Origin of the sequence: Nocardioides renjunii (genome assembly GCF_034661175.1) — a bacterium.
In the GTDB taxonomy this organism is placed as follows: domain Bacteria; phylum Actinomycetota; class Actinomycetes; order Propionibacteriales; family Nocardioidaceae; genus Nocardioides; species Nocardioides renjunii.
In genome coordinates, this window is sequence record NZ_CP141058.1 from 284,627 (window position 1) to 507,058 (window position 222,432).

General features: G+C 72.6%; 213 protein-coding genes, 3 tRNA genes, 2 pseudogenes and 1 riboswitch (2 of these 219 only partly in view). Of the genes and pseudogenes, 125 read left to right on the forward strand and 93 right to left on the reverse strand.

What is annotated here, in order from left to right; translation table 11 throughout:
- Both SHK17_RS01255 and SHK17_RS01260 read left to right on the forward strand, forming a co-directional pair.
- Positions 1–809, forward strand: the 3' portion of a protein-coding gene (locus tag SHK17_RS01255; RefSeq protein WP_322920811.1) for an aspartate kinase. Its footprint begins 490 nt before the window's first position; 809 of the gene's 1,299 nt are visible here — the last part of the coding sequence; its start codon lies off the left edge, out of view; its stop codon occupies positions 807–809.
- 130 nt (positions 810–939) lie between these two features.
- On the forward strand, positions 940–1,980 hold the full coding sequence (locus SHK17_RS01260; RefSeq protein WP_322920812.1) for an aspartate-semialdehyde dehydrogenase: 1,041 nt from the start codon (positions 940–942) through the stop codon (positions 1,978–1,980).
- Between the two features lie 160 nt (positions 1,981–2,140).
- On the opposite strand, the gene SHK17_RS01265 is transcribed toward SHK17_RS01260, so the two are convergent.
- The 3 genes from SHK17_RS01265 to SHK17_RS01275 form a co-directional block, all read right to left on the reverse strand.
- Positions 2,141–2,214 (reverse strand) — tRNA-Pro (locus tag SHK17_RS01265).
- A gap of 118 nt (positions 2,215–2,332) precedes the next feature.
- On the reverse strand, positions 2,333–2,977 hold the full coding sequence (locus SHK17_RS01270) for a dihydrofolate reductase family protein (protein ID WP_322920813.1): 645 nt from the start codon (positions 2,975–2,977) through the stop codon (positions 2,333–2,335).
- A gap of 7 nt (positions 2,978–2,984) precedes the next feature.
- A complete protein-coding gene (locus SHK17_RS01275) occupies positions 2,985–3,923 on the reverse strand; it encodes a metallophosphoesterase (protein ID WP_322920814.1) in 939 nt (312 codons plus the stop codon).
- 25 nt (positions 3,924–3,948) lie between these two features.
- Between SHK17_RS01275 and SHK17_RS01280 the strand changes: the two genes are divergently transcribed.
- Complete coding sequence (locus SHK17_RS01280) at positions 3,949–4,407, forward strand: GatB/YqeY domain-containing protein (RefSeq protein ID WP_172268899.1); 459 nt, start codon at positions 3,949–3,951, stop codon at positions 4,405–4,407.
- Positions 4,408–4,436: 29 nt separating this feature from the next.
- Here SHK17_RS01280 and SHK17_RS01285 read toward each other — a convergent pair whose 3' ends face one another.
- Complete coding sequence (locus SHK17_RS01285) at positions 4,437–6,800, reverse strand: penicillin-binding protein (protein WP_322920815.1); 2,364 nt, start codon at positions 6,798–6,800, stop codon at positions 4,437–4,439.
- Between the two features lie 195 nt (positions 6,801–6,995).
- On the opposite strand from SHK17_RS01285, the gene SHK17_RS01290 reads away from it, so the two are divergent.
- The gene (locus tag SHK17_RS01290; protein ID WP_172268905.1) at positions 6,996–7,283 is read left to right on the forward strand and encodes a WhiB family transcriptional regulator; all 288 of its coding nucleotides are present in this window, start codon (positions 6,996–6,998) and stop codon (positions 7,281–7,283) included.
- Positions 7,284–7,324: 41 nt separating this feature from the next.
- Here SHK17_RS01290 and SHK17_RS01295 read toward each other — a convergent pair whose 3' ends face one another.
- Genes SHK17_RS01295 through SHK17_RS01315 form a run of 5 tightly spaced genes read right to left on the reverse strand, consistent with a single transcriptional unit; the run spans position 7,325 to position 12,649 of the window.
- A complete protein-coding gene (locus tag SHK17_RS01295) occupies positions 7,325–8,479 on the reverse strand; it encodes an ArsA family ATPase (protein ID WP_172268908.1) in 1,155 nt (384 codons plus the stop codon).
- On the reverse strand, positions 8,476–9,510 hold the full coding sequence (locus SHK17_RS01300; protein ID WP_322920816.1) for an ArsA-related P-loop ATPase: 1,035 nt from the start codon (positions 9,508–9,510) through the stop codon (positions 8,476–8,478). Before SHK17_RS01300 ends, SHK17_RS01295 begins: the two co-directional genes overlap by 4 nt.
- A gap of 24 nt (positions 9,511–9,534) precedes the next feature.
- Positions 9,535–10,395: a carbohydrate ABC transporter permease gene (locus SHK17_RS01305; protein WP_322425747.1), complete on the reverse strand. Its 861-nt coding sequence runs from the start codon at positions 10,393–10,395 to the stop codon at positions 9,535–9,537.
- Complete coding sequence (locus tag SHK17_RS01310; RefSeq protein WP_322425746.1) at positions 10,392–11,384, reverse strand: carbohydrate ABC transporter permease; 993 nt, start codon at positions 11,382–11,384, stop codon at positions 10,392–10,394. Before SHK17_RS01310 ends, SHK17_RS01305 begins: the two co-directional genes overlap by 4 nt.
- Positions 11,381–12,649: an ABC transporter substrate-binding protein gene (locus tag SHK17_RS01315; protein WP_322920817.1), complete on the reverse strand. Its 1,269-nt coding sequence runs from the start codon at positions 12,647–12,649 to the stop codon at positions 11,381–11,383. The genes SHK17_RS01310 and SHK17_RS01315 overlap by 4 nt, the downstream gene beginning before the upstream one ends.
- Before the next feature lie 83 nt (positions 12,650–12,732).
- Between SHK17_RS01315 and SHK17_RS01320 the strand changes: the two genes are divergently transcribed.
- Together SHK17_RS01320 and SHK17_RS01325 are read left to right on the forward strand one after the other, a co-directional pair.
- A complete protein-coding gene (locus SHK17_RS01320) occupies positions 12,733–13,566 on the forward strand; it encodes a CoA transferase subunit A (protein ID WP_322920818.1) in 834 nt (277 codons plus the stop codon).
- Between the two features lies 1 nt (position 13,567).
- Positions 13,568–14,236 carry a 3-oxoacid CoA-transferase subunit B gene (locus SHK17_RS01325; RefSeq protein WP_322425743.1) on the forward strand — a complete coding sequence of 223 codons (669 nt, stop codon included), beginning with the start codon at positions 13,568–13,570 and terminating at the stop codon, positions 14,234–14,236.
- A gap of 148 nt (positions 14,237–14,384) precedes the next feature.
- On the opposite strand, the gene SHK17_RS01330 is transcribed toward SHK17_RS01325, so the two are convergent.
- Positions 14,385–14,783 carry a VOC family protein gene (locus tag SHK17_RS01330; protein ID WP_322425742.1) on the reverse strand — a complete coding sequence of 133 codons (399 nt, stop codon included), beginning with the start codon at positions 14,781–14,783 and terminating at the stop codon, positions 14,385–14,387.
- A gap of 157 nt (positions 14,784–14,940) precedes the next feature.
- Between SHK17_RS01330 and SHK17_RS01335 the strand changes: the two genes are divergently transcribed.
- The 6 genes from SHK17_RS01335 to SHK17_RS01360 all read left to right on the forward strand — a co-directional run bounded on the left by SHK17_RS01335 (position 14,941) and on the right by SHK17_RS01360 (position 21,153).
- The gene (locus SHK17_RS01335; RefSeq protein ID WP_322920819.1) at positions 14,941–16,002 is read left to right on the forward strand and encodes an LLM class flavin-dependent oxidoreductase; all 1,062 of its coding nucleotides are present in this window, start codon (positions 14,941–14,943) and stop codon (positions 16,000–16,002) included.
- A gap of 103 nt (positions 16,003–16,105) precedes the next feature.
- Complete coding sequence (locus SHK17_RS01340) at positions 16,106–17,158, forward strand: ABC transporter substrate-binding protein (RefSeq protein ID WP_172268932.1); 1,053 nt, start codon at positions 16,106–16,108, stop codon at positions 17,156–17,158.
- Positions 17,155–17,997: an ABC transporter permease gene (locus SHK17_RS01345; protein ID WP_322425739.1), complete on the forward strand. Its 843-nt coding sequence runs from the start codon at positions 17,155–17,157 to the stop codon at positions 17,995–17,997. The genes SHK17_RS01340 and SHK17_RS01345 overlap by 4 nt, the downstream gene beginning before the upstream one ends.
- Positions 17,973–18,755 carry an ABC transporter ATP-binding protein gene (locus tag SHK17_RS01350; RefSeq protein WP_172268938.1) on the forward strand — a complete coding sequence of 261 codons (783 nt, stop codon included), beginning with the start codon at positions 17,973–17,975 and terminating at the stop codon, positions 18,753–18,755. The genes SHK17_RS01345 and SHK17_RS01350 overlap by 25 nt, the downstream gene beginning before the upstream one ends.
- A complete protein-coding gene (locus SHK17_RS01355; protein WP_322920820.1) occupies positions 18,752–20,110 on the forward strand; it encodes an LLM class flavin-dependent oxidoreductase in 1,359 nt (452 codons plus the stop codon). The genes SHK17_RS01350 and SHK17_RS01355 overlap by 4 nt, the downstream gene beginning before the upstream one ends.
- Positions 20,107–21,153 carry an aldo/keto reductase gene (locus SHK17_RS01360; RefSeq protein ID WP_322920821.1) on the forward strand — a complete coding sequence of 349 codons (1,047 nt, stop codon included), beginning with the start codon at positions 20,107–20,109 and terminating at the stop codon, positions 21,151–21,153. Before SHK17_RS01355 ends, SHK17_RS01360 begins: the two co-directional genes overlap by 4 nt.
- Before the next feature lie 144 nt (positions 21,154–21,297).
- Here SHK17_RS01360 and SHK17_RS01365 read toward each other — a convergent pair whose 3' ends face one another.
- On the reverse strand, positions 21,298–22,692 hold the full coding sequence (locus SHK17_RS01365) for an MFS transporter (protein ID WP_322920822.1): 1,395 nt from the start codon (positions 22,690–22,692) through the stop codon (positions 21,298–21,300).
- Between the two features lie 109 nt (positions 22,693–22,801).
- Here SHK17_RS01365 and SHK17_RS01370 point away from each other — a divergent pair, with 109 nt between their 5' ends.
- A complete protein-coding gene (locus SHK17_RS01370) occupies positions 22,802–23,836 on the forward strand; it encodes an LLM class flavin-dependent oxidoreductase (RefSeq protein ID WP_322920823.1) in 1,035 nt (344 codons plus the stop codon).
- A gap of 22 nt (positions 23,837–23,858) precedes the next feature.
- On the opposite strand, the gene SHK17_RS01375 is transcribed toward SHK17_RS01370, so the two are convergent.
- Genes SHK17_RS01375 through SHK17_RS01385 form a run of 3 tightly spaced genes read right to left on the reverse strand, consistent with a single transcriptional unit; the run spans position 23,859 to position 27,002 of the window.
- Positions 23,859–24,263 (reverse strand): low affinity iron permease family protein, encoded by a 405-nt coding sequence (locus SHK17_RS01375; RefSeq protein ID WP_172268950.1) that lies wholly within the window; start codon positions 24,261–24,263, stop codon positions 23,859–23,861.
- A 34-nt stretch (positions 24,264–24,297) separates the two neighbouring features.
- The gene (locus SHK17_RS01380) at positions 24,298–24,948 is read right to left on the reverse strand and encodes a response regulator transcription factor (RefSeq protein WP_322425734.1); all 651 of its coding nucleotides are present in this window, start codon (positions 24,946–24,948) and stop codon (positions 24,298–24,300) included.
- Positions 24,945–27,002 carry a sensor histidine kinase gene (locus SHK17_RS01385; RefSeq protein WP_322920824.1) on the reverse strand — a complete coding sequence of 686 codons (2,058 nt, stop codon included), beginning with the start codon at positions 27,000–27,002 and terminating at the stop codon, positions 24,945–24,947. The genes SHK17_RS01380 and SHK17_RS01385 overlap by 4 nt, the downstream gene beginning before the upstream one ends.
- A 179-nt stretch (positions 27,003–27,181) precedes the next feature.
- Between SHK17_RS01385 and SHK17_RS01390 the strand changes: the two genes are divergently transcribed.
- Positions 27,182–27,802: a hypothetical protein gene (locus SHK17_RS01390; RefSeq protein WP_322425732.1), complete on the forward strand. Its 621-nt coding sequence runs from the start codon at positions 27,182–27,184 to the stop codon at positions 27,800–27,802.
- Between the two features lie 78 nt (positions 27,803–27,880).
- On the opposite strand, the gene SHK17_RS01395 is transcribed toward SHK17_RS01390, so the two are convergent.
- The 4 genes from SHK17_RS01395 to SHK17_RS01410 all read right to left on the reverse strand — a co-directional run bounded on the left by SHK17_RS01395 (position 27,881) and on the right by SHK17_RS01410 (position 33,145).
- On the reverse strand, positions 27,881–30,295 hold the full coding sequence (locus SHK17_RS01395) for an ABC transporter permease (protein WP_322920825.1): 2,415 nt from the start codon (positions 30,293–30,295) through the stop codon (positions 27,881–27,883).
- Positions 30,295–31,041, reverse strand: a complete 747-nt coding sequence (locus SHK17_RS01400) for an ABC transporter ATP-binding protein (protein WP_322920826.1) — start codon at positions 31,039–31,041, stop codon at positions 30,295–30,297. Before SHK17_RS01400 ends, SHK17_RS01395 begins: the two co-directional genes overlap by 1 nt.
- Before the next feature lie 275 nt (positions 31,042–31,316).
- Positions 31,317–31,997 (reverse strand): response regulator transcription factor, encoded by a 681-nt coding sequence (locus tag SHK17_RS01405; protein WP_322920827.1) that lies wholly within the window; start codon positions 31,995–31,997, stop codon positions 31,317–31,319.
- Positions 31,994–33,145 (reverse strand): sensor histidine kinase, encoded by a 1,152-nt coding sequence (locus SHK17_RS01410; protein WP_322920828.1) that lies wholly within the window; start codon positions 33,143–33,145, stop codon positions 31,994–31,996. Before SHK17_RS01410 ends, SHK17_RS01405 begins: the two co-directional genes overlap by 4 nt.
- A gap of 91 nt (positions 33,146–33,236) precedes the next feature.
- Between SHK17_RS01410 and SHK17_RS01415 the strand changes: the two genes are divergently transcribed.
- Genes SHK17_RS01415 through SHK17_RS01435 form a run of 5 tightly spaced genes read left to right on the forward strand, consistent with a single transcriptional unit; the run spans position 33,237 to position 36,121 of the window.
- On the forward strand, positions 33,237–33,392 hold the full coding sequence (locus SHK17_RS01415; protein ID WP_322920829.1) for a hypothetical protein: 156 nt from the start codon (positions 33,237–33,239) through the stop codon (positions 33,390–33,392).
- 1 nt (position 33,393) lies between these two features.
- Positions 33,394–33,849: a RidA family protein gene (locus SHK17_RS01420; protein WP_322920830.1), complete on the forward strand. Its 456-nt coding sequence runs from the start codon at positions 33,394–33,396 to the stop codon at positions 33,847–33,849.
- A gap of 6 nt (positions 33,850–33,855) precedes the next feature.
- Positions 33,856–34,740 carry an NUDIX hydrolase gene (locus SHK17_RS01425; protein ID WP_322920831.1) on the forward strand — a complete coding sequence of 295 codons (885 nt, stop codon included), beginning with the start codon at positions 33,856–33,858 and terminating at the stop codon, positions 34,738–34,740.
- Positions 34,737–35,546, forward strand: coding sequence for an MBL fold metallo-hydrolase (locus SHK17_RS01430; RefSeq protein ID WP_322920832.1), 810 nt, complete (start codon positions 34,737–34,739; stop codon positions 35,544–35,546). The genes SHK17_RS01425 and SHK17_RS01430 overlap by 4 nt, the downstream gene beginning before the upstream one ends.
- A 38-nt stretch (positions 35,547–35,584) precedes the next feature.
- Positions 35,585–36,121, forward strand: coding sequence for a TIGR03086 family metal-binding protein (locus SHK17_RS01435; RefSeq protein ID WP_322920833.1), 537 nt, complete (start codon positions 35,585–35,587; stop codon positions 36,119–36,121).
- A gap of 155 nt (positions 36,122–36,276) precedes the next feature.
- On the opposite strand, the gene SHK17_RS01440 is transcribed toward SHK17_RS01435, so the two are convergent.
- The 3 genes from SHK17_RS01440 to SHK17_RS01450 all read right to left on the reverse strand — a co-directional run bounded on the left by SHK17_RS01440 (position 36,277) and on the right by SHK17_RS01450 (position 38,735).
- Positions 36,277–37,485 carry a TolB-like translocation protein gene (locus tag SHK17_RS01440; RefSeq protein WP_322920834.1) on the reverse strand — a complete coding sequence of 403 codons (1,209 nt, stop codon included), beginning with the start codon at positions 37,483–37,485 and terminating at the stop codon, positions 36,277–36,279.
- Positions 37,482–37,979: a SigE family RNA polymerase sigma factor gene (locus SHK17_RS01445; protein ID WP_322920835.1), complete on the reverse strand. Its 498-nt coding sequence runs from the start codon at positions 37,977–37,979 to the stop codon at positions 37,482–37,484. Before SHK17_RS01445 ends, SHK17_RS01440 begins: the two co-directional genes overlap by 4 nt.
- Before the next feature lie 78 nt (positions 37,980–38,057).
- Complete coding sequence (locus SHK17_RS01450) at positions 38,058–38,735, reverse strand: Crp/Fnr family transcriptional regulator (RefSeq protein WP_056601912.1); 678 nt, start codon at positions 38,733–38,735, stop codon at positions 38,058–38,060.
- A gap of 223 nt (positions 38,736–38,958) precedes the next feature.
- Between SHK17_RS01450 and nth the strand changes: the two genes are divergently transcribed.
- From nth to SHK17_RS01470, 4 genes are read left to right on the forward strand one after another with little or no spacing between them, the layout of a single operon-like run.
- Positions 38,959–39,615, forward strand: coding sequence for an endonuclease III (nth, locus tag SHK17_RS01455; protein WP_322425755.1), 657 nt, complete (start codon positions 38,959–38,961; stop codon positions 39,613–39,615).
- The gene (locus SHK17_RS01460; RefSeq protein WP_322920836.1) at positions 39,612–40,232 is read left to right on the forward strand and encodes a TlpA family protein disulfide reductase; all 621 of its coding nucleotides are present in this window, start codon (positions 39,612–39,614) and stop codon (positions 40,230–40,232) included. Before nth ends, SHK17_RS01460 begins: the two co-directional genes overlap by 4 nt.
- Entirely contained in the window at positions 40,229–40,984 is a 756-nt protein-coding gene (locus tag SHK17_RS01465; protein WP_322920837.1) for an NUDIX hydrolase, read from the forward strand. The genes SHK17_RS01460 and SHK17_RS01465 overlap by 4 nt, the downstream gene beginning before the upstream one ends.
- 3 nt (positions 40,985–40,987) lie before the next feature.
- Positions 40,988–42,163 (forward strand): MarP family serine protease, encoded by a 1,176-nt coding sequence (locus tag SHK17_RS01470; protein WP_322920838.1) that lies wholly within the window; start codon positions 40,988–40,990, stop codon positions 42,161–42,163.
- Positions 42,164–42,166: 3 nt separating this feature from the next.
- Here the strand turns inward: SHK17_RS01470 and SHK17_RS01475 are convergent, their stop codons facing one another.
- On the reverse strand, positions 42,167–42,583 hold the full coding sequence (locus SHK17_RS01475; protein ID WP_172269001.1) for a phage holin family protein: 417 nt from the start codon (positions 42,581–42,583) through the stop codon (positions 42,167–42,169).
- 174 nt (positions 42,584–42,757) lie between these two features.
- Here SHK17_RS01475 and nhaA point away from each other — a divergent pair, with 174 nt between their 5' ends.
- Positions 42,758–44,179: a Na+/H+ antiporter NhaA gene (gene nhaA, locus SHK17_RS01480; RefSeq protein WP_322920839.1), complete on the forward strand. Its 1,422-nt coding sequence runs from the start codon at positions 42,758–42,760 to the stop codon at positions 44,177–44,179.
- Between the two features lie 109 nt (positions 44,180–44,288).
- On the opposite strand, the gene acs is transcribed toward nhaA, so the two are convergent.
- The 3 genes from acs to SHK17_RS01495 form a co-directional block, all read right to left on the reverse strand.
- A complete protein-coding gene (gene acs, locus SHK17_RS01485) occupies positions 44,289–46,244 on the reverse strand; it encodes an acetate--CoA ligase (RefSeq protein ID WP_322425719.1) in 1,956 nt (651 codons plus the stop codon).
- Between the two features lie 98 nt (positions 46,245–46,342).
- Positions 46,343–47,950: a solute symporter family protein gene (locus tag SHK17_RS01490; RefSeq protein WP_172269008.1), complete on the reverse strand. Its 1,608-nt coding sequence runs from the start codon at positions 47,948–47,950 to the stop codon at positions 46,343–46,345.
- Complete coding sequence (locus tag SHK17_RS01495; protein WP_322920840.1) at positions 47,950–48,291, reverse strand: DUF485 domain-containing protein; 342 nt, start codon at positions 48,289–48,291, stop codon at positions 47,950–47,952. Before SHK17_RS01495 ends, SHK17_RS01490 begins: the two co-directional genes overlap by 1 nt.
- A gap of 236 nt (positions 48,292–48,527) precedes the next feature.
- On the opposite strand from SHK17_RS01495, the gene SHK17_RS01500 reads away from it, so the two are divergent.
- Together SHK17_RS01500 and SHK17_RS01505 are read left to right on the forward strand one after the other, a co-directional pair.
- A complete protein-coding gene (locus SHK17_RS01500; RefSeq protein ID WP_322920841.1) occupies positions 48,528–49,430 on the forward strand; it encodes an NAD-dependent epimerase/dehydratase family protein in 903 nt (300 codons plus the stop codon).
- Positions 49,431–49,483: 53 nt separating this feature from the next.
- Complete coding sequence (locus SHK17_RS01505; protein WP_322920842.1) at positions 49,484–49,876, forward strand: VOC family protein; 393 nt, start codon at positions 49,484–49,486, stop codon at positions 49,874–49,876.
- 146 nt (positions 49,877–50,022) lie between these two features.
- On the opposite strand, the pseudogene SHK17_RS21145 reads toward SHK17_RS01505, so the two are convergent.
- Positions 50,023–50,304 (reverse strand): annotated as a pseudogene (locus tag SHK17_RS21145) (GNAT family N-acetyltransferase); the annotation flags it as partial.
- Between the two features lie 36 nt (positions 50,305–50,340).
- Entirely contained in the window at positions 50,341–50,793 is a 453-nt protein-coding gene (gene soxR, locus SHK17_RS01515; protein ID WP_322920844.1) for a redox-sensitive transcriptional activator SoxR, read from the reverse strand.
- 94 nt (positions 50,794–50,887) lie between these two features.
- On the opposite strand from soxR, the gene SHK17_RS01520 reads away from it, so the two are divergent.
- The 3 genes from SHK17_RS01520 to SHK17_RS01530 all read left to right on the forward strand — a co-directional run bounded on the left by SHK17_RS01520 (position 50,888) and on the right by SHK17_RS01530 (position 53,017).
- The gene (locus SHK17_RS01520) at positions 50,888–51,565 is read left to right on the forward strand and encodes an SDR family oxidoreductase (protein WP_322920845.1); all 678 of its coding nucleotides are present in this window, start codon (positions 50,888–50,890) and stop codon (positions 51,563–51,565) included.
- Positions 51,565–52,611, forward strand: a complete 1,047-nt coding sequence (locus SHK17_RS01525) for an S-adenosylmethionine:tRNA ribosyltransferase-isomerase (protein WP_322922000.1) — start codon at positions 51,565–51,567, stop codon at positions 52,609–52,611. Before SHK17_RS01520 ends, SHK17_RS01525 begins: the two co-directional genes overlap by 1 nt.
- 202 nt (positions 52,612–52,813) lie before the next feature.
- Positions 52,814–53,017 carry a cold-shock protein gene (locus tag SHK17_RS01530; RefSeq protein WP_172269030.1) on the forward strand — a complete coding sequence of 68 codons (204 nt, stop codon included), beginning with the start codon at positions 52,814–52,816 and terminating at the stop codon, positions 53,015–53,017.
- Between the two features lie 336 nt (positions 53,018–53,353).
- On the opposite strand, the gene SHK17_RS01535 is transcribed toward SHK17_RS01530, so the two are convergent.
- The 3 genes from SHK17_RS01535 to SHK17_RS01545 form a co-directional block, all read right to left on the reverse strand.
- Positions 53,354–53,962, reverse strand: a complete 609-nt coding sequence (locus tag SHK17_RS01535; protein ID WP_322920846.1) for a class I SAM-dependent methyltransferase — start codon at positions 53,960–53,962, stop codon at positions 53,354–53,356.
- 25 nt (positions 53,963–53,987) lie between these two features.
- Positions 53,988–54,611 carry a maleylpyruvate isomerase N-terminal domain-containing protein gene (locus SHK17_RS01540; protein ID WP_322425710.1) on the reverse strand — a complete coding sequence of 208 codons (624 nt, stop codon included), beginning with the start codon at positions 54,609–54,611 and terminating at the stop codon, positions 53,988–53,990.
- A gap of 71 nt (positions 54,612–54,682) precedes the next feature.
- Positions 54,683–56,140 (reverse strand): phospholipase D family protein, encoded by a 1,458-nt coding sequence (locus tag SHK17_RS01545; protein ID WP_322920847.1) that lies wholly within the window; start codon positions 56,138–56,140, stop codon positions 54,683–54,685.
- A 55-nt stretch (positions 56,141–56,195) separates the two neighbouring features.
- Here SHK17_RS01545 and SHK17_RS01550 point away from each other — a divergent pair, with 55 nt between their 5' ends.
- Together SHK17_RS01550 and SHK17_RS01555 are read left to right on the forward strand one after the other, a co-directional pair.
- On the forward strand, positions 56,196–56,633 hold the full coding sequence (locus SHK17_RS01550) for a hypothetical protein (protein ID WP_172269038.1): 438 nt from the start codon (positions 56,196–56,198) through the stop codon (positions 56,631–56,633).
- A 48-nt stretch (positions 56,634–56,681) separates the two neighbouring features.
- Positions 56,682–57,092, forward strand: coding sequence for a winged helix-turn-helix domain-containing protein (locus SHK17_RS01555; protein WP_322920848.1), 411 nt, complete (start codon positions 56,682–56,684; stop codon positions 57,090–57,092).
- A 59-nt stretch (positions 57,093–57,151) separates the two neighbouring features.
- On the opposite strand, the gene SHK17_RS01560 is transcribed toward SHK17_RS01555, so the two are convergent.
- Positions 57,152–57,222 (reverse strand) — tRNA-Gly (locus SHK17_RS01560).
- Between the two features lie 131 nt (positions 57,223–57,353).
- On the opposite strand from SHK17_RS01560, the gene SHK17_RS01565 reads away from it, so the two are divergent.
- Positions 57,354–58,037, forward strand: a complete 684-nt coding sequence (locus tag SHK17_RS01565) for a VOC family protein (protein WP_322920849.1) — start codon at positions 57,354–57,356, stop codon at positions 58,035–58,037.
- Positions 58,038–58,170: 133 nt separating this feature from the next.
- Here SHK17_RS01565 and SHK17_RS01570 read toward each other — a convergent pair whose 3' ends face one another.
- The 7 genes from SHK17_RS01570 to SHK17_RS01600 all read right to left on the reverse strand — a co-directional run bounded on the left by SHK17_RS01570 (position 58,171) and on the right by SHK17_RS01600 (position 65,611).
- Positions 58,171–59,688 carry a sodium/solute symporter gene (locus SHK17_RS01570; RefSeq protein WP_322920850.1) on the reverse strand — a complete coding sequence of 506 codons (1,518 nt, stop codon included), beginning with the start codon at positions 59,686–59,688 and terminating at the stop codon, positions 58,171–58,173.
- An 18-nt stretch (positions 59,689–59,706) separates the two neighbouring features.
- A complete protein-coding gene (locus SHK17_RS01575; RefSeq protein ID WP_322425706.1) occupies positions 59,707–60,099 on the reverse strand; it encodes a hypothetical protein in 393 nt (130 codons plus the stop codon).
- The gene (locus SHK17_RS01580) at positions 60,096–60,818 is read right to left on the reverse strand and encodes a LytR/AlgR family response regulator transcription factor (protein WP_322425705.1); all 723 of its coding nucleotides are present in this window, start codon (positions 60,816–60,818) and stop codon (positions 60,096–60,098) included. Before SHK17_RS01580 ends, SHK17_RS01575 begins: the two co-directional genes overlap by 4 nt.
- Before the next feature lie 20 nt (positions 60,819–60,838).
- A complete protein-coding gene (locus SHK17_RS01585; protein WP_322425704.1) occupies positions 60,839–61,969 on the reverse strand; it encodes a sensor histidine kinase in 1,131 nt (376 codons plus the stop codon).
- Positions 61,970–62,003: 34 nt separating this feature from the next.
- On the reverse strand, positions 62,004–63,215 hold the full coding sequence (locus tag SHK17_RS01590; RefSeq protein ID WP_322920851.1) for a calcium-binding protein: 1,212 nt from the start codon (positions 63,213–63,215) through the stop codon (positions 62,004–62,006).
- Positions 63,216–63,288: 73 nt separating this feature from the next.
- Complete coding sequence (locus tag SHK17_RS01595) at positions 63,289–64,737, reverse strand: calcium-binding protein (protein WP_322920852.1); 1,449 nt, start codon at positions 64,735–64,737, stop codon at positions 63,289–63,291.
- A 22-nt stretch (positions 64,738–64,759) separates the two neighbouring features.
- Positions 64,760–65,611: a class I SAM-dependent methyltransferase gene (locus tag SHK17_RS01600; protein WP_322920853.1), complete on the reverse strand. Its 852-nt coding sequence runs from the start codon at positions 65,609–65,611 to the stop codon at positions 64,760–64,762.
- A 115-nt stretch (positions 65,612–65,726) separates the two neighbouring features.
- Between SHK17_RS01600 and SHK17_RS01605 the strand changes: the two genes are divergently transcribed.
- Positions 65,727–66,452 carry a hypothetical protein gene (locus SHK17_RS01605; RefSeq protein ID WP_172269060.1) on the forward strand — a complete coding sequence of 242 codons (726 nt, stop codon included), beginning with the start codon at positions 65,727–65,729 and terminating at the stop codon, positions 66,450–66,452.
- A gap of 21 nt (positions 66,453–66,473) precedes the next feature.
- A complete protein-coding gene (locus SHK17_RS01610) occupies positions 66,474–67,190 on the forward strand; it encodes a Fic family protein (RefSeq protein ID WP_322920854.1) in 717 nt (238 codons plus the stop codon).
- 317 nt (positions 67,191–67,507) lie between these two features.
- Here SHK17_RS01610 and SHK17_RS01615 read toward each other — a convergent pair whose 3' ends face one another.
- The gene (locus SHK17_RS01615) at positions 67,508–68,305 is read right to left on the reverse strand and encodes an HAD family hydrolase (RefSeq protein ID WP_172269066.1); all 798 of its coding nucleotides are present in this window, start codon (positions 68,303–68,305) and stop codon (positions 67,508–67,510) included.
- A 133-nt stretch (positions 68,306–68,438) separates the two neighbouring features.
- On the opposite strand from SHK17_RS01615, the gene ssd reads away from it, so the two are divergent.
- Genes ssd through SHK17_RS01635 form a run of 4 tightly spaced genes read left to right on the forward strand, consistent with a single transcriptional unit; the run spans position 68,439 to position 71,978 of the window.
- Entirely contained in the window at positions 68,439–69,449 is a 1,011-nt protein-coding gene (ssd, locus tag SHK17_RS01620; protein ID WP_322920856.1) for a septum site-determining protein Ssd, read from the forward strand.
- Entirely contained in the window at positions 69,446–70,621 is a 1,176-nt protein-coding gene (locus SHK17_RS01625; protein WP_322920857.1) for a TadA family conjugal transfer-associated ATPase, read from the forward strand. The genes ssd and SHK17_RS01625 overlap by 4 nt, the downstream gene beginning before the upstream one ends.
- The gene (locus SHK17_RS01630; RefSeq protein ID WP_322920858.1) at positions 70,618–71,295 is read left to right on the forward strand and encodes a type II secretion system F family protein; all 678 of its coding nucleotides are present in this window, start codon (positions 70,618–70,620) and stop codon (positions 71,293–71,295) included. The genes SHK17_RS01625 and SHK17_RS01630 overlap by 4 nt, the downstream gene beginning before the upstream one ends.
- The gene (locus SHK17_RS01635) at positions 71,292–71,978 is read left to right on the forward strand and encodes a type II secretion system F family protein (RefSeq protein WP_322920859.1); all 687 of its coding nucleotides are present in this window, start codon (positions 71,292–71,294) and stop codon (positions 71,976–71,978) included. Before SHK17_RS01630 ends, SHK17_RS01635 begins: the two co-directional genes overlap by 4 nt.
- A gap of 11 nt (positions 71,979–71,989) precedes the next feature.
- On the opposite strand, the gene SHK17_RS01640 is transcribed toward SHK17_RS01635, so the two are convergent.
- Positions 71,990–72,493: a GNAT family N-acetyltransferase gene (locus tag SHK17_RS01640; RefSeq protein WP_322920860.1), complete on the reverse strand. Its 504-nt coding sequence runs from the start codon at positions 72,491–72,493 to the stop codon at positions 71,990–71,992.
- Positions 72,494–72,663: 170 nt separating this feature from the next.
- Between SHK17_RS01640 and SHK17_RS01645 the strand changes: the two genes are divergently transcribed.
- From SHK17_RS01645 to SHK17_RS01655, 3 genes are read left to right on the forward strand one after another with little or no spacing between them, the layout of a single operon-like run.
- Positions 72,664–72,837 (forward strand): DUF4244 domain-containing protein, encoded by a 174-nt coding sequence (locus SHK17_RS01645; protein ID WP_172269084.1) that lies wholly within the window; start codon positions 72,664–72,666, stop codon positions 72,835–72,837.
- Positions 72,837–73,199: a TadE family type IV pilus minor pilin gene (locus SHK17_RS01650; protein ID WP_322425695.1), complete on the forward strand. Its 363-nt coding sequence runs from the start codon at positions 72,837–72,839 to the stop codon at positions 73,197–73,199. The genes SHK17_RS01645 and SHK17_RS01650 overlap by 1 nt, the downstream gene beginning before the upstream one ends.
- Positions 73,196–73,576 (forward strand): Rv3654c family TadE-like protein, encoded by a 381-nt coding sequence (locus SHK17_RS01655; RefSeq protein ID WP_322920861.1) that lies wholly within the window; start codon positions 73,196–73,198, stop codon positions 73,574–73,576. The genes SHK17_RS01650 and SHK17_RS01655 overlap by 4 nt, the downstream gene beginning before the upstream one ends.
- Before the next feature lie 9 nt (positions 73,577–73,585).
- Here the strand turns inward: SHK17_RS01655 and SHK17_RS01660 are convergent, their stop codons facing one another.
- Both SHK17_RS01660 and SHK17_RS01665 read right to left on the reverse strand, forming a co-directional pair.
- Positions 73,586–73,894 (reverse strand): hypothetical protein, encoded by a 309-nt coding sequence (locus SHK17_RS01660; RefSeq protein WP_322920862.1) that lies wholly within the window; start codon positions 73,892–73,894, stop codon positions 73,586–73,588.
- Positions 73,895–73,903: 9 nt separating this feature from the next.
- On the reverse strand, positions 73,904–76,252 hold the full coding sequence (locus SHK17_RS01665; RefSeq protein ID WP_322920863.1) for a DEAD/DEAH box helicase: 2,349 nt from the start codon (positions 76,250–76,252) through the stop codon (positions 73,904–73,906).
- 161 nt (positions 76,253–76,413) lie between these two features.
- Between SHK17_RS01665 and SHK17_RS01670 the strand changes: the two genes are divergently transcribed.
- Positions 76,414–76,749, forward strand: a complete 336-nt coding sequence (locus SHK17_RS01670; RefSeq protein WP_172269093.1) for an anti-sigma factor antagonist — start codon at positions 76,414–76,416, stop codon at positions 76,747–76,749.
- A gap of 215 nt (positions 76,750–76,964) precedes the next feature.
- A complete protein-coding gene (locus SHK17_RS01675; protein WP_322920864.1) occupies positions 76,965–79,262 on the forward strand; it encodes a sodium-translocating pyrophosphatase in 2,298 nt (765 codons plus the stop codon).
- Between the two features lie 97 nt (positions 79,263–79,359).
- Here SHK17_RS01675 and SHK17_RS01680 read toward each other — a convergent pair whose 3' ends face one another.
- The gene (locus SHK17_RS01680; RefSeq protein WP_322920865.1) at positions 79,360–80,253 is read right to left on the reverse strand and encodes a hypothetical protein; all 894 of its coding nucleotides are present in this window, start codon (positions 80,251–80,253) and stop codon (positions 79,360–79,362) included.
- A 98-nt stretch (positions 80,254–80,351) separates the two neighbouring features.
- On the opposite strand from SHK17_RS01680, the gene SHK17_RS01685 reads away from it, so the two are divergent.
- The 4 genes from SHK17_RS01685 to topA all read left to right on the forward strand — a co-directional run bounded on the left by SHK17_RS01685 (position 80,352) and on the right by topA (position 86,257).
- A complete protein-coding gene (locus SHK17_RS01685) occupies positions 80,352–81,848 on the forward strand; it encodes a class I SAM-dependent methyltransferase (RefSeq protein WP_322920866.1) in 1,497 nt (498 codons plus the stop codon).
- Positions 81,849–81,896: 48 nt separating this feature from the next.
- On the forward strand, positions 81,897–83,024 hold the full coding sequence (locus SHK17_RS01690) for a baeRF2 domain-containing protein (RefSeq protein WP_322920867.1): 1,128 nt from the start codon (positions 81,897–81,899) through the stop codon (positions 83,022–83,024).
- A gap of 51 nt (positions 83,025–83,075) precedes the next feature.
- On the forward strand, positions 83,076–83,426 hold the full coding sequence (locus SHK17_RS01695) for a DUF3140 domain-containing protein (RefSeq protein WP_172269108.1): 351 nt from the start codon (positions 83,076–83,078) through the stop codon (positions 83,424–83,426).
- A 113-nt stretch (positions 83,427–83,539) separates the two neighbouring features.
- Complete coding sequence (topA, locus tag SHK17_RS01700) at positions 83,540–86,257, forward strand: type I DNA topoisomerase (RefSeq protein WP_322920868.1); 2,718 nt, start codon at positions 83,540–83,542, stop codon at positions 86,255–86,257.
- A 15-nt stretch (positions 86,258–86,272) separates the two neighbouring features.
- Here the strand turns inward: topA and SHK17_RS01705 are convergent, their stop codons facing one another.
- Positions 86,273–86,665 (reverse strand): rhodanese-like domain-containing protein, encoded by a 393-nt coding sequence (locus tag SHK17_RS01705; protein ID WP_322920869.1) that lies wholly within the window; start codon positions 86,663–86,665, stop codon positions 86,273–86,275.
- A 285-nt stretch (positions 86,666–86,950) separates the two neighbouring features.
- Here SHK17_RS01705 and SHK17_RS01710 point away from each other — a divergent pair, with 285 nt between their 5' ends.
- From SHK17_RS01710 to SHK17_RS01725, 4 genes are read left to right on the forward strand one after another with little or no spacing between them, the layout of a single operon-like run.
- The gene (locus SHK17_RS01710; RefSeq protein WP_322920870.1) at positions 86,951–88,399 is read left to right on the forward strand and encodes a Vgb family protein; all 1,449 of its coding nucleotides are present in this window, start codon (positions 86,951–86,953) and stop codon (positions 88,397–88,399) included.
- A gap of 38 nt (positions 88,400–88,437) precedes the next feature.
- On the forward strand, positions 88,438–89,076 hold the full coding sequence (tmk, locus tag SHK17_RS01715) for a dTMP kinase (protein ID WP_322425688.1): 639 nt from the start codon (positions 88,438–88,440) through the stop codon (positions 89,074–89,076).
- Positions 89,073–90,260 carry a DNA polymerase III subunit delta' gene (locus SHK17_RS01720; protein WP_322425687.1) on the forward strand — a complete coding sequence of 396 codons (1,188 nt, stop codon included), beginning with the start codon at positions 89,073–89,075 and terminating at the stop codon, positions 90,258–90,260. Before tmk ends, SHK17_RS01720 begins: the two co-directional genes overlap by 4 nt.
- Positions 90,257–91,816 carry an alpha/beta hydrolase gene (locus tag SHK17_RS01725; protein WP_322920871.1) on the forward strand — a complete coding sequence of 520 codons (1,560 nt, stop codon included), beginning with the start codon at positions 90,257–90,259 and terminating at the stop codon, positions 91,814–91,816. Before SHK17_RS01720 ends, SHK17_RS01725 begins: the two co-directional genes overlap by 4 nt.
- 446 nt (positions 91,817–92,262) lie before the next feature.
- On the opposite strand, the gene SHK17_RS01730 is transcribed toward SHK17_RS01725, so the two are convergent.
- A complete protein-coding gene (locus tag SHK17_RS01730; RefSeq protein WP_322425685.1) occupies positions 92,263–92,706 on the reverse strand; it encodes an OsmC family peroxiredoxin in 444 nt (147 codons plus the stop codon).
- A 128-nt stretch (positions 92,707–92,834) separates the two neighbouring features.
- On the opposite strand from SHK17_RS01730, the gene SHK17_RS01735 reads away from it, so the two are divergent.
- The 4 genes from SHK17_RS01735 (at position 92,835) to SHK17_RS01750 (ending at position 98,397) form a co-directional block, all read left to right on the forward strand.
- Positions 92,835–92,907, forward strand: a tRNA-Thr gene (locus SHK17_RS01735).
- Between the two features lie 56 nt (positions 92,908–92,963).
- Entirely contained in the window at positions 92,964–93,680 is a 717-nt protein-coding gene (locus SHK17_RS01740; RefSeq protein ID WP_322920872.1) for an SDR family NAD(P)-dependent oxidoreductase, read from the forward strand.
- Positions 93,681–93,893: 213 nt separating this feature from the next.
- On the forward strand, positions 93,894–97,574 hold the full coding sequence (locus SHK17_RS01745; RefSeq protein WP_322920873.1) for a family 78 glycoside hydrolase catalytic domain: 3,681 nt from the start codon (positions 93,894–93,896) through the stop codon (positions 97,572–97,574).
- 130 nt (positions 97,575–97,704) lie between these two features.
- A complete protein-coding gene (locus tag SHK17_RS01750) occupies positions 97,705–98,397 on the forward strand; it encodes an NADPH-dependent F420 reductase (RefSeq protein ID WP_172269138.1) in 693 nt (230 codons plus the stop codon).
- Between the two features lie 25 nt (positions 98,398–98,422).
- On the opposite strand, the gene SHK17_RS01755 is transcribed toward SHK17_RS01750, so the two are convergent.
- Both SHK17_RS01755 and SHK17_RS01760 read right to left on the reverse strand, forming a co-directional pair.
- Complete coding sequence (locus SHK17_RS01755; RefSeq protein ID WP_253943040.1) at positions 98,423–99,487, reverse strand: phosphatase PAP2 family protein; 1,065 nt, start codon at positions 99,485–99,487, stop codon at positions 98,423–98,425.
- Between the two features lie 225 nt (positions 99,488–99,712).
- The gene (locus SHK17_RS01760) at positions 99,713–100,597 is read right to left on the reverse strand and encodes a helix-turn-helix transcriptional regulator (RefSeq protein ID WP_322920874.1); all 885 of its coding nucleotides are present in this window, start codon (positions 100,595–100,597) and stop codon (positions 99,713–99,715) included.
- 111 nt (positions 100,598–100,708) lie between these two features.
- On the opposite strand from SHK17_RS01760, the gene SHK17_RS01765 reads away from it, so the two are divergent.
- Positions 100,709–101,242, forward strand: coding sequence for a cyclophilin-like fold protein (locus SHK17_RS01765; protein ID WP_322920875.1), 534 nt, complete (start codon positions 100,709–100,711; stop codon positions 101,240–101,242).
- Positions 101,239–101,835, forward strand: a complete 597-nt coding sequence (locus tag SHK17_RS01770; RefSeq protein WP_322425678.1) for a DapH/DapD/GlmU-related protein — start codon at positions 101,239–101,241, stop codon at positions 101,833–101,835. Before SHK17_RS01765 ends, SHK17_RS01770 begins: the two co-directional genes overlap by 4 nt.
- Before the next feature lie 15 nt (positions 101,836–101,850).
- Here the strand turns inward: SHK17_RS01770 and SHK17_RS01775 are convergent, their stop codons facing one another.
- Positions 101,851–102,267 (reverse strand): helix-turn-helix transcriptional regulator, encoded by a 417-nt coding sequence (locus tag SHK17_RS01775; RefSeq protein ID WP_322920876.1) that lies wholly within the window; start codon positions 102,265–102,267, stop codon positions 101,851–101,853.
- Between the two features lie 76 nt (positions 102,268–102,343).
- Here SHK17_RS01775 and SHK17_RS01780 point away from each other — a divergent pair, with 76 nt between their 5' ends.
- The 4 genes from SHK17_RS01780 (at position 102,344) to SHK17_RS01795 (ending at position 108,000) form a co-directional block, all read left to right on the forward strand.
- The gene (locus SHK17_RS01780) at positions 102,344–105,094 is read left to right on the forward strand and encodes an alpha-L-rhamnosidase C-terminal domain-containing protein (RefSeq protein WP_322920877.1); all 2,751 of its coding nucleotides are present in this window, start codon (positions 102,344–102,346) and stop codon (positions 105,092–105,094) included.
- A 93-nt stretch (positions 105,095–105,187) separates the two neighbouring features.
- Positions 105,188–106,222: a LacI family DNA-binding transcriptional regulator gene (locus SHK17_RS01785; protein WP_322425206.1), complete on the forward strand. Its 1,035-nt coding sequence runs from the start codon at positions 105,188–105,190 to the stop codon at positions 106,220–106,222.
- A gap of 58 nt (positions 106,223–106,280) precedes the next feature.
- The gene (locus SHK17_RS01790) at positions 106,281–107,552 is read left to right on the forward strand and encodes an MFS transporter (RefSeq protein ID WP_322920878.1); all 1,272 of its coding nucleotides are present in this window, start codon (positions 106,281–106,283) and stop codon (positions 107,550–107,552) included.
- A gap of 91 nt (positions 107,553–107,643) precedes the next feature.
- Entirely contained in the window at positions 107,644–108,000 is a 357-nt protein-coding gene (locus SHK17_RS01795) for a VOC family protein (RefSeq protein ID WP_322920879.1), read from the forward strand.
- A gap of 90 nt (positions 108,001–108,090) precedes the next feature.
- Here SHK17_RS01795 and SHK17_RS01800 read toward each other — a convergent pair whose 3' ends face one another.
- From SHK17_RS01800 to SHK17_RS01815, 4 genes are all read right to left on the reverse strand, one after another.
- Positions 108,091–108,987 (reverse strand): carbohydrate ABC transporter permease, encoded by an 897-nt coding sequence (locus SHK17_RS01800; protein ID WP_172269159.1) that lies wholly within the window; start codon positions 108,985–108,987, stop codon positions 108,091–108,093.
- Positions 108,984–109,961, reverse strand: a complete 978-nt coding sequence (locus SHK17_RS01805) for a carbohydrate ABC transporter permease (RefSeq protein WP_172269162.1) — start codon at positions 109,959–109,961, stop codon at positions 108,984–108,986. Before SHK17_RS01805 ends, SHK17_RS01800 begins: the two co-directional genes overlap by 4 nt.
- A 4-nt stretch (positions 109,962–109,965) precedes the next feature.
- A complete protein-coding gene (locus tag SHK17_RS01810; protein ID WP_172269165.1) occupies positions 109,966–111,276 on the reverse strand; it encodes an ABC transporter substrate-binding protein in 1,311 nt (436 codons plus the stop codon).
- A 137-nt stretch (positions 111,277–111,413) separates the two neighbouring features.
- Positions 111,414–112,421 (reverse strand): LacI family DNA-binding transcriptional regulator, encoded by a 1,008-nt coding sequence (locus tag SHK17_RS01815; protein WP_322920880.1) that lies wholly within the window; start codon positions 112,419–112,421, stop codon positions 111,414–111,416.
- A 147-nt stretch (positions 112,422–112,568) separates the two neighbouring features.
- On the opposite strand from SHK17_RS01815, the gene SHK17_RS01820 reads away from it, so the two are divergent.
- Positions 112,569–114,491, forward strand: a complete 1,923-nt coding sequence (locus SHK17_RS01820; RefSeq protein ID WP_322920881.1) for a sugar-binding domain-containing protein — start codon at positions 112,569–112,571, stop codon at positions 114,489–114,491.
- A 10-nt stretch (positions 114,492–114,501) separates the two neighbouring features.
- Here the strand turns inward: SHK17_RS01820 and SHK17_RS01825 are convergent, their stop codons facing one another.
- The 5 genes from SHK17_RS01825 to zwf all read right to left on the reverse strand — a co-directional run bounded on the left by SHK17_RS01825 (position 114,502) and on the right by zwf (position 120,082).
- On the reverse strand, positions 114,502–115,479 hold the full coding sequence (locus SHK17_RS01825) for a pyridoxal-phosphate dependent enzyme (RefSeq protein ID WP_322920882.1): 978 nt from the start codon (positions 115,477–115,479) through the stop codon (positions 114,502–114,504).
- 42 nt (positions 115,480–115,521) lie between these two features.
- Positions 115,522–115,983, reverse strand: coding sequence for a PPOX class F420-dependent oxidoreductase (locus tag SHK17_RS01830; RefSeq protein WP_322920883.1), 462 nt, complete (start codon positions 115,981–115,983; stop codon positions 115,522–115,524).
- A 94-nt stretch (positions 115,984–116,077) separates the two neighbouring features.
- Positions 116,078–116,737: a bifunctional 4-hydroxy-2-oxoglutarate aldolase/2-dehydro-3-deoxy-phosphogluconate aldolase gene (gene eda, locus SHK17_RS01835; RefSeq protein WP_322920884.1), complete on the reverse strand. Its 660-nt coding sequence runs from the start codon at positions 116,735–116,737 to the stop codon at positions 116,078–116,080.
- On the reverse strand, positions 116,721–118,595 hold the full coding sequence (gene edd / locus SHK17_RS01840) for a phosphogluconate dehydratase (protein ID WP_322920885.1): 1,875 nt from the start codon (positions 118,593–118,595) through the stop codon (positions 116,721–116,723). Before edd ends, eda begins: the two co-directional genes overlap by 17 nt.
- A complete protein-coding gene (gene zwf / locus SHK17_RS01845) occupies positions 118,592–120,082 on the reverse strand; it encodes a glucose-6-phosphate dehydrogenase (RefSeq protein WP_322425196.1) in 1,491 nt (496 codons plus the stop codon). Before zwf ends, edd begins: the two co-directional genes overlap by 4 nt.
- Before the next feature lie 101 nt (positions 120,083–120,183).
- Here zwf and SHK17_RS01850 point away from each other — a divergent pair, with 101 nt between their 5' ends.
- From SHK17_RS01850 to SHK17_RS01905, 12 genes are all read left to right on the forward strand, one after another.
- Positions 120,184–121,368 carry an ROK family protein gene (locus tag SHK17_RS01850; RefSeq protein ID WP_322920886.1) on the forward strand — a complete coding sequence of 395 codons (1,185 nt, stop codon included), beginning with the start codon at positions 120,184–120,186 and terminating at the stop codon, positions 121,366–121,368.
- Positions 121,369–121,386: 18 nt separating this feature from the next.
- Positions 121,387–122,424, forward strand: a complete 1,038-nt coding sequence (locus tag SHK17_RS01855; protein ID WP_322920887.1) for a LacI family DNA-binding transcriptional regulator — start codon at positions 121,387–121,389, stop codon at positions 122,422–122,424.
- A gap of 673 nt (positions 122,425–123,097) precedes the next feature.
- Positions 123,098–124,063, forward strand: coding sequence for an ABC transporter substrate-binding protein (locus SHK17_RS01860; RefSeq protein ID WP_322425193.1), 966 nt, complete (start codon positions 123,098–123,100; stop codon positions 124,061–124,063).
- A gap of 178 nt (positions 124,064–124,241) precedes the next feature.
- Positions 124,242–125,822 carry a sugar ABC transporter ATP-binding protein gene (locus tag SHK17_RS01865; protein ID WP_322920888.1) on the forward strand — a complete coding sequence of 527 codons (1,581 nt, stop codon included), beginning with the start codon at positions 124,242–124,244 and terminating at the stop codon, positions 125,820–125,822.
- The gene (locus SHK17_RS01870) at positions 125,815–126,888 is read left to right on the forward strand and encodes an ABC transporter permease (RefSeq protein ID WP_322425191.1); all 1,074 of its coding nucleotides are present in this window, start codon (positions 125,815–125,817) and stop codon (positions 126,886–126,888) included. The genes SHK17_RS01865 and SHK17_RS01870 overlap by 8 nt, the downstream gene beginning before the upstream one ends.
- On the forward strand, positions 126,885–127,886 hold the full coding sequence (gene yjfF, locus SHK17_RS01875; RefSeq protein ID WP_322425190.1) for a galactofuranose ABC transporter, permease protein YjfF: 1,002 nt from the start codon (positions 126,885–126,887) through the stop codon (positions 127,884–127,886). The genes SHK17_RS01870 and yjfF overlap by 4 nt, the downstream gene beginning before the upstream one ends.
- The gene (locus SHK17_RS01880) at positions 127,883–128,941 is read left to right on the forward strand and encodes a LacI family DNA-binding transcriptional regulator (RefSeq protein ID WP_322920889.1); all 1,059 of its coding nucleotides are present in this window, start codon (positions 127,883–127,885) and stop codon (positions 128,939–128,941) included. Before yjfF ends, SHK17_RS01880 begins: the two co-directional genes overlap by 4 nt.
- A 1-nt stretch (position 128,942) precedes the next feature.
- Positions 128,943–130,676 (forward strand): ribulokinase, encoded by a 1,734-nt coding sequence (gene araB, locus SHK17_RS01885; RefSeq protein WP_322920890.1) that lies wholly within the window; start codon positions 128,943–128,945, stop codon positions 130,674–130,676.
- 1 nt (position 130,677) lies between these two features.
- Positions 130,678–131,355 carry an L-ribulose-5-phosphate 4-epimerase gene (locus SHK17_RS01890; RefSeq protein ID WP_322920891.1) on the forward strand — a complete coding sequence of 226 codons (678 nt, stop codon included), beginning with the start codon at positions 130,678–130,680 and terminating at the stop codon, positions 131,353–131,355.
- Between the two features lie 59 nt (positions 131,356–131,414).
- Complete coding sequence (gene araA / locus SHK17_RS01895; RefSeq protein WP_449867029.1) at positions 131,415–132,926, forward strand: L-arabinose isomerase; 1,512 nt, start codon at positions 131,415–131,417, stop codon at positions 132,924–132,926.
- A gap of 25 nt (positions 132,927–132,951) precedes the next feature.
- Entirely contained in the window at positions 132,952–133,956 is a 1,005-nt protein-coding gene (locus tag SHK17_RS01900; protein WP_322425186.1) for an aldo/keto reductase, read from the forward strand.
- 157 nt (positions 133,957–134,113) lie between these two features.
- The gene (locus tag SHK17_RS01905) at positions 134,114–134,251 is read left to right on the forward strand and encodes a hypothetical protein (protein ID WP_172269198.1); all 138 of its coding nucleotides are present in this window, start codon (positions 134,114–134,116) and stop codon (positions 134,249–134,251) included.
- An 8-nt stretch (positions 134,252–134,259) separates the two neighbouring features.
- On the opposite strand, the gene SHK17_RS01910 is transcribed toward SHK17_RS01905, so the two are convergent.
- Positions 134,260–134,451 carry a PspC domain-containing protein gene (locus tag SHK17_RS01910; RefSeq protein ID WP_322922001.1) on the reverse strand — a complete coding sequence of 64 codons (192 nt, stop codon included), beginning with the start codon at positions 134,449–134,451 and terminating at the stop codon, positions 134,260–134,262.
- A 208-nt stretch (positions 134,452–134,659) separates the two neighbouring features.
- Here SHK17_RS01910 and SHK17_RS01915 point away from each other — a divergent pair, with 208 nt between their 5' ends.
- Both SHK17_RS01915 and SHK17_RS01920 read left to right on the forward strand, forming a co-directional pair.
- Entirely contained in the window at positions 134,660–135,502 is an 843-nt protein-coding gene (locus SHK17_RS01915; RefSeq protein ID WP_322425184.1) for an alpha/beta fold hydrolase, read from the forward strand.
- Between the two features lie 58 nt (positions 135,503–135,560).
- The gene (locus tag SHK17_RS01920; RefSeq protein WP_322920892.1) at positions 135,561–136,142 is read left to right on the forward strand and encodes a TetR/AcrR family transcriptional regulator; all 582 of its coding nucleotides are present in this window, start codon (positions 135,561–135,563) and stop codon (positions 136,140–136,142) included.
- A 29-nt stretch (positions 136,143–136,171) separates the two neighbouring features.
- Here SHK17_RS01920 and SHK17_RS01925 read toward each other — a convergent pair whose 3' ends face one another.
- Positions 136,172–136,780: a cold shock and DUF1294 domain-containing protein gene (locus tag SHK17_RS01925; RefSeq protein WP_322920893.1), complete on the reverse strand. Its 609-nt coding sequence runs from the start codon at positions 136,778–136,780 to the stop codon at positions 136,172–136,174.
- A gap of 149 nt (positions 136,781–136,929) precedes the next feature.
- Positions 136,930–137,691 carry an SDR family NAD(P)-dependent oxidoreductase gene (locus SHK17_RS01930; RefSeq protein WP_172269214.1) on the reverse strand — a complete coding sequence of 254 codons (762 nt, stop codon included), beginning with the start codon at positions 137,689–137,691 and terminating at the stop codon, positions 136,930–136,932.
- A 100-nt stretch (positions 137,692–137,791) separates the two neighbouring features.
- On the opposite strand from SHK17_RS01930, the gene SHK17_RS01935 reads away from it, so the two are divergent.
- The 4 genes from SHK17_RS01935 to SHK17_RS01950 all read left to right on the forward strand — a co-directional run bounded on the left by SHK17_RS01935 (position 137,792) and on the right by SHK17_RS01950 (position 143,392).
- The gene (locus SHK17_RS01935) at positions 137,792–138,664 is read left to right on the forward strand and encodes a helix-turn-helix transcriptional regulator (RefSeq protein ID WP_322920894.1); all 873 of its coding nucleotides are present in this window, start codon (positions 137,792–137,794) and stop codon (positions 138,662–138,664) included.
- A gap of 840 nt (positions 138,665–139,504) precedes the next feature.
- Positions 139,505–141,037, forward strand: coding sequence for a hypothetical protein (locus SHK17_RS01940; protein ID WP_322920895.1), 1,533 nt, complete (start codon positions 139,505–139,507; stop codon positions 141,035–141,037).
- A gap of 344 nt (positions 141,038–141,381) precedes the next feature.
- A complete protein-coding gene (locus tag SHK17_RS01945) occupies positions 141,382–142,464 on the forward strand; it encodes a hypothetical protein (RefSeq protein WP_322425178.1) in 1,083 nt (360 codons plus the stop codon).
- A complete protein-coding gene (locus SHK17_RS01950) occupies positions 142,382–143,392 on the forward strand; it encodes an alpha/beta fold hydrolase (protein ID WP_322920896.1) in 1,011 nt (336 codons plus the stop codon). The genes SHK17_RS01945 and SHK17_RS01950 overlap by 83 nt, the downstream gene beginning before the upstream one ends.
- A gap of 307 nt (positions 143,393–143,699) precedes the next feature.
- Here SHK17_RS01950 and SHK17_RS01955 read toward each other — a convergent pair whose 3' ends face one another.
- Positions 143,700–147,299 carry a hypothetical protein gene (locus SHK17_RS01955; protein WP_322920897.1) on the reverse strand — a complete coding sequence of 1,200 codons (3,600 nt, stop codon included), beginning with the start codon at positions 147,297–147,299 and terminating at the stop codon, positions 143,700–143,702.
- A 199-nt stretch (positions 147,300–147,498) separates the two neighbouring features.
- Here SHK17_RS01955 and SHK17_RS01960 point away from each other — a divergent pair, with 199 nt between their 5' ends.
- Positions 147,499–148,227, forward strand: coding sequence for a helix-turn-helix transcriptional regulator (locus SHK17_RS01960; RefSeq protein WP_322425175.1), 729 nt, complete (start codon positions 147,499–147,501; stop codon positions 148,225–148,227).
- A 189-nt stretch (positions 148,228–148,416) separates the two neighbouring features.
- On the opposite strand, the gene SHK17_RS01965 is transcribed toward SHK17_RS01960, so the two are convergent.
- Positions 148,417–149,130, reverse strand: coding sequence for an ABC transporter ATP-binding protein (locus tag SHK17_RS01965; RefSeq protein WP_322425174.1), 714 nt, complete (start codon positions 149,128–149,130; stop codon positions 148,417–148,419).
- Between the two features lie 246 nt (positions 149,131–149,376).
- Here SHK17_RS01965 and SHK17_RS01970 point away from each other — a divergent pair, with 246 nt between their 5' ends.
- The 6 genes and pseudogenes from SHK17_RS01970 to SHK17_RS01990 all read left to right on the forward strand — a co-directional run bounded on the left by SHK17_RS01970 (position 149,377) and on the right by SHK17_RS01990 (position 155,929).
- Positions 149,377–151,044, forward strand: coding sequence for a glycosyltransferase family 2 protein (locus SHK17_RS01970; RefSeq protein ID WP_322425173.1), 1,668 nt, complete (start codon positions 149,377–149,379; stop codon positions 151,042–151,044).
- Positions 151,041–151,778, forward strand: coding sequence for an HlyD family secretion protein (locus tag SHK17_RS01975; protein ID WP_322920898.1), 738 nt, complete (start codon positions 151,041–151,043; stop codon positions 151,776–151,778). Before SHK17_RS01970 ends, SHK17_RS01975 begins: the two co-directional genes overlap by 4 nt.
- A gap of 32 nt (positions 151,779–151,810) precedes the next feature.
- On the forward strand, positions 151,811–153,802 hold the full coding sequence (locus SHK17_RS01980) for a glycosyl hydrolase (RefSeq protein ID WP_322920899.1): 1,992 nt from the start codon (positions 151,811–151,813) through the stop codon (positions 153,800–153,802).
- Between the two features lie 298 nt (positions 153,803–154,100).
- Positions 154,101–154,367: pseudogene (locus SHK17_RS21150) on the forward strand (ArsR/SmtB family transcription factor); the annotation flags it as partial.
- The gene (locus SHK17_RS01985) at positions 154,368–154,526 is read left to right on the forward strand and encodes a hypothetical protein (protein ID WP_322920900.1); all 159 of its coding nucleotides are present in this window, start codon (positions 154,368–154,370) and stop codon (positions 154,524–154,526) included.
- On the forward strand, positions 154,523–155,929 hold the full coding sequence (locus SHK17_RS01990; RefSeq protein ID WP_322920901.1) for an alpha/beta fold hydrolase: 1,407 nt from the start codon (positions 154,523–154,525) through the stop codon (positions 155,927–155,929). The genes SHK17_RS01985 and SHK17_RS01990 overlap by 4 nt, the downstream gene beginning before the upstream one ends.
- 178 nt (positions 155,930–156,107) lie before the next feature.
- On the opposite strand, the gene SHK17_RS01995 is transcribed toward SHK17_RS01990, so the two are convergent.
- Complete coding sequence (locus tag SHK17_RS01995) at positions 156,108–156,608, reverse strand: VOC family protein (RefSeq protein ID WP_322920902.1); 501 nt, start codon at positions 156,606–156,608, stop codon at positions 156,108–156,110.
- A gap of 135 nt (positions 156,609–156,743) precedes the next feature.
- Here SHK17_RS01995 and SHK17_RS02000 point away from each other — a divergent pair, with 135 nt between their 5' ends.
- The gene (locus SHK17_RS02000) at positions 156,744–159,617 is read left to right on the forward strand and encodes a helix-turn-helix transcriptional regulator (protein WP_322922002.1); all 2,874 of its coding nucleotides are present in this window, start codon (positions 156,744–156,746) and stop codon (positions 159,615–159,617) included.
- Between the two features lie 563 nt (positions 159,618–160,180).
- Here the strand turns inward: SHK17_RS02000 and SHK17_RS21155 are convergent.
- Together SHK17_RS21155 and SHK17_RS02005 are read right to left on the reverse strand one after the other, a co-directional pair.
- A complete protein-coding gene (locus SHK17_RS21155; protein WP_405030389.1) occupies positions 160,181–160,537 on the reverse strand; it encodes a glutaredoxin domain-containing protein in 357 nt (118 codons plus the stop codon).
- A 213-nt stretch (positions 160,538–160,750) separates the two neighbouring features.
- Positions 160,751–162,055, reverse strand: coding sequence for a D-arabinono-1,4-lactone oxidase (locus SHK17_RS02005; RefSeq protein WP_322920903.1), 1,305 nt, complete (start codon positions 162,053–162,055; stop codon positions 160,751–160,753).
- Positions 162,056–162,155: 100 nt separating this feature from the next.
- On the opposite strand from SHK17_RS02005, the gene SHK17_RS02010 reads away from it, so the two are divergent.
- The 8 genes from SHK17_RS02010 (at position 162,156) to SHK17_RS02045 (ending at position 168,577) form a co-directional block, all read left to right on the forward strand.
- Positions 162,156–163,055 (forward strand): hypothetical protein, encoded by a 900-nt coding sequence (locus tag SHK17_RS02010; protein WP_322920904.1) that lies wholly within the window; start codon positions 162,156–162,158, stop codon positions 163,053–163,055.
- 40 nt (positions 163,056–163,095) lie between these two features.
- Positions 163,096–163,806 carry a DinB family protein gene (locus SHK17_RS02015; RefSeq protein WP_322920905.1) on the forward strand — a complete coding sequence of 237 codons (711 nt, stop codon included), beginning with the start codon at positions 163,096–163,098 and terminating at the stop codon, positions 163,804–163,806.
- 197 nt (positions 163,807–164,003) lie between these two features.
- Positions 164,004–165,038, forward strand: a complete 1,035-nt coding sequence (locus SHK17_RS02020; RefSeq protein ID WP_322920906.1) for an aldose epimerase family protein — start codon at positions 164,004–164,006, stop codon at positions 165,036–165,038.
- A gap of 139 nt (positions 165,039–165,177) precedes the next feature.
- A complete protein-coding gene (locus SHK17_RS02025) occupies positions 165,178–165,858 on the forward strand; it encodes a response regulator transcription factor (RefSeq protein ID WP_322920907.1) in 681 nt (226 codons plus the stop codon).
- Positions 165,859–166,007: 149 nt separating this feature from the next.
- Positions 166,008–166,493, forward strand: coding sequence for a nucleoside deaminase (locus tag SHK17_RS02030; RefSeq protein ID WP_322920908.1), 486 nt, complete (start codon positions 166,008–166,010; stop codon positions 166,491–166,493).
- Between the two features lie 4 nt (positions 166,494–166,497).
- Positions 166,498–167,466 carry an RNA polymerase subunit sigma-70 gene (locus tag SHK17_RS02035; RefSeq protein ID WP_322920909.1) on the forward strand — a complete coding sequence of 323 codons (969 nt, stop codon included), beginning with the start codon at positions 166,498–166,500 and terminating at the stop codon, positions 167,464–167,466.
- A gap of 56 nt (positions 167,467–167,522) precedes the next feature.
- Positions 167,523–167,918 (forward strand): YybH family protein, encoded by a 396-nt coding sequence (locus tag SHK17_RS02040; protein ID WP_322920910.1) that lies wholly within the window; start codon positions 167,523–167,525, stop codon positions 167,916–167,918.
- A gap of 101 nt (positions 167,919–168,019) precedes the next feature.
- Positions 168,020–168,577: a M15 family metallopeptidase gene (locus SHK17_RS02045; RefSeq protein ID WP_322920911.1), complete on the forward strand. Its 558-nt coding sequence runs from the start codon at positions 168,020–168,022 to the stop codon at positions 168,575–168,577.
- Here the strand turns inward: SHK17_RS02045 and SHK17_RS02050 are convergent.
- The 3 genes from SHK17_RS02050 to SHK17_RS02060 are packed head-to-tail and all read right to left on the reverse strand — an operon-like array spanning position 168,504 to position 169,746.
- A complete protein-coding gene (locus tag SHK17_RS02050; protein WP_322920912.1) occupies positions 168,504–168,947 on the reverse strand; it encodes a DUF6069 family protein in 444 nt (147 codons plus the stop codon). The two genes, SHK17_RS02045 and SHK17_RS02050, sit on opposite strands and share 74 nt — an antisense overlap.
- Positions 168,944–169,414, reverse strand: coding sequence for an SRPBCC family protein (locus SHK17_RS02055; RefSeq protein WP_322920913.1), 471 nt, complete (start codon positions 169,412–169,414; stop codon positions 168,944–168,946). Before SHK17_RS02055 ends, SHK17_RS02050 begins: the two co-directional genes overlap by 4 nt.
- The gene (locus tag SHK17_RS02060) at positions 169,411–169,746 is read right to left on the reverse strand and encodes an ArsR/SmtB family transcription factor (protein ID WP_322425155.1); all 336 of its coding nucleotides are present in this window, start codon (positions 169,744–169,746) and stop codon (positions 169,411–169,413) included. Before SHK17_RS02060 ends, SHK17_RS02055 begins: the two co-directional genes overlap by 4 nt.
- Before the next feature lie 69 nt (positions 169,747–169,815).
- Between SHK17_RS02060 and SHK17_RS02065 the strand changes: the two genes are divergently transcribed.
- Both SHK17_RS02065 and SHK17_RS02070 read left to right on the forward strand, forming a co-directional pair.
- Entirely contained in the window at positions 169,816–170,406 is a 591-nt protein-coding gene (locus SHK17_RS02065; protein WP_172269284.1) for a rhomboid family intramembrane serine protease, read from the forward strand.
- 50 nt (positions 170,407–170,456) lie between these two features.
- Positions 170,457–170,900 (forward strand): hypothetical protein, encoded by a 444-nt coding sequence (locus tag SHK17_RS02070; RefSeq protein ID WP_322920914.1) that lies wholly within the window; start codon positions 170,457–170,459, stop codon positions 170,898–170,900.
- 45 nt (positions 170,901–170,945) lie between these two features.
- Here the strand turns inward: SHK17_RS02070 and SHK17_RS02075 are convergent, their stop codons facing one another.
- The gene (locus tag SHK17_RS02075; RefSeq protein ID WP_322920915.1) at positions 170,946–171,155 is read right to left on the reverse strand and encodes a hypothetical protein; all 210 of its coding nucleotides are present in this window, start codon (positions 171,153–171,155) and stop codon (positions 170,946–170,948) included.
- A 257-nt stretch (positions 171,156–171,412) separates the two neighbouring features.
- Here SHK17_RS02075 and SHK17_RS02080 point away from each other — a divergent pair, with 257 nt between their 5' ends.
- Positions 171,413–172,021, forward strand: coding sequence for a flavodoxin family protein (locus tag SHK17_RS02080; RefSeq protein WP_322920916.1), 609 nt, complete (start codon positions 171,413–171,415; stop codon positions 172,019–172,021).
- A 136-nt stretch (positions 172,022–172,157) separates the two neighbouring features.
- On the opposite strand, the gene SHK17_RS02085 is transcribed toward SHK17_RS02080, so the two are convergent.
- Positions 172,158–172,829 (reverse strand): HAD family hydrolase, encoded by a 672-nt coding sequence (locus SHK17_RS02085; protein ID WP_322920917.1) that lies wholly within the window; start codon positions 172,827–172,829, stop codon positions 172,158–172,160.
- A gap of 120 nt (positions 172,830–172,949) precedes the next feature.
- Here SHK17_RS02085 and SHK17_RS02090 point away from each other — a divergent pair, with 120 nt between their 5' ends.
- The 3 genes from SHK17_RS02090 to SHK17_RS02100 are packed head-to-tail and all read left to right on the forward strand — an operon-like array spanning position 172,950 to position 175,323.
- Positions 172,950–173,618: an ANTAR domain-containing protein gene (locus tag SHK17_RS02090; RefSeq protein WP_322425148.1), complete on the forward strand. Its 669-nt coding sequence runs from the start codon at positions 172,950–172,952 to the stop codon at positions 173,616–173,618.
- A gap of 59 nt (positions 173,619–173,677) precedes the next feature.
- Positions 173,678–174,361, forward strand: a complete 684-nt coding sequence (locus tag SHK17_RS02095; protein ID WP_322920919.1) for a response regulator transcription factor — start codon at positions 173,678–173,680, stop codon at positions 174,359–174,361.
- Positions 174,358–175,323 (forward strand): TIGR03557 family F420-dependent LLM class oxidoreductase, encoded by a 966-nt coding sequence (locus tag SHK17_RS02100; RefSeq protein WP_322920920.1) that lies wholly within the window; start codon positions 174,358–174,360, stop codon positions 175,321–175,323. Before SHK17_RS02095 ends, SHK17_RS02100 begins: the two co-directional genes overlap by 4 nt.
- 18 nt (positions 175,324–175,341) lie before the next feature.
- On the opposite strand, the gene SHK17_RS02105 is transcribed toward SHK17_RS02100, so the two are convergent.
- The 3 genes from SHK17_RS02105 to SHK17_RS02115 all read right to left on the reverse strand — a co-directional run bounded on the left by SHK17_RS02105 (position 175,342) and on the right by SHK17_RS02115 (position 177,323).
- Positions 175,342–175,794, reverse strand: a complete 453-nt coding sequence (locus tag SHK17_RS02105; protein WP_322920921.1) for a hypothetical protein — start codon at positions 175,792–175,794, stop codon at positions 175,342–175,344.
- A gap of 87 nt (positions 175,795–175,881) precedes the next feature.
- A complete protein-coding gene (locus SHK17_RS02110; RefSeq protein WP_322920922.1) occupies positions 175,882–176,631 on the reverse strand; it encodes a GAF and ANTAR domain-containing protein in 750 nt (249 codons plus the stop codon).
- A 110-nt stretch (positions 176,632–176,741) separates the two neighbouring features.
- Entirely contained in the window at positions 176,742–177,323 is a 582-nt protein-coding gene (locus tag SHK17_RS02115) for a phosphatase PAP2 family protein (RefSeq protein WP_322920923.1), read from the reverse strand.
- Between the two features lie 384 nt (positions 177,324–177,707).
- Between SHK17_RS02115 and SHK17_RS02120 the strand changes: the two genes are divergently transcribed.
- From SHK17_RS02120 to SHK17_RS02130, 3 genes are read left to right on the forward strand one after another with little or no spacing between them, the layout of a single operon-like run.
- A complete protein-coding gene (locus SHK17_RS02120) occupies positions 177,708–178,889 on the forward strand; it encodes a zinc-dependent alcohol dehydrogenase (protein ID WP_322920924.1) in 1,182 nt (393 codons plus the stop codon).
- Positions 178,886–179,839, forward strand: coding sequence for an iron-containing redox enzyme family protein (locus SHK17_RS02125; RefSeq protein WP_322920925.1), 954 nt, complete (start codon positions 178,886–178,888; stop codon positions 179,837–179,839). The genes SHK17_RS02120 and SHK17_RS02125 overlap by 4 nt, the downstream gene beginning before the upstream one ends.
- Entirely contained in the window at positions 179,839–180,042 is a 204-nt protein-coding gene (locus SHK17_RS02130) for a CDGSH iron-sulfur domain-containing protein (RefSeq protein WP_322920926.1), read from the forward strand. Before SHK17_RS02125 ends, SHK17_RS02130 begins: the two co-directional genes overlap by 1 nt.
- Positions 180,043–180,277: 235 nt before the next feature.
- Here the strand turns inward: SHK17_RS02130 and SHK17_RS02135 are convergent, their stop codons facing one another.
- From SHK17_RS02135 to SHK17_RS02165, 7 genes are read right to left on the reverse strand one after another with little or no spacing between them, the layout of a single operon-like run.
- On the reverse strand, positions 180,278–180,898 hold the full coding sequence (locus SHK17_RS02135) for a class I SAM-dependent methyltransferase (RefSeq protein ID WP_322920927.1): 621 nt from the start codon (positions 180,896–180,898) through the stop codon (positions 180,278–180,280).
- The gene (locus tag SHK17_RS02140; protein ID WP_322920928.1) at positions 180,895–182,535 is read right to left on the reverse strand and encodes a phytoene desaturase family protein; all 1,641 of its coding nucleotides are present in this window, start codon (positions 182,533–182,535) and stop codon (positions 180,895–180,897) included. Before SHK17_RS02140 ends, SHK17_RS02135 begins: the two co-directional genes overlap by 4 nt.
- Positions 182,532–182,969: an SRPBCC family protein gene (locus tag SHK17_RS02145; RefSeq protein WP_172269316.1), complete on the reverse strand. Its 438-nt coding sequence runs from the start codon at positions 182,967–182,969 to the stop codon at positions 182,532–182,534. The genes SHK17_RS02140 and SHK17_RS02145 overlap by 4 nt, the downstream gene beginning before the upstream one ends.
- Positions 182,966–183,826, reverse strand: coding sequence for a glycosyltransferase family 2 protein (locus SHK17_RS02150; RefSeq protein WP_322920929.1), 861 nt, complete (start codon positions 183,824–183,826; stop codon positions 182,966–182,968). Before SHK17_RS02150 ends, SHK17_RS02145 begins: the two co-directional genes overlap by 4 nt.
- Entirely contained in the window at positions 183,823–184,869 is a 1,047-nt protein-coding gene (locus tag SHK17_RS02155; RefSeq protein ID WP_322920930.1) for a glycosyltransferase, read from the reverse strand. The genes SHK17_RS02150 and SHK17_RS02155 overlap by 4 nt, the downstream gene beginning before the upstream one ends.
- Complete coding sequence (locus SHK17_RS02160) at positions 184,866–185,933, reverse strand: glycosyltransferase family 4 protein (protein ID WP_322920931.1); 1,068 nt, start codon at positions 185,931–185,933, stop codon at positions 184,866–184,868. Before SHK17_RS02160 ends, SHK17_RS02155 begins: the two co-directional genes overlap by 4 nt.
- On the reverse strand, positions 185,930–187,072 hold the full coding sequence (locus SHK17_RS02165; RefSeq protein ID WP_322920932.1) for a glycosyltransferase: 1,143 nt from the start codon (positions 187,070–187,072) through the stop codon (positions 185,930–185,932). Before SHK17_RS02165 ends, SHK17_RS02160 begins: the two co-directional genes overlap by 4 nt.
- Positions 187,073–187,224: 152 nt before the next feature.
- Between SHK17_RS02165 and SHK17_RS02170 the strand changes: the two genes are divergently transcribed.
- Positions 187,225–187,857, forward strand: a complete 633-nt coding sequence (locus SHK17_RS02170; RefSeq protein WP_322920933.1) for a GAF and ANTAR domain-containing protein — start codon at positions 187,225–187,227, stop codon at positions 187,855–187,857.
- 1 nt (position 187,858) lies between these two features.
- Here SHK17_RS02170 and SHK17_RS02175 read toward each other — a convergent pair whose 3' ends face one another.
- Positions 187,859–188,569, reverse strand: coding sequence for a GAF and ANTAR domain-containing protein (locus SHK17_RS02175; protein WP_322920934.1), 711 nt, complete (start codon positions 188,567–188,569; stop codon positions 187,859–187,861).
- Positions 188,566–188,922, reverse strand: a complete 357-nt coding sequence (locus SHK17_RS02180; RefSeq protein WP_172269327.1) for an ANTAR domain-containing protein — start codon at positions 188,920–188,922, stop codon at positions 188,566–188,568. Before SHK17_RS02180 ends, SHK17_RS02175 begins: the two co-directional genes overlap by 4 nt.
- Positions 188,923–189,100: 178 nt before the next feature.
- Here SHK17_RS02180 and SHK17_RS02185 point away from each other — a divergent pair, with 178 nt between their 5' ends.
- Both SHK17_RS02185 and SHK17_RS02190 read left to right on the forward strand, forming a co-directional pair.
- Positions 189,101–190,084 (forward strand): helix-turn-helix domain-containing protein, encoded by a 984-nt coding sequence (locus SHK17_RS02185; protein WP_172269328.1) that lies wholly within the window; start codon positions 189,101–189,103, stop codon positions 190,082–190,084.
- A 135-nt stretch (positions 190,085–190,219) separates the two neighbouring features.
- Entirely contained in the window at positions 190,220–191,092 is an 873-nt protein-coding gene (locus SHK17_RS02190) for a sigma-70 family RNA polymerase sigma factor (protein WP_322425134.1), read from the forward strand.
- Positions 191,093–191,119: 27 nt separating this feature from the next.
- On the opposite strand, the gene SHK17_RS02195 is transcribed toward SHK17_RS02190, so the two are convergent.
- The gene (locus SHK17_RS02195; protein WP_322920935.1) at positions 191,120–192,532 is read right to left on the reverse strand and encodes an NAD(P)/FAD-dependent oxidoreductase; all 1,413 of its coding nucleotides are present in this window, start codon (positions 192,530–192,532) and stop codon (positions 191,120–191,122) included.
- A gap of 74 nt (positions 192,533–192,606) precedes the next feature.
- On the opposite strand from SHK17_RS02195, the gene SHK17_RS02200 reads away from it, so the two are divergent.
- Together SHK17_RS02200 and SHK17_RS02205 are read left to right on the forward strand one after the other, a co-directional pair.
- The gene (locus SHK17_RS02200; protein WP_172269331.1) at positions 192,607–192,996 is read left to right on the forward strand and encodes a hypothetical protein; all 390 of its coding nucleotides are present in this window, start codon (positions 192,607–192,609) and stop codon (positions 192,994–192,996) included.
- A 57-nt stretch (positions 192,997–193,053) separates the two neighbouring features.
- Complete coding sequence (locus tag SHK17_RS02205) at positions 193,054–193,845, forward strand: SurA N-terminal domain-containing protein (protein WP_322920936.1); 792 nt, start codon at positions 193,054–193,056, stop codon at positions 193,843–193,845.
- A 10-nt stretch (positions 193,846–193,855) separates the two neighbouring features.
- Here the strand turns inward: SHK17_RS02205 and SHK17_RS02210 are convergent, their stop codons facing one another.
- The gene (locus SHK17_RS02210; protein WP_322920937.1) at positions 193,856–194,209 is read right to left on the reverse strand and encodes a response regulator; all 354 of its coding nucleotides are present in this window, start codon (positions 194,207–194,209) and stop codon (positions 193,856–193,858) included.
- Positions 194,210–194,333: 124 nt separating this feature from the next.
- Between SHK17_RS02210 and SHK17_RS02215 the strand changes: the two genes are divergently transcribed.
- Entirely contained in the window at positions 194,334–195,188 is an 855-nt protein-coding gene (locus tag SHK17_RS02215) for a response regulator transcription factor (RefSeq protein ID WP_322920938.1), read from the forward strand.
- Positions 195,185–197,317: an ATP-binding protein gene (locus tag SHK17_RS02220; RefSeq protein ID WP_322920939.1), complete on the forward strand. Its 2,133-nt coding sequence runs from the start codon at positions 195,185–195,187 to the stop codon at positions 197,315–197,317. The genes SHK17_RS02215 and SHK17_RS02220 overlap by 4 nt, the downstream gene beginning before the upstream one ends.
- A 143-nt stretch (positions 197,318–197,460) precedes the next feature.
- Here the strand turns inward: SHK17_RS02220 and icmF are convergent, their stop codons facing one another.
- The 3 genes from icmF to SHK17_RS02235 form a co-directional block, all read right to left on the reverse strand.
- Positions 197,461–200,685 carry a fused isobutyryl-CoA mutase/GTPase IcmF gene (icmF, locus tag SHK17_RS02225; RefSeq protein ID WP_322920940.1) on the reverse strand — a complete coding sequence of 1,075 codons (3,225 nt, stop codon included), beginning with the start codon at positions 200,683–200,685 and terminating at the stop codon, positions 197,461–197,463.
- Positions 200,686–200,850: 165 nt separating this feature from the next.
- Complete coding sequence (locus SHK17_RS02230; protein ID WP_322920941.1) at positions 200,851–201,339, reverse strand: MarR family winged helix-turn-helix transcriptional regulator; 489 nt, start codon at positions 201,337–201,339, stop codon at positions 200,851–200,853.
- Positions 201,340–201,365: 26 nt separating this feature from the next.
- On the reverse strand, positions 201,366–202,109 hold the full coding sequence (locus SHK17_RS02235; protein WP_322920942.1) for a helical backbone metal receptor: 744 nt from the start codon (positions 202,107–202,109) through the stop codon (positions 201,366–201,368).
- 64 nt (positions 202,110–202,173) lie between these two features.
- Here SHK17_RS02235 and SHK17_RS02240 point away from each other — a divergent pair, with 64 nt between their 5' ends.
- Positions 202,174–203,319 carry an aldehyde dehydrogenase family protein gene (locus SHK17_RS02240; protein ID WP_322920943.1) on the forward strand — a complete coding sequence of 382 codons (1,146 nt, stop codon included), beginning with the start codon at positions 202,174–202,176 and terminating at the stop codon, positions 203,317–203,319.
- Here SHK17_RS02240 and SHK17_RS02245 read toward each other — a convergent pair.
- On the reverse strand, positions 203,285–203,722 hold the full coding sequence (locus SHK17_RS02245; protein ID WP_322920944.1) for a GNAT family N-acetyltransferase: 438 nt from the start codon (positions 203,720–203,722) through the stop codon (positions 203,285–203,287). The genes SHK17_RS02240 and SHK17_RS02245 overlap by 35 nt on opposite strands.
- A complete protein-coding gene (locus SHK17_RS02250; RefSeq protein ID WP_322920945.1) occupies positions 203,719–204,618 on the reverse strand; it encodes an alpha/beta hydrolase in 900 nt (299 codons plus the stop codon). The genes SHK17_RS02245 and SHK17_RS02250 overlap by 4 nt, the downstream gene beginning before the upstream one ends.
- A 76-nt stretch (positions 204,619–204,694) precedes the next feature.
- A riboswitch (TPP riboswitch) is annotated at positions 204,695–204,804 on the forward strand.
- Here SHK17_RS02250 and SHK17_RS02255 point away from each other — a divergent pair.
- The 4 genes from SHK17_RS02255 (at position 204,795) to SHK17_RS02270 (ending at position 209,593) form a co-directional block, all read left to right on the forward strand.
- The gene (locus tag SHK17_RS02255) at positions 204,795–205,877 is read left to right on the forward strand and encodes a thiamine ABC transporter substrate-binding protein (RefSeq protein WP_322920946.1); all 1,083 of its coding nucleotides are present in this window, start codon (positions 204,795–204,797) and stop codon (positions 205,875–205,877) included. Its footprint overlaps the riboswitch before it by 10 nt.
- Positions 205,878–205,887: 10 nt before the next feature.
- Positions 205,888–207,522 carry an ABC transporter permease gene (locus SHK17_RS02260; protein WP_322920947.1) on the forward strand — a complete coding sequence of 545 codons (1,635 nt, stop codon included), beginning with the start codon at positions 205,888–205,890 and terminating at the stop codon, positions 207,520–207,522.
- On the forward strand, positions 207,522–208,541 hold the full coding sequence (locus SHK17_RS02265; RefSeq protein WP_322920948.1) for an ABC transporter ATP-binding protein: 1,020 nt from the start codon (positions 207,522–207,524) through the stop codon (positions 208,539–208,541). The genes SHK17_RS02260 and SHK17_RS02265 overlap by 1 nt, the downstream gene beginning before the upstream one ends.
- Positions 208,542–208,546: 5 nt before the next feature.
- Positions 208,547–209,593, forward strand: coding sequence for a phosphatase PAP2 family protein (locus tag SHK17_RS02270; RefSeq protein ID WP_322425120.1), 1,047 nt, complete (start codon positions 208,547–208,549; stop codon positions 209,591–209,593).
- Positions 209,594–209,709: 116 nt separating this feature from the next.
- Here the strand turns inward: SHK17_RS02270 and SHK17_RS02275 are convergent, their stop codons facing one another.
- Positions 209,710–210,681: a hypothetical protein gene (locus SHK17_RS02275; protein WP_322920949.1), complete on the reverse strand. Its 972-nt coding sequence runs from the start codon at positions 210,679–210,681 to the stop codon at positions 209,710–209,712.
- 345 nt (positions 210,682–211,026) lie between these two features.
- Between SHK17_RS02275 and SHK17_RS02280 the strand changes: the two genes are divergently transcribed.
- Complete coding sequence (locus SHK17_RS02280) at positions 211,027–212,568, forward strand: C40 family peptidase (RefSeq protein WP_322920950.1); 1,542 nt, start codon at positions 211,027–211,029, stop codon at positions 212,566–212,568.
- A gap of 122 nt (positions 212,569–212,690) precedes the next feature.
- Here the strand turns inward: SHK17_RS02280 and SHK17_RS02285 are convergent, their stop codons facing one another.
- The gene (locus SHK17_RS02285) at positions 212,691–213,566 is read right to left on the reverse strand and encodes a sulfotransferase domain-containing protein (protein ID WP_322920951.1); all 876 of its coding nucleotides are present in this window, start codon (positions 213,564–213,566) and stop codon (positions 212,691–212,693) included.
- A gap of 36 nt (positions 213,567–213,602) precedes the next feature.
- Here SHK17_RS02285 and SHK17_RS02290 point away from each other — a divergent pair, with 36 nt between their 5' ends.
- The 3 genes from SHK17_RS02290 to SHK17_RS02300 are packed head-to-tail and all read left to right on the forward strand — an operon-like array spanning position 213,603 to position 216,897.
- Positions 213,603–215,657: an acyl-CoA dehydrogenase family protein gene (locus SHK17_RS02290; RefSeq protein WP_322920952.1), complete on the forward strand. Its 2,055-nt coding sequence runs from the start codon at positions 213,603–213,605 to the stop codon at positions 215,655–215,657.
- Complete coding sequence (locus SHK17_RS02295; protein WP_322920953.1) at positions 215,654–216,325, forward strand: class I SAM-dependent methyltransferase; 672 nt, start codon at positions 215,654–215,656, stop codon at positions 216,323–216,325. Before SHK17_RS02290 ends, SHK17_RS02295 begins: the two co-directional genes overlap by 4 nt.
- Complete coding sequence (locus SHK17_RS02300; RefSeq protein ID WP_322920954.1) at positions 216,322–216,897, forward strand: alpha/beta fold hydrolase; 576 nt, start codon at positions 216,322–216,324, stop codon at positions 216,895–216,897. The genes SHK17_RS02295 and SHK17_RS02300 overlap by 4 nt, the downstream gene beginning before the upstream one ends.
- Before the next feature lie 22 nt (positions 216,898–216,919).
- Here the strand turns inward: SHK17_RS02300 and SHK17_RS02305 are convergent, their stop codons facing one another.
- Positions 216,920–217,645, reverse strand: coding sequence for a DUF72 domain-containing protein (locus SHK17_RS02305; protein ID WP_322920955.1), 726 nt, complete (start codon positions 217,643–217,645; stop codon positions 216,920–216,922).
- Positions 217,646–217,738: 93 nt separating this feature from the next.
- Here SHK17_RS02305 and SHK17_RS02310 point away from each other — a divergent pair, with 93 nt between their 5' ends.
- From SHK17_RS02310 to lon, 3 genes are all read left to right on the forward strand, one after another.
- On the forward strand, positions 217,739–218,320 hold the full coding sequence (locus SHK17_RS02310) for a carboxymuconolactone decarboxylase family protein (protein WP_322920956.1): 582 nt from the start codon (positions 217,739–217,741) through the stop codon (positions 218,318–218,320).
- Positions 218,317–219,195: an RNA polymerase sigma-70 factor gene (locus tag SHK17_RS02315; RefSeq protein WP_322920957.1), complete on the forward strand. Its 879-nt coding sequence runs from the start codon at positions 218,317–218,319 to the stop codon at positions 219,193–219,195. Before SHK17_RS02310 ends, SHK17_RS02315 begins: the two co-directional genes overlap by 4 nt.
- 90 nt (positions 219,196–219,285) lie before the next feature.
- Positions 219,286–221,670 carry an endopeptidase La gene (gene lon, locus SHK17_RS02320; RefSeq protein ID WP_322920958.1) on the forward strand — a complete coding sequence of 795 codons (2,385 nt, stop codon included), beginning with the start codon at positions 219,286–219,288 and terminating at the stop codon, positions 221,668–221,670.
- A 51-nt stretch (positions 221,671–221,721) separates the two neighbouring features.
- On the opposite strand, the gene SHK17_RS02325 is transcribed toward lon, so the two are convergent.
- Positions 221,722–222,258 carry an inorganic diphosphatase gene (locus SHK17_RS02325; RefSeq protein WP_322425218.1) on the reverse strand — a complete coding sequence of 179 codons (537 nt, stop codon included), beginning with the start codon at positions 222,256–222,258 and terminating at the stop codon, positions 221,722–221,724.
- A gap of 114 nt (positions 222,259–222,372) precedes the next feature.
- Here SHK17_RS02325 and dacB point away from each other — a divergent pair, with 114 nt between their 5' ends.
- Positions 222,373–222,432 carry the 5' end (the start) of a D-alanyl-D-alanine carboxypeptidase/D-alanyl-D-alanine endopeptidase gene (gene dacB, locus SHK17_RS02330; protein ID WP_322920959.1) on the forward strand. Its footprint extends 1,416 nt past the window's final position, so 60 of the gene's 1,476 nt are visible here — the first part of the coding sequence; its start codon is at positions 222,373–222,375; its stop codon lies off the right edge, out of view.

The following is a 222,432-nucleotide window of genomic DNA, read 5'->3' on the forward strand; positions in this document are numbered from 1 at the left end:
CGCTCGAGGCCGACGTGTGCGAGATCTACACCGACGTCGACGGCGTCTTCACCGCCGACCCGCGCATCGTGCCCAGCGCCCGCAAGCTCGACCACGTCTCCTACGAGGAGATGCTCGAGCTGGCCGCCTGCGGCGCCAAGATCCTGCACCTGCGATGCGTGGAGTACGGCCGCCGCTACGGCATCCCGATCCACGTCCGCTCGTCGTTCAGCCAGCTCGAGGGCACCCGGGTCGTCGACACGCCCGCGCGCCCCGACCAGTCCAGTGCACCCAGCGAGGAAGTCACCATGGAGCAGCCCATCATCGCCGGCGTCGCCCACGACCGCAGCGAGGCCAAGATCACCGTCGTCGGCGTGCCCGACAAGGTCGGCGAGGCGGCCCGCATCTTCGAGGCCCTCGCCGATGCGCAGATCAACCTCGACATGATCGTGCAGAACATCTCGGCCGCGGCGACCAGCCTCACCGACATCTCCTTCACCCTGCCGCGGACAGACGGCCAGATCGCGATGACCGCGCTGGCCCGCATCCAGGCCGAGGTCGGCTACGACAAGCTGCTCTACGACGACAAGATCGGCAAGGTCTCGCTCATCGGCGCCGGCATGCGCTCGCACCCCGGCATCACGTCGAAGTTCTTCGGCGCCCTCGCCTCGGCCGGCGTCAACATCGGCATGATCTCCACCTCCGAGATCCGGATCTCCGTCATCGTCGACGAGAACGCCGTCGACGACGCCGTCCGCGCCACCCACACGGCGTTCGACCTCGACGCCGACGAGGTCGAGGCCGTCGTCTACGGAGGGACCGGCCGATGAGCGCGCGCCGCATGGTCAACATCGGCATCGTCGGCGCCACCGGACAGCACACCCCACGCGGTTCTGTGCTCCTCCGCTTCGCTCCTCCGCCCACAACCGCGCGGGGACCCCGTGCCGAGATGGAGTCCTGATGGTTTCGCTGGGGATCGTCGGTGCCACCGGACAGGTGGGCGTCGCGATGCGGCAGATCCTGCTCGAGCGCGACTTCCCGGCCGACCAGGTCCGCTTCTTCGCCTCCTCGCGCTCCGCGGGCACCGTGCTGCCGTTCGGCGACCGCGACATCACCGTCGAGGACGCGGCGACCGCCGACCCCGCCGGTCTCGACATCGCGCTGTTCTCGGCCGGTGCGACGACCTCCCGGGCGCTGGTGCCGAGGTTCGTCGACGCCGGCGTGATCGTCGTCGACAACTCCTCCGCGTTCCGCAAGGACCCCGACATCCCGCTGGTCGTCTCGGAGGTCAACCCCGACGCGATGGCGCCGGTGATCGAGGCAAGGCGCGGCATCGTCGCCAACCCCAACTGCACGACGATGGCCGCGATGCCGGTGCTCAAGGCACTGCACGACGAGGCCGGGCTGAGCCGCCTGATCGTCTCCACCTACCAGGCCGTCTCGGGCTCGGGGGTCGCCGGTGTCGAGGAGCTCGCCCGCGGCGTCGAGGCGGCGGGCGACAAGGCCCGCGAGCTGGCCTACGACGGCTCCGCGATCACGTTCCCGGAGCCGGCGACCTACGTCGAGCCCATCGCCTACAACGTCCTTCCCCTCGCCGGGTCCATCGTCGACGACGGGTTGGGCGAGACCGACGAGGAGCAGAAGCTCCGCAACGAGTCCCGCAAGATCCTCGGCCTGCCCGACCTGCTCGTGTCCGGCATCTGCGTGCGCGTGCCGGTGTTCACCGGCCACTCGCTTGCGATCAACGCCGAGTTCGAGCGGGCGATCACGCCGCAGCGGGCCCGCGAGATCCTCGCCTCGACCCCCGGCGTGGAGCTCGACGACGTACCGACCCCGCTCAAGGCCGCCGGCAAGGACCCGTCCTACGTCGGACGCCTGCGGCAGGACCAGGGCGTGCCGGGCGACCGCGGGCTCGCGCTCTTCATCAGCAACGACAACCTGCGCAAGGGCGCCGCCCTCAACACGGTGCAGCTCGCCGAGCTCATCGCTGCCGCTCGCTGATCGGCGGACGCCGCTCCGGCGTACGCCCCTCTGCCGCAGGCAAGCGTCAGCCGGACCTGCACCCACGGGTGGGGCTTCGTATGACGCGGCGCGGGCCGAGGGCGGGGGGACGAACGACAGGAGCTCCCGGACCCGATCACGGGTCCGGGAGCTCCGGCTGTCGGGGTGACAGGATTTGAACCTGCGGCCTCGTCGTCCCGAACGACGCGCGCTACCAAGCTGCGCCACACCCCGCCGCCCGGGTCGATGGAACCGGCCCGGGCAACGCGGGCGAGCATACCGGAGCGGTCGAGGCGTCCCGAAATCGCCCCCGGCGGCGTGGACGCCGCGGGCTGGGACCGAGACGCTGACGTCAGGCGGACGTCGCCGCCCGGCGCGTCAGCGTCAGGTGGACCACGCCGCTCGGCGACGACACGGCCTCGACGTCGTAGGCGTCCTCCAGGGCCTCCAGGCCGTCCCACAGGCGCGTGCCGCGGCCCAGCACGATCGGCACCTGCACCAGGTGGAGGTGGTCGACCAGGCCGGCGGTGAGGAACTCCCTGATCGTGGTCGCGCCCCCGCCGAGGCGTACGTCGAGGTCGCCCGCCGCCTCGGTCGCGACGGCCAGCGCCTCGGCCGGGGAGGCGTCGAGGAAGTGGAAGGTGGTGCCGCCCTCCATCTCCAGCGCCGGGCGGGGCCGGTGCGTGAGGACGTACGTCGGTGTGTGGAACGGCGGGTTCGGACCCCACCAGCCGCGCCAGTCGGCGTCGTCCTGCCAGCCGGGGGGACCGAACTTGTTCGCGCCCATGATCTCGGCGCCGATGCCGATGCTGTGGCGCTCGGCGAACACGTCGTCGACCCCCGCCCCGCCCGTGGTCGGGTCCCAGAACCGCGTGGCCATCATCCACCCGTGCAGGCGCTGCCCGGCGTGGCCGAACGGCGTCTCGAGGCTCTGCGGCTCGCCCGCCCCGAAGCCGTCGAGCGAGATCGAGAAGTTGTGGACGCGCACGAGCGACATGGCTCTCCTAGGTGAGGGTCAGCAGGGTCGCCTCCGGCCGGCAGGCCACCCGGAAGCGGACGTAGGGGTTGGTGCCCAGCCCGGCCGAGACGTGGAGCCACGCCGAGCCGTCGTCGCCGGGGGACGAGTCGGCGGGGTGGCGGTGCAGGCCGCGGGCCCGGGCCGGCTCGAGGTCGCAGTTGGTGGTCAGCGCCCGGCCCCTCCCACCGAGGGCGGGCAGGCACACCTGGCCGCCGTGCGTGTGCCCGGCGATGATCGCGTCGTAGCCGTCCCGGGCGAGCTGGTCGAGGACGCGGAGGTACGGCGCGTGGGTGACCCCGAGCCGCACGTCGGCCGCCGGGTCGGCGGGCCCGGCGACCCGGTCGAGGTCGTCGTAGCCGAGGTGCGGGTCGTCCACGCCCGCGAACGCGATCGTGGTGCCGCCCACTGTGAGGGAACCGAACCCGTTGGTGAGGTCGAGCCAGCCGGCGGAGCCGAAGCGTTCCTTGAGCTCCGGCCACGGCAGCTGCGGCACCTGCGTGTTGCGCCTGCCGTCGTCGGGCAGGAGGTAGCGCAGCGGGTTGCGCATGCCGGGGGAGTAGTAGTCGTTGGACCCGAGGACGTAGACGCCGGGGACGTCGAGCAGGCCGCCCAGCGCGTCCGTGACGACCGGCACGGACCGCATGTGGGCGAGGTTGTCACCGGTGTTGACGACGAGGTCGGGACCCAGGTCGGCCAGGCCGCGCAGCCACTCCTGCTTGGCGCGCTGGTCGGGGGCCATGTGGATGTCGCTGAGGTGCAGCACCTTCAGCGGGGCGTGGCCGGGAGGCAGCAGCGGGACGCTCACCCGACGCAGGGTGTACTGCCGGGCCTCCCACGCGGCGTACGACGCGAGGCCGGCGCCCGCGGCCACCGCCAGCGTCGCTGCTCGGGCCACGCCGCGGCCCGGGCGGGGGAGGGAGACCATGCGGCAAGGCTGCCACAATGGCCGCATGAGTGCTCTGAAGGACCGTCTCCGCGCCGACCTCACCACCGCCATCAAGGCGCGTGACGAGCTGCGGTCCTCGACCCTGCGGATGGTGCTGACGTCCATCACCAACGCCGAGGTCGCCGGCAAGGAGGCGCGCGAGCTCACCGACGACGACGTCCTCGGCGTGCTGTCGACCGAGGCGAAGCGACGCCGGGAGGCTGCGACCGCCTTCGAGGAGGGCGGCCGCGCCGAGATGGCCGCCAAGGAGGCCGCCGAGGGCCGCGTGATCGCCGAGTACCTCCCGACCCCGCTCACCGAGGCCGAGATCGCCGACCTCGTCACCGCGGCCGTCGAGCAGACCGGCGCGGCCAGCGAGGGCATGCGCGCGATGGGCAAGGTGATGGGCGTGGTGACGCCTCAGGTCAAGGGTCGCGCCGACGGCGGCGCGGTCGCCGCGGAGGTACGCCGCCAGCTGGGCTGAGGCCGGCCCGCCGAGGTCGGGGCGGAGGGTCAGCCGCGGCCGCGACCGCGGCCCCTGCCGTTCCCGTTGCCGTTGCCGTTGCCGTCGCCGCCCTCGGTGGCGGGCGGCGGGACGTAGCCGGTGGAGCCGTAGATCGTCACGGTGTCACCGGTGCTGAGCGCCGTGCCGGCCTCGGGGGAGGTGGAGGCCACCAGTCCGGCCTCGACCTCCGAGTTGACCTGGCCGCCGTCGGCGACGGTGAAGCCGGCCGCCTCGAGCTGGGCCGTGGCCGCCTCGACCGCCTGGCCGGTCACGTCGGGGACGCTGGTCAGCACGCCGGCGATCTCGTCGCCGGGCGGGGCCTGGAAGTCCTCGTAGGGGAGGTTCGGCGACGCAGCGGCCATCGCGTCGCCCCAGATGGGTCCGGCGACGGTCGATCCGAAGGCCTCGCTGATGTAGGTGCCTCCGACGACCTGGCCGTTGAGGCTCACCCACTCGCCGAACTCGTTGGCGCCGGCGACCATCGCGGCCGTCGAGATGGTGGGCGTGTAGCCGGCGAACCACACCGACATGTTGTTCTGGTTCGTCCCGGTCTTGCCGGCCGACGGCTTGTCGATGGCGATGTTCTGGCCGAAGCCGCCGGGCTCCATCACGCCGCGCAGGATGTCGTTCACCGCGTCGGCGGTCGCACCCGGCATCACCTGCTCGCAGTCGGGGGCGAAGTCCTTGAGCACCTGGCCGGACGAGTCGAGCACCTGCGTGACCGGGCGCGGCTCGCAGTGCAGGCCGCGGGCGGCGAATGTGGCGTAGGCCTGGGCGATCTCGAGCGGGTTGCTGTCGGAGACACCGAGGATCCACGACGGCACCTTCTGGGCCAGCGGGACCTTCACGCCCATGTCGGCCGCGAGCCGCAGCGGCTCGCACATCCCGGTCTGGGTCTCGAGCTGGGCGAAGAAGGTGTTCACCGACTGCTGCGTGCCGGAGTAGAGGTCGAACGTGCCCGAGCCGGTGGAGTTGGAGACGTTCCAGCCCTCGCCGTCACCGGCGTAGGGGCCGTCGCAGTTCTCGAACGCCTCGTCGGGGATGTTCATCTCCTGCGGCGAGCTGATCGTGGTGCTCAGCGGGATGCCCTGGTTGATGGCCTCGGCGAGGACGAAGACCTTGAACGTCGACCCGGCCTGGAACCCGTTGGCGTCGCCGTACTTCTTCGGCACCACGTAGTTGAGGTAGGTCTCGCCGCCCTGCTTGTCCTTGCCCATCGGGCGCGACTGCGCGATCGCACGGACGTCGCCGGTGCCGGGCTCGACCATGGCGAGACCGCCGATGGCCTGGTCGGTCTGGAAGACGTGGCTCGAGACCGCGTCGTCGGCGCCCTTCTGCATGTCGAGGTTGATCGTGGTGTTGATCGTCAGCCCGCCGTTGTTGAGCGTGCGGCGACGCTCCTTGGGGGTGTCGCCGAGGACCGGGTCCTTCAGCAGCCAGTTGACGACGTAGTCGCAGAAGAACGGCGCCCGGGACTGCTGGCAGCCGTTGGGCGAGGTCTCGATCTTGAGCGTCTTGCCGATCGGCTTGCTGGAGAGCCGCTCGGCCTTCTTCTCGGTGAGGATGCCGAGCTGGGCCATCCGGTCGAGGACGACGTCGCGCCGGCTCTCGGCCCGCTCCGGGTTGTCGATCGGGTCGTAGCCGACCGGGTTCTTGACGAGCCCGGCGAGGGTCGCGGACTCGAGGAGGTTGAGGTCCTTGGCGTTCTTGGAGAAGAAGTGCCGCGCGGCCGACTGGACGCCGAAGGCGCCGTCGCCGAAGTAGGCGATGTTGAGGTAGCGCTCGAGGATCCAGTCCTTGGTGTGGTTCTTCTCGAAGGCGATCGCGTAGCGGAGCTCGCGAATCTTGCGCGCGTAGGTCTCCTCGGTCGCGGCCTTGCGCTCCTCGTCGGTCTCCGCCTGGTAGAGCAGCGTCTGCTTGACCATCTGCTGGGTGATCGACGACCCGCCCTGCACCGAGCCGCCGTTGGCCTGGTTGGTGATGAACGCGCGCAGCGTGCCCTTGAGGTCGAGCGCACCGTGGTCGTAGAAGCGGTAGTCCTCGATCGCGACGATCGCCTTGACCATCGGCCGCGAGATCGAGCTCAGCGGGACGTTGATCCGGTTCTGGTCGTAGAGCGAGGCGATCAGGTTGCCGTTGACGTCGTAGATCCGCGTCTTCTGCGACAGGTCCTTGGCCTCGATCGACTCCGGCAGGTTGACCATGCCCTTGCTGACGTCCTTCGCGGCCACGCCGACGAGGCCCGCGAACGGGATGGCGAGGCAGGCGGCGAGGACGCCCATGACGACCGCGACGGCACCCATCACGGCGAGGTGGGAGGCCACACGGCCGGCGTCGGGGCGTCCGTGGGGGCGCTGCGGGCGGGAAGACATGGTCACCAGAGTACGGGGCGAGGGCCTACCACCATCAATCATGCGTGCGCAGGCAGATAGTCACATCGGACTACTCGAATTGGACCACCTGGCCCTGCCGGGGCGACCGGCATTTCGTTTACTTTTCTACTCGAGTCGGGGATGGCCGCTATGGGGGCGGCCGACCAGCTCACACACACCGTGGGGATTTTGACTATGTGGGTCGAGGACTGGGCATCACGCGCCGCTTGCAAGGGCGACACGCCGGACGCGCTCTTCGTGCGCGGCGCCGAGCAGAACAAGGCCAAGCAGGTGTGCGCGGGCTGCCCCGTGCGGACCGAGTGCCTGGCCGAGGCTCTGGACAACCAGATCGAGTGGGGCGTCTGGGGCGGCATGACCGAGCGTGAGCGCCGTGCGCTGCTCCGCCGCCGTCCCGGCTCGTCGTGGCGCTCCATCCTGGAGACCGCGCGCACCAAGGTCGAGGCGCCCTCCGTCAACGCCTGAGCCGTCGACGCCTGCCGTCGCCGCTCGGTCCGTCGGCCCGGCTACGTCCGGGCGAGGCTGTCGCCGATCGCGCGCAGCCCGGCCAGGTCGTGGACGTCGCCGGCCATCGCCGGCACGACCGCCGTCGGCACCTGCGGGTAGGACGCGGCGAAGCGGTCGCGCAGGTGCTGCTCGCGCTCGATGATGCGGACGCGGTCGGCGTGCAGCTGGAGCAGCCCGGCCGTGAGCGAGGACGAGTCCTGGCTCCGCAGCCGGTCGGCGGCGGCGATCGCCTCCTCCGCCGAGAGCCCGGTGCTCAGCGACGGGACGGCGCGGTTGACCACCAGGCCGGCCAGCGGCATCTCGTCGTCGGTGAGCCGGTCCACGAAGTACGCCGCCTCGCGCAGCGCGTCGGGCTCGGGCGAGGCGACCACGAGGAACGCCGTCTCGTCGGCCTGCAGCAGCGCGAACGTCTTCTCCGCACGCTGGCGGAAGCCGCCGAACAGCGTGTCGAGCGCGGCGACGAACGTCTGCACGTCGCGCAGCAGGTGCCCGCCGAGGACCTTGGTCAGCGCGCCGGTGATCATCGAGAAGCCGGCGCTCATCAGCCGGGCGGGTCCCCGCGCCGGCGCCAGCAGCAGCCGGATGAGGCGTCCGTCGAGGAAGCTGGACAGCCGCTCGGGGGCATCGAGGAAGTCGAGCGCCGAGCGTGACGGCGGCGTGTCGACCACGATGAGGTCGTGCCGGCCGTCGGCGAGCGCCTGGCGGTGCAGCTGGCCCAGCTTCTCCATCGCCATGTACTCCTGGGTCCCGGCGAACGAGCTCGACAGGGCGACGTAGAACGGGTTCTCCAGGATCTGCCGGGCCTTCTCCGGGCTGGCCTGCGCCTCGACGACCTCGTCGAAGGTGCGCTTCATGTCGAGCATCATCGCGTCGAGCGACCCGCCCGCGGACGCGTCCACGGCGGGCACGGGCCGCGGGGTGTTGTCGAGCTGCTCGATCCCCATGGACTGCGCCAGCCGACGGGCCGGGTCGATCGTGAGGACGACGACCTTGCGCCCGCGCTCCGCGGCCCGCAGGGCAAGCGCTGCCGAGGTCGTGGTCTTGCCGACCCCACCGGACCCGCAGCACACGATGATCTCGGTGGAGCGGTCGTCGAGCAGGGCGTCGACGTCGAGGACGGGCGCCGTGTGCTGCGCCGTGCGAGTGGTGCTCATGCCATCCCCTGGTTGCGCAGCATCTGGGCCAGCTCGACGAGCGCGCCCCGGTCGATCCCCGAGGCGAGCCGGGGCAGCTCGTAGGTGGGCACGCCCTCGGCGAGCACGAGCTCGCGCTGCCCGTCCTCGAGGCGCCGGCGTACGGCGTGGTCGTGCGCCTCCTCGACCAGGGACCGCACCAGCTCCGCGTCGACGTCGACGTTGGCGCGCTTGAGGTCCGAGATCACCGCCGTCGGGTCGACCGCGTCGTCGCGCACCTGAGCCAGCGCACCCGCGCTGAGCGCCTGCGGGCGGACCAGGTTGACCACGACCCCGCCGACGGGCAGGCCCGCGGCCCGCAGCTCGGCGATGCCGTCGGACGTCTCCTGCACCGGCATCTCCTCCAGGATCGTCACCAGGTGCACGGCGGTGCGCGGGGAGCGCAGCAGCTCCATCACCTTGTCGGCCTGGGTCTTCACCGGGCCCACCTTGGCGAGGCCAGCGACCTCGGAGTTCACCCCGAGGAACTGTGAGATCCGGCCGGTCGGCGGGGCGTCGAGGACGACCGCGTCGTACGTGAGCACGCCGGTGTTGCGGCCCTTCTCCGGCCGACGCGGGCGCTGCACCGCCTCGTAGACCTTGCCGGTGAGGAGCACGTCGCGGACGCCGGGGGCGACGGTGGTCGCGAAGTCGATGACGCCGAACCGGTCGAGCGCCTTGCCCGCCCGGCCGAGCCGGTAGTACATCGCGAGGTACTCCAGCAGCGCCGACTCCGGGTCGATGTGCAGCGCGTGCACCTGGCCGGCACGTCCGGTCGCGTCGGGTGCGCCCTTGGAGATCCGGCGCTCCTCGTAGGGCAGCGGGTCGACGTCGAACATCCGGGCGATGCCCTGGCGTCCCTCGACCTCGCAGAGCAGGACGTTGCGGCCCGACGACGCCAGCGCCAGGGCGAGCGCCGCGGCCACGGTCGACTTGCCGGTCCCGCCCTTGCCGGTGACCACGTGGAGCGCCACGCGCGGCCAGTCGACGGTCCGGTCGGGGTGGGCGGTCACGGGTCGAGCGTAGCCATCGGGTGCCTACCCCTTGACGGCACCGGACAGGAAGCCCTGGGTCACCTGGCGCTGCATGGTCACGAAGAGGACCAGCACGGGCAGGATCGTGATGAGGGTGCCCGCGGCCAGGGGACCGATGTCGACCGAGCGCCCGCCGAGGAACAGGTAGAGCCCGGTGGTGAGGGGCCGGTACTCGCCGCTGGGGATGTAGAGCAGCGGCACGAGGAAGTTGTTCCAGTTCTGCAGGAACGTGAACACCGCGAGCGCGCCCACCGCCGAGGTGGTGAGCGGCAGCATGACCCGCAGGAAGATCTGCCACTCCGAGGCGCCGTCCATCCGGGCCGCCTGCTCGAGCTCGGTGGGCAGGTCGGAGTAGAACGCCCGCATGAAGAACGTGCCGAACGACAACCCGGTGCTGGCCAGGACGAGGTTGGTCCCCACCAGGCTGTCCAGCAGGCCCATCCCGCGCAGCTGGAAGTAGAGCGGGATCATGTAGGTGAAGAACGGGACCAGCAGCCCCACCACGACGAGGTAGAAGGCCAGGTCGCGTCCCGGGAACGGCAGCCGCGCGAAGGCGTACCCACCGAGGGTGGACAGCACGACGACCAGCGCGGTGCTCGGCACCGAGAGCAGGAAGCTGTTGAGGACGTAGCTGCTGAAGTCGCCGGTGGTCCACGCCGACTCGATGTTGGCCGTGGAGAACGACGTGAAGAGGCCGAACGGGTTGACCTTGACGTCGCCCGGCGTCTTGAGGGCCGTGGAGACGGTGAGCACGATCGGGAACAGCATGATCGCCGCGGTGATCCCGAGCACCAGGTGGCGGGCGCCCAGTCCGGCCCAGGCGCGCGAGGTGCGGGGACGGCCCTGGGGGACCCCGCGGCTCACGTGGCTCCCCCCTCGAGCGACGTCCGGCGCTGCAGCCGGTTGAGCCACACCGCGAACGGGATGGCCATGACGGTGATCAGCAGCGCGAGGGTCGTGCCGTAGCTGATGCGGTTGAGCTGGAACGCGCTGCTGTAGGCGTACGTGCCGAGCACCTCGGTGGCACCGGCCGGGCCGCCCCCGGTCATCACGAAGATGATGTCGAAGACGCTGAACCCGCCGAGCAGCGTGATGGTGAAGACCATCAGCAGCACCGGCATGATCTGCGGGAGGACGACGTGGCGCAGGCGCTGCGCGCCGTTGGCGCCGTCGAGCCGCGCCGCGTCGACGAGGTCCACGTCGACGTTGCGCAGCGCCGACAGGAAGATCACGAAGACGAAGCCCACCTGCGACCACACCGCCGTCGCGAGGACGGCGTACAGCGCGGTGTCGGGGTTGCCCAGCCAGCCGGTGGTGAAGGCGTCGAGGCCGACGGCCTCGAGGACGTTGTTGAGCCAGCCGCGCGACGGCGCGTAGATCCAGCCCCAGACCACGCCCACGGCCACCTGGGGCAGCACGAAGGGCACGAAGAAGACGGTGCGGTAGAACACGCTGCCCCGCCGCACCTGCGTCAGCAGCAGCGCGAGCCCGAGGCCGAGGAGCAGCGGCGCGAGGGTGCCGATGACGATCCAGATGACGTTGTTCCACAGTGCGTCGTAGACCTCGGGGTCGCCGAAGACCTCGGTGATGTTGGCGAGCCCGACGAACGGCGGCTGCGGGTTGATCCCGTTGAAGTCGACGAAGACGTAGTAGACGGCGCTGGCCATCGGCAGGAGCAGGAAGACGGCCACCATCGCCACCAGGGGCAGCACGAAGACGATGCCGAGCCGCCGCTGCGCGCGCCGGGTGGCCGGCGGGGCGACGTACGCGTAGGACGGGGCGCGCCGACCGCGACGGCGCGGTGCCGGTGCGGGAGGTGGCGCGACCGTCGCGGCGGGGGCCGGCCCGCTCACTGGTCCGCCGCGGCCGCCATGCCGCTGGCGGCGTCCTCCGGCGTGGTCTGGCCGGTCAGCACGCCCTGGAACCCGTCGTACATCGCCTCGTTGACGGCGTCGGAGACCAGCACGTCGATGTTCTGCCCGAACTCGCCGCTGCTGCCGAGCGTGGCGGTGTCCTCGAGGACCTGCGCGAAGAGCGGGGAGACGTCGAGGCCCTCGGTGTCGACGGGCACGGGCGGGATCGTGTGGAGGTTCTCCACCGTCCACTCGCCGTGCTCGGGGGAGGCGAGGAAGTCGACGAACTCGACCGCCGCCTCGGTCTTGGAGGTGCCGGCGGAGACGTAGGGGCCGGAGCCGAGGCCGCCGGTGAAGACACCGGGACCGTCGGGGGCCGGGAACGGGATGAAGCCGACCTCGAAGTCGACGTTGTCGTCGATCTCGCCGACCAGCCAGCTGCCGGTGGGGATCATCGCGGCCTCGCCGGAGTAGAACATCGAGATCGAGGTGTCGTAGTCGACCGACGTGGGGGACTCCGGGAGGAAGCCCTGCTCGTTGTAGTCACGCCACAGCTCGAAGGCCTGGGCCACCTCGGGGGAGTCCCACGACTCCTCGCCGGTGATGACGGCCTCCGCCGTCTCGGGGCCGGCGGTGCTGGACAGGGCCATGCTCAGCAGGTGGCCGCCCTCCCAGCCCTCCTTGTCGCCGACGGCCATGGGGATCGTGCCCGCCTCGGCGATCGCCTCGGAGGCGGCCTCGAGGTCCTCGAGGCTCTGCGGCTCGGACAGCCCGAGGTCGGCGAGGGCGTCCTTGTTGTAGAAGATCCCGATGGTCTCCATCTCGCCCGGCACGCCGTAGACCTTGCCGTCGAAGGTGACCCGGTCGCGGGCGAAGTCGTAGACCTCCCAGCCGCGGTCCTCGTACTCCTGGGTGAGGTCGTGCAGCAGGCCCGCCTCGGCGAGTGCTCCGCCGAAGCCCGGGCCCGATCCCCAGCTGAAGACGTCGGGGCCCTCGCCGGAGCGCAGCTGGGTCTGCAGGACCGTGCGCATGTTGTCGAGCGGCAGTGAGTTGACCTCCACCTCGATGCCCGACTCCTCGGTGAAGGTCGCGACGTGGTCCTTCAGGTCCTGGAGCGCCTCCGCGTCCTCCGGCTCCTCGATCAGCCAGGTGATCGACTGCGGGTCGCCGCCGTCGTCGGAGGACCCGCCGCCGGTGCCGGTGCACGCGGTCGTGACGAGCAGCACCGCCGCCGTGGGGAGTCCGAGGATGTGCGATCGGCGCATGTGGCGAACCCTTCGATAGCAAACAGAGGTTTCTGCCAGTACCCCGACGTGGCGGTCCTCACACGGCCGCTAGGGTGCCGGACATGGACAAAGTGGTCTCCTCGGCAGCCGAAGCGGTGGCCGACATCCCGGACGGCGCCCGCCTCGCGGTCGGCGGTTTCGGGCTGAGCGGCATCCCGTCGGTGCTCATCGACGCGATCCTCGAGGCGGGCACGACCGACCTCGAGGCGGTCTCCAACAACTGCGGCGTGGACGAGTGGGGCCTGGGTCGGCTCCTGTTCGCGAAGCGGATCCGGCGGATGATCTCCTCCTACGTGGGGGAGAACAAGGAGTTCGCCCGGCAGTACCTCTCCGGCGAGCTCGAGGTGGAGCTGACGCCCCAGGGCACGCTCGCCGAGCGGATGCGGGCCGGCGGCTCCGGGATCCCCGGCTTCTACACCGCGACCGGTGTCGGCACGCAGGTCGCCGAGGGCGGTCTGCCGTGGAAGTACGACACTGACGGCAACGTGGTCGTGGCCTCGCCGCCGAAGGGGACCAAGACCTTCTCGACCGCCGAGGGGGAGAAGGAGTACGTCCTCGAGGAGGCCATCGTGGCCGACTTCGGGCTCGTGCGGGCCTGGAAGGGCGATCGCCACGGCAACCTCGTCTACCGGCGGTCCTCGCGCAACTTCAACCCGCTCGCCGCGATGTGCGGCCGGGTGACGATCGCCGAGGTCGAGGAGCTCGTCGAGCCGGGCGAGCTCGACCCCGACGACGTCCACACCCCGGGTGTCTACGTGCAGCGCGTGGTCGCGCTGACCCCGGAGCAGGTGGCGGACAAGCGCATCGAGAAGGTCACCACGCGTCCGCGGCCCCAGCAGGGCGGCGACCCCGTGCAGGGTTCGGACGACGCGGCGAGCTTCGGACTGGGAGGCTGACATGGGCTGGACACGCGAGGAGATGGCCGCGCGGGCGGCCTCGGAGCTGCAGGACGGGTCCTACGTCAACCTCGGGATCGGGCTGCCGACGCTGGTGCCCAACTACGTCCCCGACGACGTCGAGCTGGTGCTGCAGTCGGAGAACGGCATCCTCGGCGTGGGGGCGTACCCCTTCGAGGGCGAGGAGGATCCCGACCTGATCAACGCGGGCAAGGAGACGGTGACGCTGCGCAAGGGCGCGTCGTTCTTCGACTCCGCGCAGTCGTTCGGGATGATCCGCGGCGGCAAGATCGACGCCGCGATCCTGGGCGCGATGCAGGTCTCCGCCGCCGGCGACATCGCCAACTGGATGATCCCCGGCAAGATGGTCAAGGGCATGGGCGGTGCGATGGACCTGGTCCACGGCGCCAAGCGGGTCATCGTGCTGATGGAGCACACCGCCAAGGACGGCTCGCTGAAGATCCTCGACGAGTGCGACCTGCCCTACACCGGCAAGCGGGTGGTGCAGCGGATCATCACCGACCTCGCCGTCATCGACGTGATCGACCCGGCGACCGGCGAGGTCGCGCCGTCGGGCACCTCCGGCGACCGGGTGCTCAGGCTCGTCGAGCTCGCGCCGGGGGTCACCGAGGACGAGGTGCGGGAGAAGACGCAGCCCGAGCTGGTGTGAGGGGTCGTCCTGCATGGCCGGGCGGTCCGCGTCCCGGCGGTCCCCGGATATCCGGTGACCGCCGGGGTTACAGGTAGAGATCTCGACCACCAAGCACGGAACTCGGGTGCGAAGCCCGCGCCCGGGGACCGATCCCGGCCCCCGCCGCCTACGCCTGGTAGCCGTCGCCCCCCGCGCCCGCCGACCAGTCGGGCAGCTGCTGGAGCGACCAGCCGTTGCCGTCGGGGTCGGTGAAGAAGACGAAGCGGCCCCACTGGAGCTCGTCGACCTCGCTCACCTCGATGCCGCGCTCCACCAGCTCGGCGCGTACGGCGTCCGCGTCGGCGACCACCATCTGGAGGTTGTCCAGCGACCCGGGCGCGAGCCGCGTCAGCCCCTTGCCGAAGGCGATCGAGCAGGCCGACCCGGGCGGCGTCATCTGCACGAACCGCACGTCGTCGCTGACCACCTGGTCGTGGTCGGCGCTGAAGCCGACCTTCTCGTAGAACTCCTTGGCCCGGTCGACGTCCGTCACGGGCACCATCACCAGCTCCAGTTTCATGTCCATGGATCGAGGCTAGGGCGCCATCAGGTCAGCCGTCGTCCGCATTCGGTCCCGTCTTCGGGCCCGGGTCGTCTCGGTCCCCGGCGCGCCGACGGCGGCGCAGCAAGCGGTGTGCTATCTCTAGTAATCCACTAGACAAAAGCAAGAAAGGTCGCGCTCCATGGAGTTCCTCTGGTACATCCCCAACCAGGTGGCGCCGGGCCACCGGCTGGACCCGGCGGTCGAGGGCCACAACAGCCTGCAGCGTCTCACCGCCCTCGCGCGGGCCGTCGAGGACCACGGGTGGGGAGGCGCGCTCATCGGGACCGGCTGGAAGCGTCCCGACACCTTCACCCTCGCCACGGCGCTCGCGGCCGGCACGACGACGTTCAACCCCCTGATCGCGATCCGCCCCGGCTACTGGGAGCCGGCCCACTTCGCGTCGTCGGCGGCCACCCTCGACCAGCTCAGCGGTGGCCGGGTCAAGGTCAACGTCGTCTCCGGGCCCGACCACCAGCCGCAGTACGGCGACGACGAGGGCGACCAGGCCCAGCGCTACGCCCGCACGCGGGAGTTCATGCGGCTCGTACGCCGGCTGTGGACCGAGGACGACGTCACGGTCGACGGTGCGTACTACCGCGCGACCGGCGCGACGCTCGAGCACAAGCCGGTCGCCCGGCCCGGTCGCCCGCACCCCCAGCTCTACTTCGGCGGCGCCTCGGAGGCCGCCCAGCGGACCGCGGCGGCCGAGGCGGACGTCCAGCTCTTCTGGGGCGAGCCGCTCGACGGCGTCGCCGCCCGCATCGACCACCTGCGCGCGCTGAGCGCCGAGCTCGACCGCGACCTGCCGCCGCTGGAGTACGGACTGCGGATCACCACGCTCGTGCGTGACACGACCGAGGAGGCCTGGGCGGACGCGGAGGCCAGGGTCGCCGCGATGGCCGAGGGCCAGCACGAGTGGACCGCCGACCCCGGGCGCCGGGTGGCCGTCGGCCAGCAGCGCCTGCTGGACCTCGCCCGGCAGGGCGACGTCCTCGACGACTGCCTCTACACCGCTCCGGGACGGGTCGGCGGCGGCGGTGCGGGGACGACCTGGCTGGTGGGCTCGCCGGACGACGTCGCCAAGGCGCTGCGGCGCTACGCCGACCTGGGCGTCACCCACTTCGTCCTCAGCGACACCCCGTACGAGCAGGAGATCGCCCGGGTCGGCGACTCGCTGCTGCCGCTGCTGCGCTCCGCCTGACACCCGCGCACCGGTGACAGGCAACTCGTCGCACCCAATAGTGCGGTTAGTCAAGTTAGTTACTGTACTTTTGAGTCCTCACCCCGAGAAGGAGAACCCCCTGATGCCACGCCGAGGGCCCAGCCGCCCCCTGATCCGTGCCGCCGTGCTGACCACCGTCGGCCTGATGACCCTGTCCGCCTGCGGTGGAGCAGAGGCCGGACCCAAGCTCGAGCTCAGCGCCGCGCTGCCCGACGCCCCCGCGGAGGACACCGTCCTCCGTGTCGGCGACCCCGCCACGCAGGTGGCCCTCGAGACGTCCGGCCTCATCGACGAGCTCGACGTCGACGTCGAGTGGGCCAACATCACCGGTGGCCCCAAGACGCTCGAGGCCTTCCGCGCCGACGCGATCGACATCGGCTCCGTCGCCGACATCCCGCCGCTCTTCGCCCACTGGACCGGCACCGACGTCCGCATCGTCGCCGCCCGCGAGACCGTTGACCCCGCCGAGCACCCGACGTACGAGCTGGGCGTCGCGCCCGGTGTCGACGTGACCTCGATCGAGGACCTCGCGGGCAAGAAGATCGCCTACAGCCCCGGCCAGGCGCAGGGTGCGCTCGTGCTCAACGTCCTGCGCGAGGCCGGGCTGACCCAGGACGACGTCGAGTTCGTCGAGATGCAGAGCGTCGACGACGCCTTCTCCGTCGCCCTCGCCGGCAAGCAGGTCGACGTCGCGCCGCTCGGCCAGACGCTGGTCAAGACCTACCTCGCGAAGTACGAGCGCGACGGCGCCAGCACCATCGCCCCCGGGGTCCGCGACGACGCCTGGACCCTCTACGCGCCGACGACCGTCCTCGAGGACGCCGACAAGGCCGCCGCCATCAAGGAGTACGTCGGCCTCTGGGCGCAGGCCCAGCAGTGGATCTCCGACCACCCGGACGAGTTCGCCGAGGCCTACTACGTCGACCACGAGGGCCTCTCGCCCGAGGACGCGCAGTACGTCGTCGACGCGCTCGGTGAGTTCACCGTGCCGACCGACTGGGACGAGTTCATCGCCCGCCACCAGGAGACCGTCGACACCCTCGTGGAGGCGCAGGACCAGGAGCCGCTGGACGTGGAGACGCTCTACGACCGCCGGTTCGAGAAGGCCATCAAGGCCGCGGTGGAGGGGTCATGACGACCCTGACCGCCCCGTCCCGCCCGGTCGTCGCGGCCGGCACGGAGGACGTACGACCGGTGCGGCGCCGACTCAGCCCGGGCGCTTCCATCCGCTTCGGCGGCCTCATCGGCATCGCCCTGCTGCTCCTGGCGTGGGTGGTCGGGTCGGCCACCGGGCTGCTCGACCCGCGCACCCTGACCGAGCCGTGGACCGTCGTGGGCACCGCCGTCACGCTCATCGAGAACGGCCGCCTCCAGGAGAGCCTGGTGACGTCGGGCATCCGGGCCGCGCTCGGCCTCGGCCTCGGCGTCCTCGTCGGCGCGGTGCTGGCCCTCATCTCCGGGCTCTCCCGCTTCGGTGAGGTCCTCATCGACGGCCCCATCCAGGTCAAGCGCTCGATCCCGACGCTGGCGCTGATCCCGCTGCTCATCCTGTGGCTGGGCATCGGGGAGCCGATGAAGGTGATCACGATCGCCCTCGCGGTCTTCGTGCCGATCTACATCCACACCCACAACGGCCTGCGCTCGATCGAGGGCAGGTACGCCGAGCTCGCCGAGACCCTGGACGTGAGCCGCGCGGAGTTCATCCGCCACGTGGTCCTGCCCGGTGCGATGCCCGGCTTCCTCCTCGGCCTGCGGTTCGCGGTGACCTCGTCGCTGCTGGCCCTGGTCGTGGTCGAGGTCATCAACGCCACCAGCGGGATCGGCCACATGATCACGCTCGCGTCCAACTACGGGCAGACCGACATCATCGTCGTCGGCCTCGTCGTCTACGCGCTCCTCGGCGTCACCGCCGACAGCGCGGTCCGGCTCATCGAAAGGAAGGCACTGTCATGGCGTCGCACGCTCGCGAGCTGACCCCGGCCGTCCGGGTCCGCAACCTGCACCGCAGCTTCAACGAGGCCGGGGGCGTGCTCAACGGCCTCGACCTCGACATCGCCCCCGGCGAGTTCGTGGCCCTCCTCGGGCGCAGCGGCTCCGGCAAGAGCACGCTGCTGCGCTCGCTGGCGGGGCTCGACCGGGGCGTCGCCGGCACCGGCCGGATCGAGGTGCCGGAGAAGGTCTCGGTCGTCTTCCAGGACTCCCGGCTGCTGCCGTGGAAGCGCCTGGTCGACAACGTCACCCTCGGCCTCCGGGTCCCTGACGCCGCCGAGCGCGGCTCCGTCGCGCTCGCCGAGGTGGGCCTCGCCGGCCGCGAGACGGCCTGGCCGCACGAGCTGTCCGGCGGCGAGCAGCAGCGTGCCTCGCTGGCCCGCTCGCTGGTCCGCGAGCCGCAGCTGCTGCTGGCCGACGAGCCGTTCGGCGCCCTCGACGCGCTCACCCGCATCCGGATGCACACCCTGCTCCGCAAGCTCTGCGAGGTGCACCAGCCGGCCGTGCTGCTGGTCACCCACGACGTCGACGAGGCGATCGTGCTGGCCGACCGGGTGATCGTGCTCGACGACGGCGTGGTGCGCCACGACGCCCGGATCGACCTCGACGGCCGCCGCTCGCAGGCCGACCCCGCCTTCGCCCGGCTCCGGGCCCAGCTGCTGTCCGAGCTCGGGGTCGAGGACGACCACGACGCGCCCGGCCGGCCGGTGCGCGCCGACCTCGGCGAGAGGGCGGCCTCGTGACCGGCTCCGGCAAGCAGCTCGCCCTCAACCTGTTCATCTACCCCGACGGCCACCACGAAGCGGCCTGGCGCCACCCGGACAGCCAGACCGAGCGGATCCTGGACATCGACTACTACCAGGAGCTCGCGCAGAAGGCGGAGGCCGCGAAGTTCGACGCCGTCTTCTTCGCCGACGGCCCCTCGCTGGCGGAGAACATCAAGTACGCCGCCCGCTTCCGCCTGGAGCCGATCACCGTGATGACGGCGATCGTGGCGGCGACCGAGCGGATCGGCGTGATCGGCACGGCGTCGACGACGTACACCGAGCCCTACAACCTCGCGCGCCAGTTCGCCGCGCTCGACCACCTGAGCAAGGGCCGCGCTGGCTGGAACATCGTGACGACGGGCGCGGCCAACGCGGCGCTCAACTTCGGTCTGGACGCCCACCCGCTGCACCGCGACCGCTACGCCCGCGCCGAGGAGTACGTCGAGGTCATCACCAAGCTGTGGGACAGCTGGGAGGACGACGCGGTCGTCGCCGACCGGGAGAGCGGGCTCTTCGCCGACACCGACAAGATCCACACCGTCGACCACGTCGGCCGGTTCTTCCGGGTCAAGGGTCCGCTCAACGCACCGCGCTCGCCCCAGGGCCGGCCGGTCTACGTGCAGGCCGGGTCGTCGGAGGACGGCCGGTCCTTCGCCGCCCGCTGGGCGGAGGCCATCTTCACCGCGCACCAGACGCTCGGGTCGGCGCAGGAGTTCTACACCGACATCAAGTCCCGCGCCCGGGCACAGGGCCGTGACCCGCACGGCCTCAAGGTGCTGCCCGGCATCAGCCCGTTCATCGGCTCGACCGCGCGGGAGGCCGAGGAGCTGCACGAGCAGTTCAACGACCTCACGCAGCCGGAGTACTCGCTTGCCCAGCTGCACCGGCTCACCGGCGTCGACCTGTCGTCGTACGACCTCGACGGGCCGTTCCCGCGCGAGGTCATCGACGCGGACGTCGAGCGCAGCGAGGGCAGCCGCTTCCAGCTCGTGCTCGACATCGTCGACCGCGAGCAGCCGACCCTGCGCCAGCTCTGCCACCGGCTCGCCGGCGCGCGCGGGCACCGCGTCGTCACCGGCACGCCCGACCAGGTGGCCGACACCATCCAGGAGTGGGCCGAGCAGGGTGCGGCCGACGGCTTCAACGTCATGCCGCCGTGGCTGCCGGGGGGCATCGACGTCTTCATCGAGGAGGTGGTGCCGATCCTGCGCCGCCGCGGCCTGTTCCGCACGGAGTACACAGGAAGCACGCTGCGCGACCACCTCGGCCTCGAGCGGCCCGCCAGCCAGTACGCACCCCAGCCCGCCCCGATCCACCAGGAGACCGCATGACGTTCGAGCACTACCGTCCGCTGGGCCGCACCGGCGTCCAGGTCAGCCCGCTGACCCTCGGCGCGATGATGTTCGGCGCGTGGGGGAATCCCGACCACGACGAGTCCATCGCGATCATCCATCGCGCGCTCGACGCGGGCATCAACGTCATCGACACCGCCGACGTCTATGCCCGCGGCGAGTCCGAGGAGATCGTCGGCAAGGCGCTGCAGGCCCGCAGGGGCAGCCGGGACGACGTGGTCCTGGCGACGAAGTTCCACGGCAGCATGCACGACGAGGACCCCAACCGGGCCGGCAACTCGCGCCGCTGGATCGTCCGCGAGGTCGAGGACTCGCTGCGCCGGCTGCAGACCGACCACATCGACCTCTACCAGGTGCACCGGCCGCGGCCGGAGGTCGACATCGACGAGACGCTGGGCGCGCTGACCGACCTCGTCCGGCAGGGCAAGGTGCGCTACATCGGCACCTCCACGTTCCTGCCGTCCCAGGTCGTCGAGGCCCAGTGGGTGGCCGAGAAGCGCCAGCGCGAACGTCCCGTCACCGAGCAGCCGCCGTACTCGATCCTCGCGCGCGAGGTCGAGCGCGACATCCTCCCGACGGCGCAGAAGTACGGTCTCGGCGTGCTGCCGTGGAGCCCGCTCGCGGGTGGCTGGCTCTCGGGCCGCTATCGCCGTGGCGAGGAGCCGCAGCTCACCTCGAGCCGGCTCAAGCGCCAGCCGGCGCGCCACGACCCCAGCAGCCCGGAGAACCGGGTCAAGCTCGAGGCGGTCCACCAGCTGCAGGAGCTCGCCGACGAGGCCGGCCTGTCCATGATCCACCTCGCCCTCGGGTTCGTGCTCGCGCACCCGGCGGTGTCGTCGGCGATCATCGGGCCGCGCACGCTCGACCAGCTCGAGTCGCAGCTCGGCGTCGAGAAGGTGGTCCTGCCGGCCGACGTGCTCGACCGGATCGACGAGATCGTCCCGCCGGGGACCACGCTCAACGAGGCGGACCGGGGTTACGCACCGCCGGCCCTCGTGGAGGCGGCGCTCCGGCGCCGTTGAGGGGGGAGGCAGGGGGGTCACCGGGGTGGTGTCGCCGGGGTGGCGCTTCCGTCCTGGAGCCACCGGATATCCGGTGACTCCCCTGCCTACAGGTGGAGATCTCGACCTCGAAGCACGAAGCCCGGGTGCAAAGCCCCGCGCGGGTCAGGCGACCGGCGAGCCGGCCGGCTGGGCCGCCCGGATCGCCGCGAGGACCCCGAGGACGCCGATCGCGACCGCGAGGGCGTAGACCACCGGGAACGGGTCCTGGCCCGCGCGCTCGGCGGTCGCGTACGCGATGCCGCTGACCGACAGCGCCAGCGCGGCCCCGAGCGAGTCGGCCACCGTGAGCGCCGAGGAGTTGAAGCCGCGGTCCTCGTCGGTGGTGTCGGCGAGCATCGCGACACCGGTGCGGGGGTAGGCGAAGCCCATGCCGACGCTCGCGAGGACGTACGCCGCGACGGGCGCGGCCGCCGGCACCGCCGTACCTCCGGCTCGCAGCCAGACCAGCAGCGCGATGGCACCCACGCCGACCAGCACGACGCTCGTCCCGAACCGAAGGGCGGCGCCGTGCGAGACGCGCTCGCCGAGGCGCGACGACACCTGGCTCGAGGCCGCCCAGACGACGCCGACACAGGTGAGCGCGATGCCGGCCTGGCCGGGCGTGAGGTCCCAGCGCTCCTGGAGCACGTAGACGATGTAGGCCTCGGCGCAGAAGAACGACGCGGCGAGCAGGCCGCGGGTGGCGATGACCGACGGCAGCCCGCGCCCGCCCCTCAGCGTGCCCGGCGGCAGCAGCGGGCGGAGCCCGACGACGACGAGCACGAAGGCGCCCGCCGCGGCGACGAGCACCAGCCCCGTCCCCGAGCCGACGAGCTCGAGCGCCAGCACGGCGACGGCCGCGAGCACCGCCCAGCCCAGCCGGGCGAGCGGAGCCCTGGCCGGGTCCTCGGGCACCGGCTGCCGCCGGGCCGTGCCGGTGACCAGGGCCGCCGCGACGGCGACCAGCACGACGATGCCGAGGAAGACCCACCGCCACCCGACCGCGTGCGCCACGAACGCCGCGACGCCCGGCCCGAACAGCGCCGGCAGCACCCAGGCGGCCGCGAAGGAGGCGAAGACCGCCGGCTGCAGGCGGGCCGGGTAGACCAGGCCGACCAGGACGTACGCGACCACGACCATCGCGCCGCTGCCGAGGCCCTGCACGATCCGGCCCAGCACGAAGACCTCCATCGCCGGCGCCGTGCCGCACACCAGGAGCCCGAGCGAGAAGGTGACCAGGGAGACGAGCAGCGGCCGGAGCGGTCCGCGTCGGTCGGCCCACATCCCCGCGGCGACCATGCCGACGACGCCGCTCGCGAAGGGGGCGGCGAAGGACAGCGCGTAGTAGTCGAAGCCGTCGAGGGCCCGGGCGACCGTCGGCATGATCGTGGTGACCGCCATCGACTCGAAGGCCGCGAAGGCGATGAGGGAGAACAGGCCGATGGTCGTGGCGGCGTAGGCCGGCGCGAGCAGCCGCTCGCTGGACCGGTCGGTGCCGGCGGTCGTCTCGGTGCTCACGGGACGACGCTAGGACCTCGCGTGCACGTGAGGGCAATCGGACCGGCTGTGACGTCCGCCGGCGCCGCTGCCGCGGAATAAGAGGGGCGCCCGCGACGCTGGGTCGGCAGTGACTGCACTCTCCGTCCTCGACCTCGTGCCCGTCCGCAGCGACCAGACCACCGGCGACGCCGTGGCCGCCTCCCGCAGCCTGGCGCAGGTGGCCGACGAGCTCGGCTACCGCCGCTACTGGGTCGCTGAGCACCACAACATGCCGGCCGTCGCCGCGACCAACCCGCCCGTCGTGATCGCCATGCTCGCCTCGGCGACGTCGCGGATCCGGGTCGGCTCCGGCGGCGTGATGCTGCCCAACCACGCGCCGCTCGTGGTCGCCGAGCAGTTCGCCCTGCTCGAGGCCGCCTTCCCCGGCCGCATCGACCTCGGCATCGGCCGCGCGCCCGGCACCGACCCGCTCACCAGGTACGTCCTGCGCGGCGGCAGCGCCGAGTCGGCCGACGAGGCCGTGAGCAAGTTCCCGGAGTACGTCGAGGACATCCGCACGCTGATGTCGACCGACGGCGTGGAGCTCCAGGTCGGGCCGCGTCGCCAGCCGCTGCGCGCGACGCCGGCGGCCACGTCGGTCGCCGAGATGTGGCTGCTCGGGTCCTCGGACTACTCCGCCCGCCTCGCGGCGGAGAAGGGCCTGCCGTACGTCTTCGCGCACCACTTCTCCGGCGAGGGGACCGGCGTCGCGCTCGACCTCTACCGGTCGTCGTACCGGCCCTCCCCGGAGCACCCGGAGCCCCGCACCTTCCTCACCGTCAACGCCGTCGTCGCCGAGACCGAGGAGGAGGCGCGCCGCCAGGCGCTGCCCAACGTGCAGCAGATGATCGCACTCCGCACCGGCGCCCCGCTCCACCCGCAGCGGCTCGTCGAGGAGGCGGAGGCGGTCGAGATGACCCCGGACCAGCGCTCCGTCGGGCACGCGATGTCGGGGCGCTGGATCGTCGGCTCGGCCGAGCAGGCGCGGGCCCGGATCGAGGAGCTGGCGCAGGAGTACGGCGTCGACGAGGTGATGGTGCACCCGGTGGCCGGCGCCCACGATGGCACGGACCCGACGACGTCACCCAACCGGGAGACCACCCTGCGGCTGCTGGCCGGCTGAGCCGGACCGCGCCCCCTGGACGTCACAGCGAGTGGCGCTCCTCCAGGCCGACGGCCTCGCGCAGGTTGGTCACCGCCTCGTCGAGCCCGGGGTCGTCGGCGGCGCGTGACTCCATCAGCGCGGCGAGCGCCTCGGCCAGCACGTTGAGCTTCTCCTGCATGGCCTCGGTGTTGCGCCGGCCGGCGTTCTCGAGCAGCACCAGCAGGAGGAGCGAGAGCACCGCACCGAAGGTGTGGATCGCCAGCTCCCACTTGGTGGTCGACGTCCACAGCGGGTAGCTGAAGGCCCAGATCACCACGACCGCCACGCACACCGCGAAGAACGGCGCCCGGCTGATCAGCTTGGTCGAGATCTCCACGAACCTCTCGAAGGGGTCGAGCCCGTCGCTCTTCTCGCGGCTCTCGGCCGCATCAGTCCGCTGCTCCATGCCCGGAACCTAGTGCCACCGCGGGTCGGCGTCGTCACCCCTGGCGGCCCAGTCCGGCGTCGCGGGCCCGGATGATGACGTCCGCGCGGTCGGTCGCCTGCAGCTTGGCGAGGATGCTGGTGATGTTGTTGCGGATGGTCTTGGGGGACAGGAAGAGCTGCTGGGCGATCTGGGCGTTGTTGCGCCCGGCGGCGATCAGGTCGAGCACTTCGGTCTCCCGCTCGGTGAGCTCGGGGAACGGACGCTCCGGGCGGGCCGTCGGCGCGAGCACCTCGGCGATCCGGGCGGCCAGCGAGGCGCCGAACACGACCCCGCCCCCGTGGACCGTCGACACGGCGCGCACGATCTCGTCCTGGTCGGCCCCCTTGCGGAGGTAGCCCCGCGCTCCCGCGCGCAGCGCGGAGAGCACGGTGCCGTCGTCCTCGCCCATCGTGAGCACCAGCACGCCCACGCCGGGGTGGGCCGCGACGGCCGCGCGGGTGGCGTCGATGCCGTTCATCACCGGCATCTGCACGTCCATGATCACCACGTCGGGACGGTGCTCCTCGACCAGCCTGACGGCCTCGGCGCCGTCGGCGGCACGGGCGACGACCTCCATCCCGGGCAGCGGGGCCAGCAGGGACGCGAGCCCGTCGCGGAAGACGGGGTGGTCGTCGACGACGAGCAGCCGGATGGGATCGGTCACGGGATGGTCCTCCCTGGCACAGGTACGCGCCCAGTCTCGTCCCTCGCCGCGCCGTAGGGCAGCACCGCGCGCACCGTGGTGCCGCCGGACGCGGGGCAGACCACCTCGCAGCGCCCGCCGAGCTCCTCGGCGCGCTCGCGCAGCGACAGCAGGCCGACCCCGGCGGTGACGTCCGGGCCGATGCCGCGGCCGTCGTCGGCGACCTCGACCTCCAGCGCCGACGTACCGGCCAGCAGGCGTACCCGGGCCCGGCTGGCCCCCGCGTGGCGGACCACGTTGGTGAGCGACTCCGCGACGATGCGGTAGGCCGCGACCTCGACGGCGGCCGGCAGCCCCGTCGTCCCCTCGGCCTCGACCTCCACGTCGACCTCCGGGCGGACCCGGTCGGCCTGCTGGCGCACGGCGGCCTCGAGGCCCAGGTCGTCCAGGGCGGGCGGTCGCAGGTCGTGCACGAGCCGGCGTACGTCGTCCAGCGCCTCGCCGATCTCGGTGCGGGCCAGGGCGACGAGCTCGCGAGCACGGTCGGGGTCGTCGTCGATGGCGTTGCCCGCGGCCTGGAGCCGGAGGGCGACGCCACCCAGCGCGGGGCCGAGGCCGTCGTGGAGGTCGCGGCGGATGCGCCGCCGGTCGTCCTCCCGGCCGAGCACGAGCCGTTCGCGGCTCTCCTGCAGCTCGGTGGCGAGCAGCCGCGCCCGGACCGCCACCGCGGCCTGGCGGACGAGGTCGACCAGCAGGCCCTGGTCCCGCTGGGACAGCTTGGAGCGGAAGCCCTGGGCCGGCAGGACGAGGCGGCCGACGCGCTCGCCCTGGTAGGCGATGTCGATCTCCTGCACCTCGACGGGTGCGGTGCCGTGGGACGCCGAGAGCACGCCGCCGTCGGGCGCCACCACCTCCACGCGCACGTGGCCGACCTTGAAGGTCTCGGCGAACGCGCCGGCGAGGGCCGGCAGCTGCTCGTCCACCGTGCCGGTGGTCTCCAGCCGGGCGGCGAGCGCGGACACCGCGCCGTACCGGTCGCCGCGACGCCCCAGCAGCGCGCGGCGCACGAGCCCGCCCAGCCACGTGCGCAGCGGGCTGTAGACGACCACGGCGAGGACCAGCACGACGAGGGTGACGTCGCGCTCGTCGAGCTGCTCCCCGAGCAGGGTGGTGCCCGCGGCCAGCACGGCGAGGTCGACCACCACGACGACGCCGGCGACGGCGGCCGTGGTGAGCGTCCACGCGACCAGGGCGTCGACGTCGCCGAGCCCGGGTCGGAGCAGGCCGACGGAGACCGAGACGGCGAGCGCCGCCACCGCCAGGCCGAGGAGGACGGTGGTGACGGTGCCCCCGACCGACAAGGTGGCGCCGGCCAGCACCACCAGCACGCACATGATGCCGGCCCACAGCAGCCACTTGAGCTGCGTACGCTCACGGGCGTCGGCGTGCCGGTGCCGCACCCACACCATCGCCACGGCACCGATGACCGAGCCGAAGGTCAGCAGCTGGGCGACCCGCAGGGCGGTCGCGGCCGTGGCGTCGGAGACCGGCAGGTCGACCAGCTCGGTCGACCCGACCGGCTCCCCGGCGGAGAACACCACGGGGTCCGGGGCGAGCAGCAGCATCACCGGCAGCGCGAGCGAGGCACAGGCGACGACCATGGCGACGGTCCGCCAGCGGCCGCCCAGCAGCCGTCCGGTGGGGTAGAGCAGGAGCAGCAAGACCAGGCCGGACAGCAGGAACGCGCCCATGCGGGCGACGAACCAGTAGCCCAGGTCGGTGCCGGGCAGGTCGCGGGCCAGGCTGAACGGCACCCAGCCGTAGAGCGTGCCGTCGAGGGTCCACCAGCAGGCGACCACGCCGAGGAGGCGGCCGACGGCGTCACCGGGCCGGTGCACGAGCACCACCACAGCCGCGACGGCCAGCAGCAGCCCGGGGACCGCGGTGGTGGTGGCCTGCTCGGTGGAGGCGGCGGCGCGCTCGGCGCCCGTGGTGGCGAGGTCGAGCCAGAGGGAGGCGGCGACCGCGGCGAGGCAGATCACGGCGATCGCGACGGGCTCGAAGACCTTCCTCACGCGAGCAGTATCACCGCGGAGGGGTCCCGTCGTCCCGGGACCGAGGTCCCTCGTCCACGGGACCCGGCGACGGGACCGACGTCGGGACGCTCCTCCCTGACCGGCGGGTCACCGGGTCCGCGAAGGTCGGGGGGTGCCGCAGACAGCGGCCCCGTCCCTGCCACCGAAGGATCCCGATCGTGACCGTCTCGCACTCACCCGCCCCCGCCCGCTCCGACGTCGCCGCCGCCGCGAACGGCACCGCGACCCCCACCCGTCCCTACGCTGTCCACGGCCTGGTGCTCACCACCGGCGCGCTGGCGTGGGCCGCGACGATGGCCGTCGTCGGCCTGGACCCGCAGACCCGCGGTGCCGAGCTGGCGTTCTCGCTGTCCTCCGGCCTCTTCCAGGTCGGCCTGTTGTTCCTCCTCCGCACGCTGTGGCGGACCCGTGCGCTCGGCGTCGGCCGGCTGGCCCGGGCCGTGCTGCGCGTGGAGGCCGCCGCCGTCCTGCTCGCGATCTGCTCCACCGCCGGCGACGGCCTGGGGCTCACCGACATGGACCAGGTCGGGTGGCTGCTCCTCGACGCGTTCTGGCCGCTGTCGATGCTCGGCATGTTCCTCATCGGCATCCGCATCGCCATCGCGGGTCGGTGGCGGGGCGTCACCCGCTTCTGGCCCATGGTCGCCGAGAGCTGGGCCGTGGTGACCATCCCGGCGCTCGGCATCTTCGGCGAGACCGTCGGTCACGCGGTCGCCTGCCTCCACCTGGTCGTCGGCTACGCCGTGCTCGGCGTGCTGGTGGCGCGCAAGACGGATTGAGGCACTGACGACAGGCCCCGGACCCCTCCCCCGAGGAGGTCCGGGGCCCGTGCCGTGCCCGGGCGACCCTGTCGGCCCTCAGTCCAGGGCCAGGCCCGCCGCCGGGGTGACCCGTGCGGCCTTGCGCGCCGGTACGACGCACGCGGCGAGGCCGGCGAGGGCCGCCACGACGGCGACACCGCCCACCTGCAGCACCGGCACCGTCAGCCGGGCGTCGTCGACGACGCTCGCGATCAGCACCTGCACGCCGACCCAGGCGAACACCAGCCCGAGCGCCGTGCCGAGCAGCGTCGCGACCGCCGACAGCAGCAGTCCCTCGGTCGCCATCGCCCGCCGCAGCTGCGTACGGGTCAGGCCCATCGCGCGGAGCAGGGCGTTCTCCCGGCCGCGCTCGAGCACCGAGAGGCCCAGCGTGTTGGCGATGCCGACGAGCGCGATCACGATGGCGATCGCGAGGAGGCCGACGACCGCGCCGGTCAGGACGTCGACCTGGAGGCCGACCCACGCCCGCTGGGAGTAGCCGCCGTCGAGCCCGGCGCCGCTGGCGCCGGCGAGCGCGGCCAGGTCACCGCGGAGGTCCTCGGCGTCCGCACCGTCGGTGGCGCGGACCCACAGAGCCGTCGGCTGCGGCGACGCGTCGAGCGCGGCGAGCGTGGCCGCGGAGACGAGACCGGCGCGGCCCCACCCGCTGGCCGGCTCGACCTCCAGCGTGCGCTCCCGGCCGTCGACGACCACGGTGGCGTCGAGGTCCCTCCACACGCGGTCGCCCACCTTGCCCGGCAGCTCGTCGATGACGTCGGAGGGCAGCACGAGCACCCCGTCGGCCGGCGCGAGATCGTCGAGCCCGCGCACCACGTCGAGCCCCTGCGGGACCGCGGCCACAGGCAGCTCGACGCCCGCGATGGTGGCGATCGTGCCGTCGAGCACGGCCGAGTCGGCGACCCCGGTGACCGCCGTCGTCCGCTCGGCGAGGTCTGCCTCGAGCGGGCCGTCGACCGCCGTGATCGTCGCGTCGAGCGGGTGCGAGGTGTCCATCTCCCGGTCGAGCTCCGTGCGCGAGGAGGCCAGCCCGGTGAGGACGGCCGTGGTGAGGGTGACGCCGATGAGCAGCGACGCGGCGGTGGTCGCCGTACGCCTCGGGTTGCGCACCGCGTTGCCCGTCGCGAGGGTGCGCACCGGACCGCTTCCGGCCAGCCGGCCGACGAGGCGGATGAGCGCCGGCACCAGGACGGGTCCGAGCAGGAGCACGCCGACGAAGGCGCCAGCGCCGCCGACGAGCATCACCGGCACGGCCTGCGTGGCCACCGAGACGGCCATCCCCGCCGTGCCTGCGACCAGGAGGAGCACGGCAAACGCGAGCCGCCAGCGGCCGGCGGCGGAGCGTACGTCGACGCCCGTGTCGGGCCGCAGCGCTGCCAGCGGCGCCACCTTGGTCGCGGCGCGCGTGGGCAGCCAGGCAGCGAGGAGCGTGACGAGGAGGCCGATGGCGAAGCCGCCTCCGGTCCACACCGGGTCGAGACGCGCGGCACCCATGTCGGCGAACCAGTGCCGCACGAGCGCGACGAGGCCGTAGCCCGACGCCGCGCCGACGGCGACGCCGGCGAGCGACGCCACGACGCCGAGCGCGAACGCCTCGAGCCGCACCGCCCGGCGGAGCTGGCGCCGGGTGACGCCGACGCACCGCAGCAGGGCGAAGTCGCGCTGGCGCTGGGCGAAGAGGATGGCGAACGTGTTGGCGATGACCATCACGCCGACGAACAGCGCGATGAAGACGAAGATCAGCGCCATCACGGCGAGCACGTCGACGCCGCGCGAGATCTCGGCCTGCCGGGCCGCGACCCAGTCGTCGGCCGACTCGACGGTCGAGCCGGGCGCGACCGTCGACGCGAACTCCTCGGAGCCGCCCCAGGCGACCGACTCCACCCACAGCGTCGCGCGGAACCCCTCGAGCACCTCCCACGGCACGTAGAGCGAGGCGCCCATCGCGGGCGGGCTGTCGACCAGGCCGACGACCTCGACGTCGGCGGCGGCCGCGCCGGTCCCGATCGTGACGACGTCGCCCAGGCCGACCCCGGTGCTCTTGGCCGCGTTGGCGTCGGCCACCGCCTCCCCGGCGGCGTCGGGGAACCGGCCGTCCTCGAGCTCCTGCCACTGCAGGGCCGGGTCGAGGGACACCTCGGCGATGTCGGCCGTCGCCGCGAGCTGGACGCCGTCGCGGGCGACGGTCTCCATGGCGTAGCCCAGCGAGAGCGCGGGGACGCCCTCCTCGGCGGCGGCGTCGATGAGCCGCGTGGCGTCGCGGGCCCGGTCGACGGTGACGACACGGTCGACCGCCGCGACGGGCGCGCCGACGTCCGCGGTCAGCCCGGCGCGGGTCGCGCCCGTCAGCATCCCGGTGACGACGACGAAGGCGACGCCGATGACCACGGCGAGCGCGGCGGCGACGTACCTGCGCGTGTGGTGGCGCAGCGAGGCGAGCAGGACGCTGCGCATCAGGCGCTCCGTCCCCGCAGTGCGGCGACCAGCTCGTCCTGGCCGGGCCGGGTGAGGTGGGCGGTGACGACGCCGTCGTGGATGACCACCACGTCGTCGGCGTAGGCCGCCGCGTCGAGCTCGTGGGTGACCATGACGACGGTCATGCCGAGCTCGCGCACCGAGCGCCGCAGGTGCCCGAGCACCTCGGCGCTCGCCTCGCTGTCGAGGTTGCCTGTGGGCTCGTCGGCGAAGACGATGTCGGGCTGCGTGACCAGCGCGCGGGCGATCGCGACGCGCTGCTGCTGGCCGCCGGACAGCTGGCTCGGCAGGTGGTCGAGGCGGTCGGCGAGGCCCAGCACGCCGACGACCTGGTCGTGGCGCTCGCGGTCCACGGGACGGCCGGCGAGCTCGAGCGGGAGCACGATGTTCTGCCCCGCGGTGAGCATGGGCAGCAGGTTGAAGGCCTGGAACACGAAGCCGATGTGCTCGCGCCGGAAGAGGGTGAGGGCGGTGTCGTCGAGGCCGGCGAGGTCGCGACCGGCGACGGTGACCGTGCCCGACGTGGCGGCGTCGAGCCCGGCGAGGCAGTGCATCAGTGTGGACTTGCCGGAGCCGCTCGGGCCCATGATCGCGGTGAACCGGCCGGCGGGCAGGTCGAGGTCGACGCCGCGGAGGGCGTGCACCGTGTTGTCGCCGCTGCCGTAGGTGCGGGTGAGGCCGCGGGCGCTCGCGGCGGTGGTGGCGTCGGCCAGCAGGGGGGTCATCGGGGTGCTCGTGGGTGTGGTCGTGGGTGTCGTCGTGGGTGTCGTCCTCATGGGGGCAACGCTCGTCGTCGCGGGCCTCGCGATCGTCGGCCCTCGGCACGGACCCGGGGTCCGTCCGCAGGTGGACGGGGCGTGGTGGCGTACGACCCTGGGAGGACGCGACGGCCGGACTTTGCACCCGAGTTCCGTGCTTATCGGTAGAGATCTCCACCTGTAAGTGGGGCGGTCACCGGATATCCGGGGACTCCAGACGGCCGGCCCGCCCGGCCAAGACCTCAGGCCCGGACCAACCCCGACTCGTAGCCGAGCACTACGAGCTGGACCCGGTCGCGCGAGCCGGTCTTGGCGAGGATCCGGCCGACGTGGGTCTTCACGGTGGTCTCGGCGACCACGAGCTCGGCCGCGATCTCGGTGTTGCTGAGGCCGCGGGCGATGAGGGTGAGCACCTCCACCTCGCGCTCGGTGAGCAGCGCCAGCCGGTCGTCGGTGGTCGCCGCCGCAGCGGGGTCGGGCAGGGCGGCGAAGTGGTCGAGCAGCCGGCGGGTGGTGCTCGGCGCGACGACGGCGTCGCCGGCCTGCACCGCCCGGATGGCGCCGAGGAGGTCGGGTGGCGCGGCGTCCTTGAGCAGGAAGGCCGAGGCGCCGGCGCGGATCGCGGCGAAGGCGTACTCGTCGAGGTCGAAGGTGGTCAGCACGATCACCCGGGGCGGCGCGTCGGTCGCGAGCAGCCGCCGGGTGGTCTCGACCCCGTCGAGCCGCGGCATCCGGACGTCCATCAGGACGACGTCGGCGGTGGTGACGGCCAGCCGCTCGAGCGCCTCGCCGCCGTCGCCGGCCTCGCCGACGACGACCATGTCGTCCTGGCTCTCCACGAGCATCCGGAACCCCGCGCGCACCATCTGCTGGTCGTCGACGAGGAAGACGCGGACGGGCGCTGCTGCTGGTCCCTCGGTCACAGCGGCAGCCTCGCAGACACCGCGAACCCGCCGCCCGCCGCCGGTCCGGCCTCCAGCGTCCCGCCGTGGACCGCGGCGCGCTCGCGCATGCCGACCAGGCCGAGCCCGTGCCCGTCGGTGTCCGCCGCGGCACCGCGCCCGTCGTCGCGCACCTCGACCTCGACCGCTCGGCCCACGGCGAGGCGTACCCGCACCGTCGCGCCGGGGCCGGCGTGCTTGCGGACGTTGGTGAGGGCCTCCTGCACGATGCGGTAGGCCGCCAGCGCGACGCCGTCGGGCACCTCCGGCACGGGCGCCGGCAGGTCGGCCTCGACCCGCGTCCCCGCCGCGCGTGCCTCGTCGACGAGGTGGCGTACGTCGCCGAGCCCGGGCTGCGGCGCGACGCCGGTGTCGCCGTCGCGGAGCAGCCCCAGCAGCCGTCGCATCTCGGTGAGCGCCTCCCGGCCGGCCGTGGAGATCGTCTCCAGGGTGCCCACCGCGACCCCGGGGTCCTTGGCGGCGGCGTAGCGGGCGCCGTCGGCCTGGATGACGATGACCGACAGCCCGTGGGCGACCACGTCGTGCATCTCGCGGGCGATGCGCGACCGCTCGTCGCGCGCCGCCAGCTCGACCTCGCGCTCGGCCATCCGCTCGGCCTGCTCGGCGCGCGCGACCAGCGAGGCGACGTACCTCTCCCGCTCCTGCGCGGCGAAGCCGAGCGCCCACGCGGCGGTGACGATGGCGCTGATCGTCACGGTGTAGGGCGCGAGGTTGGCGACGGTCAGCTCGCCGGCTCCGAAGCCGAGGATCCAGCGCACCGCCGCGACCACGGCGCCGGCATAGCCGACCAGGAGCGCGGTCACCGACTGCCACCGCGGCGACCAGCGGGCGACGGAGTAGACCGCGACGGGGAAGACGAGCTGGCCGACGATGGGCTCGGCCTCCACCGCGGCCTGGAGGACGCTGGCACCTGCCACCGCCAGGAACACCGGCCACGGGTGCCGGCGGCGCCACAGCAGCGGCACGGCCTCCACGACGGTGAGCAGCGCCGCGACCGGCTGGCCCGCCGCGGCGTGGCCGACGCCGCCGAGGACGAGCACGACACCGACGAGCAGGCGGTCGAACCACAGCCGCGCGCGCGGGCCCAGCCGCCACGGGTGCTCGTCCATGGTGCGGACGATAGACGGAGCCGACGGGCGCCGCGTCAGTCCGCGGGAGGACGTCTGCCCGTGCGGATGGGCCCCGAGTAGGGTGCGAGCCATGACGAAGTGGGAATACCAGGTGGCGCCGATTCCGCTCCACAACGAAGCGCTGATGCTCAACAACTTCGGCCAGGACGGCTGGGAGCTGGTGGCCATCCACACCAACGCCCAGGGTGGACTCATCGCCTTCCTCAAGCGCCCGGGCCAGGGCTGACGTGGGCGCCGAGGCACGCCTGGCCGAGCTGGGCATCACCGTTCCCGAGGTCGTCCCGCCGGTCGCGGCCTACCAGCCCACCGCCCGCACCGGGAACCTGGTCTTCACCGCGGGCCAGCTGCCCGCCCGCGACGGCGAGATGATCGCCGTCGGCAAGGTCGGCGGAGAGGTCACCGAGGAGCAGGGCTACGAGTGCGCGCGCCAGTGCGCCCTCAACGCTCTCGCCGCGGTCAAGGCGGAGATCGGCTCGCTCGACGACGTGAAGCGGGTCGTCAAGGTCGTCGTCTTCGTGGCCTCGACGCCCGACTTCACCGGTCAGCCCAAGGTCGCCAACGGTGCGTCGGAGCTGCTCGGCGAGGTCTTCGGCGAGGCCGGCAAGCACGCCCGCTCGGCCGTCGGCGTGCCGGTGCTGCCGATGGACGTGCCGGTCGAGGTCGAGATCATCGTCGAGGTCTGATCGCCCATGGCCAGCGTGGAGCGGTTGCCGCTTCCCGACGCCCTCGTCGCGCAGGCCCGGTCGTACGCCGAGGGCGGCGCCACGCCGGCCGAGCCGCGCGACGCGGCCACGGTCGTGCTGCTGCGGCCGGGGGCGGACGGCGCCGCGTCGTCCGGTCCCGAGGTCTACCTGCTGAGGCGTCAGACGTCGATGGCCTTCGCCGGCGGGATGTGCGTCTTCCCCGGCGGCGGCGTCGACCCGCGCGACTTCGACGACGAGCTGGTCGACCGCGGTCTGTGGGCCGGGCCGTCGCCCGCGGAGTGGGCCGCGCGCCTGTGGTGCGACGAGCCGAGGGCCCGTGCGCTGGTGTGCGCCGCCGTGCGCGAGACCTTCGAGGAGTCGGGCGTCCTCCTTGCGGGGGCGGGTGCCGACGAGGTGGTCGCCGACACCACCGGTGACGACTGGGAGGCCGACCGGGTCGCGCTCGAGACGCGCGAGCTGTCGCTGACGGCCTTCCTCGAGAAGCGGTCGCTGGTGCTCCGCACCGACCTGCTCGGGCCGTGGTCGGGCTGGCTGACGCCCGTCTTCGAGCCGCGGCGCTACCGCACCTGGTTCTTCGTGGCGCGGCTGCCCGAGGGCCAGGTCACCCGCGACGTCTCGACCGAGTCGTCCTCCGTCACCTGGGCGGCCGCGCTCGACGCCGTCGCGCAGGTGGAGCAGCAGCAGATCATGATGCTCCCGCCGACCTGGCTGACCTGCCTCGAGGTGGGCCAGCACGCCGACCCCGACGCGGTGCTCGCCGCCGCGCGGGACCGGACCGTGGAAATGTTCATGCCGGAGGTCGTGGCCGACGGCGAGGACTTCATCCTCTCCACACCGCCCGCCTACGCCGACCTGATGGCTCGTCGATGACCTGGTCGGGAGGCGTCTTCGGGTCGACCGGGACGTGCGTGCTCGCGCCCAACGCCGGCCCGATGACGCTCGACGGCACCAACACCTGGGTGCTGCGCGACCCGGACTCGTCACGCTCCGTCGTGGTGGACCCGGGCCCGTCCACCGCGTCGCACCTCGACGCGATCGACGCCGCCGCGGGCGACGTGGCCGTGGTGCTGCTGACCCACCACCACGCCGACCACAGCGAGGCGGCCCGCGAGTACGCCGAGCGGCACGCGTGCGGCGTACGCGCCCTCGACCCGGCGCACCGCCTCGGCTCGGAGGGCCTCGGCGAGGGCGACGTCGTCGTGGTCGGCGGCCTCGAGGTCCACGTCGTGGCCACGCCCGGCCACACGGCCGACTCGCTGTCGTTCGTCGTCCCGCAGGACCGGGCGGTGCTCACCGGCGACACCGTGCTCGGCCGCGGCACCACGGTCGTCGCGCACCCCGACGGCCAGCTCGGCGCCTACCTCTCCTCGCTCCAGCGGCTGCACGCCCTGTGCGGCGAGCGGGGGATCACGACCGTGTGGCCCGGCCACGGCCCGGTGATCGACGACGCCCTCGGCGCGCTCGAGACCTACCTCGCGCACCGCGAGCAGCGGCTCGCCCAGGTGCGCGAGGCGCTGCGCGGGCTGCACGCGGCCGCGCGCGAGGGAGGGTCCTTCCCGCACGACACGCTGCCGCGGGCGATCGTCGAGGTCGTCTATGCCGACGTCGACCCGGTGCTGTGGGGCGCGGCGGAGCTGTCGGTGCGCGCCCAGCTGGCCTACCTCACCTCCTCCTGAGCGTTGCCGGTCCCGGCACGCCGCCCTAGCGTGGGCGGATGGCCGACATCCCGCGTCCCGTGACCGTCCTGTCCCGCGCCCTCGACCAGGCGCGCGCCGCCCTCACGACCCTCGACCCCGAGGACCTCGACCTGCCGACGCACTGCGGTGACTGGACCGTGCGCGACCTGGTCGGGCACCTGGTGGCCGCTCTGGGCAACTTCCTCGCGATGGCCCGCGGTGAGGAGGTGGACTGGTCGGCGGTCCCCGACGTGGCCGACGACCAGTGGGCCCAGCACTTCCGCGCCGACGCCGACCGCCTCGTGGAGCACTGGGCGGACCGCTCCGAGGACGAGGCGGGGATGGCGGACTGGCAGAGTGCCGAGATCGGGGTGCACACCTGGGACCTGCTCCGCGCGACGGGGCACTCGATGCCGCTCGACCCGGAGGTGGCCGAGCGCGGGCTGGCGTTCCTCCAGCAGGGCCTGACCGAAGAGAACCGGGCCGGCGCCTTCGGCCCGCCGGTCAGCGTCCCGGACGACGCACTGCCCTACGACCGGCTCGTCGCCTTCGCGGGGCGCGACCCGCGGGCCTGAGCCTGGCCGTCGTACGGACTGAACGGCTGTCGACCTGCCGCGGCTCCGCGTGAGCGATCGGGTGGCCCGAGCGTTCGGTCCGTCCGACGTGCCCGTCGGTAGTCCCCATCAAACGGGTCGTGCTGCGGCCCATCCGGCGACCCGTTCGATGGGGACTACCCCGCCAGGAACCGGCGCCCGAGCCACCGCAGCGCCAGCAGTACGGCGATCGCCGCAGCGACCCCGAGCCCGATGAACAGCGAGAGCTCGATCCCCAGCGGCCGTGGCGGGTCGTCGTCGGAGGGAGTGCCGAAGTCGTGGGTGAGCTGCTGGGAGGGATCGCCCGTCAGGTCCGGCACCAGGTCCACGGCGATGCTGAGCGACTCGACGGGCGGCAGGCGCGGCAGGAACTCGCGATAGGTCCACTCGGACTCCGGGCGGTCCGGCGAGGTGAAGATGGCCAGGCGCGGGTGCTCGACCACGTCGCTCTGCGTCGGGTCGACCACCGCCACGACGAGGTCGTCCTCGGCCCAGCCCAGCGGTCGCACCGTCGCGCCGTCCGGGTAGAGGTCGGTCGGGAGGACACGATCGATGCTCTCGCTCTCGGGCCCGCCGCCGGGGCCGTCGCCCTCCTGCAGGAACGGCGCGGCCGTGACGACGACGTCGGCGCGCATGGCGAGGATGTCGAGGTCGGGTGAGGGGATCCCGGTCACCGCGGGACGCTCCGCGACCGGGGTGGCGGGGGACTCCGACGGTCCCGTCGCGTCGATGTCCGCCGCCACCTCCTGGCCGTCGTGTGCGCCCTGCCACCTGAGGCGGACCGAGTCCGGCAGCCAGACGAGGGAGGCGACCTCGGCGCCACGACCTCCGTTGTGGTGGAACGTGACGATGTCGCCGGACTCCAGGTCGGCAATGGCGATGCGGCTCGGCGTCGACCACGCCAGGCGTCGTCCGTCCGGCGAGAGAGCAACCGCAGGCTCGCGCGACAGGGCCAGCTCCGGGTCGTCGAACGCGACGTGGTGGTAGCGCCCGTCCTCGGCGGTGATCACGCGGATGTGGTTGGAGACGAAGGCCACCGAGGCCCGCCCGATCGCGAGGTCGTCCTCGAACGGCTCGTTGGTGCCGTCGGTGATCCGGCTGGGGATGGCCCCGCCCGGCACCTCGCCGGACGCCGTACGCGCCTCCCGGTCGTCACCGACCACGAGGGAGGCGACTCCTCCGACGGAGACGATCAGCGCGAGCACCGCGGCGACCAGGAGGGCTTGGCCGCGGCGGCGGGCCGCCCGTCCGCGCTGCCACAGGTCGTCGGAGACGGGCAGCGGCTCCGCTGCGTCGGCGAGGCGGTGGAGGGTGCTGCGGAGGTCGGGGCCCGGCTGGATGGTCATGCGTCTGCTCCGATCAGCTCGGCCAGCTCCGGCGCGAGGGTGCGCAGCCGGGACAGGGCCTGGCGGGTCGTCGACTTCACGGTGCCGGCGGTGATGCCGAGCGCGCGCGCGGTCTCGACCTCGGTGAGGTCCTCGTAGAAGCGCAGCACCAGCACGGTGCGCTGCTTGGCGGTCAGGCGCGCGAGCGCCTCGTCGAGGGTGAGCCGCAGGTCGGCGTCCGCGAGCCGCGCCGCGCCGTCGTGGGACAGCAGCGGCGTCTCGACCAGCTTTCGTCGGCGCCACCACGAGATGTTCTGGTGGTACATCGCCCGGCGTACGTAGGCCTCCGGCGAGGTGTGGATGCGCCGCCAGTGCTTCGCCGCCTGCAGCAGCGCGGCCTGCACCAGGTCCTGGGCCAGGTGGTGGTCACCCGTGAGCAGGTAGGCCGTGCGCGACAGCGCCGCGCCGCGCGCGGTCACGAAGGCATCGAAGCCTGCCTCGTCGTCCGTGATCATCTCGACCCCCTTCACGACGTACGACGCCCGCGGGCGGCGCTTCGGGGGTCAGTGCGGCGGAGAAAGTCGGGAGGAGGTTCAGCGGGCGCGGCGCGAGAGCCGCTCGAGGTCCATGATGACCACGGAGCGGGGCTCGAGGCGCAGCCAGCCGCGCGAGGCGAAGTCGGCGAGGGCCTTGTTGACCGTCTCGCGGGAGGCGCCGACCAGCTGGGCGAGCTCCTCCTGCGTGAGGTCGTGGTGCACGTGGACGCCGTCGTCGGCGGTGCGGCCGAACCGGTCGGCGAGGTCGAGCAGCGCCTTGGCGACGCGGCCGGGGACGTCGGAGAAGACCAGGTCGGCGACGACGTCGTTGGACTTGCGCAGGCGTCCGGCGAGCTGCGACAGCAGGCCACGCGCGACCTGGGGGCGGCCCTCGAGCCACTTGAGCAGGTCGTCGTGGGACAGCGAGGCGAAGGTGGCATCGGTGACGGCCGTGACGGTCGCCGAGCGCGGACCCGGGTCGAAGAGCGAGAGCTCGCCGAACATCTGGCCAGGACCCATGATGGCGAGCAGGTTCTCGCGGCCGTCGGAGGACGAGCGGCCGAGCTTCACCTTGCCCTCGGTGACGACGTAGAGCTTGTCGCCCGAGTCGCCCTCGTGGAAGAGGACGTCGCCACGACGGAGCGTGGTCTCGGCCATCGAACCGCCCAGTGCAGTCGCCGCCTCGTCGTCGAGCGAGCTGAACAGCGGTGCCTGCCGAAGCACGTCGTTGTCCACGTCATTCCTCCATGTAGGTGCGCCCCGTTGCGTGCCTCTTGCCGGACGGCCGGGATCGGCACGATCCTAGCCGTGGTCCGGGTCACAAGGGCCACTCCCACGGGTGTCGGCCCCGCATCGCGTCCGTTCGGGCGGTGTCGGAGGGCCACCGTAGGCTGAGCGCGTGCCTGCTCCGATCGTGCCCGTCAAGCCCAACACGTCGCTCGTGCGCCGGGCCCGCAAGATGGACCGCATCCTCGCCGAGACCTATCCCGACGCCGCGACCGAGCTCGACTTCACCAACCCCTTCGAGTGTCTCGTCGTGACGGTGGTCTCCGCGCAGACCACCGACCGGCGCGTCAACGCCGCCAGCCCGGCGCTGTTCGCGGCCTACCCGACGCCCGAGGCGATGGCCGCCGCCCCGCGCGAGCACATGGAGCAGCTGCTCGGCCCGCTGGGGTTCTTCCGGCAGAAGACCGAGTCGCTGCTCAAGCTCAGCCAGGCGCTGGTCGAGAGGTTCGACGGCCAGGTGCCGAGCAGGCTGGAGGACCTCGTCACCCTGCCCGGCGTGGGTCGCAAGACGGCCAACGTCGTCCGCGGCGAGGCGTTCGGGCTCCCGGGCATCACCGTCGACACCCACTTCGGCCGGCTGGCGCGCCGCTTCGGCTGGACCGAGGAGACCGACCCGGTCAAGGTCGAGCACGCCGTCGGCGCGCTGTTCCCCAAGCGCGACTGGACGCCGCTGTCGCAGCACCTCATCTGGCACGGCCGGCGCCGCTGCCACGCCAAGAAGCCCGCGTGCGGCGCTTGCCCCGTGGCGCGCCTCTGCCCCTCCTACGGCACCGGCCCCACCGACCCGGTCGAGGCGGAGAAGCTGGTCACCACCCAGGGACCTGCATGACCGAGCTCCTCGGCAGGACGCTCGCGACCCTGCTGCTCGCCGTCCCGCTGGCCGCGTGCTCGTCCGACGCCGGCGGGGTCGACGTACGCCCTCCCGACGTCGAGGTCGACACGCCGGCGCTGCGCGAGGTCAAGGCGCGCATCGGGATGGACGACTGCCGGCCCGGCACCGGTGAGCCCGTGGCGGGTGGGCTGCCCGAGGTGACCCTGCCGTGCCTCGGCGGCGGTCCCGACGTGGAGCTGTCGACGCTGCGCGGGCCGATGGTGATCAACCTCTGGCAGGCCAACTGCGGTCCGTGCCGCGAGGAGATGCCGGCGCTGGAGGAGTTCCACCAGCAGCACGCCGAGCAGGTGGCCGTGCTCGGCATCGACTTCAACGACGTCCACCCCGACGGCGCGCTCGCGCTGGCCGAGGAGACCGGGGCGACCTACCCCTCGATCGCCGACCCGGGCGGTGACCTGATGGCCGAGGAGACCTTCGCGATCGCCCGTCGTGGCCTGCCGGTCTTCCTCTTCGTCGACGCCGACGGCACGGTCGTCGGCCAGGACTCCGGCGGCGTGGCGTCGGTCGGCGAGGTCGAGGACCTCGTGGCCGAGCACCTCGGGATCGACCTGTGAGCGACCCGGCGGTCGGCAGCGCGCTGCCGACCTGGCTGTCCCCGGTCGTGGCGGCCGCCTCGACGATCACCGTCCACGAGCTCACCCGCTTCATGCCGCCCGACGACAGCGACCCCCGGCGCGGCGCCGTGCTGATGGTCTTCGCCGACCGTGAGGCCGACCCCACCACGCCGGACGACCTCGCCCACCGCGGCGAGCTGCTGCTCACCGAGCGCGCACACCACATGCGCTCCCACCCCGGCCAGGTGTCGTTCCCGGGCGGCTCGCTCGACGCGGGGGAGACGCCGGTGGAGGGGGCCCTGCGCGAGGCCCACGAGGAGATCGGGCTCGTGCCGTCGGAGGTCGAGGTCTTCGGCGAGCTGCCCGAGCTGTGGCTGCCGCCCAGCAACTTCGCGGTCACCCCGGTCCTCGGCTACTGGCGCGACCGCGGTGAGGTGCGCATCGCCAGCCCCGACGAGGTGCACGAGATCCACCACGTCGCGATCGCCGAGCTGCTCGACCCCGACAACCGGATCAACGTCCGCCACCCCAGCGGCTGGACCGGGCCGGGGTTCCTCATCGGGCCCGGGCGCGACGTCATCCTGTGGGGCTTCACGGCCGGGATCATCGCCCGGTTGTTCTCCTACCTCGGCTGGGGCGAGGACTGGGACCGGGCGCGGGTGCGTGACCTGCCGGACCACATGCTGCAAGGTGAACCCCGGCAGACCGACCTCGCCCCCGACCCGGCGCAGAACACCAAGCTCGAGGAGTAGCGCATGAACGTCCTCGACTGGTGCCTCGTCGCACTCGTGGGGATCTATGCCCTCTCCGGCTACTGGCAGGGCTTCATCACCGGCGCCTGCGCCACCGCCGGCCTGCTCCTCGGCGGCCTGGTCGGCATCTGGGCCGCGCCGCTCGCGCTCGGCGACGCCGCCCCGTCGCTGTGGGTCTCCCTCGGCGCGCTCTTCATCGTGATCGTCTCGGCGTCGCTGGGACAGGCTGTCCTGCAGTACGTCGGCGCCAAGATCCGCGACCGCATCACCTGGCAGCCGATCCGGGCAGTGGACGCGATCGGCGGCTCGGTGCTGAGCGCGGTCGCCGTGCTCCTCGTCGCCTGGGCGCTCGGCGTCGCGGTCTCCGGCACCCGCATCGGCGCGATCACGCCGCTGGTGCGCGACTCCACGATCCTGGCCGAGGTCAACCGCACGCTGCCGTCGGACTCCAGCAAGGTCCTGCAGACCTTCAACAACGTGGTCGGCACGACGTTCTTCCCGCGCTACCTCGAGCCGTTCGCCCCTGAGCGCATCGTCGCCGTCAAGCCCGGCGACCCGCGCATGCTCACCGACCCCGACGTCCTCGCCGCCGAGAGCAGCGTGGTCAAGGTGCGCGGCGCCAACGGCTGCGGCAGCGGCGTCGAGGGCACCGGCTTCTTCTACGCGCCCGGGCGCCTGATGACCAACGCCCACGTCGTCGCGGGCGTGACCCGCCCCGAGGTCGAGGTCGCCGGGTCCTCGGTGGTCGCGTCGGTCGTGCTCTACGACGCCGACCTCGACGTCGCCGTCCTCTCGCTGCCCGACGGCGGCGTGCCGCCGCTGGCCTTCGACACCGAGGTCCGGCCCCGAGACCCGGTGGCGGTCCTCGGCTACCCCGAGGACGGTCCCTACGACGTCCAGTCCGGCCGGGTGCGCTCCGAGCAGCGGTTGCGCTCGCCCGACATCTACGGCGAGGGCACGGTCATCCGGCAGGTCTTCTCCCTGCGCGGGCTGATCCGGCCCGGCAACTCCGGCGGGCCGATCATCACCTCGGCCGGTGACGTGGCCGGCGTCGTCTTCGCCGCGTCGGTCAGCGACCCGGACACCGGCTACGCACTGACCGCCGACCAGGTCGCCGAGGCTGCGGCGTCGGGCCTGTCGCGGCAGGCGCCGGTCGACACCGGGACCTGCGTGCGCTGAGCGTCAGCCGTGGCCCTTGAGCGCCTGCGGGATCTGCTTGCCCTGCTCGATCGCGCGCTCGGGCGCCTTGACCTTCTTGACCTGCCGGACGCCGATGAAGGCCAGGAGGGCGGCGACGAGGAGGTAGACCGCGAAGACGATGAGGAACGCCCACTGCAGGTCGAGGCCGTCGCCGTTCCAGTGGATGAAGTAGGCGAACGCGACCGACAGCATGATGACGGCCAGCAGGCCGAGGAACGCCGCTGCGGCGAACAGCCCGATGCCGACGCCGCCGTGCTTGACGCTCACCTTGAGCTCGGTCTTGGCGAGCTGGATCTCCTTGGAGACCAGGGACGAGATGTCGCGCTGGGCGTCCATGACGAGCTTGCCGAGGGTGGGGTCGGAGTCCTTGACCGGGTCGGTCGTCAGGCGGGTCGACATGGGATGCGGTCCTTCGGTGTACGCCGGGGGCTGTCTCTGCGACCCTACCAACGGGTCTGCCCGCGCCCGGTGTCCGTCTAGACTGGGCCGCAGGTGAGCCGGGAAGTCTGGTCGGCCCGTGGCGCGAGTCCGCGGTGACAGTGCCCCGACGACCCCCGAAGGATGCGCCGCCGCATGGCCTCACCCCACGACCCGCACGACTCACCCACCGACTCGCCGCGCGTCCCACCACGCGTGGACGACGACCTCTGGGAGTCCGGTCCCGTCTACATCGCGAGCGACAAGCCGCTCGCCCGGCTCGTCGCGCGACCGGTGCGCGAGTTCCTCCGCGTCGAGGCCGCCGGCTCGCTGCTGCTGCTCCTCGCGGCGGCCGTCGCGCTGGTGTGGGCCAACAGCCCGTGGGCGTCGTCGTACGACGCGCTGTGGCACACCCACCTCGTCCTCGACGTCGGCCCGCTGCACCTCGACGAGTCGTTGCAGCACTGGGTCAACGACGCGCTCATGGTGATCTTCTTCTTCGTGGTCGGCCTGGAGATCAAGTACGAGCTGGTCAACGGCGACCTGCGTGACCCCAAGACCGCGGCCCTGCCGATCGTCGCCGCCGTCGGCGGGATGCTCGTGCCGGCCGGGCTCTACCTCGCCCTCAACCCGCCGGGCAGCGACGGCGCCGCCGGCTGGGGCATCCCGATGGCCACCGACATCGCGTTCGCGGTCGGCGTCCTGGGCATCCTCGGGCGCCGGATCCCGTCGGCGGCCCGGCTGTTCCTGCTGACCCTGGCGATCGTCGACGACATCGGCGCGATCCTGGTCATCGCCGTCTTCTACACCAGCGACCTGTCGCTGACCTGGCTCGCGATCGCGCTCCTGCTGCTGGCGGTGATGGTCGTCGCGCGGCGGCTGCGGATCTGGACGATGGTGCTGTACGCCGTCCTCGGTGTCGGTGTCTGGTACGCCCTGCTCGAGTCCGGCGTCCACGCCACCCTGGCCGGCGTCGCGATCGGGCTGCTCGCGCCTGCCGTGCCGCTGCTCAACGAGGAGGTGGCGCGCCAGCACGCCCGCGAGGCGCTGCGCGACAACACCCTCGACCCGGAGGAGCTGGTCAAGCTGCGCTTCCTGCTCAAGGAGTCGGTGTCGGTGGTCGAGCGGCTGCAGAGCACGCTGCACCCGGTGTCGGCCTACGTCGTGCTGCCGGTCTTCGCCCTGGCCAACGCCGGCGTCGAGCTCGGGGCCATCGGCAAGGTCTTCACCGAGCCGGTGGGGATCGGGATCGTGCTGGGCCTGGTGCTCGGCAAGCCGGTCGGCATCCTGGTGGCGTCGTTCCTGGCCGTACGCCTCGGGCTCGGCCGGCTGCCCGACCACACCACCTGGCCGATGGTCGCCGGACTCGGCGCGGTCGGCGGCATCGGATTCACCGTCTCGATCTTCATCGCGGGGCTGTCGTTCCCCGGCGAGGAGCTGCTGACCGAGGAGGCGAAGATCGCGATCCTGCTGGCCTCGCTGCTCGCCGCCGTCCTCGGCGTGGTCGCGCTGCTGGCGGCGACCCGCGGGCGGGACCACGACGACGTACCGGAGGACGCCGCGGCGTCGTCGTCCTGAGCGTCGTCGTCCTGAGCGTCGTCGTCCTGAGCGTCGTCGTCCTGAGCGTCACACGAGCCCGCACCACCAGGTGCGGGCTCGTATGACGCAGCCAGCGAGGGGCGAGACCTCAGTCCTCCGAGGGCGCCGAGCCCTCCTTGTCCTTGATCAGGTCCATGACCGTGGAGTCGGCGAGGGTGGTCACGTCGCCGACCTCGCGGTGCTCGGCCACGTCCTTGAGCAGGCGGCGCATGATCTTGCCGGAGCGGGTCTTCGGCAGCTCCGGCACGACCATGATCTGGCGCGGCTTGGCGATGGCGCCGATCTCCTTCTGCACGTGCTTGCGCAGCTCCTCGACGATGTCGGGGCCGCCGTCGCCGGCGGACTCGCGGAGGATGACGAAGGCGCACACGGCCTGACCGGTCGTCTCGTCGGCGGCACCCACCACGGCCGCCTCGGCGACCTTGGGGTGGGAGACGAGAGCCGACTCGATCTCGGTGGTGGAGAGCCGGTGGCCCGACACGTTCATCACGTCGTCGACGCGGCCGAGCAGCCAGACGTCGCCGTCCTCGTCGAGCTTGGCGCCGTCGCCGGCGAAGTAGAGGCCCTCCCAGCGCGACCAGTAGGTGTCCTTGAACCGCTGGTCGTCACCCCACAGCGTGCGCAGCATCGCGGGCCACGGCTCCTTGAGCACGAGGTAGCCGCCGTTGCCGTTGCCGACGGAGCGGGCCTCGTCGTCGACGACGTCCGCGACGACGCCGGGCAGCGCCTTCATCGCCGAGCCGGGCTTGCCGGCGGTCACGCCGGGCAGCGGGCTGATCATGATCTGGCCGGTCTCGGTCTGCCACCAGGTGTCGACCACCGGGCAGCGGTCGCCGCCGATGACCTCGCGGTACCAGACGTAGGCCTCGGGGTTGATCGGCTCGCCCACCGAGCCGAGCAGGCGCAGCGACGACATGTCGTAGCCGTCGGGGATCTCGCGGCCCTGCTTCATGAAGGTCCGGATCGCGGTGGGGGCGGTGTAGAAGATCGTCACCTTGTAGTCCTGCACGATCTGCCACCAGCGGCCCTTCTCGGGCGTGCCCTCGTACATCACCTGCGTCGCGCCGTTGGCGAGCGGCCCGTACACCATGTAGGAGTGGCCGGTCACCCACCCGACGTCGGCGGTGCACCAGTAGACGTCGGTCTCCGGCTTGAGGTCGAAGACCTCCCAGTGCGTGAACGACGTCCCGGTGAGGTAGCCGCCGGTGGTGTGCAGGATGCCCTTGGGCTTGCCGGTGGTGCCGGAGGTGTACATGACGTAGAGCGGGTGCTCGGAGTCGTGCATCTCGGCCTCGTGGTCGGGCGAGGCGTTGTCGACGGCGTCGTGCCACCACACGTCGCGGCCCTCGTGCCAGTCGACGTCCTGGCCCGTCCGGCGCACGACCAGGACGTTGCGCACGAGGTCACCGGTCTTCTCGACGGCCTCGTCGACGGCCGGCTTGAGCGCGCTGGCCGCGCCACGGCGGTAGCCGCCGTCGGAGGTGATGACGACGTGCGCCTCGCAGTCGGTGATGCGGGAGGCGAGGGCGTCGGCGGAGAAGCCGCCGAACACGACGGTGTGGGGTGCGCCGAGGCGGGCGCAGGCCAGCATGGCGACGACGACCTCGGGGATCATCGGCATGTAGATGGCGACCCGGTCGCCCTTCTGCACGCCGAGCTCGGTGAGCGCGTTGGCCGCCCTGGACACCTCGTCCTTGAGCTGGGAGTAGGTGATGTCGCGGGTGTCGTCGTCCGGTTCGCCGACCCAGTGCAGCGCGACCTTGTCGCCGTTGCCGGCGTCGACGTGGCGGTCCACGCAGTTGACCGCCGCGTTGAGGGTGCCGCCGACGAACCACTTGGCGAACGGCGGGTTCGACCAGTCGAGGACCTGGTCCCACCGCTGGCCCCAGTCCAGCCGGTCGGCCGCGGCGGCCCAGAAGGCCTCGCGGTCCTCGTCGGCACGGGCGTACGCCTCCTCGGTGACGTTGGCGTTCGCGGCCAGGTCGGCCGGGGGCTCGAAGCGTCGTTCCTCGCGGGACAGGTTGGACAGGGTCTGCTCGGACAAGGCTCTCTCCTGGGGCTGTGCGTCTGTGGGGTCGTGCCCCCTCGCCGAACCTACTCCGGCTCGGCGAGGGGGTCACGGGTGTGCGACCGCGTACGGCGTCAGTGCTGGACGGCCTGCTCGGCGCCGGCGCCGGTGAGGGCGCGGACCTCGAGCTCGGTGAAGCGGTCCTCGGCCTCCGGCTCCTTCGACGTGATGGTGCCGATGTAGCCGAGCAGGAAGCCGATCGGGATCGAGATGATGCCCGGGTTGTTGAGCGGGAAGATCGACCAGTCGGAGTCCGGGAAGAGCGACGTCGGCAGGCCCGACATCACCGGCGAGAAGAACACCAGGCCGACGGCCGCGATGAGGCCGCCGTAGATGCTCCACGTCGCGCCGCGCGTGTTGAAGCGCCGCCAGAACATGTTGAAGATGATCGCCGGCAGGTTGGCGGACGCCGCGACCGCGAAGGCGAGCGCCACCAGGAACGCGATGTTGAGCCGCTGCGCGGGGATCGACAGGGCGATGGCGACCGCTCCGATGACGAAGGCGGCGATGCGGGCGACCCGCACCTCCTCCTTCTCGGTGACGGGCTCGTCCTTCTTGATGACGCCCTTGTAGAGGTCGTGCGCCACCGACGAGGAGCTGGCCAGGGTCAGGCCGGCGACCACCGCGAGGATGGTCGCGAAGGCCACCGCGGCGATGAGGGCGAGCAGGATCGCGCCGCCCGTGGATCCCTCGCCGCCACCGACGGCCTCGGCGAGGAGCGGGGAGGCGAGGTTCTGGTTGCCGCCCTCGAGCGGGTCGACCTGGCTGCGGTCGAGCAGCGCCGCGGCGCCGAAGCCGAGCACCAGCGTCATCAGGTAGAACGCGCCGATGAGCCCGATCGCCCAGAGCACCGACTTCCGCGCGTCCTGCGCGGTCGGCACCGTGTAGAAGCGGATGAGGATGTGCGGCAGGCCGGCGGTGCCGAGCACGAGGGCCAGGCCGAGCGACAGGAAGTCGATCTGCGACGTCAGCGTCGCGCCGTACTGCAGGCCGGGCTGCAGGAACGCCTCGCCCTTGCCGGAGTTGTCGGCCGCCGCGCCGAGCAGCTTCGACAGGTTGAAGTCGAACTCCGCGAGCACGAGCACCACGATGAGCGCCGAGCCGAGCATGAGCAGCACGGCCTTGACGATCTGGACGTAGGTGGTGCCCTTCATGCCGCCGACGACGACGTAGAAGATCATCAGCGCGCCGACGCCCACGATGGTGAGGTTCTTGACGGCCTCGCTGTCGACGCCGAGGAGCAGCGCGACGAGCGTCCCCGCGCCCACCATCTGGGCCAGCAGGTAGAAGATCGAGACCACGACGGTGGAGATCGACGCGGCCGTGCGGACCGGGCGCTGCCGCATCCGGAACGCGAGCTGGTCGGCCATCGTGTAGCGACCGGCGTTGCGCAGCATCTCCGCGACGAGCAGCAGCGCGACGAGCCACGCCACGAGGAAGCCGATGGAGTAGAGGAAGCCGTCGTAGCCGTAGAGCGCGATGGCACCGGAGATGCCGAGGAACGACGCGGCGGACATGTAGTCGCCGCCGATCGCCAGGCCGTTCTGGAAGCCTGAGAACGAGCGCCCGCCGGAGTAGTAGTCGGCCGCAGTCTTGGTCTGGCGGCTCGCCCAGAAGGTGATGCCGACCGTGAGCGCGACGACCGTGAGGAACAGGATCGTGGTGAGGACCTGGGTGTCCATCAGGCGTCGCCCCCCTTGCGGTACTCGGCGTCGAGCTGGCGGGCCAGCGGGTCGAGCTTGGACTGGGAGAAGCGGGCGTACATGTAGGCGAGGCCGAACGTGGTGACGAACTGCAGCAGCCCGAAGACGAGGGCCACGTTGATGTTGCCGACCACCTGGGTGGACATGAAGTCGCCGGCCCAGTTGGAGAGGATGACGTACAGCAGGTACCAGACCAGGAACGCGACCGTCGCCGGGAACACGAAGCCGCGGTAGCGGCGTCGCAGCTCGGCGAACTCGGGTGTCGCGTGCAAGCGGTCGTAGATGGGGTCGTGGCGCGCGGCCTGCTCTTGCTCTGTCACGATCGCGTCCTTCCGAGCACGGGTCGGCCACCGGGTGTGACCGCCGTCACCGTGACACCGGTCACGTCGGCCGGGGGAGGGGAGGACGGCCCCCGGTCGGCCGGTGGGCGCGGCTGGTCGCCCAGCGGTCGGTGTCGTACGACGAGCGGTCGGGGCCGCCCGCCGCCCGGGCGCCGCCCGGGCAGGGAGCCGGGCCGGTCCGGAGCCGCTTCGGGGCCGGTGTCATCGTGGGACGCATGACTTCTCCTCTCGTCGTCGTGACCGGAGCCAACGGCCTCGTGGGCAGCCACGTCGTCCGCGCGCTGAGCCAGAGGGGCGCGACGGTGCGTGCCGTCGTACGCCGGGCCGGCACCGCGCCGGACGGCCCCGGCGTGGAGGAGCACGTGGGCGACTTCGCCGACCCCGGCTTCGCCGAGACCGTGGTCGCCGGTGCCGACGCACTCGTCACGACCGTGCACCCGATGGGCGACGACCGCGAGAGCCAGCGCCGGGTCGGTGTCGACGGCACGATGGCCATCGCGAGCGCCGCGGTGGCTGCCGACGTCGCCCGGCACGTCTACATCTCGACGGCCGGCGTCTACGACCGCAGCCCCGGCGCCGGTGACGCCGACGAGGACGGCCGGCTCGTCGGGGAGGACGGTGGCGACTACGCCGTGGTGAAGCGTGACGTCGACGCCGCGCTCGCGGGGCTGAGCGGCACCACCCGCGTCCTGGTGCGACCGCCGGCGATCCTCGGCCGCGGTGGGTCGTCCGTGTGGAACACCCTGCGCCCCGAGCGGATGCGCGACGACGAGAGCCAACGCCACGCCGTGCCGGAGGCGACCTTCGCGTGGATCCACGTCGACGACCTGGCCGCGCTGGTCGCGGACGTCGCCACCGGCGCCGTCGCGGAGGGCGACGACCCGGACCGGGGACCGGTGGCGGGGGGCTGCACGCCGGTCAACGCCGCGAGCAGCCCGGCGACGCAGCGTGACTACGTCGGCGCGGTCACGGAGGCGCTGGGGCTGGAGCCGACGTGGGACGACGAGCCCGCGTGGACCGGCCAGATCGTCGCCGACCGGGCCCGCCGGTGGGGCTGGGCGCCGCTGGTGTCGCTCGACGACGCGCTGGCGGAGCTGAAGGACGGCCTGCGCGGCTGACCGCAGCCCGGTTCTGTTGACCTCAGGTGCACGTGAGCCGCGAGGATCGGTCCATGACCGAACTGCAGGAGCTCCGGATCACCCTCACCGTCGACGACTTCGACGCGGCGGTGCGGCTCTACCGCGACGCGCTGGGGCTGCCGGAGGTGGCCGACTGGAGCAGCGACGAGGGGCGGGTGCTGCTGCTCGACGCGGGCCGCGCCACGCTCGAGCTCTTCGACGAGCGCCAGGCGGCGATGGTGGACGACCTCGAGGCCGGCCGCCGGGTCTCCGGCACGGTCCGCCTCGCGCTCCGGGTGCCGGACGCTGACGCCACGGCGGCGGCGCTGGCCGGTGCGGGCGCCTCCCCGGTCGCCCCTGCCGTCGACACGCCCTGGGGCGACCGCAACGCGCGCGTGGCCGCTCCGGACGGCATGCAGCTGACCCTCTTCACGGTCCGCGAGTGAGGGTGCCCGGTCCGGTCAGGTGCGCCGCTCCATGAACGTCCCCGGCTCCGCCAGCGGGGTGAAGCCGGCCCGCGCGTGACCGCGTGGGCGTCGCGGGTGGCCAGGACGACGCGGCTGAGACCCATCGGCTCGACGGCCGCCAGCACGGCGTCCACCAGCCGCCGCGCCAGGCCCTGGCCGCGGTGGCCACGGTCGACGTACACGTCGCAGAGCCAGGCGAAGTTCGCGTGGTCGGTGAGGACGCGGGCGTACGCCACCTGCCGCCCGTCGGTCGTGAAGGCGGCGAAGTTGAGCGAGTGCTCGGCGGCGGTCGCGATCTTCTCCCGGCTGCGTCCGAGCGCCCAGTAGGCGTCGGTGCTGAGCCACTCGTGCACGAGGTCGAGGTCCATCTCGGCGAGGTCGGTGCGGATCTCGTAGCCGTCGGTCATGGGCCGATCCTCCCAGCGCGGCGACGACCGGGGCGACTACCCCGACCGCTTCGTGGGGTGCGGTCGCCGGAGCGAGTCGGGCAGCAGCTGGGCGCCGGGACCGCGCTCGCCCACCCAGTCGCCGGGGTTGGAGAAGGCGCAGCTGCGCAGGCTGAGGCAGCCGCACCCGATGCACCCGTCGAGCCCGCTCTTGAGCCGCTGGAGGGCGGCGATCTGCTCGTCGAGCCGGGCGCCCCAGTGCCGCGAGATGCGGTGCCAGTCGGCTTTCGTAGGCGTGCGGTTGCCGGGCAGCCGGGCGAGCTCGTCGCGGATCTCCTCGATGCTCAGCCCGACGTTGGAGGCGGCGCGGATGAAGCCGAGGCGGCGCAGCACGCTGCGCTCGAAGCGCCGCTGACCACCGGACGAGCGGTGCGCCTCGATCAGCCCCTCGGCCTCGTAGTAGCGGATCGCCGACGCGGCGAAGCCACTGCGCTGGGAGATCTCACCCATCGGAAGAAGATCGCGAGGATCCATGGTCACCCCTTGAACTCAAGTTAACTTCAACTTGAACGATAGCCCCATGAACATGAGGACGTGAGCACGGGTGGCACTGGTCACCGGAGGATCGGCCGGTCTCGGACTGGCCCTGAGCAGGGCACTGGCGGAGCAGGGCTGGCAGGTCCTGACGGACGGGAGGACCGGGGAGCGGTTCGCGGACGCGGCGCTCCCCGACGGGGTCACCGCGGTGGTCGGCGACATCACCGACGCCGAGCACCGGGCGCACCTCGTCGCCGAGGTGGCGGCGCGCGGCCGGCTCGACCTGCTGGTCCACAACGCGAGCACGCTCGGCCCCCTCCCCATGCGGCCGCTGGCCGAGGTGGACGTCGCGGACCTGCAGCAGGTGTGGCGCACCAACATCGGTGCCCCGCTGGTGCTCACCTCCGCGCTGCTGCCCTGGCTCGGGCTGGCCGACGGGGTGGTGCTGTCCATCAGCTCCGACGCGGCGGTGAACCACTACGAGTGGTGGGGGCTGTACGGCGCGAGCAAGGCCGCGCTCGACCACGTGACCCTGACCTACGCCGCCGAGACGGGGCTGACCGCCTATGCCGTCGACCCCGGCGACATGCGCACCGCCATGCACCAGGACGCCTTCCCGGGGGAGGACATCTCCGACCGGCCGCTGCCGGAGAGCGTCGTGCCGCAGCTGCTCGCCCTGCTCGGCACCCGCCCGCCGTCGGGTCGCTACCGCGCCTCGGACCTCGCCGTGCAGGAGGCGTCGTGATGCTGCTGTCGGAGACCCCGCAGACTCGCTTCACCGCATCCGCGTTCGCGCCCCGGCCCGCGGAGGAGCGCGGCCTCGCGCGCGACGAGGTGCGGCTGCTGGTCGGCACCCCCGACGGCCTGGAGCACGCGCACTTCCGTGACCTGGCCGCCCACCTGCACGCCGGCGACGTCCTCGTGGTGAACACCTCGGCGACCACCGCGGGCGAGGTCGACGCCTCCCTCGACGGCGCGCCGGTCGTGCTCCACGTGGCCCACCACCTCGAGGACGGCGACCGTGTGGTCGAGCTGCGCACGGCGCCCGACGCCGCCCGCGCCGTCCTGGACGCCGTGCCCGGCGCGGTCGTGACGGTCGGGGACGTACGCCTGGTGCTGCAGGGCCCGTGGCCGGGTGGGGCGTCCTCGCCGACTGGGTCCGGCAACCGCCTCTGGCGCGCCGCGGTGCGCGGCGACCTCGACCGCCAGCTCGACTGGAACGGGCGCCCGATCGCGTACGGCTACCTCGACCGCCGCTATCCCCTCGCCGACTACCAGACCGTCTTCGCCACCCACCCGGGCAGCGCCGAGATGGCGTCGGCCGGCCGGCCCTTCACCCCCGACCTGGTGACCCGGCTGGTCACGGCGGGCGTCCAGGTCGCGCCGGTCACGCTGCACACCGGTGTCTCCTCGCAGGAGGCCGGCGAGGCGCCGGGTCCGGAGTGGTTCGAGGTGCCGCCGACGAGTGCTCGCGTGATCAACGGCGCCCGCGACAACGGCGGCCGCGTGATCGCGGTGGGCACGACGGCGACCCGGGCCGTGGAGTCGTCGGTCCTCGGCCGGCACGTCGTCGCGAGCCGGGGCTGGACCTCGCGCGTGGTGACGCCCGCGCAGCCGCCGCGCGTCGTCGACGGCCTGGTCACCGGGTGGCACGACCCGATGGCCTCGCACCTGCTGCTGGTGGAGGCCGTCGCGGGCGCCGGGCTCACCCAGGCGGCGTACGACGCGGCCGTGGCGGAGGGCTACCTCTGGCACGAGTTCGGCGACTCGGCGCTGCTGCTGAGGAGATGATGGGGCGCCGAAACCCCACCCGCGCCGCCGATGCCGTAGGGTGGACCACGTTGAAGGGACAGTCCGCTGTCCTGGCCGCACACGACGTCGCGGCTCGTATCTCGTTTTTCCTGGTTTTCGGTTCGCTGGACATCAGTACGGATGGATGTCTTCAGCGGTGCGGGCGCAGAGTGCGCCCGACACGAGAACAAAGGAACAGATCATGGCTCAGGGAACTGTCAAGTGGTTCAACGCTGACAAGGGCTTCGGCTTCATCGCGCAGGACGGCGGCGGCGAGGACGTGTTCGTCCACTTCTCCGCGATCCAGTCCAGCGGCTACAAGTCGCTCGAGGAGAACCAGAAGGTCGAGTTCGACCTGGCCCAGGGCCCCAAGGGTCCCCAGGCCGAGAACGTCCGCGTCTCCTGATCTCGCTTCGAGGAGCCCCGACCGCCTGTGCGGTCGGGGCTCCTCGTGCGTTGCGGGCCGGGTGCGGGCCGGGTGCGGGCCGGGTGCGGGCCGGGTCGGGGTCGTGGCGTGAGTCCGTGAGGACCATGTGACGGCGTCGCCACCGCACCGTGAGGGCGCCCGACACGCGACGTGACGATGCTCGTCGCATGAGCACCGGCGGCTCCGGAGTCACCGGATATCCGGTGACCGCCGGGACATCGCGGAAGATCCGAGCCACCCGGTGACCCGGATCTTCCGCGCTCTTGGTCGGGAGGCTGCCCGCGGACGCCCCCCGGCTGGGTAGCGGGCAGCGGGTCAGGGTGCGCCCTCCGCATCCCCGGGTCGCCGGGCGATGACGTGGAACGTGTGCCAGTGCTTCACCACGCCTCCGAAGGACGGGCCGTCGCGCTCCTCCTCGACGAGGTCGACGACCTCGAGCCCGGCCATCAGCTGGTCGACGCCGGATCGCGGGTGGAAGCTCAGCCCCGGTGTGCCGTGCCAGTCGTCGCGCGGACCGAAGAGGTCCACCCCGAGCCAGCCGCCGGGCAGCAGGCTCCGGCGGACCCGCTCCCACACGAACGCGAAGTCGGTGCTCGGGACGAACGGCAGGCTCAGGCTGCTGTGCACCAGCGCCACCCGCCCCGGCGCAACGTCGCGGAGGTCGCCCACGACGGCGGTGACGTCCCCTCCGGCGACCAGGTCCTGGAGCCGGTCCGGCATCGAGGGGTCCGAGTCGACCGCCGTCACGTGCCAGCCCGCGGCCACCAGCGCACGGGTCTCCACACCGCTGCCGCAGCCGAGGTCGAGGGCCGCTCGCCCGTTGCCGGGGCCCGCGTGCTCCAGCAGGCGCTTCGCCAGTGGCCGGACGGGTCGGGTCAGCTGCGCCTCGTTGTACGCCTGCCACGTCGGCCGCTCGCCGCTCACCCGATCAGGGTGGCAGAGGTGGGCGCTACAGCACGGAGAACCCCGCCGGCAGCCCGTCGCGACCGGTGGCCGCGAGCAGCAGCGGGCCCGCGAGCCCGCGGTCGACGGCGAGCCGGGAGGCGAGCGCCAACGCGTGCGACGCCGCCGTGGAAGGTGGGTCGGCGGGGAGGTCCAGCGCCCGCGCGAGGTCGGCGGTGTGCACCACCAGCTCGAAGGTGCGGGTGGGCAGGTAGTCCGCGAGCCGCATCCCGCCCGCGATGGTGGTGACGAGCTCGGCGCCGGAGCACGCGGTGAGCAGGGGTACGACCCGCGCGGCGACGGCGGACACGGCCGCCGACGGATCCGGACCGAGCGCCGCGCCCGCCTCGCGTCCCCGGGCCGCGACGTCGGTCCCGCCGGCGACGGTCCGCGTCGCCGCGTAGTAGTCCGCCGTCGACGCGACCTGCGCGGTGTCAGCGGGCCGGGACAGGTAGGTCTCGACCGTGAGGAGGGCCCGGCTGGTGTGGCCGGCGAGGCTGCGCACGTCCCACTCGCCCAGTCCCGGTCGGTCCCAGCGGTCCCCGACCGACGCGGTGGTCGTGACGAACCACGCCGCGGCCTCCTCGAAGGCGTGGCGCGACTCGTCCCAGGTCGAGGGCGGCTGCGACATGTCCTGATCGTCGCGCCTCGGCGCTGGCGGGTCCAGCGGATCGACGCCGGCGCGGGACCGGCGGGCGCCGCCTAGAAGTCCGACGTCCCGCGCAGGCCGCGGGGTCGGCCGTCGGGGTCGTAGAGCCGGCGGTAGGTCGGGCGGGCCCACAGCGTCGTACGCCGCGAGAGCCGGGGCGGGCGGTGCAGGCCGATGCGGCTGCCCGGTGCGTCGACGCGCTCGCGCCACAGCGACAGCGGGTCGTCGAGGTCGGCCAGGCGCGGGTCGTCGTCGGCCAGGCCGAGGTGCTCGGCCCAGAGCGAGGTGCGCAGGCCGCGCGGCAGCTCGTCGTCCGGGTCGACCACCGCGCAGGTGAGCTCCGAGTCGTGGGTCCACGAGCGGAGGTTGAGGTTGTCGGAGCCGATCGTCATCCACTGGTCGTCGACGATGCACACTTTGGCGTGCACGTAGACCGGGGTGCCCTGCGGGGTGTGCAGGTCGAACATCTCGAACCGGTCCCCGCCCGCCTCGCGCAGCCGGTCCCAGGCGAGCCGCTGCCCGTACTTCATCGGGGGACCGCCCCACCGGGTGTCGTCCTCGGGGAACCGCGGCACGACGGCGATCACGTGCAGCCCGGGCTCGCGCCGCAGCGCGTCGGCCAGCGTCGTGGCCACCACGTCGGACCAGAAGTACTGGTCCTCGATGTAGACGAGCCGACGTGCCCGGCTGAAGGCGCGGGAGTACGCCCGTGCGATCGAGCGCTCGCCCTCGGGTGCGAACGGGTACGCCGGCCGCTTGCGGGGGTAGGTGCGGAGGATCTGCACCTGGTGGCGCCCGGCCTCCGGCGGCGGGTCCCAGCGCTCGGGCAGCGGCTCGGGATGGCGGGGCATGCGGGCGATCCGGTGCGCGACGGCGCGGTAGGGGTTGCGGTGGTCGAGCGGCGTGGGGTCGTCCCACCGCTCCGCGAACGTGTCGAGGACGTGGGCGACGGCCGGTCCCCGGATCTCCGCCATCGCGTCGTGCCACGGCGGCGCGTCGCCGTAGCGGTCGTCCAGCGGCGCAGCCTGCGGGTCGCCACCGTGGGCCGCGTCGTCGCGCCGGCTGTAGCAGAGGTCGATCCCCCCGACGAACGCGACGTCCTCCTCGGGACGGCCCTGGCGGCGCACGACGAACAGCTTCTGGTGGTGCGAGCCGCCGCGCCGTACCCGCTCGTCGAGCAGGGCCTCACCGCCGCACTCGTTGATGATCCGGCCCAGGTGCTCGTTCTCCTCGCCGTTGAGCCGGCCCGGGTGCGAGCGCCACATCAGGGACCGCACCTCCACGTCGCGAGCGGCCGCCGCCCGCAGCAGCTCGGCGACCGTGGGACCGTCCTCGGCCAGCCGCTCGTCGGCGTCGCCGCGCCAGTCCGTGAAGAAGATGCGGTCGCCGGCACCGGTCGCCGAGACGGCCTCGACCAGTCGCGCGAAGTAGTCGACGCCGTGGACCCGCGGCACCACGAGGTTGCCCGACGTCCACGGCCGTTCCGACTCGGGAAGGAACCACTCGCTCACCTGCTCAGGTTGGCAGCAGTCGCCCCGGACGTCGACGGCGTGCCACCCTCAGGGCGTGGCTGATCGTGCACGGGCGCTGACCCCGGAGACCCTCGGTGCCTGGCTCGTGAAGGCCACCGGCGCCGCTCCGTCGACCATCGCCCACGTCCGCGCGGGCTTCACCGGCGTGGAGACGTGGTGCGTGCGACCGACCTACCGGACGGCGCTGGTCGCGGCCGGGCAGCCGGTGCTGCTGTGGGTCAGCGGCACCGAGGCGGACCTGCCCGCCGGCATCTACGCGCACGGCAGGACCGCGGGCCCCGCGGCCGACGGCGTGATGCCGGTGGCGCTCGAGCCGCTCACCGACCCGCTGCCACGGTCGGAGCTGGTCGGGCACCCGGACCTGTCCACCATGGAGGTGCTGCGGATGCCGGCCGGCAGCAACCCGTCGTACGTCACGCCTGGGCAGCTCGAGGCCCTGGCCGCCATGCGCCCGGAGCTGCTCACCGTGTGAGGTCGTGCCGGGCAGTTTTCATGCCTGTTACACGGCGGCGACCCCGCCGTGGCCGCCCTCATGGAGGCGGCCTTCGAGATGTGGGGCGTGCCGACGATCGTCCCCGACCGCTCCCGGCTGGCGGGGATGGTCAAGCAGCTGGAAACCGAGGTGCCGACACGGCGGGACGGCGTCGACGTACGCCTCGCGGACGGGCGGACCCTCATCGTGCACGCAGACTCGCTGCTGCTCGACGGGGTGCCGGTCGAGCTGTCCCCGGTGCCGCTGTCGGTGCTCAACGCCCTGCTGGTCAACCCGGGATTCGTGGTCTCGCGACGCGCGCTGCTGGCCGCGCTGCCCAGCGGCCGGGCCGGCTCCGAGCACGCGGTCGAGATGGCGGTCGCGCGCCTGCGCGCGGCGATCGGCACCAAGGCGGTGGTGACGGTCGTGAAGCGGGGCTACCGCCTCGCGGTCGCCTGAGGGCTCACCTGGCACGTTCGACGGACTGGGCGGACCGGGTCTGGAGCCGTCAGGGCCGGAGCGGACGCGAGGATTCGAACCTCGACCATTTCCCTGGAAGGGAAGTGTGCTGCAACTACACCACGTCCGCACAGCCGGCCCCCCTGACGAGGCTGACGCGTGATCAGTATGGACCACGACGGCCGGACGCCCGTGCCCACCCCGCGGCCCCGCCCTGAGTGTGGGTGGCTGCACCTGCGGCGAGGCGCCTAGCCTGCAGGGATGGCCGTACGCGTGGAGTCGCTGACCGTCCGTGCCGCCGACCCCGAGCGGGCCGCGTCCTTCTGGGGCGACCTCCTCGGCTGGGCACGGTCCGGGGCGTCGCTGGAGTCGGACGGGACCGTTCCCTACGACCTGTTGTTCGTCGCCTCCGACGAGCCGGTGCTGCTCCCGAACCAGGTCCACCTCCACCTGACCAGCAACACCACCACGCAGGAGGAGACCGTGGCCCGGGCGCTCGCGCTGGGCGCGTCGCACCTCGACGTCGGGCAGCGGCCGGACGAGGACCACGTCGTCCTCGCGGACCCCGAGGGCAACGCGTTCTGCGTCACCGAGGAGGGCAACCGCTGGCTCGCGGGCACCGCGTTCCTCGGCGAGCTCGCTGCCGACGGCACCCGCGAGGTCGGCGTCTTCTGGGCCGTGGCCCTCGACTGGCCGCTGGTGTGGGACGAGGACGGCGAGACCGCGATCGCACCGCCGCAGGGCGGGCACAAGATCGCGTGGGGCGGACCGCCGCTCGACGAGCGGCGCGGTCCCAACCGGACGTACCTCTGCCTGGTCGCCGACGACCTCGACACCGAGGTGGACCGGCTGGTGGGACTCGGCGCCACGGTCGTCCGGCGGCTGGGCGGTCGAGTCGAGATGGCCGACCCGGACGGCAACGAGCTCTGGGTGCGCGGGGGCTGAGGGGGCAGTCCGGACACGTGTCCGAGGAACTGCCCTCGGACCGACCGTCGGAGGGCAGCAACGCGGACACGTGTCCGAGGAACTGCCCTCGGAGCCACCGCCGGAGGGCAACAACGCGGACACGTGTGCCCCGCTAGCCGCGCTCCAGCTCCACGGCCTCCGGCGTGTGGAGCCGCACCATGAACCGGCCGGCGTGGGCGGGGACCGAGGCGCGGGTCGCCCGGGAGACCACCACCATCGTGAGGAACGACGCGGGCACGGACCACGCGGCGGGCTGGCCGAGCATGGCGGCGGTCCAGCCCGAGGACGACGAGGTCGCGAGGGTCCACGCCACCGCGGCCCCCGACCCCAGCCCGCCGACGAGCAGGCCGGCCACCGCGCCGGCCGGCGTGAGGCCTCGCCACCAGATGCCGAGCATGAGCAGCGGGGCGAAGGTCGAGGCCGTCACCGCGAAGGCCAGGCCCACCGTCCGCGCCACCGCGACGTCCTGCGCGGGCAGTGACACGAGCAGGGGTACGACGACCGCGACCGCGGCCGCCACGCGGAAGGCCGCGACCCCGCCGAGGCGGTGGCGGCCCCACCGCCGTCCGGTCACGTCCTGCGACAGCACGCCGGCCACGGCGATCGTCAGCCCCGAGCTCGTGGACAGGAAGGCCGCGAACGCGCCGGCGGTCACCAGCCCGGTGAGCACGGCCCCGAGGAGGCCGCCGACCACGAGGCTCGGCAGCTCCAGCACGAGCACGTCCGACCGGCCCTCGACCAGGCCGGGTGCGTAGACGCGGCCGAGGGCGCCGTACAGCGGGGGGAGGACGTAGAAGATCCCCAGCAGCACCAGCACCGCCAGCGTCGTGCGGCGGGCGGCCCGGCCGTCGGGGTTGGTGTAGAAACGCACGACCACGTGCGGCAGGCCCATCGTGCCGAGGAAGGTCGCGACGATCAGCGAGTACGTCGTGTAGAGCCCGATCCCGCCGCCCGGCGAGGCCAGCGGCACCGACCACGAGCGCGGCGCCGCGGCCGCCGGGTCGGCGGCACCGTCGGCCAGCCAGACCGCGAGGAGCACGAAGACGGGCACGAGGAGGGCCGTCAGCTTGAGCCAGTACTGGAACGCCTGCACGAAGGTGATCGACCGCATCCCGCCGGGGCTGACCGACGCGAGCACGACGAGGGCGACGACGAGCGAGCCGGCCCACGGCGGTGCGCCGATCGTGGCGCGCAGCGTGACGCCGGCGCCCTGGAACTGTGGCAGCAGGTAGAGCCAGCCGATGCCCACCACGAGCACCGAGCACAGCTTGCGCACCCCTCGGGAGCCGAGCCGCGCCTCGGCGAAGTCCGGCAGCGTGTAGGCCCCGGACCGGCGCAGCGGAGCGGCGACGAGGACCAGGAGGACGAGGTAGCCGGCGGTCCAGCCGACGGGGTACCAGAGCATCTCCGCGCCGAAGACCAGCAGCAGTCCGGCGACGCCGAGGAAGGACGCGGCGGAGAGGTACTCCCCGCCGATCGCGCTCGCATTGAGCCGGGGCCGGACCGTCCGCGAGGCGACGAAGAAGTCGCTGGTGGTGCGGGAGATGCGCAGCCCCCACGTGCCGATCACCAGCGTCGCGAGCGACACCAGCACGACCGCCACGACGCCGGGCACGACGTCCGTGCTCATCGGGTCCTCATCGGGCGCTCACGCCTCGTCCTCCGGCAGGACGGTCCCCACGAGGTCGGCGAAGTCGCGCTCGTTGCTCTCGGCGCGGCGGATGTAGACCCAGCCGAGCACCACCAGCCACGGGTAGGTCAGCACCCCGAGCAGGAGCCAGGCCAGCGGCACCGGCCCGACGTGCACCTCGCCGAGGCCGGGGAGGAGGTGGAACGCCACCGGCAGCAGGCCGACCGTCAGCGCGAGCGCGGCCAGCACCCGCAGCGCCAGGACGAGCTGCTCGCGCAGCAGCGAGCGCATGAAGACCTCGCCGAGCGCGGTCTCGGCGTCGATCTCGCGCGTCCCGGCGGAGCGTACGACGTCCGCGCGACGCCGCGGCGGCCCCGTGACCCGCACCCGGGGCGGCGGCTGGTCGCTCACGAGTCGCGCCGGGTCAGGACCGAGCGGAGCTCGCGGGTGTGCCGCCGGCTCACCGGGAGCTCGGTGCCGCCGATGACGACGCTCACCCGGCCGCCCTCGCTGCGGACCTCCTCGACGTGGGGGAGCGCGACCAGCACGGAGCGGTGGATCCGGACGAAGCCCGCCGAGGCCCACTGCTCGGCGAGCGAGCCGAGGGGCGTGCGGACCAGGTGCGACCCGTCGGCGGTGTGCAGGCGGGCGTAGTCGCCCTGCGCCTCCACGTGGGTGATCTCCGAGCGGTTGATGAACCGGGTCACGCCGCCGCGCTCGACCGGGATCTGCACGTCGCCCGACGGTGCCGGGCCGCCGGCCTCCACGACGCGGCGTACGGCCTCGGCGAGGCGCTCCTCCCGCACCGGCTTGAGGACGTAGTCGACGGCGCGCAGCTCGAAGGCGGCGACCGCGTGCTCCTCGTGGGCGGTCACGAAGACCACCGGCGGGGGCTGCTTGAAGCGCGAGAGGACCTGCGCCAGGTCGAGCCCGGTCAGGCCGGGCATCTGGATGTCCAGGAAGACCGCGTCGACCTCCTCGGCCTGCAGCACCCGGAGCGCCTCGGTGGCGGAGTCGCTGCCGCGCACCTCGCCGATGCGCGGGTCGCGGCCGAGGAGGAAGGTGAGCTCGTCGAGGGCGGGCCGCTCGTCGTCGATGACGAGGACCTTCAGGGGCGGGACACCACTCATGCCTGCACTCATGCCTGCACTCACACCTGCACTCCGGGGGCGAACTTCGGCACCCGGACGATCACCTTGGTGCCGGCACCGGGGGCCGTCTCGACCACCAGACCGTAGTCGTCGCCGTAGGCGTTGCGCAGCCGCGCGTCCACGTTGCCGAGGCCGACCGAGTCCATCGACGTGTCCCCGGCGAGCGCCTGCCGGACCCGCTCGGGGTCCTCGCCGGTGCCGTCGTCCTCGACCTCGATGACGCACTCCTGGTCGAGGTCGCGCGCGGTGATGGAGAGCCGTCCGACGCCGTCGGACTTGTCGGCGCTCGCCTCGAGGCCGTGGCGCACGGCGTTCTCGACGAGCGGCTGGATGCACAGGAAGGGCACCGCCACCGGCAGCACCTCGGGTGCGACCTGCAGCGTCACCTGCAGGCGGTCGCCGAACCTGGCCTGCTCCAGCAGCAGGTAGCGCTCGACGGAGCGGAGCTCCTCGGCGAGCGTCGTGTACTCGCCGTGGCGGCGGAAGGAGTAGCGGGTGAAGTCGGCGAACTCGAGCAGCAGCTCGCGGGCGCGGTCGGGGTCGGTGCGCACGAAGCTGGCGATGGCGCCGAGCGAGTTGTAGATGAAGTGGGGGCTGATCTGGGCCCGCAGCGCGCGGACCTCCGCCTCCATCAGGCGCGTGCGCGACAGGTCCAGCTCGGCCAGCTCGAGCTGGCCGCTGACCCACGACGCCACCTCGTCGGCGGCCCGGACGAGGCCCCCGGTCGTGTGCGGGGCGCCCACGACGAGCGCCCCGACGAGCGTGTCCTCGACGACCAGCGGGCTGACGATCGCCTGGCGCACCTCGCAGCCACCGTCCTCGCAGACGAGCGTCCGCTGGTCGACGATCATCGTGCGCCCGGTCTCGGCGACCTGCTGGATCGTGCCCGGCAGCTGGGTGCGGTGGTGCCCGCCCAGCCCGTCCCACGCGAGCAGCCCGCTCGTGTCGCCCAGGCCGGCGGCCGGCGTGCCGAGGAGCGCGCGCAGGTGGCGTACGGACCGCTCGGCGCTCGCCGACGTCAGCCCCTCCCGCAGCGCAGGGCTGGCGAGGGAGGCGTTGTGCAGCGCGCGGAAGGCGGCGCGGTCGGACTCGCCGCCCAGCGACGTACGCCGCCACCGCCACCTCGCCACGGTCGCGACCCTAGCCGGAGCGGGCCGCGACCGGTCAGCGCTCGCAGCGGCGCTCGCGCTCGGCGGCGCACCGGTCGCGGCCCAGGCCGCCGTCGGCCCTGTCGCGGTCCCCGCCGCCGGTGAGCCGGTCCGTGCCGTTGCCGCCGCGGAGCACGTCGCGCCCGTCGTTGCCGGCGACGACGTCGTTGCCGCGCGTGCCCGTGATGGCGTCCGCGCCCGGTCCGCCGTCGATGCGCGCGGACTCCTGGCAGTCGAGGTCGGGCTCGAAGATCGGGTCGTACGTGCGCCGGAGGCTGTCGCCGCCCTCGCGGCCCTTGACCACGGCGCGGCACGCGGTGAACCCAAGCGTGTTGCGGTCCGGGTCGCCGCGGAGGAGGAGCTCAGGGGCGACGACCTCGGCGTCCTCGAAGTCGGGCACGATGACGCGGTAGGACGTCGGGGCGTCGACGACGATCCGGTAGCGCTTGAGGTCGACCTCGAGCGCGACGTCGACGGAGGTGACCCCGAGGAGGTCGCGGCCGGAGCCGCCCTGGACCCGGCTGCCCTCGAGCGGCGCCGCGCCTGTGCGGAAGGTGTCGTCGCCCCTGCCGAGCGCGACGTCCACCTGCGACGGCACGCGGCTCCGGTCCACGACGACCTCGTGGGCGTCGGAGCCGACGAAGGTGAGCGGGCGTGGCTCGGTCGAGGCGCCGGTCCAGAACTCCTCGAGCCCGCTCCACGTCGTCCGCACGACGCCGTCGGAGGTGAACCGGCCGGCGAGGTTGTCGACGACGGCGCTCCCGGGTCCGGTCGTCAGGAACAGGGCGTCCGAGCCCTCGCCGCCGTCGACGACGTCGGCGGTCGCGGAGGTGGCGTCGGGGTAGCTGACGGTGATCCGGTCCTCTGCACCACCGCCGAGGAAGGAGTCGGCGCCGGTGCCGAGGGTGGCGAAGACCGCCTGCCGGGGCGAGACCGTCCCGTCGACGGCGTCGTTGCCCGCCCCGGTGTCGACCAGCAGGTAGGGGTGGCGCTCGCCGGAGATGCAGACCAGGTCGTCGCCGCCAAGGGTGTCGACCCGCGTCGCGCCGTTGCTGACCACGACGTCCGGGCCGTCGGTGCCGGCGACGGGGCGGTCGGCCGTGCCCACGACCGTGGCCGGCCGGCCCTGGCAGGTCTCGGCCGCGGCGCTTGCCGGGCCCGAGACGGTGGTCGGTGCCAGCAGGGCCAGGCCCAGCAGGCCGGCCGCGGTCAGTGTCGTACGACGCATGGTGTCCCTCGGAGATCGATGTCGCTTGTCGGGTTGTGTGATGCGCGAGGCGGCCGCGGAGTTGCGGGAGCGGTCACCGCTCGCAGCTGCGCTCGCGCTCGGCGACGCAGCGGTCGCGGCCGTTCGACCCGTCGGCGGTGTCGCGTCCCGGTCCGCCGAGCAGCGTGTCGGCGGAGGCCCGGCCCCTCAGCACGTCGCGGCCCTGGTCCCCGCGCACGTCGTCACGGCCCTCGCCGCCGTCGAGGACGTCGTTCCCGCCGCCGCCGCGGATGCGGTCGCTGCCGCCCCGGCCCTCGACCTGGTCGCGCCCAGGGCCGCCGATGAGGCGGTCGTCGCCCGAGTTGCCGCGGACGGTGTCGCGGCCGTCGCCGCCGTCGACGGAGGCGTCGCCGACGCAGTCGAACTCGTAGCTCTCGAAGAGCGAGTCGTAGGCCCACCGCAGGCTGTCGTCGCCCGGACCGCCACGCAGGACGGCGTCGCATCCGGTCCACGTCAGGTCGTTGCCGTCGGCGTCGCCGGTCATGGCGACGGTGGGAGCCAGCAGCCAGGCGTGCTCCACCCCCAGGGCCGGCACCTCGACGCCGTCGACGGCCAGGAGGTCACCGGCAAGGTCGACCGCGAGCCGGCCGGTCCTGGTCGCCGCGACCACGTCGTCCTGCCCGGCGCCGGCGTCGAAGCGGCTCCCGGCCGCGATCGTGGCTGGGGCGACGCTGACGGAGTCGTCGCCGCCGCCTGTCGCCACCTGCAGGACGGGCGTGCCGTCCACGGGCTGCACGTCGAGGTCGTCCGGTCCCTCGGTTCCCCGGTAGCCCACCGTGCCGTCGCCGACGCTCAGGTCGATGGCCTCGAACGAGCCGAAGCTCGCGGTCCCCGCGGCGGTCGTGAAGGTGCCGAGGACCATGTCGACGGCGAGGTCGCCGTCGCCGGCGGCCAGGCGCAGCGCGTCGCCACCCGCGCCGCCGTCCACCACGGCGTCCGCAGCGAGGGCGGGAGCGCCGAGGTAGAGCTGGTCGGGCCCCTCGCCCAGGCGTACGACGTCACGGTTGGGCGTGCCGGGCGAGCCCGTGAAGACGCCGTCACCACCCGCGCCGGTGTCGATCGTGTCGATCTCGGTGTCGGTCTGCGGCGCGGCCCGGTCGCCTCCGTAGACGGTGTCGTTGACGCTGCCCCCGAAGTACGAGTCGGCGCCGGGCCCCAGCTCGCTCGAGACGTAGTAGGTCCCCGAGGTCGCCGTCGTGTCCACCACGTCGGCCCCGGCGCCCGCGGCCACGGACAGCGCGTTGGAGCTGGTGTCGGTCATGGCGACGCAGATCAGGTCGTCGCCGCCGCGTGCGTCCACGACACCGGCCGTGGCCGTGACGATCACGTCCCGACCCTCCGTGCCCGTGATCTTCGCGCCGGTGCCCACGATGGTCGCGGCCTCCCCGCGGCAGGTCTGCGCCGCGGCGGTGGCGGACGTGGTCGGTGCGAGCAGGGCCAGCCCGAGCAGGCCGGCAGCGGTGAGTGTCGTCGTACGACGCATGGGTCCCCCGAGGTGCGGTGGTTCAGCGGAAGTCGATGAGCAACATGTCGGTGTCGGTGCCGTCGCTCACGACCGGTCCTTCCTGTGACGGCTCGCCCCCGCCGGAAGTTGCCTGCTCGTCGCGGTCGACCACCGCGGCGCGGTAGCACCGGGTGACGTAGGGGACCTGCATGCCGTCCATGCCGCGGCCGTAGTCCTCGTAGAAGGCGAGCAGCTCGGCGAGGTGCCGCTCCCGCGCCGCGTCGTCCATGGTCGCGAAGCTCGAGCGGGACCGGGCGAGGTCGAGGACCGTCTCGCGGTTGACCTCCTGCCAGTGCTTGAAGGTCGTCGCCTCCATGGCGCCGAAGAGCTCGCTCTCGGCCAGGTGCTGCGCCGAGGAGGTGTTGGAGTCCTGGCGGCCGAGGATGTCGCCCATCCGGCGCACCCAGGGGATCCGCTCGTCACGGCTGTTCCACACCAGCGCCAGGTGGCCGCCGGGCTTGAGGACCCGGGCGATCTCGACGAGCGCCGCCTCGTGGTCGAACCAGTGGAACGCCTGCGCGACCACCACCACGTCGACCGAGCGGTCGTTGGCCGGGATCTCCTCCGCGGTCGCGACCTTCGCGCTGACCTCCGGCACCCGCTCGTGGAGCATCGCCAGCATCGCCTCGTCGGGCTCGGTCGCGAAGACCGCGTGGCCCTGGTCGACCAGCTGCCGGGTCAGCTTGCCGGTGCCGGCCCCGAGCTCGAGGACGACCTTGGCCTCCCCGCCCGCCAGCCACGCGGCCGCCTCGACGGGGTACGACGGCCGGCCCCGGTCGTACGCCTCCGCGACGGCACCGAACGACCGCGCGGGGTCGACGCCGGCGGGGGACTCGGGGCTCTCGTCGCTCATCCGCCTCAGGCTACAAGCGCACGGGGGCCCTCAGCGAGGTGCCTCGCAGCGCGTCAGCCGTCAGCCGCGCCGCGCGTGCGCCCGGGCGGGGGTCGCCGCGCCCTACGCTGCTCGCGTGAGCTCGTTCCAGCGCCTCGACGCGGCGCCCGTGCAGGACACCGTGGCGCGACTCGAGTCCCGCATCCGGGCGCGGTTCCCCGAGCGCGGGCTGCTCGCCGTGGCGGGTGAGCTGCGGGTGCTGACCGCCGACGTGGCGGCGGGAGCGTCGGCGATCCGCGAGCGGATCCGGTGGGTACGCCTGGCCTCGCGCGCCGTGGCGGCGCTCGTGCTGCTCGCCACGGTCGCGGTCTTCGTGCTCGCCTCGCGCGACGCCGTACGAGCCGGCCCCGACCGCTCCTTCGAGTGGGTGCCGCTGATCGAGTCCACCATCAACGACCTCGTCTTCGCGGGGCTCGCCCTGTGGTTCCTCTACGCCCTGCCGCAGCGGCTCGAGCGCGGCCACCTCCTCGACCTGCTGCACCGGCTGCGGTCCCTGGCCCACATCGTCGACATGCACCAGCTGACCAAGGACCCCGAGCGGCTGCGTGCGGACTTCGAGGAGACCGAGGCCTCCGTGGCGCTCGACCTCACGCGGGCGGAGATGGAGCACTACCTCGACTACTGCTCGGAGCTGCTGTCCCTGGTCGGCAAGGTGGCGGCGCTGTGCGCCGAGGAGTCCAGGGACTCACTGGTGCTGACCACGGTCAGCGACCTCGAGACGCTGACCACCGGCATGTCGCGCAAGATCTGGCAGAAGATCTCGCTGCTGCCGCGCGAGGGCGCCCGCCCGGTCGTGGACTGAGCGCGACTACCGTTCCTCCCCATGACCGACCCGCTCGCCTGGCTCACCGACCTCGAAGGGGTCCGCTCGGCCTACGCCGGCACGCGCGACGGGATCGACGTGATGCTGCGCGACCGCGGCCTGCGGCGTACGTCGCCGGAGATGACCGCCGAGTCCCTGCTGCGCGGCGCCCACGCGAGCGCCGTCCTCGAGGGCTCGACGGCCACGCTCGAGCAGGTGCGGGCGGGTGAGGGCGACGACATCGCCGCCGACGCCGTACGGCTCTCGGCCTCCATGCTGGCCCTCGCGCCGCTGCTCAAGACCGCGCCGCTGCAGGCGGTCGCGCGGCTGCACGCCGTCGTGGGTGCGTCCGCGCTCGGCCCCGAGGAGCTGGGGCGCCCGCGGGACGCCGCCTCGGCCGACCGGCTCCGCGGGGTGGCCGAGCTGCTGCTCTCCGGCACCGAGGCGCCGGCGCTGCTCGTCGCGGCGGTCGCGCACGCCGACGTGGCGACGGCGGCGCCGTTCGCCTCGCACAACGGCATCGTGGCCCGGGCCCTCGAGCGCCTCGTGCTGGTCTCGCGCGGCGTGGACGCCAAGTCGCTCGTCGTGCCGGAGGCCGGGCACCTGGCCCACCGGGCGGCGTACGAGTCCAACCTGCGTGCCTACGGCAGCGGCGGTCCGAGCGGGGTGCACGCCTGGGCGCTCTACGGGGCCGAGGCGTTCGCCGCCGGCGCGGAGGAGTCACCGCTGCGGGGCTGACCCGGTGCCACCGGCCGAGCATGCGAGCGGCACCCGCTCGCGTGGATCGGGTGCCGCCGCCGACACGTGACTCCTGGCTACCAAGCGTGCACTCTCTAAGTCGCCGCCCTCGGGCAGATCCCGATTGGCTAGCACCCCATCGGATGGGTGGATCGCCGCGTGGGTACCTGGGTCACGTGCTGCTGTGGAGTTCTACCGTCCGTTGTAGTCCTCCCCGCTGGGTCCCGCAAGGGTTGACTTTGGGGCGCCGCGGTGGGTGCGCGGGACTCGGCGGAGAACTCGAGCAGAACTGGGTGGAGAACTGGGTGGAGAACTCGTCAGGCGTCCGGGCCGCGGCGCCGCCGGTTGGCCCAGATGACGCTGCCCGCGGCGACGGCGCCGCCGACGGCCAGCGCGGCGAGCGTGGGGCGCGCCGGCGGGACCGGGAGGCGTCGGCGCAGCGCGACCGGGCGGACGAAGGCGAGGACGGGCCACTCGCGCGCGGCGGCGATCCGGCGCAGCTCCCTGTCGGGGTTGACCGCGAAGGGGTGCCCGACCACGTCGAGCATGTGCACGTCGGTGACCGAGTCGCTGTAGGCGTAGCAGGCGTCGAGGTCGTAGCCGACCGTGGCCGAGAGGTGCTCGATCGCCCGGGCCTTCTCCTCGGCGTAGGCGTAGTAGTCGATGGTGCCGGTGTACTTGCCGTCGACGATCTCCATGCGGGTGGCGATCACCCGGTCCGCGCCGAGCATCTGGCCGATCGGCTCGACGACCTCGGCGCCGGAGGCGGAGACGATGACGATGTCGCGACCGGCGGCGCGGTGCTCCTCCATCAGGGTCACCGCCTCGTCGTAGACCAGCGGCTCGACGATGTTGGTGAGCGTGTCGTGCACGATCTCGCGCACCGTGGCGACGTCCCACCCCGCGCACAGCTGCGACATGAACTCGCGCATCTTGTCCATCTGGTCGTGGTCGGCACCGCCGGTGAAGAAGACGAACTGCGCGTACGCCGAGCGCAGCATGGCGCGCCGTGAGATGAGCCCACCCGCCTGGAACTCGCGGCTGAAGGCCAGCGTGCTCGACTTGGCGATGATCGTCTTGTCGAGGTCGAAGAATGCCGCGGTGGGGCGGGTCATGCGTTCATCGTAGGCGCCCCGCGGTCCCGGTTCCGGGCCTTTGGACGTCCACAGGTCGTCCGGGCACGCCGTTCTCCACAGCCGGTCGCGTCGGCCGGCCCACGCGTCGGTGCCGACGCCGAGGCTTGTCCTCATGGCCGTCCTCCTCGTCACCGGTTCCCCCCACGTCGCCGACACCGTGGTCCCCCTCTGCGCAGCGGTGGGGGTGGAGGTGGAGGTGTGTCCCGAGCCCGCCCTGTCGCTGTCCCACTGGACCGGCGCCGACCTGGTGCTCGTGGGCGACGACGTCGCGGACCTCGTGGTGGCGCTCGCGCCGCCGCGGCGGCAGGGGGTGCACGTCGTCGGCCTGTCCCCGGGGTACGAGGTGTTCCGCGCTGCCGTCGCGCTGGGCGCGGCATCCGTGCTCGACCTCCCCGGCGCCTCCGACTGGCTGGTGGACACGCTCGCCGACGTCGGTGAGCGGTCCTCACCGGGACGCGTCGTGGGCGTGGTCGGCGGCGCCGGGGGTGCCGGCTCCACCACGCTGGCGTGCGCGCTGGCGCAGTGGCACGCCGGGCGGGCGTCGACGCTGCTGGTCGACTGCGACGCGCTCGGGCCCGGGCTCGACCGCCTGCTGGGCATGGAGGATCTGCCCGGGGTGCGGTGGGAGGCGCTGGCGGAGACGTCGGGCCGGCTGGGCGCTCGGGCGCTGCGCGAGGGCGTGCCGCGCCGTGAGCACCTCGGCGTCCTGACCTGGTCCGGACTGCGCCGCCGGCTCGACGTGCCGACCGCGCGCCGGATCCTGCCGACGGCCGTGGGCGGGCACGACCTGGTCGTGCTCGACCTCCCGCGTCAGGGAGGGCCGGTCCTGGCCGAGCTCGCGGACCGCTGCGACGACCTGCTGGTCGTCACGCCCGCCACCGTGTCGGGGCTGGCGGCGACCGCCCGGCTGGTCGCCGACCTGGGCCGCGGCGGCCGGGCGGGTCTCGTGCTCCGCCCCGGCGGGCTCAGCGACGCCGACGCGGAGCGCGTCACCGGGCTGCCCCTCGTCGCCACCGTCGGCGACCAGCGCGGCCTAGCGGCCTCCGTCGACCGTGGCCTCGGCCCGCTCGCCGGTCGCGGGCCCTTGGCGCGCGCCGCCCGCGACCTCCTGGCGGCGGCATGACCGTCCACGCCGGCATCCCGGTGCCGACCGCCGTCCTCGACGACGTACGCCGTCGCCTGGCCGGGCAGGCCGGTGACCTCACCCCGCACCGCGTCGCCGAGGCGCTGCGGGCGTCCGGCTCGCCCGTCGGCGATGCGACCGTCCTGGCCGTGCACGACCTGCTGCGCCGTGACGTCCTCGGCGCCGGCCCGCTGGAGGAGCTGCTGCGGCTGCCGGACGTTACCGACGTCCTGGTCAACGGGCCCGAGGAGGTGTGGCTCGACCGCGGGGCCGGCCTCGAGCGGACGAGCGTCACCTTCCCCGACGACGCCGCGGTTCGCCGGCTGGCGCAGCGCCTCGCGGCGTCGGCCGGTCGCCGCCTCGACGACGCCAGCCCGCACGCCGACGTCCGCCTCCCCGACGGCACCCGCTTCCACGCGGTCCTGGCGCCGGTGGCGCGATCGGGGACGGTCGTCTCGCTGCGCGTGCCGCGGGCGCGGGTCTGGACGCTCCCGGAGCTCGTCACGGCGGGGGCTCTCCCGCGCGACGGCGCCTTCCTGCTCGAGGAGGTGGTCGACTCACGTTGCGCGTTCCTGGTCACCGGTGGCACCGGGTCTGGCAAGACCTCCGTCCTGTCGGCGCTCCTGTCGCTGGTCGACCCGGGTGAGCGCATCGTGCTGGTCGAGGACGCGAGCGAGCTGAGCCCCGACCACCCCCACGTGGTGGCGCTCGAGGGACGGCCGCCCAACATCGAGGGTGCCGGTGAGATCACCCTGCAGACCCTCGTCCGGCAGGCGCTGCGGATGCGTCCGGACCGGCTCGTGGTCGGCGAGGTGCGGGGAGCGGAGGTCGTGGACCTGCTGGCAGCGCTCAACACCGGTCACGGCGGGGGCTGCGGCACGCTGCACGCCAACTCCGCGGCCGACGTCCCTGCCCGGATCGAGGCCCTGTCGTTGGCCGCCGGTCTGCCCCGCGAGGCGGCGCACAGCCAGCTGGCAGCGGCGCTCGACGTCGTCATCCACCTCGGCCGTGGTCGCGACGGCCGGCGCCGGGTCCTCGAGCTCGGCGTGCCGGAGCGCGACGGCTCGGGTCTCGTCGTCCTGAGCACCGCCGCGACGTTCGAGGGCGACCGGGTGGTCCCCGGTCCTGCCGCCCCGGTCCTTGCGGCGCGGCTGGGTTCGGTCGGCGGGTGAGTGCGCTGCTCGCCGCCGTCCTGGCGGGCGCCGCCGTCGTGCTGTGGTGCCCGCCGCTCTCACTGTCGGCGCGGGCGGGGCGGCAACCGGCCGTCCCGCCGCGGTGGCTCGCGGGGGTCCCGTGGGGCAGGCGCCGCGAGACGGCCCGCACCCAGGCGGCGGTCCTCGAGGTCTGCGACCTGCTGGCTGCGGAGCTCGCCGCGGGCCGCCCGCCCGGTGCCGCCCTCGCCAGCGCCGCGGAGCGGTGGCCACCCCTGACGTCGGTGGTCGAGGCGGCGCGGCTCGGCGCGGACGTCCCCGACGCGATGAGGCGCCTCGCCGCGGAGTGGCGCGGCGCGTCGGACCTCCGCTGGGTCGCCGGGGCGTGGCAGGTCGCGCAGGACTCCGGGCACGGACTCGCGTCGGCGCTCGAGCGCACCGCGGGCGGTCTGCGCGCCCGACGCCGCACCCGGCGGCTCGTCGACTCCGAGCTCGCGTCCGCGCGGGCGACGGCGCGGCTCGTCGCCTGCCTGCCGCTGGCGGTCCTGCTCATGGGCTCCGGAGCCGGCGGGTCCCCGTGGGCGTTCCTGCTGGCGACGCCGGTGGGAGGGGCGTGCCTGGTGACCGGGGTGGGTCTCATCGGGCTGGGGCTGTGGTGGATCGAGCGACTGGCCGACCGGGCGGCGTCGCCGTGACCTGGGTGAGCGTGGCCTGCGCCGTCCTGGCCGTGCTCACGTGGCTGCCGGCGCCGGTCCGGACGACCAGGTCGCGCGGCCGCTCCGGTCCGGGGTTGCGCCCCGTGGCCGCGGTCGGGGTCGGGGTGGGCGCGTGGCTCGTCGTCGGCGGCGCCACCGGGATCGCAGCAGGTGTGGTCGCCGGCGTCGTCGCGCGCAGGGTGCTGGCAGGGGTCGAGGCACCCTCGAGCCGGCGTGACCGCGAGGAGGTCGAGCGGACGCTCCCCCACCTCATCGAGCTCCTCGCCTCGACGCTGCACGCGGGCGCCGAGCCCGTCGCGGGCCTCGCTCGCGTCTGCGCAGCGCTGCCCGGTCCGGCGGCGGAGCGCCTGCGCCCCGTGGTCGAGCAGGCGCGATGGGGCGCCTCGGGCGCCGAGGCGTGGTCCGCGGTCGCCGACGACCCGGCGCTGGCCCCGTTGGCGCGGGCCATGGTGCGCTCGCAGACCTCGGGGGCCTCGGTCGTGCTCGCGGTCGAGCGCCTCTCCGTCGAGCTCGAGCGAGAGGCGTTGGCCCGGGCCGAGGACGCGGCGCGCAAGGTCGGCGTCTCGGCGGCGGTGCCCCTCGGCGTCTGCCTGCTGCCGGCGTTCATGCTGCTCGGCGTGGTGCCGACCGTGGCGACACTGTTCCAGTCGGTGGCGCCCTAGCCGACGGTGGCTCAGCCGATGCCCGCGACGGCTGCATGATCGGCTCCGCCGTGCTGCATCCGCCGCTCGCGGGGGACGTCGTCGGGCTGGCCCGCGGGCACGCCCAGGTCGACGAAGCCGGCACGCGCGTAGGCGCGGATCGCCGCGGCGTTGTCGTCGCGCACCATGAGGCAGGTCGTGCGGCCACGGTCGGCTGCCCAGGTGACGACGTGGTCGATGAGCCGGCCCGCCAGCCCGGTGCCGCGCTCGCCGGGGGCCACCCACATCGAGATCAGCTCGACGACGTCCTCCGACTCCGCGCCCGACACCACGCCGACCGGACCGGTGTCGCTGCGGGCGACCACGGTGAGCGCCACGTCGGCCAGCCGGGCGCGCCACCGCTGCTCGGTGGCGTCCGCCCAGTCGGCGTGACGAGCCCCGAAGGCGCCGGGGGCGTCCAGCAGCGCCGCCAGCCGTACGTCGCGGAGCACGGCCCAGTCGTCCGGCCCGATCCGCACCAGCTCGACGTCGTCCATGCGGGGAGGCTAGCCCGCCCCTGGCGTCGGGCGAACGCCGTTTTCCGTCCACAGGGACCCGGCGCCGGCCCTGCTCCACAGCCCGCTGTCGCGGCCCGTGCGGCTCGTCGGCGGGGCGTCGAGGGTGGTCCTGACCGGGCTCATCGGGAGCCCAGACGACAGGGGAAGCAATGACACAGGACCGTCACGACGAGCGGGGCATCACCACTGCGGAGTACGCCGTCGGCACCGCCGCGGGGGCCGGGTTCGCCGGCCTGCTCTACACGCTGCTCACCGGCAAGTTCGGCGACCAGCTGCTCGAGCGGTTGTTCAAGCACGTCATGGGCCTGCTCGGCATCGGCTGATGGCTGCGCGGGCGCGGGAGGACACCGGGGCGGCGACGGCCGAGCTCGCGCTCGGCATCCCGCTGCTCGTCGCGCTGACCGCCGGACTCGTCTGGATGCTGGCGCTCGGCGCAGCCCAGGTCCGGGTCGTCGACGCCTCGCGCGAGGCGGCCCGGGCCGTGGCCCGCGGCGACGACGTGGCCACCGCCCGCGACGTCGCCACCCGGATCGCGCCCGAGGGCGCCCGGGTGCGCGTCGAGGTGGGCGGCGGCCGGGTCGTGGTGACCACGACGGCACGTGTCGCCGGCCCCGGAGGGCTGCTCGGGTCGTTGCCCGGGGTCACCGTCTCGGCCGACGCCGTCGCCCTCATGGAGGAGCCGTGAGCCCCGAGCACGAGTCGCGGGTGGAGCACCGCCTCCGCCGGCGACGTCACGAGGCAGGCGGTGCGACGGTGCTGGTGGTGGCGATGGCGGGCGTGCTCATGTTCGTCATGGTCGGGCTGGCCCCCGCCGGCGGTCTGGTCGTCGCCCAGCGCCGGGCACAGGCGGCCGCCGACCTCGCGGCGCTGGCCGGAGCGTCCGTCTCGCCGGTCGGGTGCGGCGAGGCGGCCCGCGTCGCCGCGGCCAACGCCGCGGAGTTGGACGCCTGCGTCGTCGCCGGGACCGAGGTCACCGTCGAGGTGTCGGTGGACGGGCCCGCAGTGCCGTGGCGGTCCGTGCGGGTGAGCGCCGAGGCGCGGGCAGGCCCGGGTCCCGGGTGAGCGCGCCGGTCAGATCTGCTCGCGCTGGTGGTCCGGGCCGTCCTCACGGCGCTCGGTCTCCACCCGGTCCAGCTTCCGGTTCAGGTCGTGCAGCTCCTTGCGCTCCTTGCGGTGCGCCAGGCCCCGCTTGGTGCCCCACTTGAGGATCGAGAAGCCCCAGAGGATGGCGGCACCTGCGGCCACGCCGACGAGAAAGGACTCCAGGGTGGTGACGTCGAACCCGAGGAGCTCACCGCCGCTGCCCGGCTCGCTGACGAACACGGCCGACAGGATGGCGATGCCGCCGAGGATGATGAGTGCCAGACCGAGGAAGACCATGGACCGAATCTAGCCCCCGGTCCGCGCGGACGGCTCACCCCCGAGGAGAGCGTCGAGCAGGACGATCGCGCCCGCCTTGTCGAGGGGGTTGTTCTGGTTGCCGCACTTGGGCGACTGGATGCACGAGGGACACCCGCTGACGCACTCACAGCTCGCGATGGCCTCGCGGGTCGCGGCCAGCCAGGCGGGCGCGGTGCGGAAGCCGCGCTCGGAGAAGCCCGCCCCGCCCGGGTGCCCGTCGTAGACGAAGACCGTCAGCACACCCGTGTCGGCGTGCCGGGCCGTCGAGACGCCACCGATGTCCCAGCGGTCGCACGTCGCGAAGAGGGGGAGGAGGCCGATCGAGCAGTGCTCGGCGGCGTGCGCCGCACCCGGGACGTCCGAGGTCGCCAGCCCCGCCTCGGCGACCACGTCGTCGGGCACGGTCCACCAGATCGCGGTGGTGCGCAGCGTCCGCTCGGGCAGGTCGAGCGGCTCCTCTGCGAGCACCTCGCCGCCGGGCTGGCGCCGCTTGAGGAACGAGACGACCTGGTGGGAGACGTCGACCTCGCCCAGCGACAGCTCGCACCCGCCCCACGACTGCCGCTCGTGGGTCGCGACGATGCCGATGTCGGTCGTCTCCCGCGCCGTCGTGCTGTAGGCCGGCTCGTCTCGCCGCATGACCGCGACGTGGTGCTCGAGGTCGAGGTCCTCGACCAACCAGGTCTCGCCCTGGTGGACGTAGACCGCACCGGGGTGGGCCTGGTTGTGCGCCCCGCCGGCGTCGACGGTGCCGACGACGCGTCCCGTGTCCGCCTCGACCAGCTGGACCGGCGCGCCGCCGGCGGAGCGGATGTCGGCGAGGTCGGCCGCCCGGCTGCGGTCGGTCCAGAACCAGCCGCGCGGGCGTCGCCTCAGGAGCCCGAGCTCGGTCAGCCGGTCCACCACCTCGCGGGCCGTGGCCCCGAAGAGCGGCAGGTCGGCCTCGGTGAGCGGTGACTCCTGGGCCGCGGCGCAGAGGTGCGGGCCCATCACGTGCGGGTTGGACGGGTCGAACACCGACGCCTCGACCGGTGCGCCGATCAGCGTCTCCGGGTGCGTGACGAGGTAGGTGTCGAGCGGGTCGTCCTTCGCGACCAGCACGCCGAGCGCGTCCTGCGCGCCGCGGCCGGCGCGGCCGACCTGCTGCCAGAAGGCCGCGCGGGTCCCCGGGAAGCCGGCGATGAGGACGGCGTCGAGCCCACTGATGTCGATGCCCAGCTCGAGCGCGTTGGTCGCCGCCAGCCCGACGAGGTCCCCGCGACGCAGCGCCGCCTCGAGGGCGCGCCGCTCCTCGGGCAGGTAGCCGCCCCGGTAGGCCGCGATCCGGCTCGGGAGGGAGGGGTCGACCTCCTCGAGGAGCTCGGCCGCCGTCAGCGCGACCTGCTCCGCGCCGCGGCGCGAGCGGATGAAGGCGAGGGTGCGCACGTCCTCGGCGACCAGGTCGGCCAGCAGGTCGGCGACCTCGGAGGAGGCGGCACGGCGCACGGGCGCGCCGTTCTCGCCGGCGTGCGAGGTGAACGGCGGCTCCCACAGCAGGAGCGACACCCGGCCGCGCGGCGAGTCGTCCCGGGTCAGCGCCACGACGTCGAGACCGGTCAGCCGCGACGCCGTGACCTCGGGCTCGGCGACCGTCGCGGAGGCGAGCACGAACGTCGGGTGGGCGCCGTACATCGCGCACACCCGCCGCAGCCGCCGCAGCACGTGCGAGACGTGCGCGCCGAAGACCCCGCGGTAGTGGTGGCACTCGTCGACGACGACGTACTGCAGCGACCCCAGGAACCTCGACCACCGGTGGTGCGACGGCAGCAGCGACCGGTGCAGCATGTCGGGGTTGGTGAGGACGTACTCCCCGAAGTCGCGCGTCCAGTCGCGCTCCTCGCGCGAGCTGTCGCCGTCGTGCGCGGCCAGGCGTACGTCGAGGCGCAGCGACGCCAGCCCGGCGAGCTGGTCGTGGGCCAGCGCCTTCGTCGGCGCGAGGTAGAGCACCGACGCCCCGCGCTCGCCGCGGACGCCGCGGGAGGAGCGGATGGCCGAGAGCGCGGGGACCTGGTAGGCCAGCGACTTCCCCGACGCCGTCCCGGTCGCGACGATCACGTGGTCGCCGGCGTGGGCGGCGTCCGCCGCGACCACCTGGTGGCGCCACGGTCGCGCCACGCCCTGGGCTGCGAACGCACCGCGTACGTCGTCCGGCACCCACCCCGGCCAGTCCTCGTGGACGGCCTCGCGGGCAGGCAGCACCTCGAGGTGCTGGAGGCGGTCCTCGCGCCCCGGGACACCCGTCAGCCGACGGATCAGCGCCTCGACCGGGGGCAGCGCGCGGGACGGGGAGTCACTCACCTCGGCAGTCTCGCAAAGGGCGGGGACGGTGGAACTGTGAGGGACTCCTGCGCAACGGTTGGGACTCGTGGTTTGATACCACCCGAAACGTTGACAGGGGCACGCAGGGTGTCCCGCAAGCGCACTGTCCGAACAGCACTTTCGGGGACCGGGGAGCAGTCGTGGATCTCACCCTTGCGACACGCGAGGTGGACGGGCGCGCCATCGTCGCCGTCGGCGGGGAGATCGATGTCTACACCGCGCCCAAGCTGCGCGACTGCATCACCGACCTGGTCAGCAAGGGCTCCTACGACATCGTCGTCGACCTCGAGGCCGTCGAGTTCCTCGACTCCACCGGCCTCGGCGTGCTGGTCGGGGGCCTCAAGAAGGTCCGCGCCCACGACGGTTCCCTCGACCTGGTCTGCACCCAGGAGCGCCTGCTCAAGATCTTCCGGATCACCGGCCTGGCCAAGGTGTTCGTGATCCACGACTCCGTCGGTCTGGCCCCCGGCGCCTGAGCGCTCCACGCGACCCGTCCGCCGAGCCCGACTGCCCGGCGAGCTCGTCGACCGGCTCGACCGACCGTCCGAGGTCGTGCCCACCTGTGTCCACACATGCCCACCCCTTGCGGTGGGCCCCGGTGTGGCGTGGGTCACCCTGCCCCGTGATGCGGATCACGTCTGCGTAGACTCCGGCGCGTTCATGGATCAATTCCAGTCCTAGGAGGACGCGCATGACGGGGATCTTGCCCGCGGTCGTGAAGCCGGAGCTCGATGGTGGAAATCTGATCCTGGTCGTCGTCGTCGCCCTGATCGCGCTCGGCGCGCTCGGGATGGCCGCGATGTTCAGGTCCCAGGTGATGACCGCCGGCGAGGGCACCGACAACATGAGGACCATCGCCCAGGCCGTGCAGGAGGGCGCCAACGCCTACCTGACCCGCCAGTTCCGCACCCTGGCCGTCTTCGCAGCGATCGCGTTCTTCGCGCTCCTCGTGCTGCCGGCCGACGACACCGTCGTGCGCATCTTCCGCTCGGTGTTCTTCATCGTCGGCGCCGGCTTCTCCGCAGCCGTGGGCTACCTCGGCATGAACCTCGCCGTGCGCGCCAACCTGCGCGTCGCCGCGGCGGCCGAGACCGTGGGCCGCGAGCCCGCCATGACGATCGGCCTGCGCACCGGCGCCATGGTCGGCATGCTCACCGTCGGCCTCGGCCTGCTCGGCGCCAGCCTGGTCGTCCTCTTCTTCCAGGACGAGGCGCCCGTGGTGCTCGAGGGCTTCGGCTTCGGCGCCGCGCTGCTCGCCATGTTCATGCGGGTCGGCGGCGGCATCTTCACCAAGGCCGCCGACGTCGGCGCCGACCTGGTCGGCAAGGTCGAGCAGAACATCCCCGAGGACGACCCGCGCAACGCCGCCACCATCGCCGACAACGTCGGTGACAACGTGGGCGACTGCGCCGGCATGGCCGCCGACCTCTTCGAGTCGTACGCCGTCACGCTGGTCGCCGCGCTCATCCTCGGCTCGCAGGCCTTCGGTGACCAGGGCCTGGTCTTCCCGCTGCTGATCCCCGCCATCGGTGCCCTGACCGCCGTCGCGGGCGTCTACCTCACCAAGCCCAAGGCCGGTGAGAACGGCCTGACGACCATCAACCGCTCCTTCTACCTCTCCTCGGGCATCGCCGCCGTGGCGAGCGTCGTGCTGTCCTACGTCTACCTGCCGAGCACCTTCGCCGAGTTCACCAACATCGCCGACGGCCTCGCCGGCGCGGAGGGCGACCCGCGGTTCATCGCGGCCTCGGCCGTCGTCATCGGCATCGTGATGTCCGCGGGCATCCTCGCCCTCACCGGCTACTACACCGGCACCGAGTACCGCCCGGTCAAGGACGTCGGCAAGACGTCCCTCACCGGCGCGGCCACCGTCATCCTGTCCGGCCTCTCGGTCGGCTTCGAGTCGGCGGTCTACACCACGCTGGTCATCGGCGCGGCCGTCTTCGGCGCCTACCTGCTCGGTGGCGCGGCGCTCACGGTGTCGCTGTTCGCCGTGGCCCTCGCCGGCTGCGGCCTGCTGACCACGGTCGGCGTCATCGTCGCGATGGACACCTTCGGCCCGGTCTCCGACAACGCCCAGGGCATCGCCGAGATGTCGGGCGACGTCAGCCCCGAGGGCGCGCAGATCCTCACCGAGCTCGACGCGGTCGGCAACACCACCAAGGCGATCACCAAGGGCATCGCGATCGCGACGGCCGTGCTGGCCGCGACCGCGCTGTTCGGCTCCTACGCCACGTCCGTGTTCGAGTCGCTGGAGAAGGCCAACGTCGGTGCCGACGAGGTCTACCTCCTCGACTTCAGCGTCTTCAACCCCGCCGTCATCGTGGGCGTGCTGCTCGGCGCGGCCGTGGTGTTCCTCTTCTCCGGCCTGGCGATCAACGCCGTCGCCCGTGCCGCCGGCGCGGTCGTCTACGAGGTGCGCCGCCAGTTCCGCGAGATCCCCGGCATCATGGAGGGCACCGGCCGTCCGGAGTACGGCAAGGTCGTCGACATCGTCACCAAGGACTCGCTGCGCGAGCTCGTGACGCCCGGCATCCTGGCCGTGATGGCGCCGATCGCGGTGGGCTTCGGCCTCGGCGTGACCGCGCTCGCCGGGTTCCTCGCCGGTGCCATCGGCGCCGGCACCCTGATGGCCGTCTTCCTGGCCAACGCCGGTGGCGCCTGGGACAACGCCAAGAAGCTCGTCGAGGACGGCAACCACGGTGGGAAGGGCTCGCCCGCCCACGAGGCCACCGTCATCGGCGACACCGTCGGCGACCCGTTCAAGGACACCGCCGGCCCGGCCATCAACCCGCTCATCAAGGTGATGAACCTGGTCTCGCTGCTCATCGCGAGCGCGGTCGTCTCCCTGAGCGTGGGCGACGACCAGAACGACCCGGTCCGTCTCCTGATCGCGCTCGCCGCGGTCGCGATCATCGTCGTCGCCGTGGTCATCTCCAAGCGTCGCGAGGTCACCATCTCCGACGACACCCCGGCCGCGGTCGCCTGACCGCAGCCGCACGTCGTCGCGACGGCCCGTCACTCCTCCGGGGGTGGCGGGCCGTCGTCGTCCCGGCGGGTCGTCCCGGCAGGTCGTGCCGGCCCGGTCAGTGCTCGTCGAAGTGCGGACGGGTCAGCTCGTAGGTGAGGCCGCCGAGCGCCGTGTGGTCGTCGGCGCCACCGAGGTGCGGGCCCTGCATCCACCGGGCGAAGGACCAGACCTCGGACAGCCGCCACTCGAGGTCGAAGAGCCGCACCATCTCCGGGTCGTGGTCGACGGCGCGGCCCTCGTGGACCAGCGTGGCGAGGTCGCGCTCGCGCGGGGCCAGGAGGAGCGACTCCCAGTCCAGCAGCCACGTCCGGCCGCGGGCGAGCCACTGGTTGTGCACACCGGGCTCGCCGTGCGTGACGACGTACGTCGCCGGGTCGGCCAGCGCGACCAGGCGTGCGTGCTCGCGCGACCAGGCGCCCACCTGGGTCAGGTGGTCGACCACCAGCTCCCGGGCGGCCGGGCCGAGCGGCCCCTCCCACGGCTGCTGCAGCAGGGCCCGCAGCCGTCCCGGCAGGTCCGCGTCGACCTCGCTCGCCCAAGCGCGCGCCGTCCGGGGAGGCGGCGTCGCGTGCAGCTCGGCGAGCATCCCGGGCAGCTCGGCGACGGACGTCTCGGGACGCTCCCCGGGGAGCCACCGGGCGACGCTGGCCGTGCGGGCGCCCACCGGCAGTGTCACGTCGCCGTCGAGCGTCGGCAGCGACGGCCACACGAAGTCGAGGCCCAACGCGGCCGCGCTCGCGTAGGCCGCCTCCAGCGTCGCCCGCGTGTGGCGGGGGAGGTCGGGGTCGAGGGTGGCGAAGTAGGCGGGCTCACCCGCGGCGTCGACGCGCCAGTGGTGCGCGCCCCACCCGACGGGCAGGTGCTCCACGGCGTCGGCCTCCGGCGCCCAGTGGCGTCGTACGGCCTCGAGCACCTCGGCGTCCGTGAGGTCGTCCGGTGGCTCCAGCACCCGGTGATGGTGCCACGACGTGTGACGGAGCGGTCGCCGGAGCGACCACCTCGTCACACGCTGTGCCGGCGGCACCCGGGGCCTGCGAGGCTGGGTCCATGCACTCGGACCTCGACTTCACCGGCCCGCTGCGCGACGCGCTCGTCTCCGCCGACTTCACCTACGACCGCGTCGCCGAGGCGCTCGGCGAGGAGGCGCACCGGGCGCTCGGCCGCAACGAGACCCTGCCCGCGCTGCGGCGTACGACGTCGGGCGGGCCGCTCGACACGCTCGTGCGGCTGTTCCTGCTGCAGACCCCGGTGCCCCACGACGACGCCGAGCGGGCGCTGCCCGGGCTGGTCGACCGGCTCTGCAACGCGGGGCTGCTCGAGCAGAGCGTCAGCGAGGTGGCCGCCCGTACGGACTGCCGGCCCTACGCCACCTCCGAGACGGGAGAGGACCGCGACCTCTGGGTCGTCTCCGACCTGACACCGGGCCTCGACGGCGCCCCGGTCGCCGTGGGCCCTGACCACGTGCTCGGCATCTCGAGCGCCTCGACCAGCCTGGCGCAGCTCACCATGCGCGAGCCGGTCAGCTCCGCCCTCGACCTCGGCACCGGCTGCGGAGTGCAGGCGCTGCACCTCGCCGCGCACGCGGGCTCCGTGGTCGCGACCGACGTCAACGCCCGCGCCCTGTGGATGACCCGGCTCAACGCCGCGCTCAACGGCGTCGAGGTCGACGTGCGCGACGGGTCGTTCTTCGAGCCCGTGCGGGGCGAGCGGTTCGACCTGATCGCCACGAACCCGCCGTTCGTGATCTCCCCGGCCACGGGGCAGCGGCTGGTCTACCGCGACTCCGGCCTGCCGGGCGACCGGGTCGTGGAGGACATCGTCCGCACGGGCCCGGAGCACCTCACCGACGGCGGCTGGCTGCAGGTGCTCGCCAACTGGTCGATCGTCGACGGCCGTCCCTGGGACGAGCGGCTCGGCTCGTGGCTCCGCGACGACTGCGACGCGCTGGTCGTGCAGCGCGAGACGCTCGACCCGTCGGCCTACGTCGAGCTGTGGCTCAAGGACTCCGGCCACCACGGCGGCCCGGACTACGCCCGGCGCTACGACACCTGGCTGTCGTGGCTGGAGGAGGCCGGCATCCGCCGGATCGGCTTCGGCTGGATCAACGTCCGTCTCGGCGACGGAGCGGGGTCCGGGGGAGGCCGGCACGAGCTGATCGAGTGGCCCTACGACGTCGAGCAGCCGATCGGCCCGGCGGTCCACGCCTGGGGCGAGGCCGCGTCAGCGCTCCGCGGCCTCACCGACGACGAGCTGCTGGGCCGTACGCTCCGCGCCCGCGAGGACGTGCAGCAGGAGACCGTCGGCCGGCCGGGCGCCGAGGACCCGGAGGCCATCGTGCTGCGCCAGCAGCGGGGGTTCCGCCGCGCGCGCACAGCCGACACGGTCGAGGCCGCGTTCCTCGGCGCGTGCGACGGTGACCTCACCGTCGGCCGGCTGCTGGGCGCCCTCGGCACCCTGCTGGAGCGCGACGAGGCCGACCTGCGCGCGGCATACCTCCCCGCGGTCCGGGAGCTGGTCGCGGAGGGCTTCCTGGGGGTGGGCTGACGCTTGGTTCGGGGGGATGCGGCGGAGGGCATCGGGTACTAGCGCCGCATGACGACACCCAGGATGGCCCCCCTGTCAGCGCTGCGCCCGGCCGCGGACGTCTACGGCGACGTCGTCACGGCGTACGTCGACGTCAGCCGCACCAACGAGAACGCAGCCCAGGAGATCGAGGTGCGCGCCGACAACCTGCGCCGTGAGCTGCTCGGCGCCGGGGCCGACGAGGCGGCCGTGGAGGCCGTCGCCGCGCGCGTCGTCGAGCAGACGGGTCACGGCGGCGAGACCTTCCGCGTGGTCGCGGCGAGTGGCGGCGAGCTGGTGACCGACATGGTGCTCGCCAGCGCGGTGCCCGCCCAGCAGCACCAGGGCCCGATCGCCCACCTGCTGGAGCTGGCCCGCGCCCAGGCCGACGACGTGCGCTACGCGCTCGTCCGGGTGGACCGCTCGGGCGCGGACATCACGGTGGCCGGCACCGTCAGCCCCGTGCAGCGGGAGATGACGAGCGAGGGCGACCACGACGAGCTGACCAAGGTGAAGGTCGGTGGCTGGTCCCAGCGTCGATACCAGATGCGGGTCGAGGACTCGATCGAGCGCAACGCCGAGACGGTGGCCAAGGACCTCGACCGCCTCGCCGGCAACGAGCGGATCGACCTCGTGCTGATCACCGGCGACCCCACCAGCGTCGCCAGCGTCCGGGACCAGGTGGGCACGCGGGTCGCCGAGCGCCTCGAGGCCCTCGAGCACGGCAGCCGCGCCGAGGGCGCCTCCGACGACCTCCTCGACGAGGAGGTGGAGGCCGCGATCCAGCGCTACCGCAGCGGGCGCATCGACGGCGTGCTCGACCGCCTCGGCGGCGGAGCCAAGGCGGTCGGCGTCGCCGAGACCGTCGAGGCGCTGCGGCGCGGCGAGGTGGAGACGCTCGTGCTGCTCCAGGGTGCCCTCGAAGACCGCGAGGCCTACGTCGGCCCCGAGCCGCTCCTGCTCGGCCACACGCCGGACGAGCTGACCGCGTTCGGCGTCGAGGACCCGGCGCCCACCCGCCTGGACGAGGCGATGGTGCGCGCCGCCATCGGCCAGGACGCCGACCTCCTGCCTCTGTACGCTCCGGTCAGCCTGCTGCCCGACGGCGTCGGCGCCGTGCTGCGCTTCGACACCCGGCCGGACCAGTCCGCCTCGTGAGCCGCCGACGGCCCGCACCCGACCACCCCACGATCGACGAAGGAGCCACCCATGGCTGAGAGCCACGTGAGCGACGACCTCTGGCAGGAGTTCCACACCGTGGTCAACATGACCTCCCGCGAGCTGTCCGACTGGCTGCGCGTCGAGGCGACCGGTGAGGGCGGTGAGCTGATCGAGCCCGACAGCGTGCTGCCCGAGCACGAGGTCGGCAACCAGGTGCTCGCCATCCTCGGCAAGCGCCGCACCGACCTGACCCCCGACGACGTCGACACCATGGAGCAGGTCGTCGCGCAGGTCCGCACGATCCGCGGCGACGAGCCCGAGCCCGAGGCGTACGACGACGACCTGCGGCGGATGCTGATGTCGTTCGGACACGACCCGCTCAAGCCCGCGGGGGCCTGACCCGGCGCTCCCTCACCTGTGCCTGTGGACGCCGCGGGGTGGTGATCTCGGGATGTGGCGCTACCGTTGCGGCGCTGAGCAACACGAGGCAGCAACAGAGGGAGCAATCAGAAGTGGCAAAGCTCGTCATCGTCGAGTCCCCGGCCAAGGCCCGCACGATCGGCGGGTACCTCGGCTCGGACTACGTCGTCGAGTCCTCGATCGGTCACATCCGCGACCTGCCCAACAACGCCGCGGACACCCCGGCCAAGATCAAGGACAAGCCGTGGGGCCGCCTCGCGGTCGACGTCGACAACGGCTTCGAGCCCTACTACGTCGTGCCGCGCGACAAGAAGAGCCACATCGCCAAGCTGAAGAAGCTGGTCAAGGACGCCGACGCCCTCTACCTCGCCACCGACGAGGACCGCGAGGGCGAGGCGATCGCCTGGCACCTCCTCGACGAGCTCAAGCCGCCGAAGGGCCTGCCGGTGCACCGGATGGTCTTCCACGAGATCACCAAGCAGGCCATCCTCGCGGCGGTCGAGAATCCCCGCCAGATCAACGACGACCTCGTCGAGGCCCAGGAGGCGCGCCGCATCCTCGACCGCCTCTACGGCTACGAGGTCTCGCCGGTGCTGTGGAAGAAGGTCATGTCCGGCCTCTCCGCGGGCCGCGTGCAGTCGGTCGCCACCCGTCTGGTCGTCGACCGCGAGCGCGAGCGGATGAAGTTCCGCGTCGCCTCCTACTGGGACATCGACGCCACGTTCGACGCCGGCACCGGCCACGACCCGCGAATGTTCCCCGCCAAGCTGCACAGCGTCGACGACGTCCGCGTCGCCCGCGGTGCCGACTTCGACAACACCGGTGAGCTCAAGTCCGGATCAGCTGGCAAGGCGGAGCGGGTCCACCTGTCCCGCGCCGACGCCGAGTCGCTGGCCACCGGCCTCGCCGACACGACGTACGCCGTCCGCTCGGTCGAGTCCAAGCCCTACCGCCGCTCGCCGTACGCCCCCTTCCGCACCACCACGCTGCAGCAGGAGGCCAGCCGCAAGCTCGGGATGAGCGCGAGCGTGACCATGTCGGTCGCGCAGCGCCTCTACGAGAACGGCTTCATCACCTACATGCGCACCGACTCCACGACGCTGTCGGACGCCGCGGTCGGCGCCGCCCGCGACCAGGTGCGCGAGCTCTACGGCGCGGAGTACCTCCCCGACTCGCCGCGGACCTACGCCTCCAAGGTCAAGAACGCCCAGGAGGCCCACGAGGCGATCCGCCCGGCCGGCGACACCTTCCGCACGCCGGCGCAGACCGGGCTGTCGGGCGAGCAGTTCCGCCTCTACGAGCTGATCTGGATGCGCACCGTCGCCTCGCAGATGAAGGACGCGGTCGGCAGCTCGGTGACGATCCGCATCGGCGGTGCCGCCGCCGACGGTCGCGACGTGGTGTTCAGCGCCAGCGGTCGCACCATCACCTTCCACGGCTTCCTCAAGGCCTACGTCGAGGACATCGACGACGCCTCCAAGCGTCGCGACGACGCCGAGACCCGGCTGCCCAACCTCACCGAGGGTGCCGCCGTCTCCGCGGCGACACTGACGCCCGAGGGCCACGAGACCAAGCCGCCCGCCCGCTACACCGAGGCGACGCTGATCAAGGAGCTCGAGGACCGCGAGATCGGCCGACCGTCGACCTATGCCTCGATCATCGGCACCATCCTCAACCGCGGCTACGTCTACAAGAAGGGCACGGCGCTGGTGCCGGCGTGGCTGGCGTTCTCGGTCGTGCGGCTGCTGGAGGAGCACTTCCCGCGCCAGGTGTCCTACGAGTTCACCGCCGACATGGAGGACGTGCTCGACGAGATCGCCGGCGGCCGCGCCGACCGGGCCACCGAGCTCGGCGAGTTCTACTACGGCGGCGGCGACGTCGTCGGCCTCAAGACGCTGGTCACCGAGCTCGGCGACATCGACGCCAAGGAGATGGCGACCTTCCCCATCGGGGACGGGATCGACCTCCGCGTCGGCCGCTACGGTCCCTACGTCGAGGGCCCGGCGCCCGAGGACGGCGACGGCGCACCCGTCCGCGCCAACGTCCCCGACGACCTGCCGCCCGACGAGCTCACCGTGGCCAAGGCCAAGGAGCTGCTCGCCAACCCCGCCGGCGAGGAGCAGGTGATCGGCAACCACCCCGACACCGGTCTCCAGATCGTGGCCAAGAACGGTCGCTTCGGGCCCTACGTCACCGAGGTGCTGCCCGACGACGCGCCCAAGTCGGCCAAGCCGCGCACCGGCTCGCTCTTCACGTCCATGACCCTCGACACCGTCAGCCTCGAGGACGCGGTCAAGCTGCTCGACCTGCCCCGCGTGGTCGGCGTCGACGACGACGGCACCGAGATCACCGCGCAGAACGGTCGCTACGGGCCCTACCTCAAGAAGGGCACCGACTCGCGCTCGCTCACCAGCGAGGACCAGATCTTCGACATCACCCTCGACCAGGCCAAGGCGATCTACGCCCAGCCCAAGCAGCGCGGTCGCGGTGCGGCCACCCCGCCGCTCAAGGAGCTCGGCAACGACCCCGTCTCGGGCCAGCCGGTGATCGTGAAGGCCGGTCGCTTCGGCGAGTACGTCACCGACGGCGAGTACAACGCCACCCTCCGCAAGGACGACACCGTCGAGTCGATCACCCTCGAGCGGGCGGCCGAGCTGCTCGCCGAGCGTCGCGAGCGCGGTCCGGCCAAGAAGGCGGCCAAGAAGGGCGCGAAGAAGGCCCCCGCCAAGAAGACCGCTGCCAAGAAGACGACCGCGAAGAAGACGGCGGCCAAGAAGACGACCAAGAAGGCTGCGGCCAAGAAGTCCTGACCGCCGCTCGAAGCGTCACCGCGGGAGTGCCACCGGCAGCCCGGCGGCCTTCCACGCCCGGAAGCCGCCGACGAGGTCGGTGGCGCGGTGCACCCCGAGCCGCTGGAGGGTGGCGGCCGCCAGGCTCGAGGAGTAGCCCTCGTTGCAGACGACCACGACGTGAAGGTCGTACGACGCCAGCGGCAGGCGCGCCTCGCACGCCGGGTCGAGCCGCCACTCGAGCACCGTGCGCTCGACGACCAGGGCTCCGGGCAGCTCGCCCTCGGCCATCCGGTTGGCCTCGGGACGGACGTCGACCAGGACGGCGCCGGCCTGCTGCGCGGCGAGCGCCTCGGCGGGGGAGAGGCGGACGAGGTCCGCACGTGCCTCGGCCAGCAGGTCGTCGATGGTGTGGGACGCCGTCGCCATGGCTCCATCCGACCAGCGGCGGCCGGGTGGTCGCCACGCCTGAACGGGGGTGCCGGCCGAGCGGACGAACGGACCCAACGGTCGCGATCGCGGGCCCGCCGGGCGTACGGTCGCGGGGCGTCGGGGCGTACGGTCCGTTCGTCGTGCCAACCGGTGCGGCCGCAGGGCGCCGAGAGTTCATCCCATCGTCACTGTTCCCGCGGCCCGGCTTCTCGCTACCGTGACCGCCACGGTGTGACCGCGTGGTCATGGGGGGCACGCGCGCCGCGGACGAAAGCGACCTCGATGGCCATCCCAGCCCGGACCGCCCTGCTCACCGCCCTCGCCCTGGTCGTCAGCCCGCTGCTGCTCGTCACCGGTACGGCGCCCGCGCACGCCGCCGTGTCGGTGTTCCCGGTGCCGACGAGCAACGCCGAGCTGGGCCGGATCACCACCGCGCCCGACGGCAGCATGTGGTTCCTGATGAGCGACGCCAACAAGGTCGGTCGCATCACCACCTCAGGGCAGATCCAAGAGTTCGCGCTTCCGCCGACCGACTCGAGCGTCGACGGCCCGGCCAAGGGTCTGGACGTCTCGCCGGACGGCTCGGTGTGGGTCACCACCGACCACGGCAGCAACCTGACTCGTCTCTCCAGCACCGGGCAGCTCCTCGCCGACTGGACCTTCCCCAACTACGACGGCTGCGTGAGCACGTGTCCCTACGGCGGCGAGGTCAGGGTCGGCCCGGACGGCACGGCCTGGGTCACCATGAACTACGGCAGCTCGTTCATCGTGAAGATGACCCCGTCCGGCCAGCTGACGGCCTACAACAACTCGCCCGAGTGCGACGACGTCCTGGGGGAGGCCGCCGACGGGTCCATGTGGTGCCAGAACGGCAGCTCCTCCGGACAGGACACGATCACGAAGGTGAACGCCGACGCGAGCGGGGGGACGACCTACCCGCTGCCCAGCGACGCGACGTACCCCAACGGGCTCGCCGCCGGCCCGGTCGGCTCCATCTGGTTCACCCGCAGCAGCAGCGGGACCATGTTCACCAGCCCCTCGCGGGGCTCGATCGGCTACCTCGACCAGGCCAGCGGCGCGACGAAGATCTGGCAGACCGGGTCGCGCTCCGCCCCCACCGACCTCGTGCAGGGGCCCGACGGCCAGATGTGGTTCACCAACGTCGGCGCGGCGCCCGGCATCGGGCACATCGCGGCCAACGGCGTCGGCGCGATCAGCTCGGTGGGCAACTACGAGCCCACCTCGCTCACCTTCGGCCCCGACGGGGCGATCTGGTTCACCGACAGCAAGAACAACGCGATCGTCCGGGTGACCACCGACCAGCTCGGCGCCACCAACGTCGACCTCGGGGACGGCGTCACGATGCTCGCCCCCACCGCCCCGACCCCGCCGCCGCCGGCCCCCGCGGTCGTCGGCAGCGTGCCGAAGGTCAAGGGCGTCACGACCGTCAAGCGTGGCAGGCTGAAGGTCCCGGTCACCTGCCCCGCCGGCGCGGCAGCCGGCTGCACCGGCGCACTGCGGGTGGAGCTGGCCAAGGGCGGCAAGGCGCTCGCGAAGCCGCGGGCCTACCGCGCCGCCGCCGGCACGAGGGCGAAGGTCGCGGTGAAGCTCTCCGAGAAGGGCCTCAAGCGGCTGCGCCCCGGCCGCGTCGTCGAGGTGCGGGTCGAGCTGACCGCGCCGGGTTCAGCGAAGGTGGTCGCGAAGCGGACGATCAAGGTGCGCCGAGCCTGAGCGGGGGGCGTGTCCCACCCCGCCCGTAGGGTGTGCGCGTGAGCGAGGGCGTGTATGCGGAGCGGGGACTCTTCGTCTGCTTCGAGGGCGGCGAGGGGGCCGGCAAGTCGACCCAGTCGCGCCTGCTCCGCGACTGGCTCGTCGAGCAGGGCCGCACCGTCCTGCTCACCTTCGAGCCCGGTGACACCGCGGTCGGCAAGGAGCTGCGCCGGATCGTGCTCGACCCGGCGACCGGCGACCTGTCCGACCGCACCGAGGCGCTGCTCTACGCCGCCGACAAGGCCGAGCACGTCGACCACGTCGTGCTGCCCGCGCTCGAGCGGGGCGAGGTCGTGATCACCGACCGCTACGTCGACTCGACGCTGGCCTACCAGGGGGCCGGGCGCGCGCTCGACGTCTCCGAGGTCGAGGCGGTCGCGCGCTGGGCGACCGGCGACCTGCGGCCCCACCTCACCGTCGTCCTCGACCTCGCCCCCGAGACGGGGCTCGACCGCTTCACGGGCCGCGACCGCATCGAGGGCCAGTCGCTCGCCTTCCACCAGCGCGTGCGCCAGGGGTTCCTCGACCTCGCCGCCGCCGACCCCGACCACTACGTCGTCCTCGACGCGCGGGCGTTGATCGACGAGATCGCCGCCGCGATCCAGGCCCGTGTCGCGCCCCTGCTGGAGGACGCGTGACCAGCCCGGCCGGGAGCGGGACGCGCACCGTCTGGTCCGACCTCGTCGGCCAGCGCTCCACCATCGACGTCCTCCAGCATGCCGCAGCCGGGCAGGGCATGACCCACGCGTGGCTGATCACGGGCCCGCCGGGCTCCGGCCGCTCCAACGTCGCCCTCGCGTTCGCCGCCGCGCTGCAGTGCCGGCTCGGCGGGTGCGGTGAGTGCAGCGACTGCCGGTCCGTGCTGGCGGGCTCGCACCCCGACGTGAGCGTGACCCGGTCGGAGACGTCCACGCTCTACATCAAGGAGGTCCGCGAGCTGGTGCAGCGCTCGGCGCTCGCGCCCTCCCACGGCCGCTGGCAGGTCATGGTGATCGAGGACGCCGACCGGCTCGGCGACCCCGACCACGCCCGCGGCACCGGCAACGCCCTGCTCAAGGCCATCGAGGAGCCCACGCCCAAGACCGTGTGGCTGCTCTGCGCGCCGACGGTGCGCGACGTGCTGCCCACGATCCGCTCCCGCTGCCGCACCCTCACCCTGGCCACGCCCGGCACGTCCGACGTCGCCACCTTCCTGGCCCGCACCGACGGCGTCTCGGAGACGCTGGCGAGCTTCGCCGCCCGCGCGAGCCAGGGCCACATCGGCCGGGCCCGGGCCCTCGCCCTCAACGAGGAGACCCGGACGCGTCGGCGCGAGGTGGTCAGCATCCCCGCCCGGCTGACGTCCCTGGGCTCGTGCATGACCGCGGCGACCAACCTCGCCGAGCTCGCCAAGGAGGAGACCGAGGCGATCACCGCCGAGGCGAACGCCGCCGAGGTCACCGAGCTGCAGTCGGTCTTCGGCTCCGAGCGCAAGGACATCACCTCCCGGGCCTACCGCGCCGCCCTCGCCGACCTCGAGCGGATGCAGAAGCAGAAGGCCAAGCGCCGCGTGCTCGACGTGATCGACCGGGCGCTGATGGACCTCGTCTCGGTCTACCGCGACGCCATCGCGCTGGCCGTCGGAGCCCCCGGCATGCTGGTCAACGAGGAGCTCCGCGGCGACGTCGCCGTCGTCGCCCGCGCGGCCTCGCCCGACCAGGTCCTGCGCATGATCGACGCCATCTTCACCGCCCGCGAGCAGATGCTGGAGTTCAACGTGCCGCCGCAGCTGGCGCTGGAGTCGATGACGGTCGCCCTGCAGCTCCCCGGCGGGCGCCAGTGAAGCGCGTCGTCGCCCTCGTCGTCGTGCTGGCGGTGGTGCTGGTGACCGTCGTGGCGGTGGGGCTGTCGTTCCGCGGCGGCGACTCGTCGGCGCGCTCCGGTCCTCCTCCCACGCCGTCCCCGACCACCCCGCCGCCCGCCTCGGTGACGGAGCCGCCCGAGCCCGCGCTCGCCGACGTCTACTCCCAGCGCATCGACTGGCAGCCGTGCGAGACCAACGCCGACCAGGAGTGCGGCCTCCTCGAGGTCCCGGTCGACTACTCCGAGCCGGGTGGCGAGTCGATCGACCTGGCGCTCCTGCGCGTCCCGGCGAGCGGCGCGCGCCTCGGCTCCCTGGTGGTGAACCCGGGCGGCCCCGGCGCGCCCGGGACGTCGTACGCCGCCGCGGCCGGGCAGGTCTTCCGCGAGCCGCTCCTGCAGGCCTTCGACCTCGTCGGGTTCGACCCGCGCGGGGTCGGCCGGTCGGCGCCGGTCGACTGCCTCAGCGACGACGAGCTCGACGTCTACCTCGCCGGCGACCCGACGCCGGACACGCCTCAGGAGCAGGCCGACTACCGCACCTCGGTGCTGACCTTCGGCGACAAGTGCGCGCAGGGGTCCGGCCCCGTCGTCGGGCACGTCACCACGACCGAGGCGGCGCGCGACATGGACGTGCTCCGCTCTGCGCTGGGCGAGGAGACGTTGACCTACTTCGGCGCCTCCTACGGCACCAAGCTGGGGGCGACCTACGCCGAGCTCTTTCCCGAGCAGGTGGGCCGCTTCGTGCTCGACGGGGCGGTCGACGTCTCGCTCGACCCCCAGGAGCTGTCCCTCGAGCAGGCCACCGGCTTCGAGACCGCGCTGCGCGCCTACGTGCAGAACTGCCTCGACTCCACCGACAACTGCTTCCTCGGCGACAGCGTCGAGGAGGGCCTGGCCACCATCACCGGTCTGCTCGACTCGCTCGAGGACGAGCCGCTGCCGGCCGGCGAGCGCGAGCTGACCGTGGGGAGCGCGTTCTACGGCATCATCACGCCGCTCTACAACCGCGACTACTGGTTCCTGCTGAGCACCGCGCTGGCCTCCGCCCTCGACGGCAAGGGCTCCGCGCTGCTGCAGCTCGCCGACGCGTACGCCTCCCGCAGCGGCGACGGGACCTACCTCGACAACTCCGTCGAGGCCAACTACGTCATCAACTGCCTCGACGACCCCGCGGCCGTGCCGTTCGACGAGGTGCCGTCGCTCTTCCCGGCCTTCGAGGAGGCGTCCCCGACGTTCGGGAGGGTGTTCGCCTGGGGGACGGCCGGCTGCCGCGGGATCGGCCTCGAGTCCAGCGAGGAGCCGCTGACCATCCGCGGCGAGGGTGCGGCGCCGATCCTCGTGCTCGGGACCACGCGCGACCCGGCCACGCCGCTGAAGTGGGCGCGGGCGCTCTCCGCCCAGCTCGAGTCGGGCGTCCTCGTCGAGCGCGACGGCGACGGCCACACCGCCTACAACGCCGGCAACGCGTGCATCGACGCCGTCGTCGAGGACTACCTCACCGAGGGGGCCGTCCCCGACGACGGGACGACCTGCTGAGGGCCGCTGGCGTTCTGACGCGCCGAGCGGGCACTTCGTGCCGGTCTGACGCGCCGAGCGGGCACTTCGTGCCGGTCTGACGCGCCGAGCGGGCACTTCGTGCCGGTCTGACGCGCCGAGCGGGCACTTCGTGCCGGTCTGACGCGCCGAGCGGGCACTTCGTGCCGGTCTGACGCGCCGAGCGGGCACTTCCTGCCGGTCCGACGCGCCGAGCGGGCACTTCGTGCCGGTCTGACGCGCCGAGCGGGCACCTCCTGCCGGTCTGACGCGCCGAGGGGGCACCTCCTTGCGCGACGAAGTGCCCGGTCGAGGTTCGGGACGGGCAGGAAGTGCCCGGTCAGGCCTCGGGACGGGCAGGAAGTGCCCGGTCGGGGCAGCCCCACGTCATACGGACCCGCACCCACGGGTGCCGGTCCGTATGACGCCAGGATGCGAGGCCGAGGGCCTCAGCCCTCCAGGGCTGCGTCGAGCGTGATGTCGACCGCGGCCAGCGCCTTGCTGATCGGGCACCCGGCCTTGGCTTCCTCGGCGGCCTTCTTGAAGGCCGCGTCGTCGAGGCCGTCGACCTCGCCGCGGACCTTGAGCACGATGCCGGTCAGCTTGAAGCCGCCGGCCTCCTTGTCGGGGCCGAGCGTGACGTCGGCGGACACGTCGAGCGACTGGACGGTCCCGCCGGCCTCGGTCGCGATGTTGGACAGCGCCATGGCGTAGCAGGCGGAGTGCGCGGCGGCGACGAGCTCCTCGGGGCTCGTGGTCCCCTGCGCGTCGTCGGCGGCACGCTTGGGGAAGCTGACGTCGAAGGTGCCGGCGCCGGAGCTGGAGAGCTCGACCTGGCCGGATCCGTCCTGGAGTCCGCCGTTCCAAGCGGTGCGTGCGGAGCGAGTGGGCATCGTGCCTCCTGTGGTGAGGTGGTGCGGTCGCTCCGAACCTAGCCGGTCGGGCCCACCCCGGATTTCGGTCCCAGTGGGCGCCATCCGTATAGTTGCCCGCGGTCCGCCGAGCACTGCTCGAGGGCTGCGCCGCCTTAGCTCAGTCGGTAGAGCGAGTCACTCGTAATGACTAGGTCGTCAGTTCGATTCTGACAGGCGGCTCTGACTCCCCCGGGGACCCGAGACCCTGGGGGAGTCTTCTACGTCAGACTGGTGGCATGAGCCTCGTCCTCGTCACCGGTGCGTCCACCGGGCTCGGCCTCGCGACCGTCACCGCGCTGCTCGACGCCGACCACGACGTCGTCCTGCACGCCCGCAGCGCCGACCGCGTCGAGGACCCCAGCGTCCTCGACCGCGTCGCCGGCACGGCGTACGCCGACCTGGCGGACCTCGACGCGACGGTGGGGCTCGCGGGTGAGCTCGACGGGTTCGGCCGGTTCGACGCGGTGGTCCACAACGCCGGGACGATGGACCGGTCGCTGGCGACGGCGGTCAACGTCGTCGCGCCCTACGTCCTGACCGCGCTGATGCGGCCGCCCGGACGGTCGATCGTGCTGAGCAGCGGCATGCACCGCTCCGGCACGACGGACCTCCGGCGGGGCGGGAGCTACTCCGACACCAAGCTGTGGGTCACCGCCCTGACCATGGCGCTGGCCGGGCGGCGACCGGGGACGCTGTCGCACGCCGTCGACCCGGGCTGGGTGCCGACGCGCATGGGCGGGCGCAGCGCCCCGGACGACCTCGTGGAGGGCCGCCGCACGCAGGTCTGGCTCGCGAGCGCGCCGGAGGAGGAGATCGAGCCGCGGACCGGCGGCTACTGGCACCACCACGAGAGCCGCGAGCCGCACCCCGCCACGCGTGACGCCGCCTTCCAGGCGAGCGTCCTGGAGCGCCTCGAGGGACTGACCGGGGTGCGGATCGACGACCGGGACTAGGGACGTCCCCCACCGGCCCGCGCCGGCCACCGAGCCAGCAACGGTGGCCCACCTGAAACGCTTCATGCGGAGCGGGGCTGACTCGAACCACCACGGGTGACCGATTCCGGTCACCGAGGCCGCGACGGTTGACACGTTTCAACGCGGCGACGGAAGGTGTGTGAGCGGCGTCACGTGCCGCGTTGGAGTCCACCACCTCGGAGGTAGCAGTCCATGAACGACCCGACATCCAGGTCACGCCGCCTCGGCGTCGCCCTGGCCGCATCTACCGCGCTGGCGCTCAGTGCCTCGGTGTGGCCCGTCAGCACGGCGAGCGCCGCGGACGGCACCCGTCCCACCGCGCCGGAACGGCTGGTGGTCGACGACCTGGCGGCGCCGCTGGACGCCAGCACCCGGCCCCGCTTCGGCTGGCTCCCGCAGGACGTGGACGCCAACGAGGTGCAGACGGCCTACCGGATCCAGGTGAAGGATGCCGAGGACCGCATCGTCTGGAGCTCCGGCCGGGTGATGTCGGCGCAGCAGTCGTACGTGCCCTACGGCGGCCCCGAGCTCGAGCCGGGGGAGGCCTACACCTGGCGCGTGCGCACCTGGGACCGCGACGAGCGCCACTCGCCGTGGTCGGCGTGGACGCCCTTCGAGACCGCGATCGGTGACGACGACTGGGGGCAGGCCTCCTGGATCCGGCGTCCGCCCGGCAACCCGGACGCCCTCGCGATCAGCACCGTGGACGGCCGGGGCCGGGTGAGCGGCGGCAACGTCTCGCTGGCGAAGCCCGGGACCGAGTGGACCGACTACGTCGTCACGATGGACGTCACGCCCGTGAGCCGCGCCGCGGCAGTGGTGTTCCGCGCGCCCGACAGCGCGACGGGCTACATGTGGCAGCTCCACGCCAACGACAACGCCATCAAGACCCACCGCATGGTCGCGGGTGCCTTCCCGACCGACGCGCGACGGACGGTCCCCCACGTGATCGACCCCGGTGTGACCTACGAGCTCAGCATCCGCGTCGAGGGGCAGACCTTCCAGACGAGCATCGACGGCCAGGTCGTCGACACCTGGACCGACCCCTCCGCCACCGGGTCGCGCGCGGGGACGATCGGCTTCCGCCAGGCCAGTGGCGAGGTCGCGGACTTCGACGACATCGAGGTCACCTCGCTGGACGGCGCCACCGCGCTCTTCTCCGAGGAGTTCTCCGGTGACCTGTCGCAGTGGGTGCGCGGCTCGACGACGCAGGAGGCCGACGAGAGGACGTACGCCCGCACCGAGGTCGACGTCCCGGCCGGCCGGATCGTGAGGGCCCGCAGCTACCTCGCGGCGAGCCACACCGCCGAGCTCTACCTCGACGGCCAGCGCGCCGACCGGATGAGCAACTACGGCTACCCCGGCGAGGGCTACTACCAGGTCGCCGACGTCACCGACCTCGTCACGGCGGGCGAGCGCCTGTCGGTCGGCGCCCACCTCCACTGGCTCAGCGGCGGCCAGGGACGCGCGGCCGGCGTCCCGGGCCTGCTCGCTCGCGTCGTCGTGGACTACGCGGACGGGTCGAGCTTCGTCGTCACCACCGACGGCAGCTGGAAGGTCCGCCGCGGACCGTTCGTCCTCGTCGGCACGCGCAACGGCGAGGGGCTCTACGTCGAGCACCAGGACGGCCCGGCCGCGCGGGCGATCGGCGCCTGGACCGAGGTCGGGTACGACGACAGCAGCTGGTCCGACGCCGTCGTGGTCGGACAGCACCCCACGGCGCCGTTCACCCACCTCGAGCCCCAGCAGACCCGCCTCACCGAGACCGTCGTGCGTCCCGAGCGCATCCTGGTGGCGGCCGACGGGACCCCCGTCGCCGACTTCGGCAAGGTCGTCCCGGCCCGTCCGGCGGTGCACTTCGACCAGGGCGTCGAGGGTCGCGTCGTGCAGATCCGCGCGAGCTACGGCCTCGCGGAGGGCGGCCGGGTCTCCACCAGCGGCGTGGACACGCAGGGGACCAACATGTCCTTCCCCTACACGCAGGTCGCCGGCGAGCAGGACTACCGGGCGTTCGGGCACCTCGGCTTCCGCTACCTCGAGATCCCCGGTGCGGAGGAGGAGATCACCGTCGACGACGTCAGCGCCACGGTCGTCACCACCGCCTACCCCGAGGGCGGCACCGCGACGTTCGACTCCTCGGACCCGACCCTCGACGCCGTGTGGGACCTCATGGCCCGCTCGCTGGAGTACTCCGTGCAGGAGACCTTCGTCGACACCCCGACGCGTGAGCAGGGCCAGTTCCTGCACGACACCGTCAACATCTCGTACGGCCTGATGGCCAGCCACCACGAGCGCGCGGCGACCCGGCAAGCGATCCGCGAGTTCATGCTGAGCCAGCAGCGCTACTGGAACGCGGGCAACGACGCCGGCCGCTACAACGCCGTCTACCCCAACGGCGACGGCAAGCGCGACATCCCCGACTTCACCGAGGTCGTGCCGGACTGGATCTGGCGCTACTACATGGAGACGGGCGACACCGCGGTCCTCGAGGACACCTACGACGAGCTCGCCGCGACCGCGGGCTACGTCCGCCGTCACATCGCCACCGCGGGAGCCACCCAGGGACTGGTGACCCGGCTCTCCGGTGGCAGCGGCCAGTACCTCCACGGCATCGTCGACTGGCCGGCCCACGGCCGGTTCGGCTACGACATGGCGGCCGCCGCCCGCACCACGGTCAACGCGCTCGGCGTCGACGTGCTGCGCAAGGTGGCCCTGGTGGGCGAGGCGCTCGGCCGTCCGGCCGCGGAGGTGCAGTCCTACCGCTCCGACGCGGACGCACTGGCGGCCCGGATGAACGCGACCCTGCGCCGACCGGACGGCACCTACGTCGACGGGCTGCTCGAGGACGGCTCACAGAGCCCGCACGCCGGGCAGCACGCGACGTCGTACGCCGTCGCGCTCGGGATCGCCCCGGCAGACGACCTGCCGCGGCTCGGTGCGCACCTCGGTGCCATGGGAATGAAGCAGGGACCGATGACCGCGCACTGGCTGGTCGAGGCCCTGGCCGACTCCGGCCGGGACGAGGACCTGCTCAGGCTGCTCACCAACGAGGAGGACTACGGCTGGGCCGGCTGGCTGGCCGACGGTGGCACCTTCACCCCCGAGTCGTGGGAGCTGAGCGGGTCGGCTAACAGCGCCTCGCACGGCTGGGGCTCCCGCTCGATCGTCCACCTCCTCGACTCGGTCCTCGGCATCGAGGTCACCGCTCCCGGCGGCAAGGAGCTGCTCGTCACCATCCCGGGCACCGGCCTCACGCACGCCGAGGGGTCGCAGCTCACGCAGCACGGCCGGGTCTCCTCCGACTGGACGCGTTCGGCGGCCGGCACCACGCTGACGACGACCCTGCCCGTGAACACCACGGCCGTCGTGGAGCTCCCCGCCCCGACGGGCGAGCAGTACGTCGTCCGCGGGCCGGACGGAGCCGAGGCGCAGTTCCTCGGAGCAGCCGACGGCGTCGTCCGGTACGAGGTCGGGTCGGGCAGGTGGACCTTCGAGACCTCACCCGCGACACCGACCGGGACGCCGTCGCCGACCGAGACGCCCACCCCGACCACGACGCCCACCACAACGCCCACCCCGACGCCCACCCCCACCCCCACGCCCGTCGTGGAGCCGTCGGTGCGGGTCGAGCCGGGGACGGTGCGGGCCGGGAAGAAGCTCAAGGTCGTCGGCCGCGACGTCGCGGTGCGCCGGGTGGGCATCACGCTCGGGGGACGCAGGCTCGCCTCCGCGAAGGTCGAGGACGGGCGCTTCGCCGTCCGCACGGCGGTGCCGAAGCGGCTGAAGGGCAGGCTCGTCCTCCGGGTCCTCGACCGGGACGGGGAGGTGCTGGCCAGGACCACCGTGCGGGTGCTGAGGGCGAAGAGCCGGTAGTCGCACGTCTGACGGGTCGCCGAGGGGCCGCGCCGACAGGTGCGGCCCCTCGTGGCGTCCTCGCAGGGTCCTTGGTGGCGTCCTCCGGGCTCGCCGGAATGAACACCCGGCCGCGCCCGTTCACCCCACCATGACGACCATCGGACTCATCGGCAGTGGACACATCGGCAGCACGGTCGCCCGGCTGGCGGTCGATGCCGGGCACGAGGTGGTGCTGAGCAACAGTCGCGGCCCCGAGACGCTCGTCGACCTCGTCGCCGACCTCGGTGACAGCGCGCGCGCCGCGACGGCCGCGGAGGCCGCCGAGGCGGGCGACGTCGTCGTGGTCACCGTGCCGCTGAAGGCCTACCGGCAGGTGCCCGTCGAGCCGCTGCGCGGCAAGGTCGTCATCGACACCAACAACTACTACTCGCAGCGCGACGGCCACATCGCCGAGCTCGACGACGACTCGACCACGAGCTCCGAGCTCCTCCAGGCCCACCTGCCCGACTCGCACGTCGTGAAGGCCTTCAACAACATCGCAGCTGCGCACCTCGGCAGCCTCCAGCGCCCTTCGGGCGACCCGGAGCGCTCCGCCCTGGCGATCGCCGGCGACGACGCCGCGGCCAAGGAGGCGGTCGTCGCGTTCCTCGACTCCATCGGCTACGACGCCCACGACGCCGGGCCGCTCGCCGAGGGCTGGCGCTACCAGCCCGACACCCCGGCATACGGTCAGCCGTACGTCGCTCCGGGCGCGCAGGACTTCGCGACGGGCACCCGGCGGGCCACCGCCGACGACCTGCGCGCGGCTCTGGCCGCGGCGGTGCGACGCCGCGACACCTGACGCCTCGGGTCCGCGCCGGCCGGGCCTAGGAGCTGCTGACGCGCTCGGCGGGTCGCACCGGGTCCAGCCGGTGCCCCGTGGCCCAGGCCCCGATCCGGAACGCCGCGATCGCGATGGCCACGCCCGCGAGGTCGTCGGCGATGTAGTGCCAGCCGAAGTAGAGCGTGGCCACGACGGTCGCGGCGAAGTTGAGCCAGAAGACGGTGCGGATCGTGCGGTTCGCGATCGTGGCGCGGGCCATCAGGGCCCACAGCAGCGCGATCGCGGTGTGCAGGCTCGCGAACCCGGCCACGCCCTGGTAGTCGCCGTCGCCCCAGAGGAAGCCCTGCCGGGCGTGGACCAGCGAGTCCATGAGGTCCGATGTGCCGTTGGGCGTCAGGTCGGTCGTCAGCCAGGGGTACATGATCCCCGGCCCGAGCGTGGGCAGCAGGTAGTACGACGCCGCGCCGAGCGTCCAGGCGATGCCCTGCGCAGTGACGAACCACCAGCCGTAGCGGATGTTGGTGGACCACACCAGCCAGACGGTGACGAGGATGGCCACGAGCGGGATGTAGGTGAGGTAGACCGCCGACAGCAGGTGCGCCACCACGCCGGTGCCGAGGACATCCTGGAGCACGGTGGCCGGGTCATGCCCGAGGAGCAGCAGCCGGTCGAGCACCCTCAGCTCGCGGTCGTACTTCACGTCGCGCACCAGCGGCAGCACCGACTTGAGGTTCCGGTAGGACACGTAGATGACGTAGAACGCCGAGATCCCCACGACGACGAGCCGCAGCCGCGGACCCGTCCAGTGGGTGCGCAGCCGGTGGCGCACCGCGTCGACCGTGCGCACCGGGTCGAGGCGGCCCTGCCACAGCGCGCGGGGCAGGAGGTCGGCCACGATAGCCGCCGCGCACAGCACCGGGAGCCGCACCCACGACGGCCCGAGGAAGCTGCCCTCGGGGTCGGCGATCGGCCGGTCGAGCAGCAGGCTCGCGGCGAACGCGAGGGCGCCGATGACGAACGCGTTCGCGACGAGGAAGGTCGAGGCGCGCCGGGGCATGGAGTCCGTGGTCGCGACGGCCGCGGCCTCGTGCTGGGTCGTCACTGCCATGACGGTGCGCTCCTCTCGGACGAGCGGTGGGCATGGGACTGCTAGCGCGGTTCGAGGTGTGCCGGCCGGGTGCCGCGACCGGGCGCAGGCACTCGACGCACCCGCCGTCCAGCACGCGGTGCTCGCACGTGCGCCGGACATGCAGGGGGAAAGACAAGTGTGCCCGAGACGGCCAAGGGCAGGCGAATGCGCGCTCCTCCGGCCGCGCCTGATCCGGTCGGAACGTCAGCGCGACCCGGGCACCTGCTCGGACGCCACCCACGACGCCAGCAGCCGGAGGCGCTCGGCGGAGGGGGAGCCGGGCTCGGCGGTGTAGACGAGCAGCACCAGGCCGGGCTCGGCGGTGACCGCCAGCTCCTCGTAGGCGAGCGTGACCTCGCCAACGACGGGGTGGGCGAACCGCTTGGTGCCCGCACCGTGCGTGCGCACGTCGTGGTCGGCCCACAAGCGGCGGAACGTCTCGCTGCGGGTGGACAGCTCGCCGACGAGGTCCTGGAGCTCCCGGTCGTGCGGGTCGCGTCCCGCCTCGGTGCGCATGATCCCGACGCACATCGCGGCGAACACCTCCCAGTCCGGGTAGAAGTCGTGCGAGGCGGGATCGAGGAACTGGAAGCGCGCGAGGTTGGGTGTCCGTCCCCTGCCCTGCTCGCCCTCGCCGATGACAGGGGAGTAGAACGCGCGGCCCAGGGCGTTGGTCGCCAGCAGGTTCTGGCAGGGGTCGCGGACGAGGGCGACCCCGTCGGTGACGGCGTCGAGCGCCCACCGGAGGCTCATCCGGGACGCGGCGCGGGCCGGCGTACGCCGCCGCGCGCGGCTCGAGGCGGGGATGCCATCGGCGGCGCGGGCGAGGTCGAAGAGGTGGGCCCGCTCGGTCTCGTCGAGCTGCAGTGCGCGGACCAGCGCCTCGAGCACGCTCGCGGAGGCTCCGGCGATCTGGCCGCGCTCGAGCCGTGCGTAGTACTCCACGCTGAGGCCGGCGAGCGTGGCCACCTCGCTGCGCCGCAGGCCGGGCACCCGGCGCGAGCCCGTGGTCGCGAGCCCGACCTGGTCCGGGGTGATGCGGGCGCGGCGCGTGGTGAGGAACTCGCGCACCTCCTGCCGGTTGTCCACGCACCGAGCGTAGGCCGGCCGGGGCGGCGGCGGGCGCTCGAGAGGTGTCCTGTCAGTACGCCCCTCGGCAGGGACTCCCTCACTGACGTCCTGACGCGTTGACTCGCTGTCGTGACGACCCGCGACCCCGTACGCGCCCCCGGCGCGCGCCTGGTGGCGGTCGCCCTGGCGGCGACGCTCGGTGCGTGCGGCGGCGGAAGCACCGGGTCGAGCACCGCGCCGAGCGGGCCCACGGGCGCCGACGACCCCACGGCCAGCACCAGACCCACCCCCGACCTCACGGAGGACGACATGCAGGTCCGCATCACCATCGGCGACCGACGATTCACCGCGACCCTCGACGCCAGCGCCGCAGCCGCCGACCTCCTCGCGCAGCTGCCGGTGACCGTCGACATGACCGACCACGGCGGTGTCGAGAAGACCGGACCGTTGCCGGCTCCGCTGTCCCTCGACGGCCAGCCGGACGGCGCCGACCCCGACGTCGGTGACCTCGGCTACTACGCGCCGGGCCACGACCTCGTCCTCTACTACGGCGACCAGTCCGCCTTCCCCGGCATCGTGGTCCTGGGCCGCCTCGACGGAGACGCCGCCGCGAGGATCGCCGAGATCGACGGACCGGTCATCGCGACCGTCGAGGCGGGGTGAGCGCCGTGCAGCTGCAGGACTTCCTCGACCACGTCGCGACCGGTGCGGTCATCGCGGGCGGCTCGGAGCACCACGTGTTCATGCACCACGCCGCCCAGGACGCCTTCCGGATCACCGCCGAGCTGAACGCGGGCTACCGCACGCCCGAGGAGGTGCGCGCGCTCCTCGGCCGGCTCACGGGCCGGCCGGTCCACGAGTCGGTCACCGTCTTCCCCCCGTTCCACAGTGAGTTCGGCAAGAACCTGTCCCTGGGCGAGGACGTCTTCATCAACCTTGGGTGCCGCTTCCAGGACACCGGCGGCATCACGATCGGGGACGGCACCCTCATCGGTCACGGCAGCACCGTCACCACGCTGAACCACGCGGTCGACCCGCACCGGCGCGCCGACATGGTCCCCGCTCCGGTCGTCATCGGGCGCAAGGTGTGGCTCGGCGCCGGGGTGACCGTGGTGCCCGGGGTGACGATCGGCGACGGCGCCATCGTGGGAGCCGGTGCCGTGGTCACCAGGGACGTGCCGCCGGACGTCGTCGTCGCCGGCGTCCCGGCGCGTCTGGTCAGGGCGACCGGTCACGACGTGAGCGCTCCGGGCTAGACCTGGCCGGTGCGTTCAGATCACACCGCGGCGCACGGCCTCCACGATCACCTCGATCGTGGTGTGCACACCGAGCGAGTCCCGCAGCACCCCCAGGCGGCGGTCGACCGTGGAGGGGGAGCACCCGAGTCGCGCGGCGACCTCGGTGCGCGGCGTGCTGCGCGCCAGCAGCTCGACGATGGCGACGTCACGGCTGTTCCACCGCGGAGGAACGCCCGCGGCGTTCGGCTCGTCCGTCGGGGCCCCAGCGCCGTCCGCGCAGGCGTCCGGACGTGGTGAAACGATCAAGTGGACGTCGTCCCGGATCCGCATGTCCTGAGTGGACGGCACCGGGGCCGGCAGTGTCAACAGGGAATGGACTGGCGGGGTGAAGTGACCGGTTCTCTTCACTTGCAACGTTTCAACGATGGTGCCTACTGTGATGGCCATCACGCGGTCCGGCTGCGGGCCCACCACCGTCCCGCGAAGGGTCCGGTTGGGTGTATCGGTCAAACACTGGAGATGACACATGTCGAAGTACTCACTGCGACGACGCGGTCTGCGCGTCGCTTCCCTGGCCACGTCGGCGCTGCTGGTGGCGGGGGGACTGTCGCTCGCGACCGGGAGCAGCGTCGGTGCCGGTGCCTCCGCGGCGGCCGACGGCGCCGCGGACTCGTGGGCGAGGTACGTCCTCGGCCCCGACTCGCCCCAGGTCTACCCGACCGCCTTCGCCGACCCGCGCGGCGACGTGACGCGACCCGAGGCGCTGGTCGAGCGCAACGGGTCCATGACCCTGACGACCCGCCCGGGCGAGACCCCTGCGTCCGTGGTGCTGGACTTCGGCAAGGAGATGAGCGGCGTCCCGTTCATGGACGTCGTCAGGACCACGCCGGCGACGCCAGGCGGTGCCGCCCCGACCCTCCAGGTCGTGACCGGGGAGGCCCGGTCCTTCCTCCGGCGCGCCGCCGCCACGGCCGTCTCCGCGAACACCCCGGCGGGTGCCACGGTGATCCCCGTGGCCTCCACCGCAGGGCTCGAGGTGGACAGCGAGGTCGTCATCGGCACGGGCGAGGCCGCGCAGCGCCGCACGATCGTGGCGTTCCTGCCCAACGCCGTCCCGGGTCAGGGCGCCGGCACCATCACGCTCGACCAGCCGCTGACCGCTCCGGTCACCGGCCCGGTCCCCGCCTCGGGCGGCAACCCGTCGGTGCCCGGCACCCCCGTCACCAGTTCCGCGCTCGGCCCGGCCTCCGACGAGAACCCCGGCCAGTCCCTCGTGGGTGGCAACGACTACCTCACCCCCACCGGCCCGGGCCGCGTCGAGGCCGGCGCGCACCCCGGCTTCCGCTTCGTCATGCTCACCCTGCAGACGCCCGGCACGCTGGTGCTGCGCGACCTCGGAGTGGACTTCCAGGCCTACCGGGCGACGGCGAAGGACTACAGGGGCTGGTTCGAGTCGAGCGACGACGAGCTCAACCGGCTCTGGTACGCCGGCGCGTACACGCTGCAGACCAACCTCAAGCTGCCCGGCCTGCGCGGCCTGCCCGACGGCCGCATCTACGACGGCGCCAAGCGCGACGGCAGCATCTGGACGGGCGACCTCATCATCCAGGGCCCCACGGCGATCAGCACGCTCGGCGACGTGGGTGAGCAGTACGTCAAGTGGTCCCTCGACGAGCTCATCCGCGAGCAGCGTGCGGACGGCCACCTCCCCGGCTCGCCCGACTTCAACAAGGGCCGGCTCAACACCAACCCCGCCAGCGGTCCCAACGCCCCGTACGAGGTCGGGCAGGGTGCGCCGATCTACTACTCGGTCAACTACTCCGGCTACGGCGCGCGGTCGATCATCGACTACTACCGCTACTCCGGAGACGAGGCCTACGCACGCCAGACCCTCGAGGACGTCCGGGAGGCGGTGGCCTACAACCAGCGGTTCCTCGACACCGAGAAGAACCTCATCGCGCCGCGCAACCCGGCCAACCCCGAGGACCCGAACTACACCCGCGGCGACCGCGACTACTTCCAGTCCTACATGCCCGGCTACGTCACGAAGTTCAGCATCGACTACTACATCCTCCTCCGCGAGATGGCGTGGTACGAGCGGGAGATCGGCTCGGCAGCCAGGGCCGCCGACTACGACGCCACGGCCGACCGGATCAAGGCTGCCGTGACCAGCACGCTGTGGAACCAGCGGCTCGGAGTCTTCGGGCAGAGCGACCTCAAGCCGGACCTCGTCGCGGGTGACGTGAACGGCCTGGCGCTGCAGTACGGCTTCGTGCCCAAGGGCCAGCAGGGCCGCGTGCTCGAGGCGCTCAAGGTCAACTGGAACCCGCACGGCGCCATCATGGGCGAGGGCCTCGTCGACCCCACCGGGCACACGATCGAGCCCTTCGGCATCGGCATGGAGACCGGCGGCCGACTGGCGGTCGACGACACCGCGGGCGCGTTCGACCTGATGCGTCGCACGTGGGGCACCATGATCGACCCGGCCAACCCGCTCTACACCGGCACGTTCTGGGAGTTCAAGAACACCGAGGGCGGCGTCAACCGGACGACCGCCAGCCTGGCGCACGGCTGGGCCGCCTCCCCGACGGTGCAGCTGACCGAGTCGGTGCTGGGTGTCCGGCCGGTCGGCCCCGGCTACTCGACCTGGACGGTCAAGCCGCACCCCGGGGACCTGGCCTTCAGCCGGGGCGTGGTCCCGACCGAGACCGGCTCCATCGCCGCCTCGTGGAAGCAGGACAAGCAGGCCGGCACGTTCAGCATGCAGCTCGACACGCCCGCGGGCACGTCCGGGACGGTGGCCGTGCCGGTCGAGGCCGACTCCGTCGTCCGCGTGGACGGCCAGCCCGTCTGGGTCGCCGGCACGTCCGTGGCGCGCAACGCCACGCTCGCGGACGGCTACGTCACGTTCAACGCCGGGAGCGGTGCGCTCGCCGTCACCGTGGCGCCGCAGGGTGCCGGTCCCGTGACGCCCCCGGTCGGCAAGGCGGACTCCGAGGTGAAGGTCAAGGTCAAGCCCGGCAGGCCGAGCACGACCGAGCGGGCCAAGGTGAGGATCAGGGTCCGCTCCACCGGTGACCCCCGCGGCAAGGTCACGGTCCGCGTGGACGGCCGGCTGGTCAAGAAGGTCCGGCTCGACGGCTCCGGCAGGGCGTCCACGCGCCTGCCGCGGCTGAAGGCCGGCACGCACAGGGTCGCCGTCGCCTACCCGGGTGACGAGGCGATCGAGCCGAGCCGAGGCAGGGCGACCGTCAAGGTCGTGCGCCGCAAGCGGTGAGGTCCGTCGGGCGGCGGCGGGAGCTCGGCTCCCGCCGCCGCCCGCGGCCGTGCAGGCGGTCGGAGGAGTCGCCGACCGTACGATGTGCGCGCCATGTCCGATGCCCGCGGTCCCTCCACCATCCGCGACGTCGCCGCGCTCGCAGGCGTGTCGGTGACCACGGTGTCCAACTTCTTCAACCACCCCGAGCGGATGACCGCGACCACGCGTGACCGCGTCGGCGCCGCCGTCGCATCGCTCGGGTTCTCCCCGAGCGACGCCGCCCGCAGCCTGCGGCGCGGGCGCAGCACGGTCGTCGGCTACATCTCCTTCGAGCTCGCGAGCGCGCGCACGCCGGCGATCACCACCGCGATGGGCGACCGGCTGGCGCAGGCGGGGATGCACCTCCTCTCGGCCGTGGACGGCGGGGACCCCGCCCGGGAGCGCGCCTACCTCGAGCTCTTCGAGAGGCAGCGCGTCGCCGGGCTGGTGATCACCCCGGTGACCGACCTCGAGCCCGAGCTCGCGCGGCTGCGCCGGGCCGGTCTCCGCAGCGTGCTCAGCGCGCAGCGCGCCACGAGCCCCGAGCAGCCCTCGGTCTCCATCGACCACCGCCACGGCGGCCGCCTCGCCGCCAAGCACCTCCTCGCGACCGGGCGTCGGCGGCTGGCGTTCGTCACCGACACGCTGGAGCTGCACCAGGTCTCCGAGCGGTTCCAGGGCGCGATGGCCGCTGTGGCCGAGCACCCCGACGCGACGCTCGAGGTGGTCACCTGCCCGGAGCGTTCGGTGGCGGGGGGCGAGGACGCGGCGGCACAGCTGCTGCGCCGGCCGTCGACCAGCCGTCCCGAGGGCGTGTTCTGCGTCAACGACCTCGTCGCGCTCGGGCTGTGCGGGGGACTTCGGCACGCCGTGTCGGTGCCGCAGGACATGGGCGTGGTCGGTTACGACGACATCGAGTTCGCCCGTCTCGGCGCGGTCCCGCTGACCACCGTCAGCTCGCCGCAGGAGAGGCTCGGCGTCGCCGTCGCCGAGCTGCTGCTCGCCGAGATCGCCTCCGGCGGCGCGCGGGACGACGAGCCGCGTCCCCGTCAGGTGGAGCTGGAGCCCCGGCTGGTCGTGCGCGCCTCGACCACCGCCGCCCCGTGACGCCGCCGGCGACCGCGACCGCTCGGGCCGCCGGGACGACGACCTCGTCGATGTCGCCGTGAACCCGGCGCGCGCACGGCACCCGCGACACGTCGAGCGGCTCGTCCTCGTGGCGGGCTCCGCCTCGCTCCTCGACAGCGCGGCGATCATCTCCGTCGGCTCGGCGCTGCCGCTGTGGCGCTCGCAGCTCCGGCTCGACGACGTCGAGGTCGGGGTCGTCAGCGCGACGATGACGATCGCCATCGCGCTCGGCGCGCTCGCGGGAGGCTGGCTGGCGGACCGCCTCGGGAGGCGTCGCGTCTTCACGACCACCGTCGCGCTGTACGCCGTCGGGGCTGCGCTGGTGGCCCTGGCGGGCTCCCGGACCGGCCTGGTCGCCGGCGTCGCGGTCCTCGGTCTCGGGTCGGGGGCCGACCTGCCCGCCTCCATCGCCCTGGTCGCCGGCCGGGTCCCCGCACGGCTGCGCGGGCGGATGGTCGCCGCCACCCACGTCATGTGGACCGTGGGCATCGTCCTGGCCAGCGCCGCTGCGTTCGCGGTCTCGCCGTTCGGCCTCCCCGGCATGCGGGCGGTGTTCGGCGCCCTGGCGCTCGGGGCCCTCGCGACACTGGCGGCGCGGCGACGCGCCGTACCGCCGGACCTGGACCCGGACCTGGGCCCGGACCCGGGCGCGGCAGCCGGGCCGCGCACCGGCGCGGGGGAGGTCGCCGCAGCGCCGGTCGCCCGGGGCGACGTACGCGTGCTGGTCGCCGTCGCGCTGTTCTACCTGCTCTACACGCTGGTGGCGAACACCTTCGGCAGCTTCCGCACCTACCTCCTCGTGACGGTGGGTGACGCCAGCCAGGCGGGGGCCACCGCCATCTCGTTCGGCATGACACTGGTCGGTCTCGTCGGCACGGTCGCCTTCAGCGCCATCGCGGACTCCCGGTGGAGGCGCACGGTGTATCCGTTCGCCGCGGTGGCACTCGTGTGCTCGCAGGCGATGCTCTCCCTGACGGTCGGCCAGTCGCTGTCTGCGACCGTCGCCGCGCTCGTCCTCTACGCCCTGGCCTATCCCTACGTCGGCGAGGGCCTCTACAAGGTCTGGGCGCAGGAGTCGGTGTCCCCGGCGGCGCGGGCGACGTTCCAGGGCGCGACCATCGCCGGAGCCCGCGCCGCCGCCGCGCTCTTCGCCCTGGTCACGCCGTCGCTCCTCGCGGATGACCCCGCGGTCCTCTTCTGGCTGCTCACGGTGATCGCCGCCGCGGCGGTGCTGGTCGGCCGGCGGTCCCCTGAGCGGCCCTCCGCCGGCCCGGCCGCTCGGAGCACGCGAGGCGTCCCGACCCCATAGCCATTGGGGGGATTTGTCGGCCCGCGGCCTCGGGCATCGTCGAGGACGTCAACGATCGACATCCGCGAGCACACACCGCAAGGAGCACCACATGGTCAACGGAATCGCCACGGTCTGGGTCCCGGTCACCGACATGGACAGGGCCGTCGCCTACTACCGCGACGTCCTCGGGCTGTCGCTGAAGTCGCAGAGCGAGGACTGGTCCGAGCTCGAGACCGACGGCCTGGTGATCGGCCTCAACGCGCGGGAGTCCGCCACCAGCTCGGACGGCGGTGGTGCCGTGATCTCGTTCCAGCCCGACGGCAGCATCGAGGACGAGCGGGACGAGCTCACGTCGCGGGGCGGCGAGCTGACCGGCGAGATCTCGGAGCACCCGTGGGGCCGGATCCTCCCCTTCAGGGACAGCGAGGGCAACGACCTCCAGCTCTACAGCCCGCCCGCCGACTGACGGATCGGCCGGCGACGGCCGACCCCAGGCGTGACGCAGCGCGACGACGCCCCGGAGCGATCCTCCGGGGCGTCGTCGTGTCCGGGACCGTCAGCCCTTGAGCCCGGCCCGCGACACGCCCTCGACGACGAAGCGCTGCGCGGCGGCGTAGAGGACGAGCACCGGCACGGACGCGATCACCGCGCCGGCCATCAGCAGGTCGTAGCGCACGGCGTTGGCGTTCTGCAGCGTGGCGAGGCCCGCGGGCAGGGTCTGGCTCTCGGGGGAGAACAGGACGTAGACGGGCCAGAGGAAGTCGTTCCAGTTGGTGAGGAACGACAGCATGCCGAGGGTCACCAGCGCCGGTCGCGACAGCGGCAGCACCACGGTGAGGAACGTGCGGAAGCGCCCGGCCCCGTCCATGGCGGCCGCCTCCTCGAGCTCCGGCGGGATGCCGAGGAAGAACTGGCGCATGAAGAAGACGCCGAACGCGCCGGCCGCACCCGGCACGATGACCGCGGCCAAGGTGTCGAGCCACCCGATCCGGCTGGTGATGAGGTAGTTGGGGATCAGCAGGATCACCGGCGGGATGAAGAGCGTGCCGATGATGATCCCGAAGATCCACTTCTTGCCGGCGAAGTCCATCCGCGCCAGCGCGTAGCCGGCGAGCGCCGCCGTGGCGACGATGAGCAGCGACTGCAGGCCGGCGGCGACGAGCGAGTTGACGAGCCAGCGCACGACGGGAGTGCCGTCGTTGCCGAGGATGGCGTCGAACGCCTGGGTCGTCGGGTCGTCCGGGATCCACTGCGGGTCGGGCGAGGCGGCGTCGCCGGTGGTCTTGAACGCCGTCGAGAGCATGTAGACCAGCGGGCTGATGAACAGCAGCGTCAGGACGCCGAGGACGCCGTACTGCAGGATCCGGCGCAGCTTGGCCGGACTGCCCGCCGAGCCGCTGTGGTCGTCGCGGTGCTCGGTGGCGGGCTCGCGGGTGGGGGTGGCGGTGCTCATCGTCGGCTGCCCTCCGGCTCACGGTCGCGGAACAGGAAGAACACCAGCGTGCTGACCAGCATCAGGAAGAAGGAGAAGATCATCGACATCGCGGTCGAGTCCCCCGAGTTGAAGTTGGTCAGGCCGGTGTCGGCGATCTGGTAGATCGCGGTGCGGGTCTCCGTGCCGGGTCCGCCCTGGGTCATCAGGAACGACTGCCCGAACATGTTGACCGAGGCGATGATCGTCACGCTCGTGACGAACAGCAGCACCGGACGCAGGCCGGGGAGCGTGACGTGGATGAACCGCTGCCAGCCGTTGGCGCCGTCCATCCGCGCGGCCTCGTAGAGGTCGGGGGAGATCTCCCCGAGCGCGGCGAGGTAGATGATCGCGTTGAAGCCGAGCGTCCACCACACGGTGACGCCGACGAGCGAGATCCACGCCCACGGCTGCGACGTCAGCCACGCGGTGTCCGACGGCAGCCCGAGCACGCCGAGGTAGTGGTTGACGAGCCCGATGTTGGAGTCGAGGAGGTAGCGCCACAGCACCGCGACCACGGCCACGCCGAGGACGTACGGCGCGAAGTACATCGCCCGGAACAAGTTGCGGCCGCGGAACTTCTCGTTCATCACCATCGCCACGAGCAGCGGCAGCACCAGCAGCAGCGGCACGGAGAGCGCGGTGAAGATCCAGGTGGCCTTCATGGAGTCCCAGAACGCCTCGGCGTAGGGCGACGTGCCGTCGATGAGCCCGGTGTAGTTCTCCAGCCCGACCCACGGCTTCTCCGGCAGCGAGTAGTCGTACTCGTGCAGGCTGATCCAGAGGCCGTAGGCGAACGGCGCGATGACGAAGGCCAGGAAGAGCAGCAGGTAGGGGGCGAGGAACAGGTAGGCGTCGCGGGTCTCGTGCTCGCGCCGCCCGCCCGGTGGCGCACCGGAGGCCGGCGCGGACCGGACGTCCTCGCTCGCGTCGTCCACCGTCTGGGTCGTGGTCATCGTGTCACCGCCCGAACTTGTCGAGGTTGGCCTGGAGCAGCTGCGTCGCGCGGCCGGCGGCGTCGCTGAGGGCTTCGTCCGGCTTGAGCCGGCCGAGGATGGCCTCGCTCACCGCCGTCTCCAGCGTCTGCGTCTGCACGTCCGGGACGCCGGGGACGCTGGGCAGGAAGCGCATCGCCGGGATGGCAGAGGCGAGCGCCGACTGCGGGGAGTCCTTGAACTCCGTGGACTCGCGCGCCTCGTTGAGCGCGGGGATCATGCCGGCGCCGGACCAGGCCGCCGACTGCTCGGTGAGGTAGCGGATGAACGCCTTGCCGGCCTTCAGCCGGTCGTCCTCGGGCTCGCGGTCGCGGAAGAGGACGAGGTGGTGGGAGTTGGCCCACACGGCGGGCTGCTCGCCGATCGTCGGGATCGGCGCGATGCCCCAGTCGAGGTCGCCGCCGGCGGCCTGCAGGTCGTTGATCTGCCAGATGCCGTCCCAGGTGAAGGCGCCCTCGCCGTTCTTGAAGGCGGTGTACTGGGTGTCCACGGCGACGTTGTCGGGGCTGTAGCCCTCCTCGACCTGGCGGCGCATCCACGACAGCGCCTCGACGCCCGCGTCGCTGTCGAAGAGCGCCTCGCTGCCGTCCTCGGCGTAGGGCTCGCCGCCGAACTGCCACAGCAGCGAGAGGAACATCAGGTGGGCGGGCCAGCGGTTCGGCATCCAGAAGGGGGTCTCGACGCCCTCGCCGGTCATCTGGTCGAGCACCTGGCGCAGCTCGTCGCCCGTGCCCGGCTGCCCGGAGGCGCCGACGCGCTCGAGCATCGAGCGGTTGGTGTAGCTCGCGAGGCAGTGCACGTCGAGCGGCACGCCGTACCGGACGTCGTTGACCATCCCGCCGTTCCAGACCTGCTCGGGGTACTGGTCGGCGCTGATGCCGAGCTCCTCGAGGACGTCGTCGAGCGGGTTGAGCGTCTGGCGGGCCGACTGGGTGGCCAGCTGCTCGAGGTGCATGGCGCCGACGTCGGGACCGCGGCCGGCGTGCACCGCGGCCACGACCCGCTGGTAGTACTGCGCCCAGTTGATGGTGTTCTGCTCGACGGTGATGAGGTCCTGGCTGGAGTTGAACCGGGCGACCAGGTCGCGCATCGCGGGGCCGTCGCCGCCGGTGAACCCGTGCCAGTAGCTGATCGTCACCGGCGGCCCGTCATAGCTGGCGCCGAGCGCGGCGCCGGTGTCCACCACCGGCGTGGTCGCGCCTCCGCACCCGCTCACCACGGACGCCACGGTCGCGCCGCCGGCGACCGCCAGCAGCTGTCGTCGGGTCAGGGTCATCGCTCAGCTCCTCGGGATGCGCGCGTCGGGGGGCCGCGCGACAGGTCCGGTCTACTACGGATTTCCAACGATGTAAAGCAGGGGATGTGGCGTCCGCCACAGGCCGACGGTCGGCAGTCGGCGGGCGGCCGACGGGCTCAGCGGTCTCCGGCGGTGCTGTCCCGCTCGACCACCACGAAGGGGACGTCGGGGTCCGGCGACTCCTCGACGCCGGACAGCCGGGCGTGCAGCGTGTGCACGGCGCGGACCGCGAGCTGCACCTTGTCGGGCGACACCGTCGTCAGCGTCGGCACGCTGTAGGCGCACTCGTCGATGTCGTCGAAGCCGCCCACCGCCACGTCCTCGGGCACCCGGACCCCGTGCTGGCGTAGCGCGGCCAGCGCCCCGAGGGCGAGGAGGTCGTTGAAGCAGAACACCGCGTCGAACGGGGCGCCGGCCGCTACGAGCCGGTGGATCGCCGCGGCCCCGTCGGCCCGGCGGTAGTTGGCGGCCGGCGCCCACAGCTCCTCGTGCCAGGGGATGTCGAGCTCCTCGTGCGCGCGCTGGTAGCCGGCCAGCCGGAGCCGGGCCGCGCTGACGTGCCGCTCGGTCGGGGTGCCGACGACCGCGATCCGCCGCCGCCCGGCGGCGAGCAGGGTGTGCGTCAGCCGCGCGGCCGCCTTCACGTTGTCGATGCGGAGGTGGTCCACGGTGCTGTCGGTGACGTGCTCGCCGAGCATGACGACCGGCGTACGTCGTGCCGTCTGCTCGATGTCCTCGCGCAGCAGGCCGAGGGGGCTGAGGATGACCCCGTCGACGAGCCCCGGCCGGATCCCCGAGAGCACCTCGAGCTCGCGCTGCCGCTCGCCGTCGGTCTGCTCGACGAGCACCGTCAGGCCGAGCCGGTCGGCCGCCTCGATGACGTGGGCGGCCACCTCGGCGAAGTAGACCTCGTCGAGCCGGGGCACCCCGAGCGCGATGACGCCCGTACGCCCCGTGCGCAGGCTGCGCGCCTGGAGGTTCGGGCGGTAGTCGAGCTGCTCGACGGCCGCCTCGACCTTCGCGCGGGTCGTCGCGCTGACGTGGGGGTAGCCGTTGATGACGTTGGAGACGGTCTTGACCGAGACCCCGGCCAGCAGCGCGACGTCCTTGAGCCTCACCGCCATGAGCTGTCCTCCGTGACACGGCGCCGTGCGCCGGCTGGGTTGCTGCGCGTCTCCAACGATGTAAACATACGAGGAACCCGCGTCGTCCGCCACGACCCCGTGTCGCCCGGCGCCGTGCCGCCGCCGTCCACGACCCTAGGAGAGCACGTGCCCGAGTCTCCCGTCACCGCCCCGGACGCCAGTGGGACCGACCCGGGGACCGACCCGGGGACCGGTGCGCTGGACCCCGCCGACGAGCTCCTGCACCCCCGACCGCAGTTCGCCCGGGCGGAGTGGACCGAGCTCGACGGCCCCTGGCAGTTCGCGTACGACGACGAGGACGCCGGCCTCGACGCGACGTGGGCCGCCCGCGAGGACGTCTTCGACCGCGAGATCGTCGTCCCCTTCCCGCCGGAGTCGCGGCTCTCGGGGATCCACGACCCCGGCTACCACCCCGTCGTCTGGTATCGCCGCGTCGTGCCGTGCCCGCGGCCCGGCGACGGCGACCGGATCCTGCTGACCTTCGGCGCGGTCGACTACCGCTGCACGGTCTGGGTCAACGGCCACCGCGTCGGCGACCACGAGGGCGGGCACTCGTCGTTCACCCTCGACGTCACCGCCGCCCTCGAGGCCGACACCGACAACCAGGTCGTCGTCGTGCGGGCCGAGGACTGGCACGACGACGTCACCCAGCCGCGGGGCAAGCAGGACTGGGCCGAGAAGCCGCACACCATCTGGTACCACCGCACCACCGGGATCTGGCAGCCCGTGTGGTGGGAGCGGGTCAGCCCCGCCCACCTCACCGACCTGCACGTCACCCCCGACGTGGTGCGCGGCCGCATCGACGTGGAGGCGCGGGTCCCCAGGTCGGCCGGGCCCGGCCTCGCGCTGCGCTGCCGGGTGCGGTTCGAGGGGGAGACCCTCGCCGAGACCACGGTCACCGTCGTCGACCCCGACCTGCGGCTGTCGGTGGAGCTGCCGTTCGCCCGCAACTACCAGGAGGTGCACCGCATCACCTGGCGACCCGAGTGGCCCAACCTCCTCGACGTCGACCTCACGCTGCTGCGCGACGGCGAGCCGGTCGACGAGGTCACCAGCTACACCGGCTTCCGCCAGGTCGGCTACGCCGACGGGCACTTCCTGCTCAACAACCACCCCTACTTCCTCCGGCTGGTGCTCGGCCAGGGCTACTGGCCCGAGTCGCACCTCGCCGCGCCGTCGCCGGCGGCGCTGCGTCGCGAGGTCGAGCTCATCAAGGAGCTCGGGTTCAACGGCGTACGCGTCCACCAGAAGGTCGAGGACCCGCGCTTCCTCTACTGGTGCGACCGCCTCGGCCTGGTGGTGTGGGGCGAGATGCCCAGCCCCTACGCCTACTCGCCGACGATGGTCGAGCGCCTGACCCGCGAGTGGCTCGAGGTCGTCAGTCGCGACCGCAGCCACCCCTGCATCGTCACGTGGGTGCCGCTCAACGAGAGCTGGGGCTTCCAGATGGTCGAGCAGGACGCCGCCCAGCGACACTTCGCCTCCGCGCTCTACCACCTGACCCGGTCGGTCGACCCGACCCGGCCCGCGATCAGCAACGACGGCTGGGAGCACACCGACAGCGACATCTGGGGCGTGCACGACTACGGCCCGAGCGGCCGCGGGCTCCGCGAGCGCTACGGCACCCGCGAGGCGCTCGACCGCAACCTGCGCGAGGGCCGTCCCGGACGCCGTCGGGTGCTGCTCGAGGAGGGCACCGACCGCGGCCAGCCGGTCGTGATCACCGAGTTCGGCGGCCTGTCCTTCACCCCGGACGAGGGCCAGGACTGGTTCGGCTACTCCACCGTCGCCAGCGCCGACGACCTCGTCGCCAAGCTGGCCGAGCTCGTCGACGCGCTGGTCGACAGCCCCACCATCGCGGGCTTCTGCTACACCCAGCTCACCGACACCGAGCAGGAGGACAACGGCCTCCTGACCGCCGACCGTGAGCCGAAGGCACCGGTGGAGCGCATCCGCGCGGCCCTGTCGCGACCCGCGCGCTCCGACCCGGCCAGCGAGGTGGACCAGACCCGCGAGGAGGCCGCGGCACCGACCGGCGACGCCCCCTGACCTGCGTCGCTCAGGCCTCGCGCCAGGGCGAGGCGTGCGGGTGGCCGAACAGGCCGGGCAGGCCACCGCTGTGCAGCAGGACGGTCCGCGACCCGGCCGTGACGACACCGTCGCGGACGCCCGCGACGAGGCCGGCCGCCGCGCGGCCGGTGTAGACGGGGTCGAGGACGATGCCCTCGGTCCTGGCGACCAGCTGCATCGCGGCGCGGGTGTCGTCGGTGAGGACCTCGTAGCCCGCGCCGACGAGGTCGGAGCGGATCCGGAGCGTCCCGGCGGCGGCGTCGTCGGGAGCGATCGCGCCCCACAGTGAGCGGACGCGGTCCTCGGCGTCGTCGACCGCACCGGTGTCGACGCCGAGGACCCGCTCGGGCCCCAGGGCGCTCACCAGCCCCGCCATCGTCCCTCCCGAGCCGACGGCCACCACGACGTCACGCAGGTCGGGAGCCTGGTCGAGGAGCTCACGGCCCGCGTCCTCGTACGCGCGGGCGCCGACGGCGTTGGAGCCACCGAAGGGGATCACGCCCGGACGCCTCCCCGCGGACCGCTCGTGGTCGGCCGCGTCCTGGACCGCCGCCGCGAGGCCCTCGGCGCCGACGTCGCCGGCCCACACGATCCGGGCACCCAGCAGCCTGTCCAGCAGCAGGTTGCCGGTCTCCGTGGCGGGCTCGTCCCCCACCAGCACGAGGACGACCGGCACCCCGAGCCGGGCGCCGGCGGCAGCGGTCAGGCGCGCGTGGTTGCTCTGCGGGGCCCCGCTGGTCACGACCACGTCGGCGCCGTCGTGCAGCGCGGCAGCCATGGTGCGCTCGAGCTTGCGGACCTTGTTGCCGCCGCCGCCCAGCCCGATGAGGTCGTCGCGCTTCACCCAGAGGTCGTCGGGCCCTAGCCCCAGCGCCACGCCGAGCCGCGGCATCGGCTCGAGCGGCGTGGGGAGGGTGGCCAGCGCCGCGGTCTCGGGGCCGGTCGGGCGGTAGGGAGGAAGGGCCATGCGGTCAGCCTCGCAGGGTGGGAGCGCGCACCGGACGCGGCGTCAGGCGAGCCGCGCCGGGAACCCGCCGGTGGCGACGGGACCCCAGTCGGTGGGCGTCACGCGGATCAGCGACTTGCCCTGGTCGAGCATCGCCTGGCGGTACTCCTCCCAGTCGGGGTGCTCGCCGGAGATGGTGCGGAAGTACTCGACCAGCCCTTCGACGGCCTCGGGCACGTCGAGCACCTCCGCCTCGCCGTTGACCTGCACCCACGGCCCGTCCCAGTCGTCCGAGAGGACGAGGACGCTGACGGCGCGGTCGCGGCGCACGTTGCGGGTCTTCGCCCGCTCCGGGTAGGTCGACACGACCAGGCGTCCGGCGCCGTCGACGCCGCCCGTCACCGGCGAGGCCTGGCTGGTGCCGTCGGCGCGCCGGGTGATGAGCACGAAACGGTGCCGGGGTCGGACGAAGTCGAGGAGTCCCTCCAGGTCGACGCGGGTGGTGGTGGCCACGGTGCGGGGCATCGGCGTCCTTCCGGTCGCGGGCGGGTGCGGGTCGCTCACCTCGAGTCAACCGGCGACCGGCGCCGCAGCCAACCCCCGGAGGGGTCGGTGGTGCTCAGGCCGCCGCGGCTCCCGCTCGCAGGCCGGCCGCCTCGCGGGCGAGCCGCTCGACCTCGGCCCAGTCGCCGCGTCGTACGACGTCGGCGGGGGTGAGCCAGGATCCGCCGACACAGCCGACGTTGGGCAGCGCGAGGTACGACGCCGCGCTGGCGGCGGTGATGCCGCCGGTCGGGCAGAACCGCGCGTCGGGCACGGGGGAGGCGATCGACTTCAGCCACGGCGCGCCGCCGGCGGCCTCGGCGGGGAAGAACTTCATCTCGGTGTGGCCGGCCTCGAGCACGGCCATCACCTCCGACACCGTCGCGGTGCCGGGCAGGAAGGGCAGGCCCGTGCCGGCCATCGCCGCCAGCAGGGTCGGCGTCGCGCCGGGGGAGACGAGGAAGGTGGCGCCGGCGTCGCGGGCCGCCTCGGCGTGGGCCGGCGCGAGCACGGTGCCGGCCCCGACGAGGATGTCGGGCACCTCGGCGGCGATCGCCCGGATCGCGTCGAGGGCGACGGGGGTGCGCAGGGTCAGCTCGATCGCGGGCAGGCCGCCGGCGACGAGGGCGCGGGCCAGCGGGACCGCGTGGGCGACGTCCTCGACGACGACCACCGGCATGACCGGGACGACGTCGAGCAGGGACCCCAGGGTCGGGGACTCAGGCGTGCTGGGCAACGGGCACCTCCGGGGACGGCATGTCGAACGCGGGGAAGACGCTGGCGCCGGCGTCGGCGGGACCGACGGTGGCGCGGAAGGCGGCGAAGAGCTCGCGGCCGGTGCCGGCGAACTCGGCGCCCTCGGGCGCGCGACCGGTCGCCGGGCGGCTGCGCAGCGCGGCCTCGTCGGCGACGACCAGGCGGCCGGTGAGCGCGTCGACGGTGACGACGTCGCCGTCGACGATCCGCGACAGCGGACCACCGAGCGCGGCCTCCGGGGTGACGTGGATAGCGGCGGGGACCTTGCCGGAGGCGCCGGACATGCGGCCGTCGGTGACGATGGCGACCTTGTGCCCGCGGTCCTGCAGCACCCCGAGCGCGGGGGTGAGCTTGTGCAGCTCGGGCATCCCGTTGGCCGCCGGTCCCTGGTAGCGGATGACGGCGACGAGGTCGCGGCCGTCGAGCCGCCCCTCGGCGAAGGCGGTGAGGAAGTCGGCCTGGTCGTCGAAGACCAGCGCCGGCGCGGTCACCACCCGGTGCTCGGGAGCGACGGCGGACGTCTTGATGACGGCCGTGCCGAGCGGGCCGGTCAGCACCTTGAGGCCGCCGTCGAGGGCGAAGGGCTGGTCGGCCGGCCGCAGCACGTCGTGGTCGAGGCTGGCCTTGGGGCCCTCCTCCCACGTGAGGTCGTCGCCGCGCAGCACCGGCTCGCGGGTGTAGAGCGACAGCCCGCGGCCGACGATCGTCTGGACGTCCTCGTGCAGCAGGCCGGCCCCGAGGAGGGTGTGCACGAGGTAGGCGATGCCGCCGGCGGCGTGGAAGTGGTTCACGTCCGCCTGGCCGTTGGGGTAGATCCGGCACAGCAGCGGCACGACGGCCGAGAGGTCCGACAGGTCCTCCCACGTCAGCGCGATCCCCGCGGCGCGGGCGATGGCGACGAGGTGGAGGGTGTGGTTGGTCGAGCCGCCGCTGGCGAGCAGGGCGACGCAGGCGTTGACGATCGTGCGCTCGTCGACCAGCTCGCCGATCGGTGTCGGCTCGCCGCCCTGGCGGGTGATGGCCACCGCCCGGGCCGCAGCCGCTCGGGTGAGCGCGTCGCGCAGCGGCGTACCGGGGTTGACGAAGGAGGAGCCGGGCAGGTGCAGGCCCATCACCTCCATCAGGAGCTGGTTGGAGTTGGCGGTGCCGTAGAACGTGCAGGTGCCGGCCGAGTGGTAGGACGCGGCCTCGGCCTCGAGCAGCTGCTCGCGGGTGGCCTTGCCCTCGGCGTGGAGCTGGCGGATCCGCGCCTTCTCGGCGTTGGGCAGGCCCGAGGGCATCGGCCCGGCGGGGACGAAGACGGTGGGCAGGTGGCCGAACGACAGCGCGCCGATGAGCAGCCCGGGCACGATCTTGTCGCAGACGCCGAGCAGCAGCGTCCCGTCGAACATGTCGTGGCTGAGCGCGATCGCGGTGGACATCGCGATCACGTCGCGGCTGTAGAGGGACAGCTGCATCCCGGCGCGACCCTGGGTGATCCCGTCGCACATGGCCGGGACGCCGCCGGCGACCTGGGCGAGCCCGCCGGCGCGCACGGCCGCCTTCTTGAGCACGGGCGGGTAGTCCACGAACGGCTGGTGCGCCGACAGCATGTCGTTGTAGCTGGTGACGATCGCGAGGTTGGGCTTGGTGCGACCGCGCAGGGCGGTCTTGGCGGCCGGCTCGCTGGCGGCGAAGCCGTGCGCGAGGTTGGCGCAGCCGAGGTCGGTGCGCGCGGCCGGGCCGGTGCCGGCGGCGGCGCGCACCCGGGAGAGGTACGCCGCGCGCGAGGCGGTGCTGCGCTCGACGAGCCGGGCGGTCACCGCGGCGACGACGGGGTGCATGCGGTCGGTGGTCATTCGATCTCCTGCCAGGTGCGGCCGTCACGCTCGAGGAGCATGGCCGCGGCGGTCGGGCCGGACGTGCCGGCGGGGTAGCGCTTGGGGTGGTGGCCGTCGGCCCTCCAGCGGCACAGGATCGGCTCGACCCAGGCCCAGGCGGCCTCGACCTCGTCGCGCCGCATGAAGAGGGTCGGGTTGCCCTTGATGACGTCCATGAGCAGCCGCTCGTAGGCGTCGGGCGACCGCTCCGAGAAGGCGGTCGCATAGCTGAGGTCGAGCGAGACCGGGTGCAGCCGGATGCCGCCGGGGCCGGGCTCCTTGGCGGTCATGTGCAGCCGCATGCCCTCCTCCGGTTGGAGCTGGATGTGCAGCCGGTTGCCCAGCACCGCGCCCTCGGAGTGCGGGAACATCGCGTGCGGCGGCTCCTTGAAGACCACGACGATCTCCGACAGCCGCCGGCCCATCCGTTTGCCGGTGCGGAGGTAGAACGGCACCCCGGCCCAGCGCCAGTTCTGCACCTCGGCGCGCATCGCGACGAAGGTCTCGGTGCTCGAGCCGGTGTGCCCGAGGTCCTCGGCGTAGGACGCCACCACGCGGCCGTCGACGACGCCCTGGCCGTACGCCCCGCGGACGGTGTCGCGGTCGACGTCGGCGGGCCCCATCGGCTTGAGCGCCTGCAGCACCTTGAGCTTCTCGTCACGGACCGTCTCGCGACCGACGTACGTCGGCGGCTCCATGGCGACGAGGCAGAGCAGCTGCAGGAGGTGGTTCTGCACCATGTCGCGCAGCGCGCCCGAGGTGTCGTAGTAGGCGCCGCGGTCGCCGACGCCAAGGGTCTCGGCAACGGTGATCTGCACGTGGTCGACCCAGCGGGAGTTCCACAGCGGCTCGAGGAACGTGTTGGCGAACCGGGTGACGAGGAGGTTCTGGACGCTCTCCTTGCCGAGGTAGTGGTCGATCCGGAAGACCTGGTGCTCCTCGAAGACCCGGCCCACGGCGTCGTTGATCCGCTGCGCCGAGGCGAGGTCGGTCCCGACCGGCTTCTCCATGACGACGCGCGAGGTCGGCTCGACCACGCCGATCTCGTCGAGCCGCTCGCAGATGGGCCCGAACAGCGCGGGCGCGACGGCGAGGTAGAAGGCCCGGACCACGCCTCGGTCGCGCTCCTTGAGCATCCCGTGCAGGTGGTGCCACCCGTCGGGGTCGCTCGCGTCGACCGTCAGGTGGTGGAGCCGGTCGAGCATCCGGTCGACGGCGGCCGGCTCGAGGTCGGCCGGGTCGACGTGGCGACCGAGCGCCTCGCGGGCCAGGGCGCGGTAGGCCGCGTCGTCGTGGTCGCTGCGGGAGGCGCCGATGATGCGGAAGTCGCGGGGCAGCTGGTGCTCGCGCTCGCGGTGGTAGAGCGCCGGCAGCAGCTTGCGCAGCGCGAGGTCTCCGGTGCCGCCGAAGACGACGAAGTCGCAGTCCGGGAGCTCGGTGGCGAGCTCGGTCGTGGGCAAGGTCACGCGACGACGCTAACCCATCTTCGGCTCACTGTGACCCCTTCTTAGGACTTTCGTGTGCATAAGTCGGCGAGGGATGGGTCTCCACGCCTAGGATCTCGGCGATGAACGAGACCGCAGGGGACCTGCTCGAGCTGGTGCGCACCGGCCGGGCCAGCACCCGCTCCGAGCTGCGCCGGCTGACCGGCATGTCCCGCACCGCGGTCGTCTCCCGCGTCAACGCCCTCGCCGACGCGGGACTGCTGCTGCTCGGCGAGGAGCTGGCCAGCACCGGCGGTCGGCCGCCCGGCAGCCTCGTCTTCAACGTCGACGCCGGCGTCGTCCTCTCGGTCGCCATCGGCCGCTCGCGCACGCAGCTGGCGAGCTTCGACCTCGCCGGCACCGAGCTCGCGACCGCGTCCGTCGAGCACGAGGTCGGCGCCGGCCCCGACGCGGTCCTCGCGCCGGTCGCCGCCCGGCTCGGCGACCTGCTCCCCGACGACCGTTCGGTGCTCGGCGTGGGCATCAGCCTCCCCGGCGCCATCGATCCCGAGCGCGCGGTGAGCCTCGCCTCCCCGGTGATGGCGGGCTGGGACGGCGTCGACCTCGCGCCCTACGTCGCCGACGTCACCGACGCCCCGCTCCTCGTCGGCAACGACGCCGACGTGCTGGCCCTCTCCGAGCGGCTCGGGCACGGCACGACGTACGCCGACATGCTGGTGCTCAAGGCCTCCACCGGCCTCGGCCTGGGGATCGTCGCCGGCGGCGAGGTGGTCAGCGGCCACCTCGGCGGCGCCGGGGACCTCGGGCACGTCAAGGTCGGGGCGGGTGCCGGTCGGTCGTGCCGGTGCGGCGCCGAGGGGTGCCTCGAGACGGTGGCGGGCGGCTGGGCGCTGGTGGCGCGGCGCGCCGGCTCGGGCCGCGACGTCCACCACGTCCGCGAGCTGACCGCGCTCGCGATCGCCGGCGAGGCCGAGGCCCGCGCGATGCTGCGCGAGAGCGGCCGGCTGGTCGGCGAGGTGCTCGCCACGGCGATCACCCTGCTCAACCCGCAGGCGGTCGTCGTGGGCGGCGACATGTCCGCCGCCTTCGACGTCTACGCCGCCGGCCTGCGCGAGAGCGTCTACGCCGCGTCCACCGTCCTGGCCACCCGCGACCTGCAGGTGCTGCCGTCGACGTACGGCGACCGCGCCGGCCTCGTCGGGTGCGCCGTCATGGCGCTCGACCACGTCCTGGCTCCCAGGTCCGTCGACGCCCGGCTCGCCGAGCTCGCACGCGCGGGTCCGAGCGCGGCCCCGAGCGCGTGGTGAGCACCTAGGATCGCGGCCATGGGGGAGCAGCGCGCGCGGAGGAACGGCCCACGCCGGTCCCCCAGCATGGCGGAGGTGGCCGAGCGGGCGGGGGTGTCCCACCAGACGGTGTCGCGCGTGCTCAACGACGCCTCGCTCGTCAAGGAGGAGACCCGGTTGCGGGTCCAGTCGGCGATCGAGGAGCTCGGCTACCGCCGCAACTTCGCCGCCCGGGTCCTGGCCACGAACCGCTCGGGCCGGATCGGGATGGTCACCGCCCACCTCGCCCTGCACGGCCCGAGCATGATCGCGCTCGGCGTGCAGGAGGCCGGCCACCGCGAGGGCTACGACGTCTCGCTCGTGGGGCTGTCGGAGTTCTCCCTCGAGGCGCTGCAGAGCGCCGTCGACCGGCTCTACGACCAGGCCGTCGAGGCCATCGTGGTCGCCGTCGCCCACCGCGAGGCGGCCGAGATGACGCGCTCCCTGCAGCTCACGATCCCCCTGGTGACGGTGCAGGGCGTCACCGCGGGCGCCCCGCTCACTGCCGGCATCGACCAGGCGGCGGGCGCCGAGCTCGCGGTCGGCCACCTGCTCGACCTCGGCCACCGCAAGATCGCCCACCTCAGCGGCCCCCTCGACTGGGTCGAGGCCGACCAGCGGCGCGCCGGCTGGCGGCGCGCGCACGAGCGGCGCGGCCTGCTCCCCGGTCCCGAGCTCGACGGCGACTGGTCGGCCGACAGCGGCCACGCCGCGGGGCTGATGGTCGCCGACGACCCCGACGTCACCGCGGTCTTCGCCGGCAACGACTCTATGGCGCTCGGGCTGCTGCATGCCCTCCACGAGCGCGGGCGCCGGGTGCCCGACGACATCAGCGTCGTCGGCTTCGACGACGTCCCCGAGTCGGCGTTCTACTGGCCCGCCCTCACCACGGTCTCCCAGGACTTCTCCGAGCTCGGCCGCCGCGCCCTGGACCTCGCCCTCGCCGCCGTACGCGGCGATGAGCAGGCCACCGCCGAGCCGATCGAGCCGACGCTCACGGTGCGGGCCTCCTCTGCCCCGCCCTCGCGGACGTCCTGACGTCGGGTCCCCGCGCCGCCGCCCCGCGCCCGCTGGTGGGCGGTGAGTGACGCAGGTTCTCCGAGCCCAGAACCTGCGTCACGCACCGCTGCGGGCGTGTCGGCGTACGACGCGCGGGTGGGCGGTGAGTGAGGCAGGTTTTCCTCGCCCAGAACCTGCCTCACTCACCGCTGCGGGCGTGTCGGCGTACGACCCTCGGGCGGGCGGTGAGTAGGGCAGGTTTTCCGTGCCCAGAACCTGCCTCACACACCGCTGAGGGCGTGTCGGCGTACGACCCGCGGGTGGGCGGTGAGTGAGGCAGGTTTTTCCGCGCCGAGAACCTGCCTCACTCACCGCGCGGCGATCAGAGGAGCGGTGGCTGAGCCACATCCGCGGCGTACGACATGTGGCTGGCGCACCGCTGCGGGCGTGTCGGCGTACGACGCGCGGGTGGGCGGTGAGTGACGCAGGTTCTCCGAGCCCAGAACCTGCCTCACTCACCGCTCCGAGACCCCACCGCCAGAGTGAGCGTTCACATTTCAATGAAGATTCTGGGCGCCAGTCACTTGACGGCCGCCAATGTTAGCGCTCACACTCATCGGACGTGACACCAGTCACACGGGCTCACAAGCCCCTTTGATGTGGAGGAATGACAGTGGTGAAGAAGACCTTGGTCGCTGTGGCGGCGATCTCTTTGAGCACCTTCGCTCTCACCAGCTGCGGGAGCAGCTCCGACGCGGACAGCGGGTCGGACAGCGGCGGTGGCGACGGGACCATCACGATGGGCTTCGCGCAGGTCGGCGCCGAGAGCGGTTGGCGCACGGCGAACACGAAGTCCATCCAGGAGACGGCGGAGGCCGAGGGCATCGACCTGAAGTTCACCGACGCCCAGGGCAAGCAGGAGAACCAGATCCAGGCGATCCGGTCCTACATCCAGCAGAAGGTCGACGTCATCGCCTTCAGCCCCGTCGTGGAGACCGGTTTCGACGCCGTCCTCCAGGAGGCCAAGGCGGCCGGGATCCCCGTGATCCTCACCGACCGCGCGGTCGACGTCGACGACCCGTCGCTCTACGAGACCTTCCTCGGCTCCGACTTCGTCCTCGAGGGCGAGAAGGCCGGCCAGTGGCTGGTGGAGAACGCCGCGGACTCCGACGTCGACGGTGACGGCACGGTCAACGTCGTCCAGCTGGAAGGTACGACCGGCGCCGCGCCGGCGATCGACCGCGCCGAGGGCTTCGCGTCCGAGATCGCCGCCGACGACACGATCGAGGTGACCGCGTCGCAGACCGGTGACTTCACGCGTGACGGCGGCAAGCAGGTCATGGAGTCGTTCCTGCAGTCCGACGACAGCATCGACGTCGTCTTCGCGCACAACGACGACATGGGCCTCGGCGCGATCGAGGCGATCGAGGCCGCCGGTCTCGAGCCCGGCAAGGACATCAAGATCATCACGATCGACGCGGTCAAGGACGGCATGCAGGCCCTCGCCGACGGCAAGATCAACTACATCGTCGAGTGCAACCCGCTGCTCGGGCCCCAGCTGATGGACCTCGCCCAGAAGGTCCTCGACGGCGAGGAGGTCCCCGAGCGGGTCGTCACCGAGGAGGCCGCCTTCACCCAGGAGCAGGCCAAGGAGGCCCTGCCCGACCGGCAGTACTGAGCCGCAGCGCGGCCCGCGCCACCCGCGGGCCGCGCCGCACCTCCCGTCACCCGGTCCGACGCACGACGAGGTCGGGTCGGTGACGAGTCCGTGCCGGTGCACCGGGCCCCTCCGCACGTCAGGCCGGGCCCGGTGCGCCGCCCGCGGGAAGCACCCGCAGCAGCCAGAGAGGAACGAGATGACGCAGATGAAGTCGCAGCCGGAGGTCGCCGCCGCCCTGCCAGGTAACGACCGGCAGCCGGTGATCGAGATGCGCGACATCTCCATCACCTTCGGCGCCGTCCACGCCCTCGACAAGGTGTCCCTCCGGCTGTTCCCCGGGGAGGTCCACGCGCTGATGGGCGAGAACGGCGCGGGCAAGTCCACGCTGATCAAGGCCCTCACCGGCGTCTACACGATCGACGCGGGCGAGGTGCTGGTCGAGGGCGAGGAGCACGCGTTCCACTCGCCCGCCGCGGCGCAGGCCGCCGGCATCAGCACCGTCTACCAGGAGGTCAACCTGGTCCCGAACCTGACGGTCGCGGAGAACATGCTGCTCGGCCGCGAGCCGCGGCGCCTCGGCTCCATCAACGTCCGGGAGATGAACCGCCGCGCCCGGCGCACGCTGCTGCACCTCGGCATCGACGTGGACCCCCGCACGGTCCTCGACGAGCACCCGATCGCCGTCCAGCAGCTCGTCGCCATCGCGCGCGCCGTCGACGTGGAGGCCAAGGTCCTCATCCTCGACGAGCCCACCTCCAGCCTCGACGCCGACGAGGTCGAGAAGCTCTTCACCGTCATGCGCCGGCTCCGCGCGGAGGGCGTCGCGATCGTCTTCGTGTCGCACTTCCTCGACCAGATCTACGAGATCGCCGACCGCATGACGATCCTGCGCAACGGCCGCCTCGTCGAGGAGCGCATGGTCGCCGACACCCCGCAGCTCGAGCTCGTACGCCTGATGATCGGCCGCGAGCTCGAGACGCTCGAGCGGCTCGACCGCGAGTCGCCCAACACCGACGCCGAAACCGGTACGCCGCTGCTGAAGGCCGTCGGCCTCGCTCGCAAGAACACGTTGGAGGCCACCGACCTGGAGCTCTTCGAGGGCGAGGTCGTCGGCATCGCCGGCCTCCTCGGCTCCGGGCGCACCGAGCTCGCCCGCCTGCTCTTCGGCGCCGACACCGCCGACACCGGCGAGCTGACCTTCCGGTCCCAGCGTCGCCGGCTGCGCAGCCCGCGCCACGCCATCGACCGCAAGATCGCCTTCTCCAGCGAGGACCGCAAGGCCGAGGGCGTCGTCGGCGACCTCACCGTCGCCGACAACATGCTCCTCGCCCTGCAGGCCTCGCGCGGCTGGCTCCGCCCGATCCCGCTGTCGACGCGCACCCGGCTGGTCAAGGAGTACATCGAGGCGCTCGACATCCGCCCCGCCGACCCGACCGCCCTGATGCGCAACCTCTCGGGCGGCAACCAGCAGAAGGTGCTGCTCGCCCGCTGGCTCATCACCCAGCCCGAGATCCTCATCCTCGACGAGCCCACCCGCGGCATCGACATCGGCGCCAAGGCGCAGATCCAGGCCAAGGTCGCCGAGCTCTCCGCGCAGGGGCTGTCGGTGGTGTTCATCTCCGCCGAGCTGGAGGAGGTCCTCCGGCTCAGCGACCGGCTGGTCGTGATGCGCGACCGCCGCAAGATCGACGAGCGGACCAACCACGACGTCAGCGTCCGCGACGTCCTCGAGATCATCGCGGGCGAGGCCCGCACGCAGGAGGAGTCCCGTGCCTGAGTCCCCGACCCTCGCCCAGCGCGTGCTGCGGCACCAGCTGCTCTGGCCGGTCCTGGCCCTGGCGGTCCTGCTGCTCGTCAACGTCGCGGTCAACACCTCGTTCCTCGACATCCGGATGCAGGACGGCCACCTCTACGGCAACGTCGTCGACATCCTGCGCAACAGCGCGCCGGTGATGCTGGTCGCGCTCGGCATGACCCTGGTCATCGCCACCCGCGGCATCGACCTCTCGGTCGGCGCGATCGCCGCCATCGCCGCGGCCGTCGCCTGCACCCGCATCATCAACGCCGGCGACGAGGCCGCGCTGAGCACCGCCGTGATGGCGATGACCTACGCCGTCGTCGTCTGCATCGTGCTCGGCGCGTGGAACGGGTTCCTGGTCTCGGTGCTCGGCATCCAGCCGATCATCGCGACGCTGATCCTCATGGTCGCCGGCCGAGGCATCTCGATGGCGATCACCGACGGGCAGATCACCACCGTCAACAACCCGTGGTTCAGCGACCTCGCCTCCGGCTTCGTGCTGACGCTGCCGCTCGCGTTCCTCGTCGCGGTCGGCATGCTGCTGTTCACCGCGGCGCTGACCCGCCGTACGGCGCTGGGCATGCTGATCGAGTCGGTCGGCATCAACCCCGAGGCGAGCCGGCTCGCCGGCGTCCGGGCCCGCACGATCATCTGGACCGTCTACGCCTTCTCCGGCCTCTGCGCCGGGATGGCCGGCCTGGTGATCGCCGCCAACACCAACTCGGTCAACGCCAACAGCCTCGGCCTGTGGATCGAGCTCGACGCCATCCTCGCCGTCGTCATCGGCGGCACGTCGCTGATGGGTGGCCGCTTCTCACTGGCCGGCACGTTCATCGGCGCGATCTTCATCGCGACGCTGACCCGCACCATCCCCAACATCGGGATCCCGTCGGAGGTCAACTACCTCTTCAAGGCGGTCGTCGTCATCGCCGTGTGCCTCCTCCAGTCGCCCAAGGCGCGCGGCCTCCTGCGCGTACGCCGACCGGGCGGCCCGACCCCGGGTGCCCCGACCCCCGTCCTCGCGAAGGCAGGTTCCGCAGCATGAGCGCCGTCACCGTCCCCACCGAGTCGACGTGGGACCGCGTCCGGACCTACCGACCGCCCCACCGCTACCTGCCGATCATCGCCACGGCCGCACTGTTCATCGGGCTCTTCGGCGTCGGCGGCCTGCGCTACGAGGGGTTCTCCGACCCGCAGGTGCTGCTGAGCCTGCTCATCGACAACGCCTTCCTCATCGTGCTCGGCGTCGGGATGACGTTCGTCATCCTCACCGGCGGCATCGACCTGTCGGTCGGCTCCGTGGTCGCGCTGTCGACGATGATCGCCGCCAAGACCCTCGAGATGGGCTGGTCGCCCTACGCCTCCATCGGCGCGGTGCTCGCCACCGGCACCGTCCTCGGCCTGCTCATGGGCCTGCTCATCCACTACTTCGACATCCAGCCCTTCATCGCGACACTGGCGGGGCTGTTCCTGGCGCGCGGGCTGACCTACCTGATCAGCGTCGAGTCCATCTCCATCAAGGACCCGACCTTCATGGACCTCGCCTTCCGCACCCTCTACATCGGCGACTACTACCTCCGCTGGACCGCGGTCATCGCGCTGGCCACGGTCGTCGTCGCGGCGTACGTCCTGGCGCGCACCCGCTTCGGCCGCACGGTCTACGCCATCGGCGGCAACGAGGCGTCGGCGATGCTGATGGGGCTCCGGGTGGCGGCGACCAAGGTCGGCGTCTACGTCATCAGCGGCTTCTGCGCCTCGCTCGCCGGCCTGCTCTTCGCGCTCTACATCCTCTCCGGCAACAGCCTGCACGCGATCGGCATGGAGCTCGACGCCATCGCCGCCGTCGTCATCGGCGGCACGCTGCTCACCGGCGGCCGCGGCTACGTCGTCGGCTCGCTCCTCGGCGTGCTGGTGCTCGGCATCATCAAGACGCTCATCTCCTTCGACGGCACCCTCAGCTCCTACTGGATCCGGATCATCACCGGCCTGCTGCTCCTCGCCTTCGTCGTCGTGCAGCGCTTCGCCACCAGGCGCCAGGCATGACCGACGTCGTCCCGCGGCCCGACGCCGACCCCCAGCGCAGGCGTACGCCGGTCATGGCCGACGTCGCCCGGCTGGCCGGCGTCTCGCACCAGACGGTGTCCCGCGTCGTCAACGGGCAGGACAACCTGCGACCCGCCACCCGGGAGAGGGTCGAGGAGGCGATCCGCCAGCTCGGCTACCGGCCCAACACCGCGGCCCGCGCGCTGGTCACCCGCCGCTCGGCCACGATCGGCGTCATCGGCTCCAAGAGCGGCTACTGGGGACCCTCGACCGTGCACCGCACGATCCAGGCCGCCGGCCGCGAGGCGGGCTACTTCGTCAGCTCGGTCAACCTGCAGAGCCTCACCCGCAGCGAGCTCGTCGACGCCATCGACCACCTGCGCGACCAGGGCGTGGAGGGCATCGTCCTCATCTCCGCCACCGACGAGGCGGTCGAGGTGGCGCGCGCCCAGGAGCACCTCGGCACCCCGGTCGTGGTCGTCGAGGGCGACCCGGACCGCACCCACTGGACGGTCGGCGTCGACCAGGTCGCCGGCGCCGAGCTCGGCACCCAGCACCTCATCGACCTCGGGCACACCGACATCGTCCACCTCGCCGGCCCGCAGGAGTGGACCGAGGCGCGGGCCCGGCTGCACGGCTGGCGCACCGCGATGTACGCCGCCGGGCTGAGGCCCTCGGAGCACGTGACCGGCGACTGGTCGGCCGCCAGCGGCTTCGAGGCCGGGCAGCGGATCGCGGCCCGCGAGGACGTCACCGCGGTGTTCTGCGCCAACGACCAGATGGCCCTCGGCCTGCTGCGCGCCCTCAGCGAGTCCGGCCGCACCGTGCCGGACGGCAGGCGCGGCGTCAGCGTCGTCGGCTTCGACGACATCCCCGAGGCGCCCTACCTCGTCCCGCCGCTCACGACCGTGCGGCAGGACTTCCAGGCGGTCGGCCGCCGGGCCATCGAGATCCTCCGCGCCGCCCTGTCCGGCGACCCCGCGCCGGGTCGCCTGATCAACCCCGAGCTCGTGGTGCGCGCCAGCAGCGCCGCACCCGTCGAGAGGAAGCACTGACATGCCCGACGCACCCACCGGCCAGCCCGACGAGCACTACGTCGTCGGCGTCGACTACGGCACCCTGTCCGGCCGCGCGGTCGTCGTCCGCGTCTCCGACGGGGCCGAGCTCGGCACCGCGGTGCACGCCTACCCCCACGCCGTGCTCGAGCGGTCGCTGCCCTCGCACCTCGCCGGCAGCGAGCGGCGGCTCCCGCCGGAGTGGGCGCTGCAGGTGCCCGAGGACTACCGGGAGGTTCTCAAGGTCGCCGTCCCGGCCGCGCTCGCCGCGTCCGGCGTCGACCCGGCCCGGGTCATCGGGATCGCCACCGACTTCACCGCCTGCACGATGGTCCCGACGCTCGGCGACGGCACCCCGCTCAACGAGGTCGACGGCCTGCAGGACCGCCCGCACGCCTATGTGAAGCTGTGGAAGCACCACGCCGCCCAGGGCCAGGCCGACCGGATCAACCAGCTCGCCCGCGACCGCGGCGAGGCGTGGCTGCCGCGCTACGGCGGGCTCATCTCCTCGGAGTGGGAGTTCGCCAAGGGCCTCCAGCTGTTCGAGGAGGACCGCGAGCTCTACGACCGGATGGAGCACTGGGTCGAGGCCGCCGACTGGATCGTGTGGCAGCTCTGCGGCGACTACGTCCGCAACGCCTGCACCGCCGGCTACAAGGGCCAGCTGCAGACGTTCGACGGCCAGGACGCCGCCTACCCCTCGACCGCCTTCCTCGGCGAGCTCGCCGACGGCTTCGAGGCCTTCGTCGCCGACAAGGTCGAGCACCCGATCGGCCGGCTGGGGGAGCGGGCCGGCACGCTCACCGCCGAGGCTGCGGGGTGGACCGGGCTGCCCGAGGGCATCGCGGTGGCGGTCGGCAACGTCGACGCCCACGTCAGCGCCCCCGCCGCGCAGGCCGTCGGCGCCGGTCAGATGGTCGCGATCATGGGCACCTCGACGTGCCACGTGATGAGCGCCGAGGTGCTGCGCGAGGTGCCCGGCATGTGCGGGGTCGTCGACGGCGGCATCGTCGAGGGTCTGTGGGGCTACGAGGCCGGCCAGAGCGGCGTCGGCGACATCTTCGGCTGGTTCGTCGACCACGGCGTGCCGGCCTCCTACACCGAGGCGGCCGCTGCCGCTGGTGAGTCGGTGCACGAGCACCTCACCCGCCTCGCCGGGGAGCAGGAGATCGGCGAGCACGGCCTGGTCGCGCTCGACTGGCACTCCGGCAACCGCTCGGTGCTCGTCGACCACGAGCTGTCCGGGCTCGTCGTCGGCCAGACCCTCGCCACCCGCGCCGAGGACGTCTACCGTGCCCTGCTCGAGGCCACCGCCTTCGGCACCCGGGTCATCGTCGAGACGTTCCGCGACAGCGGCGTGCCGGTCGAGGAGTTCATCGTCGCCGGCGGGCTGCAGAAGAACGCGCTGCTCATGCAGATCTACGCCGACGTCACCCGCCTGCCGCTCTCGGTCATCGACTCCGACCAGGGCCCGGCCCTCGGCTCCGCCATCCACGCAGCCGTTGCGGCGGGCGCCTACGACGACGTGCCGGCCGCGGCCAAGCAGATGGGCAAGGTCCGCCGCCACGTCTTCGTGCCCGACGAGGCGCGCGCCGCGGCGTACGACGAGCTGTTCGAGCAGTACGTCGCGCTGCACGACCACTTCGGCCGCGCCACCACCACCATGCGCCGGCTCAAGGCGATCCGCCGCGACGCGGTGGCCCGCCGCGCGGCCGCGACCGAGGGGAGCCGCTGAGATGACCGCCGTCTCCGACGTCACCGACACCATCTCGGCGCTGCGCCGCGAGGTGTGCGCGCTGCACGAGCAGCTCACCCGCTACCAGCTCGTCGTGTGGACCGCGGGCAACGTGTCGGCGCGGGTGCCCGGGCACGACCTGCTCGTCATCAAGCCGAGCGGGGTGTCCTACGACGACCTCACGCCCGACAACATGGTCGTCTGCGACCTCGACGGCCGGGTCGTCGAGGGCGAGCACGCGCCGTCCTCGGACACCGAGGCCCAGGCCTACGTCTACCGCGAGATGCCGCACGTCGGCGGCGTGGTGCACACCCACTCGACCTACGCCACGGCGTGGGCGGCGCGGGGCGAGGCGGTGCCGTGCGTGCTGACGATGGGCGCCGACGAGTTCGGCGGCGAGATCCCCGTCGGGCCGTTCGCGATCATCGGCGACGACTCGATCGGCCGCGGCATCGTCGACACGCTCCGCGACAGCCGCTCGCCCGCGGTGCTCATGCGCAACCACGGCGTCTTCACCATCGGCCCCACCGCCCGTGCGGCGGTCAAGGCGGCCGTGATGTGCGAGGACGTGGCGCGCACCGTCCACGTCGCGCGCCAGCTCGGCAAGCCCGTGCCGGTCGCGCAGCACCACGTCGACGCCCTGTTCGACCGCTACCAGAACGTCTACGGCCAGCGCTGACCGCGCCGGACACCCACCGACCTGTGCCGCCACGAGCGGTGCGACCACCGAGGAGACCCATGAGCATGACGTCCAGCCCCGTCCCCGAGGTCTGGTTCCTCACCGGGAGCCAGTCCCTCTACGGGCCCGAGACCCTCGACCAGGTGGCCGAGCAGTCGCGGGGGATCGCCGAGCGTCTCGCCGAGGTCGCCGACCTGCCGGTCTCGGTGGTGTGGAAGCCCGTGCTCCTCGACGCCGGCTCGATCCACCGCCAGATGCTCGAGGCCAACTCCGACCCCTCGTGCGTCGGCGTCGTCGCGTGGATGCACACCTTCTCGCCGGCCAAGATGTGGATCGCCGGCCTCGACGCGCTGCGCAAGCCGCTGCTGCACCTGCACACCCAGGCGGGCATGGAGCTGCCGTGGTCGAGCATCGACATGGACTTCATGAACCTCAACCAGGCCGCCCACGGCGACCGGGAGTTCGGCTACATCCAGTCGCGGCTCGGGGTGGCCCGCAAGACCGTCGCCGGCCACGTCGAGTCGCCGGTCGTCGCCGAGCGCATCGCCCGCTGGACCCGCGCGGCCATCGGTCGGCACGAGCTGGCGCACCTCAAGCTGGCGCGCTTCGGCGACAACATGCGCGACGTCGCGGTCACCGAGGGCGACAAGGTCGAGGCGCAGCTGCGCTTCGGCGTCTCGGTCAACACCTACGGCGTCAACGACCTCGTCGCGGTCGTCGACGCGGTCTCCGACGCCGACGTCGACAAGCTCGTGATCGAGTACGCCGACACGTACGCCGTCGCGCCCGAGCTGCTGCCAGGTGCCGAGCGGCACGACTCGCTGCGCTACGGCGCGCGGATCGAGCTCGGCCTGCGCGAGTTCCTCACCGCCGGCGGCTTCGGCGCGTTCACCACCAACTTCGAGGACCTCGGCGGCCTGCGGCAGCTGCCGGGCCTGGCCGTGCAGCGGCTGATGGCCGACGGCTACGGCTTCGGCGGCGAGGGCGACTGGAAGACCTCGGTGCTCCTGCGCGCCACCAAGACGATGGCGGGCGGACTGCCCGGCGGCACGTCGTTCATGGAGGACTACACCTACCACCTGGTCCCGGGCGAGGAGAAGATCCTCGGCGCCCACATGCTCGAGGTCTGCCCGACCATCACCACGCAGCAGCCCACGCTCGAGGTGCACCCGCTCTCGATCGGCGGCCGCGAGGACCCGGTGCGGCTGCGCTTCACCGCCGACCCCGGCCCGGCGGTCGTGGCCGGCCTGTCCGACCTCGGCGACCGCTTCCGCCTGACGGTCAACGAGATCGACGTCGTCGAGCCCGACGAGGCGCTGCCGCAGCTGCCCGTCGCGTGCGCGGTGTGGGAGCCGCGCCCCTCGCTGTCGACGTCGGCCGAGGCCTGGCTGATGGCCGGCGCCCCCCACCACACGGTGCTGTCCAAGGCGGTCGACGCCGAGGTGCTCGAGGACTTCGCCGAGATGACCGGCACCGAGATGGTCACCATCGACGCCGACACCACGCCCCGCAGCTTCCAGCGCGAGCTGCGCTGGAACGCCGCCTACCACCGCCTCGCCCAGGGCCTCTGAGCCCGGGTCTGTGAGAATCGAGGACATGTCGCAGATGGAGCACCGCACTCTCGGAAGGACCGGCCGCGAGGTCTCGGTCGTCGGCCTGGGCACCTGGCAGCTGGGTGCCGACTGGGGCGAGGTCAGCGAGGACGACGCCCGCGCGGTCCTCGAGGCCTCGGCCGAGGCCGGCGTCACGTTCTACGACACCGCCGACGTCTACGGCGACGGCCGCAGCGAGCAGCTCGTCGGCCGCTTCGTCGCGGCCCACCCGGACGCCGGCTTCACCGTCGCCACCAAGATGGGCCGCCGCGCCGAGCAGGTCCCGGCCAGCTACGTCGAGGCCAGCTTCCGCGAGTGGCTCGACCGCTCGCGCACGAACCTCGGCGTCGACACCATCGACCTCGTGCAGCTGCACTGCCCGCCCAGCGAGGTCATCGACGCCGACGAGACCTACGACGTGCTCGACCGCCTCGTCGAGGACGGCGTGATCGCGGCCTACGGCGTCAGCGTCGAGACCGCCGCGCAGGCGCTGAGCGCCATCGCCCGGCCGCACGTCGCCAGCATCCAGATCATCCTCAACGCCTTCCGGATGAAGCCGCTCGACGAGGTGCTGCCGGCGGCCGCCGCCGCAGGTGTCGGCATCATCGCCCGCGTGCCGCTCGCCTCAGGCCTGCTGTCGGGCAAGTACGACCTCGACACCTCGTTCGCGGAGGACGACCACCGCAACTACAACCGCGACGGCAGCGCCTTCGACGTGGGGGAGACGTTCTCCGGCGTCGACTACGCGACCGGTGTCGAGGCGGCGCAGGAGTTCTCCGCGCTCGTCTCCGACGCCGGGCTGTCCGACGTCACGCCGGCGCAGGCCGCGATCGCCTGGGTCTGCCAGCAGCCCGGCGTCTCGACGGTCATCCCGGGCGCCCGCAACGTCGACCAGGCGGCGTCCAACGCGGCTGCCGGCCAGGTCGGCGAGCTGCCCGCGTCGTTCCTCGACGGGGTGGCCGAGCTCTACGACCGGAGGATCCGGGCGCAGGTCCACGGCCGCTGGTAGGCGTACGTTCACGCGGACCTGTGGTCCACGCACCTCCTCTGACCCCGAGCCGGGGCCAGCCGTCGCCGGTTTGCCCCGGCTCGTTCGACGAACGACCCGTCGCTGGCGCCAGTGGCTACGAACAACCACCAGGAGACAGCCGACGGAAGGCCAGGCCATGTGGGACACCGTGCAGACCAACGACGTGCACCTGTCGCACGACATGCCCTGCGCGCGCTGCGGACATGACGCCCACACGTTCCTCCCGTGCGGCACCGACTGCGCCTGCGCCCACGTCATGCCCGGGCGCGGCTGACGTCAGGGTCAGGTGTCCTTGGGCATGACGATCCACCCGATGAGGTAGGCGATCTCGCCCGCTCCCACGAGGCCGAAGATCACGAACCCGAGGCGGACCAGGCCCCGCGAGATCCCGAACCTGTCTGCGAGGCCGGCGCAGACCCCGGCGATCCATCTGCCCTGACGGGGGCGCACCAACCGTGAAGTAGCCATAGCCATCCCTAGCGTGCCGCGCCGGCACCCGCAAGAGCCGGGGCCTTGGCGGCCGACGAGGCGGCGGTTCGTCGTCGGCTCGTCGCCCACGCGTCAACCGCTGGACGCCCCGAGCCGCCACGATGGGCGTTGACAAGGGGAACGACCGTTCTCTACAGTCGAGGAACGGAGAACGTTCGTTCTCCACCAGGCAACCAGGAAGAGGGCGAGACGCATGGGCACCATCACCGTCGGCACCGAGAACTCCACCGACATCGAGCTGCACTACGAGGACCACGGCAGCGGCCAGCCGGTCGTGCTGATCCACGGCTACCCGCTCAACGGCGACAGCTGGGAGCTGCAGTCGCGCGAGCTGATCGATGCCGGCTACCGCGTCATCACCTACGACCGCCGCGGCTTCGGCGGCTCCTCCAAGGTCGGCGTGGGCTACGACTACGACACGTTCGCCGCCGACCTCAACACCCTCCTCGAGGAGCTCGACCTGCGCGACGTGGTCCTCGTCGGCTTCTCCATGGGCACCGGCGAGCTGGCCCGCTACGTGCGGCAGTACGGCACCGAGCGCGTCGCCAAGCTGGCCTTCCTCGCCTCGCTGGAGCCCTTCCTGGTCGAGCGTGACGACAACGAGGGCGCCGTCCCGCAGGACGTCTTCGACGGCATCGTCGAGGCCGCCCGCACCGACCGCTACGCGTGGTACACGCAGTTCTTCAAGGACTTCTACAACCTCGACGAGAACCTGGGCTCGCGGATCAGCGAGGAGGTCGTCCGCGGCAGCTGGGCCACCGCCGTCAGCAGCGCGCCGATCGCGGCGTACGCCGTCGTACCGGCCTGGCTCGAGGACTTCCGTCCGGACGTCGAGGCGGTGCGCGACGCAGGCCTGCCCACGCTGATCCTGCACGGGACCGCCGACAACATCCTGCCGGTCGACGTCACCGGTCGCCGGTTCCGGGAGCTCGTGCCCGCCGCGGAGTACGTCGAGATCGAGGGCGCCCCGCACGGCCTGCTGTGGACGCACGCGGCGGAGGTCAACGAGTCGCTGCTGAAGTTCGTCCAGGGCTGACGCCTCGACGACGCCCGGCTGGAGAACACGCGTTCTCCGGCCGGGTAGAGTCATGGTCATGGCGGGAGACAGCGTGCGCGAGCGGGTCGTCGACGCGGCGGACCGGCTGTTCTACGGCCGGGGCATCACCAGCGTCGGCATGGACGCCGTGCGGGACGGCTCCGGGGTCTCGCTCAAGGCCATCTACAAGGAGTTCCCCTCCAAGGAGGACCTGGTGCTCGCCGTGCTCGGACGCCGGCACCAGATGTGGACCACCGGCGTCGAGGGAGCCGTCGAGCGCATCGACGACCCGCGCGAGCGCCTCCTCGCGATGTACGACCACCTGGCCGACTGGTTCGGCGACAGCGACTTCCGCGGGTGCGGCTTCATCAACGCCTTTGGCGAGCTCGGCGGGGCCAGCCCCCGCATCGCCGACGCGGTCCGCGAGCACAAGCGGTCCTTCCAGGCGTACGTCGACCGCCTCGTCGCCGACGCAGGAGCACCGGCAGCCCTCGGTCCCCAGCTGGCCATCCTCGCCGAAGGCGCCCAGACCACCGCCGCGATCTCCGGGGTGCCGGACGCGGCCGGCGTCGCCCGGGCAGCGGCTCGGACCCTGATCGACGCCGCGATGTCGGACCACGGCGCGGTCGGCCGGGCCTGAGGGCTGACCCGATCGTCGCGGACGCCCTGTCAGAGCAGGGTGTCTGACCCACCGGCGACGAACCAGGCGAGCGCCGCGCAGTTGGCGACGACCGTCACCCAGAAGATCCTCCGGAACGGCTGCTTGACCGTCTTGTGGCGCAGGACCCGTCGGGCGACCAGCGCTCCCGGCCAGCCGCCCACCAGTCCCACCAGGTGGAGCGTGGACTCGGCCGTGCGCCACCTGCCCTGCCGGGCCGCGGACTTGTCGGCGGCGTACACCAGGAATGCGACTGCGCTGAGCAGGCCGTACGCCGCCAGCACCAGGAGCGGCAGCTCGTCCAGCGCGGCGAGACCGAGCAGCAGCAGGAAGAACAGCGTCGCGACGGTGACCGCCCCAGCAGTCCCGGTGACGGACAGGCGGGTTGGTGCGGCGCCTCGGTATCGCACCTCGGCGGCGCGCGCCCTGTCGCTCTCGTCGCGCACCTCGACGTAGGTCACCTCGCTGCCGTCGGCGGGTCGTCGACCACCGGGGAACGCACTCACGTGCACGAACACCCGGGATCCCCCGGCTGCCGGTGAGATGAAGCCGAAGCCCCGGTCGTCCTTCCAGTCGACCAGGGTGCCTTGCCGGCGTCCGCCGCGGTCGTCTGCAGGCATGGTCGGGTCCTCCGGTCGGGTGGGGGGCGTGGGGCGGTGGCGGTCAGGGGTGCCCGACGCCACGGACGAGCACGTGGTGCGCATTCTCGCGTGGGTCCGCCCGGCGTGTGGGTCGATCGCGGAAGTGCTCGCCGCCCCGCCGCCGCCTGCTAACGCGTGGCGGTGATCCCGCCGTCCACGGGGATGACGGCGCCGTGGATGTAGGCCGCCTCGTCGGACACGAGCCACGCGACGGCGTGGGCGATCTCGTCCGGGGTGCCCGGTCGGCCGGCGGGGGTCTGGGCGGTCATCTGGGCGATCACGTCGCCGCTGTCGGCGTTGATGGGTGTCCGGGTGGCACCGGGCGCGACGGTGTTGACCCGCACGCCGCGCGGGCCGAACTCTGCTGCCCAGCTCCGGGCCAGTTGCGCCTCGGCGGCCTTGGTGGCGGAGTAGAAGCCGACGAAGGGGTGTCCCACCGAGGCCATCCAGGACCCGATGACGACGATCGCGCCCGTACCGCGCTCTGCCATCGCAGGAGCGAGCGCCGCCGTGAGCACCTGGGGCGCGCGGACGTTGACGGCCAGGGTCGCCTCGAGGTCGGCGTCAGTCAGGGTGACGGTGTCGACCGCGGGACAGACCGCGGCGTTGTGGATGAGGATGTCGACGCGACCGTCGAGGGCCGCGACCCACTGGGCGGCGAGCTCGCGCAGCGCGGCGGGCGGGGCAGTGAGGTCACCGGCGACGAAGGCAGCGGAGGCGCCGCTGCCCTCGATTCCGGTCACCACCTCGGCGCCGCGTCGGGCGTCGCGGCCGGTGACCACGACGCGAGCCCCGCGAGCCGCGAGCTGATGGGCGATGGCGGCGCCGATGCCGCTGGTGGAGCCGGTGACGACAGCGGTCCGGCCGGAGAGGGAGGTGGGGTGGGTCATGCGAGCAGTCCACCCGCCCGGCCGGTGCCGCACCAGTGCGAGCGGTGCCGGGGCACGGCATGACCACGTCCGGAGCGCGGTGGGTCCGTAGGCTCGCGATGTGCCTACCGATCGATCCGCGCTGGGGGCGTTCCTGCGCTCGCGTCGCGACCGACTGAGCCCCTCGCAGGCCGGCATCACGGCGTTCCCCGGCCCGCGGCGGGTCCCGGGCCTGCGCAAGGAGGAGCTGGCGCACCTGGCCGGCCTCAGCACCGATCACTACAGCCGTCTCGAGCAGGGTCGCCAGCACACCGTGTCCGACGACGTCGTCCGTGCGCTCAGTCGGGCGCTGCAGCTCGACGCGGTCGAGCGTGCCCACCTGCGAGACCTGGCCGCGCCGATGAACCGACCGGGCAACGTGTGGGAGGTGGCGCAGCGCCCCGATCCCGGTCTGCTGCGCGTGATGACCGCCATGGACCGCGTCCCCGTGCTCCTCCTGGGACGTCGCTCCGAGATCCTCGCGTGCAACGCACTCGTGCGCGCTGTCCTCGGCCCCGAGATCGTGCCGGGAGCGGTGTTCATGCGCTGGCTCTTCCTCGACCACCGGTCCCGGCTGCGGATCGAGAACTGGACCGACTACGCGGCGGCCGCGGTCGGCGCGCTGCGGTACGAGAAGGGCCGTCACCCGTCGGACGGCCTCCTCGCGGCCCTGGTCGACGAGCTGCGCGCCGCGGACCCGGACGTCGCCCGGTGGTGGGACGACCACGGCGTCACCGACCGCACGTCCGTCGACAAGCGCATCGCGCACCCCGCGGTCGGCCCCCTCCGCTTCGGCATCGAGGCGCTCACCTCACCGCACGATCCTGAGCAGCGCCTGGTGGTCTACACCGTCGAGCCCGACTCGCCGACCGCGCGGACGTTGCCAGCGCTGGCCTCGTGGGAGCTCGGCGAACTGGATCCACTCCAGTCGCCGGCCATGCGCCATCCGCAGTGAGGTCGAGCTCGGCGCGGATTGCGAGGGATGGGGGAGGCGGATTGACGCACCCATTGTGGTAGATCCGATTGAACCTGCACGCTCGGCGGCGTCTGAGCGGCGTCCCTCACGTCGCGCTGCTCGCTAACGGCGTGAACCTGTGCTCCGCTCGCGTCGTGTTCGGCCATGCGCCCGAGCATGGCGGGCAACTCTGACAGCGAAGCCGGGTGCTCGATGTCCCCGACCGGAACCTGGGGTCCCGCCGCCCGACAGCCGGACACCCTCGGCGTCTGTCCCGTCGTGGCAATCGACGGCGCCGGGCGTGCCGCCTACATGTACTGGCACCAGCGACGCCTCTCCATCCGGCGGAGCGACCCCGACGGACGGTGGCACGAGCCGTGCGTCCTCACCGACCGCGCCAGCGATCCGTTCGACTCCGACGAGGACTCCGGCGACGTCGCGCCAACGGCCGCGGCGACGCCGTCGTCGTTCACCGCATCACCGACGGCACCCCCAACTGTGGGCCCGTCACAAGCCCGCCGGACAGCCGTGGATCGAACCAATCGAAGTGACCGCCGGAGCCACCGGCCGGCAACGCGCCTTCCGCGTTGCCATCGGACCGAGCCGCGACGTCGCCATCGCCTGCGTGAGGCCCAAGTTCAAGCAGATAGACCTCGTCTCCATGGCCCCGGCACACTGGACCACGCCCGGGCAGCCGCCGTAGCAGACACGACTGCGGGCGCAAGCCGGTCGACCCGACGTGAAGTTCCCGGTCCAGGCGGGACTGCAGCCCCGGGCACAGACAGCGCGGGAAGCGCACACTCGACCCATGAACACGAGGCCGCGTCACAACAGAGCGACGTGCTGGGACGCGCGATGAACGGTCGAACCCGTCTCGCCGCGCTCGCCCTGTCTCTGGCTGGACTCGTTGCCGCGCTGGGGGCCTGCAGGTCGAGCGAGCCGCCAGCTCGGACAGCTTCGACCGCGTCGGCCAGTTCCGGCGCCGACACAGGTGTGGCCGAGCCGTTGGAGCCAGTCGACCTGTACGCCTCGACGTCCACTCAGGGCGTCGCGCCGTCCAGCGCTCCCCAGCCATCCGCTCCGTGCCCCACAGGTCTGCCCGGTGCGTGGACGCTCGAGAAGCCGACGACGGTCGCGGGTCGGATCAGTTCCGCGGACTACCTGACACCGACGGACATCATCGTCACCCAGGACGGGACAGCGACGGTCGCCTACCAGGGTGCGGGCCACTTGGCGCGCACCGCGGACGACCCGCCCGCCGCCGACGACCCCATGGACCCATCAGGCGGCCGTGACGAGACGTGGCTGGAGCCGGGCGACGACCACCTGGCAGTCGACGGCAGCAGAACCCAGACGATGGTCATCCGGGAGCCAGTGCGGTTCAACTCGAACACGTTCAGGCAGTTCCACGACCTGGTCGTCGCCGACCGGCCCGCCGGGGGTAGCTGGTCGACCGCCCCGGTGACGGCGCAGGACAAGGAGATCACCGGACGGGTCGACGTGGCCGTCAACGCCTCAGGCGCGGCGGTCCTTGTGTGGTCCCAGAACACGCGCTACCGAGCCATCTACCGGACCGCCTCCGATGCGCCGTGGAGCGGCCCACAGCGCATACCCGCAGCTCGCGCGTACGACTTCGACGTCGACATCGACGACGCAGGCCGCATCGTCCTCGCCTACGACCGCCCCTACGAGAATCCTCCGGGCGTCTACGCGATCCGACGCTCACGCGACGGCCGGTGGACACCCAGCAAACAGCTCAGCGGCCCGGACACCGAGCTGTTTGGCATGGCGTTGAACGCAGACGGGGTGGCCGTGGTCAGCCACGGACCGACTGATGACGGCACGCCCCTCGGCCGCGTGCACACGTCGCGGATGACCGCCGACGGCACCTGGCAGGCACCCGTCCGCCAACCTCACTCCCTCGGACTGCACGGCGTCAGCGTCGACGAGCGCGGGCGCGCGCTCATCGGGGGCTGGGACCGCGGCAGCCTGCGGGGTCGGTGGAGTCGCGCGGACGGCACCTGGCGCCAGTCGTTCAACATCGCAGCCGACGTTGACGACACCCGTCGGTGGGGTCTTGACCCGCACGTGACGGCGAACGGGCGCGGCGACGCGCTCGCCGCATGGGGCACCAAGACGGGTGGCGACGACCTGCGCCTGTGGGCGCGGTTCGCAGCGGCCGGACGCGACTGGACCAAGCCGCAGCGCGTCACACCGACGACCCATCAGCCCACGCGGTTCGACGCCGCCATCGGCGACTGCGGGCACGCCGCCTTCGCATGGGCGACCTCCGGCAAGCCGCCCCAGTTGCACGTCCGGCGAGCCACACCGTCCGACAACACCGGCAGGCCGGGGCAGGTGACGGGACGATGATGCGGAGGCGGACACAGGTTCCTCACGCCGTTCTCGACGCGCACTGGCCCTTCTCGGACGTTCTACGCGTGGGCACTCTGAGGAGGGGTGGACACCCACCCCGGGCAGTCGGGAGGGGCATGCGAGGGGTCAGGTCCTACGTCGTCGTGGTGGCTCTGGCCACCTTGGTCGCGGGGTGCAACAGCGACGAGCGCCGACCGCGCAGTGAACCGGGCTCTCAGGACCCCGAGAGCGGGAGCCAATCCACCCAGGCGCCATCCGCTGAGACCCCATTTGTCGAGGCAGCGTCGCCGGCCACAAAAGGGCCCGTCTCTCATGCGAGACGAGCGAAGCTCAACGGGTTCTTGGACAAGGCGCAGCTCCTCGACCGCATCGGCCCACAGTTCGAGCTGGACGACGTGGAGTACACCTCGCCCACCGACGCCGTGGCCGGTTTCACCGACCAGCGCGGAGGCTACTCGGGCACGGTCATCGCCACCACGAACGACAACTGGGCGCACGCCTCACGGCTCCACGTCAGCAGCACCCTCGCTGACCTCGTGTCCTACACCCCACTCGGCGATGGAGCGGTGGCCGTCAAGGCTCGACGCCAGTTCCCCCGCAGGAACTACCCGGGGTTCGTCCTGTACCCGAACGGCAGGACCAAGCCCCTGCGGGTCTTGAACCCGCAGGAACGCGGCCGGGGGGACGTGTTCCTCGACCTCGACCGTTGGGACAGCATCCTGTTCGACCTGGGCAGGGTCGACACGCGGCGGCTGTGGGCAGCCGACGTCAGCGGCGCGGAGGTCTACCCGGTCGAAGGCACACGGTTCGGTGACGTGTGGCAGCACGTACCTGGCCGCAGGGGCGCCATCTTGAGCGTCCAAGGGTTCGAGCGGCGCGGACAGCAATGGCGTTTCGAGTCCAGCACCGACCGCGGCCATACCTGGTCCACCACCATGGCTGACCTCCCAGCGGGCAGGTCAGCCGGCGGCCCCGACTTCAACGGCAACATTTCGGGCATCGCCGTCGGGCCCGGGCACCTGCAGGCAACCGTATCGACGACCTCGTTGGAGGACGCACCGTCGTACGTGAACGCGCTATGGCAGACCGAAGATGAGAAGCGGTTCCGTCAGGTCCCGCTGCCGTGGGACCGACCGTTCTTCGGCGGCGTCGCGTATGCCGCGGATGGCGCACTGCTGTTCGCCCAGGTCACGGGACCCGACACTTACTGCCAGAAGTCGCTCTGCACGCGACCCGGCACGATCTGGCGCTTCCCCCGGGGGAGCACCACGCCCGAGCTCCTGGCTGGTGCGCCAGCCTTGTTCGGCGCCTTCTGGTCGGTGGGGATCTACACATCCGGCGGTGTCATCGTCGCGCGCACTGGGATGCGAACGATCGCCATCTCCCACGACGGCTACCAGTGGACCCCGGTCACCCCCGGTTAGGGTCCAACCTGCGCTCCCTAGAGGGTTACGCTGCTCGGATGGACCTCGGTCACGTGTCCTTGAGCGACGGCCGCCGCGTCGACACCTACGTCGGCGGCGACCCGGACGGGCCGCCGTCCTCCTCCAGCACGGAATGCCGCAATGCCGGATGGTGGCCGCCCACTTGGAGGACGGCGCTTGCGAGGCCGGGGTGCTCGCGTTCAGCCGGCCCAGGTTCGGCCGGTCCTCATGGTCGGAACCCAGTCTCGCGTCTTGTAGCCGCGACGCCCTCGAAGTCGCCGCCGCCCTTGGCGTGGACACGTTCGCCGTCCTCGGCATCTCGTTCGGCGGCCCGTTCGCGGCCGCGACGGCGGCTGCCGACCCCGAGCGGGTCACCGCTTTCGGCTTCCGTGTCGGGATAGGTCCTTGGCGCGTCCTCGACGCCGACGCCCCCGACCTCGCCGCAGAGCTCGACATCCTCGCCCTCGACGACCAAGGCCGCACAGACGAGGCCGCTGCGGCATACCGCGAGCTGATGGCGGGCGCATCCGACGACATGCTGGCCAAGGAGTCCAATGAGGAGCTGATGGTCGCGTTCGACGCGATGGTGTCGCCGGACGGGAAACGAGACGTCGACTGGGACGCGTTCCCGCCTCCATGGCGCAAGCGGTTCGCCCGCGACGTCCGTGAGGCGCTCACGACCTACGACGGCATGGCCCACGACAACGTCGCGGTCGGCCGGGACTGGGACAACCACCTGACGACCATCCGCCAGCCGACCTACCTCTGGTACGGCGCCGACGACGACCTGCTGCCCATCGAGCACGGCCGCTGGTGGAAGGAGCAACTCCCGCACGCGCAGCTGACCATCCGGCCCGGGACCGGCCACGGCGGCGCCTACTTCATCCACAGCGCCGAGATGCTCCGCACGCTGACAGATTCAGCCTGACACCCACGTCCGGCCCGGCACCACACGCTAGGCCCCCCTCGAACTCCACCTCGCGCCTACCTGCGGCAGCAGCCGGGTCGAGCCAGCCACCCGACGGTCTCCAGCACCACCACGCCAACCGACCCGCGTGGGGAAGTCGGCCCGCGCGTCAACAGCGGCGCAATGTCGCGCCCCGGACGGTACGCGGCGGATTGGGCTACGTTCGGCTGACACCGATTAATGCGTCAGTCCCTTTCACCGGTCACCACCTCTGTAGTTCGAAAAACGCACGACAGTTTCGCCATTGGTTGGCTCGACGACACCCGGCTCAAGGCTCGCTCGTCAGGGTGAGGTTGTGCAGTGTCGTGGGGGTGACCGTGAGCTTCCCCCTCGTTGCCGACGAGGTCCCGCTACCGGCGCTGCCGATCAGCTCGAACTTGAAATCGAACAGCGAAAGGACTGCGGCGGCGCCTCCTGCGACTTTCTTGCCTGCGGCCATGAGCATAGCTATGACAGCGTCGGTGGCAGACTCCTTGCCGCCTGAGGACAGAGTGATCGACCCGTTCGCGCCGAGCTTCATGTCATTGGAAAACTTGAACTCGTGCGTGAGGGCGTCGCCGGGGCGGGGCACCAAGGTGCCGGTCAGCAGCAAGTTCAAGTGTGGCCGCCCAGTCGGAACCGACACGTGGGACCCCAGGGTGACCGATGCAGTGTCAGGTGCGATGAGATGGTCGATCCAGGTCGCAAGGCTCGGGATGTCGAGCCACGGCACGCCCAGCCTCGCACGGGAAACGACACTCTTCCCGCTCGGATTGACGACCAAGTGCGGGACGACCATCAGGGACGTGTCCAGAGGCAGAGGCGCCGGCGCCTGACCTACACCCCTAGCGATGGGGACTGAGAGGAGAGTGCTGTCCTGCGGCATCGAGACCGGTTCGCTCGTCTGCAGCCAGGAGAAGTTCAGCTGGAGTGTGCCGTCAAGGGGCTGCGCAAGCGTGCTGCCTTCTTGGCGGAGTTCGCTGGTGACGTGAACGTTGACTCTTGCTGTCGGTGGCGGACCCTGTGATCCGCGGGTGACGCCGAACAGCACGGACTTGGTGTTCTCGAAAGGGTCGGCGGGCCGCACTTCGTCGGCCGTGCCCCCGGAGGTGCGGCGAGGCCTACCTGTCTGGATCGGCACGGGAACGGAGATCTGCTCGTCCATTTCCTGAGCGATGGGCAGGGCACCTCCCAGGACCGTTGGATTTTGGATGCTGGTGAGGCCGGATGGCCCGCCAGGGGCGGCGGGACGTCCAGCCCTCAGGATCCCTGCGGCCTCGGAAGCGTTCGCGCCTGCCTGTGCTGCTGCGTTCGCCGCCCCCGCCATGGCTCCCTCGAAGTAGGCCTGCGTCATGCGCTGGGTGCCGGACAAGCCCGACAGGTCACCGAATGCGTTCGCGATCCCTAATGTCGCCAGCGCCTTGCCCATGCTCGTCGGGTCGGGCACGTCGGGGGAGTCGACAAGGTGGAGTATGGCGTCCGCGAGTGGAGCGGTCGTCAACGACTCATCCGTGGCCCGGGACCCGGTCTGGATCGCGGCAATGTCGGGTGCAGTGATCGGTATGGGCGAGTCCTGCCAGTTCCAGAATCGGGTCAGGTCGATCTTTTCCGCGGAATTGGCGGTGCCGAGCACCGCTTCGGCGAAGACACCGCCGCTGGGCAGGGGTACGAGGTCCTCTCGTGCCTCCCCGACCGCCAGACCGCGGGACTGCAGCAGCTGCGTCCACTCGTCGTCGTCGGGGACAGCAGGCATCGCGAAGACGGCGTAGTTGTCGGTGAAGGCCACCGGTCGCGGGTCTACGGAGTAGGCCGCTGGCCGGCCATTGAGCTGGTGTTGTGAGAGAAGGTCGAAGAACTGGGCGGTGGACCTGCTCCGCCAGATGGCCTGGCTGTAGTGGAGTGCGTGTCGCTCCAGGTGGTCGACATAGCTGCGTTCGCCGAGCGCGGGCACGAGCGTCAAGATGTCGTTGGAGGTTCCTGGGGGCAACGAACACTTGAGCGACAGGATGCGCGCGTTCCTTGCCTCTGCGTCCGGCAAATTCGTGATGTCGCGTGGGCGGTAGGGGTGCGTCCCGAGGTGTGGATCATCCCACCAGCCGCTGATCGCGAACGTGACGTCGTCGTAAGCATTGTCCTCGAACCCCGGCTTGCGGTTCAGCGCAATTGTGCAACCGTCGCGACGCATCGATCTCACGTGTTCCAGGTCCCAGAATAGGTGTCGTGCCCCGAAGAACGGCGGCGGCAAGGAGACGGTGACCGGTGGCTGATCTGAAAAGGTCAGCGTGAGGGATTCGAACTCCTCGGCACGCTGCGCGTTCTCCGTGCCCAACGTGGATGCCCAGAACACAGCGTCTGAACTGATCAGGACTCGCGCTGCATCGACGATTTCAATGCGCGCGGGGCTGCCTCCCTGTTCTAGTTTCCATGGCTCGGCGCGCACGGTGGAAGACAGTGCGAGAGCGTCGGGGTCTAGTTGCGCTGCAAGCCTGATCCGGTCGTTCAGCGCAGCGGCGCCTATCTCGTCCCTGTACCGCAGCGCAGCCGTGGAGTTTCGGAAGTCGAAGGGGGCCAACGGAACGTACAGCAGGCGCGTTGCGTCCTTTAGGGCGACGACCACTCGGTAGACCTGGACGGTTTCGTAGTAGTGGACCGATAAAGCGTGCATATGGTTGTAGTTCGTCACGGCCCGGGTGCTGATGCGCTCAGCTTCTTCCTGGGAGACCTCCCGGACTGCCGTCGCCCGCCGGTTGCGGACGCTGGTGGCAGCGTGATGGGTCGCGTCCAGGATGTTCTGCGTCATCTCGGCGGACACATTGCGCTTTCCCTCGATTGAGGCGAAGGACGTCCCCGATGAACCCCCCACGCTGAATCCCTCGGAGGAGCCGGCGGCACCAGCGATGGGGTAGCCCATCGACTCACCGGAGGCCGCGAGGCCGCCTCCGGTACCGAGCTGCATGCCGGCACCGAAGCCGGAGGCGGAGGAAAACCCCGTTGCTGTCTCCTCGAGGACTGCATCAACGACCTCCGATAGCGCACGGGTTCTGGTGACGTCGTTCGACAGTTCTTCGCGCTGGTCCGTGTCGTCATCGGTTCTCGCCAAGGACTTCCGTGACCAGTCGACCATCGCGATTCTCGTCGTCTCGCCGGGGGCGAGCGCGGTTGAATGCAGAAGGCTCCCCAGCGTCACGGACTCGGCGAACCACTGCTGCTCGAACTCCAGGAGCGCGCCGATCGCAGGAAGGGTGAAACCGCGGTCCTGGTCCAAGGAGTCGGGCTGAAGCGGTCCGACCGGGGACAGTTCTACCTGATGGTCGTGGGTACTCCGCTGTGGCACAGGAGTCACGTAGTGGTCGAGGACAAGGACCTGGTAAGAAGCCCTCTCGGTGGCGTAGCGACCCATTCGAGGCACCAACTTGGCGGCAGGGTCCTGGTCCTCGTCTAGACCGTTTGTGGCGCTGGTCAGCATGCGCCGCGCAGCACGGAAGGGCGGCCATCGGACAGCGTCCGAAAGGCTTTCGATACCGGTCGCCGCACCTAGCTCGGTCGCCTGGCGGTGGGTGACAGTTCGCAGGCAGCTGAACGGACGGGACGGGAGGGGGTCGCTACCGTTCCAGTGCTTTTGATCGAGGAGGTCACGCGGAGGTGTGAGTCCACCTGCGGCCTGCAGGACGGAGGCGTGTGGTCCCCACTCACACAGGAGTTCTGCGGCGCCGAAGACCCTGCTCGTCGCTAGTTCGTGAACCGTGGCGACGTGGAGGGCCGCCAACGCGGCGACGGCGTCCGCGTTTACGCCGGCCAGGTGCCCGACGGGTAGTCGAAGAGCCTCTTGGACTGTCTCGACCGTGTCGGCTCCACCGCGGAGGCTCTGTCGCAACTCGAAGGGGTCCATCCCGTCCAGCTCCTGAAGTCAAATCGACAATCAACTGGGCCTGGCGGCCCGCATCTCGCGTTCCATGTGCGGGTCCGCTGGCCAGACTGCTCCGCAAACCCATGCATGCGTTGTTGTGGGAAGTCTGTGGCGCATGGGTCCACGCTCGCCATACGCTCAAACACCTAGGCGTGCGGTCGGTGATCTAGGGGAGAAGCCGATGACTCTGGGTGAGTACAGGGTGTCAAGCGGGGCCGCGGACGAACTGCTCGACCTTCTGCAGCAGATGGCACCGGGCCGGGACGTCCCCTACGCACACGGCCTGCCAGCCGTCGCCCGCGTTTTGAGGTCCGACGCGGTCGGGTGGCATGTGCTTGGAGCAGGCGGCTCCGTGTGTACGCACCTGTGGCCGATGTCGACTCTGAATGGGAGAGCAGAGGACCTGATGCGGGAGTACGGGGATACACATCCCTTGGCGAACCACTACGCCAAGACGGCATCGATGGACATCCTGACGCCAGCAGACGTGTGCTCAGGTACGGAATGGCGATCATCGATGGCTTACTCGCTGCTACGCGCCGAGTTCGGCATCTCTGAGCAGCTCGTCATCCCGACTTGTGGGGAGGGCGCCGACTTCCGCTGCTTCGTGCTTGGACGAGCGGGAGGCCGCTATTCGGATGAGGACCGGACCAACGCGTTCTGGGTGCAGCGAATGTTCCTGGCCGCGGAGCGACGTTGCCTCGGCGTGCGACCGCACAACGGCCACCCGCTGACCGAGTGTGAGTCCCGGGTGATAGCAATGCTGGGAAAGGGGCGTACGCGATACAGCACTGCTCGCGCGCTGGGCTGTTCTCCGCGCACTGTGGACAAGCACGTAGAGAACGTGTTCCGCAAGCTTGAGGTCAACAACCTGGTGGCGGCTCTCCTGGTCCTCGGCACGAACCGGTGAGTCACTTGCGGCGGAATGACCGTGAGGATCGCCAACGCAGCCTGATGGTGCTGGGGCTGTGGGTGCGCCGGGCAGCCTTCCGGCCGGTCCAACGTCTCGCCACCTCGAGTTACGGGCGGAAGACGGAAAGCGCGCGACAACCCGGACGTCATGCTCGAGGCGCTGCCCGCCGTGGCAGCTGAACCACACCTACGCGTCCTGTGTTCCACGCCTGACCCGCTGACCGCGGCCCGGAGCGTCGAGGTCCGCCGGTGCGGCCACTTCGCGGAGCACCCCTGCCTCGAGGAGCGCCACGCGGTCGCCGATGGCGACCGCCTCCTGCGGGTCCTCGGTCACGTACACCGTGGTGATCCCGAGGCTTTGCTGGGCCGACGTCACGAGCTCGGCCACCTCGCTCCGGAGACTGGGCTGCAGGTTGGCCAGCGGCTCATCGAGGAGCAGGGCGGCGGGGTTCTGCACGAGGGCGCGCGCCAGGGCCACACGGATCCGTTGTCCCGTGGTCAGGGTGCCGCCACGGCGCCGAAGGACACCGGTGAGGTCGACCCGGTCCGCCGCGTCGCTCGCCCGCTGCGCCACGTCCTTCTTGCCCACGCGCTGCAGCGCGAGCGGAAGCCCGATGTTCTCCAGCACGGTGAGGCTGGGTTGGAGGGCGTAGTTCTGGAACACGAGCACCATCGGCCCCACGGAAGGGTCGGCCAGCTCCCTTCCCCCAACGAGCACGCGTCCGCTCGTCACGGGAACCAGGCCCGTCAGGATCCTCAGCACCGTCGACTTGCCGGACGCCGGTGGGCCATACAGCGCGAGCAGCTCGCCGTCGGTGACTGTCAGGTCGAGCCCCGACACGGCAGGTTCGTGGGCTCCGGCGTAGCAGCACGTGACGTTCGCGAACCGGATGTCGGCCATGGTGTCCTCACTTCGGTGCCCGCGCGCTGGGACACCTGGCAATTTCGAGGGTTACGTCACACATCGTGGTCCTCCACGGCGATGGGCGCCGGGTGCTTCCCGAGACGATGGATAGTTCCCTAGAGGAGGGGTACCCAATTTTCGTCGGGATGCGCCACCTGCCCTCGACATCCGAGCCGTGGCTATCGGGGCCCGCGGGGAGCACCAACCGTCGATGACGGTCCGGTGTACCGCCGAAGGGACCAGATGGACACGGACGACATCGCGCGCGTGACCCGGCAGAGCCCGGCCGACCGCCGGTTATCGACCCGGTTGGCGTACTCACCCCTGCTCATCGTCATCACCGCGATGGCGACGGCCGGGGTGCTGATCTACGCACGGTTCCTCCTCGATCCGGCCTACCGTGGCGACCTGCTGCCGTGGCTGCTGGTCCTGGTGGCGGAAGGCGTCCTCGTCGCCCACGCGCTGCTGGCGATGTGGACGATGCTGTCGGCCACGAAGGACCCCCGCTCCTTCCAGTACTGGACCACCAAGGAGCGCCTGTACGACGGGCCCGAGCCCGACCGGGCGTTGTCGCTCGACGGTGCCGTGGTCGGCGTCGAGGTCTTCATCACCGTCTACGGCGAGCCCGTCGAGGTCGTACGACGCACGGTCCAGGCCGCCCTCGCCATCCGCGGACCCCACCGCACCTGGCTGCTGGACGACGGCAGCTCCGACGACATGCGAACGCTCGCCAACGAGCTCGGTTGCTACTACCTGCGACGCGTCGGCAGCGCGGGCGCCAAGGCGGGCAACATCAACCACGCCCTCACGCAGGCCAAGGGCGACTTCTTCTGCGTCTTCGACGCCGACTTCGTCCCGCGTCCCGAGTTCATCGAGGAGGTGCTGCCCTTCTTCACCGACGAGTCCGTCGCCTTCGTCCAGACTCCGCAGACCTACGGCAACCTCCACACGATGATCGCGCGGGGAGCCGGCTACATGCAGACCGTCTTCTACCGCTTCATCCAGCCGGGTCGCAACCACTTCAACGCGGCCTTCTGCGTCGGCACCAACGTCATGTTCCGTCGTGCGGCAGTGCACGAGATCGGCGGCATCTACACCGACTCCAAATCGGAGGACGTGTGGACCTCCCTCAAGCTGCACGAGCGGGGCTGGCGCAGCATCTTCCTCAGTCGCACCCTGGCCGTGGGCGATGCGCCGGACAGCATCGAGGCCTACTCCAAGCAGCAGCTGAGGTGGGCGACCGGCGGCTTCGAGATCCTCCTGCGCAGCAACCCGTTCTCGAGGCGACGGCACCTGACCATGGACCAGCGCATCATGTACGCCACCACCGCCACGCACTACCTGACCGGTATAGCGCCCGGGCTGCTGCTCCTCGTCCCGCCCATGGAGATCTACCTCGACCTCCACCCCGTTGACCTCAGCGTGGGTGTCTGGCAGTGGTTCGCCGTCTACGCCGGCTTCTACCTGATGCAGATCCTGTTGGCCTTCGCCACGCTTGGCAGCTTCCGCTGGGAGGTCCTGATGCTGGCGGCAGTCTCGTTCCCCATCTACCTCCGCGCCTTCTTCAACGCGCTCTTTCTGCGTGAGCAGAAGTGGCACGTCACTGGGACGACGAAGGCAGCGGCGTCCCCCTTCAACTTCATCATCCCGCAGGTGCTGGCGTTCACGTTCCTGCTCGTCACCTCGGTGGTGGCCGTCTGGCAGGTGCAGCGACAGGGCGTGGTGACCCTGGGTGCCGCGTGGAACATCACGAACACGCTGATCCTCGCCGCCTTCCTCGTCGTCGCGTGGGGCGAGGCCCGCTCGGCGCGTCGCTCCCGCAAGAGCCTGAGGCGAGCCGAGACCCACCCCCTAGACGCCGTCCCGTCGTCCCGGCACCATCCGTCCACGCCCGAGGAGGCAGCAGCATGACCTGGGGAAACCGATTGAGACTCCTGCTCGGCATGCTGGTCGTGCTGGCCATCTGTGCGGCGCTGACCCTCGTGGTGAATCAGCGCGAGCGTCAGGCTTTCAGCAGCAACGCCACCGTCCAAGCGGTCCAGTACCAGGTGGGGTCCGACTACGGCGGGATCATGGTCGACCAGCTCGTCGAGCCCGGCGCCGACGTCAACGAGGGCGACCGGCTGTTCACCGTGTCGAGCTTCTCACTGCAGAAGGACCTCGCCAACGGGCTCGAGCCCGTCTCCACGGCCGCCTATGAGGTGGAGCTGGACACTGGCTTGGTCACCTACCTCGCGTCGGCGGACGGGACGCTGGAGGACTTCGAGACCCGCCAGGGCGGCTACCTCCCCGGTGGCGAGACGATTGCCGTGATCACGCAGGAGTCCACCCAGTTCGTCGAGGCACAGTTCCGACTGCAACCCGTCGACTACGCCCGCATCCGGGTCGGCGGCCGCGCCGACGTCGAGCTGCCCAACCGCGACACCTTGCGCGGCAAGGTCAGCGCGATCAGCGTCGAGACCGCCGACGGCGTGGCCCTCGCGACCGTCCGCGTCGACGTGCCGGAGCTCCGGTCGCAGCAGTACGCCGCCTTCTCACAACCGGGCTCACCGGTCACGGTCACGCTGACGCTCCACGACGACGGGCTGCTCGCCGGGCCCACCGACACCCTGCTCCAGTTCCTGCAGCGGGTCGGGATCCGGTGAGGCGCCTCACCACCGCCGTGGTCGCGACAGCCGTGGCTCTGTCCGCGTGCAGCAGCGACCTCGGTGACGCCACCGCCCCCCCGTCCCGCTCCGGGTCCGGGTCCGCTTCGCCGCCCGGTGGCGACTCGGCACCGCTGCCAGCATCCGAGATCGAGCCGCTCGTCGCCGCACTCCCCGAGCTGTCCCTGGCCCCCCTGCCCGAGATGCGACTGGCCGATGGGCTCACGCCCCCGACGAACCGCTGGTTCTCCGGTCTGGTGTTCGGCGAGGAGCCTCAGCCCGTGTTCCCGCTGCCGCTGGCGTTCAGCATGGACGACACCTCCTTCGGCGCGGGTCTCCCGCAGGTCGTCACGAGCGAGACCGCCATCGTCGGGAGCCATCAGCAGGACGTGTCCGTCGAGGTGGGGGACGCCGCGACCACCGTGGTCGCGGCCTACGATGACGCCTCCGTCACGCTCGAGACCCGCGACGCCGACGATCGGCCGCTGGGTCGTACGACCATCGCCCAGGGCTCTCCCTACGTCACCCACGTGGCCGTCGCTGACGAGACCCTGACCACCTCAACGGATTTCGCGGGGTCCGGAGCCGTCGTGACCGCCGAGACCGCTTCCGGTCCCTGGGGAATGCGCCTCGACGGAGCAGAGCTCGACGGCGACACCTTCAGCCTCGGCCGCGGCGACAGCATCGTGCTGTTCCCGGTCCCAGAGGAAGGCGACCTCGACGCCATGGCGGAGCACGCGGTGCCTCTTACCGGCACCACGTCGTCGTACAGCGTCGGCGCGGACGAGGTCACCACCACGATCACCTACGAGGCGGACGGGACGAGCGCCGTCGCGGTGATGCCCCACCAGTCCGGTGCGGTCGACGGTGCCTGCCGGCTGGGCACCTTCCCCTCGGTCTACGGCAGCCTCACGTTGTGCGCCGGTTCGACGCTGACCTGGTCCGCGCCCAGGGTGCGCGCTGATGGGGCGCTCGACCTCTCGGGCCTCTCCAACGACGACCGTGAGGAGCTCGCCGCGCAGGTCGCCCGCGACGTCGACGACCTCCCGGACGCGCCGGCCGACACCTACTTCGGCGGGAAGTGGCTCTACCGCACCTCCCAGCTGATGACGATCGCCGAGCAGGTCGGCGCCGAGGCGCCTGCGCGAGAGGCGCGCGCGCAGCTGGTCGAGCTCCTGCGCACCTGGACGCAGCCTGACGGCTGCCTCGAGCGCTCCGAGCGCTGCTTCGGCTACGACCCGGCGTGGAAGGGTGTCATGGGGCAGACGGCAGCATTCGGGTCTGAACTTCTCAACGACCACCACTTCCACTACGGCTACTTCCTCTATGCAGCAGCCGTGGTGAGCGAGGCCGATCCGTCGCTCGTGGACGAGCTGGCACCGGTGATGACCCTCCTTGCCGCCGACATCGCAGGAGGCGCCGACACCGGCACCACACCGAAGTGGCGGCCCTTCGACGTCTACGCCTCGCACTCGTGGGCGTCCGGGACTAGCGACTTCGCCGACGGCAACAACCAGGAGTCGTCCTCGGAGGCCGTCACGGCCTGGGCCGGCCTGCTCCTCTGGGCACGGGCTGCGGGTGACGAGGACCTGGAACGCCAGGCCGAGTGGATGCTGGGCTCGGAGGCCCATGCCGCCACCACGTACTGGACAAACTTCGACACGAGCGAGCCTGTCTACGACGGGTTCGAGCACACTGCCATCGGCATCAACTGGGGCGGCAAGCGCGACTACGCGACGTGGTTCTCCCCCGAGCCATCGGCGATCCTCGGCATCCAGCTGATCCCGATGAGCCCGTCGTCCGGCTACCTGGCCGAGGATCCCGACCGGATCACGGCCAACGTCGAGGAGGCAGGCGACGGACCCCTCAGCGACTACGCGCTCATGTACGCGGGGCTCGCGGGCGCATCCGAAGCCGCCTCCGCCCTCGAGCAGGCACGGGCCCTGCCAGGCAACGCCATCGACCAGGGGAGCTCACGCAGCTACATGCTGGCCTTCCTCATGATCCAGGCAGCGAGCGGCTGAGCGCGCCGCCACCGACCGGCGCCCGCGGCGCGAGCAGCCCCTTGGGCTGTCGTCGCGACGTTTAACCACAGGACGCGCGTTCGCGGCGATAAGACGCACTTATCGCGCCAGATCCGGACGGGTTAGCAGGGCCCGTGACCTCGCGACGTCGCGTTTCTCCGCGCAACAAGCTTCGCAGGTCTCCGGTCGGCGGTCCGATGAGCCTTGCAACGACATCGTCGCCGGGGCGAGTCACCGCGCGGGCGTTAACGGTTCCGGTTGACGAGCGAGCAGCCGCCGATGGAGCATCCCGCGGTACATGTGCTTGTCCATATATGCATTGTGGTGTATCTTTGTCCGCGTGAACGACTCCATTCAGCACCGACTCTCCGCCATCGCGGAGCCCAACAGGTTCCGGATAGTCGCTCTGTTGCGAGACGGCCCCCGGTCCGTAGGAGCCATTGTCGACGCGCTCGATCTGGGCCAGCCGCAGGTGTCACGTCACCTCCGGCTGCTGGCTGACGCCGGCGTTGTCACCGCCACGAAGCAAGCCCAGCAACGCATCTATCGCCTCCAGCCCGAGGCGATGCGCGACGTGAGCGACTGGGCGCAGGGCTTCGCGCTGCTGTGGTCGGAGCGCATGGACCGCCTCGGCTCCTTCCTCGAGGCCCCCGACGACCGACCCGCCAACCAACTCACCGACGGACCCACCAACCAGCACCACGCCGACGAGCGAGAGGCATGACCATGTCCACACACAGCAGCAACGGCATCGCCATCGATGAGGCCGCCCACACCCTGCGCATCACCCGGTCCTACGCCGCCGGCGTCGAGCGCGCGTGGTGGGCGTGGACCGACGCCGACGCGATCGCCACGTGGTGGGGACCGCAGGGATGGTCGGCCACCGTCCATGAGATGAATGTTCACCCGGAAGGCCGCTGGCGCTTCGAGATCGCTCCCGATGACGGCTCCGCCGACCCGGTCCGCAGCATCGCCACCTACACCCAGGTCGAGCGCGACACCCGCCTCGCCTACGACGACTCGTTCGTCGACGAAACCTGGGCAGCCCAAGGTCTCGACGTGTTCCCCACCACCGTCACGTTCACGCCAATCCTGGCCGGCTGCACCGTCGAGGTCACGGCCAACTTCCCCGACGCCCGCGCGCTTCAGCGGGCCGTCGAGCTCCAGATGGGCCAGGGATACGCCGAAGCACTCGACCGACTTGCCCTCCTCCTAGGCGACGCGGCGGTCAACGACACCACCGCATCATCGACACCCACCACCGCACCCACAGGAGACAGCACTATGACTCGCACTCTCCCCGCCACGACGGCAGCCGCGACAGCCACTGCGACGCTCACGTCTGCCGACGGCACCACCATCGCCTACGACAAGTCCGGAATCGGCCCCGCCATCATCGTCATTAGCAACGTCGCCGAGGACCGCTCAGGCGTCGCCGGCATCGCTGAGGCGCTCGCGAAAGACTTCACTGTCATCACCTACGACCGCCGAGGCCGAGGCGCCAGCGGCAACCCCCAGCCCTACAACCCCCGCCGGGAGATCGACGATCTCGCAGCCCTCATCGAGGTGGCCGGAGGCTCGGCCGCACTGACGAGCGGGTCAGGCGGCTGCGCGCTCGCGCTCGACGCGGCGTCCGCGCTCGGCGACAAGGTCACCGGCCTGTACCTCTACGAGCCACCGTTCATCGTCTCGGACTCCCGTCCAGCCGCACCAACCGACTACCCCGAGCAGCAGGCCGCCCTCGTCGCAAACGGGAAGCGCAGCGAAGCCGTCGAGCACTTCATGACACAGATGGTCGGCGTACCGGCCGAGTACATCCCCATGATGAAGCAGGACCCGTCCTGGGACCAGATGATGCGCTACGCCCACACCTACGCCTACGACGGACAGATCCTCCGCGGCCTTCAGGATGGTAGGCCGCTGCCCACCGACCGCTGGACCATCGAGGCCCCCGTCGGGGTGGCCGTCGGCGGCCTAGGTGAGAGCTTCATCTGCGAGGGCGCCCAGGCACTAGCGAACCTGCTACCTAACGTCACCATCCTCACGCTCGCCGACCACGACCACTCGGCATTCTGGGTACACCCCGACGCCGTGGCCACCCAAGCACGCAAGTTCTTGCTCGGCTGACATCCGAAGCCAACACCTGAGTGCCTCGAGAATGGTCCTCACCGACCATCCGAATCTCGGCACATCCGAATGACCCCGACAGGCGGCGGAGTGACGCAATCGCTGCGGCAGAGTTGGTGCATGGGGATGAGGTCGCGATGTGCCGGACGGCCGCGTGGGTCACGTGCCTGCACGACCGTCACGGACCCGGCGTGCCGGCTGCCGATCGCTGGAGGGCCAGGTACTCCGCGAGGCGGGCGTCGATCTCCTTCTGCGGGATGTCTCGCTCGCGCAGCTCGTCGAACCAGCCGGTGAGGGTGGAGTTGGAGGTGCTGAGCTCGAGCGCGATGTGGTCGGGGTCCCGGAAGTTCAGGTGTGCCCCGAACTCCATGTCGCGAATGGGTGTGTACTCAACCCCCAGGTCGTCGAGCCGGCGCTCCCATGCCATCAGCTGGTCGCGCGAGCTCACTGAGAAGCCGAGGTGGTCCAAGCCGGTGTTCAGCTCGGTGAACCGGTCGCCGGGCGCACCTTCGTGGCGTACGAGCGCGAGCAGGAACGACGTCGGTCGGTGCAGGAGGATCCGTACCGTGGCGAAGTCGGCGAGTCGGATCAGGCCCAGCACGCTGGTGTAGAAGTGCTCGCTGCGGTCGAGGTCGCTCACTGACAGACTCGCGTGGTCGACACCGGTTAGCTCAGGCACCGGACCGCTCCGACTTGGTGGTGGTGCCCGTCGGGCGTCGTGGTGCCGAGCGCACGAAGATCGGGAAGTACCAAATGGAGTACGCCCAGTTCGGTTTGGTGAGCGCGCTCCTGAGTGACTCTAGGATCGTGGGTGATGTCCCCATCGTGGCCTCCTCCGTTGGGAACTTCTCCGGTCCAAGCTCGCACCGGAGGCTCCTACGTCGCGTCCGGCAAATCCCCCAGTTCAGCCGCCTTGCTCGGTCGGGAACGCGAGCTAGAGCGCATCGAAGCCCTGCTGAGCGATGCGGCTGCAGGACGTAGTCAGGCACTGCTCATGGTGGGCGAGCCCGGGGTGGGCAAGACGACTCTGCTGCAAGCCGGTCGGGCGCGGGCGAGCGCCTTCACCTGCCTGGAGGCACGCGGCATCGAGGCTGAGTCGACCCTGCCGTACGGCGGACTGCTTGGTCTGCTGAACCCCGTGCAGGATCGGGTTGCCGACCTCACGGATCACCAGGCGGCGGCGCTCGGGTCAGCCTTGGGGTGGACGAGCGGGGAGACGACCGCGGGCGCGTTCCTCCTAGGTGCAGCCACTCTGTCGCTCTTGGCTGCGGCAGCCCGGCACCGGCCCGTCCTGGTGCTCGTGGACGACTGGCAGTGGCTGGACCCGGAGTCGGCGTCCGCCATCGCGTTCGCAGCGCGGCGACTCGGGCCGGACCCGGTGGCGTTCCTACTGACGGCACGAGGCGGTGGCAGCACGGCCGAGCTCGGCCAGCAGCTTCCCGTGCTAGCGCTGCCCGGCCTCTCAGCGTCAGCGGCGGCGATGCTCCTGCCGGCGCGTGCTGCGCCACGGGTGGTCGAGCGCTTGGTGAAGGCGACGCAAGGCAACCCGCTGGCATTGGTCGAGGTGGCAGCGCGGCTCGACGCCGCCCAGTGGCTGGGAGCCGCCGAGCTCCCAGACCCGGTTCCATCCGGCGACCGGCTGCGGGAGCACTTCCGCGCGACCCTCAAGGAGCTTTCGGCACCTGCGCGCACGACCGTGCTGCACCTTGCACTGGCCGGAGACGGGCCCGCAGCCGCCGACGCGATGCACGCCGCACTTGGCGCCGCCGGCATCGACGTCCACGAGTCCGTCCAGGAGGCGTGTCGGCTCGAGGTCGTCGTCCAGGACCGCTCGGCGTACCGATTTCGGCATCCGCTGCTCCGCAGCGCCGTGCTCGAGCTCGCCTCCACCGACGAGCGGCGCGAAGCCCGCGCTGCGCTGGCTCGGGTGCTGCCAGCGAACGACCGAGCGCGGGTCTGGCACCTTGCAGAGGCCGCAGTGGGCACGGACCCGCGACGTGCCGACGAGCTGGCGGCGGTCGCGGCGAGCGACCGCGAGCGCCTGGGGTTCGCCGCAGCAGCGCGGGCGATGGAGCGCGCCTCCGATCTGACGCCCGAGCCGGAGCTGGCACGCGCACGCCTGGCCCTCGCCGCCCACGACGCCTTCAACGCTGGCGACGTCGGTCGCGTCCGCGCCCTGGTCGCTCGGGTCCTGGACGACGGAGTCCGGGACCGCTCACGCGGCGAAGCCTTGTTCACCCTCGGAATGCTGGAGCAGTACGCCGGATCCGTGCCCCGGGCGGTCGAGCACCTCGACGAGGCCTCGTACCTCTTGGCAGGACCACCGCTGATCCGGGCCCTGACAGAACTGGCGATCGCGCGGTTCCGTCTCAGCGACCTCTCGGGGATGGCCGGGTGCAGCCATCGCATCGAGGAAGTGGCCGACCCGGACGATGCTGAGCAGCAGCTGATGGCCGCGTTCTGCAGCGGCGCGGCGCTCCTCATGGCGGGTGAACTCCAGGCCGGTGCGGCCCGCCTCGACGTAGTGCGGCACTTGGCGGACCGACCCGCACTACGCCACGACGCGCGGGCGCTGATGCTGATGGCGCTGGCCGCCGGCTTCACCGGACAGGTGGCTCGGGCGGTCGCGGTGGGCGCGCCCCGGCTCGACGAGGTACGCCGCCGCGGAGCAATCGGCGTCCTCGTCCCCTGCTTGGCGATCCTCGCGGCGGGACGGGCCTGGGTTGGCGACCACGCGGGCGCGTTCGCGGACGCCGGCGAGGCGGCGGAGCTGGCTGAGCACCTCGGCTACGCCGCCGACGCGTCCGTGGCAGTGGAGATGCTGGCCTGGCAGTCAGCTGCTCGCGGGTCGCACGACAACGCGACAACGATGCTCGCCCGTGCGCGTGAGCTGACCGACCGAGCCGGCACCACCGTCCATGCAGCCCACCACGCCATTACGGCGGCGTTCTGCGCACTGTGCCGCGGTGACCTCAACGAGGTCGTGACCGTCCTGGAAGCGCGCATCGATGCGGACGGCGGCGTCGGGGCCAGCGGTGAACCGCTCGGCGTGGCGCCGCTGCTGGTGGAGGCGTATCTCGGGCTGGGCCGAATGGACGACGCGCGATCCCTCGCCGTGCGGTTCGTCGACGTCGTCGGGCCCGCGTCTCCCGCGCTGTCAGTCGCTCTGGCCAGACGGTGCCAGACGTTGACGGCCAGCGACGAGGCCACAGCCGACGCCATGGCCGCAGCCGCGCTGGCGGCACACGCGCAAGCCGGAGACCCATTCGAGACAGCCCGCACCCGGCTGCTCTACGGCGGCCGGCTCCGCCGGACGGGTCACCGGATCGCCGCGCGTGAGCACCTCGCATCAGCACGCGACGCGTTCGCCTCGATGGACCTCACGCACTGGCTCGCCGTCGCCGAACGAGAACTGGCCGCGACCGGCGCGACGGCTCGTCGACGCCCCGACGCCGACAACCCACCGCTGACGTCCCAGGAGACGCGGGTGGCCATCCTGACGGCCCAGGGGCTCTCCAACAAGGAGATCGCGGCCGCGCTGTTCCTGAGTCCCAGGACGGTCGAACGGCACCTCGGCAACGTGTTCCGCAAGCGCGGGCTCCGGTCGCGCACGGAGTTGGCCGTGGCCTACGCCCATGCCGCTCAACACTCTCCGTCGAATCACCCCCCATCGCGCGAGCCGCTGTGAGCTAGTGCGGGCGGATCTGCCGGCAACTAAGTGCGACCGCCCGGAAGGCGGCGGTACGACTCAAGAGGCACCGCCGCAGACAAAAGCCTCAGGGACACATGCGCTCCGTGGCGAGGTACGCCGGAATCCCAACCCGCCAAGACTGCACGACCTTGTTTTCCTCATCGATGGAGAACACGGTCATGCGGCGGGTGTCGCCGTCGTAGAGCGGCTCCGCCGACGGCGTCGGTTCTGTCCAAGCCACGGTCATCCCGCCCTCGGAGCCGACCTGCACAGGCTCGAGGTCCACTAGCTGCGCCGTCGGCGTTCCGACTCAGGCCGTCGGGCATCTCGACGCGGAACTGTCCGAGGGGTGTCGTGGCCACGGTCTGAAGGCTACGAGACGAACAGTCCGGATCTTGCTCGGGAGTCGGCTACACGCATCTCGGCATGTCCGGATATCCGAGCTGCGCAGTCACGTGGAAGTGAGACGCATGTGTTCGGTGGAGCCTCGACGTCGCAGACTCAGATGCAGGCCTCTTCGCGAGGTGACCTATGTGTTGGCTGACCGGGCGTGGCCGTGATCATTCGAGGGGAGCTCGCCGAAGCGCCTCCAGCACAAGGCGGGGGTCAGGGTTCGTGTGTGCGATTCCGTCGATGAGCACGGTCGGAACCGTCTCGTGTCCGCCGGCATTAGTGGTCCGGACGAATGCCGCCCCGTCAGGGTCCTCCCAAATGTTCACCCACGCAGCCCTGTCCCGATGGTGGCGCACGGCGAAGCGGAGGCGTGCCGTGAACGGGCACCCGTCGCGCCAGTAAATGACCACGCCGGGGTTCGGGGGCGGGTCCACGTCTGCATGCCTGGTCGGTTCGGGACGCCCGAGGACGTGGTCAATGGCCGGCATGCACGAATTGTCCGCCGCGACACGCAGCTGCGCCATGAGAAGTTTGTGCCTCAACGCACGAAGGAGAGCAGACCTCGGTGCCTCCGACGCTGAGTGGGGCTCGCGCCACAGGGTTCTGAAACAGCTCGGGTTCCGTTCACCAGCGTGCTGGTGCCGGGAGCGGCATATGGCGTCATTCGAGAGTTGAGCAGCACGCGGCGAAGTGGGCGACGCACATGCCCGAGCGGATCGGGCGACGGAACGCGGTCGTTAGCGGATTCCCAGCACCCGCTCGACCATCGGATTGCGGAACGTCCCCGCCGGATCCACCCGCTCCACCAACGCCCGGAAGTCCGCGAGGCGCGGGTGATTCGCAGGGTCGAGACGGTCGTACACCTTCCCCCAGTGCGGCCGGGCGGCGTACGGTTCGAGCGCGTCCTCGACGCGTCGGACCATGGCGAGCACGGCCTCGGGCTCGCGCTTCCAGGTGAAGTGCAGCGCGACGGTCTCGCGGCCCTGGGCCGGTGAGAGCCACAGGTCGTCGGCGCCGATGGCGCGTATCTCGGTCACGATGAGCAGGTCGGCCAGCTCGCCGCTGGTCGTGGCGGCGAGGTCGGTGACCGCACGCAGCGCGCCCTCCGCCGACTCGGCGGGGACGAACCACTCCGACTGGATCTCCGCGCCGAAGCTGGGCTGCCGGTCGCCGCGGAAGTGGGGCAGCCGCTCCGACCACGGTCCGGGGGTGCCGCGCACCGTGATGTGGTCGCCCGCCCCGAGGGTGAGCGACGCGGTGTCAGCCGGGACGGCCTCGATCCCGCCGATCCAGTCTCCGGGCCCGCGGTCGTCGGTCATGCGGGTCTTCGCGAGCACCTCGGTCGGGTCCTCGTCGTTCCACCGGCCGAAGACGCTGACGCTGTAGGCCGACCCGAGGACCTCGTCGATCCGCTCGACCACCTCGTTCCAGCGCAGGTGGGCGTAGAGGTCCTGCCGCACGTCGTACGTCGGCTCGACGTCGAGGTCGAGCGACACGACGGCGCCGACGGCGCCGAGCGCGACGACGGAGCCGTCGAAGTCCGGCTCACCACGCGAGATCGTGCGCAGTTCGCCGTCCGGGCCGATCAGCTCGAGGCAGCTGACGCCGGCACCGAGGATGCGGTTGGTCGCGCCCGACCCGTGCGTGCCGGTCGAGGTGGCGCCGGCCACCGAGATGTGGGGGAGCGAGCCCATGTTGGCGAGCGCCCAGCCGTGGGACTGCAGATGGGCCGCGACGTCGTTGTACGGCGTACCGCCGGCGACGCGGACCGTCCCGCGCTCGAGGTCGAGCACGGGCTCGGCGGCCAGACCCGTCAGGTCGAGCAGCGTGCCCTCGGTGTCGCACAGGGCGTTGAAGGAGTGGCGGGTCCCGAGCAGGCGCACCCTGCTCGAGTCGCGGATGACCTCCTGCGCCTCCTCGAGCGAGCCCGCACGGACGTAGCGCCCGGCCGTGTAGGTGTGGTTGCCTGCCCAGTTCGTCCCGGGACCGGTCGAGCCGTCTCCACCGGTCGGGGCGCTCGGGTCGTGCTGCGGTCCGGGCATGCGGCCTCCTCGTCGGTCCCTTAGAAACTACAGCGCGCCCCGGCGTGCGACGGGGTACAGGGCGGTCCCGCCCGCTCGTCGACCACTGTGGAGGAACCCTGTGAGCCCTGGCCCGGACGTCTCGTCGCTGCGACGCAGGCTCGAGCTCGGACGACTGGTGATCGGCTCGCTCGTCGAGCTCGGCATCAAGGCGTACGGCGCGGGCGCGGCGCTGAGCGTCGCCGTGAGCGACGCCGAGACCGTCGGCGGCAAGGGTCAGGACGCGCTCGCCGCGGTGCCCAACCTCGTGGACCGCTATCGAGCGGCGGAGTACGTCGTGGAGCACCGGCAGGAGATCCAGGCCGCCCTCGACTACGTCAACGAGAACACGCCCCCTCAGGCGGAGCTCGAGGACGCGGCCGCCCGGAGCTCGGAGACGCTGCGCGACATCGAGACGACGTCCGACGAGGTCGATGCGGCGCTCGGGTCCTTCGACGGCATCAGCCCGTTCAACGCCTTCGACAGGAGCCAGGACGCGCTCGGCCACGTCCGTGCGGCGTGGGGGTCGAAGCCCGACATCGAGTCCCTCCGCGACCTGGCCGACCGGGCGGAGCAGGTCAGTCCCTACGTGGACCAGGTGGAGGTGCTGGTGCCGGTCTACTACGGGGGCCTGTTCGCCGTCGTGGACAACTTCGCCAGCGACGAGATCGCGAGCACGCTGTTCGTCATGGCGGCCGCTCTGGGGGTCGCCTTCGTCCTCGGCCAGGCGGTCGGCTTCTGGGTCCGGCGAGGTCGGCCCGGGCTGATCGCCCGCACCCTGCAGCGGTGGGGCGCGCAGACCTTCCCCCGCTGGTACGTCCGCAACCTGCCGTACGCCCTGAGCCCGCCGCTGTACGCCGCCGCGCGCGAGCGCATGCAGCGCGACATCGTGGCGGACCCGGAGGAGGCGCTCGACCCGGAGACGCTGCGGGAGCTCGAGCAGTGGTTCGCCGACAGGCCCAAGGACGACGCCACGCCTTGATCGGCGCTGCCTGTCGGTGTGCCGGTGCATGCTGGCCGGCATGGCGAGATTCGAGGACGAGGACCTGACCAACGCCGAGTTCCGCGAGTGCGACCTCACGGGGGCGCGCCTCGTCGGGGTGGTGATGCAGGACGCCGTCATCGACGGGCTGGTCACCAACCTGGTGGTCAACGGCGTCGAGGTGACGGCGTACGTCGAGGCCGAGCTCGACCGACGCCATCCCGTGCGGACGCTGATGCGGTCGGCCGACCCCGCTGACCTGCGGGAGGCGCAGCGTCAGCTGCGGACCGGCTGGGCGGCGACGGTCGCGCGGCTGCGCGGCATGGACGAGGGGATGGAGCACCGACGCGTCGGCGGGGAGTGGTCGTCGGTGGAGACGCTGCGGCACCTGGTGTTCGTCCACGACTCGTGGTTCCGGCGTTGCTGCCTCGGGTCGACGCAACCGTTCACCGCCGACGGGTTGGCGACGGACTTCGTGCCGGACCAGGAGGAGCAGGGCTTGGACCCGGCGGCCGCGCCCGACCTCGACGAGGTGCTGGCCGTCCGCGAGGAGCAGGCCGCCGAGCTGGAGCGGTGGCTGGCGGTCGTGACGACCGCGGAGCTGTCGGCGCCCGCGCCGGTGCCGGAGGGCCCGGGGTGGCCGCCCTACGCGGCCGGGAGGACGGTGCTCCAGTGCCTGCACGTGGTGCTCAACGAGGAGTGGGCGCACCACGGGTTCTGCGTGCGCGACCTCGACCTGCTGGAGGGCTGAGCTCCAGCGGGTGCCGTCGACGACGCTGGTGCGCTCGGGTTCGGAGTCCCCGGATCTCGGTGAGTCCAGCAACGCGGAAGATCCGGGTCAGCAGGTGACTCGAACCTTCCACGATCATCCCGGGCTCGGTCAGCGCTCGTCGCGTCTCCGACCGACCGGCTCCACCGACGCCCCGGGCGAGGCGCGAGGATGGTCCCGTGACGAGAGACAGTGTCTTCGGACAGGTGCCCGACGGGCGCGACGTACGACTCCTGACGATCGGCTCCGAGCCCGGCCCGGTGGTGGAGGTGCTGACGCTCGGCGCCACCGTCCACCGGCTCACGGTGGCGTGCGGCGACGGCGAGCGGCGCAACGTCGTCCTCGGCCACGCCGACGTGGCGGAGCGGTTGGCGAGCAGCGACTACGTCGGCGGGACCATCGGGCGCTACGCCAACCGCATCGCCGCGGGACGCTTCGTCCTGGACGGCCGCGAGGTGCGGGTCGGCACCCACGACCGCGGCCACAGCCTCCACGGTGGCCCCGACGGGTTCGACGCCCGGCTGTGGGACGTGGTGTCGCACACCGCCGACGAGGTGGTGCTGACGATGACCAGCCCGGACGGCGACCAGGGCTTCCCCGGGACCGTGACGGCGACCGCGTCCTACCGCGTCGACGGCGACACCGTCGTGGTCACGATGGAGGCGACGACCGACACCACCACCGTGGTCAACCTGACCAACCACGCCTACTTCCACCTCGACGGCGAGGGCGCCGGCACGATCGACCACCACGAGCTGCTGGTCGAGGCCGACGAGTTCACGCCGGTCGACGCCACCGGGATCCCGACCGGCGGGCACGCCCCCGTCGCCGGCACGCCCTTCGACCTGCGCGAGCCGACGGTCCTGGGGCCGGTGCTCCGCACCGAGCATCCCCAGCTCCTCGACGCCCGGGGCATCGACCACAACTACGTCCTGCGCGGCGACGGACTCCGGCGGGCCGCGGTGCTCACCTCGCCGCGCACGCGCACGACCCTCGAGGTGTGGAGCGACCAGCCCGGCCTGCAGGTCTACACCGGCAACTTCCTCGAGGGCACGCGCCGCTCGACCAGCGGCGCGCTCTACCGCCAGGGCGACGGCATCGCGCTCGAGCCGCAGCTCTACCCCGACTCGCCGAACCGTCCCGAGTGGCCGACGGCGACGCTCGAGCCCGGGCAGCACTACCGCTCGATGCTGGAGTGGCGCTTCGGCGGCTGACCCGGCTGACCCGGCTGACACCCGCTGACCCCCGCTGACCCCGCGCTCCGACGCGACGTCGCACACACCGCGCCAGTGGTGGATCTGCTGTTGCGCTGTGGTGGCCGGCGCGTGCTCGACGCCTCCCTAGGATCCGGGCATGCCTCACGTTCTGGTGGTCGAGGACGACGAGGACGTCGCCGTCCCGCTGGCGAGCCTGCTCACGACCGCGGGCTTCGACGCGACGGTCGTCGGGCGCGGCCGCGACGCCATCGCCCACGTCGGTGACACCGACACCGACATGGTGATCCTCGACCTGATGCTCCCCGACATGGACGGCATCGAGGTCTGCGGCGTGCTGCGCGACGGCGGCTTCGACGGCGGCCTGATCATGGTGACCGCCCGCGGCGGGGAGGGCGACGTCGTCGCCGGGCTCGATGCCGGCGCGGACGACTACCTCGCCAAGCCCTGTTCGGTCGCCGAGCTGCAGTCGCGCGTGCGCTCCGTGCTGCGGCGGATCCACCGCTCGTACGACGAGCCGGCGGCGGACGCGCCACCCGCGCGGTCGCTCGAGGTCGCCGAGCACCAGATCACCTTCGCCGGCCGCGAGATCGTCAACGCCGGGCGGGAGTACGACGTCCTCGCGCTGCTGGTCGCCCACCACGGCCGGGTCGTGACGCGCGCCGCGCTGATGGACGAGGTCTGGGGCAGCGACTGGCCGGGCTCACCGATGGTGCTCCCCACCGCGATCGGCCGGATCCGGGAGCGGCTCGGCGCTGCCGGGGCGCCGGACCGCGTCGAGAACGTCCGGGGCATCGGCTACCGGTTGTCGGCCGACTGAGCGGTCCCGCCCTCAGCGTCTCGGAGATGAGTTCCACGCCGACGACCGCGCGCGCCAGCCGCGCAACGGACGCCGGCGGCAGCCGTAGCCCGTCGTCCTCCGTCCTCGCAGGGCTTGTCCGACCGGCGCGGGTAGGACAGGTTGGCACCATGTCGCTCGAGCTGCGCGGGTCCGCCGAGCACCTCGAGCTCTGCCTGGAGCTGGCCGAGCAGGCGCTGGACCGGGGGGACTTCCCCTTCGGGTCGGTCCTCGTGGACCCCGACGGCACGGTCCTGCGTACGGCGCTCAACGCCGAGGTCACGCGCGCGGACCCCACGGCCCACCCCGAGCTGGAGCTCGCGCAGTGGGCCGCCGCCCACGTCGCGGAGGACCGGCGCGGTTCGTGCCTCGTCTACACCTCCGGCGAGCACTGCCCGATGTGCGCCGCCGCCCACGCGTGGGTCGGCCTCGGGCCGATCGTCCACGCCGCGTCGTCCGACCAGCTGGCGCAGTGGCGTACGGACTGGGGCCTGCCCGCCTCGCCCGTCGCCGTCCTGCCGATCAGGACCGTCGCCCCCGGCATCGAGGTACACGGACCGGTGGCGCCGTACGACGAGCGCGTCCGCGAGCTGCACCGGCGCCGGCTCGGCGCCTGAGCCGGTGCCGGCACCCGACTTCGACGCTGCGGTCGCGAGCCATCGTGCCGAGCTCGAGGTGCACTGCTACCGGATGCTGGGCTCGGCGCACGACGCGGAAGACGCCGTGCAGGAGGCGCTGGTGCGCGCCTGGTCGGCCTTCGACCGGCTGGAGCCGGGCAGCAACGTGCGGGCCTGGCTCTACCGGATCGCCACGAACCGCTGCCTGACGATGATCGAGCGACGCCGGCGCCGCGAGCTGCCGGTGGACCTGTCGCCGGGCTCGGCCCTCGACGAGGTCGCCTGGCTCGAGCCCCACCCGGCGACCGCCGGCCTGGGCCCGGTCGGCCCGGAGGCGACCTACGAGGCGGCGGAGTCCGTGCAGCTCGCCTTCGTCGCGCTCGTGCAGCACCTGCCGGGACGGCAGCGGGCGGCGCTGCTCCTGCGCGACGTCCTCGGCTTCCCCGCGGCGGAGGCCGCCGCCGTCCTCGGCACGAGCGTGCCGGCGCTCACCAGCGCGCTGCAGCGGGCGCGGGTCGCGGTCGCCGACAGGCTGCCCCCGCCGGACGGGCCCGAGGACGAGGTGGCCGGGGTGGCGAACCGCTACGCCCGGGCATGGGAGGCGGGGGACGTCGAGGCGATCGTGGGGCTGCTCGATGCGGACGCCGACTACTCCATGCCACCCGAGCCCCAGTGGTTCCGGGGTCGTGACGCCATCCGCGGATTCCTGCTCGAGGGACCGCTCCGCGAGCGGTGGCGCTTCGTCGGCACCCGCGCCAACGAGCAGGTCGCCTTCGGCACCTACATGTGGGACGCGCCGCGCGGCACCTTCGCCGCGATGGCCCTCGACCTGCTCCGGGTCCGGGGCGGCCTGGTGACCGAGGTCGTCTCCTTCCTGACGCCCGAGGTGTTCGGGCGGTTCGGGCTCCCGGACGAGGTCTCCGGGGACACGCGCGGGGACCTCGCCGCGGATCTCGTCGGCGACGGCCGATGAGTTCGGGGCCCGGGCCGGGTTGTAGGAGGAGAGAACCCCGTCGAAGGAGCCGACCGATGACCGACCACGAGCAGATCCGCGCCCTCGTCCACCGCTGGGCCGAGGCCGTGCACCGCGGCGACCTGGACACCGTCCTGGCCGACCACGCCGACGACATCGTGATGTTCGACGTGCCGCCGCCCCACGACGGCGTCCGCGGCATCGATGCCTACCGCGAGACCTGGCCGCCGTTCTTCGAGTGGCAGGCCTCCGGAGCGGTGTTCGAGGTCGTCGACCTCGACGTGACCGCCGGCGACGGCGTCGCGTACGCCCACGCGCTGCTGCTGTGCGCCACGCCCGAGCAGCTCGCCGAGAAGCCGGACGTACGCCTGCGCCTGACGCTCGGCCTGCGCCGCGAGGCGGAGCGGTGGGTGGTCGCGCACGAGCACCACTCGTTCGCCGACGTCTCCTGAGCAGTCGCTCGACCCCGGGCGGAGGAGGTCTGGCCGCGAGGGCCGCCAGTCGGCACCTCAGAGGGAGGTGGCGGACCCTCGGCCGTTCCTAGCGTGCTGGTGTGACCACGATCCGCCGCACCCGGCTCACCCTGACCGTCCTCGTCCTCGCCCTGCTCACGCTCGGCTGCTACGCCTCGGAGGGCGGCGAGGACGCCCTCCGCACCGCCGAGGCGGTGGTGACGGGACGGACGGACGTCGACTCGCTCGCCCCCGACGACGCCGCGCTGGCCAGGCTGGACCCGGAGCTGCTGGCAGCGGTGCGCCGGGCGACCCGTGACGCCGAGCGGGACGGCGTACGCCTGACGATCACCAGTGGCTGGCGCAGCCGCGCGCACCAGGAGCGGTTGCTGGCCGAGGCCGTCGAGCAGTACGGCAGCCTTGAGGAGGCCAGCCGCTGGGTCGCCACGCCCGACGCGTCGGCGCACGTCACCGGCGACGCCGTCGACATCGGCCCCACCGACGGCGCGATCTGGGTCGGCCGGCACGGGGCGGCGTACGGCCTCTGCCAGGTCTTCGCCAACGAGCCGTGGCATTTCGAGCTGCTCACCACGCCGGGCGGCCCGTGCCCGCCGATGCTGCCGGACGGGAGTGCGCCTCGGATGCCGCGGCCGCGTTGAGCCGCCGGATCGCGACCAGGCTGATGGGCACGAGCGTCAGGTGGCACGCCGCGAGGGCGACGGTGCTGACGGCGTCGAGGTCGACCGGGAGCGTCATCAGCCCGATCGTGGCCACGGCGAGCGCCGCCGCGACGACGGACGCGACGGTCGCGATCCGCGGGACCCGACCCACGAGCAGCGCGACGACCGTCAGCCCGAGGCCGAGCGGGACCGCGGAGAAGCCGGCGACCGTGACGGCGTCGACCGTCATCGCCTCGCCCTCGCGCGTGAAGGTGAAGTCGCCGCCGGCGAGCCGCCCCAGGGCGTACGCCGCGGGGTTGACGACGACCGCGGTGAGGACGGCGGCCAGCACGACGCCGGCGCGCCTCATGTCGCGTTCCCGGTGCGGTCGAGGTAGGCCGCGATGCGGGCGAAGGCGCCGTTCCACACCTCAGCGCCAAAGAAGTCGCGCACCTCGGGCACGGGGAACCCGGCCTGGTGCACCGACATCAGGGTGCCGTCGCCGTCGGGCTCGAAGGTGACGGTGATACGGGTCGCCATCTCCTCGCCCTCCGGCGTGCGCCCGACGGAGTCGGTGACGAGGCGGTGGGGGCGGTCGATCTCGACGAAGGTCTGGGTCTCGCGGAACACGACGTCCTCGCTGGGACCCCACGCCGCGACCTGCTGGCCGCCGACGCGCAGGTCGACCGAGATGTCGACGTAGCCGGGCTCGTCGTCGAGGATCGTGAACCAAGCCTTCTGCTTCTCCGCGTCGGTGTAGGCGTCGAACACCTCCTCCGGCGTGGCGGGCAGGTGCCGCGACGTGCGGAGGTCGAGGTCGTCGGTCGTGTCGGTCATCGGTCCGTGCCTTTCTGCAGGGTGAACCAGGCGTCGAGGCCGTCGAGGCGGCGCTCCCAGAGGCGTTGGTAGAAGCCGATCCAGGCCATCGCGTCGTCCAGTCGCTCGGTGCCGAGGCGGCAGTGGCGCGAGCGCCCGACCTTCTCGGTCGACACCAGCCCGGCCTCCTCGAGGACGTGGAGGTGCTTCTTGACGCCGGTGAGGGAGATGCCGAGCGGCTCGGCGAGCTCGCTGACGGTGGCCGACCCCCGACCGAGCCGCTCGAGCATCGTGCGCCGGGTGGGGTCGGCCAGTGCCGCGAAGGTGCGGTCGAGGTCGGCTTGCTGAACCATGAGGTTCACCATTCCACACTGAACCAGGTGGGTCAACGTCTGTTTCGCCCCGGCTGTCACCATGGCGGCATGCCCAGCACCGTCCGCGAGCCCGTGTGGAAGGGTGCCGCGCTGCTCACCGGCGGCTTCGTCGTGGTGCTCTGGTTGCTCGAGATCCTCGACGCCGCATCGGGCAACGCGCTCGACGCGTACGGCGTCCAGCCGCGCAGCGAGGACGGCCTGGTCGGCATCGCGTTCGCGCCGCTGCTGCACTTCGGCTTCGGGCACTTGGTCAGCAACACCGTGCCGGTCGTCGTCCTCGGCTTCCTGACCCTGGCCACCGGGATCGCGCGCGGGCTGTTCGCCACCGCGATCATCTGGGTCGTCGGCGGACTGGGGGTGTGGGTCTTCGCGCAGCCGGGCAGCGTCCACGCCGGCGCCTCGGTCCTGGTCTTCGGGTGGATCGTCTACCTCGTGGTGCGCGGCTTCCTCAACCGCAACACGACCGAGATCCTCATCGGCGTCGTCGTCTTCCTGCTCTACAGCAGCGCCCTGCTCGGCGTGCTGCCCGGCCAGACCGGCGTCTCGTGGCAGGGGCACCTCTTCGGCGCGGTCGGCGGGGTCATCGCCGCGCGGCTGCTCACCACGCGCGTACGCAGTGAGTCGAGCATCACGTACTGAGCGGTAACAAACGCCGTACGCCGTCGCCGCGGGCCTCCTAGCCTGCCGCCATGCGTGCTCTCGCCCTCGCCCTGGCCCTGCTCGTCCCCGCCCTCACCGCCTGCTCCGGCGGCGACGAGGACCCGTCCGGCGCGGCGTCGGCCGTGGCGCACGAGGAGGACCAGGCCCTGGCCGAGTGGCGCTCCGCGGTCGAGGCCGAGCTCGGGTCGGACTCCTTCGACTTCGCCAGCATCCAGCAGGACGCGGCCGTCGACTGCCTCCGCACGGACTCCTCGGCGTGGACCGTCGAGCTGGCCCTCAGCGGCGACGTGGCCACCTCCGAGCTCACCCGCGTCGGCCTCGAGCACGCGTGCGGCGACGTCGTACCGGCCTTCGACGAGGCCCTCGCCGCCGTCGAGGCGGCCGCCGACCCGCTCGAGCTCGTCTGCGGCCCGGACGTCGAGCTGAGCGCCGAGGACTCGGTCAAGGCCGAGCTGGTCTGCGCCCACCGCTGACCGCGGCTCGGCGGGGCGCGACCCGCTCTCAGGGGGGCGCGGCGCTCACGAGGGCTCGACCGGTCCGGCGTCCTCGGTCGTCTCGGCGCCGTCGGCGCCCTCGGCGCCCTCGGCATGCGCCGCGTGCGCTGCGCCCTCCGCGCGGTCCTCGTCGTCGCGACGGCCGGGCGACGGCGCCGCGTTCACCGGGTCGGTGTCGAGGTGGGTCTGCGGGTCCGTCCAGGGCCCCGTCGTCGCGTCACCGGATGCGCTCATCGGCTGCTCCTCCTCCTCGACTGGTGCCTCGCTTGTACCCCGCTCGAGGAGGAGTAGTCAAAAGTCCGCTGGCGGGGGTGTATGCATGTGCCCCCCAGGGGTACAGCGAGTTTCGTCGCGGGCCTGCCGTCATGGCCCCGACACCCAGCCGCGGGACCCGCCGGCCCTCACCTCCCGTACGCCGTGCGAGGGGGGACCGGCGGGGCTCGTTGGCCTCGCGCGGTGCATGCGGCTCGGGGGGTGGGGTACGGGCGTCCATGCCCGACCTCAGCTGCCTCGTCCTGAACTGCACGCTCAAGCCCTCGCCGGCCGACTCCAGCGCGGAGCTGCTCGGCTCGCAGGTCCTCGAGGCGTTCGAGGAGCTCGGGGTGGCCGGCTCGATGGTGCGCGTCGTCGACCACGACGTCCGCTTCGGCGTGACCACCGACGAGGGCGACGGCGACCAGTGGCCGACGCTGCGCGAGAAGCTCCTCGCCGCCCAGATCCTCGTCATGGTCACGCCCATCTGGCTCGGTCAGCCCTCCTCGGTGTGCAAGATGGTCCTCGAGCGGCTCGACGCCGAGCTGGGCGAGACCGACGACGACGGCCGCCCCTCGATGTTCGGCAAGGTCGCCGGCATCGGGGTCGTGGGCAACGAGGACGGCGCGCACCACGTGACCGCCGACCTCGCCCAGGCCCTCGACGACGTCGGCTTCACGATCCCCGCCCAGGCGACGACGTACTGGGTCGGCGAGGCGATGCAGGCCGTCGACTACAAGGACATGTCGCCCACGCCCGAGAAGACCGCGCAGACCACCCAGGTCCTCGCCCGCAACGCCACCCACCTCGCGAGGCTGCTGGCGGAGTCGCCGTACCCGGCCGGCTGATCGCGCGTACATCATCGTGGAAGATCCGAGTCACCTGGTGGCTCGGATCTTCCGCGTTGTCCCGGCGGTCACCGGATATCCGGTGACTCCAGACCCGAGAGACCCATAGGGACCAGACCCGAGGACCCCCGACCCCTCACCGCCCGCGCAACGGCCCCTCGTCGAGGTGGTCGAGCAGGTCGCGGGGGCCGTCGTGGACCCGGGCGGCCCCGGCGGCGAGCAGCCGCTCGGCGGCCACGCCGCCGCTGCGCAGCCCGACGAACGCGGCACCGGCCGACTCGGCGGAGAGGGCGTCCCACACCGCGTCGCCGACGACGACGGCCGGACCCCCGCCGACGCGGGCGGCCGCCTCGTGGACGATGTCGGGGGCCGGCTTGCTCGGCACGCCATCGGACCCGGTCAGCACGGCGTCGAGGTGCCGGCGCACGTCCACCAGCTCGAGCAGGTCGTCGACGATGTCGGCCTCCGACGAGCTCGCCAGCACGACGCGGTGGCCGCGGGTGGTCAAGGCGGCGGCCAGCTCGGACGCCCCGTCGAGGGCACAGACGGTGCGCAGGGTGGCCTTGAAGTACTTGTCGTGGAGCGCCCGTACGTCGTCGCCCACCGCGTCCTCGGCTGCGTCACCGGCGACGTGGGCGACGAGCCGGTCCCCGCCCATGCCGATCGCCTCGTGGATCCGGACGCCCGACACGTGCAGGCCGACGTCGTTGAGCGCAGCCTTCCACGCGACGACGTGCTGGTAGACGGAGTCGACGAGGGTGCCGTCGAGGTCGAGGACGACGACCGGGGAGGTGAGCTCGGCAACCATGGCGGCCGGTACCCGCAGGGAGGGGTGGCATGCGTCGCCCCCCCGGGCGGGTGTGGCGTTCCCCGCCGGGCTGGAGCACCATCGATGGGCAGGACCACTGGGACGTCGAGGGGGACCGCCATGGAGCTCCTGCCACAGAGCAGGGAAGCACTGGACGAGTACGTCGCGCCGTCGATCGATGACGTCGAGAGCCTTCTGCGCGTGATCGAGGGCTGGGCCGTCCGGGCCGTGCCGGAGTGTGTCGCGCTGAGCGTCACGCTGCTGGACGAGGACCTGACCTTCACGCTCGTCGACCCCGCCGCGCGCCCGCTGGCGACGGTGCCGGGCGCAGGCGCCCCGGGTGCGCCACCCGCGCCGCCACCCGAGGAGGCCCATGCGCTCGACGAGGGCGGCTGGGCCGAGATGGCCCGGGAGCGGGCCTTCGCCGGGATCGCGAGCACGATCTCGCTGCCGGTCGTCGAGCACGGACGGGCCGTGCTCAACATCGACCTCTACGCCTCCACCGCGCAGGCCTTCCACGGTCGCATCGACGGGCTCGTCGACGCCTTGGGCGTGTGGCAGGCCGGGGCGGTCACCAACGCCGACCTCGGCTTCGACACCCTGCGACGCGCCGAGGCCGCTCCGGAGCGCCTCCGCGAGCAGCGCCACTTCGACGTGGCGGTGGGCCTGCTGGCCGCCCACCTCGGCGTGACCACCGAGGACGCCCTGGCGCTGCTGCGCGAGGCGGCCGAACGGGCGGGCATCTCCGAGACGCAGGCGGCCGACGTGGCACGGACGCTGCTCGCCTGAGGGGGCGCGGACCCAGGCGGGCAGCGCATGCTCCCCGCCCTTCGGGGTACCTATCGCCCATGGAGCGACACCCAGCACCCGCCACCCGGCACATCAAGGTCGCCGTCGTCGACGAGAGCGAGCTCGTGGTGCACGGCATCCGCGCGATGCTGGAGCCGCACTCGGCGCTCGTCACCGTCGTGCCGCACCGGTCCGAGGAGCCGTCGCCCCTCTGTGACCTCACCCTCTACGAGCCCTCCGCCCACGGCCGGTCGATGGGGACGCGCGCGATGCCGCAGCGCTTCCCCACCCGGATGGTCGCCTACGGCTGGGACTGCAGCCCGGAAGCCGTGTCGACCGAGATGTCGCGCGGCGCCGCCGGCTTCGTCAGCAAGTGGCTCCCCGCCCGCCGACTCATCTGGAACCTCCTCCAGATCGCCGACGGTCGTGTCGTCGTCGACGCGTGGACCGGCCAGCCCGAGGCGAGCCGCCCCGCAGCGCAGAAGTGGCCCCTCACCCAGCGTGAGACCGAGGTCCTCTCGATGATCGCCGCTGGACGCGCCAACAAGGAGATCGCCGAGGAGACCAACCTCAGCATTAACTCCGTGAAGTCCTACATCCGCGGCGCCTACTCCAAGATCGAGGTCACCTCGCGCTCGCAGGCCGTCCTCTGGGCGATCCAGCACGGGCTGCTGATGTCGGACGGCGCCGAAGCCGCGCGCTCCGCCGCTTCGGTCCGCCCGGTGGCCCACGCGCGGTCGTGACCCGCTTCGGCTACTTCCTCTCCTGCGAGGAGTACGCCCCGGCGCAGCTGGTCGAGCAGGCCAGGCTGGCCGAGGAGGCGGGCTTCGACGCGCTGTGGATCAGCGACCACTTCCACCCGTGGAACAACGCGCAGGGCCAGTCGCCCTTCGTCTGGTCGATGATCGGCGCGATCGCGCAGGTCTGCGACCTCCCCGTCACCACCGCCGTCACCTGCCCGACCGTCCGGGTGCACCCGGCGATCGTCGCGCAGGCCGCCGCCACGTCGGCGGTGCTGCTCGGCGAGGGCCGCTTCCGGCTCGGGGTGGGCACCGGCGAGGCGCTCAACGAGCACGTCCTCGGTGACGCGTGGCCCCGCACCGACGTACGGCTCGAGATGCTCGAGGAGGCCGTCGAGGTCATCCGGCGGCTCTGGACCGGTGAGGTCGTCTCGCACGAGGGCCGCCACTACGACGTCGACACCGCGCGCCTCTACACGCTGCCGGACGAGCCGCCGCCGATCTACATGAGCGCCTTCGGCCCCAAGGCCCTCGAGGTGGCCTGCCGGATCGCCGACGGCTTCGTCACCACCCAGCCCGATGCCGAGGGCGTGAGGACGTTCCGGGAGGCGAAGGGCCCCGACGCGCCCACCCAGGCCGGCCTCAAGGTCGCCTGGGCATCGACGCGCGACGACGCGATCGACGCGGCGTACGAGCTGTGGCCCAACGCGGGCCTGCCCGGCGAGCTCAGCCAGGTGCTGCCCAGCCCCCAGCACTTCGAGCAGGCCAGCGAGCTGGTGACCCGTGATGCGGTCGCCTCCAACGGCGCGTTCGGCCCCGACGTCGCCGAGCACGTCGAGGTGTTCACGCCCTTCGTGGAGGCCGGCTTCGACGAGGTGTACGTCGCCAACATGGGCCCGCACTACGCCGAGATGATCGCGGCCTACGACTCCGACGTGCTCCCCGAGCTCCGCCGCCGGGGCTGAGCACCAACCGCTGAGGGCTCAGCGCTGGTAGTCGTCGACGTCCGACGGCTTGGCCTCGTGGCCGTCGCGCCCGTGCGTGCGGCGCAGCTCCTTCATCTCGGCCTCGAAGACGTGGCGCCGCCCCTCGACGAGCTCGTCGAGCGCGCGCTGGTGCAGGCCCTTGGCGCGGGCGTAGTAGCCGTCGTCGAACGACTCGACCATCTGGAACGACCACATCCCGGGCAGCGGGTCACCGCCGAGCACGTCGCGGTCCAGGGAGTCGGCGAGGTCGGTGTGACCTGCCTCCTCGAGCAGCGCGTGAGCCTCCTCGAGCGTGCTCTCCCCGCTGCCCATCAGCCGGTGGAAGGCGTAGAGGTGGCCGCGGGCGTCCTCGACGTGGTCGAGGGCGGCCGACAGCTTGCCGAGGGCCTCGATGGTCTCGTCGGTCACGCCGGAGGGTCGCTGGTGCGCTGCGTCGCGTTCGTCACTCACGTGGTGAAGCCTCACACCCGGCGCGGAGTCATGACCACCCCACTTCGGGCGGGATGGGGCCGGCAATCGGCGCGTGTCAGCACCTTGTCAGCGCGGTTCGGCGTCCGGTGCTTCGTCGCGTTCCGGACCCTGCCCCCTCCGCGCGCCGGGGTCGCGCACGGGGACCCGCTTGGTCCGGACGATCTCGGAGGCGACGTCGCGGACCTTGGTGTTCTCGTGCGACGAGATGCGTCGGAGCACCTCGAACGCCGCCTCGGCGGAGAGGTCGAACCGCTCCATCAGCATGCCCGTCGCCTGCCCGATCTCCGCGCGGGTGCCCAGCGCCCGCAGCAGGTGCTCGTCCTCGATCGAGCGGGCGAGCACGACGGCCGCCACGGCCGCGATCGCCTGCCCGTGCGCGACGTCGTCCGCATCGAAGGCACGCGGGGTGCGGGAGTAGAGGTTGAGCGCGCCCCAGGTGTGGTCCGCGCTGGTGAACAACCGGAAGCTCAGGCTCGCGCGCACCCCCAGCTCGCGCACCATCGCGCTGCCCCACCGGGGCCAGCGGGGGTCGGTCGCCAGGTCGCCCACGATGACGGTCGACTCCGAGCGGATGGCCTCGCGGCACGGGCCCTCGCGGAGGGCGTACTGCGCCTCGTCGAGCATCCGCAACCGCTCGGAGCTGGCCGCGGGGGTGCGGATGGCGTGGCGCTCGACGAGCGACACCCCGACGTGGTCGCACTCCTCGAAGAGGTCGGGAGCGAGGTCCACGAGTCGCTGGAGGGTGTGGATGGGGTCGGACTGCGCGTTGAGCAAGCGCACCGCGTCGGACAGCTGCTGGTCGAAGAGCGCGTCCATGTCCACATCCCTGCCTGGGTCGCTGACCCGCGTCGCCATGTCCCAAGGGGCGCCCGCATGACCAGCCCTTCACCGTCGCACCGCTCGTCCCGCACCGCAAGGGGTGACGGTCAGCGGCCCACCAGCGAGCGCAGGCCCGCCGCGACGGCCACCCCGAGGGCCGCACCGCCGACGGCGTCGACCGGGTGGTGGGCGCCCTGGCCGATCCGGACCACGGCAGCGGCGGCCGCCGCGCCGAGCACCGCGGGCCGTGCGCGGGACGGGAGGTCGGGCGCCACGAGTGCGGCGGCCGCGAACGCGATGGCCGCGTGCCCGGACGGGAACGAGCCGCCCTCGACGGGCGCGTCGTCGCGGAGCACCGTCGGCTGGACGTAGAGCGGCCGCGGCGCCGGGCGTACCTTCTTGATGCCCACCTCGAGGGCCTTCTCCAGCGGCAGGGCGAGCGCCGCCGCCAGCGCCAGTCGCCGACGTCCGGCGAGCGCGGCCACGACGGCGGTGCCCGGGAGGACCCACGGCGTACCGAGCTGCTGGAGCATGCGGAAGGGCCGCGCCTCTCCGTGGTCGTTGACCAGGGCGAACAGCCAACGGTCCGGGGCCGGGTGCCGGCGCGCGACCGTCGAGGCGAGGGCGGTGACCGCCAGGCCCGCCGTGCAAACGACGGCGTCGCGCTCGCGGATCCGGGGTCGGGTCATGGACGAGTCCTACCACGGCCGCCGGACGGCGGGCGGCCGCCGTCCGGTGCGGGGGCGCCCCTCGGGACAACGTGGAAGATCGAGGTCACGTGGTGGCTCGGATCTTCCGCGATCTCCCGGCGGTCACCGGATATCCGGGGACTCCAGACAGCAGCATCGAGCACAGGTCCCCGGCAGGGTTCCCCGACCCCCCGGACGGCATGCGTCCCCACCGGACGTACGTCGCGCGCGTGCGCATGCTCGGCGGCGCACCGGGGCACTGGCTCTCGTGAGCACCTTGGACAGAGCCGGCCCGGAGCCGGCGCGCGCGACACGCGCGACCACGGTGCCCGACCCAGCAGCCGCGACGACCGCGGCGGAGCAGACCGAGGAGGTCTCCAGTTCATGAAGGCAGTCACCTGGCAGGGAAAGCAGGACATGCAGGTCATCGAGGTGCCGGACCCCGTCATCGAGGAGCCGACCGACGTGATCGTGCAGATCACCTCGACGGGCCTGTGCGGCTCGGACCTCCACCTCTACGACCCGCTGTCCCCCTTCATGACGGCCGGCGACGTGGTCGGGCACGAGCCCATGGGCATCGTCCAGGCGGTCGGCTCGGCCGTCACGACCCTCACCGTCGGTGACCGGGTCGTCGTGCCGTTCAACATCAGCTGCGGCACCTGCTGGATGTGCAGTCGCGGGCTCTACAGCCAGTGCGAGACCACGCAGAACCGCGACACCGGCACCGGCGCCAGCCTGTTCGGCTACAGCAAGCTCTACGGCCAGGTGCCCGGCGGCCAGGCAGAGCTGCTGCGCGTCCCCTTCGGCGACACGCTCCCGATCAAGGTGCCCGAGGGCCCGCCGGACGACCGCTTCCTCTACCTCTCCGACGTGCTGCCCACCGCGTGGCAGGCGGTCGAGTACGCCGACGTCGAGGACGGCGGCACGCTGCTGGTCGTCGGCGCCGGCCCGATCGGCGACATGGCCTCCCGGATCGCCATGCACCGCGGCCTGCGCGTCATCGTGGTCGACTCCGTCCGTGAGCGCCTGGCCCGGGTCCACGGCCGCGGCGCCGAGACCATCGACCACACCGAGGTCGACGGTGTCGGCGACGCCGTGCGCGAGCTGACCGACGGTCGCGGCGCCGACGCGGTCATCGACGCCGTCGGCATGGAGGCGCATGGGTCGCCGATCGCCGAGACCGCCCAGAAGGCCCTCGGCCTGCTGCCGAAGAAGGTGCAGGAGAAGGTGATGCTCACCGCCGGCTCGGACCGGCTGGCCGCGCTCCTGAGCGCGATCGACTCCGTGCGCCGCGGCGGCACGATCAGCATCTCCGGCGTCTACGGCGCCCCCACCGACCCGCTGCCGATGTTCGAGCTCTTCGACAAGCAGGTCCAGCTGCGCATGGGCCAGGCCAACGTGCGCCGGTGGAGCGACGACATCCTCGCGCTGCTGAAGGAGGACCAGGACCACCTCGGCGTGGACTCCTTCGCGACCCACCACCTGCCGCTGTCGCAGGCGCCCGAGGCCTACCGGAAGTTTCGCGACAAGGAGGACGGCATGGTCAAGGTCGTGTTCAAGCCGTGAGGCTGCCCAAGCCCCGCGGGCCGCTCAGCGAGTGGGTCGTCGCCCGGCTGACCGACGGCACCACCTCGGTGGCAGCGGCCCCGGCCGCCGGCTCCTGGGACGACGAGTGCATCGCGCTCTGGACCCTGCACGAGCTGTCGTACCGCGGCTTCGAGGACGCCGACGACCGCGCCGAGTGGGCGCCGGACCTGCTCGTCGTCCGCCACGAGCTCGAGACCGCGCTCGAGGAGCGGCTGCGGGCGCGCTGGCAGGAGTCGGGTGCCGTCGAGGTCGACGACCCCGCGCAGGTGCCCGCGGCGCTCGAGTCACTGGTCGCCGCGGACGACGGACCGTCCCTCGCCGACCACGTACGCCGGCGCGCCGACCGCGAGCAGGTGCTCGAGCTGCTGCGGCAGCGCTCGATCTACCACCTCAAGGAGTCCGACCCCTCCGCGTTCGTCGTGCCGCGGCTCCCGGTGCGCGCCAAGGCCGCGCTGATGGAGCTGCAGTACGACGAGTACGGCGACGGCGACCCCAACCGGCTGCACGCCCACATGTTCGCGCGGGGCCTGGACGCGATCGGGCTGCGCTCGGAGTACGGCGCCTACGTCGACGACGCCCTCCCCGAGACCCTCGAGATGAACAACGCGGGCTCGCTCCTCGGCCTGCACCGCCGCCTGCGTGGCGCGGCGATGGGGCACCTCGCCGCGTTCGAGATGACCAGCTCGCTGCCCTCGCGCAAGATGGTGCAGGGGTTGGACCGCCTCGACCTGGGCGGGCCGATGGCGGCGTACTACGACGAGCACGTCGAGGCCGACGCCATCCACGAGCACCTCGCCACCCGCGACATCTGCGGCACGCTCGCGGAGGACGAGCCCGACCAGGCGACGGAGATCCTCTTCGGGGCTTACACCTGCCTGGACGTCGAGGCGCGGTTCGCCACCGCCCTGCTCGCGTCGTGGGACGTCTGATGTCCGCCGACCGCGACTTCGACCACCCCGACGTGGTGCTGTGCCCCGACGGCCCGCTGCTGCTCCGCAACGCCACGTCGGTGCAGGCCGCCGACGGCACGATCCACCCGGTCGAGCGCCCCGTCGTCGCGCTGTGCCGGTGCGAGAAGTCCAGCCGGCTGCCGTGGTGCGACGGGACCCACAAGGTGATCCCGCGGGGGTAGGTCCTCCGCCTCCGCCGCTCGAGCGGTGAGTGACGCAGGTTCTCGGCGTGCAGAACGTGCCTCACTCACCGCTCCGGCGGCAGATCTCACCCCTCCGCCGCTCGAGCGGTGAGTGACGCAGGTTCTCGGCGTGCAGAACCTGCCTCACTCACCGCTCCGGCTGCCTCACTCACCGCTCCGCGGCAGATGGCACCGCTCCGCGGCCGATCGCACCGCTCGGGCGGCGCGTCGTACGTCAGCCCGCGCGGTCGATCCGCGCCAGCACTCCGCGCACCTCCTGGCGCACCTCCACCATCTCCAGCCGACCTTCGGCGAAGCAGGGCTCGTCGCGGAGGATGTCGGTCTGTCCGGTGGTCCCCACCTGGAGGACCGCGGACCCGCCGGGGGCGAGGTGGGCGTCGATGACGGCCAGGCACGCCCGGGCGACGTCGAGGCCGTCGTCGCCGCCGTCGATCGCGGTGAGCGGGTCCTCGGGGTAGCGGCCCGTCTCCTGGCGCGGCACCCACGGCGGGTCGGCGATGACGACGGGGAAGAGCTCGCCCGTGGCGAGGGCGTCCTCGAGCCGGCCCTCGCGGACCTCGACCCGGTCGGCCAGCCCGGCGTCGACGGCGTTGGCGCGGGCGAAGTCGCAGGCCACCGCGCTCGCGTCGACGCAGACGAGGCTGCGACCCGAGAGCGCCACGGACAGCAGGCCGATGTGGCCGGCACCCGAGCACAGCTCGAGCACGGGGCCGGCCGGGGCCTCCAGGGACAGGTCGGCCGCCCAGTCGGACTGGGCCGACGTCCACTCGCGCGGGCGCAGGACGCGCTCGTCGAACGCGATGGTCAGGGTGCCGAAGGTCATCTGCTCCGTCACGTGGACGCTCCTCGGTTCAGCCGGGACAGGAGGGCGGCGGGTCGCAGGCGCCCGGTGCGCTCCTGCCAGATCGCGGCGCGGGCGGCATTGGCCCCGGCCGCGCCGTGGACGCCACCGCCGGGGTGGGCCGAGGCGGAGGCGAGGAACAGCCCGGGGACGCCCGTCGACGCCCGGCCCCGCATCGCGGGCACCGGCCGGAACATCAGCTCCTGGTGCAGCTGGGACGTGCCGCCGTTGACCGCCCCGCCGATGAGGTTGGCGTTGCGCGCCTCGAGCTCGTGGGGTCCCAGCACCCGACGCGCCTGGACGAGGTCGCCGAAGCCCGGCGCCACGGCCTCGATGCGCGCCTGCATGCGGTCGGCGAAGCGCTCGGTCTCGTCGTGGTCCCACCGGCCCGTGATGCCGTCGGGACCGGCGTCGTGGCGGGTCATCCCGGGCTGCGGCACGTGGGTGTAGGCCCAGAACGACTCGGTCCCGGCGGGGGACCGGGTGGGGTCGCTGGCGGTCATCTGCCCGGTGAGCAGGAAGGGCCGGTCGGGCACGACGCCCGACGACACCTTCGCGAGCGTCTCGGTCATCTCCTCCACGGAGTCCGCGACGTGCACCGTGCCGGGGACCTTGTCGGGCCGGTTGCGCCACGGGATCGGGCCCGACAGCGCCCAGTCCACCTTGACGGTGCCGGGGTCGAGCTCGAAGTCGCGCATCCCGCGCACCAGCCGCGGGGGCAGGTCCTCGTCGGGGACGAGCCCGCCGAAGAGGTGCGCCGCGGAGACGTCGGCGAGCACCGCGCGGGCGGCGTACGCCTCCCCGTCGCGGGTGCGTACGCCGGCCACGCGGCCGTCGCGCACGTCGACGGCCGTGACCTCGGTGCCGGTCTCCAGCCGGCCGCCGAGGCTGGTGAAGCGGCTGACGAGCGCGTCGGTGAGCGACTGCGCCCCGCCGCGCGGCACGGGGAAGCCGACGGTCTGCCCGAGCATGGTCATCAGCACGCCGAAGACCCCGGAGCCGGGTGAGGCGAGCGGGAAGTCGGCGTGGCCGGCGTTGCCGGCGAGCAGGAGCGCAGCGGCCGGGCCCTCGAAGAGCTCGCGGCCGAGCGAGGCCACCGGGGTGGCCAGCATCCGCACGGTGTCGAGCCCGCCGGTCCGCGCCACCGCGGGCAGCAGGCGGGCACCGGCGCGCACCGGCGGGAAGGGCGAGATCAGGGCGTCGACCATCGCGGGACCGATGCGGTCCCACGTGCTGCACAGCTCGAGCCACGTGTCACCGTCACCGGGCTGCAGCGCCTCGAGGCCGGCGGCCGTGTCGTGTCGGTCGCGGTGGAGGATCGCCCACCTGTCGTCGCCGAAGGGATGGCCGAGCACGGCGGGCGCGTGCTCCCACGCCAGGCCGTGGTCCTCGAGGTGGAGCGACCGGATGGTGCGCGAGGCGAGCGCCAGGGGGTAGAACGCGCTGAAGGTGTCGTGCACGAAGTCGGGGTGCAGCTCGCGGTCGCTGCGGACCGCGCCGCCGGGCGTCGGCTGGGCCTCCAGGACCAGCACCTCCCAGCCGGCGTCGGCGAGCAGGTTGGCCGCGACGAGGCCGTTGGGGCCGGCGCCGACGACGACGGCGTCGTAGGTCCCCGGCGCGCGGCCGGTCACTTGGTCCGTCCCTCCACCACGAAGGCCAGCCGCCGCAAGGTCTCGATGTTGCGGTGGTGCAGCTGGAGGTCGCGGAGCGGCTTGGGGACGAGGAGGCCCGGCCCGGCGCTGGCGTCCTCGACGATGGTCACCGTGGTCGATGCCCCGTCGGGCTGGAGCGAGATGTCCACGTTGGCCTGCCCGGCCGGCCAGCCGCGCGCCAGCAGCAGCAGGTGGCTTTGCTCCTCCACCTCGAGGACCGAGGTGGTGTCGTCGATGAGGAGCGGCCACGTGCCGACGCTGTGGTGCAGTCGCGAGCCCACCGCCGGCCACGTCTCGTCGACGTCTCGCATCCGGGACGCCCCGACGACGAAGAGCGGGTAGAGCCAGCCGTCGGCCAGGACCTCCCACACCCGGTCGGGCGTCGCCGCGATCGAACGGCTCGTCGTGCTCATGCTGTCTCCTTCGCTCGGGCGTCGGACGGGGCTGCCGTGCGGACCCAGTCGTCGTGGTGTCGACGGACCAGGCCACGCTCCTCGAACGCAGCCAACCATCCCTCCATCGGCCAGTGCCCCCACCGGGCCCGAAAGATCCGTCCGTTGCGCAGGATGTCGTCGACGTGCTCGACGGGAGGGCTGCTGACGGGGTGGTGCTGGTGGTAAGCGCGGGCACCGCCGACCCAGCCGAGTCCGACGCCCGCGGCAAGCACCGTGCGCGCGAAGTCGGTGTCCTCGCCGCCGTAGCCGACGTAGTCCTCGCAGAAGCCGCCGGTGCGCTGCCAGGTCCCCGCGGCGAGGGCGAAGGACAGCGACCAGAACAGGTCGGGGTCCACGGACTCGAGGAGCTCGCCGGGGGCGGGGTGCGGCCGCGCCGGGTGCGGGTCGTCCCAGGCCGCGAGGGCCGACGGGTCGTCGGGATAGCCGGTCGCGGGAGCGGGAGGGAGGTAGGTCACCGGGCCCGACCAGACCGAACCGGGGTGGGCCCGCACCACGTCGGCGTACGCCGCCACGAGCCCGGCGCCGGCGAGGCAGTCGACGTCGAGCAGCACGACGACATCCGCCCCGGCGTCGAGCGCGGTGCGGACGCCGAGGTTGCGGGCGGCGGCCAGTGGGAGCGCCCCGGCGGGCCCCCGACCCGTCCGGACGACCCGCGAGGCGAGGTCGCCGTCGCGGCGGTCCACGATCGCGGGGTCGTCCATCGCCACGACGACGTAGTGGTCGGGCAGGTGGGTCCCGCGCGCCAGCGCGCGGTGCTGGGCGGCGAGGTGGTCGTGACGTCCGTGGGCGATGGTCACCACGGCGACCCCGCTCATCCGGCGTCCCCCGCGACGACACGGGCGCGAGTCGCCATCACGACGTCGGCGAAGCGGTCGGCCGCGTCCCCGTCGCACCAGTCCGCCCAGCGGCGCGCGTCGAGGGCGGCGGCTCGCTCGAGGACCTCCGGCCACTCGTCCCCCGGCCAGGCGGGGCACACGACGGCGGGCCAGCCGGTGGCCAGCACGTCGCCGGTGGTGCGCTGCTCGCGGTGGGGCCGGTCCTGCGGCACGACGACCGCCGGCGTCCGTGCGGCCGCGGTCTCGGCGAGCGCGTTCTGGCCGGCGTGGGTGACGACCACCCTGGCCTCGGCCAGGACCGACGAGGGGTCGTCGACCCACGTGCTGCGGTCGGCGCCCAGGATCCGCCAGTCCCAGTCGGGTGTGGCCCGGCGGGCCGCGTCCACGTCGGCGCCGGAGATGTCGTGCCCGCCCGACCCCAGCAGGAGCGCGACGGTCCGGGCGGGGGGTGCGCCGGGTGCGCCGGTGGCGGTCGGTGCCGGGCGCACCGGGTGGCGCGACAGCGCCCCGACGGGCACCAGCCGGCTGCGCAGGTCCTCCGGGAGGCCGGGCGTCATGCCGGTCGCCTCGGCGGGCCAGAACCCGACCAGCGCCTCGGCGACCCCCATCCCGAGGAGGTGGGCCGGGTCGTCGCGTCGCCCGGGAAGGACCACGGACACGGCGGGGACGCCGTGCAGCCGCGCCAGCAGGAGCACCTCGACCGACACGTCGACGACGAGCAGGTCCGGCCGTGCGGCGTGGAGCCAGGCGGACAGGGCGGCGGCCCGCTCGCGCGTGCCGTCGTGGTGCAGCGGCGCCCAGTGCAGGTGGCCGCGGGCGGTGACCTCGCGGGTGGCGCCGTCGTCGTCGGCGGGCAGCCGCACCCACTCCCCGCTCCAGCCGGCAGGACGGGGGAGCGAGGACAGCCCGGTGACGGCCACGCCCTCGGCGCCCAGCCGTGCCGCGAGCACCTCGGCGCGGTGCCGGTGACCGCTGCCGACGTGGTGGACGTAGTAGCCGACGGTCCCGCGCGGGCGCGTCACGCCGCGTCGTCCCGCCGGCAGACCTCGTCATAGATCGCGAGGTAGCCGTCGAGCATGGCATCGGCGCTGCAGGTCGCCTCGGCGTACGCCCGCACCGCCCGCCGGTCCAGCCGCGAGGCGCGGTGGATCGCGTCGGCCAGGGCAGCGGTGTCGCCCGGCGTGACGAGCACGCCGACGTCCGGGTCGACGACCTCGGTCAGCCCGCCCCGGGCGTAGCCCGCGACGGGGGTGCCGCAGGCGAGCGCCTCGGCGGCGACGAGGCCGTACGGCTCGTCCCACAGGGGCGTCACCACGGCGGCCGACGCCGATCCGATGAGCCGCGCGAGGTGGCGCTGGTGCAGGTGGTCGGCATAGGTCACGCCGTCGCCGAGCTGGGGTTCGATCACCTCGCGGAAGTAGCGGGGGTCCTGGCGGGGGCCGACGAGCACGAGGGGGAGCCCGGCGAGGCGGCACGCCTCGATGGCGTCGTGCGCGCCCTTCTCCGGCACCAGGCGTCCGGACCACACGACGGGTCCGCCGCCCTGGCCGACGGGCCAGGCCGCGAGGTCCAGGCCGTTGTGGATGACGGTGCTGGGGACGACGTGGCGCCACGACCGCGAGGTCCACTCGCTCACCGCGACGAAGGAGGACGCGGTGGCCTCCAGGGCCAGCGCCGACTCGAGGAACGGCAGCGGAGGCGTGTGCAGCGTCGTCACCATCGGCACGTCGACGGCCGGTGACATGGCGATCGGCAGGTGGTGGAGGCTGTTGTTGTGGATGAGGTCGTAGTCGTCCGGCCCGGAGCGGGCCAGGTCGAGCATCAGGCCCAGGTAGGCGTGGTGCTCGGCCAGCCAGGCCGGACCGGGCGCGAAGCGGTCGGCGAGCGCCTCGGCGCTCGGCTCGAAGGTGTCGAGCTCACGGAGACGGACCGGCAGCGAACCGTCCGAGCCCGGACCGGCGAAGAGCGTGACCTCATGTCCCCGCGCCGCGAGCCCCCGCGCCATCGTGTGCGTCATGGCCTCGAGTCCGCCCGCGAAGGGTTCGCGGATCGGGAAGCGGCTGGAGGCGACGAGGCAGATCCTCACCTCTCGGGGTCGAGCACGGACTCGTAGATGCGTGCGTGCGCGGCGGCGACCTGTGCCCGTTGTCGCCGACGCATCTCGACACTGGCCGGGCGCGGGGCCGCGGCGTACGCCGTCCGGACCGCGTCGGCGAGGCTCTCGACGTCGAGGTGCCGCTCGTCGTGCCCGTAGGTCAGCACCGGTGCCTGGTCGGCGAAGTAGCCGCACGACGGGGCGACGACGGCCGTGCCGAGGTCGCGGCAGGCCTCGAGCCACCCGCTGTGGGTGCCGAAGCGGTAGGGGAGGACGGAGACGTCGAGCGAGGCGAGGTAGTCCCAGAGGCCGTCGTCGTCGAGGAAGTCGTGGATCCGCAGGTCGACATCACCCCGTGCGGAGTGCTCGAGGAGCATCCCGGCCAGCTCGGCGTCGTAGCGGGGACCACCGGGCGTCAGCACGTCGCGGTGGCCGTTGACCTGCAGGACCGCTCCGGGAAGGTCGCGCAGCGCGTCGACGAGGACGGGCACGAGGGGGTGCGGGTGCATCCCGGCGCGCAGGCTCTTGACGTGCACCCCGACGCGGAACTCGCGCTCGCGCAGCCCGCGGCGGCGTACGTCGCGCATGGCGGCGGCCCGTCGCATCACGTCCAGGGGGACGACGTGCGGGTGCGGCACCACGAACGCCTCGCGGCCCCACCGGGACCGGATCTCGTCGGCGGCACCGCGGGTGAGGGTGATGACGGCGTCGGCCGCCGGCACGAGGACGTCGAGCTGCTGGTCGTGGGCGGTGCGGTCGGCGTGGTGGGGGTTGCGCAGGTCGTGCACCGTGAAGACGAACGGCTTGCCGCGGCGTCGCAGGGCGGCCACCAGCTCCTCCAGGTCTTCCACGCTCCGCGCGTCGAAGCCGAAGTGGAGGTGGAAGACGTCGAAGTCGTGGCTCTCCACCCACGAGGCGTCGAGCATCACCGGCGGCCACCACCGCTGGGTGTCCGCAGCGCCCTCGGGCACGGGGTCGGGGAGCCGGCGCGGGCCGGAGCCGTCCTCCGGGGCCAGGTGGCGGACGTAGACGTGCGACGCGGGGACCGAGGCGACGACGACCTCGCGGTCGCTCGACCGCCTCGGGACAGGCGGCGCAGCCGCGATCGCGTCGGACATGGTCACGCGCACGGGTACCCACTCGAGCGTCTCGCATGCGCGTGCGACCCGGCAGATCACCATCCCGAGGGAGGTGTCGCGTTGAACAGCGCTCAGGGGGGAGGATAAATTCACGCTTGACTCCAGAACACGGGTCGCAGAAGCGATGTCCTCAAGGATCTTCTTTGTCGTTCCACGACTCCGTGGCCGTGTTCGCGGCCCTCGCTGCCGACCTGCAGCAGGAGCCTGACGAGGCCCTCACCTCGCGCGCTGTCGTCCTCCGGATGCGCGAGCTCGTCCCCGATGCCGACGCGCTCCAGTACGCCCTCGACGAGGGGCCGTGCCTCCAGGTCGCCGATGCGGGCGGTTGGCTGCGCAGCGGCGACGTCGGCGCGGACGCCCGCTGGCCGGCCTGGGGTCCCCGGGCCGCGAGCCTGGGTGTGCGCTCGCTGCTGGCCGTCGAGATCACGGACCGGGACGGGCCGCTGGGCGCCCTCAACCTCTACAGCGGCGCGGGCGGGGCGTTCGCCGGGCGCGACGTGGTGGACCTCGCCCTCGCCTACGCGGCCCACGCCACGACGGCGCTGTCGTCCGCCCACAGGGCGGGTGCGCTGCAGGCGGCCGTCAGCTCACGCCACGTCATCGGGATGGCCCAGGGCATCGCCATGGAGCGCTACGGCATCGACCAGCAGCAGAGCTTCGAGCTGCTGCGCCGGCTCTCCTCCACGACCAACGTCAAGCTCCGCGACGTGGCGGCGCAGATCGTGGAGACGCGCGTCGTCCCGCACGACCGGGCGTCGGAGAGCGTCGACGACTGAATCAGGCCGGCAGGCCGCCCGTGCCGAGGACGCGCTCGGCGACGGCGCCGATCTTCGTCCGGCGGCTGCGCGCCGCGAGCCGCAGCGCGTTGAAGGCGGTGACGGAGTCGAGCGACTCCTTGGCCATCAGGAAGCCGACCGCCCGCTCGATCACCACGCGGTAGTCGAGGGCGTGCTGGAGCTGTCGGGACAGCTCACCGGCGGTGTGGGCCCGGAGGGCGGCGGACAGGGTGCTGGACACGACATCCGCGTAGCGGGCCAGGGCCGCGACCTCGCTCGCGTCCCACTCGTGGGGCTGCTCGCGGTAGACGTCGAGGGTGCCGACCGGGACCCCGCCCAGGCGCACCGGCGTGCCAAGCACCGCGCGTACGGGCTGGTCGGCCATCGCCGCGGCGAGCACGGGCCACCGCTCGCCCTCCGCCGTCACGTCACGCGTGGTGACGACGGTGGCCGTCACGAACGCCTCCGTGCACGGACCCTGCCCCGACTCCGTCTCGACCTTCTCCAGGATCCGGCCCGGACCGTCGCTCGCGGCGACGTAGGACAGCACGTTCTGCTCGTCGGCGATGAGCAGGCCGGCACCGCCCACGCCGAAGAGGTCGACGCACGCCGCGACGACCTGCTCCAGCACCGGGATGACGCTGCCGTCGTCGCCGGGGGACCGGCTAAGCCGGCGGAGGCTCTCGGCGAGGGCCGCGTCGTCGATGCTCATGGAGCGGGATCCTCCCCCGTCCGCGCCGACGCTGGCCAACCGGAGGCGGGCAGGTGGTCGGTGAGGCGGCCCAGCGCCGCGACGTCGTCGGCGTCCGCGGTCCCGTCGTGGGTGGCCACGAGGACCGCGGCCACGGTGCGGACCTTGGTGTTGCTGTCCTGCGAGACCCGGAGCAGCGTGCGCCACGCCTGCTCCGTGCTGCAGTGGTAGCTCGCGGAGACCAGGCCGATGGCCATGCCGATGTCGCGCTGGGAGCGCACGGCCTCGTGGAGCTGGGAGACCTCGTCACGCAGCGCCTCGGCCGGAGCGGCCGGGGCCGGTTCGCCCGCAGGAGGGCAGGGTGGGGCAGACATCCGTCACCTCTTCATGACGCAGGTCCGCGGACACGGGGCGGATCTCCAACACGTGCGTCGCCGACCCTACAACTGGTGTCGAGCATCGGCTCACGGTGGGCTGGTGACCGGATGTGGGCTAGAGTCGAGGTGACTCGAGCCCATGGGTCCTTCGCTCTCCGTTCGGGGAGGCACACGCATGTCAGAGCTCATGGCCCGGCGCGGTTCACCCCCCGCCGTCGACCTCGACTTCGAGGGCGGCGGTGACGAGGCGCGCCACTGGCTGGACACCGCCTACGGCACCACCCTCCGGCTGACCGGCCGGATGGGCGCCGTCAGCCATCACCGCCGCGACCACGGCGGCGTGGCGTTCGACCAGCTCCGGATCGACTCGCCCGTCGACTTCGACTCCGACGCGATGCCGTTCCTGGTGGTGGTCGACGTGCTGCACGGTGCCATCGAGTACTCCCGCGGCGACGTCACCGACCGCCGGCACGACGGCGGCACGGTCCTCGCCGCCGGCTGGGACATGCCCTTCGCCGGCCGCGGTGAGGGCTACGAGGTGCGCAACACGACCATCACCGCCGAGGTGCTGACCGCGGCCGTGGAGGACGTCGTCCCCGACTACCCCTGGGAGCACATCTCCTTCACCAGCTTCGTCCCTCGCACGCCTGAGGCCGGCGCGCGCTGGCGCGCCACGGTGGACCAGATGAGCGCCAGCTTCCCCGGCCTTGACGCTCCCCTCGCCCACGGGGAGGCATCGCGCCTGCTCGGGCACACGCTCCTGCAGACGTTCCCCAACAACGTCCTGGACGGGACGCCCGGGCGCGAGCTGCAGCGCGACGCGCGGGACGCGACGCCCTCGGCGGTGCTCCGAGCCCAGCGCTTCATCGAGTCCTGCCCCGACCAGGACCTGAGCCTGGCGGTCATCGCGCGGGCGTGCCGGGTCACCCCCCGCGCCCTGCAGTACGCCTTCCGCCGGCACCTCGGGTGCACGCCGATGGCCTACGTGCGCCGGGTGCGGCTCGACCTGGTGCGGCAGTCGTTGCGAGACGGCTCGGCGCTGACGGTCAGCGACGGCGCAGCGCGCTTCGGCTTCTACAACCCCGGTCGGTTCGCCACCGAGTACCGCCATGTCTTCGAGGAGAACCCGAGCGAGACGCTCCACCGCGCGGGCGGCTGACCCCTACCCGACATCGGACGGTAGCGCAACGTTTCGCTTTTCGGCTGGTGCACTGGTCTGGACCGTGGCACGGTCGAGGAAGAAACTTGCTGGAGACCACGGCAAGCGTCATCTTCTGCCGAAAGGACACGAGCCGTGGTCACCACCTCGATCGTTCCTGTCAGCTCCACCCCCGCGACGACCACCCTGTCGTCCGTCCCCTCGCCCGTCCGCCGGTCCTTCCGTGCCCCTGACGGTCCGGAGCGAGCGCGGCGCACCGACGACATCGTCTCCGGCCTCCGGTCCGCGGGGCCCGACTCGGGTCCGGACTCCGAGCACCACGAGCTGACCCGTCAGCTCATCGAGACCAACATCGCCGTCGCCCGCTCGATGGCCGCCCGCTACCGCAACCGCGGCATCGACCTCGACGACCTCGAGCAGGTGGCACTCCTCGGCCTCACCAAGGCCGCGCAGCGATTCGATCCCTCCGCCGGGCACGACTTCCTGTCGTTCGCGGTCCCCACGGTGCGCGGCGAGCTCCGCCGGCACTTCCGCGACTCGGGCTGGATGATCCGGCCGCCGCGCCGCGTGCAGGACATGCAGGCGCGGGTCGCGTCGGCCCATGAGGAGCTCGAGGCCCAGCTCGGCCGCTCGCCCCGTCCGACGGAGGTCGCGGCGCACCTCGGCGAGCAGCTCGACGACGTGGTCGAGGCCCTCGCCGCGGACGGGTGCTTCACGCCGACCTCGCTCGACGCCACCGTCGGTGACGGCACGTCGAGCCTGGGCGACCTGATCGGCCACGAGGACCGCGCGATGCGGTCGGCCGAGGCCCGCATCGTGCTGGAGCCGGTCATCCGGCGGCTCTCCGCACGCGACCGGCGCATCGTCCGGATGCGCTTCTACGACGAGCGCACCCAGCAGGAGATCGCCGACGCCGTCGGTCTCACGCAGGCGCAGGTCTCGCGGGTGCTCACCCGCATCCTGGCCGACCTCCGGGCCGACCTGGGCGAGTCCCGCCCCGCCGCCTGACCCCGCACCACACCGGGGTCGACCCCGTCAGGAGTCGAACCCCAGCCCGACCCGGTCGAGCACCTGCAGGAAGGCGTTGCGCCGACCCTGCCGGTGGTCGGCCCGGTCGAGCGACCACCTCGTGAGGTTGATGCCGATCGAGGACAGCGGCTCCGGCGGGAAGGGCAGCGGGCGCTCGCGCACCATGCGCAGCTCGGTGCGCTCCGTCGGCTCTCCCGCGAGCAGGTCGAGCAGCACGTCCGCCGCGAAGCGGGTGGCACCCACGCCGAGGCCGGTGAACCCGGCCGCGTGGGCCACCCGCCCACGGTGCGACAGGCCGTAGAACGCGGTGAACTGCGTGCACGTGTCGATGGCACCCGCCCAGCGGTGGCTGAACCGGACCTCCTCCAGCTGCGGGAAGGTCGCCAGGAAGTGCGACGCCAGCCGCGCGTGGCTCGCGCGCCGGTCCTCGTGGCGGGCGGCCACCTTCCCGCCGGCGGGATAGACGGCGTCGTACCCGCCCCACAGGATCCGGTCGTCGCTCGTCAACCGGGCGTAGTGGAACTGGTTGGCCAGGTCGGCCAGTCCCTGCCGTCCCTGCCAGCCGATCGAGGCCCGCTGGTCGGCGGTGAGCGGCTCCGTCATCAGCACGTAGTCGTAGACCGGGACCGTCATCCACCGGTTGCGCCGCAGCAGCGACGGGAAGGCGTTCGTCGCGAGGACCACGTGGTCGGAGGTGACCACGGCCCGATCGGTGTGCACCTCCACGGCACCGGACGGCGTACGCCGCAGCGCGGTGGCCGCGGAGTGCTCGTGCACCTCGACGCCGAGCTCCGTCGCCACGCGGGCCAGCTCGAGCGCCAGCCGTGCGGGGTGCACGAGGGCGGTCTCGTCCGGCTCGAGCCCGCCGGCCAGGAAGAGCGGGCTGTCGATCTCCGCGCGCGTCCGCGCCGCGTCGAGGAAGTGGGGCCGGTCGCGCAGCCAGTCGACCTGGTGCTCCTCGACCGCGACGGCGAGGGTGCCCGTGCGCTCCCACTGGCAGTCGAGGCCGAGCTCGCGCACGTCGGCCTCGAAGCCGTCGAGGTTCTCGCGGCCGAGCCGGGCCAGGACCTCCTGCTCCTCCGGCCAGCGGTGGCGCGCGTTGTCCTCGCCGTGGGTCAGCGACGCCTCGCAGAAGCCGCCGTTGCGGCCCGACGCCGCCCAGCCGACGGTGCGGGCCTCGAGGAGGACCAGGCGGCGACCGGGGTCGCGCCGCTTGGCGTGCACCGCCGCCCACAGGCCGAGGTAGCCGCCGCCCACGACCGTGAGGTCCGTCCGGACGGGCGCAAGGAGCTCCGGGTGGCGGGCCTGGGGACCCGCCTCGTCGAGCCAGTGGACGGCCTGCACGCTCGGGGCGAGCGCGCGCTCGACCAGCGCGGCGGAGGGGGCGTGCCGCTCGTAGGCGGTCGGGTGGGCTGCCACCCGTCGATCCTGCCAGCAGCCGGCCCGGCGGACGGTCGTACGCCCCGCGGCCGGGGGTCGGGCATGCTGGAGCCATGCGTTTCACCGAGCACGAGCTGACGGTCGCCGTGACCGCCGCGGCCAAGGTCGTGGCCGGGGGCAAGGTCGGCAGGAGGGCCAAGGGCGAGGCGGCGTGGGAGGCGATGAGCAAGCTCGAGCGCTACCATCTCCTCGAGGCCGTCGGCAGCCAGGTGCTGCCCGTCCTGCTCGCCCTGCCCGATGTCGAGGTCCCGGCCGGCACCCGGCCGACGTTCACCGACGACCAGATCGGCACCGCGGTCCAGCAGACCCTCGGCGAGACCGGCGTCGGCCGGCTCCGCCAGAAGGTGGCGGTGGCCGCGCGCCTCACGCTCGTGCGTACGGCGCTCGCGCAGCTGCCCGTGCGCCAGGACCCCGACGCGCTCGTCGTGCCGGACTCCCTCTGACGCGACCCCCGGGATCCTGAGGAGGACGCTCAGGTTCGGTGCGTACCGTCGATGGCGATGACTTCCACGACTTCGAAGACGATCTCCATGATGCGCACCTCGCGGACCCGCACCGCCCTCGTCGGCCTCGCGGCCGCCGCCCTGTTGTCCCTGTCCGCGTGCGGCAGCGAGAACGACTCGCGCGACGAGCCCGACGCCGCTCCTTCCGCGAGCGAGTCGCCCAGCGCGTCCGCGGACGACACGGCCGCCGCCGGCCCCGACCTCGAGGGCATCCCCGACGTGGTGGCCGAGGTCAACGGCGAGGAGGTCACCAAGGAGGAGTTCGCACCGCTCTACGAGGCGGCCTTCCAGCGGGCGACCATGGAGGCGCAGATGAGCGGCGCGGCGCCCGACGAGGACGCGCTGAGGAAGCAGACCGTCGACGACCTGGTCGACACCGAGCTGCTCGCCCAGGAGGCGGACGAGCGCGGCCTGTCCGTCACCGACGCGGACGTGGACGCCGAGCTCGAGCAGCTCGCGCAGCAGAACCAGATGGCCTCCGGCGAGGAGCTGCTGAAGGCGATCGAGGAGCAGGGCATGAGCCAGGAGCAGGCCCGCACCCAGGTCGGCACCCAGGTGATGATCGAGCAGCTCGTCGCCGACGAGGGTGGTCCTGCGGAGCCGACCGGCAAGGAGCTCCGGGAGATCTACGCGCAGGCCAAGCAGGCGCAGACCGGGCAGGAGATCCCGCCCTTCGCCGAGGTGCGCGAGCAGATCGCCGAGCAGGCGAAGGCCGAGGAGACCGGCCGGATCGCGCAGGAGCTCGTCGACGGCCTTCGCGAGGACGCCGACATCACGGTCAACCTCTGACCCCGACGACTCAGCCGGGCGCCGGGTGGCCCATCAGCGCGGCCACCGCGTCGGTCAGCTCGAGGCGGTTGAACGGCTTGGACAGGAAGTGCGGGTGCCGGTAGGCGACGTCCTGGTCGCCCGACATCAGCAGCACCGGCGCGCCGGGGCGGGTGATCCGCAGGCGCTCGGCCACCTCGAGCCCGGTCATCCGGGGCATGTGGTGGTCGAGGACGATGAGGTCGAACTCGCTCTCGCAGGCGCTGGTCCAGGCCTCGAACCCGTCGGCTGCGACCGCCACGTCGTGCCCGGCGCGTTGCAGCACGAAGCAGATGAAGTCGCGGATGTCCGGGTCGTCGTCGGCAACGAGACTTGTCATGGACATGCAACGAGTGTGCCCGCGGGAAGTCACTCCGGGGCTCGCGCCCGGTCACGACATCTAAAGAGGTTGTAAAGACCGCATGCCCTCGCTCCTCCTCAGCGGGGCCCGGTGGCCCTACTGTTCTCCCATGCTGAGGGTCCTCGTCGTGGAGGACCACGCCTCCACGCGGGAGGCGCTGGTCGACGTGCTGCGGGTCGTGGGCTACGACGCCGTCGAGGCCGCCTCGGGGCGCGAGGCCCTCGAGCTGGTGACGACGTCCGGCCCCGACCTGATGGTGCTCGACCTCGGACTGCCGGACCTCGACGGGATCGAGGTGATCAGGGAGGTGCGCGAGCTGTCCGACCTGCCGGTCCTCGTCGTGTCGGGCACCCACCGCCGCCGCCGCAAGGCCGACGCGCTCGACGCGGGCGCCGACGACTTCATCGAGAAGCCGTTCGACGTCGGCGAGCTCCGCGCGCGTCTGCACGCCGTGACCCGGCGCCGCTCGCGCGGCCTCGCCGACGACCCGCGCCGGACGTACGGCGACATCGAGGTGGACGTCGAGGCGCGCACCCTGTCGCGCAGCGGCCGCGAGATCCGGCTGACCGAGACCGAGTGGCGCCTCCTCGACGCGCTCACCGCCCGGGCGGGCGCCGTGGTGACCCACCAGAGGCTGGCGGCGACCGTGTGGGGACCGCGGGCCCGCAAGGAGGTCTACCCGACGCTCCGGGTCCACATCGCCTCGTTGCGCCGCAAGCTGCGCGACGGGGGCCAGGACCCGCAGGTCATCCGTGGCGAGTCCGGGATGGGCTACCGCTGGGTGGCCGCGGGCGACCAGCGGGCGGCACGCGACCGTACGACCGTGCTGCACCGCGCCGTCGCGCTCCGCGACGAGGTGGCGCTGCTGGCGCCCGCGGCGGCCTCCGGCTCGCCCGAGGCCGAGGCGCTCGCGCGCGCCTCCGACCTGGTCGACGCCCTCGAGCGCCTGGAGGCCCGCACGTGAGCCGGGCGCAGCGCCCCCTGCCGGTGCCAACGGTGCTCGCGTTCGCCGGCGCCTACGCCGTCCTCGCGCTGCTGGGGCGGACCACGGTGGTGGACGGAGCGACCGTCAGCCTCGTGTGGCCCGCGGCGGGCGTGGCGGCGCTGTGGATGCTGGCCGAGTCGCCGCGCCACCAGTGGCGCGTGCTCGTGCCCCTCGCGCTCGTGCACGGAGGGGTCGTGTGGGGCACCGGCGCGTCCCTGACGGTCACGCTCTTCGGCTCCGTGTCCGTCGCGGTGCAGACGTGGCTCCTCTGCCACCTGCTGCGGCGCTGGTGCCCGAGCCTGCTGGGCGCCGGCGGGACCGCGAGCCTGCGCATGCCGCGCACCCTGGTGCTCGCGGGCGTGGCGGCCGTCCTCGCGTGCACCGTCGGGGCGGCGATCGGCACGACGGGCCTGTGGGTCGACGGCGAGCCGACGGACGCGTCGACGGCCGTGGCGTGGTTCGCGCGCCACCTGACGGGCATCCTCGCCGTGGGTGGGGTCGGCCACCTCGCCTGGGAGTGGCGCACGCAGCAGGTCCCCGCGCGGGCGCACGGCGGCTCGACCACGGAGCTCGTGCTGCTGTGGGTCGGCTCCGTCGTCATCACCGTCGTGCTGTTCCTGCAGCCCTACCCGCTCGCGTTCCTCGTCATCGCGCTGACCGTGTGGTCGGCCGCGCGCTTCCGCACGTTCCCCGCCGCCCTCCACGCCCTGACGCTGGGGTCGATCGGGCTGTGGCTCAGCCTGCTCGACCACGGCTCCTTCGCCCGCCTGTCGGACCCGCTCGCCGAGGCGCTGGTCTCGCAGGTGTTCCTGGTCGCGGTGCTGCTCGCCGGCCTGTTCGTCGGTGCGCTGAGCGACCGCATCGACGAGCTCTTCGCGACGGTGACCCGCGCCCAGCGCGAGGCGGCCGAGCAGGCCGAGCTCCTGGCGGAGATGACTGAGAGCATGGGCGAGGGCCTGGTCGTGCTCGACCGCGACGGGCGCGTCGAGCGCAGCAACGGCGCCAGCCGGCGGCTCGCCCACCGGGTCCGGCCCGGGGCGCCCGACGCCGACGCGCTGGCCGCGCTGGTCGCGCTCGTGCTGCACCCGGCCGCCGACAACACCGACGCGGCGCGCGCCGAGCTGGGGGTCGGCGACGTCGTCGTCCCGCTCGCCAACGGCGAGGAGGCCGTGCTCGCCGTCTCCCGCACCGTCCTCACCCGCCGGCTCGCGGACGACGGCGGCGCCGGGGTGCTCCTCGTGCTGCGGGACGTCACCGAGCACCGCTCCGGCCTCAAGCCGCTGGCCGGCTTCGCCGCGACCGCGGCCCACGACCTCCGCGGGCCGCTCACTGCCATCCGGTCCTGGCTCTCGCTGGCCATCGAGGACCTCGAGCCGGGGGCCGAGGTGCTCGCGCCGCTGCGCCGCGCCGAGCGCGCGACGGGCCACATGGGCCAGCTCATCGACGACCTGCTCGAGCACGCCATGGCGGAGTCCGGCGAGCTCGTCGCCCAGGACGTCGAGCTCGCGGGGCAGCACGGCGTGCTGGCCCCCCTGGTCGGGCTCCTCGGTCCCGACGACGTGCTCGAGGTGGCCGACGACCTCCCGCCCGTCCACGCCGACCCGGTGGCCGTCCGGCAGCTGTTCGGCAACCTCGTCGGCAACGCCGTGAAGTACGCCAAGCCCGGTGAGCCGGCGTACGTCCGGGTCCGCGCCCAGCAGCAGGGCTCGCGCGTGGTCGTCGAGGTCGAGGACGACGGGGTGGGCGTGGTGGACCACGACCGCTCGCTGATCTTCCAGCGGTTCCACCGCAGTGGCGCGGTGCGGGCGAACTTCCGCGGGACCGGGATGGGCCTGTCGATCTGCCAGACGATCGTCCACCGCCACGGCGGGACCATCGAGTGCCTGCCCACGGCCCCCGGGACGGGGTCGGTGTTCCGCTTCGACCTGCCCGCGGCGTCGGGGTCGGCTTCCTCGGGCGCTTCGTCGTCGGGGGTGGCCTCGTCGTCGGGGTCCTCGTCGTCGGGGGTGGCTCCCCGGGCGGCGGATCCGGAGCGCGAGGAGCGTCGCGGCTCGCAGGCCGAGGCCCGGCGGGTGCCGGAGTCGTCGCGGGTGTCGTCGCCGGAGTAGGAGTCTGCGGTCCGGTCTGTCGACCTTTGCACCCGAGTTCCGTGCTTCGAGGTGGAGATCTCTACCTCGAAGCACGGCGGTCACCGGATATCCGGTGACTCCAGCCGCAGCCGGAGATCCGCAGCCAGGGCCCCCGCCAGCACTCACACGTTGCGGCGGTACTGCCCACCCACCTCGAAGAACGCCTCGGTCACCTGCTGCAGCGAGCACACCCGTGCGGCGTCCATGAGGACCGCGAAGACGTTCTCGCCGGAGATCGCGGCGTCCTTGAGCCGCGCGAGCGCCTGCTGCGCCTCGGCGCCGTGCGCTGCCTGGAAGGCGCGCACCCGGGACAGCTGGGACTCCTTCTCGGTCTCGGTGGCGCGGGCCAGCTCGATCTCCTGCGGCTGCGTGTCGGCGGCCGACTCCTTGAGGAACGTGTTGACCCCGATGATCGGCAGCGAGCCGTCGTGCTTGCGGTGCTCGTAGAGCATCGACTCGTCCTGGATCCGCCCGCGCTGGTAGCCCGTCTCCATCGCGCCGAGCACGCCGCCGCGCTCGTTGATGCGGTCGAACTCCTCGAGCACCGCCGCCTCGACGAGGTCGGTGAGGTCGTCGATGACGAACGAGCCCTGGAGCGGGTTCTCGTTCATCGCCAGGCCCCACTCGCGGTTGATGATCAGCTGGATTGCCAGCGCGCGGCGTACGGACTCCTCCGTCGGCGTCGTGACCGCCTCGTCGTAGGCGTTGGTGTGCAGGCTGTTGGCGTTGTCGTAGATCGCGATGAGGGCCTGCAGCGTCGTGCGGATGTCGTTGAAGTCCATCTCCTGCGCGTGCAGCGACCGGCCGCTCGTCTGGACGTGGTACTTCAGCTTCTGCGACCGCTCGGAGGCGCCGTACTTCTCCTTCATCGTCACCGCCCAGATGCGGCGCGCGACGCGGCCGAGGACGGTGTACTCGGGGTCCATGCCGTTGGAAAAGAAGAACGACAGGTTGGGGGCGAAGTCGTCGATGTCCATCCCGCGCGCGAGGTAGGCCTCGACGTAGGTGAAGCCGTTGGCGAGGGTGAACGCGAGCTGGCTGATGGGGTTCGCCCCGGCCTCGGCGATGTGGTAGCCGGAGATCGACACGGAGTAGAAGTTGCGCACCTGCTGCTCGATGAACCACTCCTGGATGTCGGCCATCATCCGCAGGCAGAACTCCGTCGAGAACAGCGCCGTGTTCTGGCCCTGGTCCTCCTTGAGGATGTCGGCCTGCACCGTCCCCCGGACGTTGGCGAGGGCGTACGCCGCGAGCTGGGCGTGCTCCTCGTCGCTCGGCTCGCGGCCCTCCCGCTCGCGGAAGACGTCGACCTGCTGGTCGATCGCGGTGTTGAGGAAGAACGCCAGCACGGTCGGCGCGGGGCCGTTGATCGTCAGGGACACCGACGTCGTCGGCGCGACGAGGTCGAAGCCGTCGAAGAGCTCCTTCATGTCGTCGAGGGTGGCCACCGAGACGCCGGACGTGCCGACCTTGCCGTAGACGTCGGGGCGCGGGTCGGGGTCGCGGCCGTAGAGCGTCACGGAGTCGAAGGCGGTCGAGAGCCGGGTGGCGGGATTGCCCTCGGAGAGGATCTTGAACCGGCGGTTGGTGCGGGCCGGGTCGCCCTCGCCGGCGAACATCCGCGCCGGGTCCTCGTTGTCGCGCTTGAACGGGAAGACGCCCGCGGTGAAGGGGAAGTAGCCCGGAAGGTTCTCGTTGCGCCAGAACCGCACCAGCTCGCCGTGGTCGGCGAAGCGCGGCAGCGCGACCCGGGGGATCTTGTTGCCGCTGAGTGACTCCTTCGTGAGCCGGGTCGTGATCTCCCGGTCGCGGACCTTCACGACCTGCTCGTCGCCGGAGTAGGACTCCACGACCGCCGGCCAGCGCTCGATCTGGTCGACGACCTCGTGGGGGACGGCCTTGCGCGCCGCCTCGAGCAGCGCGGGGACGCCGCCCGCGTCGCCGTCGCCGAGCTGGTCGGCGACGTACTGGACGCGCTGGAGGGTGCGCGCCGCCTCGGCCAGCTCGGACGTACGCGCGTGGTAGCCACGGACGGTCTCGGTGATCTCCGAGAGGTAGCGCACCCGGTCGGCCGGCACGACCTGCCGGATGCCGGAGGAGTGGCGTACGTCGACGCGCGGGAGCGTGCCCTCGCTGATCGCCAGGCCGGCCTCGGCGAGCTCGGCGCGCAGGTGCTGGTAGAGCGCGGTGACGCCGTCGTCGTTGAACGTCGCCGCGCTCGTGCCGAAGACCGGCATGTCGTGCGGCTGCTTGCCGAAGGCCTCGCGGTTGCGGACCAGCTGGCGCCCGACGTCGCGCAGCGCGTCCTTGGCGCCGCGGCGCTCGAACTTGTTGATGGCCACGGTGTCGGCGAAGTCGAGCATGTCGATCTTCTCGAGCTGGGAGGCGGCGCCGAACTCGGGCGTCATGACGTAGAGGGAGTGGTCGACGAGCGGCACGATGCCGGCGTCGCCCTGGCCGATGCCGGGGGTCTCCACGATCACCAGGTCGTTGCCGGCGGCCTGGAGCACGGCGATGACGTCGGCGAGGTGGTCGGGCACCTCGTGGGCGCCGCGGGTGGCGAGCGAGCGGAAGAAGACGCGGTCGCCGTCGAGGGAGTTGGCGCGGATCCGGTCGCCGAGCAGCGCGCCACCGCCCTTGCGACGGGTCGGGTCGACCGCGACGACGGCGATCCGCAGCTTGTCCTGCTGGTCGGTGCGGAAGCGGCGGACCACCTCGTCGGTGAGCGAGGACTTGCCCGACCCGCCGGTGCCGGTGATGCCGAGCACGGGCACGACGCGGCGCGTGGCCGCGGCGCGGATCTCGGCGAGGGTCGCCTCGTCCAGGCGTCCGCCCTCGGCGCCGGTGATGGCCCGCGCGACGGCGAACCGGTCGCCGGTGAGCACCTGCTCGACCGTGACCTGCGCGTCCTGCCAGAGGTCGACGTCGCAGTCGGCGACGACCGAGTTGATCATCCCGACGAGGCCCATCCTCTGGCCGTCCTCGGGGGAGAAGATGGTGACGCCGGACTCGCGCAGCCGGGTGATCTCGGAGGGCACGATCACGCCCCCGCCGCCGCCGACGACCCGGACGTGGCCGGCCCCCGCGGCGCGCAGCGACTCGACGAGGTACTCGAAGTACTCCACGTGTCCGCCCTGGTAGGACGACACCGCGACCCCCTGGACGTCCTCCTCCAGGGCCGCGTCCACGACCTCCTGCACCGAGCGGTTGTGGCCGAGGTGGATGACCTCGCAGCCCTGGCTCATGAGGATGCGCCGCATGATGTTGATCGAGGCGTCGTGGCCGTCGAAGAGCGCGGACGCGGTGACGAGGCGGATCGGGTTGCGCGGGGTGTGCAGGTCGGCCATGGTCCGATGCTAGGACATCCAACTATTACTCGGAAGTCACAAGGGCGGGGGTGCTGTGCACCCGAGTTGCGTGCTTCGAGGTGGAGATCTCTACCTGTAGGGCCGGTGGTCCCCGGATATCCGGGGACCACCGAGCCGGCCGGAGCCGCCGGAACCCCGACCCCCTCAGAGGTCGCCGAGCCCCGTCCGGAGCGAGGTCAGCCGGTCGGTCAGCTCCCGCACGTCGCCCCCGGGCAGCCCGGGCCGCTCGAAGACCTCGTCGTTGAGGGCGGCGGTCGCGTCCTCGACGGCCCGCCGGCCGGCCTCGGTGAGCACGGCGCGTACGACGCGCTTGTCCTCGGCGCTGCGCACGCGCTCGACGTAGCCCTGCGCCACCAGCCGGTCCACGGCGCTGGTGACGCTGGTCGGGTGGACCTGCAGCAGCGACCCCAGGCGCGACATCGGCATGGCCGTGCCGCGGGCGAAGGACAGCAGCCGGAGCACCTCGTAGCGGGCGAAGGTCAGCCCGCGCGGGCGGAGCACCGCGTCGATCCGCTCCATCAGCAGCTGCTGGGCCCGCACGACCGAGGTCACCATCGCCATCCCGTCGGCGGCGTCGCGCCAGCCGTGGGCGACCCACTGGCGGTGGGCCTCGCCGATCGGGTCGCGGGTCATGGCTGGAGGTTAGCGATGGGCCGGCGTCACCGGTGCAGCGCGGTGAGCACCGCGTGCGCCTCGACCATCGCCGGGCCGTACCAGGTCAGCAGCCGCCCCGAGACGAGCCGGGTCGGGGTGGCCAACGCCTCCGGGCCGTCGTCGGCGGTGAAGACGTACGGCTCGTCCGGCAGCAGCACGACGTCCGCGCCGGCGCCGTCGATGTCCGCCGGCGTGACCGGCGGATAGCGCCCGTCGCGGCCGGCCAGCACGTTGACCAGCCCGGCCCGGGTGAGCAGGTCGTCGGTGTAGGTCGGCGACCCCACGACCATCCACGGGTCCCGCCAGATCGGCACCGCGACCCGCAGCCGCGCCGGCGCCGGGGAGGACCAGAGGTCGCGCGCCTCGACGAGCCAGCCGGGATCCGCGAGGTCGAGGGCCTCGGCGAACAGGCGCGACATCGAGGCCAGCGCGTCCTCGACGGTCTCGATCCGGGTCACCCACACCGCGACGCCGGCCTCGCGGAGGCGGCGTACGTCGAGCTCGCGGTTCTCCTCCATGTTGGCCACGACGAGGTCGGGGGAGAGGGCGCGGACGGCGGCGAGGTCGGGGTTCTTGGTGCCGCGCACCCGCGCCACGCCGAGGTCCGCCGGGTGGGTGCACCACTCGGTGGCGCCGACCAGCCGGTCGGGCGCCGAGGCGGCCAGCGCCTCGGTCAGCGACGGGACGAGCGAGACGACGCGGCTCGCGGGCGCGCCGAGCGGGACATCGGCTCCCAGGTCGTCGCGCACGGGTCGAACCTAGGACACCGGAGGGGTGCTCGGCGCGCCGAGCCCGGCGTGATGGAGTTGTCCCATGAGCAAGCACGCCCGGTCGTCGGGGCTGCCGGTCGACGGCGCGGAGCGGGCCACCGCCGACGGGTGGAGCTTCCCCGCCCGCGACCCTGCGACCGGTGAGCGGCTCTGGGACGTCCCCGACGCCGGCGTGACTGACGCGCACGCCGCGGCCGAGGCGGCGTGGCGGGCCCGGCACGCGACGACGTGGAGCACCGACACCGCCCTGCGCGTGGACGCCGTCACCGAGCTGCGCGAGGCGCTGGCCGCACGGGCCGACGACCTCGCCCTGCTGCTCGCCGCCGAGACCGGCGTCCCGGTCGCCCTGCGGGAGGCGCACGTCGACGCGCCGATCGCCGCGATGGGCCACGAGGTGGTGCCGGACCCCGAGCAGGACGCCGGCGTGACGCTCGTGCTCACCCCGGCCACGTCGCCGCTGGCAGTGGCGATCGAGGAGGTCGGCCGCGTGCTGCTCGCCGGCGGCACCGTCGTGCTCAAGCCCGCGCCCGAGGCGGCCTCCGCGGCCCTCGAGCTCGGCCGCATCGCGCTGGACATCGTGCCGCGCGGCGTCCTCAACGTGCTCACCACCCGCGACGTCGACGTGGCGATCGCCCTCACCCGCGACCGCCGGGTCGACGAGGTGTCCTTCACCGGGTCGGCGGTCGTCGGCGAGCGGGTCGGGGCGACGGCCGGTGGCGCCGGCAAGCGCGTACGACTCGACGTCGGCGGGGCGCGGACGGTCCGGGTCGCGGACGACGACGACCTCGACGCCGTGGTGCGGGCCGCCGCCGTCGAGCTGGTGGCCAACGCCGGGCAGGGCTGCCGGCTCCCGGCGAGCGTCGTCGTGCCCACCCACCGCTACACCGACGCGCTCCGCGCGGCGCTCGGGGCCATGGAGGAGGTCGCGGTCGGTGACCCGACCGACCCGGCCACCCGCTGCGGGCCGCTCCGCTCGCCGGTGGCCCGCGACCGGGTGCTGCGCTACGTCGCGCTGGCCAGGTCCGAGGGCGCCGACGTGGCGCTCGGCGGCCACGTCCTCGACCGCGACGGCGGCTGGTGGGTCGCGCCGACCGTCATCGGCGGGGTGGAGCCGGGCTCGCGGCTGGTGCGCGAGGAGGTGCTCGGCCCGGTGCTCATGGTCGTGCCCGACTCATCGGCGCGTGCATGATGCCGTCCTCGTCGAACTCGGGCCCGGTCACCTCGAAGCCGTAGGCCGCGTAGAAGGCGGTCAGCCCGGTCTGGGCGTCCAGCCGCACCGCGCGGTCGCCGCACAGGCGCATCGCCTCGTCCATCAGCAGTGCCGCCAGCCCGCGCCCGCGCGCCGCCGGTGCCACCACCACGCGACCGATCCGCATCGCGTCGCCGTCGTCGAGCACGCGCAGCGTGCCGACCACCTCGTCGTCCTCCAGCAGGACGACGTGGCGAGTCGTCGGCTCGAGGTCGCGCCCGTCGAGGTCGGGGTAGGGGCAGTCCTGCTCGACCACGAACACCTGCTGCCGCAGCCGCCACACGTCGTACGCCGTCCGCGCGGGGAGTTCGTCGACGGTCGTGGTGAGCACCCGGGTGCTCATCGCAGGAACTCCACGACCTGGTCGAACGCGCGCCGCGACTCGGGGATGAGCGGCAGCAGCCCGTAGACGTGGATGAGGTCCGGCTCCTCGATCGAGGTCAGGTCCCAGCCGGCGTCGGCGGCCCGCTTGGCGAGCAGCCGGCAGCCGGGGTGCAGGAGGTCGCGGGTGCCGTAGAGCATCAGGGCCCTCGGCAGCCCCGACAGGTCCCCGAGAGCCGGCGAGACCTCCGGGCGGCCGAGGTCGTCGGGCGAGCCCGCCCACCAGCCGGCGTACGCCTCGAGCTTGGTGTAGAAGAGCCACGGGTCGACGAGGTCCGCCGCGCGCGTCGCCGGCGTGGAGGTGGTGAGGTCGACCCAGGGTGCGTGCAGGACCAGGTGGCTCGCGGCCGGCAGGCCCCGGTCGCGCACCGACATCGCGACGGCGAGGGCGAGCCCGCCGCCCGCGGAGTCGCCGGCCAGCACGGCACCGCCCTCCTGGCCGCTCCAGCGCGCGGCGTCCGCGACCAGGGCGTCGTGCGAGTCGGCCCACGTGTGCTCGGGAGCGAGCGGGTAGTCGGGCAGCACGACGCGGGCGCCGATCGCGTCGGCGAGCCGCGTGGCGTAGCGGACGTGGAAGGCGTCGATCGGTGCCATGAAGGCGCCGCCGTGGAGGTAGTGCAGCGTGCGGCGCACGGGCCGGTCGCGCGGCGTGAGGACGTAGGAGGGGAACCCGAGGTCCTCCACGGACACCTCCCACCGCTTCGCGAAGCCCGGGGTGGCCCGGACCGGCAGCGACCGGTCCTGGGTGCGGTGCCGCGCCTCGACGCGGGCCCGCTCGGCGGGCTCGGTGTCGAGGTCGCCGGCGCGGCGCAGGCGCGGGATGGCGCGGGCCAGCAGGTCGTGTCGGGTGCTCGGCATGGAGGCAGCGTAGGTGGCGGGCCGCGGTGCGGGCGGAGGGGCGGGCGGGGGTGTGGGTGGCCGCGGCTAGGGTGGTGCCACAAGACAGGGGAGCACGCGCGGGCGTGCTGAGAGTGCGGGACAGCCGCAGACCCTACGAACCTGATCCGGTTAGCACCGGCGATAGGGAGTCCACCATGTTGCACGTACGAGTCCGCGCTGCCCTCGTGACGGCCCTGACCGCGTCCGCCCTCACGGCCTGCAGCCTCGCCGGCGGTGGGGGGGACGACGCCCCGAGCGCCACCGAGTCGGCGTCCTCCGGCGCCACGCAGGCGGGCGGCACGGTCGTCCTCGCCACGCACGAGTCGTTCGCCCTCCCGAAGAAGCTGGTGCGGGACTTCGAGGAGGGAACGGGCTACTCGCTGGAGGTGCGGGCAGCCGGTGACGCGGGCACGCTCGCCACCAAGCTGAGCCTCACGGCCGACAACCCGATCGCCGACGCGGCGTTCGGCATCGACAACACCTTCGCGTCTCGTCCGCTCGGCGAGGGTGCGTTCGACGAGGTCACCACGACGACCACCCCGCCCGAGGAGTACGCCCTCGCCGAGGGCGGCGACCGCCTGGTGCCGGTCGACTCGGCGAGCGTGTGCGTCAACGTCGACACCGCCTGGTTCGAGCGGGAGGGCATCGAGCCGCCGCGCACGCTGGCCGACCTCACCGACCCGGCCTACGCCGACCTGTTCGTGACGCCGGGCGCCTCCACGAGCAGCCCCGGCATGGCCTTCTTCCTCGCCACGGTCGCCGAGCACGGCGACGGCTGGCGCGACTACTGGACCGACCTGCTCGCCAACGGCGCCAAGGTGGTCGACGGCTGGGAGGACGCCTACTACGGCGACTTCACCGCCGCGTCCGAGACCGGCACCCGCCCCGTCGTGGTGTCCTACGACTCCTCGCCGGCCTTCACCGTCGAGGGTGGCCGGACCACCACCGAGGCGCTGCTCGACACCTGCTTCCGGCAGGTGGAATACGCCGGCGTGCTGGCCGGTGCGGACAACCCCGACGGCGCCGCGGCGCTGGTCGACTGGATGCTCTCCGACGAGGTGCAGAGCGCGCTGCCGGAGTCGATGTACGTCTTCCCGGTCATGCCGGGGGCGACGGTCCCCGACGACTGGGCCCGGTTCGCGCCCCAGCCCACCGAGCCCTACGAGGTCTCCCCGGAGGAGATCGCGGCCAACCGCGAGCAGTGGCTGACCGAGTGGACCGACGTCGTCTCCCGATGAACCGCACCCCATGAGACGCATCGCCGGTCTCCTGCTGCTCGCCGCCGGGCCGGTGCTCGTGCTCGGCGTGCTCTTCGTCCTCCCGGTCACCGGCATGGTCGCCGAGGGCTTCTTCGTCGACGGACGCTTCGCCCCGGGCGCCGTGCTCGAGGTCCTGGCGCGACCGCGCGTGCACCGCGTCGCGTGGTTCACCGTGTGGACGTCGGGCGCCGCGACCCTCTTCTCCGTCGTGCTCGGGCTCCCGGCGGCGTACGCCCTGCACCGCCTCGCGCTGCCGGGACGGGCCGCGGTCCGGGCCGCCCTCCTCGTCCCGTTCGTGCTGCCCACGGTCGTGGTGGGCGTCGCGTTCCGCCAGCTGCTGGGGGAGGGGGGGCCGCTGGGGTTCCTCGACCTCGACGGGACGCCGGTCGCGATCGTGTGCGGGCTGGTGTTCTTCAACGTCGCGGTGGTCGTGCGCACGGTCGGCGTCGCGTGGGAGTCGCTCGACCCCCGGCCGGGGCAGGCGGCGGCCGCCCTCGGCGCCTCGCCGTGGCAGGTCCTGCGCACCGTGACGCTGCCGGCGCTGCGGCCGGCCATCGTCGGCGCCGCGAGCATCGTCTTCCTCTTCTGCGCCACGGCGTTCGGCATCGTGCTGACCCTCGGCGGCGTCCGCTACGCCACGGTCGAGACCGAGATCTACCTGCTGACCACGACGATCTTCGACCTCCAGGCCGCCGCGGCGCTGTCGGTGCTGCAGATCGTCGTCGTGGTCGGGCTCCTGGCCCTCGCCGCGCGGCTGCGCGCCACGCCCGACCCGACGGCCCACCGCACGGCCACCCCCGCGCGCGCCGTACGCCGCGGTGACGCCCCGGTCGTGGTCGCGACGCTGCTGGTGCTCGGCGCGATGCTGCTGCCGATCCTCACCCTGGTGGCCGGGTCGCTCACCGTCGGCGACGGCTGGGGGCTCGACAACTACCGCGCCCTGACGACCGCGGGCGACAACCAGGCGCTGCTGGTGCCGGTGACCTCGGCGCTGGTGACCAGCCTCCGCACCGCGGTCGACGCGACGTGGATGGCGCTGCTGGTCGGCGTCGTCGTCTCGCTCGTCGTCACCCGCCGCTCGCACTCGGTCGCCGAGCGCCGCGTCCGCTCCACCCTCGACGGCTTCTTCATGCTCCCGCTCGGGGTCAGCGCCGTGACGCTGGGGTTCGGCTTCCTCATCACCCTCGACCAGCCGCCGCTCGACCTGCGCGACTCCGCGCTGCTCGTGCCGATGGCGCAGGCGCTGGTCGCGCTGCCGCTGGTCGTCCGGACCCTGACGCCGGTGCTCGGCGGCATCGACGACCGCCAGCGGCAGGCGGCCGCGTCGCTGGGGGCGTCCGCGTGGCGCACCCTGCTGACCGTGGACCTGCCGGTGGTGTGGAAGCCGATGCTCGCGGCCAGCGGCTTCGCCTTCGCCGCGTCGCTGGGCGAGTTCGGCGCGACGTCGTTCCTGGCCCGCGACGACGACCCGACCCTGCCGGTCGTGATCTTCCGGCTGATCGGGCACCCCGGCGAGATGAACTACGGCATGGCGCTGGCGGCGTCCGTCGTGCTGGCCGCCGCCACCGCCGCGGTGATGGTCGCCGTCGAGCGGCTGCGCGTGCCCGGAGTGGGGGCGTTCTGATGGCGCTCTCGCTGCGCGACGTGTCGGTCCGCTACGGCGACACCGTCGCCGTCGACGGGGTCTCGCTCGACCTGGCCGCCGGCCAGGTGCTGGCGGTCCTCGGCCCGTCGGGGTGCGGCAAGTCCACGCTCCTGCGCGCGGTCGCGGGGCTCGAGCCGCTCTCGTCGGGCTCGATGTCGTGGGCGGGGGAGGACCTCGGCGGAACGCCGACCCACAAGCGCGGCTTCGCCCTGATGTTCCAGGACGGCCAGCTCTTCGCGCACCTCACCGTCGCCCGCAACGTCGCCTACGCCCTCCGGCTGCGACGTACGCCCTCAGCGCGCGTCGCGGCCCGGGTGCGCGAGCTGCTGGCGCTGGTCGGGCTGGCGGGCTACGACGACCGGCTGCCCGGCACCCTCTCCGGCGGGGAGCGCCAGCGGGTCGCCCTCGCCCGCGCGCTGGCGGTGGAGCCGCGCCTGATCCTGCTCGACGAGCCGCTGTCCGCGCTCGACAAGACGCTGCGCGAGCGGCTGGCGGGCGACCTGCGCGAGATCCTCCGCACCGCCGGCACCACCGCGCTCCTCGTCACCCACGACCACGAGGAGGCCTTCGCGCTGGCCGACCGGCTCGCGGTGATGCGCGACGGCCGGGTCGTGCAGGGCGGGGCGATCGACGAGGTCTGGCGTGCGCCGGTCGACGAGGAGACGGCCCTCTTCCTCGGCTACGCCCGCGTCCTGCGCGGCGAGGCGGCCGCCCGCGTGCTGGCAGCGGGCGGGCTCCCGGCGGCGCCCGCGGTCGCCGTACGCCGCTCCTCCCTCGTGCTCGACCCGTCCGGTCCCGTGGAGGCGGCCGTCGAGTCGGCGCGGGTGACGCCGGAGCAGGTGCGCCTCGTCGTGGTCGCCGACGGCGTGGGCACCGTGGACGCCGTGGCGCCCCTGGGCAGCCGCGCCGCGCCGGGGGACCGGGTCCGGCTGGGCGTGGACGTGACACGGCTCGCCGTCCTGCCGACCGGGACGGGGGTTGACCCGTCCCTAGACTGACGCCCGTGTACAGACCGGCCTATGCCCTGCTCGTGGGAGTCGCCGCCACCATGGGTGTGCTGGCGGTGACCGCTGCGCTGGTGCTCGACCGGCCCCTCGTCGACCCGGAGGGCTTCCTCGGCCCGTCGTGGCTGCGGCTGCCGCTGCTGGTCTTCGGCGCCTTCCTGCTCGACCTGCTCCCGCGGACGCTCTACGCCTCGAAGATGAAGCCCGCGCTGATGCCCGACATCGTGCGCGAGCGGATCCGCACCCACTGGGACCGCGAGCGGATCGTGCTGGTCGTCCTCGGCCTGGTCTGCTTCTACATCACCTACGTCTGCTACCGGAACCTCAAGTCCTTCCTGCCCTTCATCATGGGCGAGGACAAGTACGACCGTGAGCTGCACCTGGTCGACCGGGCGCTGATGTTCGGCCACGAGCCCGCGACGATCCTCCACACGATCTTCGGCACCGGCATCTCGGCGCACTTCCTCTCCACGATCTACCTGTGGTTCCTGCCGCTCGTCCCGCTGGCGCTCGCCGCCTGGCTGGTGTGGTCGCGCAACATCACCTTCGGCTACTGGTTCGCCACCTCGCAGTGCCTGGCGTGGTCGCTCGGCACGGCGTCCTACTACGCACTGCCGACCCTCGGCCCCGGCTTCCAGTACTCCTACCTCTACGTCGACCTCCCGGCCACGGGGTCCAGCGCGCTGATGGAGTCGTTGTTCTACGGACGCAAGGGCGTGATCCGCGACGGCGCGGAGGGTGCCGTGCAGTCGGTCGCCGGCTTCGCGTCCCTGCACGTCGCCATCACCCTGCTGGTGGCGCTGATGGTGCAGTACACGCTGCGCAACCGGGTCCTCCACATCATCTTCTGGGCCAACTTCGCGATCACCGTCGTCGCCACCCTCTACTTCGGTTGGCACTACATCGCCGACGACCTCGCCGGGGTCGTCATCGCCCTCTTCGCCTTCTGGCTCGGGGGGCTCGCCAGCGGGCAGAAGTTCGACAGACGGGGCTTGGCCTCCCATCCCACCTCGACGACGAGCCAGGTGCCGGTCGACGTGGAGTAGGTGGTCGGGGGTCTGTTGGTGCTCTGGGGTCTGGAGTCCCCGGATATCCGGTGACCACCGTGCCTACAGGTAGAGGTCTCCACCTCGAAGTACGCAACTCGGGTGCGAACTCCGGGTCAGCCCCTCTTGAGGCCCCGGCCCGCCAGCACCCTGCGGATGCGCGTCGCCAGGAGCTCCGGCCGGTCGAGGTCGGCCCACGTGACCCGCAGGCACACCCACCCGGTCAGCAGGCAGACCAGCTCCTGGCGCTTCTTCTCGCGCATGAGGAACTCGTCGAGCGACTCACCCGGGAGCCGGTGCCGCTCGTACTTGGCGCGGCCGTCGAACTCGAGGAACACCTCGAGCTCCGGCCAGGCGAAGTCGAGGCGCGCCACGACGTTGCCCCACTCGTCGCGCACCACGACCTGCGGCTCGGGCCGCGGCAGGCCGTAGAGGTAGGCGACATAGCTGAACCGGTCCTCGCCCACCGACTCCAGCCGCCCGTCGGCCAGGCGCAGGACCACGTGGGCGGTGAGGCTCCCCGGCCACGACCGGTGCTCCTCGACCTGCGCTGCGAACTCCTCGAGGCTCATCGCTCCGGCGTGCAGCAGCCGGTTCACGACGACCAGTGCGGCCTCCACGCCGGCGACCGTGGTGACCTCGAACGCCGACCGCGCAGCGCTGCTCACCAGCACGCCGTTGACCACCTCGACCTCGTCCGGCGTCAGGACGCCGCGGTGCGGCACCCAGTCCTGCTGGCGCCTGCCGGCCCGCTCCGGGTGCTCACGAGTGGTGTGCACGACGTCGAGCGGGAACCCCCACACGGGCACGCCGCGCTCGACGACAGACGTGGCGTGCGTCAGGACCGTCGCCTCGTGCGCACGCGCCAGGACGGCCCTCGCCAGGAGGCGGTGCCGGTCCTCGGGAGAGCAGGACTCCCAGACGTCGGCGGTCACGTAGGCGCCGTACCGGATGCGGCGGAGGACCTTCGTACGGACGAGGCGGTCGACGTGGGTGTCGCTCATCCCGCTCGCGAGGAGGTCGCGGCGGAGGTGGACGAGCCCGGTCAGGTCACGGGCGGTCGGAGGCGGGGTCGGTGGTCTCATCACCAGGGGTGACTGCCCGTCGCCGGAGCCGGCTACGCAGCCTTGGAGAGATCTGTGGACAACGCGGGCTCGGCCTCGGTCGGCCCGAGCTTTGCACCCGAGTTCCGTGCTTCGAGGTCGAGATCTCTGCCTGTAACCCCGGCGGTCACCGGATATCCGGTGACCGCCCCCGCGAATGACAGTGGTGTGGTTCGGAATGATAGGGATGTCATTCGTCAAGCGGACACGCCGCACGAAGGTGAAATAGTTGGGGAAAGAGTTCCCAGTGTGACGAAAGTTGACTAGCGTGCCGGAAGTTGACCGTGCGGTGGGGAAGCCGCACGGTCCCGAGACCCTTGAGGGGAACCCGTGCCGTTCGCACCGCTCGACCCGACACCTGCGCCGCGTCGTACGACGTCACGCTGGGCGACCGCGGGCGTGCTGGTCGTCGGACTCGCGCTCGGCGGCCACGGCGTCGCCTTCGCCGACAACGCGTCCGAGGACGCCGCGCCCAGCCGCTCCGACGTCGACGCCGCCGAGCAGGACGCCGCCGACAAGGGCCGCGACGTGGCGGACGTGCAGGCCGACCTGATCCGCGCCAACCTCTCGCTCGAGTCGGCCGGCGACGCCGCCGCCCATGCCGCCGAGGCCTACAACGGCGCCCGCTGGCGGGCCGAGCAGGCACGGCAGGACGCCCGCGCTGCGGACGTGGTGGCGACGTCGGCCCGCGAGGACGTGGACGCCCAGCGCGAGCTGTACGCCGACACCGTCGTGCGCTCCTACGAGGAGGCCTCGCAGGTCCAGGGCCTCGCTGCGGTGGTCGAGGCCGACGGCATCGAGTCGCTCATCGACACGACGGTCACGATGGGCAACACCTCCGACGCGCTCGACGACCAGTACGACGCCTTCATCGCCGCCTCGGCCGTCGCCGAGGTCACCTCCGCGACCGCGACACGGGCCGCCGAGCGCGCCGCGGCCGCGGAGCTGGAGGCAGAGCAGGCCAACGCAGCTGCCGCCGCGGCCGAAGCCGATGCCGGTGCGCAGGCCGAGTCGATCGCCGCCACCAAGACCGCGCTCATCGCCGAGCTGGCCGAGCTGCAGGGCGTCAGCGTACGCCTGGCCGAGCGCCGCCAGTCCGCGCTCGAGGAGGCCGCCGCCGAGGCCGCCGCCGAGGCGGCGCAGGCCGAGGCCGAAGCGCTGGCCGCGCAGCAGGAGCAGGAGGAGCAGCCGACGCCCACGGTCACGCCGACGCCTACTCCGGCGGTGAACCCGACGCCGACGCCGACGCCGACGCCTAGCGCGACGCCGACCCCCATTCCGACGCCCGTCCCGACGGTCACTCCGACCCCGACGCAAGCGCCGACCCCGACCCCCACTCCGACACCGAGCGCGACGCCCACGCCGACCGCGACGCCGACCCCGACGCCCACCGCGACGCCGACGCCCACCGCGACCCCCACCGCGACACCCACAGCGACACCCACGCCCACCGCGACACCGACGCCGGTCCCCACGCCGACGCCGACGGCCACCCCGGTCCCGGCCGCGGGTGACGCGTCCGCGGCGATCGCCTTCGCGCGGTCGCAGATCGGCAAGCCGTACCGCTACGGCGCCGCGGGTCCCGACTCCTGGGACTGCTCGGGCCTCACCTCCGCGGCGTGGGCCCGCGCGGGCAAGACGCTGCCGCACTACTCGGTCGCGCAGTACACCCAGTCGACCCGCATCGCCGCCAGCCAGCTCGCGCCGGGCGACCTCGTGTTCTGGGGCTCGTCGAGCAACCCGAGCTCGATCTACCACGTGGCGATCTACATCGGCGACGGCCAGATCATCCACGCGCCGCGCACCGGTCGCAACGTCAGCCAGGAGTCGATGTACTACTGGCGCGCGCCCAACTTCTTCGCCCGCCCGTAGCGGGCACTGTGCACCCGAGTTCCGTGCTTATAGGTCGAGATCTCTACCTGTGAGCACGGTGGTCACCGGATATCCGGGGACCGCCGAGGGAGCAGGCAAGCAGGCAAGCCCCCACCCCCGGCTCAGCGCACCTTCCGCCCGAACCGCGCCGCCAGCTCGGCGGGGTCCAGCTCCCCGTCCAGCACCAGCCGGGTCGGCCAGGCCGAGGTGTCGATCCCGGAGAGCTCCTCGAAGAGGGCGAGGTCCTTGGCGTAGACCTCCGCGACCCGGGCGAGGTCGTCGGCGGTCGGGGCCGTGCCGGGGACCTGCTCGGCCCCGGCGTGCCAGTTCTTCAGCGGCGGCACGCGCTCGAAGCTCGGCAGGTCGAGGAAGTCGGTGGTGCGGTGGATGGTCGCCTCGAAGTCGCCGAGCATCTCGCGCAGCTCGAGCAGCAGCCACTGCTGGCGGTCGAAGAGCTCGAAGCCGCGCTGCAGCTGCTCGCCGTAGAACCCCCGCGCGAGGCCGGTCATGTGCCGCCACCGCATGGTGCGGACGTCGTCGGGCACCGCGTCGGGAAGCGAGGTGTGCGGCCACTCGGTGAGGAAGTCGGGCCAGTCGGGCCAGGCGAGGTTGCGCGAGCGCAGCATCACCCAGTGGGAGAACAGCCGCTCGAGCGGGTCGCGGAACACCGCGACCAGCGGCATGTCCGGTTTGTAGGCCCGCATCCGCTCGAGCGCGCGCGGCCAGTAGAGATAGGTCGGGCTGGCGTCGCCGAGCAGGCGGTGGACCGGCGCGCGCCGCGGCGCGGTGTAGTCGCGGGCGTAGTCCGGCGCCGACCAGTCGACGGTCTCGTCGTCGAAGTAGTGCCGCTCCTTGTCAGGCGCCTGGCACACCAGCCGGTGCTGGTTGAGGGTGACGGCCAGCGTCGACGTGCCGCCCTTCTGCACGCCGACGACCGCGAAGTTGTAGGCCATCGTCCCCGGGTCGTCGCCCGGAGGGGTGGCATCCGACACGTTCATCGCGGTGAACCTACCGGCATGGCTACCTTGGGAGCCATGCCTGCCGAGACGGCCACCGACCAGGTCCCCGACGAGATGCCCACCGTCGAGCCGGAGGCGCCCGCGATCGAGCGGGTGGAGGACGACGCCGTCCACGCCACCGACAGGGGCTACCGCCAGCCGGAGGTCGACGTCGACGCGCTGCGGGCGGTGCTCGACGGCCGCTACCGCGAGGTCCGCGACCTGGTGCGGGCCAACCTCGTCGAGCACGCGCAGATCCTGCTCGACGAGGAGCAGCTGTCCACCGCCGACTTCCGCGAGCGCGTCAGGGACGTGGTGGTGACCATGGCGGGCACCGGCCAGACCGGCATGGGCTTCCCCGAGGAGTACGGCGGCGGCGGCGACATCGGCGCGTCGGTCGCGGCCTTCGAGACCCTCGCCTACGGCGACCTGTCGGTGCTGGTGAAGGTCGGCGTGCAGTTCGGCCTCTTCGGCGGCGCGATCCTCCAGCTCGGCACCAGGGCGCACCACGACGCCCACCTCGCCGACCTCGTCAGCGGCCGCACGATGGGCTGCTTCGCGATGACCGAGAGCGGGCACGGCTCCAACGTCCAGGCCCTCGGCACCGTCGCGACGTACGACGTCGAGGCCGAGGAGTTCGTCATCACCACCCCCGACGACGAGAGCCGCAAGGACTACATCGGCAACGCCGGCGCCCACGCCGAGCTCGCCGTCGTCTTCGCCCAGCTCGAGGTCGGCGGCGAGCGGCACGGCGTGCACGCCTTCGTGGTCCCGATCCGCGAGGACGGCCGGGTCCTCGACGGCGTGCGCGTCGAGGACTGCGGACCCAAGATGGGGCTCAACGGCGTCGACAACGGCCGCCTCTGGTTCGACCACGTGCGCGTGCCGCGCACCGCCCTGCTCAACCAGTTCGCCGAGGTCACGCCGGAGGGTCGCTACCTGTCACCGATCGACAACGCCAACAAGCGGTTCTTCACCATGCTCGGCACCCTCGTGCAGGGCCGCGTCTGCGTCGGCGGCGCCGGCATCAACGCGGCCAAGGTCGCGCTGACCATCGCCACCCGCTACGCCGTGCGCCGTCGCCAGTTCGAGACCACCGCCTCCGGTGAGGAGCAGGTCCTCCTCGACTACGGCATGCACCAGCGGCGCCTCCTGCCGCTCCTCGCCCGGACGTACGCCCTCCACTTCGCGCAGGAGGTCGTCGCCGGGCAGCTGCACGACGTGTTCTCCGGCCCCGGTCCGACCGAGCCGGGCAGTGACGAGCACGCCCGCCGGATGCTGGAGTCCCGCGCCGCGGGCACCAAGGCGCTCGGGACGTGGCACGCGACCCGCACCATCCAGGAGTGTCGCGAGGCCTGCGGTGGGGCCGGCTACATCAGCAAGAACCGCTTCGCGGCCCTCAGGGCCGACACCGACGTCTTCACCACCTTCGAGGGCGACAACCACGTGCTGCTGCAGCTCGTCGCCAAGGGCCTGCTCACCGACTACGCCGGTGAGTTCGAGGACATGGACCAGCTCGGGATGGCCCGGTTCGTGGCCGGCCTCGCGGTGGACACCGTCGTCGAGCGGACCGCGGTGCACAAGCTCGTCCAGTCGGTGCGCGACCTGCTGCCCGGCGGCGACACGTGGGACCAGGAGGCGGGGCTCCTCGACCCCAACTACCAGCTCGCCATGCTGCGCTTCCGCGAGGAGCACATGATCGGCGGCGTCGCCCGGCGGCTCAAGCGGGGCGTCGACCAGGGCGCCGACCCGGGCGCGGTGTTCTCCCGCGTGCAGGACCACGTCATCGCCGCCGCCCGCGCGCACACCGAGCGGCTGGTGCTCGAGGCCTTCGTGGCGAGGACCGCGGCCCTCCCCGACGGCGACCTCAAGGTGGCCCTCAACCTGCTCTGCGACCTCCACGCGCTGAGCACCATCGAGGCCGACCGCGCCTGGTTCATGGAGCACGGGCGCCTGTCCAGCACCCGGTCCAAGGCGATCAGCCGCGAGGTCAACGCCCTCTGCCGCAAGCTCCGGCCGCTCGCCGTCGACCTGGTCGACGCGTTCGGGGTGCCCGAGCAGGTCCTCCGGTCCGAGGAGCTGCTGGCGTGAGGCTCCCCGGGCTGGGCGGCTGGAGCGAGGACCCGCTGTGGTCCTACGTGTACCCCTGGCTCGTCGAGCACGAGCGCGTCGGCGGCGCCGCCTGGCGGGCCGGCACCGGCAGCGACCTCGCGCTGCTGCACGACGCGGCGGCTGAGCTCGGCACCTTGCCCGCGGGCTCGCGGGTGCTCGACGTCCCCACCGGCTCCGGGGTGGCGCTGCGCGGCGTCCGACCCGGCCAGGGCCTCGACGTCGTGGCGGCCGACATCTCCGCCACCATGCTCCGGCGGGCGAGCGACACCGCCCACCGCCTCGGCGTGGCCGACCAGGTGCGGACGACCCTGGCGGACGTGGGAGACCTGCCGTTCGCCGACGCCACCTTCGACCTCGTCGCGACCTTCACCGGCCTGCACTGCTTCCCCGACCCGCACCGCGCGGTCGTCGAGATGGTGCGGGTCCTGGCACCCGGCGGGGTGATCACCGGCAGCTCGATCTTCACCGACACCGGCGCGCGCTACGAGCCGCTGCGCCGCGTGGCCGGCCGCGCCGGGATCCTCGGCCCCATGTGCACCTCCGACGAGGCCCGCACGTGGCTGCGCCAGGCCGGGTGCGCCGAGGTCGAGCTCACGCTCCACGGCGCGCTCGGCTACTTCCGGGCCGTGAAGGCGGGCCCGGCATGACCTTCGGGGGCCTCCCGACCCGGTGGGAGCCGGCGAAGCCGAGCCGCGGGGTCGCGCTGGTCGCGCCCGGCCGGGCCTACCCGCCCAGCGCGCCGCTCCTCGAGTTCGCCCGCATCGCCCTGCTGCAGCACGGGTTCACCGTCCAGCAGATCTGGTGGGACTCCACGACCCGCGGCGACGAGGACCCCGACGCGTGGGTGCGCCGGCACGTCGAGGCCGCGCACGCCGCGGAGGACGCCGACCACGTGCTGGTGGTCGGCAAGTCGCTCGGCACCCGCGCCGCGTCGTACGCCGCCGAGCGCGGGCTCGACGCGATCTGGTTCACGCCGCTGCTCGTCGAGCCGGTGGTGGCCGAGGCGATCGCGGCGAACCCCGCCCGCCAGCTCCTCGTCGGCGGGCCGGCCGACGAGCTCTGGGACGTCGCCGTGGCGCGCGAGCTCGCCGACGCCGGGTGCGACGTGCTCGAGGTGGCGGACGCCGACCACGGCATGGGCACCCGCGATGCCGTCCGCACCGCCGAGGTCCACCTCGAGGTGGCCCGCGCGGTGGACGCCTTCCTGCGCGCGACCTGAGGGGCCGCCTCGACCAGCGGGGTCAGTGACCGAGGAGGGTGAGGAAGCGCTCGGCGTCGCCGACACGCGGCATGTTGTTGAACATGACGTAGGGCGTCGGCCGCCCGTCGACCAGGTCCCTCACGCGGCGCAGCTCGTCGTCGGTGTGGACGTGCCGCGCGCCCGTGGTGCCGTGCAGCCGGTAGTAGGTCTGCTCCGGCGTCACCGTCTCGGCCTGCATCGGATCGACGACGTGGACCAGGTCCAGCTCGGTGCACAGCTCGACGAGCAGCTCGGTGGGCCACTCGCCGCGCGGCTCCCACAGCAGCCGACCGGCCGGGCGGTCCACCTGCGACACGAACGCACGCAGCCGGCGGACGTTGTCGACCGTGGGGCGGAAGCTCCGCGGGCACTGCAGCAGCACCGCGGTCGCGCGCAGCAGCCGGGCGCACTCGAGCGTCCGCTGCCAGCCGGCGAGGACCGGAGGAGTGGTCCGGAACGCACCGACCTGCCCGCGGGCGCTCTCCGGGAGCGGTCGCTTCAGGCGCCGGTAGGTCGGGCTGCCGGACTCGTGCGTGACGACCTGCCAGGCCTTGAGGGTGAACTCGAACCCGGGAGGCACCTGGGCGCGCCACCGGTGCAGCACGGCGTCCGCCGGTGGCTCGTAGAACGTGTGCTGGACCTCCACCACGGGGAAGCGGCGTGCGTACGACGCCTGCGACACCGTCCAGCCGCACAACCCGACCCGTACGTCCACGTCCACGTCCACCTCCCCAGTCTGCCGCCTCCGACCTGTCACAACCCGGAGCCGGCCGGTGTCTCCATGGCGTCCGACCCACCACGCTGCAGATGGAGTGATGACATGCCCAGCCAGTTCCGGATCCCCCGGGCCACGATCGACGGGGCCTACGGCGCCCTGATGACCCGCGTCGCGAAGCGGATGTGGGGCCAGGTCCCCGACAACGCCTACCTCCTGTGGCACAACAAGCCGGTGATGAAGGCGGTCTTCGGCTTCGAGCAGAAGATCGGGAAGTGGACGGCGCTCGACCCGCACCTCAAGGCGTACGCCGAGATGGCCAGCGCCGCCGTGATCGGCTGCTCGTGGTGCCTCGACTTCGGCTACTTCATCTCGCACACCAAGGGCCTCGACGAGGCCAAGGTCCGCGAGGTGCCGCGCTGGCGGGAGTCGGAGGTCTTCACCGACCTCGAGCGCGACGTGATGGCCTACGCCGAGGCGATGACCGTGACGCCGCCGGAGGTCACCGACGAGATGGTGGCCGCCCTCGACGACCGGCTGGGCCACGCCGCGGTCGTCGAGCTGACCATGATGGTCGCCGTCGAGAACGAGCGGTCGCGGTTCAACTCGGCGATGGGGCTCGCCTCGCAGGGCTTCAGCGACGTCTGCGAGCTGCCGCTCGCCCAGGCTGGCACGATCGCCACGTGAGCACGAGCGATCCCCTCGAGCAGTGGGCCCGGCACCGCAACCTCCTCTTCACCGTCTCCTACGAGATGCTCGGCTCCGCCGCCGACGCCGAGGACGTGCTCCAGGAGGTCTGGCTGCGGTGGGCCGACGTGGCCGTCGAGGAGGTGCGCGAGCCGCGCGCCTACCTCGTCCGGATGACCACCCGGCTCACCCTCAACCGGCTGCGCACGCTGTCGCGCCGCCGCGAGGACTACGTCGGGACGTGGCTGCCCGAGCCGGTGCTCACCACCCCCGACGTCGCCCAGGACGTCGAGCTCGCCGACAGCGTCTCGACCGCGATGCTGCTGGTGCTGGAGACCCTCCCGCCGACCGAGCGCGCGGTGTTCGTGCTGCGCGAGGTCTTCGACGTGCCGTACGCCGAGATCGCCGAGGCCGTCGAGAAGTCGGAGCCGGCGGTGCGCCAGATCGCCAGCCGCGCCCGCGCGCACGTGGCCGAGCGCCGGCCGCGGGCGTCGGTCACCGCGGCCGAGCGCGACGCGGTGATCGAGCGGTTCCGGGCCGCTACCGAGACCGGCGACCTCCAGTCGCTCATGGACGTGCTGGCGCCCGACGTGGTGCTGATGACCGACGGCGGCGGCAAGGTGCAGGCCGCGCTCAACCCGATCTTCGGGCGCGACAAGGTGCTGCGCTTCCTGACCGCCGTGACGCCCGAGACGCTCGAGCTGGTGCCGGTGTGGCTCAACGGCTCGCCGGCCATCCAGTTCGTCATCGCCGGGCACCGCGACGGCGTGGGGACGATGCTCGTCGAGGACGGCGTGGTGACGCGGCTGTTCCTGGTGCGCAACCCCGACAAGCTCGGGTCGGTCCTCGAGGAGGTCGACCTCGCCCGGCAGTGACCTCGCCCGGCCGTGCGAGCGCTCGCGGGCGTTCGCGCTGAGCGGAACCCCGACCGGAATCGGCGTCGCCGTGGCGGACGTTCCACCCACATGACGCAGAACCTGTCCCTCCCTGTGGTGTTCCTCCACGACACGGTCGTGCTGCCCGGCATGGTCGTGCCCATCGAGCTCGACGACTCCGCGCGCGCCGCGATCGACGCCGCCCGCCTGGCCCACTCCCAGACCGGATCCGAGAGCGGTGCCGACACGGACTCCGAGCCGACCCGGGTGCTGGTCGCCCCCCGCCTCGAGGACCGCTACGCCACGCACGGCGTCGTCGCCGTCGTCGACCGGGTCGGCCGGTTCGCCGGCGGCCGGCCGGCCGCGGTGCTGCGTGCGGAGCGCCGCGTCGCCATCGGTGCCGGTGTCACCGGTCCGGGCGCGGCGCTCTGGGTCGAGGCCGAGGCGGTCCCGGCGACCCCCGTCACCGACGAGCTCCGCGAGCTCGCCGAGGACTACCGCACGCTCGTCGTGTCGATCCTCGAGCGCCGCGAGGCGTGGCAGGTCATCGACAACGTGCGCCGCATCAGCGACCCCGACGCGCTCGCCGACACCTCCGGCTACGCGCCGTACCTCTCCGAGGACCAGAAGCGCCAGGTGCTCGAGACCCCCGACGTGGGGGAGCGGCTGCGCACGCTGGTCGAGTGGACCCGCGCGTACGACGCGGAGGACGAGGTCAACGACAAGATCAGCCAGGACGTCCGCGAGGGGCTCGAGCAGAACCAGCGCGAGTTCCTGCTGCGCCAGCAGCTCGCGGCCATCCGCAAGGAGCTCGGCGAGGGGGAGCCGGACGGCTCCGACGACTACCGTGCCCGCGTCGAGGCCGCCGACCTGCCCGAGCACGTCCGCGAGGCGGCGCTGCGCGAGGTCGACAAGCTGGAGCGCGCGAGCGAGCAGAACCCCGAGGCCGGATGGATCCGCACCTGGCTCGACACCGTCCTGGAGCTCCCGTGGGCCGTGCGCACCGAGGACTCCCACGACGTCGTCGCCGCCCGCGCGGTGCTCGACGCCGACCACCACGGCCTCGACGAGGTCAAGGAGCGCATCACCGAGTACCTCGCGGTGCGCGCCCGCCGGGCCGAGCGCGGCCTGGAGGTCGTCGGCGGCCGCGGCTCCGGCGCGGTGATCCTCCTCGCCGGCCCTCCCGGGGTCGGCAAGACCTCGCTGGGCGAGTCGGTCGCCCGCGCCCTGGGCCGGAAGTTCGTCCGCGTCGCGCTCGGTGGCGTCCGCGACGAGGCGGAGGTCCGCGGGCACCGGCGCACGTACGTCGGCGCCCTCCCGGGCCGCATCGTGCGCGCCATGAAGGAGGCCGGCTCGATGAACCCGGTCGTCCTCCTCGACGAGGTCGACAAGGTCGGCGCGGACCACCGCGGCGACCCGGCCGCCGCCCTGCTCGAGGTGCTCGACCCGGCGCAGAACCACACGTTCCGCGACCACTACCTCGAGCTCGACCTCGACCTGTCCGACGTGCTCTTCGTGGCCACCGCCAACGTCGTGGAGCAGATCCCGTCGGCGCTGCTGGACCGGATGGAGCTGGTCACCCTCGACGGCTACACCGAGGACGACAAGGTCGCCATCGCGCGCGACTTCCTCGTGCCCCGGCAGCTGGAGCGGGCCGCGCTCACGGCCGACGAGGTCACCGTGTCGGACGACGCGCTCGGCGAGCTCGCCGCCAACTACACGCGCGAGGCCGGCGTGCGCCAGCTCGAGCGGCTGCTGGCCAAGGCGTTCCGCAAGGCGGCGACGCGACTGGCGACGGGCGAGGTGGACCGGGTCGACGTCGACCGCGACGCCCTCACCGGCCTGGTCGGCCGGCCGCGCTTCATGCCGGACAGCCACGAGCGCACGGACGTGCCCGGCGTCGCGACGGGGCTGGCCGTGACCGGCCTGGGCGGTGACGTGCTCTACGTCGAGACGTCGGTCGCCGAGGGCAAGGCGGGGCTGATCGTCACCGGCCAGCTCGGTGACGTGATGAAGGAGTCGGCGTCGATCGCGCTGTCGTGGGTGCGCGCCCACGCGGTGGAGCTCGGCATCGAGCCGGCCGCCCTCGAGCGGGACATCCACGTCCACTTCCCGGCGGGCGCGATCCCCAAGGACGGCCCGTCCGCGGGCGTCACGATGGTGACCGCGCTGGTGTCGCTGCTGACCGGCCGCCCCGTGCGGTCCGAGGTGGGCATGACCGGCGAGGTGACGCTCTCGGGACGTGTGCTGCCGATCGGCGGCGTGAAGCAGAAGCTGCTCGCCGCCCAGCGGGCCGGGCTGACCACGGTCTACGTGCCCGAGCGCAACCGCGCCGACCTCGACGACGTGCCGGCCGAGCTGCTCAGCGCGCTCGACGTGCGCCCGGTCGGTCGGGTCACGGAGATCCTCGCCGAGGCGCTCGAGCCGGCCCGCGACGCGGCCGGGACGGCGTACGGCGCGAGCACCGCAGCCTGACGCCGGGTCGACTGACGCGGGTCGCCCGACCCGGGACCGCTCGGTCCTGGGTCAGGCGTCCTGGCCGAGGCTGTCGTCGGCGATGTTGTCGAGGTCGTTGCCGTGGCCCTCGGTCTTGAAGCGCTCGAAGGAGGCGTGGACCTCCTCCTCGGCCTCGACGCGGCCGACCCAGTCGGCCCCCTCGACGGACTTGCCGGGCTCGAGGTCCTTGTAGACCTCGAAGAAGTGCTGGATCTCGAGGCGGTCGTACTTCGAGACGTGGTTGATGTCGCGCAGGTGCTCGAGGCGCGGGTCGTGCGCGGGCACGCACAGCACCTTGTCGTCGCCGCCGGCCTCGTCGGTCATCCGGAACATGCCGATCGCGCGGCACTCGATCAGGCAGCCGGGGAACGTGGGCTGCTGCAGGATCACGAGGGCGTCGAGCGGGTCGCCGTCCTGGCCGAGGGTGTTCTCGATGAAGCCGTAGTCGGCCGGGTAGGCCGTCGAGGTGAAGAGCATGCGGTCCAGGCGGATGCGCCCGGTCTCGTGGTCGACCTCGTACTTGTTGCGCTCACCCTTGGGGATCTCCACCAGCACGTCGAACGTCAGCACGTCTTCCTCGCCCTCTCCGGCACGTCGTCGGGCCGGTCCACTCGCACTCAGCTGCGCCGGCCGGAAGCCCGGCGGACGCTTGTGCACGCAGTCTCGCGCACAATGGCCCCGATGCGCGAAGCGAGAGGGTCCCGGAGCCGACGTGACGTACGCCACCCGGTGTGGACGTGG

What these genes read in the sequence shown, in the direction of transcription:
- lon (WP_322920958.1), top strand. Translation starts at nt 219,286, where the DNA reads ATGACGCAGAACCTGTCCCTCCCTGTGGTGTTCCTCCACGACACGGTC.
- SHK17_RS01270 (WP_322920813.1), bottom strand. Translation starts at nt 2,977, where the DNA reads ATGTCGCTCGTGCGCGTCCACAACTTCTCGATCTCGCTCGACGGCTTC.
- SHK17_RS02130 (WP_322920926.1), top strand. Translation starts at nt 179,839, where the DNA reads ATGTCCGCCGACCGCGACTTCGACCACCCCGACGTGGTGCTGTGCCCC.
- SHK17_RS01335 (WP_322920819.1), top strand. Translation starts at nt 14,941, where the DNA reads ATGGAGTTCCTCTGGTACATCCCCAACCAGGTGGCGCCGGGCCACCGG.
- SHK17_RS01470 (WP_322920838.1), top strand. Translation starts at nt 40,988, where the DNA reads ATGAACGTCCTCGACTGGTGCCTCGTCGCACTCGTGGGGATCTATGCC.
- SHK17_RS01285 (WP_322920815.1), bottom strand. Translation starts at nt 6,800, where the DNA reads ATGTCTTCCCGCCCGCAGCGCCCCCACGGACGCCCCGACGCCGGCCGT.
- SHK17_RS02290 (WP_322920952.1), top strand. Translation starts at nt 213,603, where the DNA reads ATGCCTGCCGAGACGGCCACCGACCAGGTCCCCGACGAGATGCCCACC.
- SHK17_RS01925 (WP_322920893.1), bottom strand. Translation starts at nt 136,780, where the DNA reads ATGCCTGCAGACGACCGCGGCGGACGCCGGCAAGGCACCCTGGTCGAC.
- SHK17_RS01410 (WP_322920828.1), bottom strand. Translation starts at nt 33,145, where the DNA reads ATGGACGAGCACCCGTGGCGGCTGGGCCCGCGCGCGCGGCTGTGGTTC.
- SHK17_RS01805 (WP_172269162.1), bottom strand. Translation starts at nt 109,961, where the DNA reads ATGACCACGACCCAGACGGTGGACGACGCGAGCGAGGACGTCCGGTCC.
- SHK17_RS01315 (WP_322920817.1), bottom strand. Translation starts at nt 12,649, where the DNA reads ATGCGCCGATCGCACATCCTCGGACTCCCCACGGCGGCGGTGCTGCTC.
- SHK17_RS01990 (WP_322920901.1), top strand. Translation starts at nt 154,523, where the DNA reads ATGACCATGTCCACACACAGCAGCAACGGCATCGCCATCGATGAGGCC.
- SHK17_RS01340 (WP_172268932.1), top strand. Translation starts at nt 16,106, where the DNA reads ATGCCACGCCGAGGGCCCAGCCGCCCCCTGATCCGTGCCGCCGTGCTG.
- SHK17_RS01890 (WP_322920891.1), top strand. Translation starts at nt 130,678, where the DNA reads ATGACCGCCGTCTCCGACGTCACCGACACCATCTCGGCGCTGCGCCGC.
- SHK17_RS01810 (WP_172269165.1), bottom strand. Translation starts at nt 111,276, where the DNA reads ATGACCCTGACCCGACGACAGCTGCTGGCGGTCGCCGGCGGCGCGACC.
- araB (WP_322920890.1), top strand. Translation starts at nt 128,943, where the DNA reads ATGCCCGACGCACCCACCGGCCAGCCCGACGAGCACTACGTCGTCGGC.
- SHK17_RS01695 (WP_172269108.1), top strand. Translation starts at nt 83,076, where the DNA reads ATGGCTGAGAGCCACGTGAGCGACGACCTCTGGCAGGAGTTCCACACC.
- SHK17_RS01295 (WP_172268908.1), bottom strand. Translation starts at nt 8,479, where the DNA reads ATGAGCACCACTCGCACGGCGCAGCACACGGCGCCCGTCCTCGACGTC.
- SHK17_RS01750 (WP_172269138.1), top strand. Translation starts at nt 97,705, where the DNA reads ATGACGACCATCGGACTCATCGGCAGTGGACACATCGGCAGCACGGTC.
- SHK17_RS02040 (WP_322920910.1), top strand. Translation starts at nt 167,523, where the DNA reads ATGACCGACCACGAGCAGATCCGCGCCCTCGTCCACCGCTGGGCCGAG.
- SHK17_RS01505 (WP_322920842.1), top strand. Translation starts at nt 49,484, where the DNA reads ATGACCGAACTGCAGGAGCTCCGGATCACCCTCACCGTCGACGACTTC.
- SHK17_RS02205 (WP_322920936.1), top strand. Translation starts at nt 193,054, where the DNA reads ATGACTTCCACGACTTCGAAGACGATCTCCATGATGCGCACCTCGCGG.
- SHK17_RS02300 (WP_322920954.1), top strand. Translation starts at nt 216,322, where the DNA reads ATGACCTTCGGGGGCCTCCCGACCCGGTGGGAGCCGGCGAAGCCGAGC.
- SHK17_RS02285 (WP_322920951.1), bottom strand. Translation starts at nt 213,566, where the DNA reads ATGAACGTGTCGGATGCCACCCCTCCGGGCGACGACCCGGGGACGATG.
- SHK17_RS01615 (WP_172269066.1), bottom strand. Translation starts at nt 68,305, where the DNA reads ATGACCCGCCCCACCGCGGCATTCTTCGACCTCGACAAGACGATCATC.
- SHK17_RS01985 (WP_322920900.1), top strand. Translation starts at nt 154,368, where the DNA reads ATGCGCGACGTGAGCGACTGGGCGCAGGGCTTCGCGCTGCTGTGGTCG.
- SHK17_RS01705 (WP_322920869.1), bottom strand. Translation starts at nt 86,665, where the DNA reads ATGGCGACGGCGTCCCACACCATCGACGACCTGCTGGCCGAGGCACGT.
- SHK17_RS01425 (WP_322920831.1), top strand. Translation starts at nt 33,856, where the DNA reads ATGGCCAGCGTGGAGCGGTTGCCGCTTCCCGACGCCCTCGTCGCGCAG.
- SHK17_RS01850 (WP_322920886.1), top strand. Translation starts at nt 120,184, where the DNA reads ATGAACGAGACCGCAGGGGACCTGCTCGAGCTGGTGCGCACCGGCCGG.
- SHK17_RS02255 (WP_322920946.1), top strand. Translation starts at nt 204,795, where the DNA reads ATGTTGCACGTACGAGTCCGCGCTGCCCTCGTGACGGCCCTGACCGCG.
- SHK17_RS01965 (WP_322425174.1), bottom strand. Translation starts at nt 149,130, where the DNA reads ATGGCCGACATCCGGTTCGCGAACGTCACGTGCTGCTACGCCGGAGCC.
- SHK17_RS01350 (WP_172268938.1), top strand. Translation starts at nt 17,973, where the DNA reads ATGGCGTCGCACGCTCGCGAGCTGACCCCGGCCGTCCGGGTCCGCAAC.
- SHK17_RS01795 (WP_322920879.1), top strand. Translation starts at nt 107,644, where the DNA reads ATGGTCAACGGAATCGCCACGGTCTGGGTCCCGGTCACCGACATGGAC.
- SHK17_RS01280 (WP_172268899.1), top strand. Translation starts at nt 3,949, where the DNA reads ATGAGTGCTCTGAAGGACCGTCTCCGCGCCGACCTCACCACCGCCATC.
- SHK17_RS01375 (WP_172268950.1), bottom strand. Translation starts at nt 24,263, where the DNA reads ATGGAGCAGCGGACTGATGCGGCCGAGAGCCGCGAGAAGAGCGACGGG.
- SHK17_RS02095 (WP_322920919.1), top strand. Translation starts at nt 173,678, where the DNA reads ATGGAGCGACACCCAGCACCCGCCACCCGGCACATCAAGGTCGCCGTC.
- SHK17_RS02200 (WP_172269331.1), top strand. Translation starts at nt 192,607, where the DNA reads ATGCGTTTCACCGAGCACGAGCTGACGGTCGCCGTGACCGCCGCGGCC.
- SHK17_RS01565 (WP_322920849.1), top strand. Translation starts at nt 57,354, where the DNA reads ATGGCCGTACGCGTGGAGTCGCTGACCGTCCGTGCCGCCGACCCCGAG.
- SHK17_RS02055 (WP_322920913.1), bottom strand. Translation starts at nt 169,414, where the DNA reads ATGACCGACACGACCGACGACCTCGACCTCCGCACGTCGCGGCACCTG.
- SHK17_RS01500 (WP_322920841.1), top strand. Translation starts at nt 48,528, where the DNA reads ATGACTTCTCCTCTCGTCGTCGTGACCGGAGCCAACGGCCTCGTGGGC.
- SHK17_RS02215 (WP_322920938.1), top strand. Translation starts at nt 194,334, where the DNA reads ATGCTGAGGGTCCTCGTCGTGGAGGACCACGCCTCCACGCGGGAGGCG.
- SHK17_RS01595 (WP_322920852.1), bottom strand. Translation starts at nt 64,737, where the DNA reads ATGCGTCGTACGACGACACTCACCGCTGCCGGCCTGCTCGGGCTGGCC.
- SHK17_RS01645 (WP_172269084.1), top strand. Translation starts at nt 72,664, where the DNA reads ATGACACAGGACCGTCACGACGAGCGGGGCATCACCACTGCGGAGTAC.
- yjfF (WP_322425190.1), top strand. Translation starts at nt 126,885, where the DNA reads ATGAGCGCCGTCACCGTCCCCACCGAGTCGACGTGGGACCGCGTCCGG.
- SHK17_RS01625 (WP_322920857.1), top strand. Translation starts at nt 69,446, where the DNA reads ATGACCGTCCACGCCGGCATCCCGGTGCCGACCGCCGTCCTCGACGAC.
- SHK17_RS02185 (WP_172269328.1), top strand. Translation starts at nt 189,101, where the DNA reads ATGTCAGAGCTCATGGCCCGGCGCGGTTCACCCCCCGCCGTCGACCTC.
- SHK17_RS01460 (WP_322920836.1), top strand. Translation starts at nt 39,612, where the DNA reads ATGACCGAGCTCCTCGGCAGGACGCTCGCGACCCTGCTGCTCGCCGTC.
- SHK17_RS02265 (WP_322920948.1), top strand. Translation starts at nt 207,522, where the DNA reads ATGGCGCTCTCGCTGCGCGACGTGTCGGTCCGCTACGGCGACACCGTC.
- SHK17_RS01730 (WP_322425685.1), bottom strand. Translation starts at nt 92,706, where the DNA reads ATGCCCACTCGCTCCGCACGCACCGCTTGGAACGGCGGACTCCAGGAC.
- nth (WP_322425755.1), top strand. Translation starts at nt 38,959, where the DNA reads ATGGACCGCATCCTCGCCGAGACCTATCCCGACGCCGCGACCGAGCTC.
- SHK17_RS02120 (WP_322920924.1), top strand. Translation starts at nt 177,708, where the DNA reads ATGAAGGCAGTCACCTGGCAGGGAAAGCAGGACATGCAGGTCATCGAG.
- SHK17_RS01360 (WP_322920821.1), top strand. Translation starts at nt 20,107, where the DNA reads ATGACGTTCGAGCACTACCGTCCGCTGGGCCGCACCGGCGTCCAGGTC.
- SHK17_RS02085 (WP_322920917.1), bottom strand. Translation starts at nt 172,829, where the DNA reads ATGGTTGCCGAGCTCACCTCCCCGGTCGTCGTCCTCGACCTCGACGGC.
- SHK17_RS01610 (WP_322920854.1), top strand. Translation starts at nt 66,474, where the DNA reads ATGACCGACCCGCTCGCCTGGCTCACCGACCTCGAAGGGGTCCGCTCG.
- SHK17_RS02050 (WP_322920912.1), bottom strand. Translation starts at nt 168,947, where the DNA reads ATGAGGCGCGCCGGCGTCGTGCTGGCCGCCGTCCTCACCGCGGTCGTC.
- SHK17_RS02310 (WP_322920956.1), top strand. Translation starts at nt 217,739, where the DNA reads ATGCCCAGCCAGTTCCGGATCCCCCGGGCCACGATCGACGGGGCCTAC.
- araA (WP_449867029.1), top strand. Translation starts at nt 131,415, where the DNA reads ATGAGCATGACGTCCAGCCCCGTCCCCGAGGTCTGGTTCCTCACCGGG.
- SHK17_RS02025 (WP_322920907.1), top strand. Translation starts at nt 165,178, where the DNA reads ATGCCTCACGTTCTGGTGGTCGAGGACGACGAGGACGTCGCCGTCCCG.
- SHK17_RS01930 (WP_172269214.1), bottom strand. Translation starts at nt 137,691, where the DNA reads ATGACCCACCCCACCTCCCTCTCCGGCCGGACCGCTGTCGTCACCGGC.
- SHK17_RS02250 (WP_322920945.1), bottom strand. Translation starts at nt 204,618, where the DNA reads ATGCCGAGCACCCGACACGACCTGCTGGCCCGCGCCATCCCGCGCCTG.
- SHK17_RS01540 (WP_322425710.1), bottom strand. Translation starts at nt 54,611, where the DNA reads ATGTCGCAGCCGCCCTCGACCTGGGACGAGTCGCGCCACGCCTTCGAG.
- SHK17_RS01570 (WP_322920850.1), bottom strand. Translation starts at nt 59,688, where the DNA reads ATGAGCACGGACGTCGTGCCCGGCGTCGTGGCGGTCGTGCTGGTGTCG.
- SHK17_RS01975 (WP_322920898.1), top strand. Translation starts at nt 151,041, where the DNA reads ATGACCTGGGGAAACCGATTGAGACTCCTGCTCGGCATGCTGGTCGTG.
- SHK17_RS21155 (WP_405030389.1), bottom strand. Translation starts at nt 160,537, where the DNA reads ATGGCGCAGCTGCGTGTCGCGGCGGACAATTCGTGCATGCCGGCCATT.
- SHK17_RS01825 (WP_322920882.1), bottom strand. Translation starts at nt 115,479, where the DNA reads ATGGCCCTTCCTCCCTACCGCCCGACCGGCCCCGAGACCGCGGCGCTG.
- SHK17_RS02260 (WP_322920947.1), top strand. Translation starts at nt 205,888, where the DNA reads ATGAGACGCATCGCCGGTCTCCTGCTGCTCGCCGCCGGGCCGGTGCTC.
- SHK17_RS01740 (WP_322920872.1), top strand. Translation starts at nt 92,964, where the DNA reads ATGAGCCTCGTCCTCGTCACCGGTGCGTCCACCGGGCTCGGCCTCGCG.
- SHK17_RS01490 (WP_172269008.1), bottom strand. Translation starts at nt 47,950, where the DNA reads ATGGACACCCAGGTCCTCACCACGATCCTGTTCCTCACGGTCGTCGCG.
- SHK17_RS01600 (WP_322920853.1), bottom strand. Translation starts at nt 65,611, where the DNA reads ATGAGCGACGAGAGCCCCGAGTCCCCCGCCGGCGTCGACCCCGCGCGG.
- SHK17_RS02060 (WP_322425155.1), bottom strand. Translation starts at nt 169,746, where the DNA reads ATGGTTCAGCAAGCCGACCTCGACCGCACCTTCGCGGCACTGGCCGAC.
- SHK17_RS01395 (WP_322920825.1), bottom strand. Translation starts at nt 30,295, where the DNA reads ATGCGCAGCGTCCTGCTCGCCTCGCTGCGCCACCACACGCGCAGGTAC.
- nhaA (WP_322920839.1), top strand. Translation starts at nt 42,758, where the DNA reads ATGGCCTCACCCCACGACCCGCACGACTCACCCACCGACTCGCCGCGC.
- SHK17_RS02075 (WP_322920915.1), bottom strand. Translation starts at nt 171,155, where the DNA reads ATGAGCGCATCCGGTGACGCGACGACGGGGCCCTGGACGGACCCGCAG.
- SHK17_RS01710 (WP_322920870.1), top strand. Translation starts at nt 86,951, where the DNA reads ATGGCCATCCCAGCCCGGACCGCCCTGCTCACCGCCCTCGCCCTGGTC.
- SHK17_RS01580 (WP_322425705.1), bottom strand. Translation starts at nt 60,818, where the DNA reads ATGAGTGGTGTCCCGCCCCTGAAGGTCCTCGTCATCGACGACGAGCGG.
- SHK17_RS01905 (WP_172269198.1), top strand. Translation starts at nt 134,114, where the DNA reads ATGTGGGACACCGTGCAGACCAACGACGTGCACCTGTCGCACGACATG.
- SHK17_RS01960 (WP_322425175.1), top strand. Translation starts at nt 147,499, where the DNA reads ATGACTCTGGGTGAGTACAGGGTGTCAAGCGGGGCCGCGGACGAACTG.
- SHK17_RS01755 (WP_253943040.1), bottom strand. Translation starts at nt 99,487, where the DNA reads ATGGCAGTGACGACCCAGCACGAGGCCGCGGCCGTCGCGACCACGGAC.
- SHK17_RS01785 (WP_322425206.1), top strand. Translation starts at nt 105,188, where the DNA reads ATGTCCGATGCCCGCGGTCCCTCCACCATCCGCGACGTCGCCGCGCTC.
- SHK17_RS01675 (WP_322920864.1), top strand. Translation starts at nt 76,965, where the DNA reads ATGACGGGGATCTTGCCCGCGGTCGTGAAGCCGGAGCTCGATGGTGGA.
- SHK17_RS02175 (WP_322920934.1), bottom strand. Translation starts at nt 188,569, where the DNA reads ATGAGCATCGACGACGCGGCCCTCGCCGAGAGCCTCCGCCGGCTTAGC.
- SHK17_RS02030 (WP_322920908.1), top strand. Translation starts at nt 166,008, where the DNA reads ATGTCGCTCGAGCTGCGCGGGTCCGCCGAGCACCTCGAGCTCTGCCTG.
- SHK17_RS02115 (WP_322920923.1), bottom strand. Translation starts at nt 177,323, where the DNA reads ATGACCCGACCCCGGATCCGCGAGCGCGACGCCGTCGTTTGCACGGCG.
- SHK17_RS01640 (WP_322920860.1), bottom strand. Translation starts at nt 72,493, where the DNA reads ATGGACGACGTCGAGCTGGTGCGGATCGGGCCGGACGACTGGGCCGTG.
- SHK17_RS02005 (WP_322920903.1), bottom strand. Translation starts at nt 162,055, where the DNA reads ATGCCCGGACCGCAGCACGACCCGAGCGCCCCGACCGGTGGAGACGGC.
- SHK17_RS01855 (WP_322920887.1), top strand. Translation starts at nt 121,387, where the DNA reads ATGGGGGAGCAGCGCGCGCGGAGGAACGGCCCACGCCGGTCCCCCAGC.
- SHK17_RS02150 (WP_322920929.1), bottom strand. Translation starts at nt 183,826, where the DNA reads ATGAGCGGGGTCGCCGTGGTGACCATCGCCCACGGACGTCACGACCAC.
- SHK17_RS01445 (WP_322920835.1), bottom strand. Translation starts at nt 37,979, where the DNA reads ATGATCACGGACGACGAGGCAGGCTTCGATGCCTTCGTGACCGCGCGC.
- SHK17_RS01475 (WP_172269001.1), bottom strand. Translation starts at nt 42,583, where the DNA reads ATGTCGACCCGCCTGACGACCGACCCGGTCAAGGACTCCGACCCCACC.
- SHK17_RS01430 (WP_322920832.1), top strand. Translation starts at nt 34,737, where the DNA reads ATGACCTGGTCGGGAGGCGTCTTCGGGTCGACCGGGACGTGCGTGCTC.
- SHK17_RS01400 (WP_322920826.1), bottom strand. Translation starts at nt 31,041, where the DNA reads ATGACCCCCCTGCTGGCCGACGCCACCACCGCCGCGAGCGCCCGCGGC.
- SHK17_RS01525 (WP_322922000.1), top strand. Translation starts at nt 51,565, where the DNA reads ATGCTGCTGTCGGAGACCCCGCAGACTCGCTTCACCGCATCCGCGTTC.
- SHK17_RS01910 (WP_322922001.1), bottom strand. Translation starts at nt 134,451, where the DNA reads ATGGCTATGGCTACTTCACGGTTGGTGCGCCCCCGTCAGGGCAGATGG.
- SHK17_RS01800 (WP_172269159.1), bottom strand. Translation starts at nt 108,987, where the DNA reads ATGAGCACCGCCACCCCCACCCGCGAGCCCGCCACCGAGCACCGCGAC.
- SHK17_RS02180 (WP_172269327.1), bottom strand. Translation starts at nt 188,922, where the DNA reads ATGTCTGCCCCACCCTGCCCTCCTGCGGGCGAACCGGCCCCGGCCGCT.
- edd (WP_322920885.1), bottom strand. Translation starts at nt 118,595, where the DNA reads ATGACCACCGACCGCATGCACCCCGTCGTCGCCGCGGTGACCGCCCGG.
- ssd (WP_322920856.1), top strand. Translation starts at nt 68,439, where the DNA reads ATGGCCGTCCTCCTCGTCACCGGTTCCCCCCACGTCGCCGACACCGTG.
- SHK17_RS01920 (WP_322920892.1), top strand. Translation starts at nt 135,561, where the DNA reads ATGGCGGGAGACAGCGTGCGCGAGCGGGTCGTCGACGCGGCGGACCGG.
- SHK17_RS01275 (WP_322920814.1), bottom strand. Translation starts at nt 3,923, where the DNA reads ATGGTCTCCCTCCCCCGCCCGGGCCGCGGCGTGGCCCGAGCAGCGACG.
- SHK17_RS02065 (WP_172269284.1), top strand. Translation starts at nt 169,816, where the DNA reads ATGCCCAGCACCGTCCGCGAGCCCGTGTGGAAGGGTGCCGCGCTGCTC.
- SHK17_RS01955 (WP_322920897.1), bottom strand. Translation starts at nt 147,299, where the DNA reads ATGGACCCCTTCGAGTTGCGACAGAGCCTCCGCGGTGGAGCCGACACG.
- SHK17_RS01435 (WP_322920833.1), top strand. Translation starts at nt 35,585, where the DNA reads ATGGCCGACATCCCGCGTCCCGTGACCGTCCTGTCCCGCGCCCTCGAC.
- SHK17_RS01650 (WP_322425695.1), top strand. Translation starts at nt 72,837, where the DNA reads ATGGCTGCGCGGGCGCGGGAGGACACCGGGGCGGCGACGGCCGAGCTC.
- SHK17_RS01530 (WP_172269030.1), top strand. Translation starts at nt 52,814, where the DNA reads ATGGCTCAGGGAACTGTCAAGTGGTTCAACGCTGACAAGGGCTTCGGC.
- SHK17_RS01260 (WP_322920812.1), top strand. Translation starts at nt 940, where the DNA reads ATGGTTTCGCTGGGGATCGTCGGTGCCACCGGACAGGTGGGCGTCGCG.
- SHK17_RS01745 (WP_322920873.1), top strand. Translation starts at nt 93,894, where the DNA reads ATGAACGACCCGACATCCAGGTCACGCCGCCTCGGCGTCGCCCTGGCC.
- SHK17_RS02240 (WP_322920943.1), top strand. Translation starts at nt 202,174, where the DNA reads ATGAGCAAGCACGCCCGGTCGTCGGGGCTGCCGGTCGACGGCGCGGAG.
- SHK17_RS01970 (WP_322425173.1), top strand. Translation starts at nt 149,377, where the DNA reads ATGGACACGGACGACATCGCGCGCGTGACCCGGCAGAGCCCGGCCGAC.
- SHK17_RS02210 (WP_322920937.1), bottom strand. Translation starts at nt 194,209, where the DNA reads ATGTCCATGACAAGTCTCGTTGCCGACGACGACCCGGACATCCGCGAC.
- SHK17_RS01660 (WP_322920862.1), bottom strand. Translation starts at nt 73,894, where the DNA reads ATGGTCTTCCTCGGTCTGGCACTCATCATCCTCGGCGGCATCGCCATC.
- SHK17_RS01780 (WP_322920877.1), top strand. Translation starts at nt 102,344, where the DNA reads ATGTCGAAGTACTCACTGCGACGACGCGGTCTGCGCGTCGCTTCCCTG.
- SHK17_RS02000 (WP_322922002.1), top strand. Translation starts at nt 156,744, where the DNA reads ATGTCCCCATCGTGGCCTCCTCCGTTGGGAACTTCTCCGGTCCAAGCT.
- SHK17_RS01440 (WP_322920834.1), bottom strand. Translation starts at nt 37,485, where the DNA reads ATGACCATCCAGCCGGGCCCCGACCTCCGCAGCACCCTCCACCGCCTC.
- SHK17_RS01915 (WP_322425184.1), top strand. Translation starts at nt 134,660, where the DNA reads ATGGGCACCATCACCGTCGGCACCGAGAACTCCACCGACATCGAGCTG.
- SHK17_RS01290 (WP_172268905.1), top strand. Translation starts at nt 6,996, where the DNA reads ATGTGGGTCGAGGACTGGGCATCACGCGCCGCTTGCAAGGGCGACACG.
- SHK17_RS01865 (WP_322920888.1), top strand. Translation starts at nt 124,242, where the DNA reads ATGACGCAGATGAAGTCGCAGCCGGAGGTCGCCGCCGCCCTGCCAGGT.
- SHK17_RS01345 (WP_322425739.1), top strand. Translation starts at nt 17,155, where the DNA reads ATGACGACCCTGACCGCCCCGTCCCGCCCGGTCGTCGCGGCCGGCACG.
- SHK17_RS02230 (WP_322920941.1), bottom strand. Translation starts at nt 201,339, where the DNA reads ATGACCCGCGACCCGATCGGCGAGGCCCACCGCCAGTGGGTCGCCCAC.
- SHK17_RS01320 (WP_322920818.1), top strand. Translation starts at nt 12,733, where the DNA reads ATGGACAAAGTGGTCTCCTCGGCAGCCGAAGCGGTGGCCGACATCCCG.
- SHK17_RS02080 (WP_322920916.1), top strand. Translation starts at nt 171,413, where the DNA reads ATGCCCGACCTCAGCTGCCTCGTCCTGAACTGCACGCTCAAGCCCTCG.
- SHK17_RS02070 (WP_322920914.1), top strand. Translation starts at nt 170,457, where the DNA reads ATGCGTGCTCTCGCCCTCGCCCTGGCCCTGCTCGTCCCCGCCCTCACC.
- SHK17_RS02015 (WP_322920905.1), top strand. Translation starts at nt 163,096, where the DNA reads ATGGCGAGATTCGAGGACGAGGACCTGACCAACGCCGAGTTCCGCGAG.
- SHK17_RS01900 (WP_322425186.1), top strand. Translation starts at nt 132,952, where the DNA reads ATGTCGCAGATGGAGCACCGCACTCTCGGAAGGACCGGCCGCGAGGTC.
- SHK17_RS01415 (WP_322920829.1), top strand. Translation starts at nt 33,237, where the DNA reads ATGACGAAGTGGGAATACCAGGTGGCGCCGATTCCGCTCCACAACGAA.
- SHK17_RS01325 (WP_322425743.1), top strand. Translation starts at nt 13,568, where the DNA reads ATGGGCTGGACACGCGAGGAGATGGCCGCGCGGGCGGCCTCGGAGCTG.
- SHK17_RS01330 (WP_322425742.1), bottom strand. Translation starts at nt 14,783, where the DNA reads ATGGACATGAAACTGGAGCTGGTGATGGTGCCCGTGACGGACGTCGAC.
- icmF (WP_322920940.1), bottom strand. Translation starts at nt 200,685, where the DNA reads ATGGCCGACCTGCACACCCCGCGCAACCCGATCCGCCTCGTCACCGCG.
- SHK17_RS01815 (WP_322920880.1), bottom strand. Translation starts at nt 112,421, where the DNA reads ATGGCGGTGAGGCTCAAGGACGTCGCGCTGCTGGCCGGGGTCTCGGTC.
- SHK17_RS01690 (WP_322920867.1), top strand. Translation starts at nt 81,897, where the DNA reads ATGACGACACCCAGGATGGCCCCCCTGTCAGCGCTGCGCCCGGCCGCG.
- SHK17_RS02245 (WP_322920944.1), bottom strand. Translation starts at nt 203,722, where the DNA reads ATGAGCACCCGGGTGCTCACCACGACCGTCGACGAACTCCCCGCGCGG.
- SHK17_RS01590 (WP_322920851.1), bottom strand. Translation starts at nt 63,215, where the DNA reads ATGCGTCGTACGACACTGACCGCGGCCGGCCTGCTGGGCCTGGCCCTG.
- SHK17_RS01880 (WP_322920889.1), top strand. Translation starts at nt 127,883, where the DNA reads ATGACCGACGTCGTCCCGCGGCCCGACGCCGACCCCCAGCGCAGGCGT.
- SHK17_RS02090 (WP_322425148.1), top strand. Translation starts at nt 172,950, where the DNA reads ATGGAGCTCCTGCCACAGAGCAGGGAAGCACTGGACGAGTACGTCGCG.
- soxR (WP_322920844.1), bottom strand. Translation starts at nt 50,793, where the DNA reads ATGGGTGAGATCTCCCAGCGCAGTGGCTTCGCCGCGTCGGCGATCCGC.
- SHK17_RS02110 (WP_322920922.1), bottom strand. Translation starts at nt 176,631, where the DNA reads ATGGACGCGCTCTTCGACCAGCAGCTGTCCGACGCGGTGCGCTTGCTC.
- SHK17_RS01685 (WP_322920866.1), top strand. Translation starts at nt 80,352, where the DNA reads ATGCACTCGGACCTCGACTTCACCGGCCCGCTGCGCGACGCGCTCGTC.
- SHK17_RS02145 (WP_172269316.1), bottom strand. Translation starts at nt 182,969, where the DNA reads ATGAGCACGACGAGCCGTTCGATCGCGGCGACGCCCGACCGGGTGTGG.
- SHK17_RS01830 (WP_322920883.1), bottom strand. Translation starts at nt 115,983, where the DNA reads ATGCCCCGCACCGTGGCCACCACCACCCGCGTCGACCTGGAGGGACTC.